The following is a 226979-nucleotide window of genomic DNA, read 5'->3' as shown; positions in this document are numbered from 1 at the left end:
TGTTTAAGGCAATTTACAAAAACCTGCAATCCAAGATATGATTAAGAATTGTCTGAACTAGGGCGATTAGCACAGTGGTAGCGCACTTCCTTCACACGGAAGGGGTCACTGGTTCGAATCCAGTATCGCCCATTGCTTAGTTCAAGTTATAAGATGAACATAATCAGACGAGTTTAGGACTCTGCCATGAGTACCCCGATTCCGCCGATTCAGCTTCCCCCTTGTGGTGACTGCACTGCGGATGCGGCATGGTTGGAGGCAGCTCTTCTCGATTGGCTCAACACCGAGTATTTGCCAGAAGCTGTGAATCTGGCGATCGCCCAGCGAGCCGCCCAAGTGTACCGCCGTCAGCGGCTGGAAGGGGAGCATGATCTTGGCGGCATTCTCTTGGCTCTGGTCACGGAGTTGCAAGAGTTTGATTTTTCCCAAAGCTTCTATAGCGAGTTTGCGGTTGCTAATGCGGTGAGTGATCTGCTCCTGCGGCGGCTGGGCATTGAACCCTGCTGTGGGGCGGGCTAGGCTTTGGGGTGCCAGTTGGGCTTGACCACTTGACGACAGCGGGCAATGACAAGGGCATTAGCCGGTACATCTTCTGTCACCGTTGAACCCGCCGCCACCGTAACATTTTCGCCGAGGGTTACCGGAGCCACTAAAACACTGTTAGCCCCGGTCTTGGTGCCGCTACCGATATGGGTGGGGTGCTTGCGCACGCCGTCGTAGTTGGCGGTAATGGTTCCTGCCCCGATATTGACGCGATCGCCCAAGGTGGCATCGCCTAGGTAGGACAGATGAGAGGCCTTGGTGTCACTGCCCAACTGCGCTTTTTTTAGCTCGACAAAGTTACCAATGCGGCAGTGATCGGCAACCAGGCTTTGCTGGCGGATGTGGGCAAAAGGCCCCACTTGGGTATCATGGCCAATCTCACTGTCGCTAATCACGGCATAGCGAGCCGTCACCCGTTCGCCAATCACACTGTTTTCAATCAAAGTGCCGGGGCCAATGATGCTACCACTGCCAATACGGGTTTGGCCGCGCAGGTGAGTTTGGGGTTCAATCACCACATCGGGAGCCAGCTCCACGGTGTCCTCAATGGTAATGCTGGCCGGATCAATCAGGGTCACCCCCGCCTGCATCCAAGCAGTTTTGATGCGATTTTGCAGCACTTGATAGGCTGCCGCCAACTGCACGCGATCGTTAACGCCCAAAATTTCCTCATAGTCTTCCACGTCTACCGCCATCACAGGACTGAGGGCATTGACGGCATCGGTGAGGTAGTATTCCTGCTGATCATTGTTGGATTGGAGATGGGGCAACACAGCAGCCAGTTGGGGCCAGTGGAAACAATACACCCCAGCATTGATGCGGCGGTTTTGCTTTTGGGCTGTGGTGCAGTCACGGTCTTCAATAATTTGCTTCAAGATATTCTGACTGTCACAAATCACACGGCCATAGCCCTGGGGGTTGGGAATTTGTGCCGTTAAAATCGTGGCCGCATTGTTGTGTTTCTGGTGGACTGCGAGCAACTTCGCCAGCGTCTCCCCACGCAAGAGGGGCACATCGCCATTGAGTACCAAAAGATGGCCTTCATAGTCCTTGAGGTGGGGCAAAAGCTGCTGTACCGCATGACCCGTTCCCAGTTGTTCGCGCTGCTCGACAAACTCCACGTGGGGTTGATCCGCTAAGGCAGCCCGCACTGTGTCGCCTCCATAACCAATGATCACAAACTGCCGTTGCGGTTGCAGAGATTGAACTTGGTGCAAAACCCAGCCCACCAGCGATCGCCCACCTAGGGGATGGAGAACTTTTGGCAGCGAGGATTTCATCCGTGTGCCTCGTCCTGCCGCTAAGACTGCCACAATGACCATGGATTTGTTGTGCCTCAATGCGCAAAGGGATGGCAAACGAGCAATACTGGGGAGAAGCAGCCCAGCCGCATCAGCGCCATGCACAATTGGAGTATACCAAGGTTGCGGTAGCCAAAGATAGCAGCACCACAGGCGAGTCAATGCGTCCAAGATGCATCAACGACCCCAAAATCCAGTAAGGTTGATGCAGTAGTTGACGAGTCACTCACAGTCCATGACTGCTTCAAAATCAACCAAGCGACCTGTCCCCTTGGCGGCTCAGTTCCTAAAATTGGTGGGAATCATCCTGCTCCTCACCTTTTTGGTCGAGTGGAGCATTCTCTTTATTACTCCCCAGTTCAATAATAGCCAGTGGCAACTCACGGTCGTTAACCAATTCATTGAGCGCGGTGCCACCCCCTTGATTGGGTTTGTCTTTATCTACACTGGCTTTTGGATTCAAGCGGTTTCTGGCAGTACGACGCAGCCGGAGCCGGGGGAACCTGCCCTCAAGGATTGGCGATTTTGGGTCTTTGTCCTCTCGAGTTTGCTAGGATTGCTCTGCCTGCTGGGGATTCCCCTCTACCTATCGATTACGGGGCAAATTACGGAACAGGCGGTCAACCAAATCAATCAAGAGGCGGCACAGGCAGAAATTCGGGTTGAGCAGGAACAGCAGCAAATTAAACAATTGGCCAGTAGCGGTCAACTGGAGCAACTCCTGAAAAGCAATCAACTGCCCCCCGATCAACAGGCGATTCTCGAGCAGTTACAAAAAGACCCCCAAGCCCTTGATAAACAAGCGGGTCAGGCACGGGAGCGCATCCGCAACCAACAACAGGAAGCGGTGAATCGGGCGCAACAGGAAGCCTTTGTGAATCGTCTCAGGGTAGGACTTCGTAGTTTTCTATTGGCAGTGGGCTTTATTACCATTGGTTGGAGTGGTCTGCGCGAACACCGCTAGGCATCGTCACCATTGCCGCCTACCTGAGGAGTAGAATATGCTTTACCTCATTGTACGTTGGCGTCTTCTGTCGCAGTCGCTGGGTCTCGGCTGCTTGATCAGCCTGCTGCTCCAACTGACGGCCGCAGCAGTGGAATTGCGGGTCGCGGTTTTAGATCGGGTACGCCAAGTAACAATCAGTAGCTCCACCCCAGCACAATTACGGGATGAGGCGGGTCGGGTGCTGACAGTGGCACCGCAGCAGAATATTACGGCTGTGCTCACGGGGGCGGGGGTACAAGCAGGGGGTGTGCAGGGGCGGCAAGTTTTCCTCGAACCTCGAGACCATGGCCTCGTGCGGGTGGGCGATCGCTGGTATCGCGGGCGGTTGCAATTGGTGAGTACCAGTGAGGGGATTATCGCCATCAACCTTGTGGATTTAGAGGAGTATCTGCCCAGTGTCGTGGGCAAGGAAATGTATCCCTCTTGGCCGCTGGAAGCCCTCAAAGCTCAAGCGGTGGCCTCCCGTTCCTTTGTCCTCTTTCGGCGCGATCGCGAACGCCGTCGTCCCGGTAGTCTTTTTGATGTCGGTGCCACCGTCACCCATCAGGTGTATCCGGGGGTCAGTTCAGAAACCGCCAGTACCCTAGCTGCCGTTGCCGCCACACGCGGTCAAGTGCTCACCTACAATGGCCAAATCATTGAAGCCGTCTTCCATGCCTCCTCAGGGGGTCACACCGAAAATTCAGAGCACATTTGGCAAAATGCCGTTCCCTACCTGCGCGGTACCCCTGACTTTGACCAAATCTCCCCCAACTTTCAGTGGACGGTGCGTTTCACGGCGGCACAACTGCAACAACGCCTCCCCGGTATTGGTACCATCGTTGGCTTTCGCCCCTTGCAATTGACTCCCCAAGGCCGAGTCATGGCAGTGCAAGTGGTGGGCACAGCAGGTAGCCGCACCATTTCAGGTAGTGAACTACGGCGGGTGTTGGGATTGCGCAGTACCCTACTGACGATTACGCCAGAGTATGGCAACGTGGCCAGTCAAAGGGGGCAAAGTGTGCCAGTGGCCTTTACAATTACTGGCCGGGGTCACGGTCATGGCTTGGGCATGAGTCAATGGGGGGCTTACGGTATGGCATTACAGGGCTACACCTACGACCAAATTTTGGGGCATTATTACCAAGGCGTTACATTGAGTGTATTGGACACGACTCAGCGTTGACGAGCTTTGTGCCCCTCGACTATGCTGCCCCTAGCGGTATGGGGTGAAGGTTGTGGTCTTAACACTCTATTTCTTGCGCCACGGGCAAACTAGCTTTAGTCGCGCCAATGCCTACTGTGGAGAACTGGATCCACCCTTAACGGATGCCGGTCTAGCGATGGCTGAGGCCTTTGCCGAACACTATGCTCAGTTGCCTTGGCAAGCCGTCTTTGTCAGTCCAACGTTGCGCACTCGAACCACGGCACAGTTTTTGTGCGATCGCGTGGGTCTTCAAATGCAGGTTCGCGATGGTCTGCGGGAAATTTACTATGGTCAGTGGGAAGGCCTCTCCCCGGAAGAGGTGAATGCCAAGTTCCACGATGATTATGTGCGCTGGCTGGCGGATCCGGGCTGGAATGCGCCCACAGGGGGTGAGCGGGGGATTGACATCTACTACCGCAGTAATGCCGTTCTCTTAGAAATTGAGCGGGAGTATCCCGACGGCAATGTTCTGCTGGTTTCCCACAAGGCCACCATTCGGATTATGCTCTGTGGTCTTCTGGGTATTGATGTGGGACGATTTCGCGATCGCATTGCTGCCCCAGTAGCCAGTGTCAGTATTGTCGAATATACCTCCCGTGGGCCATTGCTCCTTGCCCTTGCGGAGCGATCGCACCTGAGTCCCGAACTGCGGCACTTGCCGGGCACCTAGCCTATACGGTCATAATGTCCTTTTCTTTCTCGGCGAGCAGGGCATCAATTTTACCGATGTATTTATCGGTGAGCTTTTGCACTTTCTCTTGCAAGTCTTTCACTTCATCTTCAGTGAGTTCGCCGGCTTTGCCCTCTTTTTTGATGTGATCAATGGCATCACGACGGATGTTGCGAATGGCAACTTTGCCCCCTTCGGCAATTTTGGCGGCAGTTTTCACCAGTTCTTTGCGTCGCTCTGTGGTCAAGGGCGGAATATTGAGGCGGACGCTGGAGCCATCGTTGTTGGGCGTCAATCCTAAGTCAGAGAGTTGAATGGCTTTTTCAATGCTGGCCAATGTGGAGCGATCGTAGGGCTGAATCAAAATCGTGGTTGCATCGGGGGTAGAGATGTTGGCCAAGGAGCGCAAGGGGGTTTCCGTGCCGTAGTAATCCACCATCACCCGGTCTAATAACGCCGCGTTGGCGCGACCCGTGCGGATACTATTAAAGTCATGCTGGGTTGCTTCAACCGATTTTTGCATCCGCTCTTCGACATCAGCTAATTTCACAGGAGCCTCCAACCATCGTACCAATGGGTTCCCCAGTCAAGGCACGGTAGATATTACCGGCCGTTTCTAAACTAAACACAATAATGGGGATATCATTATCTTTACACAGGGCGATCGCTGTACTGTCCATCACCGCCAAGTTATGGGTGAGGGCATGGGTGTAGGTGAGACTGCGGTAGCGACGCGCATTCGGATTTTTGTGGGGATCGGCATCATAGACGCCATCGACTTTAGTGGCTTTGAAGATCACTTCGGCATCAATTTCGGCAGCTCGCAGGGCGGCTGTTGTGTCAGTGGTAAAAAAGGGATTTCCTGACCCGGCTCCAAAGATGACCACCCGGCCCTTTTCCAGATGGCGAATGGCGCGGCGGCGAATGTAGGGTTCAGCCACCTCCTGCATAGCAATGGCAGTTTGTACCCGCGTAGGGACATTCATCTGTTCGAGGGCATCCTGCAGGGTCAGGGCATTCATGACAGTGGCAATCATACCAATGTAGTCTGCGGTCGCCCGATCCATGCCAGCCGCTGCCCCTTTCATACCACGAAAGATATTGCCACCCCCCACCACAATGGCGGTTTGAACTCCCGCTTGCACCACCTGAGCAATTTCGCTGGCAAATGCCTGCACCACTTTTGGATCGATGCCGTAGTTCAGGTTGCCCATGAGGGCTTCACCGCTCAATTTGAGCAATACGCGGCGATATTTAGGACTCATTGCGAGGATTCTTGCACTCCAATACGCTCCCCATCAACGATAGCAGGTTAGACGCGCCCGGTTGGACTCGAACCAACGACCAATCGCTTAGAAGGCGAGTGCTCTATTCCGCTGAGCTACGGGCGCATTTTTGAACATTTTCCCACAAGGCATAAGCTGAAAGTAAGATCTTCATAGTAGGGATGATTGAGATGGAGCTAAATTCTCCCCCTTCACGTTTACTTTTGGTCTGCGCTGACAACCCCTTGTCACAGCGCATGGGGCAAGACCTCCAAGCCGCAGGTTATGACCCCGTGATTGCAACAACGGAAAAGGAATGTCACTTGGCCTGCGCAGAATGGCAGCCTGCCCTGATCATCATGGATCGCTATTTGGGGCGGCTCAACAGTATGGAGTTGTGCCAGCGGTTGCGCCAGCAGGGGATTAGTTTGCCAATTCTACTGATGCTGGAGAGCGATCGCCTAGAGGATCGGGTGGCGGTGCTGGAGTCGGGTGCCGATGATTACCTACTGCTGCCCTATAGTCCCAAGCCCTTTTTGCAAATGATTCAGCTTTATCTGAAGCCGCCAGTCACCCAAAGTGAGGTGTTGCGATTTGATAATTTGACTCTTGATCTCTTGACGCGGCGGGCGGAGCGCAATGGACGCACGATCGATCTAACGATGAAGGAGTATGAACTACTGAAGTTTCTCATGGAGCATCCCCGCGAAGTCCTTACCCGTGAGCAAATTTTAGAAAATGTCTGGGGCTATGACTTTTTGGGAGAATCCAACGTCATTGAAGTGTATATTCGCTATCTGCGGTTGAAGATTGAACCCGATGGCGAAAAACGATTGATTCACACAGTGCGAGGAGTGGGCTATGTTCTCCGTGAAGCCTAAGTTACGCTGGCTGGTTCTGGGATTGGTCACGTTGGGGTTACTGCTGGGCTGTCAAAGTCTGAGCCAAGGGGATCCGGCCGCACCCCCGCAAGTGGTTCGCGGCATTCCGCAATATCTACCCATTACGGCCAAGGCGCGCATTCACGATACATGGATTCAGTTGGAAGTGGCACGCACGCCGGCACAGCAGCAGTTGGGCTTGATGTTTCGTTCGGAGTTACCCCCCGATCGCGGGATGCTGTTTCCCATCTCTCCGCCTCAAGTGGCTAGCTTCTGGATGAAAAACTGTCTCATTTCCTTGGACTTGATTTTTCTTAGGGACGGTAAAGTGGTAGCGATCGCCCCCGCAGCGCCCCCCTGCGAAACCCTGCCCTGCCCCACCTACGAATCTGGGGTTCCAGTCGATGCCGTTTTAGAACTGGCAGGTGGCCGCGCCGCTGAATTGGGACTTAAGGTCAATGATTCTGTAAAGATACAGTACTTGGCGCCTTGACTGATGGACAGGGTTCCTTAACTCTTAAAGATTGTTGTTATTCCAAAGCAATTTGATTAAACTCCGTGCTGTAGCTTTGGTAATAAACTCTCTTCGTTTCCTAGCCTCGTCTACAGCCGTTGTATCTCCTTTACTTTCACTGCTTTTTTCTTCAATTAGAGTAACAATTAGACCCACGATGCCAATAGCGGTCATGGTTTTTAGGTAGGTTGGTGATTTAGAGAGCTTGTCGAGCATAGTCTAAATTTTTGCAAGAAGTTTTATGACTAATATAATTTAGCCAAAATCCTAAGTTAAGTACTAAGACTCTGTCAAGGTTTGTTTCACATTTTTTTACTTTATCTACAATTGACCTCATTCCCTCTTGTTTATTATTTAACTATATGGCAATATAAGAAAACATAATTAGCTACAGCCATTGCGAGGAACCCATGCTAGAGTCCGAGATCGAAGAGTCATCGTCCCCCCTGCCTCTGAATCTCTGGGAAATGACCGCTGTATTTCTGAAACTGGGCAGTATTGGCTTTGGCGGTGGAATTGCCATGATCGCCCTCATGGAAAATGAGTTTGTCAAGCGACGGCGGCTCTTGGCCATTGATGAATTTCTGCATGGGGTTGCCCTCAGCCAAATCCTAGGATCGTTCCCAGTCAATACGGCGCTCTTTATTGGTTATCGCCTCCATGGCTTTTGGGGCGGTCTGTTGGGTAGTCTGACCTTTCTGCTGCCGTCCGTTGTGGCGGTGATTTTACTATCTTGGCTCTATTTTGGGTTTCATACGATTCCCTCATTGCAAGGTGCCCTAGCGGGGCTAACGCCAGTGGTCATTGGCATCATCTTGGCAGCAGTCTGGTCAATGGGGCAAAAGTCTGTGCGCTCGACGGTCACGATCGCGATCGCCATTGCGGCCTGTCTCGGCAGTTTGACCCACATTAATCCCTTGCTCATCCTTGGCAGTGGTGGCATTATTGGTCTCATTCTCCAACTCAGCCCACCGACAAAAACCACAAAACTCCAAACTTCCCAAAAATCCGCCCTCGTTGGCTTACCCCTAGCGATCCAGACCCTACCCCACCAAGCTGCCCAAATGGCCACTGCCTCTTTTCAACCCGTTCAGTGGCTGACCCTAGTGCTTACCTTCCTCAAAGTGGGCATTGTTTTCTTTGGTGGTGGCTTTGTCCTGATCCCCGTGTTGAAACAACTGTTGATCGATCAGTTGCATTGGCTGACGCAGCAGGAATTTATTGATGGTGTGGCTATTAGTCAATTGACCCTAGGGCCGATCGCTGTCATTGCCACTTTTGCGGGATTCCGTGTTGCTGGTATTGGTGGTGCCTTTTTGGCAACCGTGGCCTTATTTTTGCCATCCCTATTATTGATGTTTGCTCTTGCCCACTACTATCAAGTGGTGAAGCATCTCCAACGGGTGAAGCAATTTTTGGCAGGGGTCAATCCTGCGGTGGTGGGTATGGTGTTGTCAGCAGCCATTAACCTTGCGCCTGCCATTGTCCACCTCAATCAGCCCGTCAGTCTCATTCTCAATAGCGTGCTCTTGGTCTTTTCCCTTGTGGCGATTACGCGCCTCAAATGGCACCCAGCGATCGCCCTTGCTGTGGGAGCAACAGTTGGATTATGCGGTGGCCAATGGTTAACTGGCACGGCCTAGTGAAGAAAACTCAAACTTGCTGGTACGGGGCACTTTTCGAGTTTTGTAAGGGTCTGGGGTCTCAGGTTCAAAATTTCTTTAAGGTGAATGAGAGACTGAAAGGGAGATTGAGTACGAAACTCAATAATCTCTTTGATATATTTTCGACGGCTTGTTTCACCTACTCCTGCATTTATAAGCCACTGTTGGATTTCGGCTTTGGAGCCTTGATTAAGCAAGCGTATTTTTAACTGAGGTTGGTTGCGATCTACCGAGGAGCCTGATAGTGTTGTTGTTGGTGTGGGGGGTGACACCTGTGGCAGTGGTAAGTTATCTAGTTTGGCATTGATGTTTACTAGGGCTGCCTCCATTTCTTTTAGGGACTGAAAAATAGCTTGATTTTGCTCTAGAAGCTGCTGAAGGAGTGTCTTGGTAAGATTTCCGTTGGAGTTGCTCGCTGGTGAGTCAAAAGCTAAAGGCTCTGTAGTTTGTTCTTGGTTTTGTGCTTCTGTTACTTCAGAAATTGTGGAGTTAGACTGAATTTGACTGAGAATTGCAGTTTCTATTTCTGGCGTATCATTTTCTTCAATAATCAGGGCATTGATTTCTTTAAGATTGGCTTTTTGGGCAGCATAATACTGCTGATGACCTGACAAGAGTTTGAAGCGATGACAGGCTAAGCGATCGCCCAAACGCCGCACCACTAGCGGTGGAAAACAGATACCTGCTTTGAGAATTGAACTAGCCAGTTCCTCTATCCTTCCCTGATCTGCGGGCACAAGGTCAGGGCTCAGTTCAATCGCTGTCAATTGAATACGTTTGCTATTGACCATTGCATTTTAGGGTTGACTAGGACTGAGTGATCCAATTGAGTTCATCTACCAAATCATTGAATTCACGGGCAGAATTTGAATTGGGCTTAAAGCGAAAAATAGATTGGGGGGCTGGTATTTCACTATCGCCACTGGCAGTCACGCGATTGAGGCTATTGGATAAGTCAACAGATTCGGTGATAATTGTCTCTAGAATTTTCAGAGGATACTTATTCGTAATTGCTTTTTGAACAGCAATAAACTTACTTGAATTCTTAGTTCGGCCATGAATTTTTGAGGGCAAAATTCCCACAATATCTAAGGGTTTTTTACCCAACTTGACCCGCAAGTCTGCAAATCGTCGATTAATATCTTTCACAAACGACATGACGTACTTTAGGCCTTGATTGGCAAAGGGCTTAAAATCTGAGGGAATAATGAGATAATCTGAGGCAATCAGGGCAATTTCGGCGTAGAGATCCCAAGCTGGCGGTGCATCTATGATGACAATATCGTAGGCATCCTTGAGTGCTTCTAACTTCATAAGCAGTTGTAGATGAATGGCATCAATCTCCTTCAGGAGATCACGGGTTTCAATGCTCACTAAATCAATATGGGCAGGGACAACATCAATCTCTGGGTGATTAAAAGACTGGGATTTCCTAACCACTTTTTCAATGGGATACTCATCGGCATATCTGAGCACATGGAAGATATGAGCATCCCGCAGTGTATCCTCCTCTTCAAACAGAAAACTCATTAAGCCAGTGGCAAAGGTCGTATTGGCTTGAGAGTCCATGTCAATAACCAAAACCCGCTTTTCCCGACAACGAAAGGCAGCTGCTAAGTTGACAGCAACAGTAGTTTTCCCTACACCACCCTTGTTGTGATAAATGGTAATAACTTTCACGCTTCTTTCCTGTCGAGTCGGTTGTCGAGTCGGTTACTGAAGGCTGAGGAGGCGGTGACGGTGTCGCGATCGCCTGCACCTGCGAGGTTGGCAGGGCTAAAGGTCAACTCACCATTGACCAAATCTACCAAAATCGTATCGCCGGGTGCAAAGACCTCTTCAAGGATCTTCACGGCGAGGGGGTTCTCCAATTCCCGTTGAATGGCGCGTTTCAGAGGACGTGCCCCATAGACTGGATCAAAGCCCACCGCCACCAAATGATCTAGCGCTGCCGGGGTGAGGCGCAGGCGAATTTTTTGATCCGCAAGGAGTTTCTCCACCCGTCGCAGTTGAATTTGAGCAATCTGTGCCAGTTCAGCCCGCCCTAGGCCATGGAAGAGGATCAAGTCATCAATGCGGTTGAGAAATTCGGGGCGAAAATACTTTTGCGCACTTTGGAGTACCCGTTGGCGCATTTCCTCATAGCGACTGTCATCCCCGGCCAAATCTAAAATATGCTCGCTGCCCAAGTTGCTGGTCATAATGATCACGGTATTGCGGAAGTCCACCGTTCGCCCCTGGGAATCAGTGACGCGGCCATCATCGAGCACCTGCAAGAGCACGTTGAACACTTCCGGATGGGCTTTTTCCACCTCGTCAAACAGAACCACGGCATAGGGACGACGGCGAATCGCTTCCGTCAGTTGACCGCCACTGTCAAAGCCGACATACCCCGGTGGTGCGCCAATCATGCGGGAGACAGCGTGTTTTTCCATGTACTCCGACATATCAATGCGCACAAGGGCATTTTCATCATCAAAGAGGGCTTCGGCAAGAGCACGGGCCAGTTCTGTTTTGCCCACCCCCGTGGGACCCATAAAGAGAAAGGAACCAATGGGACGGGCAGGGTCTTTCATGCCGGCTCGCGCTCGGCGAATCGCTGCGGCCACGGCGGCCACGGCATCGGTTTGACCAATCACCCGCTGATGGAGGACTTGTTCCAGTTGCAGGAGTTTTTGCCGTTCTGAGGCCATTAATTTTTGCAGCGGAATTCCCGTCCACTTGGCAACAATTTCAGCAATGTCGGCTTCGGTGACTTGATCGCGCAAAAAGGTGCCACCTTCGGCCTGAAGTTCCAAAAGTTGTGCTTCGGTGCTTTCCAATTCCCGTTGCAGCGTCTCGAGGCGACCATATTTAAGTTGAGCAGCTTTGTTGAGGTTGTAGTCCCGCTCCGCTTGCTCGATTTGCAGCTTTACCTGATCTTCCTCTTCTTTGAGGCTGTTGATGCGCTCTAGGAGGTCTTTTTCGGCTTGCCAGCGGGCTTGCATGGCCTGTTGTCGCGGTTGCAGTTGGGCAATTTCCTCTTCAATGCGCTGCAGGCGATCGCGGGTGGCTTGCAGTGGCACTTGGCTCAGGGGCAGACTTTCTTCCTGCTTGAGGGAGAGTTTTTCCATCTCCAGTTGCCGCAGGCGTCGCTCAAGGGCTTCCAGTTCAGCGGGCTTGGTGGTGATTTCCATTTTCAGTTTGGCCGCCGCTTCATCCACGAGATCAATGGCCTTGTCGGGCAAAAAGCGATCGCTAATATACCGATCCGAAAGCATCGCCGCTGCCACCAATGCCGAGTCAGTAATTTTGACGTTGTGGTGAATTTCGTAGCGATCCTTGAGACCCCGCAAAATTGAGATTGTATCCTCAACGCTGGGTTGGCCAATATACACCTGCTGGAAGCGACGCTCGAGGGCAGCATCCTTCTCAATATGCTTGCGGTACTCGTCTAGGGTGGTGGCACCAATACAGCGCAGTTCGCCCCGCGCCAACATCGGCTTCAGGAGGTTGCTGGCATCCATCGAGGCGTTTTGATTGGCACCGGCACCAACCACGGTGTGCAATTCATCAATAAAGAGAACAATTTGACCGTCGGAATGGGTCACTTCGTGGAGAACCGCCTTGAGGCGATCTTCAAAGTCACCGCGAAACTTGGCACCCGCCACCAGACTCCCCAGATCAAGGGAAATCAACCGCCGATTTTTCAGGGATTCGGGTACATCGCCATTGATAATCCGCTGGGCAAGACCTTCGGCAATCGCCGTTTTCCCAACTCCAGGTTCGCCGATGAGCACGGGATTATTCTTAGTGCGGCGCGAGAGCACTTGAATGACGCGGCGGATTTCCTCATCGCGGCCAATGACCGGATCTAGTTTACCTTGGCGGGCTGCTTCGGTGAGATCGCGACCGTACTTTTCAAGGGCAGCGTATTTATTTTCGGGGTTTTGGTCTAAGACTTTTTGGGCGCCGCGAATGGCTTTGACGGTGGCCGCCAACTGCTCGCGATCGCAATTCAAAGCGCGGAACAGACGTTGACCAATACGGCGATCGCCCACAAATGCGAGGACAAGATGCTCAATCGAAATAAACTGATCCTCTTGCTCTTGGCGCAGACGATTGGCTTCATCAAGGAGAGCATCCAAGCTGCGGCCACAGTAGAGTTCGCTTCCCGTTGGCACGCGGGGTTGCTGTTTGGCAAAGTCCATCAGCCGCTTGAGAACCCATTCAGTGTCAATATCAGCCCGTTCAAAGATCAGTTGCCCCAGTCCTTCTTCGCGCAGGAGGGCAATCATCAAGTGCTCTGTTTCCAGATATTGGCTGCGATATTCCCGTGCCACATCTTGGGACTTAACAATGGCTTCCCATGCTTTATCAGTAAACTTTGTTGGATCCGTTGGTTGCATAGTGATAATTGAGGGCAAAACCCCACCGACCGTGAATGCATTATGCCATCATCTTCAGTGTAATCAACAGGCCAGCGCCACACCCGCAGGACGATTTATAGAGGTGGCAGATAGAGAAACCGCCGCAGGAGATTAGCGAGTTTTTTCTTGCTGTCATAGCCGCTACTGTAGTACTGCCGCAGGGGAACTGTCTCGCCAGAAGTGAGGTGCACCACGACGCGATAGAAGCGATCGCCATCAGAATCCACGGAGCTTTCAATCGCAATGTCCCTGATCGCGCGCAAGTGCAATTCCTTCTGAGTGCGGCGGAAAAAATTTGCATGGAGAATCGTCAAGGTGCCACTGCCCCGATCCAAATCCAGTGTTAAGACGGATGCGAAAGAAATGAAACTCATCCCTACCAGAAAGAACACCCCCGCAATGATCCCAATGAGCCAGCGATCGTCCACACGCGCTGAAAGTTCGGTTTGATTGGGATTGGCTAAGAACTGATTAATTTGCTGCACCATGGCGGCGCGATCGCCCGGCTCCGAGGAGGCAACGCCTAATATGGTTGAGTTGCCCGCTATTTCAAGAACAACGCGGTACATGCGATCGCCTTCGCTGTCAATGTAGTCCTCCAACTTTGCCTGTCGCAGTAGAGGAAGCGGAATTTTCACCCGCTCTTGGCTCACGAAGGAGGTTGTGGTGGCAATACATTCATAGGGTAGGGTTTGGCGTTGGCAGTGAATTTCTGTAACAGGAAAGAAGCTGAGCATCAACGTAGGTACAAGAGCAAACACCCCACCCATAAACCAACTCAGCAAAGGGCGCTCCCGCAAGCGCAAGCGATAGTCCGTTTGCTCCAAGATTTTCATCGCTGATCGTTATCCTTGAGCACGCAAAAATGCTGCGACACTGGCTGCCAACTGCTGAAAATTGGGTTCGATGCGTTGGCCGAGATACTCCTCCACAGCGCGAGCAATCATGCCAGCTAGGAAGGAGGGTACCCCCGGAATGCGTTTTGGATCAATGCGTAGATGACCTCGGCTAGTGATAATTGTTGAGTCACCCACAGCAATGAATTGATTTTCCCCTTGGCAGTCAATGGCCTCGGTAAAGGCATGGGGTGCAATGCGCCAGCGGGTGAGATAGTGGCGATCGTCCCAATGGGTGTAGTCCGTCCACGAGAGCATTGCCTCACTCAGCAGTGCCCGAGCCGCTGCCGGAATTTCGCCACCCCCATGCCAGACCAGAACCATCTCTAAGATCTCAGGCTGTTCCCTGCGCTCTTGCACCTCAATTTTACGCACATTGGGCATCCAGTTGACTAACTCAGGCAGGCGATCGCGATAGGTACGATAGACGTGCTCGCGGGGAAAGGGCAGCTCTACTTGGGAGGCAATTTCCATCACCCTATCCCCACTGTGGATACTGCCGCGCAATCACAACCACATAGTCCCCCCCTTGCAGCTCATAGTCCATTGGTGGGTTAACCTCCGTCTGGCGACGCCCCTCAATGCGACGTTCCACAGCGACTAAGAGGGCATCGTACTGCTCCTTGAGGTGTCGTTGCGCATACCAAAAGGTTTTGCCTGCCAGCGTTGACGGCAAAGGCAGCCGATAAAATTGATTGCCCACCTGTACCGTTAGGAGTTCGGCAAAGACATCCATCGCCCCTTGATTGCGCACCGCATTGCCAATGAGATGACCCGCCATTTCATCAGCCACCACCACATCTTCCACCCCTGCCGCCTGAAGTTGCACATTATTATTGCGATCCAAAAGCTGGGCACAGGTGTAAATCGTTGGATTGAGTTTTTCCATGGTCAGTGCAGCGAGAACCGTTCGGGCATCGCGGTCTTGATCACTGCGGGGCTGGCTGGTATCCGCCAAGAGAATGGCACGGGAGGCGTGGTAAATCTGCACCTTCTCTAAAACGTCAATGCGGGTATAGTCTCCCGAATAAAAGTAGAGGCGATTTTGATCTACTCTCCGCAACTCACTCAAGGGCAACTGTTCCAGTTCAGCAACAATGACAATCGGTGCATGGCGGGTTTGGGGATCGGTTTGCAACTCCTGCAACACTAGGGGGGCACTGCGATTCCAGCCACAGAGAATAATGTGGTTGCGCAACTCATCCAAGTCAAAGTTCTTAATGCTCATGACTGATTGCAACCGCTGCACCATAAAGGCAGACACCACCCCTGTAAACACTGCAAACAAGGTCAGCCCCGACAAAACCACCACTAGGGTAATGATCCGCCCGGCATGGGTTTTGGGATAGGCACCAATGGGTTCGGCGGACACTAAGGAAAAGAAGCTGTACCACAGGGCATCCCCAAGGGTCTCGATGTCTGGGTTTGAGGTTCCTTCGATAATATAAAAAGCCAGTCCCCCAAAGAGCATGATCAACACAATGATTAACAGTGCTGAAATTTGGGCACCGTAGAGACCAGAAATCTGGGGAGAAATGTAGTGTAGGTTGCGGTTTATCAGAATCGAGGCACGGGGTAGGCGCAAAAGGGGCAGCAGACGAAACAGGGGCCACTGGGGCGGCATCGGTAAAATTGCGACTAGATCAAGCCAGTAGTGGCGGAAAAATCGTTGCTTTTTGCGGGCGATCGCAAAGCGTAGGAATAACTCAACAACAAAGCACAGCCGTAGGGGCAAATCCGCCAGCATCAGAAAAAAATTAGGGTGGCCGGGCTGTACCCAGAAAAGATCGACCACCACTAAAAGTACCCATATGAGGATCAAAACCAACAGGCTGATTTCTACCTGTGGTGCGTGCAGAAATAGATCAAGCTGTTGTCTTAGCCGGCTTTGTCCCATGAGTGCCGCTAGAAGAGAACATCAAATTGCCGCAATTTGCCGCGATCGCCGGCTAACCATCAGATTTAGGTGGGAATCAATTCTCCCGGACGCAGTTTTGCCCACCGTCCCTGTTCTTCGACGAAACTGGCACAACCAACCACATCCCACTCCAATAGAATCTCTTCCCCTTGGGTACGGATGTTGATATTGATCGTCGGCTCAATTGGGTCAAAGTCTGGCGTGAGGGTCAGATGGGGCTGTTGGTGCTGCTCCTCAACGGCATAGTATGTGGTACAGCGATCCACAAGGGCGCAGTTAACACAGATACACATGGAACTCTCCCAATGCCACATGCTCCTACTCTAGCGCATCCCTTAGGGGCGCCAAGGGAACTGCTGAAAGTTGGGGGGACGTTTTTCCAAAAAGGCGTTTTTGCCCTCGGCACTCTCTTCAGTGAGGTAGTACAGCAAGGTTGCATTGCCGGCTAATTCCTGTAGGCCGGCTTGACCATCACAATCGGCATTAAAGGCCGCCTTCAAGCAGCGAATGGCCAAGGGACTTTTGGTGAGAATCTCTTGCGCCCAGCGGATCCCCTCAGCCTCCAGTTCCTCAACGGGGACAACAGCATTGACTAGACCCATCGCTAAGGCTTCCTGAGCTGTATATTGTCGACAGAGAAACCAAATTTCACGGGCTTTTTTCTGGCCGACAATGCGGGCAAGATAACTCGCACCAAACCCCGCATCAAAACTACCCACCCGTGGCCCCGTTTGACCAAAAATGGCATTCTCAGCAGCAATGGTGAGGTCACAGACCAAGTGCAGCACATGGCCACCGCCAATGGCATAGCCGGCCACAAGGGCAATCACCACCTTTGGCAGGGAGCGAATTTGCCGTTGCAGATCCAGCACATTCAGCCGTGCTACCCCCTGATCATCCAGATAGCCTGCCTCACCCCGAATACGTTGGTCACCACCCGCACAAAAGGCATACTTACCATCGGTGTGGGGGCCTGCCCCGGTGAGCAAGACAACGCCAATCGTGGGATCGTTGCGGGCATCCTCAAAGGCCTGACTCATTTCCACAATAGTTTGGGGACGAAAGGCATTGCGCTTGTGGGGACGGTTAATCGTAATTTTGGCAATGCCCGTCGTTTTGTGGTAGAGGATGTCAGTGTAGTGGTGAACCTGCTGCCAGTGGACGCTGTCCATAGAGTGTGATGGGTAAGATGGATTCTCATTGTAACCTGAGGGGTTCTCGGGTTTAGAGGGGAGCAAAATCGCAAAAAAAATTAACATCCACCACCTAGGGGAGGCTAGGAGAGCTATGTTAGGCTGTTGCTGACAATAGTTTGTGCTTCTTTGCTATGAGCGACCTCCTCAACACCTGCCCCAATTTGCAAGCGGATTGTGATCGCCTCCTTGACCTATTGAATGCGGAACCCAAGCTGCGCTCCTTTGATATTACGCCAGTTCAAACTTCCCTGCGCAAGGCGGTTTCGCCGACATTTGAGATTGTTTTTGCAGGGCCTTTTAGTGCTGGCAAATCAATGCTGATCAATGCACTATTGGAGCGCGAACTCCTCTACAGTTGGATCTTAGCCAAGAACTGAAAATCGCCGGGGATGAGTTTTATCGGCATATTGATCAGTTTCTCAATCGTATCAAGGGCGGCCAGTCTCCAGAGGCAGAGCAGGACTATAAACGGCTGAAAAACAACCTTGTCACTTCCCTCGAGCAACTCCTGCGCCAGTTCTCCGTGGCTACTATTTATCAACAGGCCCTTGATAGTCATCCCACCAACTCCGTTGTTCCCGTTATGGGGATTTTGGCGGAGGCCTTCTATTACTTGGCCAATGGTCTCAAGAAAACCCTCGTCGAGTCTTCCCAAGAGGTGATCAAAAATCTCTTTAAGCAGTTGAGGCGGGAGATTTACCAGCAGCCCTACTATCGCGAACTCTTTCGCCTACTGGGGAATGACAGCGGCATTGATCAAATGTTGGCCAAGCTGGAGGAGGAGGTACTGACTAGTATTACGACGGTGGCACGCATTGAGTGCGATCGCTATGTGCGGGAGCGCGAGGATTTCTATCATGATACCCAAGGGGTGATGAAACTGCGGGAGGTGCTGCGCAAAGCCTGCAATACCTTTGATGCTTCGAGTATGTTTGAGGCGGAAACCGAACTGCGGGAACTCCTGAAAATGGACTTTGTTCACAAGATCAAGAAAACCATTGAAGTGACCTATCGAGCCGCGATCGCCACCGCGATTACAGAGCCTCTCCTCACTGCCGCCAAGCAACATAGCCAAGAGATTCTCCAGCAACAGCAACAGGCACGGGAGCATCTCGGCAAAACCCTAGAAAAAGAAGCGGCTGAAAGCATTGAGCACAATGCCGCCAAACTGAAGGAACTAGAGGCCAAGATTGCCATGTACAACGAGGCGGTGACAGGCATTAACCGCTGCCTCGAACAACAGGGGCGCGATCGCCAGAAACTTCCCCTGATTCTTTGAGTATTGATGCAGGATTCGTCTTAACCTGCGTTGCCTACCCCCGCAGTGATTGTGTTATCTTGACTCATCAAGAAGAAGAGCTGGCGGGCCGTGCCCAGAGTAATTTTTCCCTACTGGAATAGTAGAATGGCAATTTCGAGTTTGAGATCAGCTTCAGTGATGTGCGCTGTTTGTAAAAACTCATCGGGAATTACTCAACTCATAATCCAAAATTCCCTTTAATATCAATTTTAATATCAATTTGTGTCAACCCATCGCCGTCTGATGCCGTGATGCCCGCAGTACTGGCGGATGGGGGTGCCAACCCGTTGGCTGGTCATAGCAGGTATCATAAAACTTTAGGCGAATGGGCGTAGCAGCAAATGAGTAGGGATTTTCTCGCAGGACTGAATCCATCACAACGGCAGGCGGTGGAGCACTATTGTGGCCCGATGTTGGTGGTGGCAGGCGCCGGTTCCGGGAAAACTCGCACGCTCACCTATCGCATTGCCCATTTGATTCGCCAGCATCAGGTGGCACCAGAAAATATCTTGGCGGTGACGTTTACAAATAAGGCCGCCCGCGAAATGAAGGAGCGGATTGAAGCTCTCTTTGGTCAAGAGGTGGCTCAGCAACTCTACGGGCGGGACTGGCTGGATCTCTCTCCTCTCGAACAACAGCGGGTGCGATCGCGAGTCTATCAAACGTACACGAAGCCCCTTTGGATTGGCACGTTCCACAGCCTGTGTGCCCGACTCCTGCGCTTGGAAATAGAGGCCTATCAACATCCCCAAGGGTATCGCTGGACGCGGCATTTCACCATTTTTGATGAGTCAGATGTGCAAAGTTTGATTAAGGAAATTGCCACTGCGGAACTCAATCTCGATGAGCGCCAGCATGATCCGCGCGGTATCCGCTACAAAATTAGCCATGCCAAAAACCGAGGGCTAAGCCCCGATCAATTGGAGCAGGAACAGCGATCGCCCGCTGGCCGGGTGGCCGCCGAGGTTTATCGTCGCTATGAGGCAACCCTTGCCCAGAATAACGCCCTTGACTTTGATGATTTGATTTTGCGAACGGTGCAGCTGCTACAACAGCACCCCGAGCGCCTTGAGTATTGGCATCAGCAATTCCAACATATTCTGGTGGATGAGTACCAAGACACCAACCGCACCCAATACGATCTCATTCGGCTATTGGCCACCAATGGTACGCCACCGCAACAGTTTCAGAATTGGGGCGATCGCTCGATTTTTGTCGTCGGCGATGTCGATCAGTCCATTTATTCCTTTCGCTGCGCTGATTTCACTATCCTGATGAATTTCCAGCAGGATTTTGGCGATCGCCTGCCCGATGACGATAGCCGCACAATGATCAAGCTAGAGGAAAACTATCGCTCTGTTGCCAACATTTTGCAGGCCGCCAATCATCTCATTGAGCACAACAACGAACGCATTGCTAAAGTGCTGCGTCCCACCAAAGGAGAAGGCGCTCCCATTTACTGCGAGTGTTGCCACACTGAAACCGATGAAGCCTCTTTTGTTGTCCAAACCATCAAAGCCTTGGGCAGTCAATCCCTCGAACCCCAATGGGGACGGTTTGCCATTCTCTACCGCACCAACGCCCAATCGCGCCCCTTTGAGGAGGCCTTAGTTCGCGCCAACATTCCCTACACCGTGGTTGGTGGTCTCAAATTCTATGAGCGCAAGGAAGTCAAGGATGTTCTCGCTTATTTGCGGCTGCTGCAAAACCCCCAAGACACCGTGAGTCTGCGGCGAATTATTAACGTGCCACGACGCGGCATTGGCAAAACCAGTTTGGATCGCCTCAGTGACGCCGCGCAAACCCTTGGCATTTCCCTATGGGATTTAATTGCCGATACCGAATCCATGACGCCCTTGGCCGGGCGAGCCAGTCGTGCCGTGCAGCAGTTTGTGACCCTCATGACCCGCCTGCGATCGCTAGTGGACGACATTGAATTGCCTGAACTGGTGAAAACCGTGATTGAAGAGACAGGCTACCGCCGCGAACTCGAAAACGAAGACACTAAGGAAAGCCTAGAGCGACTGCAAAACCTAATGGAATTGGTTAACGCTGCCCAGCAATTTAGCGAAGAAAACGAGGGGGCAAGCCTCAGCGATTTTCTCAACAGTTCTGCCCTTGCCTCGGATTTGGATACCTTGCAGGAGGGAGAGGGCGGCGTTTCCCTGATGACCTTGCATGCCGCTAAGGGGCTAGAATTTCCCGTTGTCTTTTTGGTGGGCATGGAGCAGGGACTCTTTCCCAACTTCCGCAGTCTCAACGACCCCATGGCCCTTGAAGAAGAACGCCGCCTTTGCTATGTCGGCATCACCCGTGCCCAAGAACAACTCTTTCTCACCTTTGCCCAAAGCCGTCGCCGCTACGGTGGCAGTGAAGATACGATTCCTTCGCAATTTTTGACAGAGCTACCCCCAGAACTGCTGACAGGGAATGTTCAACGACGACCCAAAATGGCTGCTGTCACGAAGCTATCCCCCGCACGGTTGAGCAAGGCTGCTGCCTCTGGTTGGCGGGTGGGCGATCGCATTCTCCATCCTGTCTATGGCGAAGGGGAAATTACCCATGTCTTTGATACTGGCCCGAAGCTCTCCTTGGCGATTCGTTTCCCACGTCGCGGGCAAAAGGTGGTGGATCCCCGCCTGACACCCCTTGAGCGGCTATAAATCGAGCGAACCGATCCGAGCTGAACAATATGAAGTCTTATTGCAGGATGCGGCTGTTTGGGTGCCACTCACGCTTTTTGAGCGTCATGATAAGCATGAACCTATAGGAACTTCCCGTGAGCAAGAGCATTATTGCAGCAACGCTGCTTGCCCTCAGCGCTGGGGCGCACACCTACGCGATCGCCCCCCAAATGCCCACAATGGTCGCTCAGCCAGCCCAACCCGCAGGCACCACCTTCTATGCTGATATGGGCGAGGGTCTATTTCGCATCAGTGGTCGCCCGAATCAAAAAGTAACGTTTATGAGCATTGCCATTGATCCACAAAAGGTGGCGGATATCAATATGCAACTGGCGGATGGCAACTATATTGGCTTTTCTGGCAACGTCATTCAGCAGGATGCCTACAATCTGCGGATTCGCTTGACCAGTTCTGGTATGGCCGATGCCAATGGCACCCTCAATCTCCGTTATGGCGGTCAGCAGTCCATTCTCAACTTGGCAGGCAATGGTCAATTGGATGGTCAGCCCTTTGTGCTCACCTTCCGAGGCAAGATGAAATAATGAGTTGACAGAATTCCACCAAACCCAAGATAATAAAAGATCGCTGACCAAATCTATCACGAGCGGAACTGGCGGAATTGGTAGACGCGCTAGATTCAGGTTCTAGTGTCCGCAAGGACTTCGGGGTTCAAGTCCCCGGTTCCGCATCCTAGGAAGCCTGCAAAGTAGGGTACGATAGAAGCATTGGCTTCTGTGCGCTGTCATTATGGCTTTTTCGTCCATTGCCGTTCGCGAACTCCCCATTTTTCCCTTGCCGGATGTTGTGCTCTTTCCGGGGCGACCACTGCCACTCCACATTTTTGAATTTCGCTACCGCATCATGATGAATACGATTCTTGAGAGCGATCGCCGCTTTGGCATCGTGATGTGGGATCCACAAACGGGACGGCCAGCCACGGTGGGCTGTTGTGCGGAAGTGCGTCGCTACGAACGGCTTCCCGATGACCGCATGCTCATTGATTCCTTGGGTCAGCAGCGGTTTCGCATCTTGGACTACGTGCGCGAAAAACCCTACCGCGTTGGACTGGTGGAGTGGATTGAGGATGAACCCACCAGCATTGATCTGCGCCCCTTGGCCAAGGAAGTGCGGCAACTTCTTGAGGATGTGGTGCGCCTCTCAGCAAAACTGACGGAACAACCCATGGAGCTGCCCCCCGATGTGCCCACGGCTGCCCTTGAATTGTCCTATTGGATTGCCAGTAATTTTCGCGGTGTGGCTCAGGAGCAGCAACGTCTTCTAGAGCTACAATCCACCTACGATCGCCTACTGCGGGAAGCAGAAATTTTAACCACCACCCGCAATCACTTAGCCGCACGGACTGTTCTTAAGGAGACCTTCAAATAGGCAGTGCCCTGCACCATTGAATATGCTAGGCTGGAAATCCTGATGATTTTGCACCATCTGCCTTGCTGGGGAGAAAACCAATGAGCCGTGTTTGTCAACTAACTGGAAAAAAAGCCAATAACGCCTATGCCATTTCCCACTCCCACCGGCGGACGAAAAAACTGCAAGAAGTGAATTTGCAATGGAAACGGGTGTGGTGGCCAGAAGGCAACCGTTGGGTGCGGCTGCGCCTCTCTACCAAAGCCATTAAAACCCTTGAGCGCAAAGGCCTGAGTGCATTTGCCAAAGAAGCGGGGTTGAATCTCAACAAGCTCTAAGGCATTGCCCAGACTCAAAGATCCACGCGGCCATAGCGAGCGAGGATGTCCCGCTGGCCAGTCTGTTGCTGCGTTTGCCAAGCCCACAACTGATCCCCAAGGGAAAAGTGCCACCACTCGTTAGGATGGCGCTGAAAACCGGCATAGCGCATTGCTTGGTAGAGAATTTTGCGGCGTTGGCTAAAGCAGGCGGCATTCGTCTGCTCAGGATGGCGATCGTAAAAATCGGGAAAGGAACGTTCAGAAACTTCATCAATGACACCCCCCATCTCCAAAGGATGGCCTGCGGGGTCAGCGAGGGTGAGATCAACAGCAGCACCGGTACTGTGGGGAGGTGGTTGCTGAGGGTCTGAACTGGGCACCGCCCAAAATTGATCAACCTGTTGCCAAATCTCGCGGGCGATCGCTGGCTCAAGTTGCTGCGCATCATACCCCCGTTCTTGACAAAGGGTAGCGAAGGTATGCGCCACCATGAACTGCTGTACCGCAATTGGCCGGTAGGCATCAAAAATTGCGAGTTGCCAGCCGTAAGGTTCTAGGAACGCTTGGGCGCGCTCAAGGGCAGCAATGACCCCCACCCGCAACCAAAAGGGAGAGGCTTTGCCATAGGGGGCACCTCGGCTTTGATAGGGATGGGGTTGCAGCCGCAGAAAGGTAGGTGGAATAGGCGCTAGGGGTTCCCCACACTCTGCAATAGGAATCTTGGTATAGGGCTTATCCCCCATTGGGACTAGGACTTGGCTTCGCGATCAAGGGCGAGTTCAACTTGCTTAAACTCTTGTTCGAGGCGGGCTTTCAGCTTCTCCGGGAGGGGACGATTGGGATAGGAACTGTAGTGACCCGCGAGGGAGTTAAGGGCAGTTTGCATCGTCATAAAGGAAGAGAGCGATCGCAGGGAGTCATCGCGACGATAGAGGGCAAAGAAGTCATTGAGTTTTTTGCGAGCCTCTGCTTGGGCGGCCTTTTTGTTGGGGTCATTATCTGGTAGGGCGATCGCTTCGCGCAGGCTACTGATCAGCGCAAGGGTATCTTCACGGAAATTTCCCGTTAGCCCCGTGGGCACATTAGCACAACTGGTCAGGAGCAGTGACACACTCAGGAAAAGTGCGCAAACCATCGCCCAAAAACGTTTCATAGCAAACCCCAAAACAAAATCGGTCTCAACGTACCCATGAGGCTCATCTTAGCAAGGATCTGCCCCTAGAGTCTCAAGTTTGGCGATCGCCCTTTTCGAAGATAGGGGGTTCGTCATCTTTCAGATTGAACTGTTTTGAACAGGTTGTATCCCTAGTGAAAAGAGTTGCATTTGGGGGATGATGATCTCAGCCATGATGAATGCTAGCTGATCACAGGGGTGTAGGAACGCGGTTGGCAATGACCATCTACTTTTATCGCGTCAAGGATGCCTACGGCAGTTTTTCCAATTTCTCTCCCCACGGGTTTACCCTCGAGGGCTATTACTGGCCAACAGCGGAGCACTACTACCAAGCCCATAAATTCTTTGGCACTGCCCATGAAGCCTTTGGTCATACTATTCGCACTGCCCCAACTCCTGAAGCCGCTGCCCAACTCGGTCGCAGTGGTCGTTACCCCGTTCATCCTCAGTGGGATCAACTGAAACAGGCAGTGATGTGGCGTGCCCTTGTTGCCAAATTTACCACCCATCCCGACCTACAGGAACTGCTCTTAGCAACTGGGGATGAAGAATTGGTCGAAGATTCCCCCGTAGATCGCTATTGGGGCTGTGGTAGCGATCGCCAAGGCTGTAACTATTTGGGACGGCTGCTGATGCACCTGCGGCAGTGTCTGCGCCAAGGGGCAGATCTTCACACCTTCACTCCTCTGCAGGATTGCTCATTTGGCTAGATGCCATGACTTTTGCCCACCACCCAATGGCGACGGAAAAAACGGGCAAGGCTAGATTCTTGCAGTTGCAGACAGATGGGGCGACCATGGGGGCAGGTGTGGGGTTGACGGCAGCGGTACCACTGATCCACAAGGGTTTGCATTTCCGCAAGGGTGAGGGGCGTGCCGTTACGAATGGCACTGCGACAGGCAACGGCCACCTTAGCAGCGGTCAGATCCGCCACTTGGCTGAGTTCAATCAGGGCAGCTACTACATCGGGGCGATCGCGCAAGAGAGCAGGCACACGGCGCACTGCCCAAACCTGTACCCCAAAGGGGGCGATCGCTAACCCCCAGTCTTGAAGGCGTTGCACTTGCGTTTCCGTGAGGGAGTCCACCAACACCGGCTGCTCTAGCTCCACCACCTGCCAATCTGTTTCAATTTGCTCGTACAGCACGCGTTCATGGGCAATGTGCTGCTCAATCAACCAGATGCCTTCGGCGTGCTCAACAATAATGTACATGTTGTGCAATTGGCCAACCACTTTCAGGCTTGGCAAGGAAACTTGAGCTGAATTGGGCGATAACAGCGTCCGATAGCGGTTTGGTGGTTCAGCCGCCTTGAGCACCTGATAGCTGCTGGCATCACTCAGGGGGATTGAGGGGCAGGCAAGGAGTTGGCCAATGCGTTCTACCAAGAGGGCTTGCCATTGCTCTGGTTCCCGTAGATAGATCGTGCGCTTTTGGGGTTCTGCTGACCAATCAATCGCCGCTGGGGGTAAATGGAGATGGGCAATACACAGGGGAAAGCGCTGCCGAGGTAGGCCGCAACCAAAGGCCTCAAGAATCACCTGCTGCCACGAGGGATCACTGTGCAGTTCCACCCAACGGCCATTGACAGCCACCCCTAAGCCATCAGGGCGGGGACGATGGTGGCGATCCGGCGGCGCCAAGACCAGTTCAATTTGGGCATCGCTCATTTGGCGCAGATCTTGGGGATGGAGTTGTGGGATGAGTTGCAGCAGGCGATCGCCCAAAGACGTCACTGCCGGCCAGTGGTGCCAGCGCTTGCTATCCTTAAGGAGATGCCAAGCCACTTGGGGAAAACACAGGGCGATTTCCTGAAGCCGCCGCTGTACCTGTTTCGGATTTGCTCCCTGCTGACGTTGCGGCCAGTCCTGAAAAATTTGCTCAGCAATCACGCGAGTCCCCACGGCCATTCCCAGAGGACGCTGGCTGCGCACTTGACCCTGGGCATCATAACTCACTTGCCAACCGGTCTCCGCCTCACGGTGGCGACTGCAAATCGTTAACTGTGCCATTTGCGCCAAACTGTGGAGGGCTTGACCGCGAAATCCCAAGGTTGTGATGTCCGCCAATTCCCCGCTGGGGGGCAACTTGCTGCTGGTGTAGGGGAGAGCCACTTGGGTGAGATCTGCCCAGCGAATCCCTTCGCCATTGTCTGTGACCTCAAGATGCCATGCTGAAGGGCGCCAGTGGAGGTGAATGCGACTCGCCCCGGCATCAAGCGCATTTTCCACAAGCTCCTGTACCACTGTGGCGAGGGAGTCCAGGGTTTCAGCGGCAGCGATCGCCCGCTGCATTTGGAGCGGCAAGGGGACAACCGTGAGGCCATCACTCATGGCAGCCATTCTTGAGCAACGTCAAAAATTTGGTGGGCCAGAATTAACTTTGGTACCTTGGCAAGATCGCGCGATCGCCCCTGCCGATCCAGAACCACCGCTGCGTTTTCGCTACTGCCAAAGCCACCATCGGCTTGATCCACCGCATTGGCAACTATCAAATCCAAGCCCTTGCGTTCTAGCTTTTCGCGGGCGGGCGTTACAATATCCCCCGTTTGGGCAGCAAAACCAATCAGACGTTGGTGGGGTTGGCGCATCTGAGCCACCGCTTGCAAAATATCGGGCACCGGACTCAGGGGTAAGGCGGTAGGCAACTCCGATTTCGGGAGCTTTCCCGACCACTGTTGGGCCGGGCGGACATCGCCAACGGCGGCAGCCATCACCAGCCAATCGGCCTCTGGCCACACCTCAAGGACAGCTTTGCACATTGCTTCGCTACTGATTGCTTGAATAGCGCGTACCTGGGCTGGGATCGGCTCGGCGATCGCCCCATAGATCAAAGTCACCTTGGCGCCGCGATGCAGGGCTGCCCTTGCCAGAGCGATCCCCATTTTCCCCGTTGCCGGATTACCAATGAAGCGCACTGTATCCCAATACTCGCGGGTGCCACCGGCAGTAATCAGCAGATGTTTCCCCGCCAAGTCTCGTTTGCCGTGGGTATAGGCCAAGGAGTCCAAATAGGCAATGATTTCCTGCGTCTCCGCCATCCGCCCCACACCGACGCTGTCACAGGCCAAGCGGCCATAGGCCGGGGGTAAGCAATGATAACGGGGCTGTTGTTGCAGTTGTTGCCAATGGCTCTGTACCGTCGGTTGCTCCCACATGGTCGTGTTCATGGCCGGTGCCACCAAGATGGGTATTTGGGAGGCCAGCACCGTACTGGTCAGTAGGTTATCCGCCAAACCCAGCACCAGCTTTGCCAACGTATTGGCCGTGAGGGGAGCAACCAACATCAGCGTTGCCTTTTCTGCCAGTTCAATGTGTAGCGGTCGCGGCGCTTGGGGATGCCAAAAATCCGCATCTGTGAGTACCGATCGCCGGCACAGGGTCGAAAGGGTCAACGGCGTAATGAACTGCGAGGCGGTCTCTGAAAGGATGGCAGACACTTGCCACCCCGCCTTTACTTGCGTGGAGATCACATCACAGATTTTATAGGCAGCAATGCCACCCCCCACCCCCACTAATAGATGGGGAACTGCCCTAGGACTCGTCAAAGGCTTCTAAATCCAGAAGATACAAATAAGGCTCTACCAGCTCTGGCCGCTGAAAGGCAATGGAGCGCAGCAGATGCCAGTCTTCAAGGGCGGCAAAGGGTGTATCGTAATCATCCTCCTCAAGCCGTCGTGCCAAGGCAGCCACCTCCTGGGGGGTGAGGTGATTGATATACTCCTGAGTGTAGTGGTGAGTTGTTTGCATACCCCCTCCTGCAGGACGCCTAAAGAGTAGTCCTACAACACTAGTTTACATACCCCTTGGCCTCAACCCCAAGATTGAGGAGCTAGACTAAAAAAGCTACTGCCCTGCGGGGTACGATGTCCCTAGCCGGTTTTACCCCTGCCTATGACCAATCCCCAATTCTTACGAGTGGTTGCTCTGTTGAGTCTAGGGGTAGCAACAGCTGTTTTTATAGAGTGGGTTCTCGCTGCCATCACTTCCCACTCGCCTCTCTTGGTCGGTATTGATATTTTTGCTGCCATCGCCCTTGGGTTAACCGCATTGGCCATCACCCTCATGGGATCTAGGGGCAGAGATCGAGAATTAGCATGCCTCCCCCAGCTCTGTGGCCTAGTGCTTGTTCTCATGGGGATGGCAATTGCCGTAGCAGTTTTCAATGCTCAGGAAATCACTGCTCCGTGGCAAGCTCTATCTTTGCCGGCCTACACCAGTTTGCTACGGCCTGTGGCCTTTATAGGGCTAGGGGTGGCCCTGTGGGGGGTCATGGGGGAGTCAAGTTGGCAAGTGATTTTCGGCCAAGGTGGGGCAATCACAAGTGCCTGTCTGCTGTTCCTTGAGGTATTGGCCGGTCTGTACCAATTGCCGCTGTCTCTTAGTACCTCTGCCCTTGGCCAAATCCTCGCCTGCGTTCTTCTTGGGCTGCTGAACCTCTGCCTTATCGAATGGCATCCCTCCCGAGGGGTGATGCGTTACTTCAGTTCACAAAAGATAGGTGGCCTACTTTTGCGGCGATTGTTGCCTTGGATCATCCTTGGTCCCCTCCTCATTGGTTGGGTAATTCAATGGGTGCACCACGATCGCCTATGGCTTTCGGAGCGCTTAGCCCAAGAGGTGCAGATCATCAGTATCATCGCTTTTTTGGTCACTCTTTTAGTTATTGAGGCTCAGCATCTGAACCAAGTAGAGCAGGAGCGGCAGTCATTTTGGCGCGCCTACACTGAAATGGACGAGGTGTTCCGCAACAGCCTGCTTTTATCACCGCTGCCGATGGCGTTGGTGGCGGCGGATGGTCAACTGTGGTTGATGAATCGGGCATGGCAAGAGCAAACCGGCAGCAGCCCAGAGGAAACCCTCACATGGGAGGGGTGGTTGGCAATTGCCTTTCCTGAAGCAGCGCAACGCCAGTGGGCGGCCACAGAATTCCAACGCTGCCTTATAACGCAGGCACGGGTTGAGCATGGGGATGTGTGCATCCGCACTCGCGCCAAACAAGAGCGTATTTGGCAGATGGTTTCCCTGCCGCTGCAACTGCCCAACAGCAACCAACAGTTCATTTTACTGACGGCAGTGGATGTCACGCGACAACGGCAGCTGACCCAGCAACTTGCAGCCCAGCGAACGGACCTTGAGGCGCAGGTGATTGCCCGCACCCTCGATTTGCACAAAGTCAATGGGGAACTCCACGCCGCCCAAGAAAAGCTCAATCAACTGTTGGATCGCGCTGATGCCTTTGTCAGTGAAATACGGCTCTTTCCTGATGGCTCTTGGCGCTATGAGTATCTCTCCCAAGGGCACCTGCGCATTCTCGGCTACAGCCCCTTTGACTTTCAAGAAGACCCGAATCTTTGGCGATCGCGGGTTCCCTCCGAGGACTGGGAAGCCTATCATCGTCCCTTTCGCGAGAAATTACTCCAAGAAGGCTGTGCCCACACCGAATATCGCTTTCAACATCGCGACGGCCATGAGGTGTGGATTTCCCTCAATGCCACCGCTGAACCTCAAGGGGATGGCAGTTACCTGATCACCACGGTGGGGGTGGATGTCACCCAACGCAAAAAAGCCATGCTAGCCCTAGTGGAAAGTGAAACCCGTTTTCGCCAGATGGCCGATGCCTCACCTTTGATGATCTGGCTGGCAGATAGCAAAGGCACCATTGAGTTTGCCAACCAAACCATTTGCCGCGTCTTAGGCGCCTCCTTAGACCAAATCCTTGGCTGGAACTGGTTAGACCTTGTCCATCCTGAGGATCGGGAGCGCACCGAGCAGGCCATCCGTCTTGCCGTTGAGCAGCAGCAAAGCTATGAAATTGAGCACCGCCTGCGCAATGGCCAAGGTGTCTATCGCTGGGTACTCAAGCAAGCGGCACCCCGCTATGCCGAAGACGGCACTTGCATTGGCTACCTTGGTTCCTGCTTGGACATCACCAACATCAAGCTAGCGGAGGAGAAATTGCGGCAACTGGCTTGCCAGGATAGTTTAACGAATCTCCCCAATCGCACCTTCCTCACAGAAAAAATTGATCAACTGCTGGCTGCCTACCACCGCGGTGACATTCCGCCCTTTGCCGTTTTGTTTTTGGATTTGGATCGGTTTAAGGTCATCAATGATAGCTTGGGTCATGATGCCGGCGACGAGTTACTTCTAGAAATTGCCCATCGCCTTCGGTCGAGTATGCGCCAGCAGGACACCGTTGGCCGATTGGGGGGAGACGAGTTTATTGCCATCCTCGAACACATTGAGGGTCTCCAGCAGATTTATGAGTATGGCGATCGCCTGCGCCATTGCATTAGTGAACCCTATGTGCTCAAGGGCACTGAAGTAAGTGTCAGCGTCAGCATTGGCATCGCCATTGTTAATTCTCGTTACCGCACTGCCGGTGAACTGCTGCGGGATGCTGATATTGCCATGTATGCTGCCAAGGGGCAAGGGTGCAACGGTATGCAACTCTTTGAATCGGAGCACCACCAAGCGGTTTACACCCGCTTACAACGGGAACAGGAATTTCGCCGTGCCCTAGAGCAGGAGCAACTAGCGCTCTTCTACCAGCCCATTGTCAGCCTCAGTCAGGACAGCCTTGTTGGTTTTGAAGTATTAGTTCGCTGGCAGCATCCCGAAAACGGTTGGATCAGTCCGGCAGAATTTTTGCCCTTGGCTCTGGGGTTGGGTCTAGCCACAAAACTGGATCAATGGGTTCTGCAAAAGGCAATTTTCAACCTCTACCAATGGCAACAGACACTGGGTTCTCGGGCTGCCGACTTCACCCTCAGTGTCAATATTTCCAGTGCTTTCTTTAATTCTGGCCAAATGGTTCCTTTGCTCAAGCATCTGTTGCCGCTCTATGGGATTCGCGGCCAGCAAGTGATTCTGGAGATTACCGAGGAAGTGATCATGCCCGATTCAAGGTTTGCCCAAGAGCAATTGGAGGCGCTCCAAGCCCTTGATATTCGCTGTGGCATTGATGACTTTGGCACTGGCTATTCCTCCCTCAGCCGCCTTAGCCAACTGCCGTTGTATACCCTAAAGATTGACCAGTCCTTTGTCCGGGACATCGAAACCAATTTCCAAAATTTAGAAATTGTTCGTGCCATTATTAGCCTCGCCCGAGCCCTGCAACTAGAAGTGGTTGCCGAAGGCATTGAACATCTCTCCCAAAAGCAGTGCTTGCAGGCGTTGGGCTGTCAGCGGGGCCAGGGGTTTCTCTTTGGTAAACCCCTCTCTGAGGAGCAAGCGCACCAGTTACTACAAGCGAGGATCACGCCTTGTCAAACGGAAAGCAAATAATTGTTGCATCAAGACCGCTATCTAGGGGTTAGCAAAGCCCTTTGGCTATCTTAGATAAAGACCGCTGAGTGGAGAAGCCCGATGACCCAGCCGCTGATTGCTAGCCTCATGCTGAGTCTTTCCCTTGGGGGAGCGATCGCTCCCTTTGCCGTTGCCCAAGCAACTAATCCTGAGCCTGTCAGCATTGTCGAGCTCGTTCGCGCCCGCAACTATGCCCGCCAAGCCGCAGAACGTATCAATGGCGGATTAAGTCGCTATCGAGCCGATCAGTCCCTGCATGGGCCTGTCCGTGAAGCCCCCTATGTGCGCAATGCCGACGGCTCCTACACGTTTCGGATTTTGGGCCATCGAGTCAGCAATGGCGTGCCCGCATCCCTGCCCAGTATCGAAACTGTCGTTACTGTGGCTGCCGATGGTCGCACCACCATTGACTACAACGGCCCAATTCGCAACTAACTGACCAAGCCATCGCCTTTGGCTAAAAACTCCTTAAGGAACCAGCGATGTTTTTGGTGGGTTTGCACCAAACGGGTGTAGAGGTCAGCCGTACCAATGTCGCCCGCCTCAGTGGCCACTTCTGCATCTTGGTGCATCTCGGTAATGATCAGCTCATGGTTAGCGATCGCCTCCTCAATCATTTGCTTGACCGTGAGTTGGCCGCTTGAGGGGGTTACCGTTGCCACTTTGAGATAGTCTGCGGGGTCTGCCACTGGCTGGCCATCAAGCATCAAGCTACGCTCAGCCAGTTCATCAATCATGGCAAAGACTTCTGTTCCCTGTTCTTCAAACAGCAGGTGCAACTCCCGAAACAAGGGGCCATAGGTTAGCCAGTGGTACTTTTTATAGTTCAGATACAGGACAACCGCATTGGCCTGTTCCCGTTTCAGGGTGGCTAGCACTTGCTCTTTTAGTGTGATTGTTGCAGTCATAGTGGTCTCCTTTGACAGTTATCGAACTGTCCTGTCTATTTATCATACTCATAACGAGTACGTTTTAGCAACCTAGAGGGTGCTACTGCCATTCTATTGACATCTAAGATGGAGGTAGTCCCTCGCTGCTCATCAACGCTAGGATAGGCAGCATAAAAATAAGTTTGATGATTTTAGTGTTTTTTAGCTGCTGCTATGGACGCCTCAGCCAATCGCCCCAATACCTACGTTCCACACCTACAAGCACCCAGCCGTTCTGGTGAACAGCAGTGGGGGTTCATGCGTCCCAGTGAGCTGATTCTAGCGGCACCAACACCCCGACTATTATTGCACTCCGTTTACATGCAACGTTCAATTGTGTTGGATCAGTTACCCGTTTGGCAAATTGGTCGAAGTAAAGATTGTGATATTGTCCTACCCGATCGCTGGTGTTCGCGGCATCACATTCGCATTGAGCGGCAGGCGGATCATCGCTATCGGCTGACCGACCTCAGAAGCATGAACGGGACATTTATCGGCAATAACCGTATCCACGCTCCCCATCTCCTCAGACACGGCGATCGCATTTCCATTGGTGAGTCAGAACTAGAGTACATTGACCTGCGGGATGCGCCGAGTCCCCACCCCTACACCAATCAGTCCCATGGGAGTAATGGCCAAGTCACGGTCTTGATGACCCACTCTTCGCGTACCCAAGGGGAAATGTGGCGGGAATTATTGAACTCCCAAGGGATTTCGACGATTTGGGCAACATCCCACTTTGAGTTAGAAAAAATTATTGCCCATGTGGAGTCCCTCAACTGCAAAGTCAGCCTCTTGCTCCTCGATTTGGGAATGCCAAAAACCAATCCCTACGATTTTTGTCGCCAGTATCGCCAGCGCTATCCAGAAATGAATGTCATTCTCCTCAGTGGCCTGCGCACCCGTGTCCATGAATCGGAGTGCAAGTGGGCGGTCAACCAAGGCGCGATGGCACTCTTTGCGGGCTTGCCGCGCGAAAATCTGTTTGGAGATCTCACGAGCATTACCGAGCGATTGCAAACGATCGCCCAAGCCATCGAATGGACCTACTTCAATCCTGAAGCCCTCACCAGTACCCTGCTGAAACTGCAGGATGCCGTGGATGCGGAGATGTCGTCGGGGATGGTCCTCTAGAACCGCTGCACGGATTGGTGAGCAGTGCTACAGTCAGTGAAAGTAGTGTTTTCAGCAGATAGCGAACATTGGTTGTTCTCACGTCACAAGTTAGTGCACTAGACAAATCCCTAGGGCGGTTGGGGTGGCCGCGTCTCTGTCAGCAGTTGGCAACGTTTGCTGCTACCAAACGGGGGATGCGCCAGCTGCAGGGGGGAGAGATTCTAGGGGGCACCCAAGCAGCCAGTCAAGTGCTGTTGGCTCAAACCACTGAGGTGATTACCCTTGAAACGGTGCACCAAGTGCACCTCGATTTTAGCCAAGTCACAGATATTGAACCGGCGCTGGCGCGGCTGGATCGCCAAGGCTGTTTGCAGGGAATGGAGCTACTGGCGATCGCCCACCTGTTGAGTGCGGCGCGGCAACAGCGGCGTCAAATTGAGGAACACGCGCAACTCAATGAACTCCAACAACTAGTGGCTGGTGTCCGTACCTATCCTGAGATGACTCAGGAGATTTACCGCTGTATTACCGATCAGGGGCAAGTGAGCGATCGCGCCAGTCCAGAATTGGCTGAGATTCGCCAGCAGCAACGGCAGTGCCGTGCCCAGATCCAGCAGCAACTGCAGCAGATTCTGCAGCAGCGAGCCAGTGCCATTCAAGAGGCGGTGGTCACCCAACGGCGCGATCGCTATGTGTTGGCAGTCAAAGCCACCCACAAAGACCAGATGCCGGGAATTGTCCACGATCTCTCCGCCAGTGGTGCCACGCTCTACATTGAGCCACGGGAAACCATTGACCTGCAAAACCGCCTGCAACAACTTACCCATCAAGAGGCTGAGGCCGAACGCACCATTTGCCAAGCCCTCTCGGATCAGTTGGCCACGATTAGTGATGATTTGTGGTATCTGCTCGATGTGCTGACCACCCTCGATATGGCGGTCGCCCGTGCCCACTATAGTCTCTGGTTGCAGGGCAATCCCCCGCAGTTTGTCAGTGACACGCGGCTGCACCTGAAGGCGTTGCGGCATCCCCTCTTGGTGTGGCAAGAGCACCATGAGCAAGGACAGACCGTGGTGCCCATTGACATTGAATTGCCCCCCCCCACCAAGGTAGTGACAATCACTGGCCCCAACACCGGCGGCAAAACAGCAACCTTGAAGGCCTTGGGCTTGGCAGCACTGATGGCAAAAGCAGGGTTGTATGTGCCAGCGGCAGCGCCCGTAGAGTTGCCCTGGTTTACAGGGATTTGGGCAGACATTGGGGATGAGCAGTCCCTGACCCAAAACCTGTCCACCTTTTCCAGTCATATCTGCAATATCCGCGATATTCTCACCGAGCTCGAGATGACAGGGGGCAATACGTTGGTGCTCCTCGATGAAGTGGGGGCCGGCACGGATCCCAGTGAGGGTACAGCCCTAGCGATCGCCCTGTTGCGCTATCTGGCAGACCACGCCAGTCTCACCTTTGCCACCACCCACTATGGCGAACTCAAAGCCCTCAAGTATCAGGACAGCCGCTTTGAAAATGCCGCCGTTGAGTTTGATGAGACCACCCTTGCCCCGACCTATCGGCTGCTGTGGGGCATACCGGGACAGTCTAATGCCCTAGCGATCGCCCAGCGGTTGGGGCTATATCCCAGCATTATTGAGGATGCCAAAGCCTTTCTCAGTAGCGACAGCAACCGCATCAATGAAATGATTATGGGGCTGGTGGCACAACGCCAAGCCCAAGAGGCCAAAACCACAGCGGCAGCGGCGCTCCTGCGGGATACAGAAGCCCTCTACCAAGAAATTGCCACCAAGGCTCAAGAACTGCGGCGACGACAGCAGCAACTGCGCCAACAACAGGAGGAGCAGGTACGCACCGCCCTCCATCAGGCTCAGCAGGAAATTGCCAAAGTCATTGCTCAACTGCAACGCGCCAACAGTCCTGAACAGGTACAAGCTGCCCAAACGGCGCTGCATCAGATTGAGAAAACTTACTTACCACCACCTCCGCCCGTTGGCTTTATTCCTCAACCGGGCGATCGCGTTCGCTTGCCCCAATGGCAACAGGTGGGCGAAGTCCTCAGTGTCAGCCAGCAGGGGGATATTGTCGTCCAAGTGGGTTCCGTGAAATTTACTGTGCCGCCCCACGCCGTAGAGTCCCTCAAGGGCGAACCGGTACGCACACCATCTAAACCCAAGTCCGACCCAGCTCAAGCTCCCCCCCCACCCCCTTCTCGCACCCCAGCACCCGCCATTCGCACAGAGAGCCGTACCCTCGATCTGCGGGGCAAGCGCACCCATGAGGCGGAACCTCTCCTAGAGGAATTTCTCAACCGCCAGCAGGGAACGGTTTGGATTATCCACGGCCACGGCAGTGGTGCCCTCCGCCAGTTTGTGCATCAATTTTTAGATCAGCACCCCAGCGTTCAAAGCTATCACCTTGCGCCTCCTGAAGAGGGTGGCCGGGGAGTAACCATTGTGCAGTTATAGGAACAAGACCCATGCAGCAGCGGATTAAGGACATTCTTCATCAAGGTCAAGTGGGCGATCGCGTCACCGTCAAGGGCTGGGTGCGCACCAAACGCGAACTCAAGGAATGTACGTTTGTCAACGTCAACGATGGCTCAACCCTAGCCGGATTGCAGGTGGTCATTCCCAACACCGTGGCAGCAGCAACGCCAGCCATTAAAGACCTGACCACAGGGGCTGCCGCAGAATTCAGTGGCGAACTGGTGCGTTCTCCCGGCAAAAACCAAACCATTGAACTCCATGCCCAGCAGATTCACCTTTGGGGCGGTGCCGATCCAGAAACTTATCCCCTGCAAAAGAAACGCCACAGCTTTGAATTTCTACGCACCATTGGTCATCTCCGACCGCGAACCAATACCCTAGGCGCGGTGATGCGCGTACGCAATGCCTGTGCCACTGCCATTCACCAGTTCTTTCAGGAGCGGGGATTCCTGTGGGTACACACCCCGATCATTACCGCCAGTGACTGCGAAGGGGCTGGGGAACTCTTTACCGTCACCACCCTGGATTTAGCGCAGCCACCCAAAACCCCAGAGGGGAATATTGACTTCAGTCAAGACTTTTTTGGTCGTCGTGCCTACCTCACCGTCAGTGGCCAACTGGAGGCAGAAATTATGGCCACAGCCTTTACCAATGTCTATACCTTTGGTCCCACCTTCCGCGCTGAAAACTCCAATACCTCGCGTCACCTTGCCGAGTTTTGGATGGTGGAGCCAGAGATGGCCTTCTGTGACCTGATGGGAGATATGGAACTGGCGGAGGCCTTTTTGCAGTTTGTCTTTCGCCATGTCCTTGACCACTGCAGTGAGGATATGGCCTTCTTTCAGGAGCGCATTGACAATAGCGTCATGGCCACCGCCGAACAGATGGCAACTCAACCCTTTGCCCGCCTTAGTTACACAGAAGCCATTCAAGTCCTAGAAAAAAGTGGCCGCGCCTTTGAATTTCCCGTGGCTTGGGGGCTAGACCTGCAATCGGAGCATGAGCGCTACCTTGCTGAGGAATACTGCCAGCGCCCCGTGATTGTTTATGATTATCCCGCTGCCATCAAAGCCTTCTATATGCGCCTCAATGACGATGGCAAAACTGTAGCAGCAATGGATGTCCTCGCCCCCAAAATTGGCGAGATCATTGGTGGCTCCCAGCGGGAAGAGCGCTTTGACGTGCTGCAGGAGCGAATTGTGAGCCAAGGCCTAGACCCTGCCCCCTACTGGTGGTACTTGGATTTACGCCGTTATGGCAGTGTCCCCCATGCTGGCTTTGGGCTGGGCTTTGAACGGTTGGTGCAGTTTATGACGGGCATGGACAATATCCGCGATGTCATTCCCTTTCCGCGTACACCGGGGAATGCGGAGTTCTAGCTCAGGGGGCTTGCTGTGCCTCAAAATAGCGGCCAATCGTTTCCACGTCCTTGTCGCCGCGTCCTGAACAGTTAATGACAATGCGCGGCTGCCCTGTCAATTGCGGGCATAGCGTTTCCAGATAGGCCAAGGCATGGGCGGTTTCGAGGGCAGGGAGAATTCCCTCCAACTGAGCTAGGCGCACACAGGCAGCCACGGCCTCAGCATCAGTGACACTGTAGTATTCTGCCCGACCAATGTCCTTGAGGTAGCTATGCTCTGGCCCCACGCCCGGATAGTCTAAACCGGCACTGATGGAGTGAGCCTCAACCACCTGACCATCGGCATCCTGCAAGAGATAGCTCATGGCACCGTGGAGTACCCCCACTTCCCCTTTGGTGAGGGTGGCAGCATGGTGACCCGTGTCCACCCCTTGACCCGCAGCTTCAACACCAATTAAGCGCACCTGCGGTTCCTCAACAAACTCATGGAAGAGTCCCATGGCATTGGAGCCACCGCCAACACAGGCGAGCAAAATATCGGGCAGCCCGCCCCATTTCTCAAGGCACTGCCGCCGCGTTTCTGCCCCAATGACGGCATGGAATTCCCGCACCAGCATCGGGTAGGGATGGGGCCCCGCCACTGAACCCAAGATGTAATGGGTGGTTTCCACATTGGTTACCCAATCGCGAATCGCTTCGGAGGTGGCATCTTTCAGGGTTCCTGTACCGGCACTGACGGGCGCCACTTCTGCTCCCAATAGACGCATCCGCAGCACGTTTAACCGCTGCCGCTCCATATCCTGTACCCCCATGTAAATCACACATTGGAGGCCAAAGCGGGCACAGACGGTTGCCGTGGCTACCCCATGCTGACCAGCACCCGTTTCCGCAATAATGCGCTGTTTGCCCATGCGCTTGGCAAGGAGCACTTGACCGAGGGCATTGTTGATTTTGTGGGCACCCGTATGGTTGAGGTCTTCCCGTTTTAGATAGATCTGGGGTTGGGCTTGATCATGGGCATAGTGGGCACTGAGGCGTTCGGCAAAGTAGAGGGGACTAGGACGACCCACATAGTCTTGCAGAAGTTGCTGCAATTCGGCTTGAAAATCAGGGTCTTGGCGATAGTGGGCAAAGGCCGCCTCCAATTCACTGAGGGCGGGCATCAGCGTTTCGGGAACGTACTTGCCACCAAAGCGACCAAAGCGACCGCGGGAATCGGGGCGAGCAGCAGCACTGAGGGCAGCAGAGGGGGCAACAGTCACGGGCAAAGTCCTTTTTTCATCAAGGGTTCCTTATGTGATTGTGCCACGCTACGGGCGGGAACGGCGGGCAGTGCCTAGGGGATTGAGCCACTCCAACAGACACTCCTCCAGAATCTGCATTTCGGGAAAGAGACTTTGCTTGATCCACTGGCCGACGGCATCTAGGGGAGAAAATTCTGCGCCGACTTGCCACTTGAGTCCTTGGCTGAGGGGGGTGAGGTGATTCCCCGGTAGCTTCAAGGCAGTGACCATATCGCCAAATTTGGCTCTGAGGAGACTGCGCAGGCGGGCTGTTTGGTCAATATCGTCCTCTTGGAAACGGATCAAGAGATTACGGCGCACAGGATAGCGCTCTTGAATCAGTTTTTCGGTTTCTGTCGGGCTGGGACTGAATTCGACACCCACGGGGGCAAGGTTTTCCATCCAAGGAATGGATTGACTGGCGGGGTAGTTGTTGAAGGCCATGAAGAGATTGCCGGCGCGATCGCCATCGTAGAGGCTATTGATCAGCAGGTGGAGCTTGCAGCCCATACTGTGTCCCAAACCATAGATGGGCAATGCCGCTGGGTAGCCTCGGCGATAGATCAACCAATCAAGGGCATAGTCGAGTTTATTCAGCACATCGAGGGCGATCGCCCCATGGTCAAAGGTGTTCACAAAGGGCGTGGCAATAATGCCATAGCCGGCTTCGGCAAGATGCTCCAACAGACGGCGGTAGGTTACTTGGGGTGCGGTGGCCACAAAGGCGCCGCCGAGAAAGTGAATCCACCCCAAGGGGCGCGGGGGAATATACAACCAATTGCCGCGAACTTCTTGCCACTGCAAAATCAATGACTCCAAAAGATACCTCACTGCTAGTAATCTAGCGAATACAAGAGATGCGGTGGGAGAGCCCAAGAAATGATTCAGACGATCGTTGGCAGTGGTGCAGCAGTCCTCGGAGCCATTGCGGCTTTGATCTTCTTGGCCTTGGAATGGCGGTATCGGCGGCGGCCAGCCCATCCCCTTGAAGTGATCGGTGCCACTTGGAATCTGGAAATCTATGAGCCAACCCACTACCGTTTTGTCGGGCTATTGGGACTGAGCAACCCCCACCGTGGCCTTGAGGTGATGGTGCCAGACTTACGGGCAGAGGTGGTGCTATTGTCCGATGGCCGTGTCGATATGATTCAGACGGATGTGCAGGTCATCCCCCGCCACCCGGAGCCAGAATTTCTCCCCCGTGCCGATGGCTATTGGTTTGCCTATATCGTCAAGTCCACCAAGCAAACGAATGTCGAGATTTGTGTGGATTTGCAGGGAATTGGCGTGAGCGAGGTCAAGGCTGCTTGGGTCAAGATTCACTACATTGCCTATGGCCCCCACGGTCGCTTTGCCAAAACCCACCATGAATTTATCCCCCTCAAGTTTCCGGCCACGGGAGATACAGGTGTGTGGCGACAGGCGGAGAGATGTCAGGTACTCCCCATTCGCACCCATTTACTGACGCCGTTGGATATTCCCCTAGAGGTGCTCAATCGCTATGTGATGCCCCATGCCCAACCTGGAGACATTGTTGCCATTGGGGAAACACCCCTTGCCATTATCCAAGGTCGCCTCAAGGATCCGGCACAAATGCAACCGGGGTGGGTAGCAACGCGGGTGTGTCAGTTTTTCTTGCCCACCTCAAGTTTGGCCACCGCCTGTGGCATGCAAGCGCTGGTGGAGGAAGTGGGAGCGCTACGGGTACTCTTGGCCTTTTTGGGGGGGGCGATCGCCAAAGTCTTTGGCCACAAGGGCGGATTTTATCAATTGGCTGGCGAACAAGCCCGCCTCATTGACGATGTGACAGGTACTCTGCCCCCCTACGATCAATTTATTGTTATGGGACCTGTTAACCCCCAAGCCGTCGTGGAGGATCTAGCAGCAAAAACGGGTTTGGGCATCGCCATTGTGGATGTTAACGACCTAGGGGCAGTCAAGGTGCTTGCCGCTAGCCAAGGAGTCTCCCCTCACTTCCTCACGACTGCTCTGAAGAAAAACCCCGCCGGTAATGCCGATGAGCAGACACCCATTGTCTTAATCCGGCCTTGCGGTGTTTCTCCGAGCTCGACTGAGGGTTTCCTAGACAAGATGCATTAGCTCTTATGGCCAACATTGCGAAGAAAAATATAATTCTGTTTCTTTAAAACATTGCGGGTTTCCATTAATTCGGCTGGGAAAGAATCCCAGCACGCACACTGAGGCTTTCCAAATACATTTGTTGGTTGAACGTTTCCATTAATTCGGCTGGGAAAGAATCCCAGCACGCGGTCACGCCCGTGAAAGCGGCACCCGCGAAAGCGGTTTTCCATTAATTCGGCTGGGAAAGAATCCCAGCACTGCGGGAGAAACTGCTGCTGAAGCGGGTGTTCTGCCCGTTTCCATTAATTCGGCTGGGAAAGAATCCCAGCACATCAACAAGTTCAAAGTATGTATCCCAACCTACTTGTTTCCATTAATTCGGCTGGGAAAGAATCCCAGCACGGCTGGCCAGAATTAAAAACCATTATTAATGAAGCGTTTCCATTAATTCGGCTGGGAAAGAATCCCAGCACACGAAACAATTCAAACAGAGCAAGCTCAGCAGCAAACTGTTTCCATTAATTCGGCTGGGAAAGAATCCCAGCACCGTGACGCGGTGGCTAAGAATAACAAACTATTGGCGTTTCCATTAATTCGGCTGGGAAAGAATCCCAGCACGTACTTCAGTTAGCCCATTCTTTCCCTGATTTACGTTTCCATTAATTCGGCTGGGAAAGAATCCCAGCACAGCGTAGTAATTGAGCCGTTAGCTCTTACGGTGGTGTTTCCATTAATTCGGCTGGGAAAGAATCCCAGCACAACTTGTTGTTAAAACAAACCCATATCGAAAAAGAGTTTCCATTAATTCGGCTGGGAAAGAATCCCAGCACACGAAACAATTCAAACAGAGCAAGCTCAGCAGCAAACTGTTTCCATTAATTCGGCTGGGAAAGAATCCCAGCACTTTTTGCTGTCTCCTACCCTGAGCGCTGGACTGTGTTTCCATTAATTCGGCTGGGAAAGAATCCCAGCACTTCGGGTATGAGGTTTTCATATCCCGTTCCTCTTAAGTTTCCATTAATTCGGCTGGGAAAGAATCCCAGCACAAAGCTCTTACCTCAATACCTGCACCACTAGACAGTTTCCATTAATTCGGCTGGGAAAGAATCCCAGCACCCAAGGTTAGGGAGGGGAACATACCAGATTACCCTGTTTCCATTAATTCGGCTGGGAAAGAATCCCAGCACGATCTTCTGCCAATTCTTCTTTTGCCTGCATTCCTTTAGTTTCCATTAATTCGGCTGGGAAAGAATCCCAGCACGCAGAAGATGTATTGAACATGTACGAAAGACTAAAAGTTTCCATTAATTCGGCTGGGAAAGAATCCCAGCACATACGAAAAGTTAAAGAAAAAGGAGCTGAAAATTTGTTTCCATTAATTCGGCTGGGAAAGAATCCCAGCACTGTATTATGGAGTTTGCAACAAACTCCGATTTTAACCGTTTCCATTAATTCGGCTGGGAAAGAATCCCAGCACTTTCTTAATATGACCTTGCAGCAATTTTCTCTTGTTAAGTTTCCATTAATTCGGCTGGGAAAGAATCCCAGCACGTTTCCAGTTGATCTTTTTGGCAGGTTGTAGGTTTCCATTAATTCGGCTGGGAAAGAATCCCAGCACTTTTTCTGAGCGGAATATTTTTTCTGCCCAGATAAGTTTCCATTAATTCGGCTGGGAAAGAATCCCAGCACAAACTCAGACCAAAAGGCGCCTTCCCAGCACCACAGTTTCCATTAATTCGGCTGGGAAAGAATCCCAGCACCTCTAGTATTTTACCTGTATTATTTTGCTCTTGTAGTTTCCATTAATTCGGCTGGGAAAGAATCCCAGCACATCCAAGCTTGAAAAGCTTGGAACCCGCCTACGGGGTTTCCATTAATTCGGCTGGGAAAGAATCCCAGCACCCAGACAATGCGGGAGCTTTCCAATGAATTAGGGTTGAGTTTCCATTAATTCGGCTGGGAAAGAATCCCAGCACATATTGCTTATGAAGATGTTATTATGCGAACTAAAAGTTTCCATTAATTCGGCTGGGAAAGAATCCCAGCACTGCTGACAGCCTTTACAATTAACACCCCCGTGTTGTTTCCATTAATTCGGCTGGGAAAGAATCCCAGCACGGCACCCTCCTAGAAGGTGCTCTACGACTACTATAGCACAGGTCATTTTCAAGCACCTAGACGGGATCATTTTTTTGTTTTTGTAAAATTTTTAGATCCGTAGGGTCACAGGACGTGAAAGTCACTCTGGAGCTGAATTTCGGGAAAATTCAAGCACCTCCAAATCTGTTAGAAATTGCTCAAAGCGTTGTGGAGACTGGGTTTGAGAAAATTGCCGAGCTGAGAGGATATTTTTGTCCAGAGGTGCTTGCATGGCTACCGCCATCGGCCAACCACTGCCCCTTTGGCTTGAGCACTAAAGACGAATGGCTAAAGCAATGACGCCAAAAGCAATGAGGAGCACACCGCTCACAGGGGTAATCCAACTCGACCACTGCCGCAGTGCCAAGAGCCTTTGCAAGGCACCGCTAAATACTCCGACTAAAATCAGCGGCGCGACATACCCTGTTGTATAGGCCAACAGCAGACCAGCCCCCGCCACTAGCTTTTGGGTTGTGGCCACCCATGCCAGCAGCGTTGCCAAGACCGGCGTACTACAGGGTGCTGCCACAAGGCCAAATGTTGCCCCTAGGGTATAAGCTTGCAACCCCGCAGGAACCCGAGCCGGCAGTTCCTCTAGGAAGCGACTGCGGGGAAAGCTCAGGGGCAAGGCATTGAGCAAATTTAAGCCCATGGCGATCGCCACCAAGCTCACCACGATCGTTAACCCCCAGCCCACCTGACCATAGATGCGACCAGCAACAGCAGCAATCATCCCCAACAGGGTTAAGGTGGTTGCGAGGCCAAGGGCAAACCCAAGAGACTGGCGCAAGACGGAGCTATTTTGCTTTGTAGCGTAGCCGGCGATGTACCCGACAGTAATTGGCAGCATCGAAAGGGTGCAGGGAGTCAGACTTGTGAGCAGTCCCGCCAGAAACACAATACCGACACTGATCACGGTGAGATCACTCAGTTGAGCCGTCACCCATTGGTTGGCCCACTGTTCTAGGTGGTAAAGTCCTAAGGTTAAGCTGGCCATCGTTCTAGGGGCTAAAGGAAACACTAGGACCGGCAGTGACAATCACCAGTCGCTCTGGATCAATCAGATCCCGCAGAGTGTGATTAACTTCATCCAAGGTCACCTGCTGCAGGCGATCGCTAAACTGCTGGAGTTCTTCTGGGGGTAAATCCACACTGGCATTCCCTACAAGCGTCCGCGCCACCACATCCACATTGGCCAATTCGACAAGGTAAGTATTACTGAGGCTGCGCTTGGCGGCTCCGAGTTCGGCGGCGGTGAATCCTTGGCGGTGGGCATCCCTGAGAAGTTGCAAGGTGGCCTGAATGGCCTTGGCGGTATCCTCAGGGGCAGTTTGCAATTGAATGATAAAAGGCCCTGCTTGACGACTGGCACTAAAGAAGCTGTAGATGCCATAGGTCAACCCTTGGCGATCGCGAATCTCTGTGCCCAAGCGACTGGCCAGCGTGTCTCCCCCTAGGATGTGATTCATCAGCATCGCTGCGTAGAAGCGAGGATCGCGGCGATCGATCCCCGGCGTCCCCAGATAGGTAATCGCTTGGCTCTTACCGGCAATCACCGCATTCTTAAAGAGGGTTTGCTCGGGCGGTGAAACTGCAGGAAAGGTTAGGGACAGGGGATCCGTTTGGGGTTGCCACGAGCCAAAAATTTCATTGAGGCGCGATCGCACCTCCACAGGGTCAAAATCTCCCACGAGGGTCAAAATCGTGTGATCGGGGGTATAGGCGGCACGATAAAAGTTCAACAGGTCTGGGCGTTGAATTGCTTGTACAGATTCAGGAGTGGCAAAGGGATGCAGGGGATGATTGGCGGGATAGAGGGTTTCTTGCAGGACGCGGCGCCCCCAGCGCACAGGATCATCCGCCTCAAGACTCAGAGCCGTGAGATAGCGTTGTCGGCTGAGCTGAAACTCCGACTCTGGGAAGGTGGCCTCCTGAAGCACTTCACCAAGGGTTTGCAACAGCGTGGGCAGTTCACTGGCCAAGGCATAGCCCTCAATATCCACTCCATCGCGGAAGGCGCTGAATTCTAGGCTAATGCCGCGATCCTCAAGGGTTTGTGCCAACGTCAGGGCATTTTTGCGCCGCGTGCCATTGAGGAGATTGGCAGCAGTGAGGTTGGCCACCCCCGGTTGGGTCAGCAGATCGTAGGCTGTTCCAGCGTCAATGCGCCCCGCCAGCGTAATCGTTGGTGTACTGCGATCCACGAGTAAGAGCACCCGCAGGCCATTTTTCAGGGTAAAGGTTTCCACCCCGTTGCTTTTGACCTCAGGGGCAGCCTGCCCACTCCCTTGGGGTAAATAGGCGGCAATGGTTTGCGGATCTACAGGCTCACCGACAAGATTATGGGCGGTGGTTTGGGCACCCGGCCGACCTGAAAGCTCAACATCGGCAAATTCACTGGGAATAAATTCCCCCACAATCCAGCGATCGCGCCCAAAGTAGGTCTGCACCACTCGTTGAACATCCGCAGCCGTGACTTTTTCAATGGCCGCAAGGTGGCGATCGCTAAAGCGGTAATCTCCCGTCAGGGTTTCATCGTTGGCTAGTTGACTGGCTTGGGCATCAATGTCGCGATTGCGCAGGATAAAGTTGGCCTTGAGCTGTTGTTTGGCGCGTTGCAGTTCAGCGGCACTCAAGGGACGCTCTGCCAGCTGGTTCAGAATCTGGTGAATGGTCTGCTCAATGGTCTCAAGGGATTGCTCCGGGGCCGCGATCGCGCCAATTTCAAACCAGCCCCCCGCCTGTAACGCGGCCACATAGGAGTAGGCCGAACTGGCTTGACCCGTTTCCATCAATTCCTGATACAAGTACGAACTGCGTCCGCCACTCAGGAGCATATCCAGCACATCCAAGGCCGCCTGATCTGGATGGGCCATCGCTGGAATGGGTACCAAAATCTGTAATAGCGGCGCACTTCCCGGTTCTGTGAGGCGAATTCGCTGGGCTTGACCTGCTGTTGGCGGCGGTAATGAAGGAGACTTTAGAGGGTCGGTTGGCCGAGGAATCTGCCCAAAGGTTTTCTTGACCAGTTCCAGTGCCCTTGGGGGACGGACATCGCCAGCAATCACCACAACGGCATTATCGGGGCGATAGTACTGGTGATAAAAACTGTTCACCGCTGGCAGCGTAAACTGCTCCACATCACTGGCCGTTCCCCCCACTGGCAAGCCGTAGGGATGATGGGGATAGAGGGCGGCCATCACGGCACGACTGAGGCGATATTCAGGACTATTTTCATAGCCTTGCAGCTCCGAGATCACCACCCGTTTTTCACTCTCAAGGGCATCGGGGGTCATCAGGGTATTGCGCAGGCGATCGGCCTCGAGAATCAGCAGTGGTTCTAGTTGGTCAGCGCGCACCGTATGGTGGTAGGCGGTCATGTCGTAGCTGGTAAAGGCATTGGAAGAACTGCCAAGGGCATAAAACAACTGACCAAACTGGACGGGACGGCTCTTGGTGCCCTTAAACATCAAATGCTCCAGTTGGTGGGCAATCCCATTTTCCCCCTTGGGCTCATGGCGCGAACCCACGCGATACCACACCTGCAAACTCACCACAGGGGCGGTGGGAATCTCTTTAATCAGAACCGTGAGGCCATTGTCTAAAACGGTTTTGGTCACACCACTACTGAGTCCTGCGACGGGGTTCAGGGGAAAAATCACAGCCAAACTGGTACTCAAGAGCATCAAGCCAATAAATAAGGAGATCTTAACGAATTGTGGAACCAGCCCTAGGGTCATCGTTGTAGTTAATTCCCTTGGTGGGCGATCGCGCTCACAAGTGCTGTAATCGCCGGGGAAAGACTCGCCAGAACAACAACGGATGCCGCCGCAATAATGATCGTTGTTGCCATCCGCACCATGGCATCGGTTCCCCGTTGATAAACTTCAAACTTGTACTCTTGATTTTTCACCTGAGTGGCTAACTCACTCACATCCCCTTGCAGTTTGTGCACATCAGTTTGGAGCTTTTCGACATCCGTTTGTAGTTTTTCAACATCGGTGCCGAGTTTCTCCACATCTACACGCAGCGCCTGCAACTCGCTGAGTACCTTGGCTTGAAATTCCTGCTCGCTCATCCTACACATTCTCTGCACCACCTCATCTTCATTCTGGCAGAGAATGCCAACTGCCACCTAAGGTACAAAGCGCAGGAATTTTTTCTTACCCACTTGCAGCACTTGGTTCACATAGGGTTCCGGTGCCGTGAGGGTAAAGTCCACATCCGTAATTTTTTCGCCGTTGAGACGCACCCCACCCCCTTGGATCTGTCGCCGCGCTTCGCTGCTACTGGGGCAGAGTTTGGTGTGACTGAGCACATAAGTCAGCTTCACAGGGAACTGAAACTCCCCAAGGGAATACTCTGGAATCGATCCCGCCTGTGCCGTTTGTCCTTGGGTGACGATCGCGGCTAGTTCCGCTTGGGTTTGCAGGGCGAGATCGCGCCCATGGTACTGACTCACGACTTCTAGGGCTAAGGCCTTCTGGCGATCGCGGGGATTGGTGGGTAAACTGTCCAAGGGCAAATCCGTGAGCAACTCAATGTATTGGTTCACCAAGGCATCGGGAATTTTCTCCAGCTTGGAGTACATACTGGCTGCCGACTCCGTAAGCGCCACATAGTTGCCAAGGGACTTCGACATTTTCTGTACTCCGTCCGTCCCCACCAAAATCGGCATCAGCAGACCAAATTGCACGGTGGGCAAGCGAAAATGGCGCTGTAAATCGCGACCCACAGCAATGTTAAATTTTTGATCGGTACCCCCCAGTTCCACATCTGCCGCCACCGCCACTGAATCATAGCCCTGCATCAATGGATAGAGAAACTCATGGAGAAAAATGGGCGTTTCCTTGGCGTAGCGTTCGGCAAACCCCTCCTTGGCCAGCATTTGGCCAACAGTCATCGTTCCCAGTAGCTCGAGAATTTTCCGCAAGTCCAGCTTGGCGAGCCACTCCGAGTTGTAGCGAATTTCTAAGCGGCCGGGGGTCTCAAAATCCAAAATGGGCTTCACTTGCTCAAGGTAGGTTTGCACATTGGTTGCCACCTCCTCAGGGGTGAGTTGTTTGCGCACCTCCGACTTCCCTGTGGGATCGCCAATTTGAGCCGTAAAGTCACCAATAATCAGCACGGCACAGTGCCCCGCATCCTGAAACTGGCGTAACTTGCGCAGGACAATGCTATGACCGAGGTGAATTTCGCTGCCCGTGGGATCAATGCCAAGCTTAATTCGCAGCGGGCGCTCCATTTGCCGCAAATAGACCCAGAGATTTTCTTCGGGTTTGGTGGAATCAGGGACATGGGGAAAGGTTTCGACAACGCCGCGCTGCAGCCGTGCAATTGTGGCCTCAAGGTCTGAAGACATCACTTGATTGGGCATTGGATTGGGCATTCGATTTGGGCGAGGACATTTTCTGGTCTAGGATGGCTATGATAGCAATCAATTGCGATCGCGCGGCAATCTTGCTATCCCTTACTTTTATCCCAATAAAAAAATCATATACGAAGCAAAAAATAATTGGCGTCAGGAAGCGACTGTCGTGTCCACCACTACCCTTGGCAAACACCCCTCCCAAACCCGCCCCCAAGATGAAAACTTCTGGCGTGGGGTCCTGCGAATTGCTAACCGTACCTTCCTTGTCGGGATGACCTTTGGTTGTGCGGCAATCGGCGGGGGGCTGCTGGGCTTGGCGATTAGCTTTCGGAATTTGCCGGATGTGCGATCGCTGCGGGGCTACATTCCCAGTGAAACGACGCACATTTACGATGCTAAGGGCACCCTCCTTGTCAGCCTTCACGATGAAGAAAACCGCGAAGTCGTTCCCCTCAGCGAAATTTCGCCCAGTTTGAAGCTGGCTGTGATGGCGATCGAAGACAGTAGCTTCTATCAGCATCGCGGTATTAATCCCATTGGTATTTCCCGTGCCTTAATGGTCAACCTCACCTCGGGGCGTACCGTACAGGGTGGCTCTACCCTGACGATGCAATTGGTGAAAAATCTCTTTTTGTCTCAAGATCGCTCCATTAGTCGTAAAGTGGCTGAGGCTGTTCTGGCCATGCGCCTCGAGCAGATCTTCAGCAAAGATGAAATTTTGGAGATGTACCTCAATCAAGTCTATTGGGGACATAACACTTACGGCGTACAAACCGCCGCCCAAAGCTACTTCAAAAAAAATGCCGCTGATCTCACGCTTGCCGAAGCTGCCATGATGGCTGGCATTATCCAAGCGCCCGAGGCCTATAGCCCCTTTGTGGATTTTGACCTCGCCAAAGAACGGCAGCAATTGGTGCTGGATCGGATGGTGGAATTGGATTGGATCACCCCCCAGGAGGCCGCTGCTGCTGCCCAAGAACCGATCAAGCTGGGGGAAATTACCTCCTTCCAGCGCAGTCGCAGTCCTTGGATTACCGATGCTGTGTTACAGGAGTTGACCCGCCAATTTGGTCGTGAAGCGGTCATCCGTGGGGGAATGCGGGTACAAAGTAGCCTTGATGTCAAGGTGCAAAAAATGGCCGAAGAGGCAATCCAACGCGGCTATCAAACCCTACGGGGCAGTGGTGTGCGCGCCGATCAGTTGGCTTTGGCGGCGGTAGATCCACGAACGCACTATGTCAAAGCCCTTGTCGGCGGTGTGGACTACAACCGCAGTCAGTTTAATCGCGCCACCCAAGCGATGCGTCAGCCGGGGTCTGCCTTTAAGCCCTTTGTCTTTTATGCTGCCTATGCCAGTGGCAAATATACGCCCGATTCTGGAATTAACGACTCGCCCGTCAGGTATCGCGATGGCAGTGGGTGGTATGTGCCGCGAAATTACGATGGCTCCTTTATGGGTGGGATGTCTATGCGTATGGCTTTGGCCATGTCCCGCAATATTCCTGCCATTGTTCTTGGCCAAGAGGTGGGTATTGAGCGCGTCATTGAAATTTGCCGTACCCTTGGCATTACCAGTCCCATGCTTCCTGTGGTTTCTCTACCTCTGGGGGCGGTGGATCTGACGCCCTTGGAAATGGCCGCTGCCTATGCCACATTCGCCAACAATGGCTGGCAATCCCCCACCACGACGATTATTCAAGTTACGGATAATAATGGCAATTTGCTCTTGGATCACACCCCTCGCCCCAAACTGGTGCTGGATCCTTGGGCGGCCGCAGCCATCAATGACACGATGAAAAGTGTGATCACCAGTGGGACAGGCACAGGTGCCAACATTGGCCGACCCGCCGCAGGGAAAACAGGCACCACCTCTTCTGAGCGGGATATTTGGTTTGTCGGTTATGTGCCGCAACTCTCAGCCGCGGTTTGGGCAGGGAATGACAACTATGCGCCCCTCGGGCAGGGGGCAACGGGGGGTGGCTTTATGGCACCCATTTGGCGGGATTTCATGAGTCAGGCACTCAAGGATGTGCCCGTCGAAGACTTTACCCCGATGTCGAAGTTCCAGCGACCCAAGCCCCAACGGCAAACAAACTAGCAAACAAATTAGGGATTGGTTTTTGAACTGGGTTCTGCGCCATTGAACCCATTAACACTTGATTTGATCGATTTGATCGGATAGGGCTTGGGCGTTGCAACTCATTTGCAGAAAGTTCAGTAAAACTATTGTAATTATTCTCAATAAGCTGTGGTTGTTGCAAATGACACTTGTTGTCGGCTATCATGCAAACCAAATATCGGCAGATCACGCGAATCTCCTATGCCACTTTATACAGCAGCAGCCTTAAAGGCAGAACTGAATGAGAAGGGCTGGCGGTTGACGCCACAGCGAGAAACCATTCTCAATATTTTCCAGAATCTGCCTAAGGGCAACCACCTGAGTGCTGAAGACCTGCACCATGAGTTGCGTAAACAGGGACACTCCATTAGTTTATCCACCGTTTATCGCACTGTGAAGTTGATGTCACGGATGGGTATTCTGCGGGAGTTGGAACTGGCCGAGGGACACAAGCACTACGAACTCAATACAATGTCTCCGCACCACCATCACCACATGGTGTGCGTGCAATGCAACCGCACAATGGAGTTCGACAATGATACGATTCTCAAGCAGGCTCTGAAGCAGACGGAGAAGTATGGTGTGCAATTGATTGATTGCCAACTGACGATCTATACCATTTGTCCAGAGGCGTTGCGGCGCGGTTACCCCGGCCTGCCGGAAAACTGGGTCTGTAGTAGCGCGATCGCCCACGGCACAGAACCCCCCTCGCGGGGTAAATAAGGGATGCGACGACCCTTCGCGATCGCCCTTGTTGGCATAGCTGCTTTGCCCCCTCAGAGCCTAGGGGTTGAGTTTCCCGATGGTCGGGTGGCCTTTGATCAGCCACCCATTTTTGTTGAAGCCAATACCCGCTATCCTCAAGTGTGGCTAACGAATACCACCTACAACTTCATTGTGCAGATACCGACCACCGCAGGCGAACCCCTTGCCCGGCTCGACATTCAACAACTGCCCGGCATTGAGACGATTTACTTTTTGCCCCAACGTACCCGTGTTTTTATCGGCGATCGCTCCCGCCAGCCGATTCCCTTGGGCAAGGTGACCTTTGATGGCCATTCAGCGCTGCTCACAGTGACCTTTGATCCCCCTGTGCCACCGGGGTGGTACCTGCGGGTTGAGGTTGCTCCTGTGCGCAATCCCCAATGGGATGGGACGTATCTTTTTGCTGTGACAGCCTTTCCTCGGGGAGGAGATCGCGCCATAGGTCAAAATATCGGCACGGGGCGCTTGCAGTTTTACCGCAATTCTAATTTTTTCTAACGTGACCGTCTTTGCAACATTACCGCCGCCGCTTCAGCCGGGCGATCGCCTTGCCGTCGCCTTTCCTAGTGGTGTCCTCCGCCAAAGGGAACCTTTTTGGCAGGGAGTGGCCTGTTGGCAAGCTCAGGGCTATGAGGTGATTGTCGATGAGGCGGCCTTTGCCGGCTGGGGCTACCTTGCGGGTGCCGATCAACAGCGGCGCGATCGCCTGCGGCACTTATTGCAAGATGATTCTATTAAGGGTATTCTCTGCGGGCGGGGCGGATTTGGAGCGACTCGTCTGTTGGAGCAGTGGCAGTGGCCAGCGGTATCGCCGAAATGGCTGATTGGTTTTTCGGATATTACGGCTTTGCTGTGGAGCTATGCTAACCAAGGGGTGGCCGGTGTCCATGGCCCAGTACTCACCACGCTGGCGGCAGAACCCCTTTGGAGTCAGCAGCGGCTTTTTGATCTGGTGCGGGGCAAACCCCTAGAGCCGCTCTTGGGAACGGGTTGGGGGGGCGGTGTGGTGCAGGGTCGTCTTTTGGTGGGGAATTTAACAGTCGCGACTCATTTACTGGGGACGCCTGATTGTCCTTCTTTTGAGAATGTGATCTTAGCCCTAGAGGATGTGGGTGAAGCCCCCTATCGCATTGACCGCATGTTGACGCAGTGGCGCCGCAGTGGTGTGTTGCATCAGATTCAGGGGATTGCCCTCGGTCGTTTTAGTCGCTGTGAGGATCCCACCACCCAACCCAATTTTCGCGTGATTGAGGTTTTGGGCGATCGCTTGGCGGATTTGGGGCTTCCCATTGTCAGTGACTTGCCCTTTGGCCATGAGGGGGTCAATGCTGCATTACCGGTGGGGGTGGCAGCTGAGCTAGATGGCGATCGCGGCTCTTTGCGGCTATTGCTCTGACCCAAAATCAAAATACCACCTCTGCCAGTGCCGAGATTGGTAAAAACTAATCCCACTCATAAGCAGAAGGCGATCGCGGGCAAACAATGAAATGAAAATCTGGGTGATAAGATATGGGGGATTCCATCAAGGCGCGTAAAGAGTTATGGATTTGGTGACACTGGCCGGACAGCTGAATGCAGGCACCATTTTGCCGGAAACCATCGTGATTGTGACGCTGCTTGTTGTCCTCCTAGCAGATTTGATTCAGGGACGCCAAGCCGATCGCTGGACCCCCTACTTTGCCATTGTCGGTTTAGGGGGAGCGATCGCCACGATGATTCCCCTGTGGACTCAGCCCGACACCGTCAGTTTCTTTGGCAGCTTTATTTCTGATCACCTCAGCCTCTTCTTCCGGGGACTGATTGCCCTTTCAGCCTTGGGCACGATTCTCATGTCCATTCGCTATGTTGAGCAAACCGGCAGTTCCCTCGGCGAATTTATGACGATTCTGTTGACGGCCACGGTGGGTGGCATGTTCATTGCCGGTGCCCAAGAACTGGTGTTTATCTTTGTGGCGCTAGAGACCCTGAGTATTGCCTCCTATTTGCTCACCGGCTACACCAAGCGCGATAGCCGCTCCAACGAAGCCGCCTTGAAATATCTCCTGATTGGTGCGGCCAGTTCTGCCATTTTCCTCTATGGATCGTCACTGTTGTATGGCCTCTCCGGTGGGCACACCCAGTTACCAGAAATTGCCCAAGCTCTCTCTGGGGAATCCTTGGGTCTGGTGGTGGCCTTAGTGTTTGTTATTGCTGGCATTAGTTTCAAAATTTCGGCAGTGCCCTTTCACCAATGGACGCCCGATGTTTATGAGGGTGCCCCTACGCCTGTGGTTGCCTTTCTCTCCGTTGGCTCCAAAGCGGCTGGGTTTGCCCTTGCCATTCGCTTTTTGACCTTGGCCTTCCCCAGTGTCACCGATCAGTGGCAACTCATCTTTACGGTGTTGGCGATCCTGAGCATGATTCTTGGCAATGTGGTTGCCCTTGCCCAAACCAGCATGAAGCGGATGCTGGCCTACTCCTCCATTGGCCAGGCGGGGTTTGTGATGATTGGTTTTGTCGTTGGCACTGAGGCAGGTTATGCCAGTATGCTCTTTTACCTGCTGGTGTACCTCTTCATGAACCTTGGCGCTTTTACCTGTGTGATTCTCTTCTCCCTGCGCACGGGTACCGATCAAATTAGTGAGTATGCCGGCCTCTATCAAAAAGACCCGTTGCTGACCCTCGGCCTGAGCCTCTGTCTGCTTTCCTTGGGCGGAATTCCTCCCTTGGCCGGCTTTTTTGGCAAAATTTACCTCTTCTGGGCGGGTTGGCAAGCCGGTGCCTATGGTCTGGTGCTGCTGGGTCTATTAACGAGTGTGATCTCGATTTACTACTACATTCGTGTTGTCAAGATGATGGTGGTCAAGGAACCCCAAGAAATGTCCCTAGCTGTGCAAAATTATCCCGAGGTTTCTTGGTCAACCTTTGGCATGCGTCCGTTGCAGGTGGGTCTAGTGATGACGGTGATTGCCACCTCCTTGGCGGGTATCTTGGCCAATCCCCTCTTTAACTTGGTGAATACGGCAGTACTAGATGTGCCCCAAGTGGCTCATCAACCGACGGCGATCGAGGTGGCTTACCAAAGCCTACCGCCGGCAGGTAAATCTTAAGGATGACTTTAGTACGATCCCCGATCTATCCCCCTAGAATCAAGGGGAAGCCATGCTAGGACAAATCACAGTGGTGGAATTGGCGCAACGCCTAGCCACAGAGGCGGATACCTTGCAACTCATTGATGTGCGGGAACCAGAGGAGTGGGCGATTGTTCACCTCCCCCATTTCACCCTTTTGCCCCTGAGTGCGTTTCCCCAATGGTCGCCCCAAATTTGCCAGCTCTTTGATCCAGATCGGGAAACCTTGGTACTCTGCCACCACGGTGTGCGATCGGCGCAAATGGGTCACTGGTTGATTCAGCAGGGATTCCGTAATGTGAAAAACATTGTCGGTGGTATTGATGCCTATGCTGCGGCAGTGGATCCAACCCTACCCCGTTATTAGTTGATTGCCTTGGGAGAGTTTTCATGACCTTGAAAGTCGGTATTAATGGCTTTGGCCGCATTGGCCGCTTGGTGCTACGGGCGGGTCTCGCCTGCGACAATATTCAGTTTGTCGGCATTAACGATCTCGTGCCTGCGGATAACCTTGCCTACCTCTTTAAGTACGATTCCACCCACGGCATCTATCCGGGGATCGTCAAGGCCACGGCAGAGGGCATTGAAATTGATGGTAAGTTCATTCCCTGTACGGCCATTCGCAATCCCGCAGAACTGCCTTGGGGATCGGTTGGCGCCGACTACATTGTTGAATCCACCGGTCTATTTACCGGCTATGATGGCGCCTCTCAGCATCTTCAGGCCGGTGCGAAACGAGTGGTGATTTCAGCCCCCACCAAGGATGCCGATAAGGTGAAAACAATTGTCGTCGGTGTTAATGATGCGGCCTTTGATCCAGCGGTGGATGTGATTGTCTCTAATGCCAGTTGCACGACAAATTGCTTGGCACCGGTGGCGAAGATCCTACATCAAACCTTTGGGCTAGCTGAGGGCTTGATGACCACGGTGCACTCTGTCACCGCAACCCAACCGACGGTGGATGGTCCTAGTAAGAAGGATTGGCGCGGCGGCCGCGGGGCTGGCCAAAATATTATTCCCGCCTCTACCGGCGCTGCTAAAGCGGTGACACTGGTGTTGCCCGAACTCAAGGGCAAGTTGACGGGGATGGCCTTTCGCGTTCCTACGCCCGATGTGTCGGTGGTGGATTTAACTTTCAAAACCGAGAAGGCCACGAGCTATGACGAGATTTGTGCGGCAATGAAGGCAGCGGCTGAGGGGGATCTCAAGGGAATTCTCGGCTATACCGAAGAGGCGGTTGTCTCCAGTGATTTTATTGGCGATGGTCGCTCCAGTATCTTTGATGCCACAGCCGGGATCCAACTCAATGCCAATTTCTTTAAGGTGGTGGCTTGGTACGACAATGAGTGGGGCTATTCCTGCCGTGTGGTGGATCTCCTCAAATTGATGGCCGCTAAGGATGGTCTGCTCTAGCGACCCAAGTCATGGAGACGGTGGATCACTTCGCAGCAGTGCTGTGTGACTGCTTCTAGGGCAGGGCGATCGCCCGAAGCCGGGGGCGGAAGGGGGGCACCAATGCGCACCGTAATCGGAACCGGTCGGGGAAATCCACCTTTTTTGAGAATCTCTTGGGTTCCCCAAAGGCAGACGGGCAATAGAGGCGCCTGAGCTTTGGCGGCAATGAGTGCTGCCCCCAATTTCGGATCATAGATGCGCCCATCTTTCGTGCGCGTGCCCTCCAAAAAGACCCCCACTGCCCAACCCTGTTCTAGAGCTTTGAGGGCGGCCTGCAATGCGCGGCGATCGCCGGCTCCCCGCTTCACAGGATAGGCACCATACCACCGAATCAATGTCCGAAAAATGGGAATCTGGAATAATTCCTCCTTGGCCATCCAAGCCACCGGTCGGCGCACACAGTTAGAAATCAGGGGTGGATCAAAGTAGCTGGCATGATTGGCTACCACCACCAGTGGCCCTCGCAGCGGTACCTGATGGGCACCATAGATGCGCCCGCGAAAGTAGGTGTGCAGGAGTGGACTCACCACTGACCATTTGAAAAGATGGTAGAGGAGCAAACTGATCAGCGGCTCGCGATCGCGACTCACCCAAGGCTCTCCAAACTAGCGATCGTGGCAATGCTGGTAACGGTGATCTCTGGGGTCGTGCGTTTAACCAAGCCTGCCAATACGTTGCCGGGACCAATTTCAAAGGCTTGGGTCACCCCCGCTGCCGCAAGGGCATGACAGGTGTCCACCCACCGCACAGAGCCGGTCATCTGCGATCGCAAGCGTGCCTTGATCACCGCTGCATCTGTTGTCGGTTCAGGTTCGACATTGTTCAAAACGGGAAAGATCGCCTCGTGGAAGGTGTACTCCTCCAGCAGCGTGGCAAACGTGGCTGCGGCCTCCGCCATAAACGGGGAATGAAAAGCCCCACTCACATTCAAGGGAACCGCTCGCTTCACCTTAATTTTGCCTAGCACCGCGTCCACCGCTGCCGGCAGCCCCGAAATCACCACCTGCCCCGGATGGTTATCATTGGCCAGAACCACATTGGCTGTGCTGGCGATCGCCTCTTGCAACTGCTCGCGGTCAAAGCCAATCAAGGCCACCATCTTGCCCCCCCCGGCGGCATTCATCAGTTCGGCTCGCCGCTGCACTAACTTCAGTCCTGTTGTAAAGTCAAAAACCTCCGCCGCATAGAGGGCAACATATTCGCCGAGACTATGCCCCGCAACAAAGTCCGCTTTTGCCCCCCGTTCCTTGAGGGCATCCACCAGCAAGCTCTCCACCAGAAACAAACTCGGCTGGGTATAGAGGGTTTGATCTAAGTTACCGATACGACCTGCACAGCACTCAATGACCGACCACCCCAAAATAGCCGCTGCCTGTGCGCACCGCTCCTCGGCTGGGGGATAGGCCGTTAGCAAATCCGCCATCATTTCTGGATGTTGCGACCCTTGGCCGGGAAATAACCATGCTGTCTTTGTCATCGGCAGTGCTCAACTCGAACCGCAATCTACTTTACCCGATTTGGGATGTCCGTTATACTAGAAAATTGTCGATAAAAATCTGCCCCTTTTATCTCCATAGGCTGACATGATTAAACTGCGTCTCAAACGCTACGGCAAAAAACGGAACGCCACCTATCGGATTGTGGCCATGAATAATACGGATCGCCGCGATGGGCGTGCCCTCGAAGAATTGGGCTTCTACGATCCGATCCGTGATGAAGTGCGCCTTAAGGAAGAGGCTATCAAGCGGCGTTTGGCGCAGGGCGCACAACCCACAGATACCGTGCGGCGGCTGTTTGTCAAAGCGAATCTTCTCCCTGAAACTGCCAAAAAATAGGCAATGACTGAGTCGGCTGCCCCCAATTACGCTGCCTTGATTCGCTTCCTGCTGGAACCCTTTATGGAAGCACCAGAAACCCTACGGCTGCATGCGGAATTTTCCCCTGCCAATTCTCGCATCTGGGTACGCCTTGCCTTTGCTGGCGAGGATAAGGGACGGGTCTATGGCCGTGGCGGTCGCAATCTTCATGCCATTCGAGCGGTTTTACAGGCTGCTGCCCAAGCCGCCGGTCAGCAGGTTTACTTAGATGTCTATGACGATGCCAAAAGTACACCTAAAATAGATCATCAAGGGAGCGATCGCCCCCGGCGATCCCGTCGTCGTTCTTATCCATCATCAAGGAGGCAAAGTTAGCGCGTGTCTGAAGTGCGTTTAGGTGAAAACGAATCCATTGAGTCCGCTCTACGGCGATTCAAGAAAAAAATCCAAAAAGCGGGCATTCTTTCGGAAGTCAAACGGCGTGAACGTTACGAGAAACCCAGCCTGCGCCGCAAACGCAAACAGGAGGCCGCCCGCAAGCGCAATCGCTAAGCCTTGGGTATGACCACGAGGGAAAGCCTCACGATTGACCTCCACAGCACTGAGAGTGCGATCGCCCTTGTCGGTGAGCAAGAAGCCAACCTGCGCATCTTTGCCGCCCAAACAGGGGCGACCCTTGTTTTAAGGGGGCGGGATCTCTACATCACTGGTACCCCTGCTCAAATCCAACTCTGCCAACAACTGATTCAAGACCTCGGTACCCTCTGGCGCGAGGGTCGTCCTGTGTCTGGGGTAGATATTCTCACCGTCCGCCATGCCTACGACACCCAGCAGCGGGAAGCCCTCCAAGAGCTGCAACAGGATATTCTGGCTCGCACCCGTCGCGGCGACATTATTCGTGCCAAAACCTTTCGCCAGCGCCAGTACATTCAAGCCATTCGCAGCCACACACTCACCTTTGGCATTGGGCCAGCGGGCACCGGCAAAACCTTCTTGGCCACCGTTCTAGCCGTCCAAGCGCTACTGTCGGGTACTTATGAGCGGTTGATTTTGACACGGCCTGCGGTGGAAGCAGGGGAGCGGCTCGGCTTTTTGCCGGGAGATTTACAGCAAAAAATTGATCCCTATTTGCGTCCCCTCTACGATGCTCTTTACGAACTAGTGGAGCCGGAGAAAATTAGTAACCTGATGGAGCGGGGGGTGATTGAAGTGGCTCCCTTGGCCTATATGCGAGGGCGTACCCTCAATAATGCCTTTGTCATCCTCGATGAGGCCCAGAACACTACCCCTGCCCAAATGAAAATGGTGTTGACCCGCATTGGTTTTAACTCCTGCTTGGTGGTGACGGGGGACTTGACACAAACCGATCTACCAGAACATCAAACCTCCGGCCTCAGTGTGGCCACGAAAATTCTCAAAGATGTCGAAGGGATCGCGTTTTGTTATCTAACCAAGGGGGATGTGATTCGCCATCCCCTTGTCGAGCGAATTATTGATGCCTACGATCGCCATGAGCAGGCCTTGCTTACTAAGTCAAAAGAGCGCGCATCTGGGCGTAGCGATCGCTCAGCCAAGGCCAATTAACCACCTGCCACCAAGCCTCTAGGTACTGATCGCGACGGTTGCGATAGGTCAGGTAGTAGGCATGCTCCCACAAATCATTGCCCAAGATCGGCACTTGCCCTTGCATCAGCGGCGAATCTTGGTTCAGTGTGGTGGTAAGGGCCAGATTTCCTTGGGGCGTCAGCACAAGCCAGACCCAGCCACTGCCAAAGTGCTTCAGACCTGCCTGCTGAAACTGGGTTTGAAACGCTGAGAACGAGCCAAAGGTGGTTGCAATTGCTGTGGCCAACTCCCCCGTGGGTTCACCGCCCCCATTCGGTGCCATACTTTGCCAAAAGAGGGAATGGTTGGCATGGCCGCCGCCGTGGTTGCGCACGGTTTGTTGGATAGCGGTGGGTAGTTGGCGAATGTGGCACAGTAAATCCTCAATGGGTAGCCCCTGCCATTGCCGGTAGGGCGTCAGTGCCTTGTTCAGCGTCTTCACATAGGCCGCATGGTGTTTGTCATGGTGTAGCTGCATCGTCTCCGCATCAATCACTGGCTCTAGAGCATCGTAGCCGTAGGGCAAAGGCGGCAGCGTATAAATTTCTGACGGCTCACCTTCAGCCACGGCTGGGCGCGATCGCAACCAGAGTGTAGCGGCACTGCCGACGAGGAGGCCGAGGGTTTGACGACGGGTTAGGGGCATAGCGAGTACGTGAAATGTTCCCGCTAATAGTTTAAGTCCCGCAGGATTATTCTTGGCGCAGTAGCAGTTGTTGAGCTTGGCTGGGCGTCAGCAGTTGGCCATCCACTTCAATTTGTAGCACCTTGTCAGCGGATGGTTGCAGCATCGTACTGGCCTCACGGCGGTCTTTAGAACGCCACTGATTTTGCCAAAGGCGGTTCATTTCCGAGGATTCAAAGCCGGTGGTCGGGGAAATGGGATTCAAGATCGGGGGCAGGGGAGTCGCCAACGTGGCCAAGGGATAACATATCCCCAGCAACACCACGCTCAGCAGCAGTGGACGAGTCATATACCAATACCTCTTAGGAGCGATCGCAAATAATTTTTACAGTAGGCTTCTTCTAACCGCTTATTTTTTTCACCAAGGTCAGCCCTCATTCTTATTATATCCTCTGGAACTAAAGTCCTTTTTGGGTTTTTTCCCTCGTACTGAAGCGTTGAAGCTACCAAGCTTCTGTATTGTTTCCTAAGTTATGATGGTAAGGCGTACGCACCAGTTTTTTGGCAATTATCAATCCAGAATGACACAGGTATACACCCCTGAAGATGTTTGGCGATTATTGGCAGAGCTACTGGCGGCTCAAAAGGAAACAGAACGCCGATTTCAGGAAACCGAGCGACAATTTCAAGAAACAGATCGGCGTTTTCAGGATCTTGAACAGCGATTTCAGGAAACGGCTCAACGGTTTCAAGAAACAGATCGGCGGTTCCAAGAGACTGACCGGCGTTTTCAAGAAACCGAACGGTTGCTCCGAGAAGAAGCACGGCAGCTCAACCAACAAATTGGCAAACTGGGCAATCGCCTTGGGGAATTTGTGGAGTGGCAAGTCCGCCCAGCCGTGTTGCGCTTATTTCAGAGTCGGGGAATTGCTGTTTCTCAACTCTACAGTGATGTGATTCTTCAAGACGGCAACGAGAGTTTAGAAATTGATCTGTTGGTCGTTAACACCGATGAAGCCGTTCTCATCGAAGTGAAAACAAAACTTAGCCAAGGGGATGTTGATGAACATTTAGAGCGGATTGCGAAATTTCGCCGTCTAGCTCACCAGTATCGTGGCACCAAACTCTTGGGTGCCGTGGCAGGGATGATTGTGCCGCCCGAGGTGGCTCGCTACGCTTATCGGCAAGGTTTGTTTGTGTTGGCGCAGTCGGGGGATGGGGTGACGATTCTCAACGACCCGCAGTTTCAGCCCCGTGCGTGGTAGGCCACTATCCCCTACTTGATTCGACGGCGGAAGCAAGGTGGAGAAAGAGGTCCGTCCCACACCTGTGTGACCTAGGCAGCGCGTTTGACCAAGGAGCGAATGACGTTGTCTTTCATCATCAATAGGCGAGAGGCTTGCAACAGTAGCTCACGCGCTTCCTGAAGGCTCATGGCACTCACTTGCTCCTCCATCACCCGCATTTGAAACTCCTGTTCAAAGCTGAGGTCAACATTCAGTTCGGGGAAGCGTTGCTCCATAGAATGTACTCCTTACTCCATGTTATCGGGCATACGTGTTAAAAAATATAACAAACACATTGACAAAGTTGCCACTCAATGAATATCACCCGTGCAAAGGATAAAATGTTCAGTATGAACGATTTCGCTAAATTCTTGATCGGTTTCACAAACGAGACCTGATAGACTGAGCTAAAACTCAAGTTTGATGATGAGGACGGCAAGATGCGGTTGGCAGAGGTGGCCGAACGGTTTGGGGCAACCCTTGATTGTCCAGAGCAGGGCGATCGCCCCGTGTTGGGGGTAGCCCCCTTAGAAACAGCAACAGCCACGGATATCTCTTTTCTGGCCAATCCGAAGTACACCGCTCTATTGCAGACCACGGCAGCGGCTGCTGTGTTTGTCCGTCCCGATTTTCAAGGGGAGGCAGCCTGTCCCCTGCTGCGGGTGCCCCATCCCTACCTTGCCTTTGCCAAATGTATTGAATGGTTTTATCCGCAACCCAAACCCTCCGCCAAAATTCACCCGACGGCAATTCTGGGAGCCGATGTGGTGTTGGGAGCGGATGTGACGATTGGTGCCTATACCGTGATTGGCGATCGCGTGCGCATTGGCGATCGCACAGTAATTGATAGTCATTGCACACTCTACGATGATGTGGTGGTTGGCGCCGATTGCCGTATCTATAGCCACTGTGCCCTGCGGGAGCGGGTACAATTGGGCGATCGCGTCATTCTGCAAAATAGTGTTGTCCTCGGCGGTGATGGCTTTGGCTATGTGCCTCTGCCCGATGGTCGCCACTATAAAATTCCGCAAGTGGGCACCGTGGTCATTGGCAATGATGTCGAAATTGGTGCCGGCACAACGATTGATCGCGCCACCCTCGGGGAGACTACTGTGGCGAATGGCACGAAGATTGACAACCTGACGATGGTGGCTCACAACTGTACCATCGGTGAAAACGCGATTCTCTGTGCTCAAGTGGGCTTAGCGGGTTCGACCCACATTGGTAATCATGTCGTTCTGGCGGGACAGGTGGGGGCAGCGGGTCATTTGACCATTGGCGATCGCACCATTGTCTCTGCTAAATCCGGCATCAGTAGCTCTGTCCCCCCAGATAGCCGCATGGGGGGGATTCCGGCCATGGATCAAACCCTCTACCTCAAGGTTTCAGCCGCAGTGAAGCAGCTGCCGGATCTCCTCAAGCGAGTGCGCCAATTGGAAGCAAAGGTAGGGGGATAGCATAGATATTCTAACCACCCTCTATAGTGGAATTAAGGGCTAGGGTTGCCTTTTGGATCGTTCATCATAGGGTGAGGGGCAATGGGTCACACGAATCTGCGACACTAAAGCTTATGACTCCTCCAGCAGCCATTCGATTACTGCCCAGTGATCAGGAATTGTTCCAAGCGCTCCTTGGCTACCATGAACTGACAACCAAGGCAGACAAGCAAGCAGCCTTACTTACCTTGCTCCAGCGCGATCGCGCCCAAGTCATTGTCAAAAGCATTGCCCAAGCTGCCTTTCCCCAAACGGCCTTTAACTTTGCCCTCTGGATGCTCAACCATGACTTGGTGACGCTAGATTGGCTCTACGACATCACCTATCGCATTTCCACCCAAGGCTGTCAAGAAACCATTGATTTGGGATTGCTCTACGGCAGTCTCAAACACTTAAGTGCAGGGGATCAAGCCGTTGTCTTGGGTCAAACTGAGGCTGCCCTCAAGGCGATTCGTCTCGATGAGTTGGACTTAGCAGCCTTGATTACGACACTGGAACCGGCAGTGGCGATCAGTTTCCTCTCTTGGTTTGTCACCTTTAAGAAAATCACGACAGTGGATCTGGAATACATCAGCCAAATTGTCCAGAAGGTGAAACCTAACGCCGAACCGCCCCAAGAGACCACTGAGATTCACTCCCAACCCCTCGTCCCTGAACCCCACATCATTGAACTTACCCTTGAAGACAAATTGCTGGATTTGAATTTGCAATTGGGGGGCACAGAAACAGAGATTCTACCCAAGGTTTTGGATCGCTTTTTATTTCGGCGCACCCGTGAAGATAAGGTGGTCTATCGTCCCAATACACAGGTGGTACGCCTTGCCTGCGTTGGCGAAGAGCGCCGTGACATTCCTGTGCCAGTGCGCAGTGCCAAAACATGGCCACCGGGAGTCTATGTGATCTATCGCGAGCAGGAATCCCTACAACTGATGCGCTTGCCAGATAACGAGTTCTACGAAATTTTGCCCCTTGGGCCTGATCCCTATCTGCGCGCTGAAACGATCGCCCGCATGGTTAAGGAAGGGCAGCGCTAGCTATAAACGGGCAGTGTGAAGTGAAAGCAACTGCCTTTTCCCGGTTGGGAGTCCACCCAAATCTGGCCGTAGTGCATACGAATAATTTGGCGGCAAAGGGCAAGGCCAATGCCATAGCCTTCAATGGTGCGATCGCGATCGAGGCGAACCGTCTCGCCAAAAATTTTTTCCTGCTGCTCAATGGGAATACCGGGGCCAGTGTCACAGACGGTAACTTGTACTTTTTGAGTCATGCGGTGAAAGGCGCTCAGGTGGATTTTGCCCCCTTCAGGAGTGTATTTACAGGCATTGTCCAGCAGATTAACAAGGACCTGACGAATGCGATCGCCATCGCCATAGACCAAGGGTAAATCCAAAGGAATGTCGGTGGTAAAGTGCTGCTTTTTACGTTCAAAATTGAGGCGCACATCCTCAACCGTTTCTTGGCACAGTTGTCGCAGATCCAGTTGCCGCGCCATAATTTGCAGCTTATCTTGGGGCCCGCGCGCCGCTAAGAGTAAATCCGTAATCAGTTGTCCCATTATCTGGGTTTGACTGCGGGCATGGTGAAACAGGCGTTGGATGTCCTCAGTATGGAGTTGCTGAGTGCTCTCTTCCTGAAGGTTGGCTTCGAGGGTTTCAAGGGCAATGCCAACAGCAGTGAGGGGGTTACGCAACTCATGGGCCAGCAAGCCAATAATCCGATCTTTAAATTGCAGTTGTTCGGCAAGGCGATCGCGCTCTTGGCGCAGTTGAAACAGCTCATCCTTCAGGCGGCTGAGTTCCATCGAGCAATCGGACTGCTCCGCTGCCGACTTTTGCATATCTGCCTGTAGGCCGAGAGCCACTTCCCGCTGCCAGCGCGGCCACCAATAGTCTACTTTTTGCAGCAGCTTACGACCAGCGAGGGTTTGACGCGGTTCAGGACGGACTTTAATCAAGGCAGGCGTGGCAACCAGCTTGTACTCCTCTAGGAGATAGGGCTGCTCACCTATGGGCACCACTTTTAACTCAAAGCCAAAGTTCGAGGGTAGTTGCTGAATGTGGGCTTGAATAGCAGCGGTTTCCTCTTCATCGCCCGGACGATTGGCAACAAACAGGAGCAAACTGAGCGGCGGTGTCGTTTCTTGGGTAGAACTGGCATCCGCAGACGCTTTCATTGAATCACCGGCGAGTATTCTCAGGGGCAACGAAGTGCGCTTCCTCTCTAGGAAACACCATAAAGATTAACTAAATGTTAGCGGATTCTCCCCCGCAACCCAACCTAGGATTGTTGGCCATCCCGCCGGCCAAGTTCGTAGATTGCCCCACCGATGGTTGCCATCAGGCCTAAACTCAAGGCCCAACTTTGTCCCAAGCCCAAACTACAGAGGATAAAGCAACCCGTCCCCACCAGAATAAAGGGAACTAGCCCCACCATCCCTGCCCAGAATTCGGCACTTTGGTTTGCTTCACCCCCTAGCCACGTCACTAAACGCTGTATTAAGGCTTGCCCCGTGGGATAAAAGCCCCAGTACAGGGCGATCGCCCACAGACCAGACCCCGCAATGGCAATGGGGGAGAGAGAAACCTGCTGCAAATTGGGAATCATAGGAGTCCTTGAAAAATCTTGGGATCAAACATTTCTCGGAGAGATAGATAGTAGGGGGTAAAAACACTTGTATCATAGCCAGCGGCACGGGTTTGTATTTCCTTACCCAAAAGGTGCACCATTTGAAACACTAGCTCCCATATCACATTCAGCGAAGGATAAAGCATCAAACACAGGGGAAAGAGTTCTCGTTGCAGCGCCTCAAGGCTTTGCTCCAAAAGACATACCCAGAGGTAGATCTGGAACATCTCGACATCGCGAATACTGGAAACACGCACACTGGCTTGGGTCAAAGGGCCACTAAAACAGCGGTGCTGGGGGTTGAGTTCGGCAACACGATCACAAATAGCGGTGGCGATCGCCGTGCTCTGGGGCAACAGATGGCGCACTAAAGCCAAGGCCGGATCATTGTAGTCGTAGTTGGCTGCTGCGTTATAGGCACGGTGCAAGGGCATGTAGAGGTGATCATCAATGACTTTGAAGAAGCTACTGAGGATCGGACGTTGGCTCGTTGGTGCCACTTCTAGCAGTAATACCCCCGTGTGGTGAAACTGCATACTGACAAAGCCAATCACCCGCGGATCGACGGCAGTATAGCGGCGGCGAATCTCACTGATGGCACTAGCCAGCTTGGCGGTCATTTGCTGGGTGCCCTTGCCGGCTTTGTAGAGTTTGAGGGTGCGCTGATAAATGTCATGGATGTCTTTGGAGATGCTCCAAGGATCCACCAGTTCCGCTGGGATGCCATGGCGAATCATCTCTGCGGCCAAGAAGCCTTCAGTGCGCTGCCAAGCCTTGACACTGGCATTCCGCAATTCGGCCAAGAGCCGAGGGGCAACCACCGCTGGATCATCCTCCGCAAGGGCGGTGGTGTTGAGGTTGGTAATATAGCGCTTTGCCCAAGCCTGTGCCAGACTGCTCAAGGAGGTGGTGTCTGGTGCGATCGCGCTCGATCCGTCAGTAGTGGTATTCAACATGAGCACCTCCGCCATTTAGAACAGGGCTATAAGCAGAATTGATGTTAAGAATCGTAACTTGTTTTAAGCTGATCCTGCCACCCTGCGCTACTAGCGATCGTTGACCGCAACTGCCCATACCGTTAATCTGCCCTATAGCAGCAACATCTTTGGAGAAATTGGATGGACTGGCAATCCTTTGCCGTGAGTTTTGCGATTGTGTTCTTGTCAGAACTGGGGGACAAGAGTCAACTGGTGGCGATTACTTTAGGGAGTAATGCCCGCTCCGCTACCGCTGTCTTTCTAGGCGTGGCCTCTGGCTTGGTGTGTACAACGTTTTTCGGTGTGCTTTTGGGCAGTGGGATTGCCACATTGATCCCCGTGAAGGTGGTCAAGGCGATCGCTGCCATGATGTTTGCCTTTCTGGGGTTTTATTTGCTGTCTCAAAGAGCGGCTGACAGCCTTGACAAGGAGCAAATTTGATTATAACCAAAGGATTGATTATCATAGTGACTACAGGTTAGCAAATGGATAACCCTAAAACTGCGATTTAACTGCAATAGGCTACTTAGCTAAGCAAAATCTGCTGTTTGAATTTTATTTTTTAGGATAGCGCCGTGTTCACGTCTCCTGCTCCCAGTCCCCTACCCCCCATTCGTTCCCTTGAGGATGCGATCGATCGCTGTCAGCGGCTTGGATTGCGGCTCAGTCGGCAGCGGCGTGCCATTCTTGAACTGCTCTGGGATGCCAAGGATCACCTCTCAGCGCGGCAGATCTACGATCGCCTGAATCAAGCCGGCAAAGACATCGGCCATACCTCTGTATATCAGAATCTCGAAGCCCTTTCCGAGCATGGCATTATTGAGTGCGTTGAGCGTGCCGATGGGCGCCTTTACGGCAATATCAGTGATAGTCACAGCCATGTCAATTGTCTCGATAGCCAGAAAATTATTGACGTTCATGTTGAGCTACCCCCCTCTCTCATTGCTGAGATTGAAGCAAAAACTGGCGTGAAAATTGTTGACTATCGCATTGATTTTTACGGTTATCAAAACACTGATCCGAGTGCCCAAGGATAACTGCCGTGGCCAATCCCCAACATCTTCAGCTTCTCAAGCAGGGGGTTACCGCTTGGAATCAATGGCGGGAGCAAAGCAGTGATATTCGCCCTGATCTGGGACAAGCCGATCTCACTGGCGCCAATTTGGAGCTGTACAACCTCACCAATGCCAATCTTGATCAGGCAAATTTAGCGGGGGCGGATCTGCGCAACGCTTTGCTCAAGGATGCCTACATGGCGGGAGCAAACCTCTACATGAGTGATCTGATTGAGGCAGATTTGCAGGGGGCCTGTTTACAACGGGCTACCTTAGCGGGTGCTGATCTCTACAAGTCAAATATTGCCATGGCCGATCTGCGCCAAGCCAACTTGGTGGGCACGCTACTGCGGCGAGTGAGCCTAGTGGAAGCGACCCTTGCCTATGCCAACCTCACCCGTGCCAATCTCTTTCAGGCCAACCTGCACTTGGCCGATCTCAAGAGCGCAATTTTGCAAGAAGCGATTCTTGAAAGTGCCAGTCTCATTGAGGCGAACTTTGAATATGCGGTTCTCATTGCGGCCAAGATGTCGAAGGCCAATGCCCGCCGTGCCAACTTTAAGGGGGCAAACCTCTACAAAGCAGAAATGGACGGCATGGATCTGCGGGATGCGATTCTCGATAAAGCTTAGCACCAGCAACTTGTGAAAAGGCAAGGTTCAGGCTACGTTAGAGGTGAATCATCCTCGCCGATTGCAACTCGAAGGGAATGCCTGTGACTAAAAGCATCCGTAATACAGCACGTATGGTTCTTGGTGTGATTTTTGGAATTATTGGGGTTATCGGCTTTATTTTACCCCTCCTGCCAGGAACGCCTTTTTTGCTGATAGCGGCAGCTTGTTTTAATTCTATGGAACCTGAGGAGGCCGCCAGTGCCCAAGGGAATGAATCGCCACCCGTGGCATGAAATACTTTTTCCTCACTGAGGGGTGGCAGATTGGCCGCGTGTGGGAACCCCAAGGCCTCTGGAATGAGCAAGCGTGGCGGCGATCGCCCGTGATCACCCGTACCTGCCTCTACATTCTAGAGGGGGAGGAAAAGCTCTGGCTGTACCAAGTGGAGGAGATGGTTCTCATGGTAGAAGTGAAGCCCAGCCATCCTGACCCGGCCTCAACCATTGGCCAAGTGGTGCTCAAGCGCCTGATGAGTGCGGAGGATGTGCTGACCTACCTGTGTACTACCCCTGCCATTGCCAAAATTCAAGTGGAGCGAACCTCCCCTTCGGGCGATCGCCCCTAGCGATTCTTAAGCCTTTGGCACAATTCGTTAACTCTTCTGGCGCAATTCCCTATCTGCGGTGGCTTAGCAGAGAGAACTTGATCAATGCTAGCCTTGGTGTTCCCTGTTTGAGGTAAACTAGTTCGATGTTGTTGCCAACCGATGGAAACGCATTCGGCAACTCAACCCTAGACTTTCGTGATTGATCAATTTTAAGGTGTCCTTTGGTTGCAAACTCCGCTGCCTGCCTTGATGGCAAATCCTTAGCCCAGTCCATTGAACGCCAGTTGGCTGATCATGTGCGGACGTTTCAAGCCCAGTGGGGGCGATCGCCTGGGTTGGCCGTGTTGCGGGTTGGTGATGATCCCGCCAGTGCCGTGTATGTCCGTGCCAAAGAACAAGCCTGTGGCCGCGTCGGGATTCAATCCTTTGGTGCCCATTTACCGGCCACCATTACAGAAGCGGATTTATTGGCCAGAATTACTGAGCTAAATCAGGACGAACGGGTGGATGGCATTCTGCTGCAATTACCCCTACCACCCCACCTTGATCCCTGTCCCCTGCTATACGCGATTCATCCGGATAAAGATGTGGATGGCCTGCATCCCGAAAATCTCGGTCGGCTCGTGCGCGATGAACCGGGACTGCGCAGTTGTACGCCTGCTGGAGTGATGCAGCTTTTGGTCGCCTATGGCATTGATGTTGCAGGTCGCTCGGCAGTGGTCGTGGGTCGCAGTATTTTGGTCGGCAAGCCCTTGGCCTTGATGTTACTCACTGCCAATGCAACGGTGACGATCGCCCACTCGCGCACCCGTGATCTTGCCAGTGTCACCCGTAGTGCTGAGATTTTAGTCACAGCGATGGGACAGCCGCGGCGGATTACTGCCGACATGATTCGGCCGGGGGCAGTGGTCATTGATGTCGGGATTAATCGCATTCAACGCCCCGACGGCAAATCGAGTCTCTGGGGCGATGTGGACTATGAGGCTGCCTGTGCTGTGGCCAGTTATATTACCCCTGTTCCGGGGGGCGTCGGTCCGATGACCGTTGCCATGTTGTTGCACAATACTGTATGGAGCTATTGTCGCCGTCACAACTGGCACAAGCCCCTGCTCTCGTTGACCTCTATGCCGCCCGCACCCTGAGGAGTTGTTCATGATTTCCGCTGATCCCCCCCAAGTCCATCCCGCCGGCACATTTGATCTCAAGGCCTACCTCAAAGAACGCCAAGCCCTTGTGGAAGCGGCCCTCGAAGCATCGATCCCCGTTGCCTACCCAGAGAAAATTTACGATGCGATGCGCTATTCACTGATGGCAGGGGGCAAACGGCTGCGCCCAATCCTCTGCTTGGCCACCTGTGAACTGATGGGGGGCACCGTGGAAATGGCCATGCCCACCGCCTGTGCCCTAGAGATGATCCACACGATGTCGCTGATCCACGATGATCTGCCGGCTATGGACAATGATGACTACCGTCGCGGCAAGCCCACAAATCACAAAGTCTATGGCGAAGATATTGCCATTCTGGCGGGGGATGGCTTACTGGCCTATGCCTTTGAATATGTGGTGGAACAAACGAAAAACGTGCCCGCAGAATATCTGCTGAAAATTGTGGCGCGGTTGGGGCATGCGGTGGCAGCAACGGGATTGGTGGGCGGTCAAGTGGTGGACTTGGAGTGTGAAGGGCAGCCGAACATTGATCTAGAAACGCTGCACTTTATCCACTCCCACAAAACGGGGGCATTACTGGAGGCCTCTGTGGTTTCTGGGGCATTACTGACGGGGGCGAATGAATCTGATGTGGCTCGCCTGTCGCGCTATGCGGCAAATATTGGCTTGGCGTTCCAGATTGTGGATGACATTTTGGATATTACTTCGACCCGCGATGTCCTCGGTAAAACCGTTGGTAAAGATGTGGCCGCCCAAAAAATGACGTACCCGCGCCTGTGGGGTCTGGAAAAATCTCGCCAAGAGGCTGAACGCTTGGTGGCAGAGGCGAAGGCAGAGTTGGCTGTGTATGGGGCAGCCGCCGTTCCTTTGCAGGCGATCGCCGACTACATTACCAGCCGCAGTCATTAACGATCCCGAAGTGGGTTAGGATGGGCGCAGAGTTTGTCCTTGTCCGTAACCATGATGGACGGTCTTCGTGAGCTACTGGCTAACCATGTCCTCTGGGTCGCTTTCGCCGCCAGCGCGATCGCCCAAATGCTCAAGTTACTGATTGACATTGCCAAACACCGCAAGCTCAATTTCCGCGTTCTGGTGGAAACGGGGGGCATGCCCAGTTCCCATTCCGCCCTTGTTACTGCTTTGGCGACTGGGGTGGGGCTGCAGCGGGGCTGGGATAGCATTGAGTTTGCGATCGCCGTTGTCTTTGCCTGCATTGTCATGTACGATGCGGCCGGGGTGCGCCAAGCCGCTGGTAAACAAGCCCGCATTCTCAATCAAATTGTTGATGAATTTTTCCAAGATGGGCACGAATTGGCAGAAGCCCGCCTCAAGGAGTTATTGGGGCACACCCCCATTCAAGTCATCGTTGGTTCCGCCCTTGGGGTGGCGATCGCTTGGCTAGCGGTCTAAGGGTTTGCCCAGCGGTTATCGCCCTGTCTCGCGACCATAGCGATCCTCAAAGCGGACAATATCATCTTCGCCAAGGTAGGCTCCCGACTGCACTTCAATCATTTCAAGGGGAATTTTCCCCGGATTGGCCAAGCGGTGCACAGCGCCCACAGGGATATAGGTGGACTCATTCTCCGTCAGCAGAAACGTTTTGCCATTGCAGGTAACTTCCGCTGTACCACTGACAACAATCCAATGTTCTGCGCGGTGATGGTGCTGTTGCAGCGAAAGACTCGCCCCCGGCTTGACCGTAATCCGCTTCACTTGAAAGCGATGACCAGCATCAATCGCAGTGTAGTGCCCCCAAGGACGATAGACGACGGGATGGTTGTCCGCCTCCGGGCGCCCTTGCGCTTGCAGTTGCTCCACCACTTGTTTGACTTGTTGTGCTGCCTTCTGATGGGCAATGAGAACGGCATCGGCTGTTTCCACAACGATCAGATCGTCCACCCCCAGTAGGGTCACCAAGCGATGCTGACTGTGAACAAAGCACTCTTTGCTGCTATAGAGAAGGACATTGCCACGGCAACTGTTGCCAAATTCATCCTTGGGTGTCACCTCCCAGAGACTCGACCAAGACCCCACATCACTCCAGCCGCACTCTAGGGGCACCACCGCTGCTTTTTGCGTCTTTTCCATCACCCCATAGTCCACCGATAAACTGGGACACTGACTCAAGGGTGCTTTGGCCAAGCGGATAAAGTCCAAATCCTCCTGTCCCTCCCGCAGTGCCAAGCGGCAATGGTGCAAAATGTCTGGCTGCTGCTGTGCCAATTCTGCTAAGAAGCTCTGGGCGCGGAAGAGAAACATACCGCTATTCCAAAGGTAATGGCCATCCGCTAGATAAGCCTCTGCCGTTGCCAAATCGGGTTTTTCGACAAACTCTGCCACCCGATAGGTGTGGGCCTCACTGAGAGCTTCCCCCCGCCGAATGTAGCCGTAGCCTGTATGGGGAGAGGTGGGGGTAATGCCAAAGGTCACTAACCAGTCCTTGGTGGCGGGTGCAAGTGCCCGTTGTAGCCCCTGCTGAAAGGCGGCAACATCCTGAATTAAATGATCCGCTGGTAGCACCAAAAGAATGGCATCGGTGGCGAGGACTTCTGTGACGTAGAGCGCAGCAAGGGTAATCGCAGGAGCCGTATTGCGCCCCAAGGGTTCGAGCAAAATCCGCGTTGGTGTCACCCCTAGCTCTTGAAATTGTTCCGCTACAAGGAAGCGATGGGCGTCATTGGCCACCACCACTGGCGGTTGCACTTGGGGTAAACCCTGCAAGCGTTGCCACGTTTGTTGCAGCAGACTTGCGCCTTCGCTCGTTAAACGCATAAACTGCTTGGGATGGGCTTGGCGCGATAAGGGCCAAAGGCGACTGCCTGATCCCCCGGATAGAATCACTGGAATACAGTTCATTGCAAGGCTTCCTGAAATCTAGTTAGTGCAACGCTTAAGCGTAGTTTAGCCGCAGTCAGTCTATCTTGATTGCTTGATTGAATTGCTTGATTTATTTGCATTAAGCGATCCCCTACAATGAGGAACGATTTCTGTGGAGTGTGCTATGGCGATTAAAAAGGGAGATTTGGTAAAGGTCGTTGCTGAAAAATTGGCCAACAGTGTTGAGGCCTTGGCCAGTGATCATCGCTATCCCCCCTATCTCTTTGAGGGACGGGGTGAGGTGGTGGAGATTCGCGGTGACTATGCGCAGATTAAATTTCCAGTGCCCACCCCTACAGTTTGGCTGCGCCTCGATCAACTGGAGGTTGCCAAATAACCGCCATTAGGGTCTCTTGCGAGTCTAGGAGCCAATGAAGAGTACCCGTGTTAGCAATTTTCAGCTTGTCTGGATATGATGGAGGCAATGCTGTTGCTTAACATTTGGTAATGTTAGTTCAACCTTCGCAACCTCAACGCTGGTTTCAGTGGCTCAAGGAGACGCTCCTTTTTGGGCAAGAACCCAGTGGCGAACTCTTAGCCATTTTGCTGGTGTATTTTGTCCAAGGGGTGTTGGGCTTAGCACGGCTGGCCATTAGCTTTTTCTTTAAGGATGAGTTGGGGCTGTCGCCAGCGGAAGTGGCAGCATTAATGGGTGTGGCTGCGCTGCCTTGGGTCATTAAGCCGGTGTTTGGCCTCATTTCTGATAGTGTGCCGCTTTTGGGATTTCGTCGCCGTTCCTATCTTGTCCTGTCGGGCTTGCTGGGCTGTGGGGCGTGGTTGAGCTTGGGGACGTGGGTGGCTACCCCTTGGCAGGCAACGGCAGCGATTCTCGCAGCCTCGATCGCGATCGCCCTCAGTGATGTGATTGTCGATTCACTGGTGGTGGAACGGGCACGCCAAGAATCGGCGACTGAAATGGGAACGCTGCAATCCCTAAGCTGGGCAGCGACTGCCGTGGGGGGCATCCTCACCGCTTACTTTAGTGGCCAACTGTTGCAGTGGTTTAGTCCGCGTACAGTGTTTCAAATTACAGCGGCGTTTCCGCTCTTGATGTCGGGGGTTGCGTGGGCGATCGCCGAAGCACGGGTTACGGCTCGGCCTCAACTGCGTCAGACTTGGGAGCACATCAACCGTGTGCGCCAAGCAATGATGCAAAAACGGATTTGGTTGCCGGTGGCGTTTCTCTTCCTCTGGCAAGCCACCCCCGGCTCGGAATCAGCCTTCTTTTTCTTCACAACGAATGAATTGGGCTTTGAGGCGGAGTTTTTGGGGCGGGTGCGCCTTGTCACTAGCATCGCCTCCCTCTTGGGGGTGTGGATTTTCCAGCGCTACTTGAAAACGCTGCCCATTCGTACCATTTTTTTCTGGAGCACGATTCTCTCAGCCCTTTTGGGACTCTCTAGCTTGATTTTGGTCACCCACCTCAATCGCCAATGGGGCATTAGTGACCAGTGGTTTAGCTTGGGGGATAGCCTCATTTTGGCAGTTATGGGGCAGATTGCCTTTATGCCGGTACTCGTGTTGGCGGCGCGGCTGTGTCCGCCGGGGATTGAGGCCACCCTCTTTGCGCTGCTGATGTCCATTAGCAACCTTGCCAATCTGGTCTCCCATGAGTTGGGGGCACTGCTGACCCACTGGCTGGGGATTACCGAGCATAACTTCGATCGCCTCTGGCTGCTGGTGCTCATTACCAACCTGAGTACGCTATTGCCCCTACCCCTGTTGAACTGGTTGCCGCAGCAGGTGCCGGCGCCCGCCCCTCAATCCTCTGTCACTGTTGAGTTGGAGCCAAGTGTCTCATGACTGGAGTTTTAGATCGCCCCTACACGATGGCGGATTGGCGGGGGGGGACCGAATCTCTCACCCAAGAATATGACTATTGGATTGAGGATGTCGAAGGTACGGTGCCCACGGATTTGGTGGGAACGCTCTACCGCAATGGCCCTGGACGGTTGGAGCGCGGGGGAGTGCCCTTAGCCCATCCCTTTGATGGCGACGGCATGATCTGTGCTTTTCGCTTTGAGAAGGGACGGGTGCATTTTCGCAATCGCTACGTGCGTACCGCCGGATTTTTGGCGGAGGAAAAGGCCAATCGCCTTCTCTATCGCGGTGTCTTTGGCACCCAAAAACCGGGGGGCTGGCTGGCCAATTTCCTCGATATTCGGGTCAAAAACATTGCCAATACCCATGTGATCTATTGGGGGGGCAAATTACTGGCGCTCTGGGAAGCCGGTCTGCCCTACTGCCTTGACCCTGTGACCCTAGAAACCATTGGCCTCGACAACCTAGGGGGTCTCCTCAAGGAGAGGGATGCCTTTGCAGCGCATCCCCGCTTTGATCCTCAGACGCAGCGGCTCGTGAATTTTGGTGTCAAGCCCGGCCTCAGCACCCGCATTACACTCTATGAATTTGATGCCAGTGGTCAGTGTGTCTCGCAACCCGTATTTCAGATTCCGGGGTTTGCTTTTATCCATGACTTTGCCCTGACCCCCAACTACGCCATTGTCTTTCAAAATCCAGTGCGGTTAAATCCGCTGCCCTATCTGCTGGGACTGCGGGGCGCTGCCCAGTGCATTCAATTCCATGCGCAGGAACCGACACGGGTTTGGCTGCTGCCTCGTCGGGGTGGGACTCCCCAGATGTTGACGATGCCCGCCTGTTTTGTCTTTCACCATGCCAATGCCTACGAAGCTGGGGATGAAATTCATGTGGAGTCCATTGCCTACAGCCACTTTCCCAATCTCGAACCGGGCATGGATTTTCGGGAGGTGAATTTTGCGGCGCTGCCCTCAAGCCTGCTGTGGCGGATTCAATTGAACCCCAAAACCAAGGCGGTGGATTGGCAAGTGGTGAGCGATCGCCCCTGTGAATTTCCCGTAGTGCATCCGGCCAAGGTGGGGCAACCCTATCGCTACACCTATTTGGCGGCAGGGCATGATCCGAAAACCAATGCGCCTCTCCAGGCTCTGTGGCGGTGCGATCGCCAGACGGGCGAGGAACAATTTTGGTCGGCGGCGCCGCGTGGCTTTGCCAGTGAACCCATTTTTGTCCCGCGGGGTCTGCAAAAGGGTGACTTTCTCTGGCAGGGTGCCCAAGGGGAAGAAGATGGCTGGCTTTTGCAGGTGGTGTATGATGCCAGTTGCCACAAATCGCAGTTACTCATCTTTGATGCGGCAGCCATTAGCGCCGGGCCAGTGGCACGATTGCGCTTGAAACACCACATTCCCTATGGTCTCCACGGTTCATTTACCACAGCGGTCTAGGCAATGGGCATCGAAATTGAGCGCAAGTTCCTTGTCATAGGCGAAGAATGGCGATCGCTGGTCACAAGTGTGTCCCAATTTGCCCAAGGCTACCTGTCCACAGTTCCTGAGCGCACGGTGCGGGTGCGTCTTGCGGGGGAGGAGGCATGGATCACGATCAAGGGCAAAGCCAGCGGTGGCCAACGCCGTGAGTATGAGTATGCTATCCCCGTTGCTGATGCAAGGGAACTCCTCGCGGAATTGTGCCTACAACCCATCATCCAGAAAAACCGCTATCGTATTCCAGCGGGTGATCTGTGTTGGGAAGTGGATGAATTTACTGGCGCCTGTACTGGCCTGATTTTGGCAGAAATTGAATTGCCCCGTGCTCACTATCCCCTGACTCTACCCCCTTGGATTGGCCTTGAGGTGACCGACGACCCCCGCTATACCAATGCCTACTTAGCGGAGCACCCCTATCAGGAGTGGGCAACCGGCAATTCCTGAGATTCGATAGGATACAAAAATATCGCCACGGCTGCGCTATGCTTGCTCGGATTCGCCAGATTACCCAAACCCTCACCCCCCGTCTCATTGAAATTCGTCGCCATCTGCACCGCTACCCCGAATTGAGTGGTCAAGAACATCAAACGGCTGCCTACGTGGCGGGGGTACTTTCCTCCGCCGGCTTAACCGTACAGCAGGATGTGGGCAAAGTGGGGGTGATTGCGGAACTGGCGGGGAATCCTAAAAAACAGCGGCTCTTGGCCATTCGCGCCGATATGGATGCCCTGCCGATTCAAGAGCGCACTGGACTCGAGTTTAGCTCAAAACATAGCGGGGTGATGCACGCCTGTGGTCACGATGTCCACACCACGGTGGGTCTGGGCACGGCAATGGTGTTAGCAGCCCTCAAGGAGGAGTTCCCCGGCCGGGTGCGGTTTATTTTTCAACCAGCGGAAGAAATTGCCCAAGGGGCGAGTTGGATGATTGCCGATGGCGCTATGAAAGAGGTGAGTGCCATTTTGTCGCTCCATGTGTTTCCCACCATTCCAGCGGGGGAAGTAGCGGTACGCTATGGGGCGTTGACGGCGGCTGCCGATGACATTGAGTTAACGATTTTGGGAGAATCGGGCCACGGTGCCCGCCCCCATGAAGCGGTAGATGCGATTTGGATTGCCGCTCAAGTGATCAGTGCTTTGCAACAGGCCATTAGCCGCACGCAGAATCCCCTGCGACCCGTGGTGGTCACCTTTGGCAAAATTCAAGGGGGACGGGCTGCCAATGTCATTGCCGATCAGGTGACGCTTCAGGGAACGGTGCGATCGCTCCATCCAGAAACCCGTGCCACCCTCCCGACCTGGATTGAGCAAATTGTGGCCAATGTCTGCCATGCCTACGGTGCCCGTTACCAACTCCACTATCGGCGGGGCGTACCGGGGGTGGAAAATACGCCCTACCTATCGCAACTGCTGGCGGAGGCGGCGACTGATGTGGTGGGTGCCCCCCATGTGCATATTTTGCCGGAACCGTCCCTTGGGGCAGAGGATTTTGCCCTGTACCTAGAGCATGCCCCCGGTGCGATGTTTCGCCTTGGGGTGGGGTTTCGCGATCGCCCCAACTATCCCCTGCATCACCCGGAGTTTGATGTCGATGAACAGGCTATCCCTGTGGGCGTGATGACCCTTGCCCATGCGGCCTGTCGCTATTGGCAGATTCCCTACTAGTGCCGATTGGCGTGGTAGAGCATGCCGAGGGCGATCGCGCTGACGACAACCTTCGGTAACCAACTGGCCACGATGGGCGACACTGCTCCCCCCTCGCCAAAGGCGGTGAAAATAAAGGCAGCAACGTAATAGCCAAAAATAATCGCCACACTGAGACCAAAGGCACGCCCCTGTCCTTGGCGAGGAGAACTGATGCCCAAAACGGCACCGACAACGGCAAAACTCAGGCACAAAACGGGAAGGGAGAGCTTTTCCTGCAACTGCACCCGCCACTGCCGCAGACGTTTGGCATCGCCACTTTCCGCCAAAACTTGCAAGTACTGATAGATTTCGCGGCTGGTCATAAACTCTGGTGCCCGCGTTTCCATGGCCAAATCAAGGGGAGTGCGGGGGTAGGCAAATGTTCGTTCTGAGAAGGTCTCGGCCACGTCATAGTCGCGATCGCGGGTCAGGTGGTGGTAGGTGCCCTGCTGAAACAGCCACGCCGAACCCTGCCACTGGGCTTCCTGCGCCGTAATAATTTCTCGCAATTGCCCCTGCTCAAAGTTCAACACCGTCACTTGACCCATGACCTCGCCATCAAAACGATGGGCAAAAAAGAGTTGCTGAAGCTGCCCCCCAGCAAAACGACGGTAGAAGATATTGCGGGTTTGAAAGGTAGGTTGGGGGCGTTGAATCGCCACTTCCAAGGTCTTGATGGCGCGGTAGGCCATGGGGGGAGCCACCAGTTCATTGAGGGCAAAGGTAAAGAGCAAGGCACAGAACCCCGCTAGGAGCGCCGGTCGCACTAAACGCAGCGGACTCACCCCACAGCTTTTGCAAGCAATCAGTTCACTGCGACGGGAGAGTTGACTATAGGCAAGGAGCGAACCAAAGAGCATCGCCATGGGAATGCCCAGCACCGCAAAGGTGGGCAAACGCAGAAAAAAAACTTGAAGGGCACTGAGGATGCCAAGGTTGTGCTCCACCATATTGCGAATGAGGTAGAACACTGTACCAATAACGGCAGCGATCGCCGTAAAAATGCCAAAACCAAAGACAAAGGGGCGAATCATCTCCCGCAGAATATAGCGATCCAACAGGGAGAATCGCGGCTGCCAAGGCATCTTCTCAAGGGATCGGGCGATCGCCAGCATCTTTTATAGTCCCAAGCGGGGTTTTGCCAACTTCCAATAACGAAAGAATCGCTTCAAATCGGCATTGGCAGGTAACGTGACAAAGGGTTCTGGCTCTAGGATCTCCACTGGATAGGCCAATTGCTGACAAATGGCGCGAAAGCGAGGGCTAGGACTGGCCATTGTTACCACGCGATCGCCCCCGTGCACCTCAACAAAGGCATTCACCAAGGGAGCGACCTCACCCCGGTACATTGCCACGGGGAGATCCAGCAGGCACTCATAGAGAAAGACCAGCCGCTTCAGGCGAATTTGCCACTCCTTGAGGAGCGCTACATCCCAAACAAAAATGGCCGGCGCGTGGGGATAGCGGTCAAAGATGGGCGCCGTGGGGTCGAGGCAGTCTCCATGAACCCAAAGAATTGGCTGCCCCATTAGCGTTGCATGGCCTCTTTTTTCAACTGTTTGCTGTCCCGCTGCGCCGCTGCTGCCAAGTCGGCATCCAAGAGGGTTTGACCCGTGGCGGCCAAATAGACATCATCTAAACTGGGTCGTGACTGCGCCACGCTAAAGAGGGGGAGTCCTGCTTCCTCTAGCGCCCTTCTAATGGCTGCGATCGCCACAGCCGCATCTGTGACCACCAGATTCAAGGAGTTGCCTTGGTTGGCATTAATCAGCGCCGATTTCACGCAGTCCAATTGACTGAGAAGGGCCTGGGCCATTTGTGCCTCTTGACGCGGTGTAAATTCTCGTACCCGCAACGTGACGCGATCGCCCCCAATATTGGCCTTGAGTTCCTCGGGAGAGCCACTGGCAATCACCCGCCCCTGATCGAGAATCACCAAGCGATCGCTAAGGAGATCCACTTCCTCAAGGTAGTGGCTGGTCAAGATAATCGTCAGTCCTTGAGCCTTGAGATCCCGCAGCACATCCCAAATCACTTGGCGACTTTCAATGTCGAGGCCTACGGTGGGTTCATCCAAGACAAGCACTTGGGGTTGATGCAGTAGTCCTGCTGCGAGATCAAAGCGTTTGCGAATGCCACCCGAGTAGGTACCACACTGGCGATCGCGCCATTCCAATAAATCCAACCGTGCCAGCACTGCTTCAATGCGCTCTGGAATCAGGGCACGGGGAATGTGGTACAGCGCCGCCTGTAATTCTAGAAATTCCTGACCCGTGAGGATTTTATCAAGCGCCACCTCCTGAGCCACATAGCCTAATTTTTGGCGCACTAAATGAGGTTGGTGGAGAACCGAAAGACCACAGACTTCCAATACCCCAGCATCCGGTCGCGAGAGGGTACACAGACAGCGCAGTGTTGTCGTTTTCCCTGAGCCATTTGGCCCCAGCACCCCAAAAATTTCCCCTTGATGGGCGCTAAAGGAGACATCGGCCACCGCTGTAATGGGACCGTAGGACTTCTTGAGATGTTCGACCTTTACCGTGGCTGTCATGGTCATTCACTCTGTGTGTGATTCCCTTAACATTTTGACAGATCTTCCTCCTTACTTTGGTGCGCGTGCTACAACGGCAACTAGAGCCTATTGGGTGGGTTTCCCATGGCCACTGCCGAAACTGCGCCGATTGCCGAAGTCATGCACCTCACGGGCGATCGCCTGCGATTGCGGATTCAAGAACTGAAAACGGATGCTGCCTTTCGCGATTCCCTGAGTGCCTATCTGAAAACCCTCCAAGGGATCAAATCTGTTCACGTTAACCCCCTTGCCGCCTCAATTACCATTGAGTATCACCTCGAGCAAATCACGCCCCTACAACTGCTGGCGGCCATTCAATTTTGGGGGGATGTCCAGATCATTGGCCAAGGCAATAAGGGCTTGCAAAACCTCACCCGTGCCTTTGATCTCGAACCTGAAGAGGTGGGCAACAAACTCACCTCCATGGGCGGATTTCTCATGGGCGGCTACGTGGGCGATATTCTTGGTGGCATGGTGGGGGGAACGGCGGGTGGCCTGTTTATGGGGCCTGCGGGTGCGGTCATGGGGGTGCAAGTGGGCACCTTTGTTGGCGGTGTGATTGGTGCGCGATTAGGAATGGAAGCCACGGAGCAAATCACCCAACTGCAATTTACTGCCCTTGAGGAAACGCCGGAACGGGTCGCGAAAGCTTTGGAGATTCACAGCGGTGACAAAATCGGGGGTACCGCCGGTGAAATTGCTGGCGGTTTGGCAGGGCAAGTGGTCTTGGGGCCTGTGGGCGAAACCGTCGGGCGCGTAGTGGGCAATATGGTTGGTTCGCAACTGGGGGAAGATCTCGGGCGACAGTTGGCGGCGCCATCCCCTGAGGAACCTCCTCCCCCATCCCTGCATCTTTTTCTAGAGTGGTGGGTGAAAACCAGTCAAACCTTCACTAAGGAAACGCTATGGGCGACCCTCGGTGGCATGGTAGCACGAGCCATTCTGGGGCCTCAAGCGGAAGCTGAGGGCATCCGAGCCGGTACCCGCATTAGTCGCCATCTCGATATGCAGCAGCCCAACACCGCAGCAAAAGAGAAAAAAGTATAATCCTAAAGTAATGGCCTATGGAGATGTCCAGCGCGACAGGAGCGAACTAATGCTCGATACCATCTTACTCCTCATTATCGTCGTGATGGGAATTGCCGTTGGCTTCAACAGCATTGACCTTCTGCCAGAAACGGTTCTTGCTCAAGTGGCCAATGTGCGGGGATTGCAGTGGGTCATGGCTGGCTTTGGCGCCATTGTTGGCATTGCCCTTGGTTTATTGTTGCAGTCCCTTTACCATCGTCTTGAGCGCAGTATCCGCCAATTGCCCCCAGAAACGCTCTTGTCGCGAGCTGTGGGTCTGGTGGTAGGGTTGCTCTTGGCCAACTTGATGCTGGCACCGATTTTCCTGTTGCCCATTCCCAAAGATTTTTCCTTTATTAAACCCCTGATTGCTGTTCTCACCAGTATTGTCTTTGCCTATTCGGGAACCACCTTGGCCGATAGTCACGGGCCTGCCCTGCTGCGGTTAATTAACCCCAATGCCGTTGCCAGCAGTCTCTTGGCTGAGGGGATGCTCAAACCTGCCCGAGCAAAGGTACTGGACACCAGTTGCATTATTGATGGCCGCATTGAGGCACTGTTGAATCTCGGGGTACTCGAAGGGCAAATCATTGTGCCCCAGTTTGTGCTTCAGGAGCTGCAACTCATTGCCGATGCGGGGAATGAGCAAAAACGGATTCGCGGTCGGCGGGGTCTCGATGTTCTCAATCGTCTCCAAGCCAGTTTGGGCGATCGCATTGTCATTCACTCCGCAGACTATCCAGAATTAACAACGGTGGATGCCAAGCTGGTGCGCCTGTGCCAAGAAATCAACGGCACCCTTGTCACCAATGATTTGAATCTCAACAAAGTTGCCCGCTTCCAAAAAGTGGATGTCTTTAACGTCAACGAGTTAGCGCAAGCCCTGCGCCCCATCTACCTCCCCGGCGATACGCTGGAGTTGAAGATTCTCAAGGAAGGGAAAGAACCAGCGCAAGGGGTGGGCTACCTTGAGGATGGCACGATGGTGGTTGTCGAAGAGGGGGTGGATCACATTGGCGATCAGTTGTCGGTGGTTGTGACCAGTGCCCTGCAAACCTCGGCAGGCCGCATGATTTTTGCTCGCCTGCAAATGCCGACGATGGCCTAAATTTCCTCTTTTTCCCCTAGGGGGTCTCCTTATGACCCATGAGCCACCCAAGCCCACTTCCCCCCCGCAACTGGTTTCACCGTGGGTCTGGGGTCTTTTTGTTTTCAGCATCCTATTCCTCTTTGGTGTGCTGTTGGCGACGGTGTGGCGACCGACGCTCTTTCCCATTGATTTAGTGAATCCCGATCAGTTGCGGCCTCTGCCTGACCTCCTGCAGATGCCCACCGATGATTTAAGCGTGTGGTGGCCCATTGTCCTTGCAGCAGTGATGGCAGTTGCCCTCAATTTTATTCCCAGCAATAATGTTAGCCGCCTGATCATTCGCTTCATTGTTATTCTCTTTGGCTGCCGCTATCTGGTGTGGCGGGGCTGGGTGACGCTCAATGATGCCCACTGGTTGAGCTTTACTGCCAGTATTGGCTTCTATGGTCTTGAGGTGCTCTACTTTTTCACCTATTTGCTTTACTTCTATCAGACGGCATGGCTGACGACTGCATGGCGATCGCGACAGGCCAATTACTATCAGCAGGCGGTTCTCAGTGGTGAATACTGCCCCAGTGTGGATATTTTCATTCCCACCTATAATGAGCCTCCCTATATTTTGCGGCGGACGATTGTGGCCTGTCAGGCGATCAACTACCGAAATAAAAGCATCTATGTCCTCGATGATGGTCGGCGATCGGAAATTGCGGTTCTCTGTGAGCATCTGGGGGTCAACTATCTCACCCGTCCCACCAATGAGCACCGCAAAGCAGGGAACCTCAACCATGCCCTGAAATACACCACTGGTGAACTGATTGCTGTTTTTGATGCCGACTTTATTCCCTTTCAGAACTTCCTGAGCCGCACCGTGGGCTTCTTTCAAGATGATCACGTGTCCATGGTGCAGACCCCTCAGCACTTCTTTAACCCTGACTACCACGCCCAAAACCTTGGCATTGAGTTCATGATGCCCGGCGATATGGAGTACTTTTTTGGCTTTATTCAGCCGGGGCGGGACTTTGGCAACGCCATCATTTGCTGTGGCACCTCCTATGTGGTGCGCCGCCGTGACCTAGAAGCCGTAGGCGGATACTACACCCGCTGTGTGGTCGAGGATTTCCAAACGGGAACCAAAATGCAGATCGCTGGCTATCGCCTCGTTTACCTCAATGAAATCCTCAGCATGGGGGAGTCTCCTCGCAACTTCCAAGATCATCTGGAGCAACGGCTGCGCTGGCTACAGGGGAATATGCAAATCTATTTCTGTGGTGATGATCTCCCCATTTGGTCAAAACTGTCGTGGTTTCAGCGCAGTTGCCACCTCTCGCTGCTGTTGCACAACATCAATCCCTTTACCCGCACCTGCTTTCTCGTTGGTCCGTTTTTGAGCCTAATGACAGGCATCTCCCTAACGGTGGCGACGTTGGGTGAGTACCTTTTCTATGCCCTGCCCTACACGCTGTTAGTAATTGCCACCTTTAGCTGGGCGACAGAAGGGCGGTATTTTTCCGTCTGGGGTGAAGTCTATGAGGTGACCTTTGCCTTTCCGGGGATGGTGCAACTGATTAAAATCCTCCGCAATCCCTTCGGTAAAATTGGCAGCATTGTCACTAACAAGGGCACCCTCTCCAATCGGAAGCGGTTGAATTTGCGCTATACATGGCCGCTGGCGGCGTTTGTGATTGCAGTCGGGGTGGGGGTCTTTATCCGCTATGGGGGTTACTGGCTCCATATCTGGCCACCAATGGAGTATGAACGGGCGGGTTTAGAGGTGATGCTGGCTTGGACGCTCTACAACGCCTTTATTGCCTTGATTGCGGTTCTGTCCTCCATTGATCAGCCCACCCGCCGTCAGAGCGATCGCTTTCCCGTTTGCACTGTATGTCGTTTCCAACTGGGGGATCAAACCTACTGGGGCTATACCCGCGATGTGTCGGAGACTGGTGCTGCCCTATTGCTGACCGCAGGGCGTTTTATCGAAGCCCAAAGAGATACCGTCGGCACGCTGACCTTTTTGGAACAGGACTTTAGCGTCACCGCAGCCGTGGTTCGTACCCGCACTGAAGAGGAGCGGTGCTGCATTTACCTGCGGTTTTTAGAGGTCAGTGATGAGGCACAGCGGCACCTCGTACAACTGCTCTATGGTGGCCTCACATGGTGGCACAAACCCAAAGCCCCCAATGGCCTAGATGCCTTTTGGCCAATGTTGATTCGTCTCTTCGACTTTCGATCGCTCTTTAGCCTCTATAGCAATAATTGACCGATAGGCTCATAGCTCAAAAATTTGCCCTAGGGGAAAATAAAAGTTTGGCAATAGGGGAGATGTCAACGTATAGCTATAGCTGTTTCCAAAGGGAGTGAGATATTTTCAAGAGGCATAGGCTATACTCAAAGCGTCATGAATGTTACTCAAGAATATGAGCTATAGCTTGGACTTACGAGAGCGGGTTGTCTCCTATATCAAGCAAGGTGGCAAAATCAGTGAAGCGACTCAAATTTTTCAGGTGAGCCGCGCCACTATCCATCGCTGGCTGAAGCGAGACGACTTAGCCCCCACAGTTGTCCCCCGTCGTCCTTGGAAGCTGGATTGGGCGGCCTTAGCAGCCGATGTTGCTGCCCATCCCGATGACCGTTTAATCGACCGTGCCCAGCGATTTGGCGTTCAAGTTTCCACCATTAGTTATGCCCTCGACCAGATGGGCATCACCCGCAAAAAAAACAGATACGTTACCAAGAACGGTGTGAGGCAGAGCGACAAGCGTATCAACAGCAGCTCGACACATGGGTAGAGAGTCACGGCGAGGAAACGGTGGTGTATATTGACTAGCCAAGGCTGCTCACTGATCGGGGTGATTCCTTGAATGACATTAGCGGTAATTCCCAATTCCCGTGTCAAAATTTGCGGCACGATCGCGATCGGATCCTGATCCGACCCTACTCTGCCACCGGGAAAATCCACCGTAACTCGCTGAACCCCCACCCGAAAGGTTAGCGGCAGGCAGATTAAATCCTTCCCTTGCAGCGGCAGGACAATCACCGAGTCCGCCTTTTCTACCCGCCAGTATTCTAGGGTTTCACCTGTGTCCGTCAACCACTTCTCGGCAATCAAGGTCACCCACTTGGATTGAATGCGTACCCGTTCATCGAGCGATCGCCAATTCACTGTTGCCACTCTTCAGGAACTTGGGCTATTTTCTCATGCCCTGTGGGGGCGTAGACCGGTCTGCCGAGGGGACGGTAGGGCAGGGTGCCATTTTCATAGGCCTGAATCCGCTGGCGAGCAATGTTGACATAAGTGGGTTCCTTTTCACAGCCCATCGCCCGCCGATTGTGCATTAGGGCAGCCAAGAGGGATGATCCCACCCCCATATAGGGGTCAAAGACCCAATCCCCTTCATGGCTGAGGGCGAGAACGCACCGCTCCACTAACTCAATGGGAAACTGGCAGGGATGCAATGTTTTTTCAGGATGATTGGACTTGACATTGGGAATATCCCACACCAGTTCTTGCCAATCCTGAAGAACGATTTCCCAGACATCGGATGGATTTTTGCCCAAGGGATTGCCCGAGGGTTTGCCCTTATTGGGACCTTTGAAATGGCGTTTCCCCGGATATTTGGCTGGAATACGCACGGCATCCAAATTAAAGATGTAGTGATCGGACTTCGTGAACCAGAGAATCGTTTCATAGCGGCCAGAAAAGCGCTTTGTGGCATGGAGACCATGGCCAAATTTCCAGATGATGCGATTGCGCAGCTTCAAACCCAACCGCTTGAACAGGGGATAAAACAAAATATCCAAGGGATACACCTCTCCCCCTTGAACAAAATTCCCCACTTGCCAGCACAAACTTCCCTCTGGCCGCAGCACTCGATATAGCTCGGCAATCACTTGGCTTTGGCTTTGGAGATAGTCCTCAATCGCCACCGGCGTTTCATAGGCCTTGCCGAGGTTGTAGGGCGGCGACGTAAAGATGAGCGTCATGGCCTTATCCGGCACCTGACGAATCACCTCACAGACATCTCCACTGGCAACGACTAGCTTAGCCTCTGGAGAAAAACGCTCTTGAATGTGCTGGCCAGAACTCAATAACTATAAGCCATCCTTCCCTGTACCGCCAAAATACCATATTCGTAATCCTGAGATAAAAAAAGAGGCCGACCCCTAGGGAGTCAGCCAGCGGATTACTTGGGAACGCGCGCTAGACAGTACAAAGCAATTGGCAACAGGATTAGCTATGCACCACAAGCTTGACGTTGGCGTTCTGAAGGCCAGGACGCTTCACCTCAGCCAAGGTTTTGTTGATGGCATATTTTTGGTTGATCGAGTTGATCAGCTCCGTTTGGTTGTGTTTTTTGGCCACACCCCAGAGGTCAGCAATCAGATCAAAGGTGCCATCAGCATTGCGAGACCAGCCCAGATCATACTCGCCATCGAGGACAGCGACGATGTCAGAGCGAACACGTTGGCCATTGTAGCCACGCACATCGGCATTGGTTTTCACCGTAATGCCCAGATCCCGCAGGGACGCTTTCAAGATTTCAGCATCGGTAATTTTCGTACGCAGGGTGCTGAAGTGAGACATGTGGATTTCCTCCAGATTGAGACAGAAACATTGGACTGAATGAACCACAATTTATGGCGAACCAAACCCCTGTGGTCGGGTCTTTCTCCCATCTGCGCAGGGCAGACAGAAGGAAGCTTGTCAAAACTCCAGTCGCTGGTATTCAGCCACTGAAGCAGCCGCCGGACGCGCCCGTTGGCGTGCCCAATCACGCAGTGCCGTGACCTGCTCTTGCATCGTCTTGGAAAGGGGTTGAGTGGCACGGCTAGCGGCAATAATGTCTAACTGGGTAAACTCACGCCCTTGAGCAAAGGCTTCGTACATGGCAGCAATGATGGCCTGCTCAATCTCGGCACCTGAAAAGCCATCACAGATATTGGCGAGTTGCTCGAGGTCAAAGCGATCAATGTCGCGGCGGCGCTTGGTGAGGTGAATGCGAAAGATTTCCTTGCGCTCCTCGGCATTGGGCAAATCCACAAAGAAAATTTCGTCAAAGCGACCTTTGCGCAAAAATTCACCGGGGAGCCGTTCGACGCGGTTGGCTGTCGCCAAGACAAAGACGGGAGACTTTTTCTCCTGCATCCAAGTGAGGAAGGAGCCAAAGATCCGGCTTGAGGTACCGCCATCGGAGTCCGAGGAGCCTGCTCCGCCCGCAAAGGCCTTGTCCATTTCATCAATGAAGAGAATGGCAGGGGAGATCGATTCAGCGGTTTTCAGGGCATTGCGCAAATTCGCTTCCGATCGCCCCACCATTGAACCGTCATAGACGCGCCCCATATCAAGGCGCAGCAACGGCAAGCCCCAAAGGCGGGAGGTGGTTTTGGCAATCAGGGACTTCCCACAGCCGGGGACCCCCAAAATTAACATCCCCTTCGGTTGCGGTAAGCCGTATTCACGCGCCTTTTCACTGAAGGCGTTGGAGCGTTGGCGTAACCAGACTTTCAGTTCCTCTAGACCGCCGACCGAATCAATGGTTTCATCCACTTCCATATACTCGAGGATGCCATTGCGGCGGATGAGTTGCTTTTTCTCAGAGAGGATGATGTCCACTTCGGCTTCCGTAAGGCGCCCAGCGGTCACTTTGGCTTTGCGAAAGACTTTTTCAGCTTCATCCCGCGTCAGGCCAAGGGTGGCTTTGACGAGTTTTTCCCGTACTTCAGGGGTGAGGCGGCGATTGCGGGGATCCAGTTGCTCCCCGAGAACCTGATCTAGTTCGTTGATACTGGGTAGGGGGTAGTCAACGACAACGATTTCTTTTTCCAGTTCGACAGGAATCCGCTGCGCTGCTTCTGGGGACATGAGAATAATGGTTTTGTGGCTGCTTTTGAAGCTGGCGATCGCGTCCCGTAAAGAACGAGTCACAGGGGGCGAATCAATGAAGGGGTGCAAATCCTTGAAGACGTAGATGCCCGGTTCCCGTTGGTGAACAACCCATTGAATGGCAGCTTCCGGCGAGACAGTGTTGTGGTGACTGTTGTTGCGGGGATGGCCATACTCGACCATGCCGTGGGTCACTGTCCAGATGTAGAGCTTGCGGGGAGACCGCCCTTGAGGCCCGACTTGACTTTGGGCAATGGTGGCGATCGCCTGCTCAGCCCGCTCTTCTTCAGAGGTCAGGAGGTAGATCAACGGATATTGCGCTTGGATGAGGATACTCAATTCTTCTTGCACAGCAATCACCTCCTTCTTTCAAGGCTGACCCAACACCCCCGCCACTAGCGGGCAGACACCAACTCGACGGAGAGCGAAGGAACACTGAGGCTGTCGTCATCAATCACTGTGGGCTGATTGACCAAGGCCGTTAGCTCATCCCCCCGCAGGACAAGGGCACTAGCACACTCTGGGCAGTGGTAAACCCGATGCACATTGCCATGCTTTTGCTCGGCATATTCCGCCAGTACGTCTGGGTGAGCCAGCAGAAATTCAATGGCACGTTCAGCAAGGGTGGACATCGTTTCCTGCTCGACGACAGCGGCAATCTTGAGCTGGCGGTGCACATCGGGGGATAGATACAACGTAACCTTTTGCTTATCTTCCATAGGGGTTAGAGACGTACCTAGGTATGTGTGCCAGTGTAGTGAGCCGATCCGAGGGGTGTCAAGGTGAAATGCTGTCAAAACGGCAAAATCGTAACATTTAGTTACATTAAGCCCCGCGTGCTTAAAACTCAGTTACAGGGCTGAGGGCATCATATCGAATTGAGTGGCGATCGCCAGCCGTACCCCATTGACAAAATCCCACCCCGATTGGGCTTTGCGACCACTCAAGTGCACTTGACTCAGCAGCAGGCGACCCTTGCCCGTCTGTACCACGGGGCCCCATCCCTTAATTAGCTCTACCACCGTACCCGGGGCGGAAGCTGCCTCAGGCTCACAAACAAAAGACTGTAAAGGTTCCGGTAATTCGGCCCTCACTTCGGGCACCAATGGCCACGTTTGCAGCAGTTTCAAGGGGGTGTCTTGCCACTGGGTATAGGCATAGGGGTAAAAGGCGCGCACTTGGTTGTGAAGGGCTAGGGCCGATCGCCCCCAATCAATGGCATAGTCACTTTTTTGAATGAGCGGTGCGTAGGTAGCCTCAGCGTCGTTTTGGGGTTCGGGTTGAAGCTGTGGCAGTTGCTGCAAGGTTTCTAGTAGGAGGTCGGCACCGATGTCACTGAGCTTGGCACTGAGGGTAGCAGCGTTATCTCCTAGATGAATCGTTACTTTGCGCTTCAGGAGCATTGGGCCTGTGTCCATACCCGCATCCATGCGCATCGTCGTCACGCCGGTTTCCCCTTCGCCATGGTAGAGTGCCCACTGAATGGGAGCGGCACCGCGATACTTCGGCAGCAGCGAGCCGTGGATGTTGATGCAGCCGTAACGGGGAATCTCAAGGATCGACGGGGGCAGGATTTGACCGTAGGCCACCACCACAAAGACATCAGCGCCTAGCGATCGCAAGACCTCAGGCAGCTCTGGATCCCGACGCAGACGTTCCGGCTGCCAAACTGGTAACCCGTGACAAAGGGCTAAGGCCTTGACCGGAGAAGGCGATAATTGGTTGCCCCGTCCCCGTCGGCGATCGGGCTGGGTGACCACCCCCAACACTTGATAGGTCTCTGTTTCCAGCAGCCGTTGTAGCGGCGCAAGGGCAAACTCCGGTGTGCCAAAATAAATGATTTTCAACCGCTGCCCACTCCCTGCAAAACGTCAACTGCTGGTTTAGAGAGTCTCAGGAGCGTCATCCTCAGAAGGGGTGAGGGCTTCCCCACCATCACTAGCGCCGTTCAGATCTTCTTCCGTCGCTTGGGAGCCACCACTAATGACCGCCAAATCCACCTGCTGGCGGTAGGAATCCACATTTTTAATCAGGACTTCCACGCGATCGCCCAAGCGGTAGCGCAAGCGGTTACGCCGACCCGTCAAGGTTTGGGCATGGGCACGGTATTCATACCAGTCATCCTTGAGGGAGCTGACGTGGACTAAGCCCTCAACATTAAAGTCAATCAGTTCCACAAAGAAGCCATAGGACTGCACGCCGGTAATAATGCCCGAACGCACTTCGCCGATGCAGGCTTGGACTTGGCGCACCCGTTGTAGCCCCACCAAATCCTTCCAAGCCGTGTAGATTTGCCGCTCCCGCTCTTGGAGGTGGGGAGCTAATTCATTAACGAGGGTGTCCACTTCCCGCTGGGTATCGGTGGTGAAGACGGTCCAATTCACCTGCTCCAAGCAACTGGACTCGCCAAGATTGACGCGCTCTTTTGCCCGTGGCCCGCGGCGATCGCGTCCTTCCATCAGGAGAATGTGTAAAATGCGCTGATTCACAATGTCAGTGTAGCGTTGGAGGGGTGAGCAGAAATGGCCATAGCCCTCGCCAGTGGCCAAACTAAAGTGGAGCAGCGCCACAGCGGCATCGCTGGCGGGTTTGAGTTTATCGAGCAACAGTTCCTGCAACACGGCTGCCAGATCCGAGGTAGCCAATTGTGCCATAAAGCGCTGACAGTCGCGGGGCGTGACCTGCGCGGGATTGTCTAGGCTCAAGGGCAAGTTGAGATTTTGGCAGAGCTTGAGAAAATCCTGCACGGCATAGAGTTCGGGCACAGGCTGCGTGCGGTAGAGAGCCGGTACCCCCAACTTCGCCAAATGACGGGCAAGGAGTTCATTGGCAAGGATCACTAAGCTTGTCCAAGGGGTGACCCTCGGTAGGGGAATGGCGGGGGCGAGACCCTCATCGGCATAGGCAAGGCTCAGGGCATCCGCTGGGGTGACTTCAATACTCCCCCGTGCCTGTCGTTGCTGACTCACGGCATTGGCAAGGTGAATCAGGGCACGCAACCAATCACCGGAAGTATCCCCTAGGGCAAGGGTGGCCGCCACCTGCTCACTGGTGACACAGGCATCAACGCGGATACAACTGCGGTAAATTCTGTAGGACTGAACTTCACCGGCATTGTTGATCACCATCAGCAGCGAAATGGCAGCGCGATCGCCCCCCGGCAGCAAGCGCAACCTCTCCAATTCCTGCGGCAAGAGGGGCAAACTCAGTTCAGGGGTGGCGAGGGTCATACCCTGACGGCGAGCAGTGCGATCCAGCAGTTCATCACGGGGGAGCAATCCCCCCACATCGCTAATGTGAATCCCCAACTGCCAGAGATTTTGCTCGAGGGCATCGAGGGAAAAGGCCACTTGGGGTTCTTGGCCGGGAGCCACTAAGGTAATGGTGACCAGTTCCCGCAAGTCTTGGCGATCGCTCAAGTCCAAGGTTTCCAACTGGGCATTTAAGGTGGCGGCTGCTGTCCGCAGGGCGGGGCTAAATTGGCGGACAAGATTATGTTTGCAGCAAATCAAGTCCAAAGCAGGTGCCGATTGGGCATCACTCCCTAGGATCTGGCCAATTTCCCCCGTCGGCAGGTACCCCCCCAAGGGATAGCGGCGAATGTTCACATGCACCAGTTGATCCACCACCGTGGATAGATCGGGGACGAGGTCATTGGGTTCAAGGGCAATTTCAAAGAGCAGGCGATCGTCGAGGGGTGTGGCCCGAAACCCATCTTCGGTCTGTTTCACCCGGGCAATCACCGAGGGGTTTCCCCGCTCAAGGATCAGTTTCACTTCCCCCTCTGGAGATTTCTTGCGGCGGCCTTCACGGGTGACCCGCACCAGCACGCGATCGCCATTCCAAGCAGTGCTGAGTTGATGCTCGCGCACAAAAATATCTTCGGCACCCTCGGTATCCTGAATCGCAAAGCAAAACCCTTTGCTGGAGCAGCGCAGCCGCCCTTCAATCAAGCCATCATCACTGGCGCGGCGATACTTGCCCCGTTCTTTAATAAGCAGACCAATGCGTTCTAGGGCATCGAGGGCAATTTCCAGTTCTCGCTGGCTCTCAGGATCGTCACAGCCGAGTTTTTTTTCGAGAACCTTGGGGGCAACAAATTTATCTTCGCTAAAGTTGGCAAGCAGACTGGCAATCGTAAAATGCATCGGCAACTCGGTGAAGGGAGGGCAATAGTGGATGTAGCGTTGTTGGTGTCAAGTATCCAAACTGTAGCTTATCACAGTTGCGGAAGCATCCTAGGGGATCCCCAATCTGTCCTAATAATTATGGCGCGTTGATTCTGGGCACGAAACATCCTAGATTTGAGGAATGGCGATCGCCCGCATCAATTACTGTTCTCAATCGTTGTCCATCCAGTTAAGGCATCTATGAATCAGTCTGAAATTCTCGAAAAAGTAAAAGCCATTGTTGCCGATCAACTCAGTGTTGATGCAGAAAAAGTTGTGCCCGAAGCAAGTTTTGCCGAGGATCTCAATGCTGACTCCCTTGACTCCGTGGAGTTGATCATGGCACTTGAGGAAGCGTTTGGTGTGGAAATTCCCGACGAAGAGGCGGAAAAACTGAAAACCGTCCAAGATGTCCTTGACTTTATCAACAATAAGGTAGCTGCATAGATCCATGGCAAAGGCGCACCAAAAACGGGTCGTTGTCACGGGGATGGGGGCAATTACCCCCCTCGGCAACACCCTTGCGGAGTATTGGGAAGGGTTAATGGCCGGTCGCAACGGCATTGATTACATCACGGCTTTTGATGCCAGTCGTCATGACTGCCGCATTGCGGGTGAGGTGCGTGGCTTTGATCCCACCCTCTACATGGATCGCAAAGATGCCAAACGCATGGATCGCTTTGCTCAATTTGCCGTGGCTGCCAGTAAGCAAGCCCTTGCAGATGCCCAATTGACGATTGACGAGGGCAATGCCACTGACATTGGCATCATTATTGGTACGGGTGTGGGCGGGCTAAAGGTGATGGAGGATCAGCAGGAGGTCTATCTCACCAAGGGGCCCGATCGCTGTAGTCCCTTTATGATCCCGATGATGATTGCCAATATGGCCGCCGGACTCACCGCCATTCACACCGGTGCCAAAGGCCCCAATTCCTGTTCCGTGACCGCCTGTGCAGCGGGTTCCAATGCCATTGGCGATGCCTTCCGCATGGTGCAGCACGGTTATGCCAAGGCGATGATCTGTGGCGGTACTGAGGCAGCGATTACTCCCCTATCGGTGGCGGGTTTTGCGGCAGCCCGTGCCCTGTCCACCCGCAATGATGACCCCCACCATGCCAGCCGTCCCTTTGACCTCAACCGCGATGGCTTTGTCCTTGGGGAAGGGGCAGGCATCTTGATCCTTGAAGAATTGGAATTTGCCCTTGCCCGGGGGGCACGCATCTATGCAGAAATGGTGGGCTATGGCTTGACCTGTGATGCCTACCACATGACTGCTCCCTCACCGGGGGGAGAAGGGGCGGCCCGTGCCATTGAAGCCTGCCTCAAGGATGGGGAGATTGCCCCGGATCAGGTGAGCTATATCAATGCCCACGGTACAAGCACCCCCGCCAACGACAGTACGGAAACTGCCGCCATTAAACGTGCCCTTGGTGAGGAAAATGCCCGTCGCGTTCCCGTGAGTTCGACAAAATCCATGACGGGGCACCTCCTAGGGGGGTCAGGGGGTATTGAGGCGATCGCAACGGTGATGGCAGTTGCCCACGATCGCATCCCCCCTACAATTAACTTGGAGCAACCGGATCCTGCCTGCGATCTGGACTATGTTCCCCATCAGAGCCGGGCTTGTCCGGTGACGGTGGCTTTGTCCAACTCCTTTGGCTTTGGTGGGCACAACGTCACGTTGGCCTTCCGCAAATTTACTCCCGATCGTTAACTGTCTGCTGCAAACCCAATTAGAGAGAGAAAGCAATGCCTGCGGTGACTCAATCCCTTGATGAACTCTGTATTAATGCGATTCGTTTCCTAGCGATCGATGCGGTGCAAAAGGCCAACTCCGGGCACCCCGGCCTACCCATGGGGGCAGCACCCATGGCCTATGTGCTGTGGAACCAGTTCATGCGGTTTAACCCCAAAAATCCGCAGTGGTTCAATCGCGATCGCTTTGTCCTTTCGGCGGGTCATGGCTGTATGTTGCAGTATGCCCTGCTCTACCTCACGGGCTACGACAGCGTCACCATCGAGGACATTAAACAGTTTCGCCAATGGGGATCGCGCACACCCGGTCACCCGGAAAACTTTGAAACCCCCGGTGTGGAGGTGACCACAGGCCCTCTCGGTCAAGGGATTTGTAACGCCGTTGGCTTAGCAGTGGCGGAAGCCCACTTAGCGGCTCGCTTCAACAAGCCCGATGTCAAACTAGTGGATCACTACACCTACGTTATCCTTGGCGATGGCTGCAACATGGAGGGCATCTCCGGCGAAGCCTGCTCCCTTGCGGGTCACTGGGGCTTAGGCAAACTCATTGCCCTCTACGACGATAACCACATTTCCATTGACGGTTCCACCGACATTGCCTTTACAGAGGATGTCTGCAAGCGCTTTGAGGCCTATGGTTGGCACGTGCAGCACGTCGCCGATGGCAATACGGATCTTGCGGGCATTGCCAAAGCCATTGAAGCGGCCAAAGCCGTAACCGATAAACCTTCACTCATTAAAGTCACCACTACCATTGGCTATGGTTCCCCCAACAAAGCCAACACCGCTGGGGTGCACGGCGCTGCTCTTGGGCCTGAGGAAGTCAAGCTCACCCGCGAAAACCTTGGCTGGAACTATGAGCCTTTTGTTGTCCCCGAGGATGTCCTCAACCACTTCCGCAAAGCCGTGGAGCGCGGTGCTAGCTATGAAGCGGAGTGGAACCAAACCCTCGCCACCTATCGCCAAAAGTATCCTGAGGAGGCTGCCGAATTTGAACGGCTGCTGCGGGGTGAGCTGCCCGCCAACTGGGATGCCAATCTGCCGAGCTACACTCCTGAAGATAAGGCTGTGGCCACCCGCAAGCATTCGGAAATTTGCCTGAACGCGATCGCCCCCAATCTGCCGGAACTCATTGGCGGTTCTGCCGACTTGACCCACTCCAACCTCACCGAACTCAAGTGCTCCGGTGACTTCCAAAAAGGCCAGTACCAAAATCGCAACATTCGCTTTGGCGTACGGGAACACGGCATGGCCGCCATCTGCAACGGCATTGCTCTCCACAATTCCGGCTTGATTCCCTACTGTGCCACTTTCTTGGTCTTTGCCGATTACCTGCGGCCTGCCCTGCGCCTCTCAGCCCTCTCCCAAGCGGGGGTGATCTATGTGATGACCCACGACTCCATTGCTCTTGGTGAAGATGGCCCTACCCACCAACCCGTGGAAACCTTGGCCTCATTGCGTGCCATTCCCAACCTACTGGTGATCCGTCCTGCCGATGGCAATGAAACCTCGGGTGCCTACCAAGTGGCCGTCCAACGCCGCAAACAGCCAACCCTCTTGGCACTGACGCGGCAAAATGTCCCCAACTTGGCCGGTACCTCTGCGGCCAATGTCGCCAAAGGTGCCTACACGCTGGTAGATTGTGCAGGGACACCCGATTTGATCCTGATTGGCACCGGTTCAGAAGTCTCCCTCTGTGTCAAGGCTGCTGAAACCCTGACGGCCAGTGGCAAGAAGGTGCGGGTCGTGTCCATGCCCTCTTGGGAACTGTTTGAGGAGCAATCCCCTGAGTACAAAGCCAGTGTGCTCCCTGCGGGGGTAAAACGCCTTGCTGTAGAAGCGGCTTCGAGTTTTGGTTGGTGCCGCTATGCCGATGCAACGGTGTCGATCGAGCGCTTTGGTGCCTCGGCTCCCGGTAACGTCCTCATGGAGAAATTTGGCTTCACGGTGGACAATGTGGTGGCCAAGGCCAATGCCCTGCTTGGCTAAGTTGCCGGTGGTACGCCTTTAGACGGAAAATATCAATAGATGCTCAGGGTGGGGGGTATAACTCTCTGCCCTGTTTTGCTTTTTTTGAGTTTTTTTTGAGAACGCCCTATGCCACGTCGTCGGAAAAAATTTCCCTGCGGCCACCAAGGCTATGGTCAGGTTTGCCACTACTGCGCTCAGTTGATCCAAGCAAAAGCTCTAGAGGTAGCAGAACGGGAACAGGCACGACTGGCACGGCAGGAGTGGGAGGCCACCTTTGCCAAGGATGTGGTGGATCTACAGGGATTGCCCAAGTGGATTGTCCTCAAAGCCCGCCAAGTGATTGCAGAACTCCTTGCAGGGGCCGACTATCGCCAGTTCAAGGGCAAGCGCCTGAATCACGATCGCCGCATTATTAGTATTCCCCTGAGCTATGACTATCGCCTCATCTGCTATGACACGGGCGATCGCATTGAACCCCGTAGTGTGCTCTCCCACGAAGCCTACAATGTCAAAAAACCCCTCGCTTAGTCTCATGACGGCCAACACAGATCATCCTTGGTATGCAGCGGCACAACTGATTCAACCGGCACTGATTCGCCTGCTTGATCATCTGCGGCGATCGCTAGAAACTTCCCCTTGGCAGGGCACCTATGAAACCGTTGAGATTCCCTGTGGTGAAGCCGAACCACAAATTCTCTACTGGCTGCACTTACGTCAGGGCGATCGCCAAGAGCGGGTGAACCTGTGGGAGCTGTGCTACCAAATTTGTTTTCAGCAGTACACCCCAGAACTCGACTACAGCGGCATCCATGACTTTCAGGTGGGGGAGGTGCAAGCTGACCTCAGCCTCTTTGACCCTGCTGGGGAGGTGGACTGGCACAAGCTCGATCAGAAGGCAGCACAGGTGGTTGCCGCCCTATTTGCCGGCTTAGATCCCCCTTAATTTTAATTTTTTGTAGAAAATTAACCAAGGCTGCCACAGGGAATGCCCCACGGCGACCCGCTGCATGGTATGCTCCAATGCCATAGGGAATCTTTTTACCGAAGCAGCATGGGTTCAAACTATCAAAACCAGCAAAACAGTAATGAGCAGCCCTGGGAGGAGGAAGACTTCGAGGAGGAGATGGAGCAACTCCGCCTTTACGATGATGACGGTCGCTTCCTCGACTGCTACATCGAGTTTCGTCTGAATGTGCAAGGGGAAACCTATGCGCTGCTGCGGCCAGTGGACTATCCCGTAGAAATTTTTGCGGTCGTGGTCGAAAACGACGAGGAAGAAACCTTGGTGCCCCTAGAGGAGCAGGAAATTGATGCGGTCTTTGATACAGCCCGTGCCATCCTTGAAGAACAAAACCTCACCCTCAAGCGCACTGCACTGACCCTCACCGTAGCGGGTGAACTACCGGATCTGGATGAAGATGAGATTCTCACGGTTGAAGTGGAAGCCGATGATGACATTGAGGAGTATCAACCCCTCGGCAGTAGCTTCTTTTGCGGTACGCGAGAATACAGCGTTTATACGCCCCTGAGTCCGACCCTGTACGTTGCCCGTCTTGTCCCCGGTCAAGAACCTGAACTCCTCTCTCCCCAAGATTTTCAACACCTGCAACCCCTCTTGGAACAGCATTTGGTGAGCCATCTCATTGAAGAGGAGGACTGGGAAGACTAGACCCTACAGATTCTTAGGGTTTGTAGCGTAGGATCGGCAGCCCCCACGATCTCTGCCCCCAGCTCTTGGAGGGTTTGCAAGGTTTCAATCACTGATGCAGTGATCCGTTCCCCGGCGATAACAGCGGGAATTCCCGGTGGGTAGGGGGAGAGTGTCTCGGCGCTAATCTCATTTAAGGCCGCCTTGAGGGGAACCGATGCCTGTGGGCAAAAGTAGGCGTCCCGTGGTGAGAGCGTAGGTTCTTCAAGGTTAGGGATTGGGGGGATGGCCAGTGGTGGCAGAGGGGCATGGTAGCAGTATTCGGCGCAAACACTTTTTAGGCGATCGGCCAAGATTTCGAGCATTGTTTGGCTGGTACCGAGGCCAAGGCAAAAGGTGAGCGATCGCCCGCTGGGAAATTCAGCAATGATCTGCGGTTGCAACAGCTCATCTAGGGCAAACCCCGTCAGACCGATCGACCACGTCCCTAGGGTCAATCGCAGCGGATCCTGAGGGATGCCTGTGGGCTGCCAGCGCGGCAAAGGCCATTGAGAGGTCTTAACCCACTGGAGAAGTCGGGCGTAGATTTGCTCTCCCTGCTCAGCCATCTGCACCCCCGCCCGCTCAAGGGCTGCCAAAAACCAATAGCTGGGACTGGTGGTTTGCACGAGGTTCAGGGCTTGACTCAAGCGCTCAGGGGACACCCGCTCCCCCTTCAGATGCAGCACTGCCGTTTGGGTTAACGTGCCGAGGGTTTTGTGCCACGACTGCACCACCACATCTGCGCCTGCGGCCAAAGCAGCTACCGGAAAGGCGGGATGATAGGCAAAATGACTGCCGTGGGCTTCATCGACAATGAGGGGCAAACCGTGGTCATGGACGCACTGAGCAATCTCGACCAAGGGTGAGCAAAGGCCTTCATAGGTGGGACTGACAAGCACAACCGCCTTGGTATCGGGATAGGCAGCCAAGCCGGCGGCAACCACATCACGGGTAATGGGCAACGGCAGCCCCCACTGGGGATCAACCGCGACTCCCAAATAGACGGGCTTCGCCCCCGTTAACACCAGTCCCGCAATCACTGAGCGGTGGACATTGCGCCCCACAAGAACGCGATCGCCCGGCCCTACCGTGGCTAGAAGTGCGGCTAAAAGACCACTGGTGGCACCATTCACCAAAAACCAAGCGCGATCGCTCCCCGCCGTCGCCGCTACCGCCGCCTGTGCCTCTGCCAGCACTCCTGTTGGCTGCGCCAAATTATCAAGGCCGGGCAACTCACTTAAATCTTGGGCTAAGGCCATTCCCCAAAGGGCACGCAACAGCGGTTCCATGCCTCGACCCCGTTGATGGCCGGGCGTGTGTAAGGGAATCGTGTGGTTTTGGGCTAAAAGAGCAGCAAGGAGAGAAATCGTCAACTAGAATGAGTATAAGGGTCTAAGTAATTATACGGATTTAGGGATGTCTATACCGCAAGACGATCGGTTGGAGTATTCACTGCTGTCGGAGCGTGAGCTACAGGTGTTGGAGCTTGTGGCGGCGGGGCTAACCAACCAAGACATTGCCGCCAAACTAGACATCAGCAAGCGTACGGTAGATAACCATATCAGTAATATTCTGATGAAAACAAAATCAGAAAATCGTGTGGCACTTGTGCGCTGGGCTTTAGCGTGGGGTAAAGTTTGCTTGAATGATGTCAATTGTTGTGCACTGCCCACCCCCCCTACCCAGCCCCATGAGTGAACGTGTGTACTACAATCCCCGCCTGCCACTGGCCGTCTATCGTGAGCTGGCTGCCCACTTGCAGTTACTTGATGGGATTTCTGTGCGGCTGTTGCCCCAAACCTGTTCCCGCTTTGACTACGAATTGAGCCAAATTGAAGGCATTGCCGTGACTTGGCCGCCAACGCCAAACATGCAAGCACGCTGTGAGGAGATTCTCCAACACTATGGACTGCAGTATGGGGACTGGCAGGGTTCACTATAGGTATGGTATTGCTGGAATGCCAATGCTGCTCCCTGCTGGAGACTAACGATGGAATCCGCAGAATTGCTCGCCTGCTATGCCAAGGGTCAAACCAATTTTCAAACTGTGAATCTGACTGGCCTCAATCTGGTTGGCGCCGATTTAATCGGCATTGATTTGCGGGGTGCTAGTTTACAGGGGGCACACTTGCAGTTCTGTCATTTTGGCCGTGCTGATTTTAGTTATGCTCTGTTGACGGGAGCACGCTTGGAAGGATGCAACTTTACCCAAGCAGTTTTTAACGATAGCCATTTTCGTGATGCCCAATGTCATGGTTGCGTTTTTGATCGCGCCAATTTGCAGGGGGCAGATCTCACATTGGCGGTTTTTCGCGACTGCAACTTCCTGAGTAGTGACTTGCGACAGGTGAATTTAAGCCATACGGTTTTGGCTGGCTCCTGTCTGCGCAGTGCTAACTTTCGCAAAGAGAACTATCAGGAGGGGGCAAGTCTGGTGGGTGCAGATCTCCGCCAAGTCGATCTCCAAGGAACGAATTTGGCAGGAGCGGATTTATCACGGGCTAACCTCAAGGGAGCCAATCTCAAGGAGGCCAACCTTAATGCCGCCAACCTGACCCAAGCCAATTTGGCAAATACCAATCTTCAGGGGGCGATTCTCACCCGTGCCATTCTCTATGAGGCGAATCTGGTGGGAAGCAACTTACGGCAGTCGCGGCTGGCTCAAGCAGACCTGCGGGGAGCGATTCTCACGCAAGCGGATTTAAGTCAAGCGATTCTCTCTGAGGCGCGGCTTGATGATGCCCAAGCTCAAGGGGTGAACTTGCGGGAAGCGGTTTTGAATAAGGCGGATTTGCGGCGTACGGATCTCACCGGGGCGGATTTGCAAGAAGCTCGCCTCATTGATGCCTACCTAGCCCGCACGAATCTCAAGGGTGCCAATTTACGTCAAGCCAACCTAATGCGTGCTGATCTCAGTAGTGCCCTGTTGCTGGAGGCTTGCTTGGAGCAGGCATTAATGCCCGATGGCAGTGTCTTTATCTAAAGCACTTGCTATAGTACAACAGAGACGCAGTTTCCCTGAGGGGTATGGCAGAGTTTGCAGCGGCACTGGCACCGGAGCTAACGATTCAGTGGGTGAATGCGATCGCCAGCGTTCCCGAGGAGCAGTGGGATGCTCTTGCGTTGCCCCTAGAAACCCCCTTCTTTGAATGGGAATGGCTGCACCAAATTGAAGCCTCTGGCAGTGCAACGCTGCAAACCGGTTGGCTCCCCCATCATCTCTTGGTTTGGCGCGATCGCCAAGGTCAGCGGGAACTGGTCGCTGCCGCTCCCCTCTATGTCAAAGGCCACAGTCAAGGGGAATTTGTCTTTGATCACCAATGGGCAGAGCTGGCGGCGCGGTTGGGCATTCGCTATTATCCGAAGCTGCTGGGGATGGCGCCCTTTACGCCGGCGGTGGGCTATCGCTTTCTCATGGCCGAGGGAGTGGATGTGGCTCTGATGACCAAGGTGATGCTCCACGAAATTGATCGCCTCTGTCAGCGTCACCGTTTTTCCAGTTGCCACTTTCTCTACGTCGATCCCCAATGGCAACCCGCTGCCGAAGCCTACGGTTATCGTGCGTGGCTCCACCACAGTTACATTTGGCAAAATCGCAACTATCAGACCTTTGACGACTATTTGGCGGACTTCAATGCCAACCAACGCCGCAACATCAAGCGGGAACGCAAGGCCGTGGCTCAAGCGGATCTCACGTTTCGAGTTCATCAGGGGGATGAGGTCAGCCGCAGCCTGTTGCGACAGATGTACGATTTCTATGCCGATACCTGCGACAAATTTGGCTGGTGGGGCAGCAAGTATCTAACACGGCAGTTTTTTGAAGCCCTGAGCGATCGCTATCGTCACCGCGTGGTGCTCTTTGCTGCCTATCCCAGCAATGGCGGTCAGCGTCCCATTGCCATGTCCTTTTGTATCACCAAGGGAGCCAATCTCTACGGTCGCTATTGGGGCAGTGCCCAGGAGATTGATTGCCTGCACTTCAATGCCTGTTACTATGAACCCATTGAATGGGCGATCGCCAACGGCATTCAGCGCTTTGATCCGGGAGCGGGCGGACGCCATAAAAAACGGCGGGGCTTCCCAGCGACGCCCAACTACAGCCTGCACCGCTTCTATGCACCGCAGTTAGCGCAAATTTTTGATCACTACATTGACCAGATCAATGACGAGGAGCAGCGGCTCATTGACACAATTAATGCCGACTTACCGATGAAGCAGCGCTAAGACTGGGAGGCCGTCACCAACTCTGGTGAAGCAGGGGTCTCTTGGAGATGGGCTAATTCGGCAACAAAATCACTAATCCCTTGGAACTGGCGATAGACCGAAGCAAAACGAACATAGGCCACTTCACTAAGATGACGCAGCCGTTGGAGTGCTGCTTCCCCCAATTCAGCGCTGGTGACTTCGCGGCGCGATCGCAACTGCAAATCCGCCTCAATATCATCTACGAGGGCTTCAATTTTTTGTTGGGGAATGTTGGTTTTGCCACAGGCGGTCATGATGCCCCGCAACAATTTTGAGCGATCAAAGGACTCGCGATCGCCATTGCGTTTAATGACCGTAATAGGAACGTACTCAATCCGCTCGTAGGTGGTGAAGCGACGGCTACATTGGAGGCACTCTCGACGCCGCCGAATACTTTGCCCCCCCTCTGCCGATCGAGACTCTAGAACCCGACTATCCGTATGGTGGCAATAGGGACACTGCATAGGGATCCCCGCTTATTTAGGCACCTGAGAGTATCATAGCCGATTCTTTCGAGCGATTAACATGCGCAAGGGCTGCGACAGCGTTTGTTAGGCTAGGGGTATCCATCGGGTATCCTGCCATGACCGATCCAAACCCCCAAAAGAAACGTAATCAACCCACGATCATTAACGTCGAGCCAGAAAATTTACTCCTCATTGCTGCCCTAAGCCTCTTTATTCCGCTGGTGATTGTGGGCTTTTTTGCGCACTAGGCTGAAAAAACCAACCGCCTTGCCGTTATCGTTCTGAAAAGAGTTTCGTTGCAACGACCCCTCAATGGCCGCAAAAAAGCCTAGAAGACCCTAAGGATTGACTATGACAAAAAAAATGTTAATGAATTATAAAGATAAGAGCAAAGGATGAGTCTAATCAATAAAAAGCAGCAAGAAACTAAAGAAAAATTTAGAACATTCACTGGGATTTTGTAGCCTAGGTAACTCCCTTCCCCCTAGGCGGGTGGTAGATTTTGAATGAAGCCAAAATTTTTCTAATTTTTCTATTGTTGCCTTGGCAAAGCAAACGGTAGGTAGTTATGCTGTACCTATCCATTTCCCAGATTTATCACCTACGGCGCCTACTGCGTCAGTATGCACCAATGCTCAAGCCTGTGATTGCTGAAGGGGTGGCTACGGCAAAAGCGGATCTGGGCGCTGTATTGGAGAGTCTTTATCCCGAGGCTGAGGAGTTGGCAACCGCCACCGAACAGTTGAGTCGGCTACTTCTTTTACATCAGAAAAAAAACCTCCTCTCTAGTGAGCAATATGAGGCAATTGTGCAGCAAATTTTCTGGATCTTGGGATTAAAATATACCTCACCAGAGGTGGGGCAACAATTAGATATTGCTTAACCAGTCAGGTTAGAAAATACAAAAATCTGCGGGGTTTGCAACGAATGATGTCGAAGGAGGCTCCAAGGGGAAGGGGTCTTTCTAGTGCCATTGGCTGGCTTCAGCTGTTATTTCCCAAACACCAAAGCTAGGATAGGATTATGGAGCACGATGCCTCGTTTTTGTTTCCTCAATTCGGTCGGCCAATCATGGGTGGGCAGGCGGGCTATGGATTTGATTTTCCAGCCAGTGCAGACCCCTACGAGTTGCTGCGGGGGGTTTGTGCCCGTTTACCTCTGCTGATCCTGTTCTATGACAATGAAGGGCAGATTTACTCCATCAACCAAGAGGTCACGACCCAATTGGGATGGGATATAGCAGATTTACTGTCGCAGGACTTTTTGAGTCAATGCTTTCCCGATTCAGAGACCCAGCGGCAAATTCACTATTGGATGATTCATGCTCCTAGCGGTTGGCAGGAGGTACCTGTCCATGGTGCAGATGGCCAAGTCCGAGAGGTGATCTGGGCTTTTGTGCGGTTTCCCAATGGCGCAGGCCTGATCTGCGGCTACAACATCACGGATATAAAGTTAACCCAAGCAGCGTTGCTGGAAACCAGCGATCGCTACGCGTTGCTCACCCGTGGCATCAATGATGGCATCTGGGACTGGAACTTGACGACCAATGAGACGTTTTATTCCTCGCGCTGGAAAAATATTCTCGGCTATCAGGATCACGAAATTGGCAACCACATTGACGATTGGCTCAAGCGGATACACCCCCAAGATGTTGAGCGGGTCAAATTGAATTTAATGCTCCATGTGCGCGGCCAAACCCCCCATTTTCACCAAGAGTTTCGCATTCAACATCGCAACGGCTCTTATCGCTGGGCGTTGGCACGGGGGCTGGTGCTGCGGGATACCCATGGCAATGCCATACGCTTTGCCGGTTCTTTAACCGACTTGACTGAGCATTACTTTGCAGAGAGGCAGTTGCTCCATGATGCCCTCCATGACTCGCTGACGGGGCTAGCCAATCGCACGCTCCTCTTTGACCGCATTGAACAGGCGGCTCGCCATGGTCGGCGTCGTCCCGACTACAAGTTTGCCATTTTGTTCATTGACATTGATCGGTTCAAGGTCATTAACGACAGCCTTGGCCACAGTTGCGGTGACTTGATTTTGATTGAATTGGCCAATCGCCTCACCCGAATTGTGCGCCCCGATGACACCGTGGCTCGTATTGGCGGCGATGAGTTTGTGATTTTGCTGGATGATATTCGTGACAACAACGATGCTTTGGGGGTGTGCGATCGCATTCGCTGTGAACTCGATAAACCCTTTATGGTCAAAGATCAACCAATTACGCTGCGGGTGAGTATCGGCGTGGCCACGCGATCGTCCCACATTGAAAAAGCAGAAAACTACTTGCGCAATGCCGATATTGCCATGTATCGTGCCAAGCTGGCGGGGGGCAATCGCTATCAAGTCTTTAGTGAAGAAATGCATTTGATGGCGCGCGATCGCCTCTCCCTTGAAGTGGGGTTGCGCCAAGCTATTGAGCGGGATGAATTTACCCTCTTTTATCAGCCCATCTATCGTCTTAGTGATAATCGTCTCTACGGTTTTGAAGCCCTGATTCGCTGGCAACATCCCACCCAAGGTTTATTACTGCCCGATCGCTTCATTCCCCTTGCTGAGGAAACGGGACTGATTTTGCCTATTGGCGATTGGGTGATCTGGCGGGCTTGCCGCGATCTTCAGCACTGGCACGAGCAATTTCCCCAGTGTCAGTTGTCTGTGAATGTGAATTTATCGAATCGGCAACTGATGTACCCTGCCCTTTTGGAGCAAATCTCAGCCGCCTTGGCGCAAACCCAGATTCCCCCCCATTGCCTGCACCTCGAAATGACCGAAAGTGTAGGCATTGATCAGCCCGATCAGGTGCGCGACATATTACTTAAACTCAAGGCTCAAGACATCAAGCTCAGCCTCGATGACTTTGGCACGGGTTATTCTTCCCTGTGCTACTTGACCAATCTTCCCATTGACATCCTCAAAATAGATCGCAGCTTTGTGAAGCTGATCACTGAAACCGAGCAAAAACCCCTTGTGATTGATGCCATTGTCAGCCTTGCCAAGGGATTGGAACTCGAAGTGATTGCCGAAGGGGTGGAGCATCCCTATCAAGTGACGCGACTGCGGGAACTGGGCTGTGACTATGCCCAAGGCTATTATTTCTCGCAACCCCTGAGTATTGAGCAGGTGGATGCCCTGTTGGCGCAGATTCATGCTACTTAGAAACACCATTTCTTGGAAACCCTAAGCATCTAGTGATGGGCTTCTGAACTGACGCGGTACATCAAGTATGTGCTGATGGCAATAATCAGAATTGCGGTGGCCAGATAGAGTAGGTCAAGGGGCGTTTTGACATTGAAGGCAATCAGTTGCTTAAAGAAAGTCACCACTAAAGCCATGACGATTGTTTTTAGCAGTTTATCCTTAAGCTGATCTAAGCTCTGAGCCTGCATCAGGGAAATATCAGTGGCGCGATCGCGAGCCAGACCCGCATCAATTTTAGAAATAAACAGTTCATAGATACCGAGGGCAAACAGCAACAAAATAATGCCAATTAAATACAAATCAATACCCGTGATGATGTAGCCAAGGGTTTTGATATAAATTGTGGAATCCCCATAATTGCGAAATTGGATGCCCAGCCCTAAAAGAATTTCATGACTGCCGAGAATAAATAGAGCAAAGGTACTGAGTAGGCTAAAAATGACGGGAATAATGACAAAAAGACGGAAATACCAGAGAAAAGGCTCAACAAGCCTCTCCAGTTGGGATAATCTTCGCATTACCAAGAGCACCAAAAGCTCCTAACATCCTAGCAGAGGCACTCGCCAATCAAAGAAGGTGGGCAATGTTGGGGGAGTAATAGCTAGGGGTTAGTAGTTGAAGATTACTAGCAAAGGAGTAGGAGCCTATTGGGATAATTCTTTAATCAAGAGGTTGCCCATTTCGCGACAGCCCACCAGCGTACAGCCCTCAGCCATTAAATCGCCAGTGCGGTAGCCTTGATCTAAAACAGCAGTAATCGCTTCTTCGATCGCTTGCGCTGCTGCTGGTTGGTTGAGGCCATAACGCAGCATCATGGCCGCACTGAGTACCATTGCCAGAGGGTTGGCTTTGTCTTGGCCGGCAATGTCGGGCGCCGAGCCATGAACCGGTTCAAACAGACCCGGCCCGGATTCCCCTAGGCTGGCGGAGGGAAGCATACCAATACTGCCCGTGAGCATGGCAGCAATATCGGAGAGAATATCACCAAATAAGTTACTGGTGACAATTGTGTCAAACTGTTTCGGGGCACGCACCAGTTGCATTGCGGCATTGTCCACATAGAGGTGGGTGAGTTCCACATCGGGATATTCAGCGCTAAGCGCAGTCAGGCGATCGCGCCACAGTTGGGAAACTTCAAGGACATTGGCTTTATCCACCGAGCAGAGTTTGCCCTGCCGTTTGCGAGCCGTTTCAAAGGCCACGCGGCCAATGCGATCAATTTCCGTGGCGGTGTAGGCCATCGTATTCACCCCCCGCTGCTCACCCGTTTCCGTGGTGAAAATACCGCGCGGTTGACCAAAGTAAATGCCGCCAGTCAGTTCACGCACCACCATGAGATCCACGCCGGCAATCACTTCCGGCTTCAGGGACGAGGCATGGAGCAGTTGCGGAAAAATCTTGGCGGGGCGTAAGTTAGCAAATAAACCCAGACCAGCGCGAAGGGCAAGTAATCCCGTCTCCGGGCGCAGATGACGGGGTAAGCTATCCCACTGCGTTCCGCCAATGGCGGCTAAAAGCACGGCATCACTTTGCCGACAGGTTTCCAGCGTTGCTGCTGGCAAGGGTTCCCCCACAGCATCAATGGCAGAGCCGCCCACAAGGGCAGGAATAAAGTCAAAGGCCAATTCAAAGCGAGGGGCGATCGCCTGTAACACATCGAGGGCAACAGCCGTAATTTCTGGACCAATACCATCCCCGGCCAAAACAGCAATGCGATACGTGGTTGCCATGCCTGTCTCAAAATCACCGATCTTCTAATCTACACCAGCAGCGGTCTTCCCTTGAGGCTATTCCGAGAGATAGCCATCCGGCAAAATCGCCTCGCTCATATCCACAGCACTGAGATCAACGCCATTGAGGCTGGCACCGGTAAGAATCGCTTCAATGAGATTGGCTCCCCGCAGATCGGCACCGCTGAGATTCGCCCCCATTAAGTTGGCACCAATGAGAATCGCGGAACTGAGATCGGCTCCCCGCAACAGTGCTTGGGCAAGGCTCACTCCCCGTAAATCGGCACCAACAAGATTGGCTTTGTCCAAACAGGCATGGCGTAAGTTGGCTTCTTTGAAGGCCACTTCCCGCAAATGGGCTTCCTCAAGACGGGCACGACGCAGATTCGCCCCAATCAGGACGGCTCGCTCTAAATTGGCTTGGTACAGATTGGTGGCACTGAGGTTGGCACCGCGCAAATTGGCCTGTACCAGTTGACTTTCCCGCAAGACGGCATCCGCAAGATCAGCGCCCCGCAGGTAGGCTTCCGTTAAGTTGGCACGGGTGAGGTTGGCACGTTCTAGCTCAGCAAGGGTAAGATCCGTGAGCGTCAAATTAGCATCCCGCAAAATCGCTTCACTCAGTTGGGCACCGGTGAGGTTGGCTTCACTGAGATCGGCATTGGCAAGGTTGGCACGGCTGAGATCCGCCCCCGTTAGGTTGGCCTTGCGCAACGACACCCAGCGGAGATCGGCACTGATTAAAATCACGCCCCGCAGATCCGCCCCCCGCAAATCCGCCTGACTAAGATTCACGCCAGTGAGAATTGCCCCCCGCAAATCAGCCCCTTGCAGGTTCGTGCTCTGTAGGGCAGCATCAGTGAGATCGGCACGGGAAAGATCAATGCCCGTCAAAATACACCGACTCAGGTTAGCACGGCGCAAGCGTACCCCGGCAAAGTCGCGATCGCCCACGCTATATCGTTTCAGCAAAACATCTGGTTCCACAGTAATTCAGTCATGTCCTTCAGTAGCAAATCTGCGTCTAGTTTTAGGGTTCCCCCGGCGTTGGCTGAACCTCCGGTGGTGAGAGGGGTTTTAGGCGAATTCGAGCCATGTAGTGGGTAAACTGATTATCTCGCACCTGACTGGTAATGCCTAGGGCAGCAAAGGGTTGGAGCGATCGCGCGATTTCAGGGGCTAACTGTGGCAACAGCAAGTTATTTTGCAACGGCGCCAAATCACTCAAATTGAGGTAAAACTGGGTGCCCTTGGGATGGGGCAGCACTGCACGATAGAGGGGAGAGTCAGCCAAGGAGCGCGTAGGGGGGGTACGCATATCCGTCAACGGGCCAAGTCCCAAAAAGAGGGTCTGGTCATTTAGCCAGCCATGCTGCCCCACCGGCAAGCCCGGCGGAATGCGCCAAGTGGTGAGGGGTTGCGGTTCAGGGGCGGTTTGTTGTACTTGCCACCGTAGGCGATCGCGAATTTGGCTATCGAGCTGGCTCAGGGTTTGACTCGCTTGGGGGCGATCGCCGGTCTGACTGAGAAAGAGCAAACTAGGGGCATTGCCTAGGGCGGGAACGGGCACAAAGGCAGCAGCAAATTCGCCATCCATCCAAGGCACAAAGGCCTGTTGCCAATCGAGGCCAGTGAGATCTTTAACCGTGCTGGCGATCGTCTCTTTCACTGAGGCGGGGGTATTCTGCCATAAATTCTTAAAGGAGCCTGTACCGTAAAAAGCAAGGGTCGTTTCAGGCACAAGACGACTAAGTTCACGGCTTTGACCTTCACTGACCAGGGCTGGATTCTGCTCAGGGCGCCAAGTCACCGCCTCCAATTCGATTTGCTCAGGGGTCATGTCTGCGGTGAGCACCATCCCTTGCAGTTCCCGCGGGGGTTCAGGCAGACTTCCTTCAGGGGCGGCCATCTGACTGGCTAAAAAGGCGGGTAGGTTCAAATAAAGTTCCACCAAAGGGCGATGATCCGATAACCCTTTCACTGCCTGTTGATAGGTGGGCTGGCTGCCAATGCCGTTGTTGGCTTGGGCGGTGGCAATGACTTGTTGCAGGGCGCTCTGGTGCTGACTCCAAATGATGTAGGCCTGATTCTCATGCGTAATAAGGGCGATCGCGCCGCTATCGGGGTCAGGGAGAATCCCCTTGGCCTTGAAGATTTTCACGCCGTTGATTTCTGTGATCGGCTCGCCAATGACGCTTTGCAGCAGTTGCTCCCCCATCGGTACATTTAGGGTCGGCACAATCCAAACGTGGGGCGGTACCGGCAATTCTCTGACGGACTCTGGGGTAATGGGCAACAAGACCACTGTGGCTTGGTCACCAATAAACGGGCGCACATCCTTGAGGTAATCCAGTTGCGCCAGATTCACCCCCTCTGGCGAGAGCGGATCATAGCTGGGGTTCAACCAAGGTTGGGCTTGTAACAGGCCACTTTTGGCAAGGGCTTCCCAAGGCTTGGGATCCGTGGGTAAAGTGAGGGTCAGTAGGGCGCTATTGGGGGCGATCGCCATTCCGGGCGCGATCGGACGTTGACTAAACCGTTGCCACAGGAAGACCCCCGCAGCGGCGGCTGCCCCGGCAATAACCACAGCAATACCCCCCACCAGCCAAGGGCGGAACCGACGGGGAGACTGAACCGAAGGCTGAGATTCCGTGGTCATCGCAACTCTCCAACGGGATGGTAAAGTGTGGTGCGCTGACATGGGGTTCGCCCTAAGGAGCCAATTGCGGCCACCAGATCTGCTGGACTAACGCCCGTGCCCCCCTGCGCTCCAGCCACTGAGGTAATGTGTTCTTCCATCAGTGTTCCCCCCAAATCATTACAGCCCCAATTCAGGGCCATGGTTGCCCCCTCAAGACCCAGTTTGACCCAACTAGGCTGATGGTTCGGAATCCATCGCCCTAAAAACAACCGCGCCACTGCCGTTAGCACCAATGTCGGTAATAACTGCGGTTGGTGGTGTCCTACCCATTGTCGCATTGCCTTGGGGGCAAGTTCCCCCACATAGGGCAGCAGAATAAACTCGGTAATTCGCGCGGGATAGTCGTGTTCCAAAGCCCTTTGCTGAAGTTGCTGTAGGTGTTGTAGGTGAGCCACCTGATCCGCTGGCGTTTCAATGTGGCCGCAGAGCATTGTGCTGGTTGTCCATACCCCCAAACGATGGGCGGTTTCAACAATCTCTAGCCATGTCGCGGTGTTTATTTTCTCAGGACAGATTTTTGAGCGCACCCGATCCACCAACACCTCCGCAGCGGTACCGGGCATGGAGTCCACCCCAGTCTGATGCAGAACATCAATCACTTGGGCATAGGAGAGGCCATCCTCGCGGGCAATGAATTGAATTTCTTGGGGCGAAAAGGCGTGGAGATGGATTTCAGGAAAGGCCGTTTTAATGTCCCGCACGAGGGATTGGTAATAGCGCAAACTGGAGCCACATTCTTTAGCGGCTGGATTGAGTCCCCCCTGCATACAGATTTCTGTCGCCCCTTGGGCAACTGCATCAGCCACTTTGCTCAGGATCGTGTCAATGTCGAGCCAGTAGGCATCGGCAGCGGTGGCATCGCGACGAAAGGCACAAAAGCCACAGTGTTGCTCGCAGATATTCGTGAAGTTGATGTTGCGGTTGATCACATAGGTGACGGTGTCGCCTACCTGTTGTTGGCGCAGGCGATCGCTCGCGGTTTGTAGTGCCCTGAGGAGGGGGGGCAATGGTTCTTGAGGATCACTGCTTGCGGCTAAGGGAAGAGCGGCTGTCAAAAGGGTGAGGGCTTGTTGGGCAGAAATGCCATTGTTGGCAAGAGCCGCCTCTAGCTCAGCGATCGCCCCTATGGTCTGCATCGAATCTACTCCACCTTTAGGAAATTAGGTCACTCTTTCTTTAGCTTAAGCACAGCCCTTTTCTAAAATATGGGAGACGTGGAAGGGGGAATGGCAATGGCAGCAGAAGCGGTGGGCATGGTGCAGGTCTTGGGGTACCCGGCAGCCCTTGCTGTGGCCGATACCTTGGTCAAAGCAGCTCAGGTTACCCTTGTCAGTTGTGAGGGGATTGGTGCGGGTTATTGGACAGTGGTGATTCGGGGAGAGGTGGCGGACGTGAATGCAGCAGTTCGAGCAGCGCGATCGCTCAGTGGCCACGAGGTCATTTCCCATCAGATTATTGGCCGTCCCGATGGCAATCTCGAACCGGTTTTACCGATTGTAGTCCCGCAGCAGCCACCCGAGGATTTTCTACTTTAAGGTGTTTTTTTAAGGTGTTTTGAATGGGCGGCTGAGGTAGGAGCCGTCGCACTGACCGTACTAGGCTATCAATGGCGGTAGCTGGAATAAAGTAAGCCGCATTATGCTTTGTTTGAAAACAACCTAGGGCAGCCTCTAGATCCCCTTCAGCACCAATCCATTCCCAAAACTGAGGAAAAGCGGTTTGAATGTCCGCTAAATCAATCGTCATTTTGTGGGTTTTGTCCCGCAGAAAGAGTTCAATGTTGCTATTCACCGTATGGCAATCGTCCAAACACACCTCTAAGGGGTCAGCATTGGCTGGCAAGTTGAGCAAGATGCCCTCGCGGTATGCTTTCATCATCTAGATGCCATAGCGCTGGCGGTAGCTGCGGGCAACACTGAGGTCATCCCGCCGCAGGTGAACGTCGTAGGCGCGATCGCCATAGGTTTGATCGAGTCGTCCCAAAAACCAAGAAAGGCGATTATCCACTTCTAATGTGGCGATCGGGGTAGGCCAAACGCACCTCACCGAGCAGGAATGTCCGCGACTCATGGGCACTGCTGAAATTGGTGATGAAGGTGGAAGCTTTGGCAAACGTGACCGAACCGCAGCGACCGGTACAGAGGACAAAAACGTTCATAACGCTAGCGGGCTCCTTGCAGTTGCTTCACTTGCTCAGGGGTGAGAATTGTCAGCATTTCGACGCGGGTATCCTGCATCACCTTCGAGAGTTGTGTCTTTTGATCAGGGCGCAACGAAACGGCGTCCATGGCTTCACCGGTAGATTTCCCCTGTTTGATGGCATTGCGAAAGATGCGCTGCTGGTGGCGATCAAGGATCTTGAGGATGCGATCGTTGGTGCGCAGGGTTAGCCGCAGTACGGCCTGTTTTTGCTCAACACTGAGATTGAGTTTTTTCATTTGCTCAGCAGTCAATAGGCCGCCACTGGTTTGAGCCACGACTTGGGGTGGAATGACTGTGCCACTGATGCCAATAATCAAGGCGATCGCCACCATGAATCGCTGAATATTCTTTTTCATCGCTGCCACCTCACCACTGCTGCTACGCTTGTTGCTACCCCCATTCTAGGCTGTCCAAGCGGGATGATTGAGCAGGGCGTTGATCACCTGTACGCCCCGCAGTTGATTGGTCAGGGGTAAATGTCCGCGCGGGGCACTCAAGTCCCAGATAAATTCATTCGGATAGCGCGGCCACCGCTTGCCCTGCCGCCAGCCAATTTTCTCCCACAGCCGATCCCAGTTTTGACCGCAGCCTAGCCACAGTTGCCGTTGCACCGAATAGCCAAAGCGACCCAAGGAAAAGGCGAGCCACAATTGATCAATGGTTTGTAAATCCACAATCGGGAATTGCTCCACCTCCGTAAAGTAGAGCCAGCGGCGTTTTTGTGCCAAAGGACCCGCCAGTTCACAGAGCTTTTGCGTCGTCAGGCGATCGGCGGCTTCAAATTTTTCGGCCACCAGGAGTTCAGCCAGTTCCTGATAGTCCACCCCGCGATCGGAGCGCAGCGGGATCACCCCTTGGGGATAGTGTTGTTGCAAAAAGGCTTGCACAGAGGCTTCTGGGCTGTGGAATAGGAGACGATAGGCCTGACCGCGGATCCAAGGGGCGGGTGGGGGGGAAAAGGTGGCACTGTCTTTGAGGAATTCCTGCAAGAGGTGATAGCCTTCACTGCCTGCCGTACTCAGGGTGCTCATGGCGGCCAGTTGGGATTTTTCGTTGCCGTTGTACAACTGCTCCCGTAAATCGGCTAAGGCTGGTTCTGTGGTGACCATGCGCCCGGTGACTCCTCCCCATGCAACTCTAAAATGCGTTGGACGATCGCCGTTGTCGAACTGGGAACCTCTACTTGAATGAGTTCAATGCGACCACCATAGCGCTGCACAGCCGCCGCTTCCGGTAGGGTCTCCAGTTGGTAATCGCCCCCCTTGACGTAGATCTCCGGTTGGAGAACCTCGATCAGGCTCGTGGCAGTGCGATCGCTAAATAGCACCACCGCATCTACTGATCGTAAACTAGCAAGCACCTCTGCCCGCTGCTGTTCGGGAATAATTGGCCGTTTTGGCTTTAGAGTTGCCACGGAGCGATCGCTATTCAAGCCCACCACCAAGCGTTTGCCCAGGGCACGGGCTGCTGCCAGATAGCGGACATGACCCGCATGGATCAGGTCAAAACAGCCATTGGTAAACACCAAAGGGCGCCAGTCTTGGGGCGCAGCATTGATGGTAGCCACAAGGGCTTCAAGGGTGTAAAGGTTCAGGGGACTTCTCCTAAGAACACTAACTGAGCGTGCCACGAAATAGCCCTTGGGGACGTACTAAAAGCACCGCCATCATGATCACTAGGGCAACGGCCAGCTTGTATTCAGAAGGAATCATCAGGGTACTCATCTCCTGAGCCACGCCAATAATCAGGGCGCCAGCGATCGCCCCATAGGGATTACCAATGCCACCGAGAATTACACTGGCAAACAGGGGCAAGATCAAAAACCAGCCCATCGTTGGCCGCACAGCGGTAATCAGGCCATAGAGACCCCCGGCCACCCCCGTGAGCACCCCCGCCAAGAGCCAAGTACACAGCACCACCCACTCGACATCAATCCCCGAAACCCGCGCCAAGTCGAGATCATCGGCTACGGCTCGCATGGCTTTGCCCACCTTGGTGCGTTGCAGGATCAAGTGCACAGTGGCGATCGCCACCACCGCCAAAATCATGACAATCACCTTCGAGTAAATAATTTTCACGCCCCAAAAATCAAGGGCAGGCATCACTGGCAGCCGATAGGTTTGGTTTTCACTGCCCCAGATGAGAATCACAGCATTGCGCAGCAGAAATGAAAGACCAATGGAAATAATAATCAGAGTTGTTGAGGTTGCGCGGCGATCGCGCATCGGCTGCCACAGGAGCTTCTCACTCAGGAGCATCAACCCTGCCGTTCCCAAGCCACCGATCGCCATTGAGAGCCAAATATCCAGTCCTGTTGCATTAGCCACCAGCGTTAGGTAGGCTCCCGCCGTCATAAAGTCGCCGTGGGCAAAATTGGGCAGGCGCAAAATCCCAAATGTGAGCGTCAAACCCACTGCTGCGAGGGCAATAATACTGCCCACCGCCAATCCGTTAACAAAGAGTTGAATCAGTTGAATATCCATGAACGATTGCGACTAAAATTTGAGAAAACGTGAAAGGGGCAGCACCTGCTCATAGAATAGCGATCAGTGGGGGGTTTAGACGAGAGCATTTTCTCTCACTGGAAAAAGTGAGTTCTATCTCGAAAGCTTCAAGCCAAACCCAAGATTATATCTTGATTTATACTGCCAAAATGTAGCGACAATAACAAATAATAGTACGGATTCCCGAAGTTTCAGGTAGGGATTTACCCCCTTGGTCTTTTTCAGTGAGATTGCGTACCGTTGAGGCAGCCATGCTGCTGAGTCAATCGCGCGATTAGCATCAAGGCAGCGGTGACCAACCGTATTGTTCGAGGAGGCTTGTATGCGCATTGCTCAAATCGCTCCCCTGTGGGAACGGGTACCGCCGCCAGCCTACGGGGGTGTGGAGTTGGTGGTGAGTCTGCTCACAGAAGAGTTAGTCAAGCGAGGGCACGAGGTCACGCTGTTTGCCAGTGGCGATTCCATTACCCAAGCCAAATTGGTTTCTACCTATCCCCACGCCATTCGCCTCGATCCCAATGTGCAGGAATATGCCGTCTATGAAGCTCTGCAACTGGGAGAAGTCTTTAGTCGTGCCAATGAATTTGATGTCATCCATTCCCATGTGGGCTATACGGCTTTACCCTACGCCAGTCTGGTGAAAACACCCGTTGTTCACACGCTCCATGGTCGCTTTACGACGGATAATGAGCGCATTTTCAGCCAATATCGCAACCAAAACTATGTCAGTATTTCCCATTCCCAGCGGCAACTACGGGATTTGAACTACATTGCCACGGTCTATAACGCCATTGCCGTGGAAACCCATCACTTCTATTCCCAGCCCAGCGATCCACCCTATTTGGCCTTCTTGGGACGGCTCTCCCCGGAAAAAGGCCCTCACCATGCCATTGAAATTGCTAAGCGAGTGGGCATCCCCCTGCGGATGGCCGGCAAAGTGGATCGGGTGGATCGCGACTACTTCAAGGAATTGATTGAACCCCACATTGATGGTGAATTGATCCAATTTATCGGCGAAGCAGATCATCCAACCAAGAATGCTCTCCTAGGTGGAGCGATCGCCATGCTCTTTCCGATTACGTGGCAGGAACCCTTTGGCCTAGTGATGATTGAGTCCATGGCAGCCGGTACGCCAGTGGTGGCGATCGCCAAGGGGGCAGCGCCTGAAGTGATTGAGCACGGCAAAACCGGTTTTCTGTGTCACTCCGTTGACGAATGTGTGGCGGCTGTTGCCCAAGTGCCGCAACTGGATCGCATGGCCTGTCGAGACTATGTTTGGCAGCGGTTCAGTGTTGAACGGATGGTGAGCGAGTATGAAGCAGTCTATGATACCGTTCTCGCCGACACCTTTGTCCATAATGGACATCGTAGGGGGACGATTGAACTGCTGGCCAGTTAGGTGTATCCCTGAACCCTGTGCAAAAGTGTTTCTTTGACCGTTATTCAAAAGGTGTATTTATGCAAGCATTATCAACCCGTACAGCAAAAAATACACTTCCTCGGGCGTTTGCCATGCCCCAACCGCAGGTGCCTGCCCGTCAACCCATTGCCTTGATTTCTGTGCATGGGGATCCCGCCGCTGATGTCGGCCATGAATCCGCTGGCGGCCAAAATATCTATGTACGGCAATTGGGGGAAGCCCTCGCGGCAGCCGGGTGGCACGTGGATATGTTTACCCGCAAAATCCATCCCGATGACCCCGATGTCATTGAACATAGCCCCCACTGTCGCACCATTCGCCTCGAGGCAGGCCCTCTGACCTATATTCCGCGTGAGAAACTCTTTGAGACCTTGCCGAAGTTTGTCGAAGCCTTCAAGGCTTACCATGCCAAATATGGCTATCCCCTGATCCACACCAATTACTGGCTCTCTGGCTGGGTGGGTTGGCAGTTGCGTCAGGAGTTGAATTTCCAATGGCTGCACACCTACCATTCCTTGGGGGTTGTCAAATATCAAGTGGCTTCCGAGCAAGCCCAACGGGATGAAACCCGCCTCATGGTGGAAAAAGCCATCCTTGAAAATGCCGACTGTGTGATTGTGACTAGCCCCCAAGAGGAAGCCTACCTACGGCGTTGGGTCTCCAAGGCAGGGCAAACACGTCTGATTCCCTGTGGCACGAATTTGCATCTCTTTTACCCCGTGGCCGATGCCCGTGCCCAACTGAATTTGCCTGCCGATGAGCCGATTGTGCTCTATGTGGGTCGCTTTGATCGCCGCAAAGGGATTGAAACGCTGGTGGCAGCGATGGCTCAAGTGCCCCAAGGGCGGTTACTGCTTGTGGGGGGGAGTGATCCGCAGCGCAGTGATGGTGCCGAACGGCGGCGCATTGAAGGATTAGTGCAGGAGTACAACTTGGGCGATCGCGTGACCTTTGTCGGGCAAATTGACCATGAGCGCTTGGCGGTTTACTACAGTGCTGCCAATGTCTGCGTTGTGCCCAGCTACTATGAACCCTTTGGCTTGGTGGCCATTGAAGCGATGGCCTGTGGCACGCCGGTGATTGCCTCTGCGGTTGGGGGCCTGCAATTCACGGTGATTCCCGAGGAAACAGGGTTGCTGGTGCCGCCTCAGGATGCCACCGCCTTGGCCAAGGCCATTCAGCGTATCTTGGCTAATCCAGCTTGGGCGCGTACCCTTGGGGAAAATGGCCGCGAGCGGGTGCAAACCCTCTTCAACTGGGAAGCGATCGCCCTCCAGATGGGGCAACTGTACCGGCAACTCTTTGCTGCCTCCCTCATGGGGAATTCACCGCGCTTAGAGACGGTTAAGAACACAGCCTCACTGACAACCGTGACTAAGGCGGCCTTAGCCTCCTAAGCTTCTTAATGACGTGGCAGAGTGGTTGAGGACAAGATTAAGCAGCATTCCCGTGTGGAGGGATCATCTCTATCTCGCCGCTCTGCCCAATTACTGATTGCCCTTGCTGTGAACAATTTGTTAAATTCTAGGGGGTTGTTTATCATTTTGTATCATTTCTAACATCCAATGGTGCGGTGGCGATCGCTTTTTCCCCTATGGCCTGATGTCATTCTGGCGGCACTGATTCTAGGTCCTTTGTTTGCGCCTTTCTTGGCCGCTAGTCATTTTCTTTTCTTGCCTAAAATTGCCCACATTATCTACACGATGGGCAATCATGTATGTCCGCAGCCAGAAATGGGCTTGATGCTCGCTCCCCCTTGGAAAATGGCGGTGTGTATGCGCTGCTATGGCACCCTTCTGGGCGTTCTCCTCACCCGTTGGTGGATTGAGCGTTCCACCACTGCCCGCGAGTGGTACTGGCTGCCGCAGTATGGTCTGGGGGGCTTTTTAGTGGCGGTGTTGTTAATGCTGTTTTATCCCCTTGAGTGGGCACTGCAACACTATGGCGTCTGGGGCTATTCCAATTGGATTGTCTTTCCCTTTGGGGCGATCGCGGGACTGGGCTTGGGATTACTGATCATGCCCCTGTTATATCCCAAACAGCGCCTTGCTACCTCCCGCTAGGGAGCAAACACCGAAATTTTGGTAGCCTCCGATACAAAAATTAACTGGGGCAACTTTCTACCATAGATTGTCGCTGTGGTGCGCCCAATACAGAAGGAGTAACCTATACATGGCAACGCCCCAAGAAATCTTGAATTTGATCAACAGCAAGTACGAGCTAATCGACTTGAAATTTATTGACATGCCCGGCACGTGGCAACACCTGACGGTTCACAAGAGCCAAATTGACGAAAGTTCATTTACCGAGGGTGTGCCCTTCGACGGCTCCAGTATTCGCGGTTGGAAAGCGATCAACGAATCCGACATGGTGATGGTGCCGGATCCGGATACGGCGTGGGAAGACCCCTTCATGAAAGAACCCACCCTGAGCATGATTTGCACCATCAAAGATCCACGCACCGGAGAACTCTACGATCGCTGCCCGCGCTCCATTGCCACCCGTGCCATTGAGTACCTAAAAGCCACCGGCATTGGTGATACGGCCTACTTTGGCCCCGAAGCCGAGTTCTTTGTTTTCGATGACGTTCGCTACGACCAAAACCAAAAGTCTGGCTACTACTACGTTGATAGTATTGAAGGTGTTTGGAACACTGGCCGCGAAGAAGAAGGGGGCAACCTTGGCTACAAAATCCGTGGCAAAGAGGGCTACTTCCCTGTTGCGCCGACGGATACACTGCAAGACCTGCGGACAGAAATGCTCTTAACGATGGCCAAGTGCGGTGTGCCCATTGAAAAACATCACCACGAAGTGGCCACAGGAGGTCAGTGCGAGTTGGGTTTCCGCTTTGGCACTCTCATTCAAGCTGCCGACTGGCTGATGACCTATAAGTACTGCGTCAAGAACGTTGCCCGCAAGCACGGTAAAGTGGCAACCTTTATGCCCAAGCCCGTCTTCAACGACAACGGTTCGGGGATGCACACTCACCAGTCGATTTGGAAAGATGGTCAACCGCTGTTTTGGGGTGAGGGCTACGCCAATTTGAGCCAAATTGCACTTTGGTATATTGGGGGTCTTCTCAAACACGCCCCAGCGCTGTTGGCCTTTACCAACCCGACAACGAACTCCTACAAACGACTGGTTCCCGGCTTTGAAGCCCCCGTGAACCTTGCCTATTCCCAAGGCAACCGCTCTGCCTCTGTGCGGATTCCTCTCACTGGTCCCAATCCCAAAGCGAAGCGCCTAGAGTTTCGTTGCCCCGATGCCACAAGTAACCCCTACCTTGCCTTTGCGGCGATGCTGTGTGCGGGCATTGATGGCATCAAGAATCAAATTGATCCGGGTAGCCCCTTGGATGTTGATATCTATGACCTCAGCCCCGAAGAACTGGCCAAAATTCCCTCCACCCCCGGTTCACTCATGGCGGCTCTGGAAAACCTGCAAAAGGATCATAGCTTCCTCACAGCGGGCGGTGTCTTTAGCGAAGACTTTATCCTCAACTGGATTCAGTACAAGCTGGACACAGAAGTGATTCCCATGTCCCTGCGTCCTCACCCCTATGAATTCACCCTCTACTTTGATGCCTAGGGCAGTGAATCCCTAGAGCCTCCCATTTAGGCACAGAGCACTTAGAGGCACTCATCAAGGGTTGCCTCTTTTATTTTTGTTGCCGATTCTTCTCTGACAGCGGTTTTGAGTGTGCCCGTAGTTGCCTAGGGCTGGAATTTCTGATAAGTTGGAGTGTTATTGAAAATTAACCTTCCCATTTTTGGGTGCAATGGCTGGGAAATGTCTTCCCTTGAGAATGAGGTTGTAGGGTCTGATGTTACGCGCGGGAATTGTCGGCCTACCGAATGTGGGCAAATCAACGCTGTTTAATGCCCTTGTGGCCAATGCCAAGGCCGAGGCGGCCAATTTTCCGTTTTGTACGATTGAACCCAATGTCGGTGTGGTGGCCGTCCCCGATGAACGGCTGGATGTATTGGCAAAAATTTCCCAATCAGCGCAGATCGTGCCGACACGGGTAGAGTTTGTGGATATTGCGGGTTTGGTGAAGGGAGCCAGCAAAGGGGAAGGATTGGGCAACCAGTTCTTGGCCAATATTCGCGAGGTGGATGCCATTGTGCACGTGGTGCGCTGCTTTGAAGATGAGGATATTGTCCACGTGGCAGGTCGCGTCAATCCTGTCGAGGATATTGCGGTCATTAACTTAGAACTTGCCCTTGCGGATTTAGCGCAAATTGAAAAACGGATTGAACGTACCCGTAAGGCAGCGCGATCGCAAAAAGAGGCACAGATTGAACTCACGGCTCTTGAAAAGCTCCTTGGCGTGCTCAATGAGGGACAGCCTGCTCGTCTGTGTCAACTGACGGAGGACGAAGAAGCCGCCATTCGCTTTCTGGGATTGCTCACCCGTAAGCCCGTGATCTATGCCGCTAATGTGGCTGAGCAGGATTTGGCCACTGGCAATGAATGGACAGCGGCGGTTCAGGAGATTGCCCAGCAGGAGGGGGCGGAGGTGGTGATTGTCTCTGCTCAGGTGGAGGCTGAACTTGTGGATTTGCCCGAGGGCGATCGCGCTGAATATCTTGCTAGCTTGGGGGTCACTGAAGGGGGCTTGCGATCGCTGATTCGCTCAACCTACAAGTTGCTGGGTCTGCAAACCTTTTTTACTACAGGGCCTAAGGAAACTCGAGCCTGGACGATTCCAGCGGGTGCCAAAGCCCCCCAAGCCGCAGGCGTTATTCACAGTGACTTTGAGCGGGGTTTTATTCGCGCTGAGACGGTGAGCTACGCAGACCTAGTGGCCTGTCAGTCCATGACGGTGGCTAAGGAAAAAGGCCTAGTCCGCAGTGAAGGTAAAGATTATGTTGTGCAGGAGGGGGATGTGATGCTCTTCCGCTTTAATGTTTAGCCCCTCCTGATTGGATGACAAGTTTATAGCAACGTTCCCACAATCGGATAAACCAAGGGCGGCACAATTAAGGCCATCGCCACCCCCACCGCTGCGATCGCGCTGAGCAGAACCGCACCAGCGGCACAATCCTTGGCAATGCGAGCGAGATCATGATATTGCTTACCAACGGTGAGATCCACCACCGCTTCAAGAGCCGTATTCAGCAGCTCTAGCCCCATGACAACACCAATCGTGAGCAAAATCACTGCCACCTCAACGGGGGGAAGTTTTAGCAAACCACTGAGGGCGATCGCGCTAAGACCAACTGCGGTGTGAATCCGAAAATTGCGCTGAGTTTGAAAGGCATAGACCACTCCCGCCCATGCATAACGGAAACTATTCAGTAAAGAGGGCGCCACACGGTAGGAGCGCTGTCGCAGTATGGTTATCCCTGATGTTTTCTCAGCGTAGGTGGCAAGAACTTTTTGTGTCATAACGTTACCCATCACACCAAACATTGGTCTTTAAGTGTTGACGCTGGATTCCATACACCTTAAAAAGTTTTTCAAAAAATTTGGCTGTTAACGCCTTCCATTTAAGCACATCCTTTGGGATTTCGTTCCTATGGATCATCGGGAGAATAGGGAGGGGCAAGACCCACTGCCCTAAGACACTCAGCCTGCTGGGCAAGCATGCGCGCCAATTGCGTCTCATCGGGATGATCCCAGCCCAAAAGATGGAGGAGGCCATGGCAAGCCAGCCAAGTCACTTCTATGGATAGAGAATACCCCCCTTCTCTGGCTTGCTTTCGGGCGGTGTCGCCAGAAATAATAATGTCCCCTAGGTACTCTGGTTCTGCAGGGGGCAGAGGAAGCCCGTAGTCACGGGTGGCAAAGGCGAGTACATCCGTAGGGGTGTCGCGATCGCGATACTGATAATTAAGCACCTGAATTTCAGCATCCGTCGTTAAACGCAGTGTTACCTCATAGGCCTTACCTTGGTTTGGTTCAACCATGGCAATCCACGTGCGAAACCACACTTGCCAAGGAAGTTCTGCCACCTCATTGCTCAGGGAAGGATCGTGAAGTTCTAGATAGACGGTAACCGTCATTTGTTTTTGCTGTGTTCTCACTAGCGGGTGAGGTAGGACAAGCCCACCAACAACGCCAACAGACCGATACTGGTGAGGGCAAAATGGGTCAGAGATTTGCCCCCCTTGCGTACCATGTTCCGCATGGCCAATTTGACATAACTGGGCTGCTCGACAGGGGAGGGCGTGGGTTCTGGGGACTCGCTCATGGGATTTCACTGCTATGGGCAATCTTCATGAATTTTAACAAAGGGTGCTTGACTTCAGTAGCGCGATCGCGGGCAATGATTGGCCACCGATTGCACTAGCCCCAAACCAATATAGGTTGCCAAAAGGGCAGAACGGCCATAGCTGAGGAAGGGCAAGGGAATACCCGTCACAGGAAATAGGTTCATGGTCATGCCGATATTGACCACCGCTTGGAACATCAGCATTGCAAAGAGACCAATGGCTAGGAGCGAGCCAAAATCATTGCGGGCGCTATTGGCAATTTGCAATAGCCGCAGGCCAATCAACCAAAACAGTCCTAAAACCAGCAGCCCCCCCAAAAAGCCTAATTCCTCACCGATGGCGGAGAAAATAAAGTCCGTGTGCTGCTCAGGGATAAACCCCAATTGTGTCTGCGTGCCGTGAAACAGCCCTCGCCCCCACAGTCCACCCGCACCAATGGCAATGCGGGATTGGATCAGGTGATAGCCCGCCCCCAAGGGATCCTTATCGGGATCTAAAAACATTAAGAGGCGGTCTTTTTGGTAGTCCTTGAGAACACTCCACAGCAATTGACCCAGTCCTGCCCCTGAAAGGTTCAGAACAATGCCGCCGATCGCCCCAATCCACCCCAAGGGCAGGTTTTGCCATGCCACAACCCCCATCCCTAATGTCCACAGGAACCACAGCACCAGATTGAGTGCATAGGGCAGCGGTAGGGCAAAGAGAATGGCCGCCACCAAAGGAGAGAGCATCAGCACAATCCAGCCCAAACGGGCATTGGCCCAATAGAGCATGCCCAAGGTGATGGCGCCAAAGACAAGGGAGGTCCCCAAATCAGGTTCGGATAAAATCAACCCTAGGGGCAAGACCGTTGCCGCAAACACCCGTAGAATACCCCTGAGGCCATTGGCAGGCACCCGCTGGAGAAGGGCAGCTTGGGTGAGGATGATCGAGATTTTGGCAAATTCTGAAGGCTGGAGGTTAAAGCCCGCAATGGGCAGCCAACTTTGGGCACCGTTAGCTTCCACACCAAATAAGCTCACAGCCAGTAGAAGGGCACAACTGATACCATAGACCCACCAATGGACTGAGATAAAGACCGATGTCGGCACCCGTGCCAGTAGGAAAAGCAAAATCGTCCCCACGCCCGCGATCGCCAGATGTTGGAAGCCATCCTTTTCGCCAATGTGCAGCTCGGCACTGTGAATGGCCACTGCCCCCAACAGCGTAATCAGCCATACGGCAATTAAAAGGAGCCAATCCATCCCCCGCCAAGGGTGGAGCCAAGCAGACCAGCGGCGTTGCCATAGCCGAGTTGTCCAAAACATCGCCCAATATCCTTCGTTCGCACTAGGCTGGAACAGTGGTGGTTTGATCAAGATTCCCATTCTAGCTTGAGTGGATCCATGCTTCGGTGGCGACAGGGTTGGTCAAGGCTTTTGTGGTCAATTTCGGGGCGGCTGCTGCTGGTGATGCTGCTGATTTCCCTATTACCGATGGGGATGGTGGTGCTCTACAACCAAACTGAAAGCGCTGAAATGATGAAGCGTTGGGAAATTGATGCCCTGCAACTGCTGGCGATCAGCAAAGCCCGTTCCCTTGATCAGCTGTTTCAGGATGCCCTCAATGATGCTCTCTTGGTAGCCAATGACAGTGACGTACGGTATTTCCTGAGGCGTGGGAGCCATAGTGCCATCGAGCAAGCGACGATGAATAACTTCCTCGAAGATGTCAAGAACCTGAACCCAGCCTATTATCAGGTGATTCTCCTCAACCGTGAGGGCCAAGCGATCGCAGGGACACGGCGTACCCGTCTGGGGCTAGACTACAAGAACACCCCCCTCTGGCAGCAGTCGGCAACAGCAGACTACTTCATTTCTCGGGTCAAAATCAATAGCGCGATCACTGAGCGACCCCTGTTTGTTGTCTTCCAAACGATTATTGATAGCAATAATGAACGATTGGGAGCAGTTCTACTACCTCTACAAGCGACCGCAGTCAAAGACATCGTGACCTACCTAGTGCCCGATATTCACGGTGAATCTTTTCTCATTGATGATCACGGTCTGATTCTGAGCACCACAAATCCTTACCTGAATTTGCATAGCATTGAACCACTCCCCCCCGAGATTCGCGACCAATATTTTCTCTTGACATCACCTCAACCCATTCCCACAGTGGCAGATCGCAGCTACACCTTGCGCAATGTCTTTCTCAAGGCCAAATCAAAAGAGGTCGGTGCTCTCCTCGCCAGTCGTTCTTCCGGAGGCGATGCCGATTATATCTATGCCTATGCGCCCCTGACCCGTCATCAGGGCGTTGTTGTGGTCAGTGTACGGTTGAGCGAGTTTCTAGCGCCCTTAGAGCGGTTGGCGACCCAAGGTTTCCTCAGTCTTTTCTTTGTTGGTGTTGGGGTCATTCTCATTTCCCTGATTGTGGCTCGTTCGATTACTAAGCCGATTCGTGCCCTTGTCAGTGCTGCCCACGCCCTCAAGCATGACCAGTTTAACGAGTTTAATCCCAGAGTTCTCAGGCACTATGCTCAAGGGAGTGATGATATGGCAGAACTTGCCCAAGTCTTTTTGGACATGGCACAGGCGGTAGAGCAGCGCCAAGATCAACTGGAGGAGGAACTGAGTGAACTAAAAATCGAAATTGACCAAGAAAAGCGAAAGAAATCCGTTGCCGAAATTACCAGCACCGACTACTTTCAAGAACTGCGCCAACGGGCACAACAATTGCGCCAAAGGGCCCATACCAAATCTCCCACTCCTGCCACACATCCACAGATAGGGCATACTGAGGGTGAAGCACGCAAAGATGAGCCACCCCTGCCAACATGAGCTTTCCTGCGCCGACTTTGGCTGAATTGCCCTTCCATCCCTACATTGATGGTTCAGGTCGGGTAGCACCGGATCTTAAGGGGGCGATCGGTCTCTATGCCATTTTTGATGCCACTGGCAGCGTACAGTATATTGGCTATTCGCGGGATATGCGACTGAGTTTGCTGCAACACCTTGTGCGTTGTCCGCAGCAGTGTCGTGGCTATAAGGCGATCGCCATCGAACGTCCCGATCGCCCGTGGCTAGAAGCTGTAAAACAACAGTGGCTAGCGGAATTGGGAACCGTCCCCCTCGGCAACGATCGCGATCGCCCCCAGTGGGAAAATGCCATTGATGTCAGGGAGCAAATGACCGAGGCCGAACGCACTGCATGGGCAAGTGCCGATCCATTGACGCAACCGAAACTGCTAAAACAGGTGGCGCGGCGGGTTGAAGCAGCAATTCTGGAACAGCTAAAGCAGCGATCGCTACAGGAGCCGCTGGTCTTTAACGCCAAACTGAAGGAAAGTGGACGGCTGGACCTCAAATGATGACTTCTCCCCCCCTGACCTCTAGCCAAATCTGGCAAATCAATCAACTTCTGCGCCAAGCGGGGCAGCGGGCACGGCAACTGGCACAGCAACCCTTTGAGGTCATTGAAAAGGGACGCCAAGACTTTGCCACCAGTATTGATCGCTTCTTGGATCGGCTGCTAAGTCAGAAATTTCGCGCTTGGTTTCCTGAGGATGGCATCATCAGCGAAGAAAATGCTGACTCCCAAGCGATCTTTCAAGAACCGAAAAATCGCTACTGGCTGATTGATCCCCTCGATGGCACGGATGATCTGATTCACCATCGCCAAGGTTACGCCCTCATGGTGGGCCTGCTGGCGCACTACAGTCCAGTGGCGGGTTGGATCTATGCTCCCAATCTGGATCACCTCTACTATGGCGGTAAAGATTGGGGACTCTTTCAGATGAGCAGTGGTGGCCCCCCTGTCCCCCTCTTACCCGTTTGCCCGCCCTCTCCTAATGAAGACCATTGCCCGATCATGATTGGCTATCGCGACTACCGCACCTACGGCGATGCAATTCATCGGGTGTTGCCCCAAGTGGAATTTCGCTTTCTGGGCAGTTTTGGCCTCAAGGTGATTGAAGTGATTTTGGGACGGGCGGGACTCTACCTCTACTTAAATCAGCGGGTGAAGCTCTGGGACACCACTGCCCCCTTGGCTTTAGCAACGGCAGCAGGTTTGGTGTGCACCGACTTGCAGGGAAATCCCTTGCGCTTTGATGCTACGGGGTTACAGGGACAGACCCTTGCCCATCAGCAACCAATTCTCATTGGCTGGCCAGAGTATATCGCTGCCTTGCGATCGCCCTTGGTGGAGGCGATTACCGCCGTTCAACTGTCCCTTGGCTCTACCTAGCATCTCTGAGAAATAGGCTATCGTGGGGCTAGAGTCTGCTTGGAGGCATCCCGATGGGGCGCTGGCACAGTTGGTCATTGGTAGGAATGGCGATCGCCACCGTCCATATTGCTCAGCCTTTTCCGGCTCAAGGGGTGAGCGTTACAGAAGTTGCCCGCATTGCCAAAAATATCACTGTGCTCATTGAAGGTACCAACAGCCATGGCTCAGGTATCCTATTGCAGCGCAAGGGCAGTACCTACGTTATCCTCACCGCCTACCATGTGGTTGAAAAGGCCGGCCAGTACACGGTGAAAACGGTTGATGGTCAGCGCTATGCCATGCAACCCAACTCCATTCGTCGCTTGCCCGGTGTTGATCTGGCCACGCTGGAAATTGAAAGCAACCGCGATTACACCCTTGCCACACTGGGAAACGCCGTAGAGGCAGTGGAGGGCATGCCCGTTTTTGTGGCTGGTTTTCCTGCTCAGGAGGCCTCGGTTCTGGGGGGCATTTACCAATTTACCGAGGGGCGGTTGACGGCCAATGCCTCGCGTCCGATTCAAGATGGCTATGCCTTGGTCTATAGCAATCCCACCTTGCCGGGGATGAGTGGCGGCCCTGTCCTCGATGAAAATGGCCGTTTAATTGGGGTTCATGGCAGTGCCGATATTGCTTCTACCCTTGTGCAGGAGGGCAGTGGCTCCAGTACTGTCTTTGTGAAACGCGGCTTTAATCTCGGCATTCCCATCAATACCTACTTGAGTTTGACCACACCGTCGCGGGAAACCACGGCTCTGCCTGCCCCGACCCCCCTGAAGGCAGCGGACTATTTCCTCGCCGCTGAGGAGCACTTCCAACGCAAGAATTTTGCCGCCGCCATTGACAACTATAGCCAGGCGATCGCCCTTAATCCTAACTACAGTGAAGCCTATCTGGGACGGGCCGTGGCGCAAATGTTTGCCCTTGTGCCTCACCAAGACTTTAATCAGCTCGGTGAAGAACTGGGAACCAAGTACCTGAGTCGTCTGACCCAAGGCAACCCTATTCTCAAGGATGCCTTTCCCCCCCACCCGCCCACCCCCATGCTGGATACGTTTGTCCGCAATATGGCTGAACGCCCCGGCACGATTCAGCAGGACATTGCCAAGGCGATCGCCCTCAATCCCCAGTACACCGAAGCCTATGGCATCCGTAGCTTTTTGAATTTGCTCCTCGGCAACTTTGGTACTGCCGTTGCGGATAGCGATCGCGCCCTTGCCCTCAGTCCCAACAACAGCGATCTGCAAATGATTCAATCCTTGGCGTTGTTTCTCAGTGGCGATTTTCGCCGCAGTATCCCCGTGTTTGATCGTCTCATTACCGCCAATCCCAAGAGCACCGACTATCATTTGCTGCGGGGAATTGCGGCTTTTCTCATGGGAGACTATGCCCTCAGTCGCCCCAGTTGGACAGCCTTGACGCAACTTACCCCCAAAGATCCCATCCCCTTTGCGGTGCGGGGTGTAACGTATCTCCTTGAACAGAACCCCAAAGCGAGCCTACCGGATCTGCGCCAAGCCGCTGAACTCTATCGCCAACAGGGGAATATGCAGTCCTACAACGAAATGATGGAGGCAATTCGTCAGATTGAGAACCGCTAGCGTTGCCACTGCTGCAAGAGCCAACGACCGAAACGAATCAGGTGTTCTTCAATCCAGAGAAACAGGCGATCGCACCACAGCAGGAGGCGTTCAAACCAGTGGAGTTCATAGCCAATCAGGGCAGCATCCACATCAAGAATTAACTGCTCTGGATTTGGAGGGACACTGGTGGCCGCAGTTTCTGAGGGTGGCGAATGGGCTAGGGAATCAGAGCGACTGCCTAGGCTAAGAAGGGTCTCCACGGGAGAAAAGACTGGCAAAGGATCCGTAGCCGCCAATAGCGGTGAATTTACGGCTGCCACCACTGGAGGTTGGAATCCCCCTAGCCAATAGGAGAGTTGACTCAGCCAGTCTGGGAAGGGCAGCTTGAAGGGGTTGAGATGGCGTTCAATCCAAGCCAGAACTTGCGCCTGTTGGGCAGGGGTGAGGGTATAAAGAATCTCGTTATCGCTGCCGATGAGCACCATCTGCTGGGTTTCTAGAAGGGTGGCAATCCCCTGCACCCGCACTTGGGACAGCGTATTTTTGCGGCCGAAGGGAAGGCGCGATCGCAACCAATGGAAGACAGCGGCTAGGGGAGACACTGGGGGTAGGACTAAATCCCCTTCACTAGCATCTGTTAACTGAAGTTGCCTTAGAAAATTGCCCACCAAACAGGACGGTGGGTTAGAGCCTGCTTTGAGCGATCGCTGCTGCCAACCCCAGAGCCAGTGATGCCGTCGCCGATACCACTGCCGAAGGTGCTGATAGTACACTGCCAAGGCATAGGCAATGCGTTGCTCAATTTGCCGCTGTTCTGTGGCGGTGAAGATTTTCAAGGGACGGGCAGCCTCATCCACAAGCAATAGGGATTTTGCGGCGCGATCGCAGGCAAGGTAAAAGGGCTGCCGCTGTGCCAAAGGTGCATCCTGTGGTGGTAACGTCTTGGACTGGGGTTGAAACCAGCGTTGCACACTAGCAATCCAGCGCTGCCACCAAGGAAGTGGACGGGCAATGGGGGCGATCGCCACCACCCAAGAGTCATCCTCCCCTTTCGTCAGGGAGAGGGCAGACATCACGGTTAGCAGTGCTTCATCGGCAGGGGGTGCCGCTGTGGGTTGCGCTAGGAGGCGTTGACGCATTCGAGAGACGCTGCCCATGAGTTGGGGGAGTCCCCGCTGCCAAACCTGTGCCAGAATGGCGCCAATCACTTGCAGCGTGCCACTGAGGCTGCTTTCAATTTGCCATAGTTGGCGTTGCCAGTGTTGCTGCCAACGGTGCCATTGCTGTTGCCAAAAGCTCAAGAAGCGACTCTGATAGGAAACTGCCATCGCAGCTTTGGGGGTAGAGGAATATAAAACTAGATTAGCGTTCTGAGGTGCTCAATAGGCACCTAGTATTGATCCCGTTTACCCCGCAACCGTGTAAAGGTTTGGAGGGGTGTGGTTGCCCCCACTGCTGCTTGAATGGTGCTGACTTCACAGCGTAAAAAAGGATTCGTTGCCTTTTCAACGCCAATCGTACTGGGAATCGTGCTTTTTCCTTGGGCGCGATCGCGACAGACTTGAGCATAGCGCTCTTGCAGGGCAGGATTATTGGCATCCACTGTCAGGGCAAAGCTGAGGTTCTTTTGGGTATATTCGTGGGCGCACCAGACCCGCGTTTGCTCCGGCAATTGCCGCAGTTGATTCAAAGACTCCAACATCTGTGCCGGTGTCCCCTCAAAAAGACGACCACAGCCACCGCCAAAGAGGGTATCACCGCAAAACAGATCGCCCGTTGCTGGCTCATAGTAGGCAATGTGACCGCGGGTATGGCCGGGAACAAACAGCACCTCAAAAGCATGTTCGCCAAAGGGCACGCGATCGCCGGCACTAAGAAAAACCGTTTGCTCTGGAATGCGGCCTTGATCTTCGCGGCTGCCATAGACTTCGATATTGGGGAAGCGCGATCGCAGGGCACGATTGGCCCCCACATGATCCCAGTGGTGGTGGGTATTGAAGATTGCCGTCAGTGTTGCTCTCAATTCCGCTAATTTGGCAAGAACAGGTTCTGGCTCTGCCGGATCCACCACTGCCGCTGTCGCCGTTTGCGGATCATGGAGCAAAAAAATGTAGTTATCTGTAAGGGCATTGAGGCGATAAATCATCATGGCCGTTGTTCCTGTACCCAGCGTCGCCAATTTTTCTCTGCCTCTACCTCATCCATTTTGGCCTCTGCCAAGAAGCGATAAAGGCATTCCTTGGGCACCCATGGAAACAAAGGGGAGCGATCGCACCCCTGATAGCATCCGTCCCACAACTGGAAAATTTGCCATTCCCGACCATTGTACCGCCATAGCTCCGGTACCCCCAAGGCCGCATACAGCTGGTTTTTATCGATATCGGTATGGGTCATGTCCACCTCAATCACTAAATCAGGCGGTGGATCAATGCTCAGATCAATGCTGCGGCCAGCCACCTGTGGTTGATGGTGGATGTAATAGGCATTATCTGGTTCTGCTCCTCGCTTCAGATCCGGTCGCCACAGGGTTGTTGAGCGCAGCGATCGCAGCCGCAGTCCTGTTTCCACCACCAGAATGCGCAAAAATAGACCCATTAGCTCACTGGCAAACTCATGCTCTTCAAGGGGCATCGTAATTTCAAGGATTCCGCGATCAAATATCAAGTGGGCAGCACGGGTTTGCGGCAGGGCATTAAGAATCTCTTGGTACTGCTGCCAAGTGAGGCCGTGGAGCGTGACACGCTGTTCGCCCGTAGTTGTGGTTAGGGTTTTCATGGCAAATCCCCTATGACTTTGGTATCAGCTTCCCACCTGTGGCACACAAATCAATGAGTTCACAGCCTTCGCACTGGGGTTGGCGCGCTTGGCAAACGGCGCGGCCATGGTAAATCAAGCGAATTGACCAGTTTTCCCAATCGGGCTGGGGAATCAGGCGCATTAAGTCCCGCTCAATTTTCACGGGATCCGTTTCTTGGGTCAGCCCCAGCCGCCGGCTCAGCCGCTTGACATGGGTATCCACCGTCACTCCCCCCAAAATGCCGTAGCCATGGGCAAGAACCACATTGGCTGTTTTGCGAGCTACCCCCGGCAGTGAAAGCAAATCTTCCATCACCTTGGGCACTTGACCCCCATAGACTTCGACAATGCGGCGGCAGGCGCCTTGGATATGGCGGGCTTTGTTGCGATAAAAACCAGTGGACTTGATGTACTGTTCTAGCTCAGCCAAATCAGCCATGGCAAAGTCCTCGGCATCGCGATAGCGAGCAAACAGCGCCGGTGTGACTTGATTCACCCGCTCATCCGTACATTGGGCAGAGAGAATCGTGGCTACCAGCAGTTGCAGCGGATTGGCAAAGTTGAGGCTACAGGTGGCATCCGGATAGAGGCGTTTGAGGCGGGTGAGAATTTCCAAGGCCCGTTGTTGCTTGGCGGAGAGGCGACGGGTAATAGCCATAGGTGGACTTAAAAGAGTTGCTGCACCCAGCCCAAGCCCGTGAGGTTCACGGTGTCCCGCACGATGAGGAACATCCCCAGTCCAAGGAGCAACACCAGCCCCGTTTGCATGACGCCCTCTTGAATGCGATTGGGTAAGGGACGACCCCGCAGCGCTTCCACCAGTAAAAAGAGCAGTTGACCGCCGTCAAGGGCTGGAAAGGGCAGAATATTAATAATTGCAAGGTTAATACTGATCAAGGCGGTAAAGGTAAAGAGCTGTTCAGCATTGGAGCGGGCAATATCCGCGCCCATCGCTACGATCGCCACCGGTCCAGAGACCTGTTGAGCCGCTTGATCAAAATGCTGGAAAAGTTCGCGAAACCCCTCTAGGGTCAGCACAATCACCCGCTGAAACTCCGCCGCAGCCGCCGTGACTAATTTAATCGGGTTTAAGGTGTGTTCACGGTGAATGTCGGCATGGGGGGCTAATTGAACGCCAATCCGGGCTTGACCATCCTCACTCACCTCTGGCGTGACGGTAATCTCTTGGATGTGTCCTTGACGTTGAATCGTCAGTGTCAGGGGTTGCTGCGGATGCTGCTGAATGGCTCGCATCAGGTTTGGTAAGCTATTGGCATCGGCACCCAAGGGTTGGCCATCCACCGCTAACACCAAGTCCCCCGGTTGAATGCCCGCTTTGGTGGCCACAAGGCTACTTTCCGGGACAAGGGCGGGAATGAGGACACCCTCATAGTAGGTGGCCTGACTAATGCCCATGACGCCCACTTGCACCAGCAGTAGCAAATAGGCAAAGACCAAGTTGGCAATCACCCCCGCGCTGATGACAATGGCGCGATCCAAAATCGGCCGGTTGCTCAGGAGATTGGGATCGTTGGCGGGAACGCTGCTATTGGGGTCATCGTCTGGGAATCCCACATAGCCCCCTAGGGGAACTAGGCGCAGGGCATACTCGGTATCCTTGCCTTGAAACTTCCAGAGGATCGGGCCAAAGCCGATGGAAAAGCGGTTGACATGAATGCCTTGGCTGCGGGCAGCGATAAAGTGCCCCCACTCATGGACAAAAATCAAGATTCCTAGGATGGCGATCGCCACCACGACTGCAACCATGGACATAGATTCAACCCAGTGCTACGCTGCGAATTGTTAACTCCCTTTTATTGTGACACCGAACTTCCCCTTGGATCGGTGATCTCGCCACAGCCCCTTGCATCATTTCTCAAACTTGTGCGATATATTGCAAAAATGCAACAAAGTGGGATGATAAGTAATTATTCTTAGTGGACGCTCCTGAGAGAGACCCATACAAACGTGCTATTTGAGACCTCAACGTTAAAGGGAATTTTCTACAATGTCTTTATTTGATTGGTTTGCAAATCGCCGTAAAGAAACCGCCTTGACCCCCATGCAGCCAGAGCGGGAGATCGCTGATGGTCTCTGGACAAAGTGCGAAGCCTGTGGCGTCATGATCTACAGCAAGGATCTGCATAGCCATCAACTGGTGTGCCCAGAGTGCGGCCATCACCATCGCGTCAGCAGTAGTGAGCGTATCCAACAACTGATTGACCCCCACACATGGCGCCCCCTCGATGAAAATTTGGTCAGTTGTGACCCCTTACAATTCAAGGATCGCAAGCCCTATAGCGATCGCCTGCGGGAATATCAAGAGAAAACCGGTCTCAAGGATGCCGTGCAAACCGGCCTCGGCCAACTCGAGGGTCTGCCAGTTGCCTTGGGGGTGATGGACTTTGCCTTCATGGGCGGTAGCATGGGCAGCGTGGTCGGCGAGAAAATCACCCGCCTGATTGAACGGGCCACTTGGGAGCAGATTCCCCTTGTGATTGTCTGTGCCTCTGGCGGTGCCCGCATGCAAGAAGGGATGCTCAGCTTGGTACAAATGGCGAAAACGGCTGCTGCCCTCGAACGGCATCGCAGTGCAGGTCTGCTATATATCCCCGTCTTGACCCATCCCACTGCTGGGGGCGTGACGGCTAGCTTTGCCATGTTAGGGGATATTATCATTGCCGAGCCAAAAGCAACGATCGCCTTTGCGGGGCGGCGGGTTATTGAGCAAACGCTGCGGGAAAAACTCCCCGATGACTTCCAAACCGCCGAATTTGTCCAGAAATGCGGCTTTGTGGATGTGATTGTGCCGCGGACTCACCTGAAGTCAACTTTGGCACAGTTAATTCGTTTACATCAACCGGTGACGCGTCATGTTTCCTCGACCCTGCTGCCCAAATCATTTCCTGTGATGGCAATGGCTGAGGAATAACAGCAGCAACCCCCAGATCAAGGGTTGTCCTAGGGCGATCGCTATACAATAGGGGATACCGCTCCCACACCGCAAGGGGTGGTCGTCACTGTGCTGTCTTTGCTGGCTCACCTGCTCTAATGCCTACCGCTCAAACTGATCAAAACCTCAAACTTTGGTGGGGCGTTCTCTATCCTGCCTATACCGATCACCCCATTTTGGCTGTCCCCAACTGTAACTCTGAGGGCACTGTGTTTGAGCAGGACACCAATCCTCCCAATGCCGCTGTCTTTTTTGACCCCCAGCACCGCTACCAACGCTGGGATCACCGTTACGCCTGTGATTTGCCCCAACTGGTGCAGGATCTACAGCCTGAGAAACCGACGCTCTTAGAAGCCCTCCGCGAAACGGCTCAGGATTGGGCACAGGGGTTAAACATTCTCGACCCCAGTGTGGTCATTCCCCATTTGCAAGCTCAATACCCTGACCTCAGTGCGGTGGCGATCGCCTACCTTGCCTTGCACCTTGTCTATCCCGAAACCATTCCAGCCATTCACGATGCGTGGCTAGATACCGTTTCCACAAGCAACTTACCGGCCAACTACTGCCACGGCATTATTCTCGACTACGATCACACAGCGCGCCCTCTGCAAGATGTCTGGCAAGACGACAACATTTCCGATGAGCAAATTTTCCAGTACCTAGAGGACATGATTGAGCTGTGGAAGACTCTAGAACCGTGGCACTGCCATTATTCCTTGCTCACAGTTAGGAATTTAGCCGTCAACCCTGACGATCAATTGCGGCTGCATCAACTGGACTTCACCTTGCCCCTAGTGAAAACCTTTGAGCGACCCACGCCACCCCCCAGCCTCGTTACTGTTTGGGAAGAGTTATTTCGCCATGCCTCTAGTCGTCGTCAAGCCGTTTTTATGCCGCTCTTGGTCTCCTTGAGCACGGCTCCTCTGGAGAAAATCTCAGAAATTCAGATGTTGCTCGACTCTCTCGCCTCCACCCTGCGCAGTGAACCCCTGCCAGACTTTGAGGAGGAGACAGGTGAAAGTACGGGTGACTTGATTAATGAACTGCCAGACATCACCCTCTCATCAGAATCACCAGAAGAGGACCATACCGCTATTGAGGATGCACCCACTGCCCTCTTACCGCGGCAACTGGTTCAAGTGGATGTTGCTGCCCAGACAGACACCGGGCGCGATCGCCACCACAACGAGGATTTTTACCTGATTGATCATCGGCAGCAAGTGCGTCTCACCCCCCAGGGGCAGCAGTTGGATGTTCAGGGACTATACGTGCTCTGTGACGGCATGGGGGGGCATGCAGAAGGTGAAATTGCCAGTTCCCTTGCCACTAAAACTGTTCATGAATACTTCGAGCAGACTTGGCCGTGGCAGGGAGAACTGCCGAGTGCGGAGGAAGTACGCAACGCTATTTACCGTGCCAATGAAGTCATTTTTGCCACTAATGATCAAAAAGGGAAAACCGGCAGTGGTCGCATGGGGACCACGCTTGTCATGGCTCTACTGCATAACTACCACCTACGCCTTGGCCATGTCGGTGATAGTCGCATTTACCGCTTCACCAAACGCCAAGGACTGCAACAACTCACCATTGATCACGAAGTCGGTCAACGCCTGATTCAACAAGGGGTAGAGCCTGAAATTGCCTACGGTCGTCCCGATGCCTATCAACTCACCCAAGCCCTTGGCCCCCGCAGCAATGAAGCCATTGCCCCTGAGGTTATAGACTTGGACATCGAAGAAGACACCCTGATTCTGCTTTGCTCCGATGGCCTTTCCGATAACCGCTGCCTCGAAACCCACATTATTAGCCATTTGCTGCCAATGCTGGATTTTAGTCTCCCCCTCAATCAGTCGCTTCATAAACTCATTGATATTGGAAATCAAGTCAATGGCCACGATAACTTGACGGCGATCGCCCTCCGCTTCAAATTGCGCTCTGTTCTTAACGCCCTATTTTAGACAGTATCTCCAGCAGACACTTTACCAAGTGGTACATTGCCTTGATCGCACTTAAAATAGTCCCTGAGGATAAAACTATCCTCATTAGCAAGTTTTTTACATAACGTCATATGAATTCTCGATGCTTAACAAAAGTGTTGCCCTACAGCTGGGTGATCCTGACTAGCTTGACCTCTTTTCTTGGTACACCCGCCCTTGCTGAAATTACCCCCGCTCCCAATGCCACTGGCACCACCGTAGAAACCGTCAACCATCAGTTCAACATTGGTGGCGGACAACGTTCTGCCGATGGCCAAAACCTCTTTCACCTGTTTCGTGATTTCAATGTCCAGCAGGGGCAAACCGCCAACTTTCTTTCTACCCCGCAAATTCGCAACATTCTTGCTGGCGTCAATGGTGGCAGTGCTAGTTATATCAACGGCGTGCTGCAAGTTACAGGCGGAAACAGTCATCTCTACCTCCTGAATCCTGCAGGTATTGTTTTTGGTCCGAATGCGCAGTTGAATCTACCAGCGGCATTCCATGCCTCGACAGCCCAGCGCGTTCACTTTGGCAATGGCCTCTTTGATCTCAATGGTTCAAACACCTACAGCCAACTCAATGGCTCCCCGATTGGCTTTGAATTTGCCAATAGAGGCATCCTAATTAATGAAGGCAATCTTAGGGTCAATGCTGGTCAATCCCTGACCCTGATGGCGCATCAGGTGATCAATACAGGTACCCTTGGCGCAGCAGGGGGCACGGTCAATGTTGTGGCGGTACCTGAATCAGGTCTGGTGCGCATTTCCCAAGAGGGCATGCTCCTCAGTCTAGAGATTCCCAAAGAGCGATTACCCGCCGCAGGCATTATTCAGCCAATTGATCTCCCGACGTTACTCACAGGGGGTAATGGCTATCCTGCCGTCAATAGCGTGATTCAAAATCCAGATGGCACGATTCATTTGGTTCACGACAGTACCAAGATTCCCCTAACCACAAATACAGCAGTCATTGGCGGCACGATTGATGTGAGTCATACCACCGGCGCCGGGGGTAAAATCACTATTGCTGGCCAAGGCAGTAATATTGCTCTGATTAATGCCCAACTGAATGCTGCGGGTAATACAGGGGGCGGCACAATTCTCATTGGTGGTGACTATTTAGGGGGAACAACAGGAACTGGCCGGCTAGGCAGTAGCTTCAATGCGCAAAACCTTTTTGTTAATGCCGGTACTCTTTTGAATGCTGATGCCACCCATCAGGGTAACGGGGGCACAATTATCAATTGGGCAGAGCACAACACACGTTTCTATGGCCAGATCAGTAGCCGTGGCGGTGCGCTTGGGGGAGATGGCGGCTTTGTCGAAGTTTCTGGCAAACAGTTTCTAGATTTTCAAGGCACAGTCGATACCACTGCCCTAAATGGTAACACAGGAACATTATTACTTGATCCGACAAACATATACATCACTGACAGCATGTATGATGTCAACATTACTTCCTCTTCGCCCTTTAAAGCACTATCAAACTCTTATCCAATTTCTGTGTTAACTATAGGAACGCTGTTATCAGCACTCAATTCCACAGACGTTGTCATAACAACAGACAGTACTTCTATGTCATCAGCTGGGAATATTTATGTAGAAACCTCAATTTCCAGCAGCTCGACAAACTCACTCACGCTACAGGCTGATAATGATATCATCATCGGCTACCCCATCTCGCTTCAGGGGAGCTTGGTATTACAAGCACAGGGAGTGATTCAAAATCAATCATCCTTCAATAATCCAATTAATATCAGTGCAGCAAACATTAGTGCCAATGCTCCCATACAAACTAATGGCGCCAATATCACCCTCCAAGCTAGTGGCAATATCTTCCTTCCTTCTAGTGGCAATGTTCTCAGTACATCAGGTGGAAGTATTAATCTACAGAGTAGTGGGGGTACGATTTCCCTTGGAGGTTTAGTTAATGCATCTGCAGGCAGCATTCAATTCAGTGGTAACACAGCTCTACTGAACTCAACGAGCTTTTCAGGGAAAAATATTACATTCAATGGCAATATCAATGGCAATCATTCTTTGAATATTGACTCAACAGGTCAAACCGTAGTTTTAGGAACAATCAACACTGCAAGTCTAAGCATCAATGCTCTTAGTAATATTCAGCTGAACAATGTCACCACTAGTTCAGGTATTAGTCTAGACTCGGCATCTAATATTACTGCTGGTAATTTGCAAGTAACTCAAAGTAGTGGTACTGTCGGCGTAGTTGCTTTTAATGACATCACTCTCGGCAACCTAATCAGTGCAGGCGGAGCGATCGCAGTCTTTTCAAGAAGCGGGGGTATTTCAACTGGCAATATCAACAGCAACGGTGGTTTTGTTTATCTTGATTCCATAACTGACATAACAACTGGCAATATTACGACTCACGGCGGTGATTTGGCTGCTGTTGCCTACAGGGGTGCTTTAACAATAGGTAATATCAATACAGCTGGCAGTGGTGGCAATGTTACACTGTTTGCGCCTACGATTACGACGGGTGATATCTTCACCAACGGTGGTAACTTCTTAGCTTGGACTGGTGATTTCCCTATTCCAACCTCTAGAGGTACGATTGATCCAATTCCGGATGATGATGATGATTTAACACTGCCTGATCTATTCACTAACCTCCAGACAATACCCAGCGGCAACTTAACGCTGGGCCATTTGACGACTGGTGGTGGGGATGTCAACCTAAGGGGCGGCAATCTAGTTTTCAACTGGATTAATGCTGGGGCGGGCAGTGTTGATATTTATGCGCAAAATTCACTGCGTGGCTTGGGTACGTTTGTTTCCAATGGTGTACCTACCACGATATGGGGTGACTCAGTGAATATCTTTATCAACAATGCCACTCCATTTTTAGTGGGCAATTCCGAAAGGAATGGAACTGCAGGAGCAATTCAAGCCGAGGGATCGATTATTCCTGTACCCACAACACTTTTAGGTCTTGTGGAGGTCGGAAATATTCGTTTTGAAAATACAGGTAAAAATCTTGCCGATAGGAGCTTCGTTCCTTCTGAAAAAATCAATCCTCTCTTAGAACCCCCTACACCAGCCATCTCCGATCCCCTTAAAGTACCTACCGCTCCCCCTGAAATTCTCTTGACTAGAGATATCGAGACTGCCCTAGCTAGCAATAACATTGAGGGTGCGCTGGCGTTACTCGATCTACGGGGCTGTCAAGAAGTCAGCAGTTACCTACAACGTACTTGTGATAGGCAAGATTTCTCCCTTGAGGATTTACAGGCAGCCCTCAATGAAATTGCCAAGCAAACAGGTAAAAAGCCAGCGGTCATTTATACCCTAGCCCGGCCTGACCAATTTGATCTCATCTTGGTTACCCCAGAGGGGAGGCCGCTTTATACACCCCTACAGAACGTGGGACGTGAACAGTTATTGAAAACAGTGGATACTTTGACTAACAGGGTGCGTGATCCACGCCTGATCAATACCCGTACTTATCTACCGGCGGCACAACAGCTTTACCAATGGTTGATTGCCCCCTTGCGTGCTAACTTGAATGCCCAGGGCATTGATACACTGGTCTTTGTTCTAGACAGTGGTATGCGTAGCCTTCCCTTGGCAGCGCTCCATGATGGTCAAAACTTTCTTGTAGAGCAATTTAGTACGGCGCTGGTTCCCAGTATAAGGCTCATAGATATTCGCTACCGCAGTATTCAACGGGAACCCATCTTAGCAATGGGGGCATCGGAATTCCCAGATCAGTCCCCCTTGCCGATGGCGACCCTAGAGGTGGCGCAGATTGTTAAAAACCTAGGAGGAGGCCAAGCCTTTCTCAATGAGGCCTTTACAATTGCTAATTTTAGACAACAGCGCCGTCAAGGAATCTATCCTGTGATCCATTTGGCCACTCACGCTGAGTTTCAACCGGGGGCTGCAGAAAATTCCTACATTGCTTTTAGGGATGGGCGATTGAATCTTTTGCAGTTCCAAGGCTTACAGCTTAACCGTCCCCAAGCAGAATTGTTGACCCTCAGTGCCTGCCGCACGGCGGTTGGAGATTTGGATGCAGAACTGGGGTTTGCAGGTCTGGCGGTACAGGCGGGGGCGAAGTCGGTGCTGGCCAGTTTGTGGTATGTCAGCGATGAGGGGACGTTGGCGCTGATGACTACTTTCTACGATTTGTTAAATACGGTACCCATTAAGGCCGAGGCGCTACGGCAAGCGCAGCTAGCAATGCTGGGCGGCAATATTCGCATTCAAGACAATGAACTGCAAACAATTCGTGGCCGCATTCCGTTACCCCCAGAAGTTACCCAAGGGGCTGGTCGTCGTTCCCTCGATCATCCCTACTACTGGGCTGCCTTTACCATGGTAGGGGTTCCATGGTAGGGATAAACTAACGCTCGAGACGGGCAGTAGCAAAAATCTCTTCCAAAATCTCTGAGGCTCCCTGTTCCCGGAGTTTCAGGGCAAGCTGCGTCCCTAGTGCTTCTGCACTGGCAGGCTCCCCTGTGAGAGTGTCTTTGACAAGGCGTTGGCCATCGAGACTGGCGACCAATCCTGTGAGGGTGAGTTGACCATTTTCAATCACCGTATGCACCCCAATGGGCACTTGACAGCCCCCTTCCAATTGCCGCAGGAAGGCTCGCTCTGCTAAGCAACGGGCTGCTGTTTCTGGATGTTCAAGGGTCTTGACCAAGGCTAAAATGTCGGGATCGTCGGCGCGGCATTCAATGCCCAAGGCACCCTGACCGACAGCATAGAGGGACACTGTTGCGGGTAAGACTTGGCTAATGCGATCGCCAAAGCCCAAACGCCGCAGACCAGCCACCGCTAAAATCAAGGCATCGTATTCCCCAGCATCTAATTTGGCCAAGCGAGTATTTAGATTGCCCCGCACATCCTTAAACGTGAGATGGGGGTAGTGGTGGCGCAACTGTGCCAAGCGACGCAGTGACGAAGTACCAATGACCGTGCCTTCAGGTAGGGTATCAATGGTGTGTCCTGTCCATTTTGCACCTAAAACAAGGGCATCTGCTGGGTCTTCCCGCTCAGTAATCGCGCCTAAAACTAAACCAGCGGGCAACTTGGTGGGTAAGTCCTTGAGGGAGTGAACGGCCAAATCGGTCTCACCCCGCAGCATTGAGAGTTCTAGCTCTTTGGTAAAGAGGCCTTTATCGCCAATTTTGGCAAGGGCGACATCAAGGATATTGTCTCCTTGGGTGGTCATGGTCACCACCTCAAAGGCGCGATCGCGATGATGGGCTTGTAACTGCGCCTGTACCCATTCCGTTTGCACAAGCGCCAGTTGACTTTTGCGGGAACCAATGCGAACCGGGCGGGAGGAGGTGGCAATCATAGGGTTGAGTGTGCAGCGGACAGCATCCAGCCATTATAGGTTGCGGGGATCCCAAGGGGCAAGATCAGGCATTTTCGGGGTGAGTACAAGCGGCAATAATCCCTGCCGCGCCACCAGAGACCACTTGAATGGGGATCCCTAGTGCTTCCTCCACAGTGGCTAAAGGCACATCATCGAGAAAAACGGGTTCATCGTGCTTGAGCATCAGACTGGGCAGAAGCAGGCGATCGCCCAAGGGTTTGCCCTTCAGGTGATAGATCAAATCATGGCCGGTTAATAGCCCTGTCACGGACATCTGCTGTCCCCAATAGTCGCTAGCAAGGGCATAGAGATCAAGGCGCAGGTTCTCAATTTGGTTAAGGCGAGCCACCAAGGGTGCAAAGGCCTGTTCCACGGTATTACCCACCACCCAACTCAGATGACGCGGCTGCGGTAAGCGTTGGGGAAGCTGTTGGGCGTGAAGCTCAAACTCTTCTAAAAACAGGCGAATCGTTCCCACGCCATTACTGAGTTGCGGATAGTCCTGATAGTGGGCGGCGGGGGGTAAGGGCGATCCGGCAATCAAGAACCATTCATCTGCTAGCCAAGCAAAGGGGGTTTGCCACTGCTGTTCAAACCGCTGTTGGAGTGCCTGTACCCGTTGAATCACCGCTTGGGCGTGATCAGGGGTGACGGGAATCAGTTCATCCTCAGCAGGGCGAAAGCGAGTCAGCCCCACCGGCACCACTGCCACTGAAAGCACGGTTGGCCATTCAGGATCATAGAACTGGGCTAAATCCCGTAGTGTTTGCTCGAGGCACTCGCCGTCATTAATCCCCGGACAGACAACCACTTGGGCATGGAGTTGCAGCCGTTGCTCTTGAAACCAGCGCATCTGTTGCAGAATTTCCCCCGCCCGTGGATTTTTCAGTAGGCGTTGGCGAACACTGGCTACTGTGGCATGGACAGAGACATAGAGGGGGGAAAGGCGCAAGCGGGCAATGCGCTGCCATTCTGAGGGAAGCAGGTTCGTCAGGGTAATGTAGCTGCCGTAGAGGAAGCTGAGGCGGTAGTCGTCATCTTTGGCGTAGAGGCTTTCCCGTTTGCCGGGGGGCTGCTGATCAATAAAACAAAAGGGGCAGCGATTGTTGCACTGCATCAACCCATCAAAGAGGGCGGTGGTAAACTCCAGTCCTAAATCTTGATCAATGTCTTTTTCAATTTCGAGAACATAGGTTTGGCCGTCTTTGCCCAGTATTTCGAGGGTGAGGTATTCCTCGGCACAGAGAAACCGATAATCAATCAAATCGCGGGGGCGATCGCCATTAATGGCCACCAACGCATCACCGGGTTCAAATCCCAACTCAGCGGCAATGGAGCCGGGTTCCACAGCAGCCACAACAGCCGGGCGAAGGGCGCGATCGCTCATGGTTGATTGTTGAAAAGAGGGGGGACAGTCAGCAAAACTTCTTTATCTTGTACTGTACCTTAGGCAGCACAGCCGCTTCCAACTCTCAGGATTCTCAAAGCAACCATAGGGTTGATATAGTGGTGTTCTACATATTTCTAAAAAATGTTAACGAGGACGATGATGGGGTCATTGGGGATTAGCTTTACCGTTGGTGCAGGTAACTTTGTCCCCTTTTATGGGGTATTGCTGCTGGGTCTTGTGGCGGCCGTGAGCATTGGCCTCATTGCATGGTACAACTCGAAGCGTCCCCCCGGTTGGGAAAATGCCGATCGCCCCAGTTTTATTCCCAAGTTGAATCTCGAAGAGTCTGAGTCCAATCCCACCCCTGATGAGACAACAGATTCGTGAAGCTCTTTCGGATTCTTTTACGGGCAGCTTGGCCGACGATTGTTGCGGCAGCGATCGCTGGACTTCTCAACGGTGGCAGTACGGCTGCGCTCATTGCCCTGATGAATGCCGCCCTGCAGAAAACCCCTGCCCTCCAGCGCCTCTTACCTTGGGGATTTATTCTCCTCGGAACCCTCCTACTGCTGACCCACTTTAGCTCTCAAGTGCTCCTGGTGCGGGCTGCCCAACAGGCGGTTTATGAAATGCGCCTCTTCCTCAGCCGCCAGATTCTCGCTTCACCCCTACGCCAGTTAGAAGCCATTGGCAATCCGCAACTCCTTGCGACGCTGACAGAGGACGTGGATGCCGTTTCCCGTTCCTTTTCCGTCCTGCCCACTCTTTTTAATGCCATTGCCATTGTTATTGGCTGCCTGATTTACATGGGTTGGTTGTCGCCGCCCCTCTTTTTTGCCCTTGTGGGCTTGATTGTCGTTGGTACTGGCAGCTACTTGTTTCTAGCGGGCAGAGCACGCAAATTCCTAGAGCGGGCACGGCAGCAACAGGATCACCTTTTTCAACACTTTCGGACACTCACCGAGGGCAACAAAGAACTCAAGCTCAATCGGCAACGGCGGTTGGCCTTCTTTTATCGGGAATTGGAACCCACGGCTCAGAAAACCCGGCAGCAAAACGAGCTAGGGTACATGGTCTTTGCCATTGCTGCCAGTTGGGGGCAGTTGCTGCTGTTTGTCACCATTGGCTTCTTTCTCTTTACGCTGCCCCATTTGCTAGGAGCCACACCCACAGTTCTCTCAGGGTATGTTCTGACGATCATTTACCTCATGCTGCCGATGCAGCAGCTGATTGATGCGATTCCTGTCTTTAGCCGTGCTAGGGTTGCCCTGAAAAAAGTGGAATCTTTGCAACTCAGCCTTGGAGATCCGCACCAAAACCTCAACGATACAGGCGAACTCCCTCCCCTTGGCTGGAAAACCCTCTCTCTGCGGCAGATCTGTCATCAGTACCGCAGTGGCCACGAGGATGAACCTGCGACCTTTACCCTCGGCCCTTTGAGTTTGACCGTGCAGGCTGGGGAACTCCTTTTTATTGTCGGTGGCAATGGCAGCGGTAAATCCACCCTAGCAAAAATTATTACCGGCCTGTACATTCCCGATCAGGGAGAAATTTGGGTAGATGATCACTGTTTGCAGCCTGAGGACTACGAATGGTATCGCCAACACTTTGCCACCGTTTTTAGTGACTTTTATCTTTTTGAGTCACTGTTGGGCATTGAGTCCCCCGAACGCCTTGCAGAAGTGCCAAGTTACCTCGAAAAATTGCGCTTGAGCCACAAAGTTTGCCTAGAAGGTAACCGCTTCTCTACGACATCTCTTTCCCAAGGGGAGCGCAAGCGTTTGGGGTTGTTGATGGCCTATCTCGACGATCGCCCCGCCTACCTCTTTGATGAATGGGCAGCGGATCAAGATCCTGTGTTTCGGGAGATTTTCTACCGCCAACTCCTACCCGAGCTAAAGGCTCAGGGCAAAACGGTATTTGTGATTAGCCATGACGATCGCTACTTTGACGTGGCCGATCGCCTGATTAAACTGGACTATGGCCAACTCGTGACCTAGGTAAACTGCTGACTGAGCATCAAGGGGTTATGCACCGTGATTTTCTTTTTGTGAATTGAGATCATTTTTTGATCCCGAAGTTCCCCGAGAAGGCGAGTTACGGTTACCCGTGTCGAACCAATGGCCTCGGCGATCGCCTGATGGGAAAGCTTCAAATCCACAGTGACTCCCGCACTCGTGGGAATCCCAAAATCACGGCAAAGAATCAGCAAAAAGCTCACCAAGCGGGATCCCATATCGCGGTGGGCAAGGGTCTCGATCATCATCTCCGTTTGCAGGATCCGCGATGACAGCCCCTGAATCATAAACATCGGCAAATCGGGATCCTCGTGCATCGCCTTTTCCACCTGTTCGATGGGAACGGCCAATAGCTCCACATTCGTAAACGCCACCGCATGGTAAAAGCGATCGGAGCGGGTGCCCGTAATCAGGGACAGCACCCCAAATACGGTATTTTCCCGCAGCAGTGCCACCGTAATTTCCTCGCCCGCTTCATACACCCGTGAGAGCTTCACTGCCCCCTTGAGGAGAAAATAGACCTTTTCCGCTGGATCTCCCGGAAAGAAAATGGTTTTGCCGCGTTCGTAAGTTTCAGTGGTGGATGGAAACAGGCCACTGGCCATGTGGCGAAAGACGGGTGCTAAGGGTTGATCTTTATTCATGAGTCGTGTGTCAATCCAAGGTGGTTTAACTGGTGGTGTGGCGATCGCATAGGGTGCTGTCGGCATTGATATCCCCCCAACAATGCAACTCTCTCAACGCCAGCGAATCTTGCTCTGGGTGAAGAGTTCAGCATTGACAGATTAGTAAAACCAATTCAGGGGCATTTTTTTGTATCATGCCACACTTTTTTTCGAGAGAATTAAGGGCGGACGCAAAAGCAAGTACCCTAATGCTCCCAAGAGGGGGACAAGGCTCCACCAGCGCCACGGTGACTTTTCCAGTCCTCGCCGTTGCCAGTCATCCACTAGTAGCACCGGCAAGAGCAACGACAGGAGGCAAAAGTCTAGGCTCATCACATGAATAAAGCGGCTGGTTTGCCACTGCTGCCAAAAGTCTGGCCAATTACCGCCAACCAAGCCATAGCCAAGAAAGCCCACAGCCAATAAACCAATGACAACGGCAGTGAGCCGTGATTCCCAAAGGCGTACCCCCCGATTGAGTTCTCCGCTAAAGATCGGTGCTGGCTGGCGCAGGATGAAGTAAGGTAACAGGGCAAACGCACCCACGGCAAAACTAAAAGCCGCAAATGGCCACGCGGGAAATCGCTGTTCTTGACCATCCACCACCAGTAATGCGGTATAAATCAGTGGCCAGACGCCCATCAAATTAAAAAGACTGACAATGAGGGGGTTAATGCCTTGCCAGTCTCCCGTTGCTAGCCGTTGAATAAGTGTCAGTGTTTGCGGTTGATCGGGGGGGGCAAAACCAAAGCTATAGACAATCAATCCCAGCCACAGAGCCGCAAAGAAAATCCGCATACCGCCCTAAGCTAAAACCGTTTCGGGTACCCCCGCTTTTTGCAGTTGCTTCGTAAATTGCGGCAGCACTCGCTGGCACTGGCGGATAAAGGCCTCTAGCCAACCTTGCAAGTGCTCTAGCTGCTCCTCACTGAGAAACACATCGCGGCTGGACTGGTAGGATTGACAAACCACACGACCATCATTAGTCACTGTAAAGTCAGCAAACCAACTGCTGTAGGGACGAGTCCCCCGCCAATAGTTGGCCACAATCATCTTGCCAAGGTATTTCTGGGCGATATCGCCAATTTTGTTAAAGTGTTCTAGCACTTCCGCCAAGGTGAGGACTTTTGCTGCGGCGCCTTTTGTTTCTTCAAGCTGCGGCAGGGTAATGTCTGTCAGTTCTTCGCGAGGCTGTCCCCCCAGACCCATGAGGGCAAAGAGTTTTTGTTCCAGATTGGCGAGGTAGCTATTGTAGGTTTGGCCGTTGCGGCTCAGGGTTTGGTGCATCCGCACAATGAGATCAATTTCTGCCAACTTAGTTGCCGCCAAGGATTCTAGGCGTGCCAATTGATCGGCAAAGGCTTGACTGTCACTTTCGGCACCACTTACGGTCAACCCAAGGGATTCAGCACGCTTTGCAAGAAGACGGCGAATGTAATAGCGGGTCATGGGTGTGAGCGACATCATCTGAACCTCAAATCAAGCCAATGTGGAACACGAGTGGAATGTGAACTTTTGTAAATCAGCTTAACATGTCTGCTGCCTTTGTTGCAAAATGTAATAGCTCTGTTTAACTAATCCATCCTAAAGGCAGTAGAAATCTAGTGTTAAGCGAAAGCTAGGCCACTCGTCTCTTTACCAATTTAAGAGATGAAGGGTGCCCTATGGCCAGTAATTTTACGGAAATTCACTAACCCTTGGAAAAATTCAATCCCTCTCAAATCAGCTCGGGTTACCGAGGTTTACGGCTGCGGCAACGGTTCTCCCATTTCGCTATTGAGAAATGAAAAAAGGGGGCGATCGCCCCCCTATCACAATACGCTTCAGCCTTAATCAGGTGCTAGCTGGCGCTGACCAACTCCGCTAAGCGTTTCGAGACCACAGCCAAGTGTCCTTTCTCCAGTACCTCATCGGCGTCGAGAACATTGAGTCCCATGATGATCCGTGCAATCAGACCCGTCCAGCCGGTTTGGTGACTCGCACCTAGTCCTGCGCCATTATCCCCATGGAAGTATTCATAAAACAGAATTAGATCACGCCAGTGGGGATCGCTTTGGAATTTTTCGGTGCCACCATAGACCGGTCGCCGCCCCGATTCATCCTTGAGGAAGATACTGGCCAAGCGGCGGGCAATTTCTGCCGAGACCTCCCAGAGGTTGAGCCAGCGGCCTGAACCGGTGGGGCATTCCACCGTAAACTCGTTGCCGTAATAGCCATACATTTTGCGGAGGGCTTGCACCAAAAGGGCATTCACGGGCATCCAAATGGGGCCACGCCAGTTGGAGTTACCGCCAAAGAGGCCGGTGGTGGATTCACCGGGTTCATAGCTAACGCGATAGGCCTCGCGGCCGAGTTGGAAAATATAGGGGTGATCGTAGTGGTAGCGGGAGAGGGCACGGATGCCATAGTCACTGAGGAATTCACTCTCATCCAACATGCGGGTGAGAATCCGCCGTAGTTTGGCCTCGTTGACGGGCGAGAGCAACCGCCGTTTTTTTACACCCGGGCGATCGATGGGGTTAATGTTGGCCAAAAGCTCAGGGTGGCGGGCATTAAAGGCAGCAATGCGTTCCCTAAAGGTGGGTAGGGAGTCCAGCAACTCTTCCGAGAAAATGGCAGTGGCACACAGGGGCAGCAATCCCACCATCGAGCGTACCTTCAGGCGCTGGGCACGACCATCGGGCAGTCGCAGCAGGTCATAGTAAAAGCCATCTTTGTCATCCCAGAGTTCATCTTTCTGGACACCAATGCGATCCATCGCTCCGGCAATGTAAACGAAGTGCTCATAGAATTTGCAGGCAATATCCTCATAAACGGGATTGTGCTGTGCTAGCTCCAGCGCCATAGAGAGCATATCGAGGGCAAACATTGCCACCCAAGCCGTACCATCCGCCTGCTCAAGAACACCACCCGTGGGTAGGGGCGCACTGCGATCAAAGACGCCAATATTGTCTAAACCAAGGAAGCCACCCTCCATGACGTTGTTGCCGAGGGAATCTTTGCGGTTGACCCACCACGTAAAGTTGAGCATGAGCTTGTGGAAGACACTCTCAAGGAAAGCCAAATCGCCTTCGCCTTTTTTCATGGCTTTGTCCAAGAGATAGATTTGCCACGTGGCAATCCCATGCACAGGCGGATTCACATCACCAAAGTTCCATTCGTAGGCGGGAATTTGACCGTTGGGGTGCAGATACAGTTCATTCACCATCAGCTTAAGCTGCTCTTTGGCGAAGTCGATATCCATCAGAGCTAAGGGCGAGCAGTGGAAGGCCAAGTCCCAAGCGGCAAACCAAGGATATTCCCACTTGTCGGGCATGGAGATAATGTCGGCGCTTTCAAGGTGGAACCACGATTTGTTGCGGGTAACGATGCGCTCTTCCACATCGGGGGGCAGCGCTTTATCTTCCAGCCACTGCTTGACAGGGTAGTAGTAGTACTGCTTTGTCCACATCATGCCGGCAAAGGCTTGACGAACCACATTGCGCTGATCAGCCGTGCAGTCACTGGGGATGAGGTGATCAAAGAAGAGATCCGCTTCGGTGCGGGCTTGGTTGAGGCGATCGCTAAAGGCATTGCCAAAGCTGAGGGGGCTACTTTTGGCAGATGCTAGGCGTAGTTGAATGATCTCAACCCCTTGGGCGGCAACTGTGACTTGATAGTGGGCAGCCACCTTGGTGCCGACTTTGTCGGGGTTGACGGCATTTTGCTCACCATTGATCAGGTAGCGGTGAAAGGCATCCTTAACGTAGGGCGAGGCATTGGGCTGGCCAAAGAGCCGCTCAAAGTTGGTTTCATTCTCGGTGAAGAGGAAGGGCACCGGGCGATCGCTCACAAATTCATACTCTCCTAGCTCCCCATGGCGTGCCCGCACCAGTGTCGCATCCATTTGCTTCAGTTCTGGTTTGGCGAGAACCTTGTCCGGTGTCCAACTCCACGTATTGCGGTACCAGAGGGTGGGCAGAACGTGCAAATGGGCAGCTTCGTTGCCGCGATTGTGAATGCTGATTTGAATCAAAATGTCATTGGGAGCCGCTTTGGCATATTCGATGAAGACATCAAAGTAGCGATCGCCCTCAAAGACCCCTGTATCCAAGAGTTCATACTCCATTTCAAAGCGGCTGCGGTGGCGGTTGGTCATCACCAGATCAATGTAGGGATAGGCAGCTTGGGGATACTTGTAGAGGTATTTCATGTAGGAATGGGTGGGCGTACTGTCGAGGTAAAAGTAATACTCTTTAACGTCCTCCCCATGATTGCCTTCATTGTTGGTTAAGCCAAAAAGCCGTTCCTTGAGAATTGGATCGTTGCCATTCCAAAGAGCCAAGGCAAAACAAAGCCGTTGCTGTGCATCACAAATGCCACCGAGGCCATCTTCACCCCAACGGTAGGCGCGCGATCGCGCTTGATCATGGGAAAAATACTCCCAAGCATTGCCGTCGGCGGAATAGTCTTCCCGTACAGTGCCCCACTGCCGCTCGCTCAAGTAAGGTCCCCAAAATTTCCAAGGGTTGGCTTGGCCATGAACTTGATTGAGTCGTTCCAGTTCAGGATTGACAGGAGAAGCCATTTTTAACCTCGCTTGTTATCTCAAAAATTCCATAAAGGCCTACAAACTTATATGAACTTAAGCGAAAACTCTTATAAATAAAAAAAATAAAAAGAGATAAAGAGCTTAAGCTCATAGATTTTGAGTATAAGCAAAATATCCTAAACTCCAAGAAAGGAAACATTAAGGCTTAGTAATCTGCTAGGGCAGATATAGCCCTTTCCTAAACTAGGGGGACATCTGGGAATCCAATCCGCTACAGTAGGAGTTGTCGCAGTGTTGAGCGTCTTCGTGAAAGAGGTAGTACCCGACCCAGATTTTGCTTGACCTGATGCGCGGCAAGCCCCGGCATTCATGTCGGCGGCGAAGGATAGTGCGGATGGCGGCGGCATCCTAATCATGGTATTGCCACTGAAACCCAAGGTGGCCTACGGCAGGGCATGCCGGCAAGATACAAGCAGCGGTTAGAACCCGCCGAAACGATTGCGCAGTCATCCCCGTCGTAGGAATCTGCGGCTTTCAGGCCGGGGAGGAGGTCAAGTCTTCTCCAATCTCTGCTACGATGAAAGTAAGGGTTGGTTGTTTGCTCGTTAAACGTAGATTGTTTAGGAAGCCATTTCTCTAGGCATCTAGGTAAAAAGCAGTCGTAACCATCTTTGCTCTAAGGGAGCAGCCTACAGGGCTCAACTCCCCTGTGAGTTTGTCAATTTGTTCGAGAGTTTTATGACATCTGTTTCTTCGTTGCCTGCGCGCCCCCTGCGTCCCAATTGGGGGGTGATTTTTTTTATGGGCATTGTGCATTTGGGAGCGTTGCTGGCATTGGTACCGGGGCTGTTTTCTTGGCCGGCTGTGCTGTTGTGTGTTGTTCTCTATTGGGTGTCTGGAGGCCTTGGCATCACCCTAGGCTGGCATCGCCTGATCACCCATCGCAGTTTCCAGTGCCCGAAATGGCTGGAATACTTTTTTGGCTTTTGCGGCAGCTTGGCCTGTGAGGGTGGAATTATTGAATGGGTTGGCCTCCACCGTAATCACCACCTCCACTCCGATCAAGAACTGGATCAGCACAATTCCCAAAAGGGGTTTTGGTGGTCGCACATGGGTTGGATGCTCCAAGAAGTGCCCGCCAAGGCAGAGGTAGAACGCCTCACCAAGGACATTAACACTGATCCGGTGTATCGCTTTTTGAATCAGTACTTTGTGCCCATTCAAGTGGTTTTAGGGGTCTTGCTGTATCTGTGGGGGGGACTGCCCTTTGTGGTCTGGGGCATCTTTGTCCGCCTTGTGCTGGTGTATCACCTCACTTGGTTTGTCAATAGTGCCACCCATAAATTTGGCTACCGCACCTTTGAATCGGGCGATCGCTCCACAAATTGTTGGTGGGTTGCCCTGCTGACGTTTGGCGAAGGCTGGCACAACAACCACCACACCTACCCCCATTCGGCACGTCACGGTCTGCAATGGTGGGAATTTGATATTACGTGGATCACGATTCGGGCATTGCAAGCGATTGGTCTGGCCCAAAAGGTGCGGCTCGTGGAAGCCCCCACGAATCAGTAAAAGCCCTTAAAAGGGGTACTGGGGTTCCGCTTCTTGCCAAATGCGGATCAATTCCCTCGCCTCTGGGTAGAGGGGATGCGTGGGGGGGATGAGTTCGGCGGTGGCGATCGCCTGCTGGTTGTCCCGCCCCACCCAATAGCGCGCCTGCTCCAAGATATTATTGCCCCACTGCACAATCAACTGGTTGGCGGTGGCATAGACACTGGAGTTGGGGGAGATTTCTTGGGCAATGGCAATGGCAGCAGCAAAGTCGCGATCGCGCCCCCCTCGAGCACGGCGCTGGGCTTCATTCAGGCGAGCCATCTCCGGATCAAGCTGCCAGCTCACTGCTTCCGTTGCCACGGGGGGAAAGAGTTCTTTGAGGCGATTTTGAGCCGTTTCATAGAGGGCACGCTGGGGACGAATTCGCTCAAGGAGTTGGCGGGCTTGCAGCAGGGCTTCAGGGGTGCCTTGGCGGGCAAGGGCGTTGGCCTGATCGATCAGGGGTTGATCCTCAGCAATCTCGATTTGACGTTGCCACAGCCGTCGCTGATCGCGGATTTGGTCTTGGCGGTAGGGACTCGCGTCCGCCAAAGGAATGTTGAGGCGGTTGAGGGCAAGGTAGAGGTGATCCAGCGTGCCGCCACGGGCAATGGCTTGCGCTTCTGCGAGGGTTCGCAGTACCTGCAAATCTGTTTGCCAGCGCCGAATGGCCTGCTGGGCTTCAAAGTAGAGGGGGCGTTCTGCCGTAATCGTCCGCGCTTGGGCAATGGCTCGATCAATGTCCTGTCCCATCCCCGCTTGAGCAAATTCTTCCGCTGCGGCTAGCTTGGCTACATCCTCAGCGCTGCGGGCACTCCTGACATCACGGGGAATTAAACCAGCAATGCGCCTTGCCTCTTGGGGGTCATAGCGATTCAGAGCCGCCACTGCTGATGCAAGTAACTGTTCACCCAACTCATTGAGCAATCGCCGCGCACCGGGATAAATATCACTGGTGGGGGGAATTCGCCGCACAATTGCAATGGCAGCGGCCAAGTTATCGGCTCCCCCCTGTGCCACGAGGGCACGGGCTTCATCCAACTGCCGATCTTCCCGTTGGGCACGGATAATCCGCTCATTAAAGGCGCCAAACTGATCCTGTGCCCAATAACGACAGGCAACAAATTGCAACTGGAGCGAGATTTGAAAAGCTTCTCGCCATTCGAGGTTTTTTAGGGCGGCTTCGGCGCGCTGGTAGATGCTCTCCCCCTCTTGCCAAATTTCCTGCCAGCGTTGAATGCGTTCTTCCACCTTGGTATAGGCTTGGACATCCCGAGGAATCCACCGCGCAAAGGCGATCGCCCGATGTAATTGCCCCTCATGAAAGGCTACCTCTGCCAAGGCCAAAACCTGATCTGACCACGCTTCTAGGCGGCGATTAATCTCAGGGGCAAGGGGATGATCGCGAGGCAAGTCATCAATGAGATCAATGGCATGGAGCAAATCTTCAAGGGTGTGTCGCTCCGCCGCTTGTTGGGCGCAGTAGAGGCGAAAGGAGGCCGATGCCAAAGGCCAAAGGACAAAATCACAATTGCCGGGAGTCGTCGGTTGCCGCAGCAGCAGCCACAGGGATAGCCCGGAAATCCCGACGGAGGTGAGGAGGGAGAGGCTGGCCACCACTTGCCAGTGTTGCAACCAAGGTAAGCAGGCATACCACTGCTTTTGGACAAGGGGGACTAGACGATTGAGTTGGCGCGATCGCCCACCAAAGCGTTTTAAGATCGCGATCACTGCGGTTGATTTAGTTTGATCCTGCACCGTCTCCCACTCCCCAACACTCCCTATTGGCATCCCTAACTGTGAGCACAATGCCCAGTGACAGCCCTTTTCTTAGGCGTTAAGGAACTGAAATGTTCCCGACACTCACTTGCGCAGTGTTGCCTGGGTTCCATCCTTGGGAAAAGGGCTGTACCTAGGGAATGGCCGAGCCTTTCAAAATTATCCTAATCAATTTAGAGCGAGAGCTAGACCCAAGACAAACTCAACAAACTAACTGTTCGCCGTTTCACTGGGGGTTGTCGCTTCGCTCGGGGCAGGCGATTGGGAGGCCAGATTGCCTCGGTTAAGGGCTTCTTGCAACTTGGCTTCATCCTCTTTTGACAGGGAGGTGCGCAGGACTTTACCGCCAAAGGGAGCAATTTCCTCAAGGACTTTGTCGGGTGTGGCTTGACGCACCAACGTAAAGATGGCCGAGCTGCCGGGGGCAATGGTTTGTCCCAATTCCTTGATGAAATTATCGTCAATGCCAATATCGGTAAATTTGCCGGAAATCGCCCCGGCCACAAGACCCGCAGCCCAGCCCAAGAGGGGATTGAAGAACAATAGACCAATGAGCAGCCCCCAAAAGCCACCGCCAAGGGCCCCCTGGAGGGTCAAATCCTGAGTCTGGTTGATTTTAACCTTGCCATCTTTGGTGCGCACGACAACAGCCGCGTCCTCAAGGTCAATGAGATGCTCACGCTGGAGTTTTAATAGCTGGATTAATACTTCGTTCGCCTTGTACTCATCATCAAACGCAATGACCACTAAGGTACTCATAACTTTAGGTCTCCCTACGAATGTGGGTCATAGAACCGCTCCTACCCTAGCATTGTCATTAGCAGGTTGGGATTGCGGTATTGTAGCTAAGGGACGAAGCAAGGTCTTTGACAGCCCTTTTCACGGTAAGATAGCGAGACCATGAGCACGCCACAAACCTACACTGTGACCATTCACGTGCGTCCCCTCAAGCCGGGGGATCCACCCACGCGGACGTACACAATTACTGTTCCGAGCGATCGCTATATCCTGCAATACGCTGAGAGCCAAGGCCTTGAGTTGCCCTTTTCCTGTCGTAACGGTGCCTGTACTACCTGTGCCGTGCGCATTCTCTCTGGCCATGTCTATCAACCTGAAGCCATGGGACTCTCCCCCGCCCTGCAAGCCCAAGGCTATGCCCTCTTGTGTGTCAGCTATGCCCGCTCTGACCTTGAGGTGGAAACCCAAGATGAAGATGAGGTCTATGAGCTGCAATTTGGCCGCTACTTTGGCAAGGGACGGGTACAGCTGGGGCTGCCCCTCGATGAGGACTAGTGATCCATGACAGCTGTGAGTTGCCCACTGCCGGCGAGTGAGCGACAGCGCTATTTAGAAATTGCCACGGAGGCAGCCTTGGCGGGGGGCGCTGTCCTGCAGCACTATTGGGGCAAACTGAGTGAGATTGAGGAAAAGGGGCGCTCTGGTGACCTCGTCACGGTGGCCGATCGCCAGTCAGAAGCAGCGGTACTGGATGTCATTCATCGCCATTGTCCAGACCATGCGGTGCTCGCGGAGGAATCGGGTCTTTCGGGACTGAAGGATAATCCATTTCTGTGGGCGATTGATCCTCTGGATGGCACCACCAACTATGCCCATCAATACCCCTTTAGTGCGGTATCGGTGGCTCTCTTAGTAGAGGGAGAACCCCACATTGGTGTCGTCTATGATCCCTTTCATCGCGAACTGTTTCGGGCTGCTACAGGCCTCGGTGCCACCCGCGATCGCCAGCCCATTCAGGTTTCCACCACCGCAGAACTGAGTCATAGCCTTTTGGTCACGGGCTTTGCCTACGATCGCCGTGAAACCGAAGACAACAACTATGCGGAATTTTGCTATCTCACCCATCTCAGCCAAGGGGTACGGCGGGGCGGAGCGGCAGCCATTGACTTGGCCTACATTGCCTGTGGTCGCCTTGATGGTTATTGGGAACGGGGTCTCTCCCCTTGGGACTTGGCCGCTGGTGTAGTCCTTGTTCGTGAAGCTGGGGGCGTCGTCACTGCCTACGATCAATCCCCTTTTCAACTGACATCAGGGCGGATTTTAGCGACGAATGGGTATCTCCACACTGCCCTGAGTGAGGCACTCCTGCGGGTAAAACCCTTGGGCTTTTCGTTTCTGCCAGAGGGAGGTTAGGCCTCTAGGCGTATCGCTTCAGCTAAACACGTCCGTACCTGTAGGGGTTGATAGAAATTCGTTTGTTGGAGATCCACCTTAGACTGGGCAGCGAGGAATAGCAGCGCCCAAAAGACCCCCACAGGATCGGGTTTGCGCTGCAGTAGCACTTGGAAGTCTAGCCATGTCCCTTCGGGAGCCATTTCTCCGAGGAGACTTTCTACTTCATTAGCTATCTCCGTCAGGTTTTCTTGGTGCGCCAGTTGGGTAATTGCCTTGAGGGTTGTGGGACAGCGACGCCGCCGCGGTTGATGCGGCCGCAGCACCTTTGCACGGTCGTTCTGAACTGCCATGGTTTTCAGGTGGGCAATCAATTCCTCAAGGGTGACGCGGCGCCGTTGTTGGGGGGGAGCCACGGGGCGACGATGCAAATGCTGCTCTAGGGCATGGGGCAAGACCACAAAGGACTGGTTTTCACTGATCTCTGGCGGTTCTGGGAATTCTGTTTCCTCGGGCATCGGTTCAGCAACTGCAACTAGGCGATCGCTCTTCAGGAGCACCAGCATCGCTGCATACAAAAAGGCCTGCCCTGATTCACTGAGATTGGGTTCCCCCCGCCGTGTCAACTCCGCCAAACAGCGATCGAAGACCTCAATCACTTGAATATCCCAAGGGTCAATTTCCCCCCGCTCAGCCAAGTCAATCAAAATGTCAATCGCGGTATCGGCAAAGGATTGGCTCATGGTTGGCTGACCACTCGTTGTTGTCTATCTTAGGAGGCTTGGCAGCCCCTATCCAGAAAAAGGCTCAGCAATGGGAATCGTAAAGTGAAACTCACTACCGCGATCGCGCCCCGCCGACTCCGCCCAAATTTGCCCCCCCAAATTGGTAATGATCTGGCGACAGATCGCGAGACCCAAGCCCGTCCCACCCGTAGAGCGCCGCAGTGCTCCCTCCTCCTGATAAAAGCGATCAAAAATCGTTTCCAAGCGATCCGGCTCAATACCGCGCCCCGTATCGGCAACCGTCACTTCCAATAGACCATCGGGACGAGGCTTGGCAGCAATGGAAACCTGACCCGACTGTTCCGTAAACTTGCAGGCATTATCGAGTAGCTTCGAGAGCACCTCCACTAGCCATTCGCCATCTGCTCGGATCAAGGGCAATTCCTTGGGCAAGACTGTGCGAATGGTCGGTAGTTGATCCTTGGGGGTGCGCAGACTACTGAGGGCTAGATCCACCAGTTCTTGGAGGGGGAGGGGTTCCGGTCGCCACTGCACCCGGCCACTTTCCAACTGCGAGAGGGTGAGGAAGTCCTGAATCAGTTTCCGCATGCGTTCAGCATCAGCGAGAGCCGTACTCAACATCACCTGCCGCAGTTCTGAATCCATATCGGGTTCACTCGCTAGACTTTCGAGGCAGACTTGAATAGTCGAAAGGGGCGTGCGCAGTTCATGACCCGTAATTGCAATGAGATTACTGCGGGTGCGATCTAAGGCCTCCAGTTGCGCGTTGAGTTCCTCCAGATCTGCGTAGGCCTCCGCCTGAATCAGGGCAACCCCCACTTGGGTGGCGATCGCCTCCACTAATTCTGCGTCCATATCGTGCCACGGCAGCGGTTCGCCTCGGTGGAGTTCAACAATGCCCAACAGCCGCCCTTGATAGAGAACAGGTGCCAGTAGGAGGGCTTTGACGCCGGCGGCCTCGAGGGGTTTGAAACGGGTCGCCTCGTAGTGGGGATCGGCGGCTACGTCATCCACCTGAATCACCTGCTGATGCGCCAGTGCCTGCTGGGTGTAGGGGTGTTCACTCACGGGCCAATACTGGTACTGCAATGGCAGTAGGGCACCGCTGGTGTACTCGTGCTCAATGCGCACGCGAGTATCGGTACTGCGGCAACGGTAAATGAGACAGCGATCGCCCTTGAGGGCTTCCCCTAGTTCTGCCACCGCACGAGTGAGAATTTCTGTGGGATTAAGGGAGTTGCGAATCGCCGTGGTAATTGCATTGGTGAGGCGTTCCTTGCGCTCTTGAATGGCAATTTGGCGGTAGGCCTTGATTTGCTTGTACTGGCCAGCTTGGAGATAGGTCACTAGGCGATCGGCAAAGGGGGCAGGATCACTATTGCACCCCGCCACTTGGCGATAGGTCTCAACCCATGCCAGACCTTCCTTGAGTTTCTCCTTCAGTTCAGGGCGGTACTCCCGAATACGGTTGAGGAGGATTTCAGCGGTTGTCGCTGCCACCTGCCGATCAAAGGTCCAAATGCCCTCAAAACGACGCGCCGCATCCATCGGCGGCAACACATCCAAGCGCTGGGCAGGCGATCGCTGGACTTCGCGGCAGACCAAGCAAGTGCTGTAATTTTTGCCCAAGACGGTCAAATGCCATTCTTGACTGAGGGCATCGGCGGGATCAAAGGCAACCGTTTCATAGTCTCCCGAGCAGTTCTTAAACTCGGTTTCCGGGGCAGCCAAAACGTAAACGTGGTGGGACTTGGTGGCAATACGGCGGTAGCGATGGGCTTCTTGGCGATAAAAGCGTTCCCGCTGAAAGCAGGCAATAATAATCGGCGCATCCTCATTGGCCAAAACCTGATCCTCCATTGCATGGGAAAGCGCCGTCAGCGATGTCTTGAAGTACAGTTGCGATCGCAAGCGAGGCAACCGCGCCAACAACTCCTCAAGAACAGATGTGGCAATGATCCTGCTGGCCATGGAAGGGTGTGAATAAGAAGATGCCCTACGGTACCATTATCGGCAAATCCGCACCAGCGAACCTATTGAAATTCAGTTCGAGCGGCTGTACCTAAGTCAACCAACGGCTGAATTGCTGGAACCTTCAATCTTAAACTTTTGTTAAGAATTTTATTGATCGGCAGGGCTTATGTGTAGTTTTCTATACTATATTTAAGCAAACCTCAAAAGATCAGCTCCTCTAGCACCGGGGATCAACAAAATCCTCATCATTGCAATGGTTGCTTACAGTGTTCCCAAAAGCGCTCCGTGGAAACACCCATGGCAAAGCAAGAGGGGTGTAGTAAGTTGGGTTTCAGAGAATAAGGTGAAAAAGCTGTGACTGCCCGTATTTCTGCTGTCCCTAGTGCTGGTCATCGTCGGTATGATCCTGAGGCGATCGCCCGCTACTACTGGCGACATCCTTGGCGAGTTATCTGGCGGTTCCTGAACATTGCGGTCTCTTTCCTAACATTTTGGCTGTTATTGCAGTGGGACAAGTGGTTAGGGCAACAGGAAAGTCAGCGTCCCCTGCGGGCAATGCAACTGCGCAAACTCCTAATCCGTTTAGGCCCAACCTTCATTAAAGTCGGTCAAGCCCTCTCCACTCGCCCCGATTTGATTTGTCCCGACTACCTCGAAGAACTGACGCTCCTTCAGGACAAATTGCCCCCCTTTGCCAATGAGATTGCTATTGCCATTATTGAGCGAGATCTGCGCTTAAACCTAGGGGATATTTTTGCCGAATTCTCACCCCAACCGGTGGCCGCCGCCAGTCTCGGCCAAGTCTATCGAGCCAAACTCCACAGTGGTGAAGAAGTGGCCGTCAAGGTGCAGCGTCCCAACCTTTTGCCCGTGATTACCCGCGATCTCTTCTTGATTCGCCTTTTGGTGCAGTGGGTCAAGCCTTGGCTACCGATTAACCTCTGCCATGATTTGCGAGACATTGTCGATGAATTTGGCCGCAAGCTCTACGAGGAAATTGACTACCTCAATGAAGGGCGCAATGCCGAGAAATTTGCTGCCAACTTCCACGATGATCCCACGGTCAAGGTACCGAAAATCTATTGGGAATACACCACGGAGCACGTGCTTACGCTGGAGTGGATCCATGGCATTAAACTCACCCGTACGGATTGTATGGTGGCGGCGGGCGTCAATCCCGATGAGCTGATCCGTGTTGGCGTGATTTCTGGTTTGCGGCAACTCTTGGAATTTGGCTTTTTCCATGCGGATCCGCATCCGGGGAATCTGTTCGCCATGCCCGATGGCCGTATGGCCTACATTGACTTCGGCATGATGGATCAACTGGAGGAGAGCACTAAAGAATCCTTGGTGGATGCCGTCGTTCATTTGGTGAACAAGGACTATCAAGCCTTGGCGACGGACTTTGTCAAACTGGGCTTTTTGACCCCGGAAACGGATATTACGCCGATTATCCCTGCCCTTGAGTCGGTCTTTGAAGAGGTGATTGGCTCCAGTGTGCGGGAATTCAACTTCAAAGTGATCACCGATCGCTTCTCCGAGTTGATGTATGCCTACCCCTTCCGGGTTCCCGCTAAGTTTGCCCTGATCATTCGCTCTCTAGTCACCCAAGAGGGCATTGCCCTGTGTCTCAACCCTAACTTCCGCATTGTTGATGTCAGCTATCCCTATGTGGCACGGCGTCTGCTGCAAGGAGAATCGCCCCAACTGCGGCGACGGTTATTGGATGTCCTCTTCAAGGATGGTCGTCTGCAGTGGCAACGCCTGGAAAACCTAATTGCGATCGCCCGGCAGGATCAGCACTTTAACCTCGCGCCAACCGCCACCTTGGGCTTGCAGTATCTCTTTTCTGAGGAGGGGCAGTACCTGCGGCGGCAAATTGTGCTAGCGTTAACCGAAGATGACCGTCTCCACACCGAAGAGGTGCAACGCCTTTGGAATTTGGTCAAGTCTGATCTGCGTCCGCTCTTCTTGATTGATGTGGCATGGGAAGCCCTCAAGGCCTCTGTCTCCCACACGCTCGGTAAAGAAGAAGACAGCAATTCCTTGGTGGTGGCCAGCTAAGGGTTGGCAGCGGTTATCAACGTTCCTGAGTGTCCAAGAAGGATTAGGTATCCCGTGTTTGATCCACCCATTGTCTTGCTACTGGCGGGTATTTTTATGGGGTTGACCAGTGGTAAAGCATTTGAAGCCACCCTCAAGCAGAGTGTCCAAGAATGGAACCGCAGTCGTTCCACCCGTGTTCTGAGTCAATTGCGCGGCCCCCAACTTCAGTTGCCCTACTTGGGGATTTCCATTGGTATCTGGCTCTTCCTGATGGCGGGATTGTGGACCTATGGCTTTGGTGCAGGGCTGAGTATGGTCATTGCCTTTGTGCTGACGATCGCCACCGCCCTTTTGGTGTGGTATCAACTGGGGAAAGTGCTGACCATTTTAAGTACGGGTGGCTCCCGTGCCCTTGATCTCGATGCCCTTGAGGCCAAGGAATAGTTTTTTATAACTCCTAAAGGAGGCGTTGTGGATTTACTGACCCAAGTGGATGAACTGATTGCCAACGCCCCCGATGACCCTGCGACTGTGGCGGCGGTACAGGCGATCGCCCCCATTCTCTACGAGGAAGCCCAGCGCTACGGGCAAACGGTTTACTACGTCCTGCAAACTCCCGATGGTCAGTGGCAGGTGATTACCCTTGAGGAACAGCAGCCCCCCCACCAGCAAAAAAATGTGATCCACGCCTACGGTAGTGAAGCCATGGCTCAAGAGGCCTGTGATGAACAAGTGATCCCAGTGCCCATGCCAATTATTCCCCTTTTGTTTCAACTGTTGGCGGCAGAGCCAGTGGATAGCCTGATGATCCTTGAGGCGGATGGCGAACGAGGCTGGGAAGTGGGGCGAGAATGGTTACTAGCTCAAGTGCGCGCAATCCTCAGTGCTCCCCCGGATATGGCCTAGGACGGAAGCTGCTCACCACGAATCGCCAAGTCTAGCAGTTGCATCGGGTGGTAAATGGGCACGGAGCTACTCTGCTCTTGGAGATACTGCCGCAATTGCACGGTGCAGCCCACATTGGCTGAGACAATGACATCAGGGCGAGTATTCAGCAGGTTGCGTACCTTTTGGCGTCCCAATTCCGCTGCGACATCGGGTTGAAGAATGTTGTAAACCCCGGCACTGCCACAGCACAGGGCTGCATCGAGGGGTTCGCGCAGTTGCACTTGGGGAATTTGTCGCAGCAGTTGCCGCGGTTCAAGGCGAATTTTTTGGCCGTGGATCATGTGGCAGGCATCTTGATAGACCAAGGCCAAGGGGCGATCGCCCAAGGGGTGGAGCGGTGTCACCAAGCCCTGTTTGACCAAAAAGACCTGCACATCCTCCACCTTTTGCACAAAGTCACGGGCGCGATCGCGGTACTCTGGATCGGCAGCCAAAAGGCGATGATATTCCTTGAGGGTGTGGCCACAACCCGAGGCATTGATTAAAACCGCATCCACATGAGCGGCAGTAAAACAATTAATCATCTGGCGAGCAAGGGTTTGCGCCTGATCCTCTTCCCCTTGATGATGGGGCAGGGCACCACAGCATCCCTGTTGCGGCGGCAGCACCACCTCAAAGCCATTGGCACTTAAGACGGAGATCGTGGCTTCATTCACTTCCGGCAAAAAGAGCCGTTGGACACAGCCCAGAATCACCCCCACGCGGCCACGCTGTTTCCCTTGGGCAGGCACCACTTCAGGCCAGCGATCGCGAAATGTTTTGGCTGAAAGGGGCGGTAGCATTTGATACATGGCCGCAAGGGACTTGGGCAAGAGCCGTTTCAGGAGTCCCAGCCGCTTTTCGAGATTGGCCAAGCCGAGTTTTTGGTAGAGCCAGAGCGGCCACAGGAGGGCACGCAGCCGTTGGGGATAGGGCAGCGTTTGGAAAATCAACTGCCGCAACCAGCGATCGCCCACGGGCCGCTGATAATGGCGCTGCACTTGAACCCGCGTGGCAGCAATCAACTTATCGTACTCAACCCCCGATGGACAGGTGGTGACGCAGGCCAAGCAACCCAAACAGGAGTCAAAGTGCTGTACGACATCCGCCAGTTGCACCTGTTCCTCATGAATGGCATCCATGAGATAGATACGACCCCGCGGAGAGTCCATTTCCGTCCCCAGTACCCGATAGCTAGGACAGGTGGAGAGGCAAAACCCGCAGTGGACACAGGCATCAATCAGGTGTGGATCAGGAGGCGACTGCGCATCAAAGCCAGCCACAGGATCAGTTGCAGTCATTCGTAAGTATTGAAACTTGTCTAGAGATTGCCGACAAAAACGCCAGTGCCAAAGACACCCGTTGCATCCAATTGTTGCTTAAGATTCCGCATCAATTCAAGGGCGTTGCCGCGATAGTCCCAAGGATCGAGTTGCTGCTTGAGGTTCAGGGGGGCGGCTAAGACGGTGACATAGCCCCGTGGTAGCCCTTGGCGCAGCCTGAGAATGAGTTGACGGAGATGCTCCTCCTGTCCGTGGAGATAGGCGTAACCGACCCCTGCACTCATTTCGCCTCGGCACTCGCAGGCCAATTCCCTTGCCAACTGCTGAAGCTGGGTGAGAGCGGGCAACATTTCGCTTAGAGGCACACCGATTTTGAGAGTCACTTGATCGGGGGTGGGGTTGAGGGTAATGCCTAGAGGGGCTTGGGGTTCCAGTTGCAGATTATGGGTCTGGGCAATCTGACTCAGGCGATCGCCCAACGTACCCGCAGCAATCACTTCCCGCAGGGTATGGAATTCCAATTCCAACAGCAGCGTCCCCCGTGGTTCAAGGCGCAACACACACCGCGCGGGCGCAAGGGAACTCGTCAAAATCACCTCAAGTCCCTTGGCCAAAGCAGAGACTTCCCCCCGCAACTGCCAGATTTGTACCGCATCTGGCAGAGGATACACCCGCAGCGTCACCTCTGTCAGAATCCCCAGTGTGCCATAGCTGCCGATCAGGAGTTTCATCAGGTCGTAGCCGGCAACATTTTTGACCACCCGCCCTCCCGCTTTGACGATTTGGCCATCACTGCGAATGAACTTCACCCCCAACAATTGATCGCGCCATGACCCATACCGCTGCCGTAGTGTGCCATTGCTTTGGGTGGCCAAGCAGCCGCCAAGGGTGGCCGTTTCTCGAAAGAGGGGATCTGCGGCAATCCACTGTCCTGCGGGTGCTAGGTGGTGCTGGAGCTGCTGAAAGGGAATACCCACTTGGGTGGTGACGGTCATATCGGCAGCCGCATGATCAATGAGCTTCTGCCACGCCGTTGTCCGCAGAAAAATATCTGCCTTGGGGGTGTTCCCGAGCCAATTGAGTTTGGTGCCTGCTCCAATGGGCAACACTCGCCAGCCTTGGCGCCGGGCACAGGCAATCACTTCTGCCCCCGCTTCTGGGGTGGGGGGAGTCAGCAGCAGGGCTCGCTCAGGAAGGTAGGGGCGCAGGTGGGGGGCGCGATCGCCCAATTCAGCAAGGGAGTGAACCGCTGCATCCCCCAACAGTGCGCTCAGTGTGCGTTTCATGGATTACGGGTGGGCAGTTCAAAAACAAACCCTTCGTAGTATAAAAGTTGACCGTCCTCACTTTTGACCGGGCGGGCGCATTCGCAAATGGTGGTGATTGTTTGGTCAGCACGATACACCTTGGAAACCAAGTTGCGCACAAAGCCACGAGTTTCAATTTGCTGTTGGAATTTTTCCCAAGCGCTGTCATCCACGTAGGGACGATGATTATGGTGTTCTATATCCGCTAGCCAGTCTTCAGCATCGGCATAGCCATAGATGCGTGCCAAGGCATTGTTGACTTTGAAGTAAACCCCCTCGGGCGAACTTTGGTAAATCCCGACCACGGCTTCCTCAAACATCTGCCGATACTGTTCTTGCGCTGCTTGCAGTGAGGAGACCAAGTCACGCCGCTCCTCGACGATTTCCTGCAACTGCTGGTTTTGCTTTTGCAAGAGGGCATTTTTTTGCCGCAGCTTCCGCTGTAGGAGAGCGATCGTCAACTGATTTTTTACCCGTGCCAGCACCTCCGCCTGCTGAAAGGGTTTGGTGATGTAGTCGGCGCCGCCAATCTCAAAGGCCTTGACCTTGTCAAAGACATCATCGAGGGCACTAATGAAAATAATGGGGATATGCTTGGTCTTGGGATTCTCCTTCAGGGTTTGACAGACCTCGTAGCCATTCATATCAGGCATCATGATGTCCAAGAGAATGACATCCGGGGGTTCGGCCTCAATCCCCATGAGCGCCATTTGGCCACTAATGGCACCGCGCACATCGTAGCCTTCCAGTTGCAGCAGTGTGGTCAAAACTTCAACATTTTCGGGGGTATCATCGACTATCAGAATGCGACCAGCCCCTGAATCAAAGAGGTCGGTGGTCATGCACGGGTCTCCCAATGGCGATCGTTTGTCAGCGCCCTGACACTCCCCATCCTATCAAAGTTTTTTCTGAGCGCCGGCGATCGCCGGCCACTTCCCAATTGGCAAGATCTCCAATACTTTATTTTTCTATAGTGATGATGGTGGCACACAGCGGTAAAGATAATCAAGGATAATCAATGACAACAAATTGGGAAAATTTTCGCAAAAACCTTGGGGAATGGCATGGCTCCTTTACGGCGGTCAGCCCTACGGGAGACGTGGGAGCGTCAGTGCCCTCGATTTTGATCCTTGCCGATACTGCTGACGGTCAACGGGTGCGCTTTGAACTGCGACGCTTTGGTAATGGCCTTGACCAGCCCCCTACGAGTGAAACGGTGCAGGAGTATGCCACCATTGGCCGCCAAAATGTCTTTTTTCCGACGGGGGCTTTTTCTAAGGGATCGTTGCAGGTGGCGCCCTTTGCCGAGTTTGGTGCGGAGTATGGCTTTGTCATGGGCGATCGCCGACTGCGGTTTGTCCAACTCTTTGACAAAAATCAGCACCTCCAATCCATGACTCTGATTCGCGAGTTTCGTGCCCACAGTAACGCTGTTGAACGTCCTCCCTTAACCGTGGATCAACTCCTAGGGGAATGGCGCGGTACTGCCTACACCGTCTATGCCGACTGGCGATCGCCCACGGAAACCCCGACCCAGCTGAGCCTTTGGCGCGAGGGCGATCGGCTCTACCAGCGGCTGCAAACCCCCGACCACGAGGTGAAAACAACGGCCACAATTGCTGGGTCGCGCCTACTCTTTACGGATACGGATCAACCCAAGCAGCTTTTGTTGCTCCCCGACGGTACCTCTAGCCTAACCCCCTTGCAGGTGTCCTTTCGTCACCCCTTTTTTGTGGAGGTGGGCTGGTTGTGGGCAGAAGGACAGCGGCAGCGCCTCATTCGCACCTATGGCGATCGCGGCGAATGGGTCAGTGCGACACTCGTTGTCGAAGAACGGATAAGCTAAGCATCCCCAGCAAGAGGGGTAGCAACCAATCCCCATAGCGAGTGTAGAGGGTCTGGGTTTGCCGCCGCAAAATCGTTGCCGCATGAATCACAAACTCATCAGCATTGGAGAGCCAAACAGTTTCCCCCGTAGGCGCAATCACCGCAGAAAGACCCGTATTCGTGGAGCGCACGAGCCAGCGATCGCCCTCGACGGCACGCAACACATCATGGCCATGGTGCTGGGTCATCAGTTGGCGACGGTAGGGATCATTGTTGGCAACACTGAGGATAAACTGCCCCCCATGAACCAGTTGCCAGCGGCTGCGGTGGGAAAAGGCAGATTCAAAGCAAATCAGGACAACGGCCTTGCCCCAAGGGGTGGTAAAGACCTGATCAGGGTTCCCCGGCAGGAGGCGCGATCGCAACGTGGATAACCGCTGTACTACCCCCGCCAGCCAATCGGGAATATATTCCCCCAAAAGAACAAGGTTGACTTTGTTGTAGCGACTGTAAATCTCCCCCTGCCCATCGAGGGTCAGGAGCACCTGATGATGCCCCCCTGGCGTCTCCATGAATGTCCCTAACCACAGGGGAACCCCTGCCTCGCGAACAGCGCTGGTGATGGGATTGACTTGGTGTGGTTGCCACAAAATCGGCAGTGCCCCTTCCGGAGTCAAGACGGCATCAACCCCTAGAGCCACCAGTTGGCGATAGCCACGGGGATAGTCCTGCCAAGCGCGGCGGATACCCTCTGGCGTGAGCTTTTCCCGTGTCGGGATATTGCCTTGGATCAAACCCACCCGTAGGGGTTCCCCTTGATCCGCCATGACCCTAGCGCCTAAAACAGCATTGAGGGCGATCGCCCCCAAAAGAGTAACAACGAGCCATCGCTTTGCCCATGTGTGCCGCCGCAGACTGAGGGTGACCAAGCCATTCAGTGTCATCACGACTGCCGTAATCGTGGTGGGTCCCGCCAGACGACCCAGTTGAAGGAGTCCCGTTGGACTTTGGGTCAGGGATAAACTAATCCACCACAGGGGCGAATAGCTCCAGAGGGCTTCAAGGGCACACCAAAGGGTGACACCCCACAGAAGTTGCCAAGGGGCGGATCGCCGCACCCCATAGCGTGCCATCAAAAAGGCCCAACTCCCACTCAGGACTGCCCCCCAACCACTCAGGAAAAGCCAAATCCCCCGCGAGATCAACCAACTGGACACTGGCGCAATGCCAATCCACGTCAGGGGATGCAAATCCCACACCCAGACTAAGCTACTGCCGTAGAACCCTAGTCCCCAACACAGGCCGGCGATCGCTGCCCACAGTGGCGATAAAACCTGACACTGCCACCACAGGGGCACAATTCCTATGAAGGCCAAGAACCACCCGCTTACTGGCGGTAGCGCCAACTGCGTTCCCCAGCCCGCAATGCCTAAACCAACACACAGCAGCCACCTAGGCAATACTTTGGCGTTTGCGTTGCTCTTTGGGGGAAGGAGCCACATGCCAGTGTCCTGCTTTAATCAGTTCCCGTTCCAGTAAAGCAAAAAAGCGTTGGCGATCGCTGCCGCGCACAACGGCTAAATTGTGGGCTTCTGCTAATGCCACGGGGTAACCCCGCCCTTTTTCAATTTGTGCTGCCGTCAACGCAACTGCCTGTTGCCACAGGTCTGCATCCCGCGCCACCCATTGAGGAACTTCCAAACGCACCACTTCCGAGCCACCGTGGAGATAGGCAACGTAGATCTGATGTTCACCGTAATGTTCCAGAATGCGACTGCGGCTCCGCCAGAGGGGACTATACTGTTGCGGTGCCAAGTGTGCTTGCCAGAGGAGCACATCCCGCAGGGGATCAAAGACTTGACAAGGGGGGCGATCGCGAGTCGCCTCGAGGCCAGTCTGACTTGTCTGACCACAGTGGAGGGCACAGTTGGGTTCAGGGTAAGGGCAAACCCCCAAGCGCAGAAAATTCACCGTTTCATGACTGCGGGAGGCGCTGACATAGCCCACCAAGGGAATTCGCTTCGCGCGCAATTCATCCCAAGCAGCTAAGATGGGCGTCAACAATTCCTCACGCACCATTGGCGGCAGTGATTCCCACGCCCAGAAGATGAGTGAACCATCCACGAGTGCTAGGCTGGGGGCTTTCTTGTTTTGCGTTTGAATGAGTTCAACAAGGGCAAGAATTTCCGCTTGAGTGCGGCGGTAGCGTAACCAATCCTCTATGGTGAGTCCCCAGCCCCGCGATCGCCCCAATTCATCGGGGTCATAAACCAACTGCGGCACACTATCTAAATGGGGGCGTTGCCCTTGACCGTAGGCGATCGCCACCCGTCCCACATTAATCAAATAGCAATAGGCAATTTCGTGGTGACTGGGGGCAATTTGCGAGCCATCGGTGGCAAAAATTGTGTGTGACCTTGGGGCAGGGGGGACAGCGTGCTTCACCGTCAGGGATTCAATGGGTTCAGCAGCATTAAAGGGAAAGGACTCGCCCCACGCTTGGATGGCTTGGCGATAGTGCTCTAAATTTTCTGCCATCGCTGTCAACACTTCGAGGGCACGGGCTTGTTTTTGTTGGCTGGCGATCGCCCCTTGGCGGATCACTTGACCCACCGTTCCCATTTGAGCAGCCACTTTGACGAAGTCCAACACTGTTTTCGTATCTGGAGATACAGCTGTCCTGAAGACCTGCTCCAATACTAAATCTAAACAACATCTCAATAATTGCTCATGGGTACTGAGTTACAGGTGAGCACACTGCTAATCGTTGGAGTCCGTCCCTATGCCGAAGACCCTGTTCAAAGTGGATTTGACTAAGCCCATGGATCAGCAAGAACTGCCGGGGCATAATCGCTGGCATCCAGAGATCCCCGCAGTGGTTTCAGTCAATCCCGGTGATGAAAGATGCCCCTTTATGAGTTTCGCTGCTCTACGTGTGGCATTTTTGAGGAATGGCGATCGCTCGCCCAATCTAGTGAACCCGCCTTTTGTCCAGAGTGTCAGCAGCTTGGCCGACGTATTTTTCCGTACCAGCGGTAAATCTCTCTTCTTCCTTACCCCGACCCTCGCGGGGGAGTGACCCAGAACTGGTGCAGCGATCGCCCCAAGAACCCAAGCCTCCCCGCTTTCAGCAGCAATCCTGCGGTCGCCCGTGGATGCTCAATCACTAATTAACCGCTCACACAGGATGAGGTGAGCATTTTTGCCGCTTTTTCAGCCTTGGCTAAACTGACATCCGAACATCTAGCTTCTCTTAAAAGAGCTGTACTGGCCACGCTGAATTCGTGTGAAGAGATCCCTCTGAAAAGAGCTGTATTAAGATTTATTACAATTAGGAGTCTCGCGTAACTTCAGCTATTGTGAGAGGTACTGTCAAGAGTAACGGATGTATGTCCTTGAAAAAACGGCAGCCCTTTTCTGAAATATGTCATAACATATTGTGCCTAAACACAATAAGCACAAAAATGTGTGACCCGTCCTACAGCGGCGTTGGCTGCTGCAAGGATGTTCGATCCCTGTGAAAGGGGCTGTACCCAATTGATGTCCCATTGTTGTTGAAAGTTGATGATTTTCTACTCGTAGGGGCAATCATGAGAATTGGTGAATTACTACTGAAGGCGGGGTTAATTACACGAGGCCAACTCCAAGTCGCCTTAATGGAAAAAAGCATTTATACCAACTTGCGCTTTGGTGAAATTGTTGCCCTCCATGGTTGGTTGCCCCAAAAAACCATTGACTTTTTTGTAGAAGAGTGGCCAAAACTGATCCAAGACAAGGCAAAACGGCCGATTGGTTTTTACCTGAAAAAGGCAGGCTTATTGACGGAAGAGCAAATAAAACAAATTCTCAAGGAGCAGTGGCAGGTGAACTATCGCTTCGGTGCCTTGGCTGTCCTCAATGGCTGGGTAAAACAGGAAACAGTAAACTTCTTCCTAGAATACGTCAACCCCAATGCCCTCAAAGAAAGGACGCGCATCGAGAAGGCTACCCTATCGGATATCAAGCGCCCAACTCCCCAAAGTCGCAAGCCTTCAAAACAATCCCTTGCCTCCCTGAAGAAGGTGGCCGATCCAGAGGACTTGGCGGAGATCGATCTCGATCTTGATTTTGATCTTAATGAGATTGAATGGCTAAGTTAGGCCAAGTGCAGCCATTGCTTGACGCCCTAGGCTGAAATAAAAAACTCGCACCAGAGATAACTCCCATGCGAGTGCCGTTACGAATCAGTCTTGAGAGAGGACAATCACACCCCTGTGCTAGCTCATCGTGGCATGACTGCGATCGTAGCTTGTCCAGACATGGGGCTTAATTTTGCCCTGAATTTGGTTCCAATAGTGACCTGCGGCCGCAGGTAATCCCATTTGGGCAATCATTCGCGTGAGGAGGGATTGTTCGCGGTTTTTGATCACTTGGTGGTGATGGGTGAGAATGACCCGCGAAAGTTGATTGAGATCAAGCGCTGGCATATTCACTTCCTTGGCTGTGTTGGCAGCAGTGGTTGCTGTCGTATTCACAGCTTCCGTTTGACCCGTACGGTAGACCACACCGCGATAGATTAAATCCCGCACAGGTTGAGCCGGAGGATTCACTGCTCGAGTGCAGTGGTAGTTCCAACCCCGATATTTGGCTACAACATCGGTTGCTTCAGTACGGACTGCCGGAGGAACGTAGTCGTATTGAACGCCGCGATAGGTGAGTGTAGTTGTCATCATCATCGCCCCAAATGATGTACTGGCTAGTTGTTGTCAGCTGAGGCGCGTTCCTTCGGGACAATTGCCCTACTTCCGTCTTCGCTATTCACCTAAGTTTTTTGGTGGTTCTTAGCAAAGATGAACGATTTATTTCTGTATCTAATTTAACAGTTTTGCCACTATGAGTGCAAGTGGTTACAAAAATTTACACTAGAAACCTTCTCTTTTGTGCCAGAGGTGCCCTGATCAGGGGAGAACTAACCTAAATCACCTAAATCTGAGCGGCGTTGGTGAGAATAATGTGGCGATCGCGATCGTAGGTGAGCCACTGCTCCTTTTTGAGTTTGCCCAACAGACGTGTGATGGTCACTCGACTTGTGCCAATCGCCGTTGCCAGTTGCTGGTGGGTGAGGCGAACACTATAGCGAGTGCCGAGGGGATGGGGTTGACCAATTTCTTGCTTCAAAAGCAAGAGTAAATGGCGTAATCGCTCCTCAATCCGGCGATGGCTGGTAATTCCTAAAAGACCTTCCGCTTGCCGTAGGCGACGAGCCAGACCCCGCACAAGGCTTTGGGTCAAGTTGGGTGAGGATTCTACCTCCACCAGTGTAAAGAGCATCAACTCTGCTTTGGAAAGTGCCTTGGCTTGGTAGGCCGTTAAACTGGTCAAGGGTAAACCAAAAGCAGTACCGGGTGTGGCCAGTCCCACCACCACTTCTTCACCATCGGGGTGCAAAAGGTTTAACAGCACGACGCCCCGGCTCACTAGCCAAATGCGCTCTGGCTCCATCCAGATGCTGTCCCCCATGCCAAACGTGTGTAGTCGAGAGGGGGAACGCCAGCGTCCATCCACAGGGGGAGTGATTGCAGCGGTGGAGACGTTTGCCATGGCAGTAGAACCTCAAGCAAAGGAACCAGCCCTTAGGTGTGTGCCTGAGAGATGGGTGGTTTTTCCAACATTCCCAGTGCCTGTGTTCTGGGTAACGTTAGCAACAACCGGCTATTAGACTAAGGGGTAAATGTAAAAACCAGATGATGGCTCCTTGATCATTTGGTTAAGGCTTGCCGCCCAGCGCAGAGATGGCCTCCAATAAACCGCGAGCTTTGTTCAAGGTTTCTTCGTATTCCCGCTGCGGATCGGAATCCGCAACAATACCAGCACCGGCTTGGACGTGAATGAGGTGTTGGTGGTCGCTTAGCAGTTGCACCACCATCGTGCGAATAGCGATCGCGGTATTGAGTTGACCTTCAAAGTCATAGTAACCATAGGCACCAGAGTAGGGGCCACGGCGGCAGCCCTCCAATTCATAGATGATTTCCATGGCTCGAATTTTGGGGGCACCACTGACGGTTCCAGCCGGAAAACAAGCTTGGAGCAGATCCCATGCCGTTTTATCGGGCAATAGTTCGCCGACAACATTACTCACAATATGCATGACGTGCGAGTAGCGTTCAATCACCATAAACTCCTCGACGGTGACACTCCCCTGACGACACACGCGCCCCAAATCATTGCGCCCCAAATCAACGAGCATGACGTGTTCGGCCACTTCTTTGGTATCGGCAAGGAGTTCTGCGGCGAGCTGCTGATCTTCGGCGTAGGTGTGACCCCGCTTGCGGGTACCGGCAATGGGTCGGACAGTGGCAAGGAGAGACCCACGTTTTTCAGGATGGTGTTCGGCTTTGACCATGACTTCTGGGCTAGAGCCAATGATCTGCCACGTGCCAAATTGAAAGTAGGCCATGTAGGGGGAAGGGTTAATCAGGCGCAAGGAGCGATAGAGGGCAAAAGGATCACCGCTGTAGGTGGCACTGAGGCGTTGGGAGAGAACGACTTGGAAAATATCGCCCGCACGGATGTAGTCCTTGGCCCGCGCCACATTGGTACAGAAGGCTTCGGGAGTGATGTTGCTGGTATAACTAGGGGTCTGGCGACTGGGTTGCCAGTGCAGCTGGGTGGCCGCAGCGGGAATCGGAGTTCGCAGTTGACTCAAAAGCCGCTCTAGGCGATCGCTGGCATGGGTATAGGCCGTTTTCAAGTCCGTCTCACGGGTATCAGCATAGACCACTGCCCAAATTTTCCGCTTCACCTGATCAAAAATCAGGATTTGATCCACCTGCATCCACACGCCATCCGGCAAATCCTTTTCAGTGGCAGGATGAATCGGAACCCGCGGCTCAATCCACTGAATCAGTTCATAGCCCCAAAAACCAAAAAGACCGCCAATGCCCCCCGGCAGTTGGGGTAGCTTCACGGGTTGATAGGGGGCAAGGCAATTGGCCAAAATTGTGAAGGGATTGCCCGTAAATGTGGTGAGTGAGCCATCGCGATGGGTTTGGGTGGTTTGGTTGCCCCGCGTTTCTAGTACCCAGAGCGGATCACAACTGAGGAGGCTGTAGCGAGCCAATTGTTCACCCCCCTCGACGGACTCGAGCAAAAAGTTGTAGGGGCGATCGCGACAGACCCGATACCAAGCCGATACGGGCGTGTCCATATCCGCCACCCACTCCTGATAGATGGGGATGAAGTTACCCTGCTCAGCAAGCTGACAAAAGGTCTGAAAATCGGGGTACATGGTCGCGTCTGTGAAAACCTTTCTATTTTCTCCCTAAAGGGGGGCAACAGCAATCTCAACGCCAAGGGTGAGGTGCTTTTGGGGTGGCACGTGCAGGAGATCTACCCCCGTATTCAAGGCATTGCGGGGGGCAGTCCAAGGTTCTAGACAGTAGTAGGGTTTGCCCTGAACCGTCCAAAAAACAAGGGTTGTAAACGCTGTATCATAGCGCAGCGTCAGGCAGTACTGTTGTTGCAGATCACAGACGCGAGCCACTTGACCCGTGAGGGGACGACAGGCCAAATCCAGTTCTGCCGCATGCCAGTCAAACGTGCCGCTAAAGGTGAGGGGTTGTTGCGTTTTCTGATCCACCATGGCATGGATTGGCAGGTCAAACTGCAATTGCTGCTTGTCAGCAACGGCAAAGTAGGGATGCAAGCCAAAGCTAAAGGGCAAGGGGGTGTCACCGGGGTTAGCCACCTCAAAGGCGATCGCCAAGGCATCAGCAGCAAGGGTGTAGGTTAAGGTCAGATGAAAGGCAAAGGGATAGACTTGGCGCGTGGCTGGCGTATCCTGCAATCCCAGCGTCAAGAGATGTTCCTGCTGATCTAACACCTGCCATGGCAAATCCCGTGCAAAGCCATGCTGCTTGAGGTGATAGGTTTGGCCATTGTGGTGAAATGTATCCTCGGGCAAATTGCCACAAATGGGAAAGAGAATGGGAATACCGCCACGCACGCTTAACTGCGGGTTGGCAAAGCGCTCCCGATCCAAGTACAGCAGCTCATGACCTTGCCACTGCCAGCGGCTAATCAGGCCACCGCGCTCTGGAATTACTTCAACGCGAGTACGTTCGGCGTGGAGAGTATAGGGCATTACCATAGCTGGACAGTACGCCTGCTTTTTAGGATACACTCGCGACTACGCTAGAATAGCGGCAATGCCCTTGGAGGGAGGCCAATGTCCCTAAGATTTACCCTAAACCCCACCCTGCGTTTTTGGTTCAGTGTGTTGCTGGTAACTTGGTTACTGGGGCTACTGGGGCTAGGCTGGTTAGTGCAATCCTTTCTGGTGCTGTTTTTCATCTTGATGTTGACCCCTGTACTCCTTTTTGCAGGGTTACAACTTTGGTTTCGCTGGAAGTTGGTGACGGCGGCTTGCCCAGTGTGTGGCTTTGAATTTAGTAGTTTGAAGAATACCCAAACCCAATGCCCCGCCTGTGGCGAAATCCTGATGGTGCGCGATCGCCAGTTTCAACGCTTGGCTCCCCCCGGCACCATTGATGTCCAAGCAGTAGAAGTCAGTCACTCAGTGATTGAGGACTAGCCACAGTGGTATGATTAGCCCAAGATTGTTGGTCGCTGGCAAGAGGCCCGATGCGACAATCCCTGTCTATGCTTAGATTTGTTACAGGATGCCCTATGCGACAACTGAACTTCTTGATGATATTTGTCATTGGCTTGGGCTTAGTTCTCTTTAGTATTCAGAATACCGAACCCGTAAGTATTAAGTTCTTTGAAGGGAAAGTGATTCAAGCCCCATTGTGCATTGAACTCATCGTGGCCATGGGCATTGGTGCCGTCTTTGCTTGGGTCTTTAACGTCTGGGTACAGGTGCAGCGCATCTTTACAATCCGGGTGGAAATGGAAGCCCGCGATGAGCAAATTGCCCACCTTGAGGAGGATGTGGAACGCTACAAAGCTGCCCTTGAGGAGCAACAACGCCTCTTGCCCAGTGTCAGCAGTGCCTCGACGGAAAAGTAGCCGAGAGCCTTGAAAATTCGTTAGGCTAGGAAATGATTAACTTTTGTTATTTTGTGTTAATCGGCGTGTCCTATGGCTACCTCTCTGGCTGTTGAAAAGAAAAAGTTAAAAAATCCGCCCCTGCAATTGCACTATTTGGGCGATCGCGTGCTGCGTCAACCCGCCAAACGGGTCAGCAAAGTGGATGACAGTATCCGCGATATTGTGCGGAAAATGCTGCAAACCATGTACAGTGCCGATGGCATTGGCTTGGCGGCACCGCAGGTGGGCATCAATAAGCAAATTCTTGTCATTGATATTCATCCCGATGACCCCGAGGCAGAACCGTTGGTGATGATTAACCCGGTCATTAAGGACTTCAGTGAAGACCTTGAAGTCTGCCAAGAGGGCTGCCTGAGTATTCCGGGGGTGTACCTAGAGGTGCGTCGTCCGGCCATGGTGGAGGTGGCCTACAAAGATGAGTGGGGGCGTCCCCAAGTCATCATGGCGGGTGGGCTACTGGCGCGGGCGATCCAACATGAAATTGATCACCTGACGGGGGTGATGTTTGTCGATCGCGTCGAGAACCAAGCCCTACTGCGCCACGAACTCAAAGAGCATGGGTTTACCGCCAGTGCCGTGCGTCCCATTGCTGCCTAACCCTGAGGATCATCGTCTGTGGCCAAGAGTTATCTATACCTACTGGGTGCCTGTGTGGCAGCGATCGCCACGGTGGGTTGTGTTTTTGAACTGAGTTCGGGAGAAGCCCAGTTGGGAACCCTTCCAACTACCGTGATTTTGCTCCTCAGTGTGCCCCTTGGTTTAGTAGCCTTTGTAACGGCGGTGCGCCTTGCCCGTGCCAGCGATCGCCCCTGATGGATTGGAATCTGCTATGACGCTCACCTACCCTGACGACCTGCAATATCTCGACAGCCATGAGTACCTGCGCCTTGAGGGCGATACAGCCACCCTCGGCATTAGTGCCTTTGCCGTCGATCAACTGGGGGATATTGTCTTTGTTGAGTTGCCTGCCGTTGGCGATGTCCTAGAACCCGGCGAACGCTTTGGCACCATTGAGTCGGTCAAGGCCGTTGAGGATCTCTATGCACCCCTCGCCGGAACCGTGATTGAGGTCAATCAAGCTGTCATTGACAACCCAGAGCAAATTGCTGCCGATCCCTATGGGGAGGGGTGGTTGGTGAAGGTGCAAGTCAGTACCCCCCCTACGGGACTCCTCTCAGCAGCGGATTATCGTGCCCTTGTGGAAGGAGCGTAGGTGCTAACAAGCAGCCTGCAAGTCCTTGTGGATGGATTGGCCACAGGGAGTGTTTATGCCATCTTTGCCCTCGGCTATACCCTTGTCTTCTCGATTTTGGGCATCATCAACTTTGCCCACGGTGCTGTTTTTGCCATTGGCGCTTATCTCACCTATGCCCTCTTAGGGGGACGCTTTGGCTTTAATGGTCTGTTGGCCAATGGACAGCTTCCCGTTGCCTTACCCTTTGCGCTGGCCTTAGTTCTCAGTGCCCTTGGCTGTGGCCTGTTGGGGGTTGGCATTGATTGGGTCGTCTTTCGACCCCTGCGGCAACAGCGCGCCGATACCCTCTTGACCGTGGTGGCCAGCCTTGGGGCGGCTGTTCTCCTCACCAACCTGATCCAGTATTTGGTGGGTGCCGAAGTCTATACCTATCCCGATCAACTCTGGGGGAGATTGCCCCTCACCCTGCGGTTGGGGGACATTGCCCTGCGCACTAGTCAATTTGTCATCTTTGCCGTGGCCGTGGCTTTGATGATTGCCCTGACCTATTGGGTCAAAGGGACGCGCATGGGGAAAGGATTGCAAGCGGTGGCCGAAAATCCGACTGCCGCGACATTACTGGGCATTGATAGCGATCGCATTATTCAAGTGACGTTTTTTGTCAGCAGTGCTTTGGCTGCCGTTGCTGGTACCCTCGTCGCCCTGAGTGTTGGGATTACGGGGCCGCAGTTTGGCGTGATCTTTGGTCTCAAGGGGTTAGCGGTGATTGTTCTGGGGGGCCTAGGGAGCTTACCGGGGACAATGTTGGCGGGCTTTTTGCTGGGACTAGTGGAGGCAATGGTGCCTGCCGCTGCTTCGGGGTTTCGGGATGCTGCGGCCTTTGCGATTCTCTTTCTGGTGCTGCTTGTGCGCCCCCAAGGGCTGTTGGGGCAGCCCCCAGTGGAAAAAGTTTAAGGCTGTTGAATTAGTAGTTGACTGCTGTGGCTAGAGCCGTACTACTGGCGGGCACTAATTCCACCTTCAAACTGACGCCAAATTGGCTTTCAAAGGGTTCTTTTTTGTAGTTGACACTCCAAATTTCCAGTTCACAGCGATCGCTCGGATCAGCGGGATGTACCTGCACACAAAACTCCCGTTGTACAGCGCGCCACTCACAGGTAATGTGATCCACGGCCCCAATTTGTCGCCGATCCAAGGCCGAAGCCAGCCGTAGAATCGCACTCAGTTGCTCGACAATTTGCCGTTCTCGCCGTCCCACCAGTTGGCGGAAGTTTTCATGCTTTTTCTTGGGGGGACTCTTGCGGTGATAGCGACAGAGGTTGGCAATGATCTCGATTTCCGTATCGGTGTAGCCGAGCAGACCCCCATGGCGCACAAGGTAGTAGGAATGTTTGTGGTGGGCAGAATGGCTGACGTAGTGACCGGCATTGTGGAGAATCGCTGCTGCCCAGAGGAGTTCTCGCTCTGCTTCTGTCCAGTTGTGGAGAATCCCTTGGGTGCGATCAAAGAGTGTCAGGGCGAAATCGGCCACCCGTTCACTGCTGGCAAGATTGACATGGAACTTTTGCGCCAAACTGTAGGTACTGCGCTGACGCACCGAGCTTTGATAGCGGAGGCGGTCTTCAATCAGGCCGTGGGTAAGCATCCAGTCCACAATGATGCCTTCCCGCAGGGCGCGATCGCAGGTGATCAGGCTGGTTTGACCAAGCATCTCCATGGCCTCAGCGAGAATCACTGCCCCTGCAACAATAATTTCAGCGCGCCGCTCCGACATCCCCAAGAGTTGACAGCGCTGGTTAAAGTTGAGTCGCCGCAATTTGGCCACAAGTGCCTTTAAGTCCCCTAGCGTCAGTTCATAGCCGCGTAGGGAGGGGGGACAAGCACCAAGGCGATCGCAGGTGTGAATCATCATCAGGCTTTCAATTGTGCCTGAGGTACCCACCAATTGCGGTTTTTCATGGGGACCAAGCTGCTGCCGTAGGTCTTCAACAACACGATCCAACATTCCCCGCACATAGGCGCGCAGGGCCGCATAGTCCTGATCGCTAATGGGATCGCTTTTGACAAATAAGTCCGTCAGGCGTACTGCCCCCACTTTGGTACTGCTGAGGTAGCGGGGTTCATGACCATCCCCCAAGATTAACTCTGTGGAGCCACCGCCAATGTCAATGATGATGTGGGGCTTGCCGTTGAACTCTAGCCCCGAGAGCACCCCCAAGTAGATGCGCCGCGCTTCCTCTTCACCGGAAATTAGATCAATCGTCAGGCCGGTCTCTTCCTTGACCCGCTCTAAAAACTCGCGACCATTGGGGGCTTCGCGCACCGCACTGGTGGCCACGCCAATAATTTCTTCGGCCTTCAGACCCGTGGCCAATTCGCGACAGCGGCGCAGGGTGGCGATCGCCCGCTTCATCGCTTCCTCTGTCAGTTGCCCCGTAATTTGGCAACGTTCCCCCAGCCGCACCATATCTTTTTCAGCAGCAATGATTTTGAAACTGGGTAAACTGGGCTGAATTTGCACCACCACCATGTGAATTGAGTTTGTCCCAACATCAATGGCCGCCAGAATGCGATCGCTGAGATTCACTGCTCGCCACAGGTGGAGATGTTGTTCAGCCGTCATTGGACTTGTAACAAAGGAGACAAACACCCCCTATCCTACCCTAAGTGTTTCCCGTTAGATGATCCTTAATCTTGGCAGCAATACGCGAGCCTAAATAATCGGGAATCACACTGCCATTGGGTCCCAGCAGATAGAGTAACAGTCGCACCCGTCCCTGCCAAAGCATAAAGTTGATATTCACCACCAGCAGTTCCTCTTGCCAAATGGCGTGCATCACCTTGTAGAGCAACGCCGGATGATTGGTGGACTCCACCAACAGTGCCGGCAGATGAAAGACCTGATCCTGATAAAAGCTGGTGGTAATTTGCGGCAGGCCTTCGTTGAGGTTAAACTCCATGGCCAGCATTTCCTCAACGGCAAATTCACCACTGAGGGTCTGTTGGAGGGCACGGCGCACGCTTTCACTACGCTTTTTCGTCAGGGGTTTGCCCTGCTCTGAGAGCACCAGTTTGACAAACACCAGCATCGGTGGTCGGACATGGCCATAGAGCGAGACATTGTGAATTGTCAGCTTGTAGGCGGCCATCACCCCAAAGAGATCACTGAGCAGGTAAGAGTGATTGCGGTGGGCAAAGTGGAGAACGGAGCGATCGCCCTCAGGGACAATCTGAATCACCGCCTGATTGGTCTTATGAATTTGAAACCCCAGTTTCAGGTTTTGCAGTTGCACATCCCGACCAACAAATTGCTCATAAAAGTCCGGAAAAGAGCGGTTGAAGCGCTTCAGGACATCAAGGTTACGCAGTTGAAAATCGGAAACCATGGGTGAGAGTCGCTATACTATAGCCTAGGCCGGGTTACACTTGGTCGTTTCCCCATCTCCAGCATACTTGCATGAGCTTCTGGAAATCGCTGTTCAATTCGCAACCGACTGCCAGCGCCACCACGACGTCCCCTAGTGTAGGTTCTCAGGTAGAGCGGGACAATGGCAGCGAAAGCCAAATTATTTTCAGCAAAGAAAAAGAAATTGATGTCTATGAACTCGAAGAACTCTGTGATGCCGTGGGCTGGTCACGCCGCCCCATTCGCAAGGTGAAAAAAGCAATTCAGCATAGCTTTTTAGTGATCTCGATGTGGGAGCAGCGGGGTGCCTATCGTCGCCTCATTGGTTTTTCGCGTGCGACCTCGGATCACGCCTTTAATGCCACGATTTGGGATGTGGTCGTGCATCCAGAGTTTCAGGGACGGGGGCTGGGCAAAGAATTAATGCGGCAGATGATCAAAGAACTGCGCAGCGAGGACATCAGCAACATTACCCTCTTTGCCGATCCCCATGTTGTCGACTTTTACCGTCAGTTGGGTTTTCGCCCGGATCCCGAGGGGATTAAGGGGATGTTTTGGTACCCCAATTCCCGCTAGGCTCGATAATCAATAACGTAGCCGAAATCATCCTTTGCTATGAGCCAAACGCCCCTCGTCACTGAGGCTGAGATTGCTGCTGAAGGCCTCAAGCCCCAAGAGTACACCGAAATTGTCCGCCGCCTTGGCCGCCATCCCAACCGCGCGGAATTGGGTATGTTTGGGGTGATGTGGTCAGAGCATTGCTGCTACAAAAACTCCCGTCCCTTGCTCAAGCAGTTTCCCACCCAAGGGGCACGGGTACTGGTCGGTCCTGGTGAGAATGCCGGCGTCGTGGACTTAGGGGATGGCTTGCGCCTTGCCTTTAAGATTGAGTCCCACAATCATCCCTCGGCCATTGAACCCTTTCAGGGGGCAGCGACCGGCGTGGGGGGGATTCTGCGGGATATTTTTACGATGGGGGCGCGTCCCATTGCCCTGCTGAACGCCCTGCGCTTTGGCGATCTTAAGGAAGCCAAAACCCAACAATTGGTGAAAGGAGTCGTGGCGGGTATTGCCCACTATGGCAACTGTGTCGGTGTGCCCACGGTGGGGGGCGAGGTCTATTTTGACCCTTGCTATGCCGGTAATCCCTTGGTGAATGCCATGGCCTTAGGCCTCATGGAAACCCCAGAAATTGTTAAATCGGGAGCGAGTGGCATTGGCAATCCGGTGCTGTATGTGGGATCTACAACGGGTCGTGATGGCATGGGGGGGGCTAGTTTTGCCAGTGCCGAACTCACTGATGAATCAATGAGCGATCGCCCCGCCGTCCAAGTGGGGGATCCCTTCATGGAAAAATGCCTCATTGAAGCCTGTCTGGAAGCCTTTCAAACGGGGGCAGTGGTGGCCGCCCAAGATATGGGGGCAGCGGGCTTGACCTGCTCGACTGCAGAAATGGCTGCCAAAGGCGGTGTTGGTATTGAACTGGACTTGGACAAAGTGCCCGTACGGGAACAGGGGATGGTGCCCTACGAGTTTCTCCTTTCGGAATCCCAAGAACGGATGCTCTTTGTGGCGGCGCAAGGGCGGGAAGCCGAACTGATTGAGATTTTCCATCGTTGGGGCTTGCAGGCGGTGGTTGTGGGTCGCGTCATTGCTGAACCGCTGGTGCGGGTGCTTTACCGCGGCGAGGTGGCCGCAGAGGTGCCTGCCCGTGCCCTTGCCGAAGATACCCCCCTCTATGAGCGACAGTGTCCCAGTGAGCCACCTGTCTATGTCCAACAGGCGCGGCAATGGTCGGTGGATCAATTGGCGCTACCGGCGCGATCGCCCGCGGAGATTTTGCTCACTCTTCTCGCCACCCCCAGTATTGCCTCTAAAGCATGGGTCTATCGTCAGTACGATCACGAGGTGCAAAACAACACCCTCGTTTTCCCCGGTGATGCTGATGCAGCGGTCATTCGCCTGCGGGGCACCTCCAAAGGGATTGCGGCGACGGTCGATTGCCCCAGCCGCTATGTGTATCTGGATCCCTACGAAGGCGGCAAAGCAGCTGTGGCCGAAGCCGCTCGTAATCTGAGTTGTGTGGGGGCAGAGCCTCTGGCCGTCACCGATAACCTCAACTTTGGCAGTCCCGAAACGCCCGTAGGTTACTGGCAGTTGGCCCATGCCTGCCGCGGTCTTGCGGAGGCCTGCCGGGCTCTACAAACGCCAGTCACGGGTGGCAATGTCTCCCTCTACAACGAAACAATTGATCGCAATGGCCAACCACAGCCGATTTATCCGACCCCCGTGGTGGGGATGGTGGGGTTGATTCCCGATTTGCAGCGGGTTGTCGGTCAGGGCTGGCGATCGCCCGGAGATGCCATTTACCTATTGGGGTTGCCTCTAACCACGCCCTTGAGTGATCCGCGCCTGAGCCTCGGTGGGTCGGAATACCTTGCCCAGATCCATGGCCTTGTGGCGGGGCGTCCACCTCAGATTGATTTAGACCTAGAGCAGCGAGTGCAGGCGGTGTGTCGCTATGGCATTCAGCAGGGGTGGGTTGCCAGTGCCCACGATCTCAGCGAGGGGGGCTTGGCCGTGGCCTTGGCGGAAAGCTGTCTCAGCAGCCAACGGGGGGCAACGATTCAATTGCCAGCGGGCACCTATCCGCGGTGGGATGTGCTGCTGTTTGCTGAAGGGGGGGCGCGCATTCTGGTTTCGGTGCCGCCAGCGGCACAGACGGTGTGGGAAGCCTATGTGCAGGCGCAACTGCCCAATGCTTGGACACGCCTAGGGGTTGTTAATGGTGAACATACAGAACTGTGTATTGACACCTGTGACAATTCTCCGCTTATCAAGGTTACGATGGAAGAGTTAGCTCTTGCGTGGCGATCGCCCCTGCCGAAGTATTTGGACTAAATGACAGAACAACAATTTGCTGATAAGCCGGAAGAAGCCTGTGGTGTCTTTGGGGTCTATGCCCCGGGGGCGGATGTGGCTCGCCTCGCCTACTTTGGTCTCTATGCCCTGCAACATCGAGGTCAGGAATCGGCGGGAATTGCCACATTTGCGGGTGACACCGTCCACTGTTACAAGGATATGGGCTTGGTCTCCCAAGTCTTTGACGAAGAGATTCTTGGAGGGCTGGTGGGAGATTTGGCTGTCGGCCACAACCGCTACTCGACCACCGGTTCTAGTCGCATTGTCAATGCGCAACCCGTTGTGGTGGACACTCGCCTTGGGCCTTTGGCCTTAGCCCACAACGGTAACTTAGTGAATACCTACGCTCTGCGCGAACAAGTCCTAGCCTGTGATGCCCCTACGGCGGTGTTAGCCAGTACCACAGATTCGGAACTCATTGCTTGGGCGATCGCCCAAGCCGTGGCCACCGGTCAATCTTGGTCAGAGGGGATCATTACCGCTGCTCAACAGTGCCAAGGGGCTTTTAGTCTAGTGATGGGGACACCAGCAGGATTGTTTGGCCTGCGAGATGCCCATGGCATTCGTCCCTTAATGATTGGCCGCCTCATGGGTGAGACCACGCCCCATTACGTGCTAGCTTCTGAAACCTGTGCCCTCGATATTATTGGTGCGGACTATGTGCGGGAGGTGGAGCCTGGGGAACTCGTCCACATTAGTGCCGACGGGATTGGCAGTGTGCAATGGGCAGAGTCGCAACGCAAGCTGTGTATCTTTGAGATGATTTACTTTGCCCGCCCTGACAGTGTGATGCAGGGGGAGAGCCTCTATAGCTACCGGCAGCGGTTGGGACAGCAGTTGGGTTGCGAAGCTCCCGCCGAGGCGGACATCGTCATTCCTGTACCGGATTCCGGTATCCCTGCTGCCATTGGCTTTTCCCAAGCGACGGGGGTGCCCTACGCCGAAGGCCTGATTAAAAATCGCTATGTGGGGCGGACGTTTATTCAGCCCACCCAGTCGATGCGAGAGTCGGGAATTCGCATGAAGCTGAATCCGCTGCGGGATGTGCTGATGGGACAGCGGGTGGTGATTGTGGATGACTCGATTGTGCGGGGCACCACTAGCCGCAAAATTGTCAAAGCGCTGCGGGATGCCGGTGCAGTGGAAGTACATATGCGGATTTCCTCGCCGCCGGTCACTCACCCGTGCTTCTATGGCATTGACACCGATACCCAAGATCAACTGATTGCAGCCACCAAGTCCGTGGCTGAGATTGCCGCTCAGATTGGTGTCGATTCCCTGAGCTATCTCAGTTGGCAGGGAATGATTGCCGCCACTTATGATACGGGCGATCGCTTTTGTTCCGCCTGCTTTACGGGCAAGTACCCGATTAGCATCCCAGAGCCAGTGAAACGGCAAAAGTTGGTGCTTGAGCAAATTCCCCAATGAGTTTGGACTACGGTCACTGGCCTTCGATCCTCTCTGCCGCCGAAGTCAGTGCTGCGGCCACCAGTCTCAGTGAATTGCGCGCCACTCCCCTAGGTTTGGTGGGGTTAGAGCGGCGTCCCCAAGAAAAGGGGCGAGTAGTGCTGGTGCGTCAAGGGCAAGAACTTTTGGCTGCCCCTTGGAGTGCGCGATCGCGCGTGAATGAGTATGGCGGCGGTGCCTACTGGTACCACGGTGATCAGATTTACTTTGTCAATGATGCCGATCAGGGAATCTATGCCCTTGGGGAACCCAGCCCTCAGTTAATCTATCAAGCGGCGAATACGCGCTTTGCCGATGGTTGCGTCGATCCTTGGCGCGATCGCCTGTTGTGTGTCGAAGAGGCGCATTTTGCCGATGGCTCCAGCCAACAGTCCATTGTTGCCATTCACCTGTCGGGAAAACGGACAGTGCTGGTTCAAGGAGCGGGCTTCTATGCGGCGCCACGCTTGAGTCCAGGGGGCAACACCTTGGTTTGGTTGCAATGGTCAGCACCGCAGATGCCTTGGGATGGCTGTGAACTCTGGGGGGCAACCCTCAATGACGACGGCTCCCTTGGTACCCCCTACCGTATTGCTGGCAGCAGCGATGAATCGGTGCAGCAACCCCAATGGCAGGGAGAGACCCTCTACTACATCAGCGATCGCTCTGGCTGGTGGAATCTCTACCGCTACCGTGATGGCCACCATGAACCTGTTTGGCAGGCCAGTTATGATGCCGGTGTGCCCCTGTGGGTCTTTGGTCAATCCACCTATGCTTTGGTGAACCCGGAAACGGTGGTGTTAACCTATAGCGATCGCGGCCTATGGCGGCTGGCAGTCGTCTCCCTAGCCACGGGTGAGTGGCAAACTGTCCCGACGGACTACACTGAGATTCATTCTCTCGTTCGCCTGAGCGATCGCGCCGTTGCCTTGATTGGCAGTTCGCCCCTGTTGCCCCCCCATATTGTTGAGTTCAATCTGGATGACGGCACCACCACACCGCTGCAACCCATTGCTTCTCCTCTGCCACGGGAGTGGATTTCCCAGCCCGAGGTGATGGAATTTCCGACGAGTGACAGCGCAACCGCCTACGGCTTTTTCTACCCGCCCCAAAATCCCCAAGTACAGCCCCCGGCAGACTCACGCCCCCCCTTAATCGTGAGAAGTCATGGCGGGCCAACGGCAGCCAGTGGCACAGGTCTCGATTTGCGCATCCAGTTTTGGACTAGTCGCGGCTTTGCGGTGTTGGATGTCAACTATCGTGGCAGTACGGGTTATGGTCGTGCCTATCGCAATGCCCTGCGGGGACAGTGGGGCGTGGTGGATGTGGCGGACTGTAGCGCTGGGGCAGAGTATTTAGTTCGCCAAGGAAAGGTGGATGGCGATCGCTTAGCCATTCGCGGCAGCAGTGCTGGGGGCTATACCACTCTGTGTGCCCTGACGTTTACGACAACCTTCCATGTGGGAGCAAGTTACTACGGCATTGGTGATCTCCTTAGCCTGCTCAAGGAAACCCATGCTTTTGAAGCCCATTATTTTGATCAACTGATTGCCCCCTATCCCGCAGGGGCAGACCTCTACCGCCAGCGATCGCCCCTCTACCATGCGGATCGCCTCACCTGTCCAGTGATTTTCTTTCAGGGGCTAAAGGATGTCGTTGTTCCCCCCAGCCAAGCGGAACAGATGGTAGCCGCCCTTCAGGCCAAGAGCATTCCCGTAGAATATTACACCTTTGCCGAAGAGGGACACGGCTTCCGCCAAAGCAGCACGATCGCCACCGCCCTTGAGGCAGAATTAAAGTTTTATCAAAGGCATTTACTCAACGGCTAGAAGAACAATGTTTACTGGCATTATTCAGGCGATCGGTGTCCTCCAGCAACGCTCCGAGTCCCAGTTGGCAATTAACGCTACCGATGCCCCTTTCCTTGCTGAGGTGGCCATTGGCGATAGTATTGCTGTGGATGGGGTCTGCCTCACAGTGGAAACAGTTGATGCCACGGGGTTTACGGTCAGTGTCTCCCCGGAAACGCTGCAACGCACCACATTGGCGGCCAAAGCGGCAGCAGGCGCAATGGTGAACCTAGAACCTGCCCTGCGCGTTGGGGATAGGGTGGGAGGGCATTTTGTGACCGGTCATGTGGATGGTGTGGGTAGCGTGCTAGCGATCGCACCCACAGGCACGAGTTGGGAATTCACCTTCTCTGCCCCTGCAGCGGTAGCAACCTACATCATCCCCAAGGGCAGCATTGCCATCAATGGCATTAGCCTCACCGTTGCCCATTGCAATGAAAAAGGGGATGAATTCAGCATTGCTGTCATCCCCCATACCTACGCAGAAACGACGTTGCAATTTCTTAGGGTTGGCGATGGTGTGAACCTAGAGGCGGATCTGTTGGGCAAATATACCCGCAAATTTCTCCAGCCTCAAGACGCCTCAACCGCAGTCGAAATTGACCTCGCCTTTCTCCAAGCCCATGGCTACGCCTAGGGTCATTATTTTTTCTTCTTGGTAGTCCGAGACTTGCCACCAGATTTTTTGGCAGCAGCACCAAATCCCTTACTTTCAGCCGTAGGTTCAGCGACTGGTTCAGGGTTTTCGGCAGCAGGCTCAGCCACTGGTTCCACTGTCTGCTCAGAAACTGTGACAGGTTCTGGGGCTGGCTCGTCAGGTGTTGTTTCCGCTGCTGGTTCAGGGGCACTCACTTCAGGCGTTGCGGTTTCGACCGCTTCTGCGGGTGCTTTGGCCGTTTTTGCGGCGGCACTCATGGCTTGGGTTTGGGCGGCCACCTCTTCAGCAAGGTTGGTTTCTTGCTTCTCAATCCCCTCACCGAGGACAAAGCGTTGGAAGCGGCGAATCTGGATATTTTCCCCCAGTTCGGCAATGTGCTCTTTGACCAACTCTTCAACGGTCTTGGACTGATCGCGGATAAAGGGCTGGTTGAGCAGGCACAGCTCTTTGAGGGTTTTCTCTAGTTTGCCAGCAACGATTTTCTCCTTGACTTCCGGGGGTTTCCCCTTCAGCGCATCGGAGCCAAGGGCAATCTGGCGTTCTTTTTCCTTGTACTCAGCGGGAATATCATTCACTGAGACAAATTCCACATTGGGGCAAGCGGCAATTTGCTTGGCAATGTCTTGGACAAGGGCTTTGAATTTCTCGTTGCGAGCCACAAAGTCGGTCTCACAGTTCACCTCCACCAGCACGCCAATGCGCCCGCCAGTGTGAATGTAGCTATCCACCAGACCTTCACTGGTGACGCGCCCGGCTTTTTTACCCGCAGAGGCTAGACCCTTTTGCCGCAACCAAGCAATGGCGGCTTCCATATCGCCGTTGGACTCCTGCAAGGCTTTCTTGCAGTCCATCATGCCGGCACCGGTTTTGTCCCGCAGTTCTTTGACTAGTTTGGCTGAAATCTCTGCCATGATCTGTTCCTCAAGGATTAAGCGTCAGAATCATCTGGAATATCTAGGGCGTCAGCATCACCATCGTCGCTGGCGGTCATCCCATCGTCGTCCTCATCACCGAGATCCGCTTCTGGTTCGTCCAACTGACCATGGCGGCCTTCGTAAATGGCATCGGCTAGTTTACCCACAATCAGCTTAATCGAACGGATGGCATCATCGTTAGCGGGAATGGGAATATCCACTTGATTGGGGTCGCAGTTGGTATCCAGCAGCGCCACGATCGGAATCCCCAATTTGTGGCACTCGGCAACGGCGTTGTATTCCCGCTTGACATCAACAATAATCGCGACATCAGGAAGCCGCCGCATCTGTTTAATCCCGCCAAGGTATTTTTGCAAACGTGCCAGTTCTCGCCGCAGGGCTGAAGCCTCCTGTTTTGGCCGCAGATCAATGAGGCCATTTTCCTCCATGCTTTCTAATTCTTTGAGGCGATCGACACGGGTTTTGATGGTATTCCAGTTGGTGAGCATCCCCCCCAGCCAGCGCTGGTTGACGTAGTAACTGCCGCAGCGGAGCGCTTCCTGTTCGACAATGCCGGCGGCTTGGCGCTTGGTACCAATAAACAAAAAGCGTTTGCCTTTTTCAGCGGCGTTGCGGATGTAGTTGTAGGCTTCATCCACCAGTTGGGCGGTTTGCACGAGGTCAATGATGTGCACCCCATTGCGAACCGTGAAGATGTAGGGTGCCATCCGGGGGTTCCAGCGGCGGGCTTGGTGGCCAAAGTGAACCCCTGCCTCCAGCATTTGGGCAAGGCTAAGAACTGCCATTGAGTTGTACTCCTATGGGTTAAACAACCATCCGTCCATCATCCGGTGAGGACACCCAAGGGGACGAATGTGAAAGATTTACAGATTTACTATCATAGCCAATGATCAAGGCTGTTGGAAAGCCCAATCCACAGTGATTTGGTAGCGTCGTGATCTTGACGCTCAGGGGTGGCCAACCTATTCTGTAAAGATTCAAGACGGCTGGATGGTGCTGAACGTTGGATATTTCCCGCTTGCGATCGCAATGGCAACAAATTCACGGTGACGAAACCTCTGAAGCCGTTATTGAGCAGCACTTTGTGCAACCGCTCCTGAGTGTGTTGGGCTTTGGCGATCGCGATCGCGTCTCCTCTTTTGACACAGGTATGGGCATTGCCGATGTGGCAGCCCGTTTTCCCCGCGAACATCAGCCTCCTTTTTGTCAGACTCAAGTTGACCCCGATTTAATTGTGGAGATTAAACCCCCTGCCCGTCGCTCCCGCAATACCCCCAGTCAAACCGTGGTCTTGAACCTTGAGAATGGGTCTACCCATCATAGCCGCGCTCTGCAACAACTCCGCCAACTTCTCAGGGGTTGCCATTGCCAAGGAACCGCTTGGGGGTTGATCACGAATGCCCGCCATCTACAGCTTTTTCAACGCCATGGTCACTTGGTCTATCCAGTGACGCCCAACTATGAACTGACGGGCGATCGCCTTGAGGGCATTATCGAAGACCTCAAAACCTGCTTGCGATCGCGCCCCCGTGCCACCACCCTCTGTCTCTATAACCATAAGGGGGGAGTGGGCAAAACCACCACCACGATTAACTTGGGCGCCACCCTTGCTGTGGCAGATGCCGCTGTCTTGCTTATTGATTGCGACCCTCAGGGGGATCTCAGCCGCGCCCTTGAGCTAACCCCCACCAGTACGACCCTTGCGGCTTGTCTGCAAAACCCTGATGAGCCGATTACGGCTACGATTCGCCCTTTTGACCTGCGCATCCGCACCAGCAGCAGTATCAAGTCTGCCCATATTTTTGATGTCATTCCCGCTGCGCCGCAACTGCAAAGCATTCTTATTCAGGCGATGCAAACCCAATATCCACCCATTACTCGCCTGCGGGAACTCCTCGCCCCCTTGCGCGATCGCTACGACTACATCCTCATTGACTGCCCCAGTGCTTGGCTCTTTTTAAGTAAGAGCGCCGTGTATGCCAGTGACGCCGTTTTGATTCCCACCCGCCACACCGATCTCTCCTCCCTCAACAATGCCGCTCAGGTGATTCACCAATTTCTCTTTAATGAAATTCACACATTGCGCCGTGAAGGCGGCCCCCTTCCTTTGCCTATTTTCTTTAATGGTGCTCCCACAACCGACAAGGCAATGGCCGTTGCCCAAACAGAAATTGAACGGATTCTCCAGAAACTCCCCCACCTCACTCCCTACTTTTGGCCACAGTATCAAGCCAATGACACAAGCGTATTTGCCATTCCTGAATATGCCATTATTTCCCGTGCCGCCTTTGCCCGTGTCCCTGCTGTTTTCAAAGATAAGCGCGTCTTAGGCTTCTATCAAACATTGGTGCAGACCTATCTTCGCCCCTTAGCTGCTGTCAATGACCTCCCCTGACCAACAACCTTCCTAACAAGATTTATAAAAAATCTGAAAACAGAAATTGCTTGCTCCCCTAAAATGAAATTACCCCTCCCTGAGCAGCCATCATGACCGAGCCTGTCACCCAATCCCAACTGTCTGAAGTTCTGGAAACCGTGAAGGCAATCCAGTCGCAGTTGACAGAACTCACCCTTGAAGTGAAGGTGGGGCAAGCAGAAATCCGTGAAAAGTTCAACACCATTGATCAGAAATTCAACATCATCGATCAGAAGCTCCAAGCAATGGAGACCAAGTTTGAAGAAAGACTCAATGCCATTGAAGTCAAATTCGATGCAAAGTTCAATACGATGGAAGCGACCATCAATGAACGATTCAAGGCTATTGATGAGAAGTTCAATGTAATGGAAGCCACCATTAATGAAAAATTCAAGACTATTGACGAAAAATTTAACACCATGGAGGCCAAAATCGAGGCCGTTCGCCTAGAAGTACAGAACAATCGCGAACAGTTAGTGGAGCTAGGGAAACGCCAAAGTTCAACGGACAATCGCCTGTGGGCATTACTGGTGGCACTCTTTTTGATGGTGGCAGGACTCTTGGCCAAAATTACATTGTTTGACAGAGTCTAGAGGAAAATTGCTGTGACTCAGTCCCAATTGGCCGAAGTTCTAGGGCGTATCATCAGATCGATTGACCATCGAGGCAGTGTTTTGCTGAGGCATTACTGGTGGACAAAGCCTATGATGCAGATGAGCGGCGGGTGCTAAGACGGCTAGCGGAGAAAGGGTGCGAGGCTGTCATTCCGCCCAAGTCTTGTCGTAAACAGCGTCGTGGTTATGACAAAGAACTGTACAAAGCTCGGCACTTGATTGAGAATTTTTTTGCTAGGCTCAAGCCGTATCGAGGGATTGCCACACGTTACGATAAGACAGCGCGAAACTTTTTAGGTGCGATATATCTCGCTGCCGCTGTTATCTGGCTTAACTGATGACCCACCCTAGGCGATCGCCGCAACCTACAAACCAAGTTTTAGTTGGCACAAAACAACCCTTGACACTGAACTCCACTTGTGGCTAATGTTGCAAGTAACTGGGTACCAAGGGCAGTGCATCCTGAAACAGGGGTGTGGTTAAGTAGCGTTCACCAAAGCTCGGCTGCACCATGACAATTAACTTGCCCGCATTTTCGGGTCGTTGAGCCACCTGAATGGCAGCGCAAAGGGCAGCCCCACTGGAAATGCCTGAAAGAAGGCCTTCTTCACGGGCTAGGCGGCGACCAAAATAAATCGCTTGATCGTCAGAGACGGGGATCACTTCATCAATGAGTTCTCGTTTAAGAACGGGGGGCACAAAGCCGGCGCCAATACCTTGAATTTTGTGGGGCCCTGGTTTGCCGCCTGAAAGGACAGGACTATTGCTAGGTTCGACAGCGATCGCCTGAAAGCTGGGCTTCTTGGCTTTGATCACTTCTGCCACTCCCGTAATCGTACCTCCAGTACCCACTCCAGCCACCAAAATATCCACTTGACCGTCCGTATCTTGCCAAATTTCGAGGGCAGTGGTTTCACGATGAATCTTGGGATTGGCGGGATTTTTGAATTGTTGCAGCATGAAAGCATCTTCAAGGGAGGCAGCAATTTCTTCGGCGCGACGAATGGCACCACTCATCCCCTCTGTGCCGGGGGTCAAATCCAGCTCTGCTCCATAGGCACGCAGCATAGCTCGCCGCTCTGCACTCATGGTCTCTGGCATAGTGAGAATCAGGCGATAGCCCTTTGCCGCCGCCACCATTGCTAAGGCAATCCCGGTATTGCCCGATGTGGGTTCCACCAAAACCGTCTTACCGGGGGTAATGAGACCCGCTGCTTCTGCCTCCTGAATCATACTCAGGCCAATGCGATCCTTAACCGAGGCCGCAGGATTCATGCTCTCTAGTTTGACGACAATTTCTGCCACACAGCCTTCCGCTTGGGGAATGCGGTTCAGGCGTACAAGGGGCGTCCGACCAATGAGGGCAGTAATATCGGGGGCAATGTTCATGGGATATCAATCTCCAATTCAAGACAAAAACCTTAGAAAAATTAGATGAATGTCAACCCCAGCCTAGATGTAGTACATGACATCCACGTGCTGGTAAGCCTGCCGCCGATCGCACAAATCTTGAAGGGTATGCTTTTTCAAAACATCATTGGCTGCTGCGCAGGCTTCTAGCCACACTGAACGGATCAGACTACGCTCCAGATCGCCCTTTTCAGGCGGCTTTTGGGCGAGCTTGGACTCAATCCCCTCGATACAGTTGAGCACGTCCAAAATTGAGATTTGCCAAGGTGCTTTTGCCAGCAGGTAGCCACCCCGTGCCCCCCGTTGACTGCGAATCAGCCCCTTGCGGCGTAGGGTCGCCATCAGTTGCTCCAGATAGCGATCGGGAATGTTGTGCAGGGCAGCAATTTGGCGAATTTGTAGCGGCTCCGCCTGTTCATAGGCCGCTGACATTTCCAAGAGCGCCAAGAGGGCGTACTCACTTTTGGCAGACAGTTCCACAAGACGTTTGGCACACGCACGACATTGAGCAGATTGCCCAACCCATAGTATATTCTACTTCTTGATCGGGATTTAGGAGATTCTTAAGAATCTTCACCGTAGCGCTGGTTGCAACCTCGAGAATTCACGGCATTGCGCAAACGCCCTTCAGCAACTTCACTCGAAAAACCGGCTAGACTGAAAAGAGGCTCTAGCTTCATGCCCACGTCTGCCCGATGGTAAGAATTCTGGCCATTGAAACCAGTTGTGATGAAACGGCAGCAGCCGTAGTGTGCGATCGCGCCATTGAAAGTCATGTGATTGCCTCCCAAGTACGTGCCCATCAACCCTTTGGCGGTGTCGTACCGGAAGTCGCCTCCCGTGCCCACTTGGAAAACATTAACGGCGTGATCACAGCAGCGATGAGTGAGGCCGGTTGTGATTGGTCTGCCATTGATGCCATTGCTGTCACCTGTGCTCCCGGATTGGTGGGGTCGCTGCTCATTGGGGTTACGGCGGCAAAAACCCTTGCCCTTGTGCAGCAAAAACCGTTCTTGGGAATTCACCACCTTGAAGGCCACCTCTATGCCTCCTACTTAGCGGAACCGACCCTTGAACCACCGTTTCTCTGCCTCTTGGTGTCTGGCGGGCATACCAGTCTCATTGGCGTTTATGGCTGTGGCGAGTACCAACTCTTTGGCCAAACGCGGGATGATGCGGCGGGGGAAGCCTACGATAAGGTAGCACGCCTACTGGGCTTGGGCTATCCAGGGGGGCCAGTGCTCGATCGCTTGGCGCAGCAGGGCAATCCAGAGGCCTTTGATCTACCAGAGGGAAATATCCGCCTCCCCGATGGCAAGGTGCATCCCTACGATTCCAGTTTTAGTGGGCTGAAAACCGCAGTGGCACGACTCGTGGAGGAGCTGCGTCAAACCCATGATGAATTGCCGGTGGCTGACCTTGCGGCCAGTTTTCAGAAGGCGGTGGCACAGGCCTTGACCAAGCGGGCGATCGCGGCAGCAGTGGATCATGGATTCAAAACCCTCGCCATTGGGGGAGGCGTAGCGGCAAATTCTGGACTGCGACAACACCTGACTGCGGCTGCTGAACCCTTGGGGCTACAGTTGATTTTTCCGCCTCTGCGGCTATGTACCGATAATGCGGCGATGATTGGCTGTGCGGCAGTGGATCATTTCCAGCGGGGCGATCGCTCCCCCTTGGAGCTGACAGCCCGTTCACGCCTCAGCTTGCTGGAGATTTCTGCCCTCTATGCAGCCACGCCCCTCGCAGTGAGTTAATCGCGATCGAGCCTAAAAAGAACACCAGTTGACAGACCACAATACTCGGCCCCGATGGCCAATTCATCCCTGCTGACAAGAGCATACCAACAATGGCACTGCCTACCCCTACTAGGGCCGCCAAAACCACGTACTGCGAAAATTGCCGACTCCACAGGCGAGCGCCACAGGCGGGAATCACCACAAAGGCACTAATGAGCAATACCCCCACTGTCTTAATCGAGACGGCAACCACCAAGGCCAATAGGGTGATAAACAGCAGCCGCTGAATCCCCACCGCCGCCCCCCGCGCCACCGCCAAGGCCTCATTCACTGTGATTAACAATTGCACCCGTAACGTGAGCAGGATGAAAGTGCCGACAAGGGCGCAGAGCATGCCACTCATGACGAGATCGGCTGGGCGCACCGCCAAAATATCGCCAAAGAGTAAATTATTTAGCCCCCCCTGATAGCGATCGCTCATACTCAGCAAAATCACCGCCAGCGCTAAGGAGGCTGAGTAGATGATATTCAAGAGGGCATCCGTCCATAGTCGCGTATGCTCCAGCAGATAGGTCACCCCGAGGGCAAACACCACGGCAAAGGGCAGCAACATCACGGAGGGATTCAATCCTAGAATAATTCCTAGGCTAATTCCCAGTAGGGCTGAGTGCCCCAAGGCATCACTAAAAAAAGAAAGTTGCCGCAGGATTGTAAAGCTACCGAGGGCACCCGCCATCCCTCCCGTAAAGATCCCTGCCCACAGTGCCCGCTGCATAAAGGGCAACTGCAACAGCTCAATCATTCGTTCCAAAATCATGGGGACTTCTGTTTAGCACCTGCCAAAGAGGAATAGAAGAATAATATGCTATTGAACGAGGTGGTTGTGAGGATGGGGCTGCGTGTATCGTTTGCTGGCACCTGCCAAAATTAATCTCTTTTTACAAATTGTTGGCAATTGTTTAGATGGCAGTGGCTACCACGAGCTGGTAATGGTCATGCAGGCGGTTTCCCTCATGGATCGCATTGAACTCATCCCGCGGCGCGATCGCCAAATTAAAGTCCATTGCACCAACCCGGCTGTCCCCTGCGATCAACGAAATCTCGCCTACAAAGCAGCGGCCTTACTCCAGCAGCATTTTCCCGATCGCGATGGCGTTGAAATTTTCATTGAAAAACGAATTCCTATGGGGGCAGGCTTGGCCGGGGGTTCCACCAATGGAGCAGCGGTACTCGTGGGCTTAGATCTCCTGTGGCAGTTGGGTCTGACGCAAGCGGAATTGCAAACCTTTGCAGCGCAATTGGGGGCTGATGTGCCCTTCTGTCTGCAAGGGGGAACCGCCTTAGCCCTAGGGCGCGGTGAACAGTTGACACCCCTAGCGGATTTACAGGGATTAACTGTGATCCTAGGGAAGTATCGCTCCCTCAGTGTGGCCACCCCTTGGGCCTATCAAACCTATCGGCAAGAATTCGCCGCCACCTATGCCCAAACCCCCAACGAGCAGGAAAAAGCCCGCCAAGAGGGGGGATCCGCAACCCTGTTACAGGCCATTCAGCAGCGTGACATCGCCAAATTGGCCGCCAGCCTCCGTAATGATTTAGAGAAGGTAGTGTTGCCCCGCTATCCCTTGGTGGCAGAGTTAAAGGAGCAATTCCTCGCCGCTGGGGCGATCGCCAGCATGATGTCAGGATCTGGGCCAACAGTGTTTGCCCTAGCGCCCTCTGCCGATGAAGGTTACAGCATCATGCAACGGGTACGGCGCGCCCTACCAGACCCCGACCTTGATCTATGGATCTGTGAGTGCTGTCCCCACGGCATTCAGTTGGAGACGCCCTAGGCAAACTCCTCAAGATAGTCTTGAATTTCTCGGCGCCGTTGGGGCTGCCGCAACTTTTGCAGGGCACGGTGCTCAATTTGGCGAATCCGCTCCCGACTCAGTCCCAGCAGTGCCGCAATTTCCGCCATCTCAAGGGCGGGCTGCTCGCCGAGGCCATAGCGCAGTTCCATCACTTGCCGCTCACGGGGCGATAGATCACTGAGGAGTTGCTTCAAAGTAGTACGCAGGGACTCACGCATGATCACTTCATTGGGGGTGGGGGCAGTGGATTCAATTAGCTCCTGCAATTCCGTTTCTTGGTCGGAGCCAACCCGCTGTTCCAAGGCCACGGATTTGGGAACAGCCATGAGCACTTCCCGCACCTGTGACACCTCCAGATTCAGTTCTTGGGCAATGTCCGCTAGACTGGGCATCGCGCCTTGTTGAGCCGCAAGACGCCGTTGGGCACGCTTAATTTTATTGAGTTTTTCCACCATGTGAATGGGCAAGCGGATTGTGCGGCTTTGGCTAGCAACGGCACGGGTGACACTTTGGCGAATCCACCAGTAGGCATAGGTGCTAAAGCGAAATCCCTTGGTCGGATCGAATTTTTCAACGGCACGTTCTAGACCCAAACTCCCCTCTTGGATCAGATCTAAAAATTCCACGCCGCGATGTTGATATTTTTTGGCAATATTCACCACCAAGCGCAGGTTGGCTTGCAGCAATTGGGTTTTTGCCCGCTGTCCTTGCCGCTCAATGTGCTGAAGTTCACTTAGGGTCATATTCGCTGCCTTTGCCCAAGCTTGACGACCCGCCTGCACACAGGTTTGCAATTCAGCCACACTCATCTTAAGTCGCGCAGCCCATTGGGTACGGGTAAGGGGACGCCCCAACTGCCGCTGCTGGCGATCGCGCTCCGTAACAGCCGCCACATAGCGCTTGATCTGGGGGTCATCGGACTGATCTCGCACTGCGAGCAGGGCTTGGTACTGCTGAACCTGTTGGGCAAGGCGCAGTTCTTGGCTAGGGGTGAGCAAGGGCACACGGCCAATTTCCTGCAAATACTGCCGCACCAAATCCGTTGTCAATGGACGGTCGGACACGGGTTGAATGGGGGTAGCCACCATAGGACAACTCAACTCACAACATCGAGAATTCAGCTCGATAGTGGTATTCTCTGCCCTTGGCGAGGGGGAGGGCAGTGATGGAGCTGGTGCTTAAGTTGTGATATTGATCAACCTATTCTGTGCTTTCTGAGGCACCCGTCATAAGCTTTGTGGCTGAAGACGGCTGTTCCTTGAGAATCGTGGTATCAATCACGCAGGGCAATCGGGCAGCCTTGAGACCGCGCTTGATCACGGCAAGGGTTTCTTGAAAGAGGACAAAGAGGGGAAATTGACGATTGGCGCCCTCACTAAAAACATCCCGATGCTGCAAGGGCATATCCCAGCTATAACTGCGACTGAGGAGCACTTGGGATTGGCGCCAGCGGGTCAGCAGTTCCGTAAAGCTTTCCCCTGGCCGATGGATAAAGACCAGCAGTTCAATGTCGGTTTTGACTTTCCACTCGGGATCGCACAGGACAAAGACCAAATCACAGGGCACCATCACCGACTTCACTTGGGGACGTTGGTTCGAGGTTGTGGCGGCAGGAACCTGAATATGGGCGATCGGCAGCGGAATCGGAATTAAACTCTCTTGAGGTCGCCGCATACTGGGAATCATTTCTAGGTACGGGCGATATTGCCGCAGGAGTTCTGTCGCATGCAGCGGATCCGTGTAGCGAACCAAGGTGTGTTCGTAGAGGTTGGGGGCGATCGCCATAGCAGAAAGAGCTTGCAACTATTGTTATCCTAGGCGAGGTCACTGCGCCTCAACAAGCCAACAGAACTTTAATTCACCGCTTGCTGTGCCAATTGCTCTAGTTGCGGCAAATTGAGAATTTGGAGTTGTTGCTTGGCCGCATCAATCTTGATCCAGTTTTTCGCCACCAGTTTATCCAGCAGTTGATGGGCTTCATCAGGGCTAATGTTGGCCACATCCGCTAAATCCTTGATGGGCACATTGAAAATCACGGCTGTGTTGGCATTGCCCCCTGGATGCTGACCATAGCGCCGTGCCAAATTCACCAAGACATGGGCTAGTTTGACGGCAGGAGGTTTGTGCAACAGTTCAATGCGCGTATTGGTCAAGCGTAGCCGTTGTGCCATCAATTGCAGCATCCGATAGTGCAGATCCGGCTCATGGCGCAGGACATGGACAAATTTTTGCGCCGGCACAGACAAAACTTCCGCTGGACACAGTGCCACCACATCTGTTGAGCGGGGTGATTGGTCAAGAATGGCCATTTCACCAAAAAAATCCCCCGGCCCAAGGATCGCTAGGGTCATGAAATCCCCATCAGCGAGCAGTCGCCGCACCTTCACCCAGCCTGAGAGGATAAAGTAAACCGCATTGCCCCACGCATCTTCAATTAGAATGGCACGCCCCGCCGGGTAGGTGTTATGCCAAGCCACTGAGAGCATCGAGGAAAGCGCCTCTTGGGAACTGGCACCAAAAAGCGGAAAGAGTTGACTAAAGTTTTCGGCCTCAATACTTGACATAACGACCTTAAGTGGAGTTGTTCAAAGGTAAAGCTTCTTCCCTACGATACTAGAATACGCGATCGCCTCACTTCTCCCTTGCTAGCCACTGATTCTTGCCAAAGGTCTCGGTAAGGCTTTTGCAGAGAGAGGCCGCCACTTTTCCCCTCAGGATTCAATGGAGTGGAAAAAACTAGGCACCAATAACATACTTACGCCATTCTTGGTGAGTACCCGTGCGCACGTGCTTTGTAACCTCAAAGTACAAACTACTAATGGGGCGCCGCGGTGTTTGCCGTAGGGGCATATTGGCCTCTTTTGGGGTGCGATTCCCCTTCTTGACATTACAGCGCACACAAGCGGTCACAATATTTTCCCAAGTGTCCCCTCCCCCTCGCGATTTGGGGATGACGTGATCAAGGGTGAGCTCATCCCCGGTATAGCCACAGTATTGGCAAGAATGGCCATCTCGATGCAGGATATTGCGGCGAGTAAGGGGAATTTCTTTGTAGGGAGTGACGACATAATGCCGCAGGCGAATGACGGTCGGCAAGGGAAAATTGTTGTAAACCATCTTGCCGTTGTGCTCGACTTGCTCCGCCTTGCCCTTGATTAAAAGGACAACTGCCCGTTGCCAACTCGTAATATTGAGTGGTTCATAGGAGGCATTGAGTACCAGAACCTTCGCCATATCCGTTGACACGCGGCATTCTCTCAGATGGTAGCATATCCTTTGTGATTGGAGTAACGCTAGGAAAGATTTTTGCAGTTCCCACTCTCCCCTAGGATCGTGATAGTCTGGCAGAAGCTTCTTCTTTGTTATTTGCGTTTTCAATGGCCACTGGGTCTCTAGCAGCACTGCTGCAACCGGATTTAATTCTTGAAAGCACCATTGAACAGTTGCACCCCAGTCTGTTGGAAAAATATCATCTGCGGGGCATGGTGCTGGATGTGGATGATACGCTCCTCCCCACGTGGGATGAAGATCTGCCGCCGAAAATTCTGGCGTGGCTACTGGAGATCAAGCATCAGATGCCGATCTGGCTAGTGAGCAATAACTTGAACCATCGCCGCATTGAACGTATTGCCCAGCAGGTGGAGTTACCCTTTTTGATGGGGGCAGGCAAGCCCTCGCGGCGTAAGATTCGTCAGGCCGTGCAAGCCATGAATTTGCCCTATGATCAGGTGGCCATGGTGGGCGATCGCCTGTTTACGGATATTCTCGTGGGCAATCGCTTGGGGATGTTCACGATCTTGGTGCAACCCGTTCTTGTCAAGCGCCTTGATGGTAAATCTTGGGTACGCAATCTGGAATTTTGGCTGGCACGACAGTTGGGAACACCGCTGGCGATCGCCCCCCCCGCTGAGAATTAGCCTTTTGCTTGTAAATAATTGACCAGTGCCCGTAACCCCAACAAATAACTATCAGCACCAAAGCCAGCAATTTGACCGATCGCCACCGGCGCAATGTAGGAATGATGGCGAAAAGTTTCCCGTTGATGAATGTTACTCAGGTGAACTTCCACAGTGGGCAGGGCAACCGCAGCAATCGCATCTCGTAGAGCTACGCTGGTGTGGGTATAGGCTGCGGGGTTAATCAAAAGGCCTTGGGCACGCCCCATTGCCCTGTGAATGGCATCCACCAAAACCCCTTCATGATTGGATTGGAGGCACTCAATGGTTACCCCTAACTCCTGCGCCAAGGCTGCCAAAGATTGGTTGATGCTCGCTAGTGTCACAACCCCATAAATCCCCGGCTCCCGTTGCCCTAACAGATTTAGATTGGGGCCATGAAGCACCAAAATATGAAAGGCCAAGCTTAACCTAACCGTTCAAAACTGACTCAATGGTGTTGAATGCTGTCGCTCTATCGGCGATCGCGCACGGGAATCGGAATTGGCTCCAGCTCAGGGGTGGGATCGGCGCCACCTAGAAGTTCCAACAGTTTTTTTAACCACGATTTGAGGGTGTCAAGCAGGCTCTCTAGATAATCCATTGATGTCCCTACTGTATCGCTATAGAACTTGCAGATGCCCTGTGTCCTGAATAAAGACAAAAAAGGCATCGTAACTTTAAGCTAGCACAATCTTTTTGAATCGGCACCCGATCAATTTAAGACTGGTTAGGACTTCTGGAAGCCAAGGCCATGGCTGGCAGCGTAGCGATCCATAAAGCGAATAAAGCGATCCCACTCTTGGGGGCTGCGCATCGTGTAGGTGGCCTCAATGGCAACGGGCTGGCCGTTAATGAACTTGGCATTGACATCACGGGTAACAATTTCGCCTTCTTCGTCCACCATGTACATCCCCGTGATCTCCAAATTGCCCTCTTGGACGATTTTCGGGTTATCAAAGTAAAACATGGCTTGACCACTGCTGCCATCCCGTGCCCGCGTCAAACGCACATCGGGAACCACTTCTTCATCAACGCCACGGATAAATTGAATTTCTGCCATTGCACCAATACTTCAAGCAATACTTCTAGGATACCTGTATCGGGAACAACTTAAAGCAAGAAATCGCGCCGCAGGCTGTAGATCACCCATTCGGGTTGCTCCAGATGGGGTAAGACCCCTGCGTTGGGGATCACATGGAATGCTTGCAGGCGATCGCGGGCGGTGGCATAGAGTCGCTCACCTAGAGAAAGGGGCGTGAGCTTGGCCTTTTCTCCCCAGAGGATCACGGTGGAGATCGTTAACTGGGGTAAATACTGGCTGAGATCAAAGGAGAGATTTCCCTTCAGGGTGGCCAGAGCTGCCCATTCGGCATTGGGACGACAGGCGGCATCCAAGTAGGCTTCAACAGTTTCCGAGCGTAGCCGCTGCGGATCGGCAAAAATAAATTGGGTGAGGAAGTTGCGCACCGCCAAGGGGTTAGCAGCAGCAACGGTGTAAATGAGGCGATCAAGAATCGGCACCCTCAGCAGGGCATTGGCGATCGCCTGTCCTTGATCTTCACCAAAGTCATTGAATCCACTGGGGCAGACCAGACACAAACGCTCAAAAAGATGGGGTTGCTGAATCGCCAAGCGCACCACAATGCCCGCCGTTAGGGAGGAGGCAACCACCGGCACAGGGGAACCCAGCATCCGCAATAGTTCAGCAATCATTAGCCAGTAATCACTAGTGCTGTAGTCGCGGGCAGGGTGATCCGACTCCCCCCAACCAATGAGATCCGGAGCAATAACGCGGTAGCGAGCCGCAAAGGCAGGATACACCTGCGACCACTCGTAGTGGCTAGACCCACCCCCCAAGCTGTGGAGAAAGACCAGGGGAGGGCGAGATTGCACCTGACCCCAGTAGCGATCGCTGGGGGTGTAATAGACCATACGGCCACTGCTGGTGCTAAAGCTCTGCTGGACAAACGTGGGCGGACAAAAGGCCATGCTACTTCAGAGGACGAATCAGGTAACCACAGCGATGTTCACCATCCACAAGCCAATGGGTGCGCTCCACAGCACAATCCCCAAGGGCGATCGCAAACATCTCTAACTCATGATTACAGACGGTGGGAAAAGACTGGGCAACCGCGGAAATTGCACAATTGTATTCCGTAAAGAGATAGGCACCTTGAGGCTCACTTACGGGGTAAAACTCTGCCATATACCCTTCCTGTCGCCGCAGGGCCACCAGTCGTGCCAAGCGTTCCGCCAACGTACCGCTTCCCATTTGCTCGCGATAGGCCAATGCCTTGCGCTGCCAAGCTGCCTGCAATACGTCCTGCATCTGCTCGGGGCCCAGGGTTGCTGCTACGGATTCCAAGAGTTCAACGGCAAAGCCCTTTGTCTGACTCGACTGTTGCCGCAGTTGCAGTTGCCGTAGTTCCTCTCGTCCCGCCTCGCTAATCGTGTAACGGTATTGGGGACGCCCCACCGTACCCGACAGGACTTCATAGGTCACTAGTTGCTCCGCCTCTAGATCCTTGAGGTGCCGCCGCACCGCTTGCGGACTAATCGCCAGTTGTGCCGCCAACTCCTGGGCACTGAGGTGACCGTCGCGGAGAAGGCAGTGTAAGATGTCCTGTTTAGTATCTGATGTGAGCGTCACGCAACGCCCCCTTGACTAAAACAACCGTTTTGTTGCTAAATTAGTCCTAGAGATAAAGCAACCATCTTGTTGCTTAATATACTCTAAATTTTGGCCATTCCTTCACCCAAGAGAACACTCGATGTCGGCAACGGTACAATCCCTCGTCAATCAGCCCTATAAATACGGCTTTGTCACCCAAATTGAGACGGAAACCATTCCCCGAGGTCTCAACGAGGACATTATCCGCCTCATCTCTGCCAAAAAGAACGAGCCAGAGTTCATGCTGGAGTTTCGCCTGCGGGCCTATCGCCAATGGCTGAAGATGAGCGAACCCACATGGCCACGGGTGAGCTATCCCCCCATCAACTACCAAGACATTGTCTATTATTCGGCTCCAAAACAAAAGGAAAAGCTGAAGAGCTTGGATGAAGTGGATCCCGTCCTGCTGGAAACCTTTGAGAAACTGGGGATTCCCCTTTCAGAGCAAAAGCGGCTGAGCAATGTGGCCGTAGATGCCATTTTCGATAGCGTGTCAGTGGCCACCACATTCCGTGAAGAGTTGGCCAAGCAGGGGATCATTTTCTGCTCCATTTCTGAAGCGCTCCACGAATATCCCGAGTTGGTGCAGAAATACTTGGGCAGCGTTGTCCCCATTGGCGATAACTTCTATGCTGCTTTGAACTCCGCCGTCTTTTCCGATGGCTCTTTTGTCTATATTCCCAAGAACACCCGCTGTCCGATGGAGCTATCCACCTATTTCCGCATTAACAATGGGGAGTCGGGGCAGTTTGAGCGCACGCTGATTATTGCTGATGAGGGCAGCTATGTGAGCTACCTTGAAGGCTGTACTGCTCCCATGTTCGATACCAATCAACTCCACGCAGCAGTCGTAGAACTGGTGGCCCTTGACAATGCCGAAATCAAATACTCCACGGTGCAAAACTGGTACGCTGGCGATGAAAACGGCAAGGGGGGCATCTATAACTTTGTGACCAAGCGTGGACTCTGCCTTGGCCGCAATTCCAAGATTTCTTGGACACAGGTGGAAACAGGTTCAGCCATTACTTGGAAGTACCCCAGTTGTGTCTTGGTGGGGGATAATTCCGTGGGTGAATTCTACTCCGTTGCCCTCACCAATCATTACCAGCAGGCGGACACAGGGACCAAGATGATCCACATTGGCAAAAATACCCGCAGCACGATTGTCTCCAAGGGGATCTCGGCAGGGCACTCCCAAAATAGCTATCGCGGCTTGGTGAAAATTGGGCCGAAGGCCACGGGAGCACGCAACTATTCCCAATGCGATTCGATGCTCATTGGTGATACGGCAGCCGCCAATACCTTCCCCTATATTCAGGTGCAAAACCCCACGGCACAGGTGGAGCATGAGGCCTCAACCTCAAAAATTGGTGAGGATCAACTTTTCTACTTTGCCCAGCGGGGCATTTCTACCGAAGATGCGGTCTCAATGATGATTAGTGGCTTCTGTCGCGATGTCTTTAACCAGTTGCCGATGGAATTCGCGGTCGAGGCCGATCGCCTGCTGAGCCTGAAGCTCGAGGGGAGTGTTGGCTAAAGAAGATTCAAGCCGTTGTTCTCCGTGGCTAAGATTCTTGGGCATCTTAGCCGTTTTTTTTGCTTCGCAGTTGAGACATATAAGTTCTCTATGAGCTTCCGGGAAAGAGGCGCCACACCTTAATGGTGCTGTCTTCACTGGCGGAGATCAGTTGATCCTGACCAAAGACGACACTGTACACGGCACCAGAGTGGCCTTTGAGGGTACGCAATGGCTGACCAGAGAGGGACCAAAGTTTGACGGTTTGATCGCCGTGGCCACTAGCAATGGTGCTGCCATCGGGACTCACCGCCACACTAAAGACTTGCCCACCTTCGGTGCCAAACTGATGCTGAAGTTCTCCTGTGGCCAAGTTCCAGACTTTGATCCCGTCTTTGTCGCTGCCGCTCACTAGTTGGCTGCTGTCGGGGGTGAAGGCGAGGCTATTGACATCGCTAGTGTGTCCTTCGAGGGTGCGCAGGAGGCGGCGCGAGGGCAAATCCCAAATGCGGATCAGCTTATCCACTCCGCCAGTGGCTAAAAAACGCCCATCGCGACTAATGGCAACGCTGAGCATGATGCCCTCATTGCCTTTTAGGGTAGTGATTTCCTGACGGCTAGGGAGATCCCACAGTTTGACGGTGTGATCATAGCTGGCACTGGCAAGGGTGCGGCCATCGGGACTGAGGGCTAAGCCATTTACAAAATCTTGGTGGCCAGTGAGGGTGGCTTGGAGCTGGCGATCGCTCACACCCCAGAGTTTGATGGTTTTGTCTTTGCTGCCGCTAATTACGGTTTGACCATCGGGCGTGATCACAAGGGCGTAGATCCAATCGGTGTGACCGGTGGCTTGTCCGAGGGCAGTTCCCGTAGCCAAATTCCAAAAATACAGCTTGCGATCGTCGCCACCACTGACGAGTAAATTGCCATCGGGACTAAGGGCGATCGCGTTCACTTCATCTTGATGGCCGCGCAGCGTCGTAGCGAGGGCAATTTTTTGCCACTTAGAGGTGGTGGTTGCACTGTTCTGATCGGGGGAGGGTGTCCAGCGTTGACTGAGTTGCCAATAGGCCAGTCCTGCGACCAAGCCGCTGATCACCAGCGTGCTTAAAAGAAGTCGCAGATCAGAACTGCCTTTGTTCCTCATTCGTCCCGTACCCCAATAGCTTGCAGAAGGGCTGTACTCTACATTAACAATAAAGGCTGTGGTGCGTTTTTGCGTATGACTTGTGTTGGGCAACCCTATGGGATGGTCGTCAATGAATACAACACCCCTTCGCGACTATGAGCGCACGGTTCATTTTGCTGACACGGATGCCGCTGGGGTAGTTTACTTTGCTAATCTGCTGCGGTTTTGCCATGAGGCCTATGAGGATGTCCTTGCCCAGTTGGGGGTGGATCTGCGGCAATTTTTTAGCAACAATGGCCTGATTGTGCCGATTACGGAGGCGCAGGTGCGTTGTCTTCAGCCCCTCTACTGTGGCGATCGCCTGCGGGTGACCATTGACCCCCAAAGACTGGATCACAGCCGTTTTCAACTCACCTATACGCTCTACAATGCGGGGGGCGATCGCGTGGCCATTGCCCAGACACAACACATTTGCCTGCAAGAACGCCAACGGGTCGCCATCCCTGAACCTTTGAGCCGCTGGCTAAAGTCCGCACTAGAGGAAACCAGCGATCGCGAGGATTAGGGGGATAATAGGAAAGATGTTGCGTCATAGCTCACTGCAAGAATGACCCAAACCTTTCGTGTTGAGATCCTGCACCAAGGACAAACCTACACGTTTGAAGCCAGTGCCGATAAACCGATCCTGCGATCGGCCACCGCTGCTGGCATTGATCTCCCCAGTTCCTGTAATGCGGGAGTGTGCACTACCTGTGCCGCCCAAATTCAAGAGGGTACCGTTGATCACGGCGATGCCATGGGGCTGAGTCCCGAACTGCGGGAAAAAGGTTATGTGCTCCTCTGTGTGGCTCGCCCCTGTTCAGATCTCAAACTCATCTCTGAAAAAGAGGAAGAGGTCTATAACTTCCAATTTGGTCAATTCCAGAAAGCGTAGGCCTATGGAGGAGTCCCCCCTGCCCGATGAGCCTCTGAGTCGTACGCAGGTCTTAGTGGCCATGGCGTTGACGGCCATCCTGTGGCTGATTTTGGCGCGGGTGTGGTTATTGACCCCCTTTTCCGCGGGACTTCTGCCGCTGCGCTGGGATGGTTGGGCAGTGGTTTTAGGGATTGTCCTCTGCTTAGGAATTACGGGGATGGGGGCTATTTTGTATCGGCTCTGGCCCGCCTACCGCCATGCGTCGGATACCTACCTGAAACTGGTACTTTCACCGCTGCTGTGGCCTGATTTATTTTGGATTGGCATTCTGCCCGGCCTCAGTGAAGAGCTGCTCTTTCGCGGGGTGCTCCTACCAAGCTTGGGTCTCAACTGGGCAGGGATCATCGGTAGCTCGGTGTGCTTTGGTATTTTGCACGCTGGATCGCGGCAGCAGTGGCCCTATGCCCTGTGGGCAACCATTGTGGGCGGGCTGTTTGCCTATAGTGCCGTCGCAATGAATAATTTACTCCTAGCGATCGTCGCCCATACCTGTACTAATTGGCTGGCGGCTACGCTTTGGAAAGTCTCCTTTTTGCGATCGTCTCCCCATCAACCCTAGCGCTGGTGCCCCAGCACCCGAAAGACCTCCTGTTGCTCAAAGAGTTCAACGAGATCGGGATTAATCTTAAATTCCTTGGCCTCCTGCCACAGAATCTCTAGGGCCGCATCCACGGGTAGGCTCTTTTTGTAGGGGCGATCCTTGGCCGTCAGGGCATCGTAAATATCGGCGATCGCCAGCATCTGGGTTTGCAAAGGAATCTCCGCCGCCCCAATACCTCGCGGGTAGCCACTGCCATTCAATCGCTCATGGTGACCATAGGCAATGATCGGCACATTTTTTAGGTGGGGTGTCCAGGGAATGCGAGAGAGAAATTGGTAGGTATAGGTCACGTGGGCTTCAATGAGCCGCCGCTCCTGTTGGGTAAGATTCCCTCGCCGCACCAAGAGTTGCTCGAGTTCGCTGGCCGTAATCAGGGGATGGAGTTGCCCATCAATGCCGCGGTAATAAAACTGGGTTAATTCCTGAAGGCGGGCAAGGGGCTCTTCATCAAGAATTTGCGGCTCATTGGCCTGCTCGAGCAACTGCCAATAGACTTCGAGGGTGAGCAGTTGTTGGCGGAGTTCCTGATCGAGGTGCCGTAAAAAGGCGCAGTGGTGACAGGCCTGTTCTGGGCTATGAACCGTGTGGGGATGGCACAGGAGATAGTTCACCTTGGCTTGAGCCGTTTCCATTTCTAGGGTGCGGCGCACAAGGGCAAACCGTTGGCGAATCACCTCCAGTTGCTCAGGGAAAAATTTCTTTTGCTTGTTGAGAATGGCTTCAGGGACGGCCACCTTACCAAAATCATGGAGCAGCGCTGCATAGCGAATCTCTTGCAGTTGGCGATCGCTAAAGGAGACTTCCCGAAAGACCCCCCTTGAGGTTGCATGGGTGATCTCCGCTAGGCGTACTGTCAGTGCTGCCACCCGTTCCGAATGTCCCGCCGTGGTGGGATCCCGCACCTCAATTGCTTGTACTGAGGCGGTGACAAAGCCCTCAAAGAGCTGTTCAATACTTTCTAGGAGATGGTTGCGCTCAATAATCACAGCCGCCTGACTGGCCAGCGATCGCACAATGTGTTCTTCCCAAGGGCTATAGGGTTGGGTGAGAGCCACAGTGGTTTCTGGCGTCAGCAGGGTGTCGGGCGATCGCTTGCGGTTAATCAGTTGCAGAACGCCAATCACCTCACCACTGACATTTTGCATCGGCACCACCAGCACCGAGCAGGTTCGATAGCGCAGGGCTTCATCAAAAGAACGATTGAATTGGTACAGCTCGTTTCCCGCTAGGGCATACACATCGGGAATATTCAGGGATTCCCCCGTGAGGGCGGCATAGCCCACCAAGCTATCAGGGGTGAGGGGGACTGTAGTGTCCTGTACCTGCTCAGGGAGAGCAACACTATCATTTTGAGCCGCCTTAAATTCCAGAACTGCCCGTTCGCCCTGAACTAGAAAAATTGTGCCGGCATCGCTAGCGGTAATTTGGCGACTTTTCGTGAGAATGAGATGCAGTAGTTCCTCTAGGGATTGGCTCGCGGAAAGGGCAATGCCAATTTCCAGAAGCTGATCAACAAGCGTTTCGGCACTCGATCCAAGCACCGCTCGTTCAAGGGGACTGACAATCATCGCAAAAGACCCGTGAGGAATGCGCCCATTATAGATGCGTTGCAAGCATGGGGTTGTGATCTAATTGCGGTGGTTGTTGTGGTAAGGAATGCGTGCCCCTGCCCAAGCCAACTTCTCCCGTAGCGTTTGATAGAAAGAGTAGTGATCCCGCAGGAGGATAAAGCGTGCCTGACAATCGGCCATCGTCACCTGTACCCGCTGTCCCGGCCAGATGGAGGTGGCCAGTACGCCATCCATCCACAGTTTAGTATTGAGGCTGTGATCGTCCAACGGCCAAATGCTCACTGACGAGCGTGCAGGCAAGACAATGGGGCGACTCGAAAGACTCAAGGGGCAAATCGGCGTCACCACAAGCGCTTCCATCCCCGGATGCAAAATGGGGCCATTGGCGGCGACCGTATAGCAGGTGGAGCCGGTGGGGGTGGCCACCAGCAACCCATCCCCCTGGTACTGATCCACCACATCGCCATCAATTTCCATTTCGAGGATGGCGGTGATCATGCGATCGGCAGATGCCGGCTTAATGCACATTTCATTCAGAGCATAGTAGCGATCGCCCACCACTTCAGGATGCAATTTTGATCCCTCAAACACTTGGGCTTGCAGCATCATTCGCTGTTGCATGGCGTACTCATCCCGCTCAAGGCGATCCCAAACCGCCTCCATATCGCGAAACAGCTCTAATGGTTCCGTCAAAAACCCCAAATGCCCCCCCACATTGACCGCCAGAATCGGAACCCCCGCCGCAGCCAGATGCCGTGCCGCCGCCAAGGAAGTGCCATCTCCCCCCAGAACAACGGCCAGATCTATCGGCTCTGTTACCGAGGCCATAAAGACGGGGTAGGGGTTGTCCTTAGGTCCACTCGGCCCCACAAGCACATTGGCGCCACGCTGTTGCAGTTGACGGGAGGCGCGATCCGCCCATTCCTTGCTCTGGCGATCGCCCGCCTTATGAACGACAATGACCTGATTTAGTTGCATCCAGCGTGCCTACATGGGGGACATAAACAGGACGTGGCTATAAGGCAAGGGTTGGCGCCTACTCCCTCCTTCTGCAACGGACTCTCTGTTACTCGTTGTCTAGATCCTGCACCTCTTTCACAATGCGTGCCAACTCAGTTTTTTCATCCACAGCAATACGGGTGGGGGTACCGCTAATAATTCCCTCAAAATTGCGGAAGGAATCGCGAATTTCCGCCCCCTTCTCACTAATCACGTACTCACGAATGCCCTTATCGTGCCAAGAACCACGCATCTTGAAGACGTTAATCGCCCGTGACATTTCACCGCGAATTTCCACATACTGCAACAGCAAAATTGTGTCCGTAATGGTCGAGATATGGGACTCCGTAATCGAGTTCGACCCCATAAATTGATCCGTTGTGTTAGTGAAAAAGCCAGTGATCTCCTCCTGCTTGGCAAAGCCTGTAACCCCAATCACAAACTGCCGGAAGGCATTATTGCTCACCCCCCGATCCAGCGCTGATAGGGAGTCAATGGCCACCCGCGAAGGCTTAAAGTCTGCAATCTCCGACTTGATAATTTGCAGGTGATCCTCAAGACCCGCTGATTCTGGATAGGCACAGACAATCCGCAGCAGACCTTGGCGTTCTAACTCCTCAAAATCAATGCCCCAAGAGGATGCGTTACGCGACAACTGCGCCCGCGATTCTTCATAGGCAAACAGCAGTGCCCGTTCTCCCTGTTGGCAGCCCGTCTCCAAGAATTTGCTGACCAAGAGGGTCTTGCCAGTACCCGTAGCACCCGTGGCCAAAATAATCGAATCCTTGAAGAAACCGCCGCCACACATCTCGTCGAGGGTCTTGACCCCCGAAGACACCCGCACATTGGAGGAGCGCTGGGTAAGACGCATTGCCCCCAAGGGGAAGATATTGATACCGTTGTTGATCGTAAAGGGATATTCCCCCTTCATGTGGGTGGTGCCCCGCAGCTTGAGAATTTCGACCGTGCGCCGCCGCCGTTCTCCCTCCAGCACATTACGCAAAATCACCACATTATCGGAGACAAACTCTTCGACACCAAAGCGTGCCACTGGGCCATATTCATCAATGCGCTCCGTGGTCATAATGGTGGTGACCCCCAGTTGCTTGAGGCGGAAGGCCAAGCGGAAAATTTCCCGCCGCACCACCGAGGCCGCATCGTATTGCTGAAAGACGGCTGTCACGGAGTCAATGGAAACCCGTGTTGCTTTGTATTTGCGGATGGCGTACTGGATGCGCTCAATCAGCGCCGATAGATCAAAGTCTCCCGCCACATCTTGGCCATCGGGATCTGGGGAGGCATCAAGGATAAAGAGCTTCCCTTGATCAATGAGACTTTGGAGATCCCAGCCAAAGCTCAGGGCATTTTTAATAATGTCGTGGGGAGACTCTTCAAAGGTGACGAAGATGCCCGGCTCATTGAAAATCGTAATGCCGTTGTAGAGAAACTGCACCGCAAAGAGGGTCTTGCCGGTACCCGATGTACCACTGACGAGTGTCGTGCGTCCTTGGGGCAGGCCACCATGACTAATGTCATCAAAGCCCTCGATCATCGTGCGGATTTTTTTGACTTCGGCAGCCACCTTCGGCGTTGAACTGGGCTGGTTTTCTGGTGTATCAGTCATAGAGGTTCTAAGTCGGCACTCTTAAAGGGATTTCCAAAGGGTTATTCTAAACCGAGGGGAAGAAAGGTCTCATTCCAAATCAAGATCGTCTTCGGCTTGCTCACCAATTTCTTCATACAGCAAGTCAAGACCAATGAGCACCTTTTCGCGATTCGAGAGATCGCCAATGATGCGGCGCACCGGTGGGGGCAAGACTTTGGCAAGGGTCGGGGTCGCTAGAATTTTATCCTCCTCGGCCAGTTGCGGATTTTTGAGGACATCAATGACTTTGAGGGCATAAACCCCCTTAAATTCTTTTTCAAGAATATTATTGAGGGTTTTGAGGGCACGCACGGAGTTGGCGGTGTTGCCAGCCACATAGAGCTTGAGAACGTAGGTTTTCCGCAGTGGGGCCATAGAAACTACACCTCACGCGGAATAGAGCGACGGTACATTTCACACAGATGGGCAATGACATCGATGAGCGTCAGGCGATAGTCCAGCAAAATGTCCTCACTACGACCTTCGAGTTTGAGTTGCTTGGAAAAGTTATCCATGAGTTCAACGTGAATCTCTAGCACTTGGGAAACAGAAATATCCGCGAAGAACGCTTTACTAACAAACTCGTCAATATGCTCATTAACTTTGGCATCGGTATTAAAGTATTCAAGGATAATGGTACGATAAATTGAGCGCAATTCATCCAGCAGCTTGCGTTTATCGGCAGTGGACATACGGCGGAAGAAAAATTCCGTGTCTCGCTTGTAATAGACCCCTAGGTAGCCGAGCCGCTCCTTCAATTTTTGGGAAAGACGATGCTGCGGATCGACATTACTACTTTCTTTCAGGGCTGGCATGCGAAACATGACATGGGGCGGCACCGCACAGCCCGGACAGAGTTTGACAAATCCCGTAATGGCTTCCTCAATTTGGTGGTTGAGCTGGTGGAGGTTGTCAGCGGTAAGAATGCTTTCAGCAATGTGGTAGTGCGGCCCCGGCGGAACGGGTGAGGTGCCGGCAGGAAAGATAATGATCGCGGGCAGGAGTGTGGCGCTGTGGTGAAGATAGGTAATGATTTGCGGCGTCCCCTCTCCCCATTCTAAAATTAAACAAGCGACATTATTGCGCCGCTGCTCTAGGTAAGTGCAAAACTCTCTCTCGTCGGAAAAGTAAACCAGTTCATCGATGTCGGAGTTGTGCAAACGGACTAATTCTTGGCCAATAGCGGGCGAGTAAACTAAGCCACAGATTGTTAGTGCGGTTGACTGCGCCACGTGCTTTCAGAACTTGAGTTTGCATCTGATAGCATCCTATCACTTTCTCGCTGGTGGTGGCAGTGTTTTCTGGAGGAGTGTTGCCATTTCATTACAAGCTTAGGACCAACAGCCCTGCTCACAAGGACAGAACACACTCAAGAATGGCAAAGCCGGCGTAAAACGGCATCCTACTTCATTATTTGATGTATCCCCCGTTGCAAAAAAGGGCTGTATCCATGAATTCCCTCTCCCTAGCCAGCTTTACTGAACCTGCAATGACGGTGGGGGCAGGTTTGTCTCTCAGCGAGGTGTGCCAGCGTTGGCAAGAAACCCTCCCAGAGACGATCGTCATTGTGGATGAGGGGCAAAAACCCTTGGGAGTGGTGCAGGGCTGGCGGTTGGCGTTGAGTTTGGAGCGGGAAGGGACGTTAGCCGACTTGGCGGTGGGGAGTGTGACGGCTTCTTGGCGATCGCCCGTGATGGTGGTACCCGCAACGTGGACACTATTGCAGTTTCAGGGGTGGTTGCGCAGCCAAGTCCAGATGCCAGCCTATATTGCGGTTGTGGATGCACAGGGTTGTTTTTTGGGACTGCTGGATCAGCAACGCTTGCTCTATCGCTGGGCGTGCCAGCCCCCTTTGCCTTGGCTGGAGGTGATTGAAGAATTGCCTTTGCCGGTACAAATTCAAAACGCCCAAGGGAGAGTCGTTTGGCAAAATCGCGCTTGGTCAGAACACTTAACTGATTTCTTGCCACTGGTGCAGCCTAAATTTGAAGGCATGAATTGTCAGGCACTAGAGGCGCGATCGCGTAGCGCGCCCTTCGGGCGATCGCTCTGGCAGGTGTGTTCGTTTCCCTTGAATTTAACGTCGTTGGACTGGGAGAAGGCAGAAAGCGGTGTCGCGGTGGCGAGCGATCGCTATTGGTTATTTTTTGCCCAACGGCGGCAGGAGTCAGATCCGACGACCCCCACCCGCTTGCACCAACTGCGCCTCCATCAGCAAAAGCGCCTCCTCCTGAGCTTGGGGCATGAACTCAAAAATCCCCTAACGGCGATTCTCAGCCTCACCCAACTTTTGTGGCAGCACCCTCTACCAGAGCAACAGGACTACCTTGCCCTGATCCAGCGTAGCGGTTGGCAAATGAATCGCCTCATTCAGGCGTGGCAGGACCACACCCGTGCCCTTTGGCGAGAGTTGGAATTGCAATGGGAAACCGTAGAATTGGCGGGTTTGTGGTTGCGATCGCAGGAGTTGGCGGAGCATCTTTACCATCTAACCCCGCCGGGTTGGCAGTGGCAGTGGCACATTGATCAGCCCTTGAGCCATGTGTACCTCTACGGCGATGCTCTGCGGCTACGGCAGATTCTTGCCCATCTCTTGGGGTGGCTGATGCTCTTTCCCAGCGATCGCTATGGACTACGCCTGAGTCGCTGGCAAAATTGGCTGGCGCTGCAACTGTGGGAAGAGGGACATGGCATTCCCCTCAAGGATCACGATCGCCTGCTGCACGAATGCCTCGAGGACTACGCCGAAGTCACCATGGGGCTGATGCTCGCCCGCCAACTCTGTCGTCTCCACAATGGTGAGCTTTCCTTTATTGCCCAAGCTGACGACTCCAGTGAGTGGACAGTACTACTGCCCTTTGCTGAGGAACTTCCCCCTGAATTACCCACTACGGCTCAATTGATCCTTTTGGTCAGTAATGATGCCACGTGGATCATGGACACGACTTCCGCATTGCAGCGCAGTCACTACGGCTATGTGGTCGCTCGCCATCCCCTTGAAGCGCTGGATAAGCTGGAGCAACTGCAACCCACGGCCATTGTTGTCCGCCCCGCCAGTAGTCTCATTTTGGCTGATGTGGTTGAGAGTCTGGCCACCAGCCCCTTCACGGCCACTGTTCCGTTGATCATCCTCTCCGATGAAGCCACTCCCTTGGGCTTGACCGGTTTTGTGCAACGGCTGCCCTTGAGTAGTCATCCCAGCCTGCTGATTGATGTCCTCGATCGCTGGTGTTTCCCGCGATTGGCTGCTCCAGTCGAAGAATCGACTTTTGAGCGTCCCCTCCTCAATCAAACGGTACTCCGCCTCGGCCTCCTCCATGACATTAGCCTGCCCCACCTGCGGCTCCTCGAAGCAGAAGACCTCGAACAGGCCGATCTCTTGGTGGAGATTTGGCAACCCGATGTTCTGATTTGGGATTTGCCCGCTGACGAGGTCGCCGATCTGGAGAATCATCCCAAACTGCGAAAACTCCCCATGATTACCTTGGCCGAAGATAGCAGCCGAGCCATTCATCAATTGGGGGATGTCATGGTCTTTCCCTGCCTCAACCTTGCGGACTTAATGGATGTGGTGCTCCTTGCCGCGACGGTGAAAGCTCAAAGCTGACTCAGCACTGTCCGCGCTGCCGCAATGGTGCGCTCAATATCCGCCTCTGTATGGGCAAGGGAAGTAAAGCCCGCTTCAAACTGGGATGGCGCAAGGTAAATCCCCTGCTCCAACATACCCCGGTGGAAGGCCGCAAACTTTTTCAAATCGGACTGCTTGGCTTGCTCATAGTTCGTCACCGGACCAGCGGTGAAAAAGAGACCAAACATGCCACTGATGTGCCCACCACACACCTCATGGCCAAATTCCCGTGCGGCCTCTAACAGTCCTTGGATCAGCTTGCCTGTGATCCGATCCAGTTGCTCATAGCTACCGGGGCGGCTGAGAATTTCCAAGGTTTTAATGCCCGCTGTCATTGCCAAGGGATTGCCAGAGAGGGTACCCGCTTGATACACCGGTCCTGCCGGCGCCACCATCTTCATAATGTCAGCGCGACCGCCATAGGCACCCACTGGTAGGCCACCGCCAATCACTTTTCCGAGGGTGGTGAGGTCTGGTGTCACACCAAATTTTTCCTGAGCACCACCATAGGCGATGCGAAAGCCGGTCATGACTTCATCAAAGACCAAGAGGGCACCGTACTGTTTTGTCAGCTCCCGCAGCCCTTCGAGAAAGCCGGCATCTGGCGGAATAAAACCCGCATTGCCGACCACAGGTTCAAGGATCACCCCCGCAATGTCATCGGGATACTGTTCAAAGAGGCGACTGACCGCTTCGAGATCGTTGTAGGGTGCGGTTAATGTGGCGGCGGTGGTTGCTTTCGGCACGCCGGGAGAATCGGGTAAACCCAATGTAGCGACTCCTGACCCTGCTTTGACCAAGAACATATCGGCATGACCGTGGTAGCAGCCTTCAAACTTGATCACCTTTTCCCGCTGGGTATAGGCACGCATGAGCCGCAGCACTGCCATACAGGCTTCGGTGCCAGAATTCACAAAGCGCACCATCTCGACACTAGGGACAGCGGCAATCACCATTTCCGCCAAGATATTCTCAAGCACGCAGGGGGCGCCAAAGCTGGTTCCCTTTTCAAGGGCGGCATGGAGAGCATCAATGACTTCGGGATGGGCATGGCCGACGATCGCGGGTCCCCAAGACCCCACATAGTCAATGTATTGGTTGCCGTCTACATCCCAAATGTGGGCACCCTTGACGTGATCAAAGACAATGGGCTGGCCGCCGACGGACTTGAAGGCACGCACGGGTGAACTGACGCCACCGGGCATGAGTTTTTGGGCAGCGGCAAAAATTTCTTGGGATTTTGTGGTTTGAAAAACGGTTGTGGTCAACGTCAACTCCCTCAAGCATTGGCGTGCTCACAGTATTATAGGCAATTCTTCTGCCCCTTAACCCGACAAAGGCGCATGTTGCAATTCTTTACGGTTTGGGCGGCTCATTTATGGCGTTTGGGAGAATAACACTGGAGTTGTACCCACAGAACGGCTACCTCTGCAAGATGTCTATGTCCTCCACGCCACTTCTGCCCACCTTCTCCATCATCTTGGAAACTGAGCACTTGGCAAATGCGGATATGGCTGGACTCCACCGTGCCCTCCAGTCCCTTGCTAGCCAAGATTTACCCCCCACTGCCGCCAATGAAGTCCTGCTCTTGAAACAGGGGATGCTCCCCAAGCGTATCTAGTGCTGGCTGGGGAAACTGCGATTCGCGGGGCTGGTGTTTACCGCACAGCTATGGCACTGACTGACATTTTTCCGCAATACAGTGGGGGAAGGCAAATGGAACCGGCGGCGGGCTACTTTTTGAATAATGTGGCTTTTCGCCGTCAGTTTTTGCTGGATCACCCCATTCCCACTGAATTGTCCCTCTATCGCGGTAACTGCCTCATTCATGCCCACACACTGCTGCAACAAGGGGAGTGTATTTGGCGGCAACCCCAAGCCCGTGCGAGTCATGCTCCCCCCAATGGCCTCTGGCACTTCTAGTGGCGATTTTTGCTCATTGGCCACGATGACTACTGGCAGCAGCGCTTGTTAGGAAAGCCCTCCCAAAGGCCACGGGTGCAAGATCATCAGGGCTGGCGGGGCAAGTTGAAAATTTTTGGCCAGCGGTTGCGGCGCATGATTAGCCATGATCCAAAGCATAGACTGTTCCTGCCCTTGGGGCTACCGATCGCCCTCGTGGCTGTGCTACTGATTTTGGTGAGCTACCAAGTGACTGCCCTCAAGCCCCACCATCTGCTGAAGGCCTACGACAGAGTTCTCACTAAGCAAGAGTCTAAGCATAGCAATAGCGATCGCGCCCGCCCCGCTTGGCGAGATAGAGCTGCTGATCAGCAAGGGTGATGAATTCATTCACCGGTTGGCCGACTTGGGGCAGCAAGCTGACAATGCCCATACTCAGGGTGACGCGATCGCTCACTGAGGAGGCCATATGGGGAATCTCCAAGGCATAGAGAAGCTGTTGGATGCGTTCGGCGACGCACAGACTGCCAGTGAGATCGGTATTGGGCAAAATCAAGGCAAATTCCTCACCACCGTAGCGTGCGGCTAAATCGGTGGGACGGCGCACCGCTTGGGTTAATATTTTCGCGATCGCGATCAGGCAGTCATCCCCTGCTTGGTGGCCGTAGTGGTCGTTGAAGTTCTTGAAGAAATCGACATCACAAAGAATCAGGGAAATGTTCGTCTGTTCTCGCTGGGCTAACTGCCACTGCTGCTGCAAATCCTGGTCAAAATAGCGCCGATTGGCAATCTGGGTGAGGCCATCAATGGTCGCAAGGCGGGAGAGTTCGGCATTGGCCAATTGCAGTGAGTCATACAAGTTTGTTTGCTGAATGGTAATTGCCAGTTGATCGGTGAAGGAGAGAATGAGTTGGCGTTCCTCATCTGTCCAGCCGCTGGAATGATTAAAACGCTGAAAGGAAAAAGCCCCCCAAATCTGCTGATTGATCCGAATTGGGGCAATGAGCCAGCCACCACCGAGCACTTGAGCAATTGCACGGTTCACTGCATCGGTGGGATCCAGATTCTCTAGGGCAGGCAGCTCGGCAATTTTTCCTTGGCGGAGGGTTGCGGCAATGGGATTATGCTCGTCTGGAATCGTTATCCCCACGCTAGGGGTTATATAGGGTTTGTTGAGAAACTCCACTAGGGGAATCCAGTGGTGCTGTTCTGGCTCGTACTTGACGACAATGGCGCGATCGACCCGCAGGATATGACACACCTCCTGTACCGCCTTGGCAAAGGCCTGATTGAGATCAGGGGCTTCGCGAATCTCCTGAATGAGCTGGTTGAGTTCCCGCTGGCGAACGGCTTGATCTTGAAGGTAGGCCTCGTAGTGCTTGCGATCGCTAATATCGCTAAAGGTGAGAATCACCTGCTCAATGCTCCCCGTTGCCGTGACTTCTGGATCAGCGGTCACTTGCAGCCAGAGCCGCTGTTGGGTTTGTTGATTGAGAATGCCCATCACCCCTTGTACCCGTTGCTTTTGAGCAATGGCAATCATCAGCGGAAAAGCCGCTGGCGGCATTGGTTCCCCGGCATCGTTGAGGGCATCCCAAGCCATTTCTGTTGGTTTTTGACCAATGATGTCCGCTTCCTTGACCCCCAGCAGCTCACAGCCCCGAGGATTAATCACTTTTGCGTAGAGATCAGCAGACAACAGCATCACTCCCACATCTAAATCGTTAATGAGATTGCGAAAGAGTGCTTCCCGTCGGCTGAGTTCTTTAGCGATCGCCACTTGAGTTTCTTCAAAACGCTTGATTTGTGTAATATCGCGGATGACGCAGAGGACTTGATTTTTGCCTTTGTAGCGCAACCTTGTGGCAAAGATATCCACATCAATAACCTGGCCATCGCTACAGCGATGCTTGCTGACACCGTGCCAAGTGGGCTGATGCCGAATCGTCTCTAGGAATTCCTGAAACTGATCGCGGTAGTCGGGGTGCAGAAAATCCTCAGGTTGGAGTTCAAGGCATTCACTACGACTGAAACCATAGATGTCGCAGATGGCATCATTGACCTCAACGATCTGTAGGTTTTCGGTGTCATAGATCACTAGGCCATCGGCCACAGACTCGAAAACACTGCGATATTGAGCCTCGCGCTCATCCAGTTCAGCAAGGGCACGTTTGCGATCGCTAATATCAGTACAGACCACCACACAGCCGACAATTTCTTCCTCCTCATCCAGCAGGGGAAAAAGGTGGCTGAGCATATCACAGGGAGCATCGGTGCGGCAACGCAGCAGAATTTCTTCGTCGTTAATGGTTTCTCTGTCCAGAACGCGGTCAATCAGGGCTTCCACCCGAGTCACTGATTCTTGGGGATGGAGCAGTGCCGAAAATGGCATACCGGGCACCACTTGAGCCGCTGCCAGTGTCTTCAAGCCAACCCAATTACTGGTTAAGAGAGTTTTGTCGCGATTGAGAGTCAAAATGATGACGGGACAATTGTTCACTAACTGCTCATAGCGGTTGCGCTCGCGATCGAGGGCGAGTTGCAGTTGGCGTTGGCTAGTAATGTCATCAATCAGGGCAATCAGCAGGTGAGGCTCACCATTGGCATTGCGCACACAGGAGAGGGTTAAATTTCCCCAGACGGTGTGCCCCTTTTTGTGGCGGTAACGCTTGACAATTTGATAGGTGTTGCGCAGTCCCAGTTGACACTCTTGGATGAGAGCCGCCTCGTCAGGCCAATCTTCAGCAAAGGTCAGATCATGGGCGGTGAGATTTGCCAGTTCAGGAGCGGTGTAGCCGACAAATTGGCAAAAAAAGGGATTGCAATACACAAGGCGGTAGTGGTTAGCAGGGCTAGTGACAATAATCCCGACTTGGGCATTTTCAAAGACCGCACGCCAGCGATACTCACTTTCTCTGAGGGCTTGCTCTGACTGAATCCGTTCTGTTTCATCCACAATGATGCCCTCAATTGCATAGGCTTTGCCGGTTACGTCATAGACTCCCTGACCGTACTCATGTACCCAACGCTCCGACCCATCAGCACAGAAAATGCGGTAGCCGACACTAAAGGGGAAGCCCTTGGCAAGAGCCTCATGGATTGTGCAATCAACGCGATCGCTATCTTCTGGATGCGTAATACTAGCGTAGCTACGAACCTGATTGTGCACCAGTTCGCTCGGGAGATACCCCGTCAGCTCGGTGAACTTGGGACTTAGGTATTCCATCGTCCACGAAGCATCAATGGCACAGCGATACACCACGGCGGGTAGGTGATCTACGAGGTTGCGATAGCGTTGTTCGCTTTCCCGCAGGCGCATTTCCTGTATCTTTTGGTCATGGATATTGACCATGACGCCGATGACGGTTGTGGTGTTTGGTGGTTCCTGCCGATATTCCCAGCGATCGCGCACCCACACATACGCACCATTGGCATGGCGCAGGCGATATTCCAAATCGCAGGGTGTTGCTCCCCCTTGCTGAGGGATGGCTTGCCAAAAGCGCTCTTGATCCTCTGGGTAGATGAGTTGCTGCCACGCTCGCAGGGTTTTGGGCAATTGCTCTAGGGGGTACCCCAGCACCCCTTGACTGTCACCGTACCAATAACACCACTCTCCTTGGATTTCCCAGAAGAGCTGTTGACCTATCTCCGTCAGGGTGTGAAATCGCTGCCACCATTTTTCCAGTTCATTAACCCGCGCTTCTTGGAGCAGCCAATGGCGATAGCGTTCGGTAATTTCCGTTAGGGTCAGGGTCCAGCCGTGAGCATCAGCGGTTAAATCCAGTTGCCACCACTGCTGTTTGGGCGGATCATAGCAGTCCCATTGTGCCGGGGTTTGGGTGTTGAGCACTTGCTGGAACCGCTCTAGGGAGAGGTCAAAGTTGGCGGACAGTAGCTCGATGACGGAGAGGCCCGCTAAATCGGTACTAGCGTGGTTCAATAACCGTTGCGCCGCAGCGTTGGCATAAAGAATGGTGCCCTTGCGATCGCCCGCCAAGACAGGATGAGGTAAATGGTGCAGATGATTGGCAAGGGAGAACTGCTGTGAGTTCATGGTTGGGTCAAAGGAGTTGTGAGGAAACAAGGAACACAGTCAATAGCTACAGGGCGAGGCTAGCGATCGCCAGGGGGCTGGGCATGGTGAAACAATCAATTCCTTCATGAATACTCTCCTGAGGTGATTTCACGAGGAAGATGTCTTAGCGCCATCCTACCCCTATGCTATCGCTTTGCTAAGACAAGATGATTGATAGTCAGGTAGAGGATTTCAGATCTGCTTTTGCATAGGCGGAGCGCTTGGCGAGAACTGATGATTGGCTCAAAACCAAACATAACCGTTTCTAATTGTTCGCTTGCCGAGGAGTGGGGCACATGCCAGTTTTGCAGACCATGGAAACCGTTGATACCCCCCTATTAGCCGCTGCTCAATCCATCTATAATCTCTACCAGCAGGTTCATGGGGCAAAAACGGTGCCTGCGGGTGTCGCTGTTAATCGGCAAACCCTGCGGGGCTATGTGCTGTTTACTAGCCAACCAGTGCTGCTGCCCCAAGAATGCTTTATTCCCTACGATCATCTGCCGGAAGTAACACGCCTATAACTGCACTAACTTTTTTGACCTTTGCTAGCTACTGCCTTGTCTTTGGCCTTGGGGCAGCGGTGGGGAGCTTTCTCAATGTTGTGATCTACCGTGTGCCGAGTGGGCGATCGCTCCTTTATCCGCCGTCTCGCTGCCCGATCTGTTTGACCACACTCAAGCCCTGGGACAATATCCCAATTTTGGGCTGGCTATTCGTGCGGGGGCAATGTCGTTACTGCCATGCACCCATTTCTTGGCGGTATCCTGCGATTGAGCTGTTGACGGCACTGCTGTACGTCCTGATTGTGGCTGTGAGTGGCTGGCAAGTGCAAACCCTTGTGCTCTGGCTGCTGAGTGCGTGGCTCTTGGCTTTGGCCTTGATTGATCTAGACACGATGACGCTGCCCCATCCCCTGACAAAATGGGGGTTGATTGTCGGCCTGCTCCTGAGAGGGTTAACGACGGGTCTAGGCGGACTCACGGAAGGCATCATTGCCGCAGTGATTGGCATTTGGCTCTTTGATCTGATCCGCTGGGGGGGGGCGATCGCCCTTGGTCAGGAGGTCATGGGGGGAGGGGATAGCAAACTGGCGGCGATGATCGGGGCTTGGCTAGGTTGGCAGGGATTGCTCGTTACCTTTTTCTTGGCCTGTGCCCTCGGTGGCCTGATGGGTGGACTGGGGATTGCCCTCGGTTGGATTCAGCGGCGGCAACCGATTCCCTTTGGCCCTTTTTTGGCAGTAGCGGCTATTGTCAGTGGTCTCTTTGGCCGCCAATTGATTCATCTTTATCTCGAAACCTTTTTGCCCGGCGTGTTTGTGCGCTAACTCCTATCAAAGAAAAGACAACTTGACAAGATAAGCCAAAATCCCCTGACAAGGGCGACAATAAAACCCCATAGGCGGGCATCCACCACCCGCTGGCGATCGCTCAGATCAGCAACTTTCTCATATTAGCGCGCATTCCTCTCACTTCCTCAAGGAGTTGACCCATTTCAGAGCGGGTGGCTGGCTCAGTCATGGCTATTCTCGTAAATCCTGCCAATGGGGTGCCTTATTCCCAGAGTACAATCCAGTATGATGAAATAATGTTCTTGCCGTTTGTTGCGCTCCGTTGAGACGTTGCTCCAATGACCTCGTCCCCCTCTGCGTCGGCGACAATTGCCCTCACAGGTGATCAAATTCGCCAAAAATTCCTTGAGTTCTATGCCGCTAAGGGACACACGATTTTGCCCAGTGCCTCGCTGATTCCAGAGGATCCGACGGTGCTGCTGACGATCGCCGGCATGCTCCCCTTCAAACCCATTTTCCTCGGCCAAGAAACGCCAAAGGTACGCCGCGTCACCACTGCGCAAAAGTGTCTGCGCACCAATGACATTGAAAATGTGGGTCGCACTGCTCGCCACCACACGTTCTTTGAAATGTTGGGCAACTTCAGCTTTGGCGACTACTTCAAGGCGGAGGCCATTGGTTGGGCATGGGAATTGATGACCACGGTTTATGGTTTGCCCCCGGAACGGCTCTTGGTGAGCGTCTTTGAAAATGACGATGAGGCCTATGACATTTGGCATCGCCAAGTGGGCTTGCCCAAGGAGCGCATCCAGCGCATGGGAGAGGAGAGCAACTTCTGGACGGCGGGGCCAACGGGTCCCTGTGGCCCTTGTTCTGAGATTTACTACGACTTCTATCCGGAAAAGGGGCTAGCTGACGTTGATCTCGATGACGATCGCCGCTTCATCGAACTCTACAACCTGGTGTTCATGGAGTTGAACCAAGACGATCAAGGGCGCCGCACCCCCCTCAAGGCGAAAAACATTGATACCGGTATGGGCTTGGAGCGAATGGCGCAGGTTCTGCAAGGGGTGCCCAACAACTACGAGACAGACTTAATTTTCCCGATGATTGAGGCGGCAGCGCAGCGAGCCGGGATTCAGTACCGCAAAGCCAATGCCAGCACCAAAACGTCCCTCAAGGTGATTGGCGATCACACCCGTGCCGTGGTTCATCTCATTGCCGATGGCGTCACCGCCAGTAATGTGGGGCGTGGCTATGTCCTGCGGCGATTGATTCGGCGCATTGTCCGCCATAGTCGGCTGTTGGGGATCAATGAACTGGTGACCCCTGCCTTGGCTCAAGTGGCGATTGATCTGGCTGCCAATGTCTATCCCAATGTGCGCGAGCGGCAGACAGTGATTCTCAGCGAACTCCAGCGGGAGGAGGAACAGTTTCTTAAGACCTTGGATCGGGGTGAGAAGCTCTTAGCGGAGATGCTCGCTCCATTGAAGACAACTAAGGGCAAAAAACGCAGTAAACCACAATTGGCAGGGCGCGATGCTTTCGTTCTTTTTGATACCTATGGCTTCCCCTTGGAGTTGACCCAAGAGATTGCCGCTGAGCAAGGCATTGGTGTGGATGTGGCTGAGTTTGAAGCCTGTATGGCCGAGCAGCGGCAACGCTCCCAAGCCGCTCACGAAACCATTGATATTACCGTTCAGGAGGGGATTGACTCCCTAGCGGATCAACTGCATCCGACGCAGTTTCGTGGCTATGACGAGTTTAGTTTGACCACGACCGTAACAGCGATTTTGGTGGCGGGTCATCCGGTAACAACGGCAACAGCAGGGACTGAAGTGCAGGTGATCCTTGAGGAAACTCCCTTCTATGCTGAATCCGGTGGCCAAATTGGCGATCGCGGGTATCTCGCCACCAGTGATGCGCTAGTGCAAATCTACGATGTGCAAAAGCAAAAGGAAGTGTTTGTTCACTACGGCAAAGTGGAGCGGGGCAGCCTCAGCGTTGGCGATCGCGTGAGCGCCCAAATTGATCTCAGTTGTCGGCGGCGGGTTCAGGCGCACCACACCGCAACGCATCTCTTGCAGGCGGCCTTGAAAAAGCGGATTGACGAAAACATTTCCCAGGCGGGATCACTGGTGGCTTTTGATCGGCTGCGGTTTGACTTTAACTGCCCCCGTGCCCTCACTCGCGAAGAGCTGCAACAGATTGAAGATCAAATCAACACGTGGATTAGTGAAAGCCATGCCACCCACACGAGTATCATGGCGCTCAATGAAGCCAAGGCCAAGGGGGCGATCGCCATGTTTGGTGAAAAATACGGTGAGCAGGTGCGCGTTCTCGATATTCCCGGTGTCTCTATGGAACTCTGTGGTGGCACCCATGTCCACAACACTGCTGAAATTGGCCTCTTTAAGATCATTAGCGAAAGTGGTGTGGCGGCTGGGATTCGCCGCATTGAAGCCATTGCTGGACCGGCGGTGCGTGACTATTTGCAACAGCGCGATAGCATTGTCCGCGAGTTGTGCGATCGCTTCAAAGCCAAACCGGAAGAGATTCTAGATCGCATTAGCCAACTCCAAGCGGATCTCAAAGCCCAGCAAAAGGAACTGGAACACCTCAAAGCCGAACTAGCTCTTGCCAAAACCCAAGCCCTCTTGGAGCAGGCTGAAGCCATCGGCGCTACCCATCTGCTTATTGCCTCGCTGGCGGGGGTAGATCCCCAAGGGCTAAAAACCGCCGCTGAATGGCTCCTGAATAAACTGGGCAGTGGAGCTGTGGTGTTGGCCACTCAACCGGCTGCTGACAAAGTGAACCTTTTAGTCGCCGCCAGTCCGGACGTTGTAGAGCGGGGGGTTCATGCCGGTCAACTGGTGGCGGAACTCGCCCAAGTCTGTGGTGGCCGCGGCGGCGGGCGTCCCAACTTTGCTCAGGCCGGCGGATCTCAACCTCAGAAATTGGCCGAGGCCTTTGAAAGGGCGCGATCGCGGCTACAGGAAATACTCGAGGGTTGATCGATTGGCATCACTATCTTTTTTGTCGATCTTTGCTCAGTTGGAGTGAGAGCCGTGAAGCACAACTGGCTGCCCCGGAGACAGAAACACTTAACCGAGAGCAGCAGTCTCCTCGTGCAGGCGAGAGGTCACAACCTATCGGTACGTTTAGTATTCAGCTATTGAAATGCAATATACTACGGCATCCACTGCTGTATTGTCTCAACCCCCTGAGTTCCTCAGCACTATTAGACATCTTGATAAGCAGCTACACGATCGGTTCAGAAACAGATTCGACATTGACCCTACACTCTCGCGTTTTTTGGTGAGTTTCCAAGGCAATAAAACTAGACCTTCTTATCGTTGGTACAAGTTCAAAGAAGCGTTTTCAGCTTCTTTAGTCGAACATCTATTTCATAACGGTATTAACGCAGGTAGAATTCTGGATCCTTTCGCAGGCAGTGGAACAGCTTTGTTTGCTGCAAGTGCAATGGGTATAGATGCAGATGGGATCGAGTTGTTACCCATTGGTCGCGAAATCATTGCGGCCAAACAAATTCTAGATGCCGAATTCACCCCTGAAGACTTCGAGAGATTGTGCCAATGGTCGACGTTGAGAGTTTGGAAAGAGTCGCAAATAAGTGTTCCCTTGCCAGAGCTGCGAATCACACAGGGAGCTTATCCCAAAACAACAAAGGAAGCCATCGAAAAATATATAGGCGCGTACCAAGTCGAGAATAGTAGAGTTCAATCCATCTTGCGCTTTGCTTTACTTTGTGTACTGGAATCCATCAGTTTTACTCGAAAGGATGGTCAATACCTTCGGTGGGATTACCGCTCTGGACGCACACAGGGTAAGAAAATTTTCGACAAGGGCGAAATCCTAGAGTTCGATCAGGCTATTTGTGAAAAGATAAACGAGATTTTAGAAGATGTATCACCCAATCATCAAACAACTTTGTTTGCTGCGGAAAAACTTCAGGCTCAAATCCGTTTGTTTGAGGGTTCATGTCTTCAAATATTGCCGCAATTACCCGACAGCACCTACGATGCAATTCTGACCTCTCCGCCTTACTGCAACCGCTATGACTATACGCGTACCTATGCACTGGAACTCGCGTTGTTGGGCACAGATGAACAAAAACTACTGAGACTTCGCCAAGAGATGCTTAGTTGTACAGTGGAAAATCGCCCAAAAGACTTGTTGGGCATTAACCCGCAATGGGCAACGGCATTGGCTGCTGCTGATGAGGAGGAACTATTACAAGCCATTCTGAAGTACTTGGAAGACCAAAAAGCGCAACGGGCTCTGAACAATAACGGAATTCCTCGGATGGTAAAAGGCTATTTTTATGAGATGGCTTGTGTTGTCGCCGAATGTGCGCGTGTATTGAAACCAAACGCACTCTTGTTTATGGTCAACGATAATGTCCGTTATGCAGGAGCGAGCGTTTCGGTCGATATGATCCTCTCTGATATTGCAGAGAAATTAGGCTTTTATGTTGAACGTATTCTCGTTTTGCCAAACGGCAAAGGCAATAGTAGCCAGCAGATGGGGGAGTACGGACGCGAAGCTCTACGTAAGGGCATTTACATCTGGAGAAAATTGTAATGTCTTTGCGCCCATACCGAAACCATCTTCAGTCTAGTGATGATCTCGTTACGAGCTATGAAGCCACACGCGCAGGCTTTGTTGCTCTTGCGCTCGAAAAGAATCGTCGCTCTACGCCTTACGTCGCCGAAGCAAGGGCATTGCAAGAAGCTGCATCAAGGGCTAAAACCCCTGCTGATTTGCTGGCTATCAAAGGCATAGAAGTAGGTCTTCTCAGGGCAGCAGGATTATCTGACAAGGCGCTGGTTCATCTACAGCCAGCAGACAAGGCGGAAGCCATCAATGGCCTCATCAAGAATTTCTTGAGCCAGCGGGAGAGAAATTTATTGAAGAACTAGTGTTCAGGTTTCTGCTGACGCGTGGCGACGCCCTCGGCGGATCAATGCGCAACATTGGCGGCGTCTTAGCGCAGAGAAAACTTACTCGCGCAATCATTTCAACGCTGGCGATAGCTGGCATCAGTTATAGATGGCAACATTCAAAGACTAGGCGGTGGGTTGACATGACTGACGATGACTTGGAAATCGAGTTGTCTTTGCGTGGCTTGAGCTGGGAAAGCATGGGTAAGTCGCGCACCTTGATTGACAACTTGACCGTCCCTTTGGTGAAAAACAATGTGGACATGTGTTTATTTAACCTTAGCCCTGAGGAGTTGCAGTCCACAGAGCATCAATTGGCCACGTCTTATATTGCACTCGGTGAACTCAAAGGGGGAATAGACCCAGCAGGCACAGACGAGCATTGGAAAACTGCGCGAGCGGCTCTTGACCGTATCCGTGAAGCGTTTTCGAAAGCGAAACACTCCCCGCATGTTTTCTTTATAGGTGCAGCGATTGAGAAGAAAATGGCGGTCGAGATATGGGATCAACTGGAAAAGGGATTACTTGCCAACGCTGCTAACCTAAACAATCCAAATCAAATTGCATCGATCTGTCGCTGGTTATGTGATTTGTAAAAGTGCTGACCCAATTTAGTTATACCAACCAGCGATCGCCCCAATGGAGGACTCACTTTTGCTGCAAGTACTGCTTTTCAGACCGTGAGCTTTACTGTGCAGTTCCAGAGGCTTATAGAGCAATCGCTGGCGAATATGAGTGAGGAAAGCGTGAATAATCCCGTATTCTTTAGGGTGCTCATCCTGAAAGATATTGAGTTGCCCAAATTAAAGCATCACTTTAGAATGTTTGAGGTTAAAATTTAACAAATCTCCCTGATTGCAGTCTAATCTATGGCCTTTGTTAACGCAAACTACCTCAAACTCAAGGCAGGGTATCTCTTTCCGGAAATTGCCCGCCGTGTCAATCAATTCTTGCAAGCCCATCCCGATGCCCCCCTGATTCGT

The 226979-nt window shown here is 53.4% G+C and carries 225 protein-coding genes, 3 tRNA genes, 4 pseudogenes, 1 CRISPR repeat array and 1 riboswitch (2 of these 234 cut by a window edge); of the genes and pseudogenes, 123 read left to right on the top strand and 109 right to left on the bottom strand.

All coding sequences use genetic code 11. The annotated features are described in order from the left end of the window. From pyrF to RHJ02_RS10585, 3 genes are all read left to right on the top strand, one after another. Positions 1-7, top strand: the 3' portion of a protein-coding gene (gene pyrF, locus RHJ02_RS10595) for an orotidine-5'-phosphate decarboxylase (RefSeq protein ID WP_302678266.1). It extends 698 nt beyond the left edge of the window; only the last 7 of its 705 coding nucleotides appear in the window; its start codon lies off the left edge, out of view; it ends in the stop codon at positions 5-7. A 53-nt stretch (positions 8-60) separates the two neighbouring features. Continuing rightward, positions 61-132, top strand: a tRNA-Val gene (locus RHJ02_RS10590). A gap of 54 nt (positions 133-186) precedes the next feature. After that, a complete protein-coding gene (locus RHJ02_RS10585) occupies positions 187-519 on the top strand; it encodes a hypothetical protein (RefSeq protein ID WP_250681830.1) in 333 nt (110 codons plus the stop codon). On the opposite strand, the gene glmU is transcribed toward RHJ02_RS10585, so the two are convergent. Next, positions 516-1865 carry a bifunctional UDP-N-acetylglucosamine diphosphorylase/glucosamine-1-phosphate N-acetyltransferase GlmU gene (gene glmU, locus RHJ02_RS10580; RefSeq protein WP_310743022.1) on the bottom strand — a complete coding sequence of 450 codons (1350 nt, stop codon included), beginning with the start codon at positions 1863-1865 and terminating at the stop codon, positions 516-518. The genes RHJ02_RS10585 and glmU overlap by 4 nt on opposite strands. A 214-nt stretch (positions 1866-2079) precedes the next feature. On the opposite strand from glmU, the gene RHJ02_RS10575 reads away from it, so the two are divergent. From RHJ02_RS10575 to RHJ02_RS10565, 3 genes are read left to right on the top strand one after another with little or no spacing between them, the layout of a single operon-like run. Next, a complete protein-coding gene (locus RHJ02_RS10575) occupies positions 2080-2808 on the top strand; it encodes an HpsJ family protein (RefSeq protein ID WP_310743021.1) in 729 nt (242 codons plus the stop codon). Between the two features lie 37 nt (positions 2809-2845). Next, the gene (locus RHJ02_RS10570; RefSeq protein WP_302678264.1) at positions 2846-4015 is read left to right on the top strand and encodes a SpoIID/LytB domain-containing protein; all 1170 of its coding nucleotides are present in this window, start codon (positions 2846-2848) and stop codon (positions 4013-4015) included. 52 nt (positions 4016-4067) lie between these two features. Further along, a complete protein-coding gene (locus RHJ02_RS10565) occupies positions 4068-4706 on the top strand; it encodes a histidine phosphatase family protein (RefSeq protein ID WP_206200125.1) in 639 nt (212 codons plus the stop codon). A gap of 1 nt (position 4707) precedes the next feature. On the opposite strand, the gene frr is transcribed toward RHJ02_RS10565, so the two are convergent. From frr to RHJ02_RS10550, 3 genes are all read right to left on the bottom strand, one after another. Beyond that, positions 4708-5256, bottom strand: coding sequence for a ribosome recycling factor (gene frr, locus RHJ02_RS10560; RefSeq protein WP_149819259.1), 549 nt, complete (start codon positions 5254-5256; stop codon positions 4708-4710). Then, positions 5243-5971: a UMP kinase gene (gene pyrH / locus RHJ02_RS10555; protein ID WP_206200124.1), complete on the bottom strand. Its 729-nt coding sequence runs from the start codon at positions 5969-5971 to the stop codon at positions 5243-5245. The genes frr and pyrH overlap by 14 nt, the downstream gene beginning before the upstream one ends. Before the next feature lie 52 nt (positions 5972-6023). Continuing rightward, positions 6024-6097 (bottom strand) — tRNA-Arg (locus RHJ02_RS10550). Between the two features lie 65 nt (positions 6098-6162). Here RHJ02_RS10550 and nblR point away from each other — a divergent pair. The 3 genes from nblR to chrA all read left to right on the top strand — a co-directional run bounded on the left by nblR (position 6163) and on the right by chrA (position 9009). Continuing rightward, positions 6163-6852: a response regulator transcription factor NblR gene (gene nblR / locus RHJ02_RS10545; protein ID WP_149819255.1), complete on the top strand. Its 690-nt coding sequence runs from the start codon at positions 6163-6165 to the stop codon at positions 6850-6852. Then, the gene (locus RHJ02_RS10540; protein ID WP_310743019.1) at positions 6833-7345 is read left to right on the top strand and encodes a DUF192 domain-containing protein; all 513 of its coding nucleotides are present in this window, start codon (positions 6833-6835) and stop codon (positions 7343-7345) included. Before nblR ends, RHJ02_RS10540 begins: the two co-directional genes overlap by 20 nt. A gap of 431 nt (positions 7346-7776) precedes the next feature. Continuing rightward, positions 7777-9009: a chromate efflux transporter gene (gene chrA / locus RHJ02_RS10535; protein ID WP_310800197.1), complete on the top strand. Its 1233-nt coding sequence runs from the start codon at positions 7777-7779 to the stop codon at positions 9007-9009. Here the strand turns inward: chrA and RHJ02_RS10530 are convergent. The 8 genes from RHJ02_RS10530 to menB form a co-directional block, all read right to left on the bottom strand. Continuing rightward, positions 9006-9797 (bottom strand): ParB N-terminal domain-containing protein, encoded by a 792-nt coding sequence (locus tag RHJ02_RS10530; protein WP_310822117.1) that lies wholly within the window; start codon positions 9795-9797, stop codon positions 9006-9008. The two genes, chrA and RHJ02_RS10530, sit on opposite strands and share 4 nt — an antisense overlap. A 40-nt stretch (positions 9798-9837) precedes the next feature. After that, a complete protein-coding gene (locus RHJ02_RS10525; RefSeq protein WP_302678258.1) occupies positions 9838-10710 on the bottom strand; it encodes a ParA family protein in 873 nt (290 codons plus the stop codon). After that, entirely contained in the window at positions 10707-13418 is a 2712-nt protein-coding gene (gene clpB / locus RHJ02_RS10520) for an ATP-dependent chaperone ClpB (RefSeq protein ID WP_302678257.1), read from the bottom strand. Before clpB ends, RHJ02_RS10525 begins: the two co-directional genes overlap by 4 nt. Before the next feature lie 95 nt (positions 13419-13513). Next, positions 13514-14275 carry a hypothetical protein gene (locus RHJ02_RS10515; protein WP_206200118.1) on the bottom strand — a complete coding sequence of 254 codons (762 nt, stop codon included), beginning with the start codon at positions 14273-14275 and terminating at the stop codon, positions 13514-13516. A gap of 9 nt (positions 14276-14284) precedes the next feature. Next, entirely contained in the window at positions 14285-14809 is a 525-nt protein-coding gene (locus tag RHJ02_RS10510) for an SRPBCC family protein (protein WP_206200117.1), read from the bottom strand. Between the two features lie 4 nt (positions 14810-14813). Continuing rightward, positions 14814-16133 carry a TrkA-related ion transporter gene (locus RHJ02_RS10505; protein WP_255521454.1) on the bottom strand — a complete coding sequence of 440 codons (1320 nt, stop codon included), beginning with the start codon at positions 16131-16133 and terminating at the stop codon, positions 14814-14816. Between the two features lie 164 nt (positions 16134-16297). Next, on the bottom strand, positions 16298-16546 hold the full coding sequence (locus RHJ02_RS10500; RefSeq protein ID WP_149819240.1) for a Ycf34 family protein: 249 nt from the start codon (positions 16544-16546) through the stop codon (positions 16298-16300). 42 nt (positions 16547-16588) lie between these two features. Beyond that, on the bottom strand, positions 16589-17425 hold the full coding sequence (menB, locus tag RHJ02_RS10495) for a 1,4-dihydroxy-2-naphthoyl-CoA synthase (protein WP_206200116.1): 837 nt from the start codon (positions 17423-17425) through the stop codon (positions 16589-16591). A 155-nt stretch (positions 17426-17580) separates the two neighbouring features. Here menB and RHJ02_RS10490 point away from each other — a divergent pair, with 155 nt between their 5' ends. The 7 genes from RHJ02_RS10490 (at position 17581) to rpmB (ending at position 23136) form a co-directional block, all read left to right on the top strand. Next, the gene (locus tag RHJ02_RS10490) at positions 17581-17826 is read left to right on the top strand and encodes a hypothetical protein (RefSeq protein ID WP_206200115.1); all 246 of its coding nucleotides are present in this window, start codon (positions 17581-17583) and stop codon (positions 17824-17826) included. Beyond that, entirely contained in the window at positions 17805-18728 is a 924-nt protein-coding gene (locus tag RHJ02_RS10485) for a hypothetical protein (RefSeq protein WP_206200114.1), read from the top strand. Before RHJ02_RS10490 ends, RHJ02_RS10485 begins: the two co-directional genes overlap by 22 nt. A gap of 362 nt (positions 18729-19090) precedes the next feature. Further along, positions 19091-21412, top strand: coding sequence for a DNA helicase PcrA (pcrA, locus tag RHJ02_RS10480; protein WP_206200113.1), 2322 nt, complete (start codon positions 19091-19093; stop codon positions 21410-21412). A gap of 116 nt (positions 21413-21528) precedes the next feature. Continuing rightward, positions 21529-21975 carry a hypothetical protein gene (locus RHJ02_RS10475; protein ID WP_206200112.1) on the top strand — a complete coding sequence of 149 codons (447 nt, stop codon included), beginning with the start codon at positions 21529-21531 and terminating at the stop codon, positions 21973-21975. A gap of 62 nt (positions 21976-22037) precedes the next feature. Further along, positions 22038-22121, top strand: a tRNA-Leu gene (locus RHJ02_RS10470). A 59-nt stretch (positions 22122-22180) separates the two neighbouring features. After that, a complete protein-coding gene (locus RHJ02_RS10465) occupies positions 22181-22819 on the top strand; it encodes an LON peptidase substrate-binding domain-containing protein (protein ID WP_149819234.1) in 639 nt (212 codons plus the stop codon). 80 nt (positions 22820-22899) lie between these two features. Further along, positions 22900-23136: a 50S ribosomal protein L28 gene (gene rpmB, locus RHJ02_RS10460; protein ID WP_149819231.1), complete on the top strand. Its 237-nt coding sequence runs from the start codon at positions 22900-22902 to the stop codon at positions 23134-23136. A 14-nt stretch (positions 23137-23150) separates the two neighbouring features. Here the strand turns inward: rpmB and RHJ02_RS10455 are convergent, their stop codons facing one another. Beyond that, complete coding sequence (locus RHJ02_RS10455; RefSeq protein WP_206200111.1) at positions 23151-23861, bottom strand: M15 family metallopeptidase; 711 nt, start codon at positions 23859-23861, stop codon at positions 23151-23153. A 5-nt stretch (positions 23862-23866) separates the two neighbouring features. Beyond that, entirely contained in the window at positions 23867-24271 is a 405-nt protein-coding gene (gene psb27, locus RHJ02_RS10450; RefSeq protein WP_206200110.1) for a photosystem II protein Psb27, read from the bottom strand. Positions 24272-24510: 239 nt separating this feature from the next. On the opposite strand from psb27, the gene RHJ02_RS10445 reads away from it, so the two are divergent. Next, positions 24511-25002 (top strand): NADAR family protein, encoded by a 492-nt coding sequence (locus RHJ02_RS10445; protein ID WP_310453466.1) that lies wholly within the window; start codon positions 24511-24513, stop codon positions 25000-25002. Here the strand turns inward: RHJ02_RS10445 and mutL are convergent. The 3 genes from mutL to RHJ02_RS10430 are packed head-to-tail and all read right to left on the bottom strand — an operon-like array spanning position 24999 to position 28040. Then, positions 24999-26624, bottom strand: coding sequence for a DNA mismatch repair endonuclease MutL (gene mutL / locus RHJ02_RS10440; protein WP_310743015.1), 1626 nt, complete (start codon positions 26622-26624; stop codon positions 24999-25001). The two genes, RHJ02_RS10445 and mutL, sit on opposite strands and share 4 nt — an antisense overlap. Then, on the bottom strand, positions 26621-27838 hold the full coding sequence (gene coaBC, locus RHJ02_RS10435) for a bifunctional phosphopantothenoylcysteine decarboxylase/phosphopantothenate--cysteine ligase CoaBC (RefSeq protein WP_310744522.1): 1218 nt from the start codon (positions 27836-27838) through the stop codon (positions 26621-26623). Before coaBC ends, mutL begins: the two co-directional genes overlap by 4 nt. Next, positions 27825-28040 carry a DUF2555 domain-containing protein gene (locus tag RHJ02_RS10430; protein ID WP_206200107.1) on the bottom strand — a complete coding sequence of 72 codons (216 nt, stop codon included), beginning with the start codon at positions 28038-28040 and terminating at the stop codon, positions 27825-27827. Before RHJ02_RS10430 ends, coaBC begins: the two co-directional genes overlap by 14 nt. Before the next feature lie 144 nt (positions 28041-28184). Between RHJ02_RS10430 and RHJ02_RS10425 the strand changes: the two genes are divergently transcribed. Together RHJ02_RS10425 and RHJ02_RS10420 are read left to right on the top strand one after the other, a co-directional pair. Then, positions 28185-31580 carry an EAL domain-containing protein gene (locus RHJ02_RS10425; RefSeq protein WP_310800195.1) on the top strand — a complete coding sequence of 1132 codons (3396 nt, stop codon included), beginning with the start codon at positions 28185-28187 and terminating at the stop codon, positions 31578-31580. 81 nt (positions 31581-31661) lie between these two features. Then, a complete protein-coding gene (locus RHJ02_RS10420; protein ID WP_206200105.1) occupies positions 31662-32036 on the top strand; it encodes a hypothetical protein in 375 nt (124 codons plus the stop codon). On the opposite strand, the gene RHJ02_RS10415 is transcribed toward RHJ02_RS10420, so the two are convergent. Beyond that, on the bottom strand, positions 32033-32509 hold the full coding sequence (locus RHJ02_RS10415; protein WP_206200104.1) for a Dps family protein: 477 nt from the start codon (positions 32507-32509) through the stop codon (positions 32033-32035). The genes RHJ02_RS10420 and RHJ02_RS10415 overlap by 4 nt on opposite strands. 195 nt (positions 32510-32704) lie before the next feature. Here RHJ02_RS10415 and RHJ02_RS10410 point away from each other — a divergent pair, with 195 nt between their 5' ends. The 3 genes from RHJ02_RS10410 (at position 32705) to asnS (ending at position 37523) form a co-directional block, all read left to right on the top strand. Then, entirely contained in the window at positions 32705-33664 is a 960-nt protein-coding gene (locus RHJ02_RS10410; protein ID WP_206200103.1) for an FHA domain-containing protein, read from the top strand. 119 nt (positions 33665-33783) lie between these two features. After that, complete coding sequence (locus RHJ02_RS10405; RefSeq protein ID WP_310800194.1) at positions 33784-36123, top strand: endonuclease MutS2; 2340 nt, start codon at positions 33784-33786, stop codon at positions 36121-36123. A gap of 11 nt (positions 36124-36134) precedes the next feature. After that, positions 36135-37523 (top strand): asparagine--tRNA ligase, encoded by a 1389-nt coding sequence (gene asnS / locus RHJ02_RS10400; protein WP_310438039.1) that lies wholly within the window; start codon positions 36135-36137, stop codon positions 37521-37523. Between the two features lies 1 nt (position 37524). On the opposite strand, the gene trpB is transcribed toward asnS, so the two are convergent. Then, positions 37525-38766 (bottom strand): tryptophan synthase subunit beta, encoded by a 1242-nt coding sequence (gene trpB / locus RHJ02_RS10395; RefSeq protein WP_302678242.1) that lies wholly within the window; start codon positions 38764-38766, stop codon positions 37525-37527. A gap of 48 nt (positions 38767-38814) precedes the next feature. Then, the gene (locus RHJ02_RS10390) at positions 38815-39591 is read right to left on the bottom strand and encodes a DUF1350 family protein (protein ID WP_310800193.1); all 777 of its coding nucleotides are present in this window, start codon (positions 39589-39591) and stop codon (positions 38815-38817) included. 75 nt (positions 39592-39666) lie between these two features. On the opposite strand from RHJ02_RS10390, the gene RHJ02_RS10385 reads away from it, so the two are divergent. After that, entirely contained in the window at positions 39667-40887 is a 1221-nt protein-coding gene (locus RHJ02_RS10385) for a F420-0:Gamma-glutamyl ligase (RefSeq protein WP_310743011.1), read from the top strand. Between the two features lie 57 nt (positions 40888-40944). Next, positions 40945-42987: direct repeats of the CRISPR family, unit length 36 nt; unit sequence GTTTCCATTAATTCGGCTGGGAAAGAATCCCAGCAC. A gap of 295 nt (positions 42988-43282) precedes the next feature. On the opposite strand, the gene RHJ02_RS10380 is transcribed toward RHJ02_RS10385, so the two are convergent. From RHJ02_RS10380 to tyrS, 4 genes are read right to left on the bottom strand one after another with little or no spacing between them, the layout of a single operon-like run. After that, on the bottom strand, positions 43283-44005 hold the full coding sequence (locus RHJ02_RS10380) for a cytochrome c biogenesis protein CcdA (protein ID WP_206200096.1): 723 nt from the start codon (positions 44003-44005) through the stop codon (positions 43283-43285). A 4-nt stretch (positions 44006-44009) separates the two neighbouring features. Then, the gene (locus tag RHJ02_RS10375) at positions 44010-46748 is read right to left on the bottom strand and encodes a pitrilysin family protein (protein ID WP_310800192.1); all 2739 of its coding nucleotides are present in this window, start codon (positions 46746-46748) and stop codon (positions 44010-44012) included. A gap of 8 nt (positions 46749-46756) precedes the next feature. After that, the gene (locus tag RHJ02_RS10370) at positions 46757-47086 is read right to left on the bottom strand and encodes a hypothetical protein (RefSeq protein WP_149819198.1); all 330 of its coding nucleotides are present in this window, start codon (positions 47084-47086) and stop codon (positions 46757-46759) included. A 57-nt stretch (positions 47087-47143) separates the two neighbouring features. Then, a complete protein-coding gene (tyrS, locus tag RHJ02_RS10365; RefSeq protein ID WP_206201686.1) occupies positions 47144-48370 on the bottom strand; it encodes a tyrosine--tRNA ligase in 1227 nt (408 codons plus the stop codon). Positions 48371-48545: 175 nt separating this feature from the next. Between tyrS and RHJ02_RS10360 the strand changes: the two genes are divergently transcribed. From RHJ02_RS10360 to gap, 7 genes are all read left to right on the top strand, one after another. Beyond that, a complete protein-coding gene (locus RHJ02_RS10360) occupies positions 48546-50477 on the top strand; it encodes a transglycosylase domain-containing protein (protein ID WP_399372871.1) in 1932 nt (643 codons plus the stop codon). 222 nt (positions 50478-50699) lie between these two features. Then, positions 50700-51221, top strand: coding sequence for a transcriptional repressor (locus RHJ02_RS10355; protein ID WP_206200092.1), 522 nt, complete (start codon positions 50700-50702; stop codon positions 51219-51221). A gap of 3 nt (positions 51222-51224) precedes the next feature. Next, positions 51225-51761, top strand: a complete 537-nt coding sequence (locus RHJ02_RS10350; RefSeq protein WP_206200091.1) for a DUF2808 domain-containing protein — start codon at positions 51225-51227, stop codon at positions 51759-51761. Position 51762: 1 nt separating this feature from the next. After that, entirely contained in the window at positions 51763-52659 is an 897-nt protein-coding gene (locus tag RHJ02_RS10345) for an LD-carboxypeptidase (protein ID WP_206200090.1), read from the top strand. A gap of 145 nt (positions 52660-52804) precedes the next feature. Then, positions 52805-54352 carry an NAD(P)H-quinone oxidoreductase subunit N gene (locus tag RHJ02_RS10340; protein ID WP_206200089.1) on the top strand — a complete coding sequence of 516 codons (1548 nt, stop codon included), beginning with the start codon at positions 52805-52807 and terminating at the stop codon, positions 54350-54352. Between the two features lie 52 nt (positions 54353-54404). Next, complete coding sequence (locus RHJ02_RS10335; RefSeq protein WP_206200088.1) at positions 54405-54740, top strand: rhodanese-like domain-containing protein; 336 nt, start codon at positions 54405-54407, stop codon at positions 54738-54740. A 23-nt stretch (positions 54741-54763) separates the two neighbouring features. Then, on the top strand, positions 54764-55786 hold the full coding sequence (gap, locus tag RHJ02_RS10330; protein WP_302678225.1) for a type I glyceraldehyde-3-phosphate dehydrogenase: 1023 nt from the start codon (positions 54764-54766) through the stop codon (positions 55784-55786). On the opposite strand, the gene RHJ02_RS10325 is transcribed toward gap, so the two are convergent. Together RHJ02_RS10325 and fabD are read right to left on the bottom strand one after the other, a co-directional pair. After that, positions 55783-56418, bottom strand: a complete 636-nt coding sequence (locus RHJ02_RS10325) for a 1-acyl-sn-glycerol-3-phosphate acyltransferase (RefSeq protein WP_206200086.1) — start codon at positions 56416-56418, stop codon at positions 55783-55785. The two genes, gap and RHJ02_RS10325, sit on opposite strands and share 4 nt — an antisense overlap. Further along, positions 56415-57305 (bottom strand): ACP S-malonyltransferase, encoded by an 891-nt coding sequence (gene fabD / locus RHJ02_RS10320; RefSeq protein WP_206200085.1) that lies wholly within the window; start codon positions 57303-57305, stop codon positions 56415-56417. The genes RHJ02_RS10325 and fabD overlap by 4 nt, the downstream gene beginning before the upstream one ends. A 106-nt stretch (positions 57306-57411) precedes the next feature. Between fabD and rpsP the strand changes: the two genes are divergently transcribed. Genes rpsP through RHJ02_RS10300 form a run of 4 tightly spaced genes read left to right on the top strand, consistent with a single transcriptional unit; the run spans position 57412 to position 59229 of the window. After that, the gene (gene rpsP, locus RHJ02_RS10315) at positions 57412-57663 is read left to right on the top strand and encodes a 30S ribosomal protein S16 (RefSeq protein ID WP_149819178.1); all 252 of its coding nucleotides are present in this window, start codon (positions 57412-57414) and stop codon (positions 57661-57663) included. A gap of 3 nt (positions 57664-57666) precedes the next feature. Continuing rightward, positions 57667-58020, top strand: coding sequence for a KH domain-containing protein (locus RHJ02_RS10310; RefSeq protein ID WP_181494762.1), 354 nt, complete (start codon positions 57667-57669; stop codon positions 58018-58020). A gap of 3 nt (positions 58021-58023) precedes the next feature. Beyond that, positions 58024-58197: a 30S ribosomal protein S21 gene (gene rpsU, locus RHJ02_RS10305; protein ID WP_015126245.1), complete on the top strand. Its 174-nt coding sequence runs from the start codon at positions 58024-58026 to the stop codon at positions 58195-58197. A gap of 9 nt (positions 58198-58206) precedes the next feature. Then, positions 58207-59229, top strand: a complete 1023-nt coding sequence (locus RHJ02_RS10300; RefSeq protein ID WP_149819174.1) for a PhoH family protein — start codon at positions 58207-58209, stop codon at positions 59227-59229. On the opposite strand, the gene RHJ02_RS10295 is transcribed toward RHJ02_RS10300, so the two are convergent. Both RHJ02_RS10295 and RHJ02_RS10290 read right to left on the bottom strand, forming a co-directional pair. After that, entirely contained in the window at positions 59174-59896 is a 723-nt protein-coding gene (locus RHJ02_RS10295; RefSeq protein ID WP_310743007.1) for a superoxide dismutase, read from the bottom strand. The genes RHJ02_RS10300 and RHJ02_RS10295 overlap by 56 nt on opposite strands. Positions 59897-59942: 46 nt before the next feature. Next, positions 59943-60224 carry a hypothetical protein gene (locus tag RHJ02_RS10290; RefSeq protein WP_206200083.1) on the bottom strand — a complete coding sequence of 94 codons (282 nt, stop codon included), beginning with the start codon at positions 60222-60224 and terminating at the stop codon, positions 59943-59945. A 232-nt stretch (positions 60225-60456) separates the two neighbouring features. Between RHJ02_RS10290 and RHJ02_RS10285 the strand changes: the two genes are divergently transcribed. Further along, positions 60457-61140 (top strand): hypothetical protein, encoded by a 684-nt coding sequence (locus RHJ02_RS10285; protein WP_302677661.1) that lies wholly within the window; start codon positions 60457-60459, stop codon positions 61138-61140. Between the two features lie 71 nt (positions 61141-61211). Here the strand turns inward: RHJ02_RS10285 and RHJ02_RS10280 are convergent, their stop codons facing one another. Then, positions 61212-61397 (bottom strand): NblA/ycf18 family protein, encoded by a 186-nt coding sequence (locus RHJ02_RS10280; protein ID WP_024125509.1) that lies wholly within the window; start codon positions 61395-61397, stop codon positions 61212-61214. Between the two features lie 204 nt (positions 61398-61601). Here RHJ02_RS10280 and lpxD point away from each other — a divergent pair, with 204 nt between their 5' ends. Continuing rightward, on the top strand, positions 61602-62618 hold the full coding sequence (gene lpxD / locus RHJ02_RS10275; RefSeq protein ID WP_310453760.1) for a UDP-3-O-(3-hydroxymyristoyl)glucosamine N-acyltransferase: 1017 nt from the start codon (positions 61602-61604) through the stop codon (positions 62616-62618). Between the two features lie 113 nt (positions 62619-62731). Continuing rightward, positions 62732-63691 (top strand): hypothetical protein, encoded by a 960-nt coding sequence (locus RHJ02_RS10270; RefSeq protein ID WP_206200080.1) that lies wholly within the window; start codon positions 62732-62734, stop codon positions 63689-63691. On the opposite strand, the gene RHJ02_RS10265 is transcribed toward RHJ02_RS10270, so the two are convergent. From RHJ02_RS10265 to RHJ02_RS10255, 3 genes are all read right to left on the bottom strand, one after another. Then, positions 63688-64830, bottom strand: a complete 1143-nt coding sequence (locus RHJ02_RS10265; RefSeq protein ID WP_206200079.1) for a histidine kinase — start codon at positions 64828-64830, stop codon at positions 63688-63690. The genes RHJ02_RS10270 and RHJ02_RS10265 overlap by 4 nt on opposite strands. Positions 64831-64934: 104 nt before the next feature. Continuing rightward, a complete protein-coding gene (locus tag RHJ02_RS10260; protein ID WP_149819160.1) occupies positions 64935-65261 on the bottom strand; it encodes a hypothetical protein in 327 nt (108 codons plus the stop codon). Then, positions 65258-66238, bottom strand: a complete 981-nt coding sequence (locus RHJ02_RS10255) for a hypothetical protein (protein ID WP_310744517.1) — start codon at positions 66236-66238, stop codon at positions 65258-65260. The genes RHJ02_RS10260 and RHJ02_RS10255 overlap by 4 nt, the downstream gene beginning before the upstream one ends. Before the next feature lie 162 nt (positions 66239-66400). Here RHJ02_RS10255 and RHJ02_RS10250 point away from each other — a divergent pair, with 162 nt between their 5' ends. The 8 genes from RHJ02_RS10250 to RHJ02_RS10220 all read left to right on the top strand — a co-directional run bounded on the left by RHJ02_RS10250 (position 66401) and on the right by RHJ02_RS10220 (position 71112). Further along, the gene (locus RHJ02_RS10250; RefSeq protein WP_206200078.1) at positions 66401-66700 is read left to right on the top strand and encodes a TMEM165/GDT1 family protein; all 300 of its coding nucleotides are present in this window, start codon (positions 66401-66403) and stop codon (positions 66698-66700) included. 134 nt (positions 66701-66834) lie between these two features. Then, positions 66835-67296 carry a Fur family transcriptional regulator gene (locus RHJ02_RS10245; RefSeq protein ID WP_206200077.1) on the top strand — a complete coding sequence of 154 codons (462 nt, stop codon included), beginning with the start codon at positions 66835-66837 and terminating at the stop codon, positions 67294-67296. A 5-nt stretch (positions 67297-67301) separates the two neighbouring features. After that, entirely contained in the window at positions 67302-67946 is a 645-nt protein-coding gene (locus tag RHJ02_RS10240) for a pentapeptide repeat-containing protein (RefSeq protein WP_310800191.1), read from the top strand. A 77-nt stretch (positions 67947-68023) separates the two neighbouring features. Next, on the top strand, positions 68024-68221 hold the full coding sequence (locus tag RHJ02_RS13105) for a DUF454 family protein (protein ID WP_206200076.1): 198 nt from the start codon (positions 68024-68026) through the stop codon (positions 68219-68221). Then, positions 68218-68553: a hypothetical protein gene (locus tag RHJ02_RS10235; protein ID WP_149819148.1), complete on the top strand. Its 336-nt coding sequence runs from the start codon at positions 68218-68220 to the stop codon at positions 68551-68553. Before RHJ02_RS13105 ends, RHJ02_RS10235 begins: the two co-directional genes overlap by 4 nt. Positions 68554-68756: 203 nt before the next feature. Next, entirely contained in the window at positions 68757-69677 is a 921-nt protein-coding gene (gene folD, locus RHJ02_RS10230) for a bifunctional methylenetetrahydrofolate dehydrogenase/methenyltetrahydrofolate cyclohydrolase FolD (RefSeq protein ID WP_310800190.1), read from the top strand. A 10-nt stretch (positions 69678-69687) separates the two neighbouring features. Beyond that, positions 69688-70611 carry a geranylgeranyl diphosphate synthase CrtE gene (gene crtE / locus RHJ02_RS10225; protein ID WP_206200074.1) on the top strand — a complete coding sequence of 308 codons (924 nt, stop codon included), beginning with the start codon at positions 69688-69690 and terminating at the stop codon, positions 70609-70611. Positions 70612-70662: 51 nt separating this feature from the next. Beyond that, a complete protein-coding gene (locus RHJ02_RS10220; protein WP_149819142.1) occupies positions 70663-71112 on the top strand; it encodes a divergent PAP2 family protein in 450 nt (149 codons plus the stop codon). Positions 71113-71127: 15 nt separating this feature from the next. On the opposite strand, the gene RHJ02_RS10215 is transcribed toward RHJ02_RS10220, so the two are convergent. Next, positions 71128-72558, bottom strand: coding sequence for a mannose-1-phosphate guanylyltransferase/mannose-6-phosphate isomerase (locus RHJ02_RS10215; protein ID WP_310744516.1), 1431 nt, complete (start codon positions 72556-72558; stop codon positions 71128-71130). Between the two features lie 145 nt (positions 72559-72703). Here RHJ02_RS10215 and ndhO point away from each other — a divergent pair, with 145 nt between their 5' ends. The 5 genes from ndhO (at position 72704) to RHJ02_RS10190 (ending at position 77548) form a co-directional block, all read left to right on the top strand. Next, positions 72704-72916 (top strand): photosynthetic/respiratory NAD(P)H-quinone oxidoreductase subunit O, encoded by a 213-nt coding sequence (ndhO, locus tag RHJ02_RS10210; protein WP_181494778.1) that lies wholly within the window; start codon positions 72704-72706, stop codon positions 72914-72916. Between the two features lie 110 nt (positions 72917-73026). Continuing rightward, the gene (locus tag RHJ02_RS10205) at positions 73027-74382 is read left to right on the top strand and encodes a folate/biopterin family MFS transporter (RefSeq protein WP_310800189.1); all 1356 of its coding nucleotides are present in this window, start codon (positions 73027-73029) and stop codon (positions 74380-74382) included. Beyond that, positions 74379-75842 carry a carotenoid oxygenase family protein gene (locus RHJ02_RS10200; protein ID WP_302678214.1) on the top strand — a complete coding sequence of 488 codons (1464 nt, stop codon included), beginning with the start codon at positions 74379-74381 and terminating at the stop codon, positions 75840-75842. Before RHJ02_RS10205 ends, RHJ02_RS10200 begins: the two co-directional genes overlap by 4 nt. 3 nt (positions 75843-75845) lie before the next feature. Further along, positions 75846-76328 (top strand): CYTH domain-containing protein, encoded by a 483-nt coding sequence (locus RHJ02_RS10195; protein ID WP_206200070.1) that lies wholly within the window; start codon positions 75846-75848, stop codon positions 76326-76328. A gap of 38 nt (positions 76329-76366) precedes the next feature. Beyond that, positions 76367-77548, top strand: coding sequence for a M20 family metallopeptidase (locus RHJ02_RS10190; RefSeq protein ID WP_206200069.1), 1182 nt, complete (start codon positions 76367-76369; stop codon positions 77546-77548). Here RHJ02_RS10190 and RHJ02_RS10185 read toward each other — a convergent pair. The 3 genes from RHJ02_RS10185 to RHJ02_RS10175 are packed head-to-tail and all read right to left on the bottom strand — an operon-like array spanning position 77545 to position 80120. Beyond that, entirely contained in the window at positions 77545-78684 is a 1140-nt protein-coding gene (locus RHJ02_RS10185; protein ID WP_310800188.1) for an LptF/LptG family permease, read from the bottom strand. The genes RHJ02_RS10190 and RHJ02_RS10185 overlap by 4 nt on opposite strands. Before the next feature lie 3 nt (positions 78685-78687). Then, a complete protein-coding gene (locus tag RHJ02_RS10180) occupies positions 78688-79098 on the bottom strand; it encodes a hypothetical protein (protein WP_302677676.1) in 411 nt (136 codons plus the stop codon). Continuing rightward, positions 79098-80120, bottom strand: a complete 1023-nt coding sequence (locus tag RHJ02_RS10175) for an ATP-binding cassette domain-containing protein (protein ID WP_310800187.1) — start codon at positions 80118-80120, stop codon at positions 79098-79100. The genes RHJ02_RS10180 and RHJ02_RS10175 overlap by 1 nt, the downstream gene beginning before the upstream one ends. A 105-nt stretch (positions 80121-80225) precedes the next feature. Between RHJ02_RS10175 and RHJ02_RS10170 the strand changes: the two genes are divergently transcribed. The 4 genes from RHJ02_RS10170 (at position 80226) to RHJ02_RS13160 (ending at position 85088) form a co-directional block, all read left to right on the top strand. Further along, on the top strand, positions 80226-81188 hold the full coding sequence (locus tag RHJ02_RS10170; RefSeq protein WP_310800186.1) for an HMA2 domain-containing protein: 963 nt from the start codon (positions 80226-80228) through the stop codon (positions 81186-81188). 49 nt (positions 81189-81237) lie between these two features. Further along, positions 81238-82317, top strand: a complete 1080-nt coding sequence (locus RHJ02_RS10165; RefSeq protein WP_149819124.1) for a PIN/TRAM domain-containing protein — start codon at positions 81238-81240, stop codon at positions 82315-82317. A gap of 31 nt (positions 82318-82348) precedes the next feature. Continuing rightward, the gene (locus tag RHJ02_RS10160; RefSeq protein ID WP_310800185.1) at positions 82349-84559 is read left to right on the top strand and encodes a glycosyltransferase; all 2211 of its coding nucleotides are present in this window, start codon (positions 82349-82351) and stop codon (positions 84557-84559) included. A 142-nt stretch (positions 84560-84701) separates the two neighbouring features. Then, on the top strand, positions 84702-85088 hold the full coding sequence (locus RHJ02_RS13160) for an IS630 transposase-related protein (RefSeq protein WP_206200062.1): 387 nt from the start codon (positions 84702-84704) through the stop codon (positions 85086-85088). Here the strand turns inward: RHJ02_RS13160 and RHJ02_RS10155 are convergent. The 7 genes from RHJ02_RS10155 to RHJ02_RS10125 form a co-directional block, all read right to left on the bottom strand. Beyond that, positions 84980-85471: a hypothetical protein gene (locus tag RHJ02_RS10155; protein WP_206200061.1), complete on the bottom strand. Its 492-nt coding sequence runs from the start codon at positions 85469-85471 to the stop codon at positions 84980-84982. The genes RHJ02_RS13160 and RHJ02_RS10155 overlap by 109 nt on opposite strands. Next, on the bottom strand, positions 85459-86283 hold the full coding sequence (locus tag RHJ02_RS10150) for a site-specific DNA-methyltransferase (RefSeq protein ID WP_206201684.1): 825 nt from the start codon (positions 86281-86283) through the stop codon (positions 85459-85461). Before RHJ02_RS10150 ends, RHJ02_RS10155 begins: the two co-directional genes overlap by 13 nt. 247 nt (positions 86284-86530) lie before the next feature. Then, positions 86531-86884, bottom strand: coding sequence for a DUF1257 domain-containing protein (locus RHJ02_RS10145; RefSeq protein WP_149819118.1), 354 nt, complete (start codon positions 86882-86884; stop codon positions 86531-86533). Between the two features lie 120 nt (positions 86885-87004). After that, positions 87005-88534 (bottom strand): AAA family ATPase, encoded by a 1530-nt coding sequence (locus tag RHJ02_RS10140; protein ID WP_206201683.1) that lies wholly within the window; start codon positions 88532-88534, stop codon positions 87005-87007. 44 nt (positions 88535-88578) lie between these two features. Continuing rightward, positions 88579-88902: a ribbon-helix-helix domain-containing protein gene (locus RHJ02_RS10135; protein WP_206200060.1), complete on the bottom strand. Its 324-nt coding sequence runs from the start codon at positions 88900-88902 to the stop codon at positions 88579-88581. A 132-nt stretch (positions 88903-89034) separates the two neighbouring features. Then, the gene (gene fmt, locus RHJ02_RS10130) at positions 89035-90030 is read right to left on the bottom strand and encodes a methionyl-tRNA formyltransferase (RefSeq protein ID WP_206200059.1); all 996 of its coding nucleotides are present in this window, start codon (positions 90028-90030) and stop codon (positions 89035-89037) included. 36 nt (positions 90031-90066) lie between these two features. After that, positions 90067-92331, bottom strand: coding sequence for a ribonuclease R (locus RHJ02_RS10125; protein ID WP_310744514.1), 2265 nt, complete (start codon positions 92329-92331; stop codon positions 90067-90069). A gap of 222 nt (positions 92332-92553) precedes the next feature. Between RHJ02_RS10125 and acpP the strand changes: the two genes are divergently transcribed. From acpP to RHJ02_RS10095, 6 genes are all read left to right on the top strand, one after another. Next, complete coding sequence (gene acpP, locus RHJ02_RS10120; protein ID WP_149819108.1) at positions 92554-92799, top strand: acyl carrier protein; 246 nt, start codon at positions 92554-92556, stop codon at positions 92797-92799. Between the two features lie 4 nt (positions 92800-92803). Beyond that, the gene (gene fabF / locus RHJ02_RS10115; RefSeq protein ID WP_206200057.1) at positions 92804-94066 is read left to right on the top strand and encodes a beta-ketoacyl-ACP synthase II; all 1263 of its coding nucleotides are present in this window, start codon (positions 92804-92806) and stop codon (positions 94064-94066) included. Positions 94067-94101: 35 nt separating this feature from the next. Then, positions 94102-96096 carry a transketolase gene (gene tkt / locus RHJ02_RS10110; RefSeq protein ID WP_206200056.1) on the top strand — a complete coding sequence of 665 codons (1995 nt, stop codon included), beginning with the start codon at positions 94102-94104 and terminating at the stop codon, positions 96094-96096. A gap of 108 nt (positions 96097-96204) precedes the next feature. After that, positions 96205-96606 (top strand): hypothetical protein, encoded by a 402-nt coding sequence (locus RHJ02_RS10105; RefSeq protein WP_206200055.1) that lies wholly within the window; start codon positions 96205-96207, stop codon positions 96604-96606. A gap of 4 nt (positions 96607-96610) precedes the next feature. Then, the gene (locus tag RHJ02_RS10100) at positions 96611-97021 is read left to right on the top strand and encodes a hypothetical protein (RefSeq protein ID WP_190278265.1); all 411 of its coding nucleotides are present in this window, start codon (positions 96611-96613) and stop codon (positions 97019-97021) included. 180 nt (positions 97022-97201) lie between these two features. Next, complete coding sequence (locus RHJ02_RS10095; RefSeq protein WP_225901561.1) at positions 97202-97747, top strand: DUF3727 domain-containing protein; 546 nt, start codon at positions 97202-97204, stop codon at positions 97745-97747. Here RHJ02_RS10095 and RHJ02_RS10090 read toward each other — a convergent pair. Then, a complete protein-coding gene (locus RHJ02_RS10090) occupies positions 97744-99141 on the bottom strand; it encodes an aminotransferase class I/II-fold pyridoxal phosphate-dependent enzyme (protein WP_206200053.1) in 1398 nt (465 codons plus the stop codon). The two genes, RHJ02_RS10095 and RHJ02_RS10090, sit on opposite strands and share 4 nt — an antisense overlap. 43 nt (positions 99142-99184) lie before the next feature. Between RHJ02_RS10090 and RHJ02_RS10085 the strand changes: the two genes are divergently transcribed. The 4 genes from RHJ02_RS10085 to RHJ02_RS10070 are packed head-to-tail and all read left to right on the top strand — an operon-like array spanning position 99185 to position 101992. Beyond that, complete coding sequence (locus RHJ02_RS10085) at positions 99185-99466, top strand: helix-turn-helix transcriptional regulator (RefSeq protein ID WP_011057702.1); 282 nt, start codon at positions 99185-99187, stop codon at positions 99464-99466. Next, a complete protein-coding gene (locus RHJ02_RS10080) occupies positions 99459-99710 on the top strand; it encodes a hypothetical protein (protein WP_302678207.1) in 252 nt (83 codons plus the stop codon). Before RHJ02_RS10085 ends, RHJ02_RS10080 begins: the two co-directional genes overlap by 8 nt. A 48-nt stretch (positions 99711-99758) precedes the next feature. Further along, positions 99759-100751, top strand: coding sequence for a pentapeptide repeat-containing protein (locus tag RHJ02_RS10075; RefSeq protein ID WP_310742995.1), 993 nt, complete (start codon positions 99759-99761; stop codon positions 100749-100751). A 44-nt stretch (positions 100752-100795) separates the two neighbouring features. Beyond that, the gene (locus RHJ02_RS10070) at positions 100796-101992 is read left to right on the top strand and encodes a GNAT family N-acetyltransferase (RefSeq protein WP_310800184.1); all 1197 of its coding nucleotides are present in this window, start codon (positions 100796-100798) and stop codon (positions 101990-101992) included. Here the strand turns inward: RHJ02_RS10070 and nrdR are convergent. Next, on the bottom strand, positions 101989-102477 hold the full coding sequence (gene nrdR / locus RHJ02_RS10065; RefSeq protein WP_206200049.1) for a transcriptional regulator NrdR: 489 nt from the start codon (positions 102475-102477) through the stop codon (positions 101989-101991). The genes RHJ02_RS10070 and nrdR overlap by 4 nt on opposite strands. A 119-nt stretch (positions 102478-102596) precedes the next feature. Between nrdR and RHJ02_RS10060 the strand changes: the two genes are divergently transcribed. From RHJ02_RS10060 to RHJ02_RS10050, 3 genes are all read left to right on the top strand, one after another. Then, the gene (locus RHJ02_RS10060) at positions 102597-102728 is read left to right on the top strand and encodes a hypothetical protein (RefSeq protein ID WP_302677689.1); all 132 of its coding nucleotides are present in this window, start codon (positions 102597-102599) and stop codon (positions 102726-102728) included. A gap of 320 nt (positions 102729-103048) precedes the next feature. Next, positions 103049-103363, top strand: coding sequence for a hypothetical protein (locus RHJ02_RS10055; RefSeq protein ID WP_302678206.1), 315 nt, complete (start codon positions 103049-103051; stop codon positions 103361-103363). A gap of 140 nt (positions 103364-103503) precedes the next feature. Next, complete coding sequence (locus RHJ02_RS10050) at positions 103504-105642, top strand: EAL domain-containing protein (protein ID WP_310800183.1); 2139 nt, start codon at positions 103504-103506, stop codon at positions 105640-105642. Positions 105643-105671: 29 nt separating this feature from the next. Here the strand turns inward: RHJ02_RS10050 and RHJ02_RS10045 are convergent, their stop codons facing one another. The 5 genes from RHJ02_RS10045 to cofH all read right to left on the bottom strand — a co-directional run bounded on the left by RHJ02_RS10045 (position 105672) and on the right by cofH (position 111251). After that, positions 105672-106202, bottom strand: a complete 531-nt coding sequence (locus tag RHJ02_RS10045) for a YqhA family protein (RefSeq protein WP_310742992.1) — start codon at positions 106200-106202, stop codon at positions 105672-105674. 126 nt (positions 106203-106328) lie between these two features. Continuing rightward, complete coding sequence (leuB, locus tag RHJ02_RS10040) at positions 106329-107414, bottom strand: 3-isopropylmalate dehydrogenase (RefSeq protein ID WP_310800182.1); 1086 nt, start codon at positions 107412-107414, stop codon at positions 106329-106331. Positions 107415-107471: 57 nt separating this feature from the next. Continuing rightward, positions 107472-108386: a pentapeptide repeat-containing protein gene (locus tag RHJ02_RS10035; RefSeq protein ID WP_302677693.1), complete on the bottom strand. Its 915-nt coding sequence runs from the start codon at positions 108384-108386 to the stop codon at positions 107472-107474. Between the two features lie 58 nt (positions 108387-108444). Continuing rightward, on the bottom strand, positions 108445-110073 hold the full coding sequence (locus RHJ02_RS10030) for a DUF3352 domain-containing protein (protein ID WP_310800181.1): 1629 nt from the start codon (positions 110071-110073) through the stop codon (positions 108445-108447). Next, positions 110070-111251, bottom strand: a complete 1182-nt coding sequence (gene cofH / locus RHJ02_RS10025) for a 7,8-didemethyl-8-hydroxy-5-deazariboflavin synthase subunit CofH (protein WP_206200043.1) — start codon at positions 111249-111251, stop codon at positions 110070-110072. Before cofH ends, RHJ02_RS10030 begins: the two co-directional genes overlap by 4 nt. A 96-nt stretch (positions 111252-111347) precedes the next feature. Here cofH and RHJ02_RS10020 point away from each other — a divergent pair, with 96 nt between their 5' ends. Beyond that, the gene (locus RHJ02_RS10020; protein ID WP_206201682.1) at positions 111348-111650 is read left to right on the top strand and encodes a carbon dioxide-concentrating mechanism protein CcmK; all 303 of its coding nucleotides are present in this window, start codon (positions 111348-111350) and stop codon (positions 111648-111650) included. Here the strand turns inward: RHJ02_RS10020 and RHJ02_RS10015 are convergent. Genes RHJ02_RS10015 through RHJ02_RS09985 form a run of 7 tightly spaced genes read right to left on the bottom strand, consistent with a single transcriptional unit; the run spans position 111568 to position 114800 of the window. After that, positions 111568-111993: a hypothetical protein gene (locus tag RHJ02_RS10015; RefSeq protein WP_206200042.1), complete on the bottom strand. Its 426-nt coding sequence runs from the start codon at positions 111991-111993 to the stop codon at positions 111568-111570. The two genes, RHJ02_RS10020 and RHJ02_RS10015, sit on opposite strands and share 83 nt — an antisense overlap. Continuing rightward, positions 111994-112122 carry a hypothetical protein gene (locus RHJ02_RS10010; RefSeq protein ID WP_255521451.1) on the bottom strand — a complete coding sequence of 43 codons (129 nt, stop codon included), beginning with the start codon at positions 112120-112122 and terminating at the stop codon, positions 111994-111996. After that, on the bottom strand, positions 112115-112273 hold the full coding sequence (locus RHJ02_RS10005) for a hypothetical protein (protein WP_310453753.1): 159 nt from the start codon (positions 112271-112273) through the stop codon (positions 112115-112117). The genes RHJ02_RS10010 and RHJ02_RS10005 overlap by 8 nt, the downstream gene beginning before the upstream one ends. Positions 112274-112277: 4 nt before the next feature. Beyond that, complete coding sequence (locus tag RHJ02_RS10000) at positions 112278-112673, bottom strand: Spy/CpxP family protein refolding chaperone (RefSeq protein WP_310800180.1); 396 nt, start codon at positions 112671-112673, stop codon at positions 112278-112280. Positions 112674-112718: 45 nt separating this feature from the next. After that, entirely contained in the window at positions 112719-113426 is a 708-nt protein-coding gene (locus RHJ02_RS09995) for a GUN4 domain-containing protein (protein WP_286669057.1), read from the bottom strand. Beyond that, entirely contained in the window at positions 113402-113947 is a 546-nt protein-coding gene (rfaE2, locus tag RHJ02_RS09990) for a D-glycero-beta-D-manno-heptose 1-phosphate adenylyltransferase (protein ID WP_149819067.1), read from the bottom strand. The genes RHJ02_RS09995 and rfaE2 overlap by 25 nt, the downstream gene beginning before the upstream one ends. Then, positions 113931-114800 carry a branched-chain amino acid ABC transporter permease gene (locus tag RHJ02_RS09985; protein WP_149819065.1) on the bottom strand — a complete coding sequence of 290 codons (870 nt, stop codon included), beginning with the start codon at positions 114798-114800 and terminating at the stop codon, positions 113931-113933. Before RHJ02_RS09985 ends, rfaE2 begins: the two co-directional genes overlap by 17 nt. A 343-nt stretch (positions 114801-115143) precedes the next feature. On the opposite strand from RHJ02_RS09985, the gene RHJ02_RS09980 reads away from it, so the two are divergent. The 5 genes from RHJ02_RS09980 to ychF all read left to right on the top strand — a co-directional run bounded on the left by RHJ02_RS09980 (position 115144) and on the right by ychF (position 121156). Continuing rightward, positions 115144-116220: a glycosyltransferase family 4 protein gene (locus RHJ02_RS09980; RefSeq protein ID WP_149819063.1), complete on the top strand. Its 1077-nt coding sequence runs from the start codon at positions 115144-115146 to the stop codon at positions 116218-116220. A 59-nt stretch (positions 116221-116279) separates the two neighbouring features. Beyond that, entirely contained in the window at positions 116280-117638 is a 1359-nt protein-coding gene (locus RHJ02_RS09975) for a glycosyltransferase family 1 protein (RefSeq protein ID WP_286669056.1), read from the top strand. A 168-nt stretch (positions 117639-117806) separates the two neighbouring features. Next, the gene (locus tag RHJ02_RS09970; protein WP_149819059.1) at positions 117807-118304 is read left to right on the top strand and encodes a DUF2085 domain-containing protein; all 498 of its coding nucleotides are present in this window, start codon (positions 117807-117809) and stop codon (positions 118302-118304) included. A 109-nt stretch (positions 118305-118413) separates the two neighbouring features. Next, positions 118414-119829 carry a type I glutamate--ammonia ligase gene (gene glnA / locus RHJ02_RS09965; protein WP_286669055.1) on the top strand — a complete coding sequence of 472 codons (1416 nt, stop codon included), beginning with the start codon at positions 118414-118416 and terminating at the stop codon, positions 119827-119829. A gap of 235 nt (positions 119830-120064) precedes the next feature. Beyond that, positions 120065-121156: a redox-regulated ATPase YchF gene (gene ychF / locus RHJ02_RS09960; RefSeq protein ID WP_286627033.1), complete on the top strand. Its 1092-nt coding sequence runs from the start codon at positions 120065-120067 to the stop codon at positions 121154-121156. Between the two features lie 23 nt (positions 121157-121179). Here the strand turns inward: ychF and RHJ02_RS09955 are convergent, their stop codons facing one another. The 4 genes from RHJ02_RS09955 to rodA form a co-directional block, all read right to left on the bottom strand. Further along, positions 121180-121632, bottom strand: a complete 453-nt coding sequence (locus tag RHJ02_RS09955) for a diacylglycerol kinase family protein (protein WP_286627031.1) — start codon at positions 121630-121632, stop codon at positions 121180-121182. A gap of 128 nt (positions 121633-121760) precedes the next feature. Next, entirely contained in the window at positions 121761-122249 is a 489-nt protein-coding gene (gene ybeY, locus RHJ02_RS09950; RefSeq protein ID WP_286627029.1) for an rRNA maturation RNase YbeY, read from the bottom strand. Between the two features lie 20 nt (positions 122250-122269). Beyond that, positions 122270-122437, bottom strand: coding sequence for a DUF3285 domain-containing protein (locus RHJ02_RS09945; RefSeq protein ID WP_149819048.1), 168 nt, complete (start codon positions 122435-122437; stop codon positions 122270-122272). A gap of 54 nt (positions 122438-122491) precedes the next feature. Then, positions 122492-123766: a rod shape-determining protein RodA gene (gene rodA / locus RHJ02_RS09940; RefSeq protein ID WP_286627028.1), complete on the bottom strand. Its 1275-nt coding sequence runs from the start codon at positions 123764-123766 to the stop codon at positions 122492-122494. A 78-nt stretch (positions 123767-123844) separates the two neighbouring features. Between rodA and RHJ02_RS09935 the strand changes: the two genes are divergently transcribed. Genes RHJ02_RS09935 through RHJ02_RS09920 form a run of 4 tightly spaced genes read left to right on the top strand, consistent with a single transcriptional unit; the run spans position 123845 to position 128311 of the window. Continuing rightward, complete coding sequence (locus RHJ02_RS09935; RefSeq protein ID WP_286627026.1) at positions 123845-125281, top strand: cache domain-containing protein; 1437 nt, start codon at positions 123845-123847, stop codon at positions 125279-125281. After that, positions 125278-125811: a GIY-YIG nuclease family protein gene (locus RHJ02_RS09930; protein WP_286627024.1), complete on the top strand. Its 534-nt coding sequence runs from the start codon at positions 125278-125280 to the stop codon at positions 125809-125811. The genes RHJ02_RS09935 and RHJ02_RS09930 overlap by 4 nt, the downstream gene beginning before the upstream one ends. Then, positions 125808-126689: a 3'(2'),5'-bisphosphate nucleotidase CysQ gene (locus tag RHJ02_RS09925; RefSeq protein ID WP_286649962.1), complete on the top strand. Its 882-nt coding sequence runs from the start codon at positions 125808-125810 to the stop codon at positions 126687-126689. Before RHJ02_RS09930 ends, RHJ02_RS09925 begins: the two co-directional genes overlap by 4 nt. A gap of 53 nt (positions 126690-126742) precedes the next feature. Further along, the gene (locus tag RHJ02_RS09920) at positions 126743-128311 is read left to right on the top strand and encodes a trypsin-like peptidase domain-containing protein (RefSeq protein ID WP_310742988.1); all 1569 of its coding nucleotides are present in this window, start codon (positions 126743-126745) and stop codon (positions 128309-128311) included. On the opposite strand, the gene RHJ02_RS09915 is transcribed toward RHJ02_RS09920, so the two are convergent. The 5 genes from RHJ02_RS09915 to rseP form a co-directional block, all read right to left on the bottom strand. After that, a complete protein-coding gene (locus RHJ02_RS09915; RefSeq protein ID WP_310800179.1) occupies positions 128308-129621 on the bottom strand; it encodes a hypothetical protein in 1314 nt (437 codons plus the stop codon). The genes RHJ02_RS09920 and RHJ02_RS09915 overlap by 4 nt on opposite strands. Before the next feature lie 62 nt (positions 129622-129683). Next, complete coding sequence (gene gloB / locus RHJ02_RS09910) at positions 129684-130442, bottom strand: hydroxyacylglutathione hydrolase (protein WP_310800576.1); 759 nt, start codon at positions 130440-130442, stop codon at positions 129684-129686. Beyond that, positions 130439-131068, bottom strand: coding sequence for a Uma2 family endonuclease (locus tag RHJ02_RS09905; RefSeq protein ID WP_302678195.1), 630 nt, complete (start codon positions 131066-131068; stop codon positions 130439-130441). The genes gloB and RHJ02_RS09905 overlap by 4 nt, the downstream gene beginning before the upstream one ends. A gap of 10 nt (positions 131069-131078) precedes the next feature. Continuing rightward, positions 131079-131747 carry an endonuclease III gene (gene nth / locus RHJ02_RS09900; protein ID WP_206200023.1) on the bottom strand — a complete coding sequence of 223 codons (669 nt, stop codon included), beginning with the start codon at positions 131745-131747 and terminating at the stop codon, positions 131079-131081. Between the two features lie 8 nt (positions 131748-131755). Then, positions 131756-132862: an RIP metalloprotease RseP gene (rseP, locus tag RHJ02_RS09895; RefSeq protein WP_310742986.1), complete on the bottom strand. Its 1107-nt coding sequence runs from the start codon at positions 132860-132862 to the stop codon at positions 131756-131758. A gap of 235 nt (positions 132863-133097) precedes the next feature. On the opposite strand from rseP, the gene accD reads away from it, so the two are divergent. The 3 genes from accD (at position 133098) to RHJ02_RS09880 (ending at position 140382) form a co-directional block, all read left to right on the top strand. Further along, positions 133098-134021, top strand: coding sequence for an acetyl-CoA carboxylase, carboxyltransferase subunit beta (accD, locus tag RHJ02_RS09890; protein WP_206200021.1), 924 nt, complete (start codon positions 133098-133100; stop codon positions 134019-134021). Positions 134022-134140: 119 nt separating this feature from the next. Continuing rightward, the gene (locus RHJ02_RS09885; RefSeq protein ID WP_310800178.1) at positions 134141-136000 is read left to right on the top strand and encodes a serine/threonine phosphatase; all 1860 of its coding nucleotides are present in this window, start codon (positions 134141-134143) and stop codon (positions 135998-136000) included. Between the two features lie 167 nt (positions 136001-136167). Beyond that, positions 136168-140382: a CHAT domain-containing protein gene (locus RHJ02_RS09880; protein ID WP_310800177.1), complete on the top strand. Its 4215-nt coding sequence runs from the start codon at positions 136168-136170 to the stop codon at positions 140380-140382. Positions 140383-140389: 7 nt separating this feature from the next. Here the strand turns inward: RHJ02_RS09880 and hemC are convergent, their stop codons facing one another. After that, positions 140390-141352, bottom strand: coding sequence for a hydroxymethylbilane synthase (gene hemC / locus RHJ02_RS09875; protein ID WP_206200018.1), 963 nt, complete (start codon positions 141350-141352; stop codon positions 140390-140392). A gap of 64 nt (positions 141353-141416) precedes the next feature. After that, a complete protein-coding gene (locus RHJ02_RS09870) occupies positions 141417-142760 on the bottom strand; it encodes a TIGR03279 family radical SAM protein (protein WP_310800176.1) in 1344 nt (447 codons plus the stop codon). A 159-nt stretch (positions 142761-142919) separates the two neighbouring features. On the opposite strand from RHJ02_RS09870, the gene psb35 reads away from it, so the two are divergent. Together psb35 and RHJ02_RS09860 are read left to right on the top strand one after the other, a co-directional pair. Further along, positions 142920-143150, top strand: coding sequence for a photosystem II assembly protein Psb35 (gene psb35, locus RHJ02_RS09865; protein WP_315862966.1), 231 nt, complete (start codon positions 142920-142922; stop codon positions 143148-143150). Continuing rightward, positions 143147-144763, top strand: a complete 1617-nt coding sequence (locus RHJ02_RS09860) for a cyclic peptide export ABC transporter (protein ID WP_206200016.1) — start codon at positions 143147-143149, stop codon at positions 144761-144763. Before psb35 ends, RHJ02_RS09860 begins: the two co-directional genes overlap by 4 nt. Here the strand turns inward: RHJ02_RS09860 and ntcA are convergent. The 4 genes from ntcA to RHJ02_RS09840 all read right to left on the bottom strand — a co-directional run bounded on the left by ntcA (position 144760) and on the right by RHJ02_RS09840 (position 150013). Continuing rightward, positions 144760-145425: a global nitrogen regulator NtcA gene (ntcA, locus tag RHJ02_RS09855; protein WP_190278317.1), complete on the bottom strand. Its 666-nt coding sequence runs from the start codon at positions 145423-145425 to the stop codon at positions 144760-144762. The two genes, RHJ02_RS09860 and ntcA, sit on opposite strands and share 4 nt — an antisense overlap. 174 nt (positions 145426-145599) lie before the next feature. Next, positions 145600-146244, bottom strand: a complete 645-nt coding sequence (locus RHJ02_RS09850; RefSeq protein WP_302678190.1) for a DUF2834 domain-containing protein — start codon at positions 146242-146244, stop codon at positions 145600-145602. A gap of 6 nt (positions 146245-146250) precedes the next feature. Further along, positions 146251-146913, bottom strand: a complete 663-nt coding sequence (locus RHJ02_RS09845; protein WP_310453745.1) for a hypothetical protein — start codon at positions 146911-146913, stop codon at positions 146251-146253. Between the two features lie 373 nt (positions 146914-147286). Next, positions 147287-150013 carry an MGH1-like glycoside hydrolase domain-containing protein gene (locus RHJ02_RS09840; RefSeq protein ID WP_206200013.1) on the bottom strand — a complete coding sequence of 909 codons (2727 nt, stop codon included), beginning with the start codon at positions 150011-150013 and terminating at the stop codon, positions 147287-147289. A 702-nt stretch (positions 150014-150715) separates the two neighbouring features. Between RHJ02_RS09840 and RHJ02_RS09835 the strand changes: the two genes are divergently transcribed. After that, a complete protein-coding gene (locus RHJ02_RS09835; protein WP_206200012.1) occupies positions 150716-151549 on the top strand; it encodes an acyl-CoA desaturase in 834 nt (277 codons plus the stop codon). A gap of 6 nt (positions 151550-151555) precedes the next feature. Here RHJ02_RS09835 and RHJ02_RS09830 read toward each other — a convergent pair whose 3' ends face one another. Both RHJ02_RS09830 and RHJ02_RS09825 read right to left on the bottom strand, forming a co-directional pair. Continuing rightward, positions 151556-153328: a hypothetical protein gene (locus RHJ02_RS09830; protein WP_206200011.1), complete on the bottom strand. Its 1773-nt coding sequence runs from the start codon at positions 153326-153328 to the stop codon at positions 151556-151558. 231 nt (positions 153329-153559) lie between these two features. Beyond that, the gene (locus RHJ02_RS09825; RefSeq protein ID WP_206200010.1) at positions 153560-154108 is read right to left on the bottom strand and encodes a DUF1269 domain-containing protein; all 549 of its coding nucleotides are present in this window, start codon (positions 154106-154108) and stop codon (positions 153560-153562) included. Positions 154109-154249: 141 nt separating this feature from the next. Here RHJ02_RS09825 and RHJ02_RS09820 point away from each other — a divergent pair, with 141 nt between their 5' ends. Together RHJ02_RS09820 and RHJ02_RS09815 are read left to right on the top strand one after the other, a co-directional pair. Further along, a complete protein-coding gene (locus RHJ02_RS09820) occupies positions 154250-154642 on the top strand; it encodes a 2Fe-2S iron-sulfur cluster binding domain-containing protein (protein ID WP_225901556.1) in 393 nt (130 codons plus the stop codon). A 6-nt stretch (positions 154643-154648) separates the two neighbouring features. Further along, positions 154649-155500: an inositol monophosphatase family protein gene (locus RHJ02_RS09815; protein WP_206200009.1), complete on the top strand. Its 852-nt coding sequence runs from the start codon at positions 154649-154651 to the stop codon at positions 155498-155500. On the opposite strand, the gene RHJ02_RS09810 is transcribed toward RHJ02_RS09815, so the two are convergent. Together RHJ02_RS09810 and RHJ02_RS09805 are read right to left on the bottom strand one after the other, a co-directional pair. After that, positions 155497-156222 carry a segregation/condensation protein A gene (locus RHJ02_RS09810; RefSeq protein ID WP_310742979.1) on the bottom strand — a complete coding sequence of 242 codons (726 nt, stop codon included), beginning with the start codon at positions 156220-156222 and terminating at the stop codon, positions 155497-155499. The two genes, RHJ02_RS09815 and RHJ02_RS09810, sit on opposite strands and share 4 nt — an antisense overlap. A 48-nt stretch (positions 156223-156270) precedes the next feature. Then, entirely contained in the window at positions 156271-158196 is a 1926-nt protein-coding gene (locus tag RHJ02_RS09805) for a DICT sensory domain-containing protein (protein ID WP_302678183.1), read from the bottom strand. 357 nt (positions 158197-158553) lie between these two features. Between RHJ02_RS09805 and RHJ02_RS09800 the strand changes: the two genes are divergently transcribed. Genes RHJ02_RS09800 through RHJ02_RS09790 form a run of 3 tightly spaced genes read left to right on the top strand, consistent with a single transcriptional unit; the run spans position 158554 to position 161151 of the window. Further along, on the top strand, positions 158554-160263 hold the full coding sequence (locus RHJ02_RS09800) for an AarF/ABC1/UbiB kinase family protein (RefSeq protein WP_206200006.1): 1710 nt from the start codon (positions 158554-158556) through the stop codon (positions 160261-160263). A gap of 54 nt (positions 160264-160317) precedes the next feature. After that, a complete protein-coding gene (locus tag RHJ02_RS09795) occupies positions 160318-160689 on the top strand; it encodes a hypothetical protein (protein WP_149818994.1) in 372 nt (123 codons plus the stop codon). 27 nt (positions 160690-160716) lie between these two features. Then, positions 160717-161151, top strand: coding sequence for a hypothetical protein (locus RHJ02_RS09790; protein WP_206200005.1), 435 nt, complete (start codon positions 160717-160719; stop codon positions 161149-161151). Here the strand turns inward: RHJ02_RS09790 and RHJ02_RS09785 are convergent. Genes RHJ02_RS09785 through RHJ02_RS09775 form a run of 3 tightly spaced genes read right to left on the bottom strand, consistent with a single transcriptional unit; the run spans position 161148 to position 164604 of the window. Continuing rightward, complete coding sequence (locus RHJ02_RS09785; RefSeq protein ID WP_206200004.1) at positions 161148-162473, bottom strand: (Fe-S)-binding protein; 1326 nt, start codon at positions 162471-162473, stop codon at positions 161148-161150. The two genes, RHJ02_RS09790 and RHJ02_RS09785, sit on opposite strands and share 4 nt — an antisense overlap. A 20-nt stretch (positions 162474-162493) precedes the next feature. Then, positions 162494-163741, bottom strand: coding sequence for an FAD-binding oxidoreductase (locus RHJ02_RS09780; RefSeq protein WP_310743731.1), 1248 nt, complete (start codon positions 163739-163741; stop codon positions 162494-162496). After that, on the bottom strand, positions 163738-164604 hold the full coding sequence (locus tag RHJ02_RS09775) for a response regulator (RefSeq protein WP_206200002.1): 867 nt from the start codon (positions 164602-164604) through the stop codon (positions 163738-163740). The genes RHJ02_RS09780 and RHJ02_RS09775 overlap by 4 nt, the downstream gene beginning before the upstream one ends. Before the next feature lie 176 nt (positions 164605-164780). On the opposite strand from RHJ02_RS09775, the gene RHJ02_RS09770 reads away from it, so the two are divergent. Further along, on the top strand, positions 164781-165608 hold the full coding sequence (locus RHJ02_RS09770) for a DUF3598 family protein (protein WP_302678180.1): 828 nt from the start codon (positions 164781-164783) through the stop codon (positions 165606-165608). Here the strand turns inward: RHJ02_RS09770 and lnt are convergent. Continuing rightward, a complete protein-coding gene (lnt, locus tag RHJ02_RS09765; RefSeq protein ID WP_310822113.1) occupies positions 165571-167049 on the bottom strand; it encodes an apolipoprotein N-acyltransferase in 1479 nt (492 codons plus the stop codon). The genes RHJ02_RS09770 and lnt overlap by 38 nt on opposite strands. Then, positions 167042-168241 carry a DNA double-strand break repair nuclease NurA gene (locus RHJ02_RS09760; RefSeq protein WP_310742975.1) on the bottom strand — a complete coding sequence of 400 codons (1200 nt, stop codon included), beginning with the start codon at positions 168239-168241 and terminating at the stop codon, positions 167042-167044. The genes lnt and RHJ02_RS09760 overlap by 8 nt, the downstream gene beginning before the upstream one ends. Before the next feature lie 130 nt (positions 168242-168371). Here RHJ02_RS09760 and RHJ02_RS13100 point away from each other — a divergent pair. The 3 genes and pseudogenes from RHJ02_RS13100 to RHJ02_RS09745 all read left to right on the top strand — a co-directional run. Continuing rightward, a pseudogene (locus tag RHJ02_RS13100) lies at positions 168372-168488 on the top strand (acetamidase/formamidase family protein); the annotation flags it as partial. Positions 168489-168493: 5 nt separating this feature from the next. Next, entirely contained in the window at positions 168494-168628 is a 135-nt protein-coding gene (locus RHJ02_RS09750; RefSeq protein ID WP_225901716.1) for an FmdB family zinc ribbon protein, read from the top strand. Positions 168629-169179: 551 nt separating this feature from the next. Further along, positions 169180-169728: a hypothetical protein gene (locus tag RHJ02_RS09745; protein ID WP_302677741.1), complete on the top strand. Its 549-nt coding sequence runs from the start codon at positions 169180-169182 to the stop codon at positions 169726-169728. 117 nt (positions 169729-169845) lie between these two features. On the opposite strand, the gene RHJ02_RS09740 is transcribed toward RHJ02_RS09745, so the two are convergent. The 4 genes from RHJ02_RS09740 to RHJ02_RS09725 all read right to left on the bottom strand — a co-directional run bounded on the left by RHJ02_RS09740 (position 169846) and on the right by RHJ02_RS09725 (position 173717). Continuing rightward, positions 169846-170298, bottom strand: a complete 453-nt coding sequence (locus RHJ02_RS09740) for a DUF4278 domain-containing protein (protein WP_206199997.1) — start codon at positions 170296-170298, stop codon at positions 169846-169848. Between the two features lie 44 nt (positions 170299-170342). Next, positions 170343-170427: riboswitch (Glutamine riboswitch) on the bottom strand. Positions 170428-170551: 124 nt separating this feature from the next. Then, positions 170552-171169: a Crp/Fnr family transcriptional regulator gene (locus RHJ02_RS09735; protein ID WP_310744494.1), complete on the bottom strand. Its 618-nt coding sequence runs from the start codon at positions 171167-171169 to the stop codon at positions 170552-170554. A 166-nt stretch (positions 171170-171335) separates the two neighbouring features. Beyond that, positions 171336-172856, bottom strand: a complete 1521-nt coding sequence (gene trpE, locus RHJ02_RS09730; protein WP_310744493.1) for an anthranilate synthase component I — start codon at positions 172854-172856, stop codon at positions 171336-171338. A gap of 33 nt (positions 172857-172889) precedes the next feature. After that, complete coding sequence (locus RHJ02_RS09725) at positions 172890-173717, bottom strand: aldose epimerase (RefSeq protein ID WP_302678177.1); 828 nt, start codon at positions 173715-173717, stop codon at positions 172890-172892. Positions 173718-173795: 78 nt separating this feature from the next. Between RHJ02_RS09725 and RHJ02_RS09720 the strand changes: the two genes are divergently transcribed. The 6 genes from RHJ02_RS09720 to RHJ02_RS09695 all read left to right on the top strand — a co-directional run bounded on the left by RHJ02_RS09720 (position 173796) and on the right by RHJ02_RS09695 (position 176789). Beyond that, positions 173796-174161: a hypothetical protein gene (locus tag RHJ02_RS09720; protein WP_206199993.1), complete on the top strand. Its 366-nt coding sequence runs from the start codon at positions 173796-173798 to the stop codon at positions 174159-174161. 95 nt (positions 174162-174256) lie between these two features. Further along, a complete protein-coding gene (locus RHJ02_RS09715; RefSeq protein WP_149818967.1) occupies positions 174257-174598 on the top strand; it encodes a LapA family protein in 342 nt (113 codons plus the stop codon). A gap of 72 nt (positions 174599-174670) precedes the next feature. Beyond that, positions 174671-175237 (top strand): peptide deformylase, encoded by a 567-nt coding sequence (gene def, locus RHJ02_RS09710; protein ID WP_149818965.1) that lies wholly within the window; start codon positions 174671-174673, stop codon positions 175235-175237. Between the two features lie 18 nt (positions 175238-175255). Then, the gene (locus RHJ02_RS09705; RefSeq protein ID WP_206199992.1) at positions 175256-175453 is read left to right on the top strand and encodes a hypothetical protein; all 198 of its coding nucleotides are present in this window, start codon (positions 175256-175258) and stop codon (positions 175451-175453) included. Between the two features lie 16 nt (positions 175454-175469). Beyond that, on the top strand, positions 175470-175853 hold the full coding sequence (gene gcvH, locus RHJ02_RS09700) for a glycine cleavage system protein GcvH (RefSeq protein WP_206199991.1): 384 nt from the start codon (positions 175470-175472) through the stop codon (positions 175851-175853). Next, entirely contained in the window at positions 175854-176789 is a 936-nt protein-coding gene (locus tag RHJ02_RS09695) for a branched-chain amino acid ABC transporter permease (protein ID WP_302678176.1), read from the top strand. It abuts the gene before it with no gap. Positions 176790-176799: 10 nt separating this feature from the next. Here RHJ02_RS09695 and RHJ02_RS09690 read toward each other — a convergent pair whose 3' ends face one another. Further along, complete coding sequence (locus RHJ02_RS09690; RefSeq protein WP_310800175.1) at positions 176800-178458, bottom strand: Ppx/GppA phosphatase family protein; 1659 nt, start codon at positions 178456-178458, stop codon at positions 176800-176802. 40 nt (positions 178459-178498) lie between these two features. Then, positions 178499-179221 (bottom strand): hypothetical protein, encoded by a 723-nt coding sequence (locus RHJ02_RS09685; protein ID WP_149818954.1) that lies wholly within the window; start codon positions 179219-179221, stop codon positions 178499-178501. Positions 179222-179292: 71 nt separating this feature from the next. Between RHJ02_RS09685 and RHJ02_RS09680 the strand changes: the two genes are divergently transcribed. Genes RHJ02_RS09680 through RHJ02_RS09660 form a run of 5 tightly spaced genes read left to right on the top strand, consistent with a single transcriptional unit; the run spans position 179293 to position 186096 of the window. Next, positions 179293-179817 carry a GNAT family N-acetyltransferase gene (locus RHJ02_RS09680; RefSeq protein ID WP_206199987.1) on the top strand — a complete coding sequence of 175 codons (525 nt, stop codon included), beginning with the start codon at positions 179293-179295 and terminating at the stop codon, positions 179815-179817. A 39-nt stretch (positions 179818-179856) separates the two neighbouring features. Beyond that, a complete protein-coding gene (purL, locus tag RHJ02_RS09675) occupies positions 179857-182142 on the top strand; it encodes a phosphoribosylformylglycinamidine synthase subunit PurL (protein WP_310742971.1) in 2286 nt (761 codons plus the stop codon). After that, a complete protein-coding gene (purF, locus tag RHJ02_RS09670; protein WP_206199985.1) occupies positions 182143-183591 on the top strand; it encodes an amidophosphoribosyltransferase in 1449 nt (482 codons plus the stop codon). It abuts the gene before it with no gap. Then, the gene (locus tag RHJ02_RS09665; protein WP_310800174.1) at positions 183588-185438 is read left to right on the top strand and encodes a S9 family peptidase; all 1851 of its coding nucleotides are present in this window, start codon (positions 183588-183590) and stop codon (positions 185436-185438) included. The genes purF and RHJ02_RS09665 overlap by 4 nt, the downstream gene beginning before the upstream one ends. A gap of 7 nt (positions 185439-185445) precedes the next feature. Continuing rightward, on the top strand, positions 185446-186096 hold the full coding sequence (locus tag RHJ02_RS09660; protein WP_302678174.1) for a riboflavin synthase: 651 nt from the start codon (positions 185446-185448) through the stop codon (positions 186094-186096). Positions 186097-186275: 179 nt separating this feature from the next. On the opposite strand, the pseudogene tsf reads toward RHJ02_RS09660, so the two are convergent. Continuing rightward, positions 186276-187028, bottom strand: a pseudogene (tsf, locus tag RHJ02_RS09655) (translation elongation factor Ts); the annotation flags it as partial. 17 nt (positions 187029-187045) lie between these two features. Further along, on the bottom strand, positions 187046-187837 hold the full coding sequence (rpsB, locus tag RHJ02_RS09650; RefSeq protein ID WP_149818942.1) for a 30S ribosomal protein S2: 792 nt from the start codon (positions 187835-187837) through the stop codon (positions 187046-187048). A gap of 218 nt (positions 187838-188055) precedes the next feature. Between rpsB and RHJ02_RS09645 the strand changes: the two genes are divergently transcribed. From RHJ02_RS09645 to RHJ02_RS09635, 3 genes and pseudogenes are all read left to right on the top strand, one after another. Continuing rightward, positions 188056-189447, top strand: coding sequence for a ParA family protein (locus RHJ02_RS09645; RefSeq protein ID WP_310742970.1), 1392 nt, complete (start codon positions 188056-188058; stop codon positions 189445-189447). Between the two features lie 92 nt (positions 189448-189539). Further along, a complete protein-coding gene (locus tag RHJ02_RS09640) occupies positions 189540-190061 on the top strand; it encodes a hypothetical protein (protein WP_206199980.1) in 522 nt (173 codons plus the stop codon). Positions 190062-190144: 83 nt separating this feature from the next. Next, positions 190145-190420, top strand: a pseudogene (locus tag RHJ02_RS09635) (transposase); the annotation flags it as partial. Between the two features lie 85 nt (positions 190421-190505). Here the strand turns inward: RHJ02_RS09635 and cysK are convergent. Both cysK and RHJ02_RS09625 read right to left on the bottom strand, forming a co-directional pair. After that, complete coding sequence (gene cysK, locus RHJ02_RS09630; RefSeq protein WP_206199979.1) at positions 190506-191471, bottom strand: cysteine synthase A; 966 nt, start codon at positions 191469-191471, stop codon at positions 190506-190508. Positions 191472-191534: 63 nt separating this feature from the next. Continuing rightward, positions 191535-191972 (bottom strand): Rrf2 family transcriptional regulator, encoded by a 438-nt coding sequence (locus RHJ02_RS09625; RefSeq protein WP_206199978.1) that lies wholly within the window; start codon positions 191970-191972, stop codon positions 191535-191537. A gap of 215 nt (positions 191973-192187) precedes the next feature. Between RHJ02_RS09625 and tsaD the strand changes: the two genes are divergently transcribed. Next, on the top strand, positions 192188-193249 hold the full coding sequence (tsaD, locus tag RHJ02_RS09620; RefSeq protein ID WP_302678173.1) for a tRNA (adenosine(37)-N6)-threonylcarbamoyltransferase complex transferase subunit TsaD: 1062 nt from the start codon (positions 192188-192190) through the stop codon (positions 193247-193249). Here the strand turns inward: tsaD and RHJ02_RS09615 are convergent. Then, positions 193194-194048, bottom strand: a complete 855-nt coding sequence (locus RHJ02_RS09615; RefSeq protein ID WP_149818932.1) for a metal ABC transporter permease — start codon at positions 194046-194048, stop codon at positions 193194-193196. The two genes, tsaD and RHJ02_RS09615, sit on opposite strands and share 56 nt — an antisense overlap. Before the next feature lie 82 nt (positions 194049-194130). Between RHJ02_RS09615 and ispE the strand changes: the two genes are divergently transcribed. After that, complete coding sequence (ispE, locus tag RHJ02_RS09610; protein ID WP_206199976.1) at positions 194131-195066, top strand: 4-(cytidine 5'-diphospho)-2-C-methyl-D-erythritol kinase; 936 nt, start codon at positions 194131-194133, stop codon at positions 195064-195066. On the opposite strand, the gene RHJ02_RS09605 is transcribed toward ispE, so the two are convergent. The 4 genes from RHJ02_RS09605 to RHJ02_RS09590 all read right to left on the bottom strand — a co-directional run bounded on the left by RHJ02_RS09605 (position 195063) and on the right by RHJ02_RS09590 (position 198321). After that, positions 195063-196175: an RNA polymerase sigma factor, RpoD/SigA family gene (locus RHJ02_RS09605; protein WP_149818928.1), complete on the bottom strand. Its 1113-nt coding sequence runs from the start codon at positions 196173-196175 to the stop codon at positions 195063-195065. The genes ispE and RHJ02_RS09605 overlap by 4 nt on opposite strands. A gap of 112 nt (positions 196176-196287) precedes the next feature. Next, positions 196288-196872, bottom strand: coding sequence for a hypothetical protein (locus tag RHJ02_RS09600; RefSeq protein ID WP_302677762.1), 585 nt, complete (start codon positions 196870-196872; stop codon positions 196288-196290). A gap of 68 nt (positions 196873-196940) precedes the next feature. Next, positions 196941-197651: a Crp/Fnr family transcriptional regulator gene (locus tag RHJ02_RS09595; protein ID WP_310800172.1), complete on the bottom strand. Its 711-nt coding sequence runs from the start codon at positions 197649-197651 to the stop codon at positions 196941-196943. Between the two features lie 172 nt (positions 197652-197823). After that, positions 197824-198321 carry an HNH endonuclease gene (locus RHJ02_RS09590; RefSeq protein ID WP_206199972.1) on the bottom strand — a complete coding sequence of 166 codons (498 nt, stop codon included), beginning with the start codon at positions 198319-198321 and terminating at the stop codon, positions 197824-197826. Between the two features lie 143 nt (positions 198322-198464). Between RHJ02_RS09590 and RHJ02_RS09585 the strand changes: the two genes are divergently transcribed. After that, entirely contained in the window at positions 198465-199004 is a 540-nt protein-coding gene (locus RHJ02_RS09585; RefSeq protein WP_206199971.1) for a YqeG family HAD IIIA-type phosphatase, read from the top strand. On the opposite strand, the gene aroQ is transcribed toward RHJ02_RS09585, so the two are convergent. The 5 genes from aroQ to sufR all read right to left on the bottom strand — a co-directional run bounded on the left by aroQ (position 199001) and on the right by sufR (position 201675). Then, positions 199001-199447 (bottom strand): type II 3-dehydroquinate dehydratase, encoded by a 447-nt coding sequence (aroQ, locus tag RHJ02_RS09580; protein WP_310744491.1) that lies wholly within the window; start codon positions 199445-199447, stop codon positions 199001-199003. The genes RHJ02_RS09585 and aroQ overlap by 4 nt on opposite strands. A gap of 50 nt (positions 199448-199497) precedes the next feature. After that, positions 199498-199626: a hypothetical protein gene (locus RHJ02_RS09575; RefSeq protein WP_255451719.1), complete on the bottom strand. Its 129-nt coding sequence runs from the start codon at positions 199624-199626 to the stop codon at positions 199498-199500. Between the two features lie 126 nt (positions 199627-199752). Beyond that, positions 199753-200085, bottom strand: a complete 333-nt coding sequence (gene psb28, locus RHJ02_RS09570; RefSeq protein ID WP_149818920.1) for a photosystem II reaction center protein Psb28 — start codon at positions 200083-200085, stop codon at positions 199753-199755. 50 nt (positions 200086-200135) lie between these two features. Next, positions 200136-201014 (bottom strand): alpha/beta hydrolase, encoded by an 879-nt coding sequence (locus RHJ02_RS09565; protein WP_310742967.1) that lies wholly within the window; start codon positions 201012-201014, stop codon positions 200136-200138. A gap of 1 nt (position 201015) precedes the next feature. Next, positions 201016-201675 carry an iron-sulfur cluster biosynthesis transcriptional regulator SufR gene (gene sufR / locus RHJ02_RS09560; RefSeq protein ID WP_149818916.1) on the bottom strand — a complete coding sequence of 220 codons (660 nt, stop codon included), beginning with the start codon at positions 201673-201675 and terminating at the stop codon, positions 201016-201018. A gap of 121 nt (positions 201676-201796) precedes the next feature. Between sufR and sufB the strand changes: the two genes are divergently transcribed. Continuing rightward, on the top strand, positions 201797-203233 hold the full coding sequence (gene sufB / locus RHJ02_RS09555; RefSeq protein WP_206199969.1) for a Fe-S cluster assembly protein SufB: 1437 nt from the start codon (positions 201797-201799) through the stop codon (positions 203231-203233). A gap of 88 nt (positions 203234-203321) precedes the next feature. On the opposite strand, the gene RHJ02_RS09550 is transcribed toward sufB, so the two are convergent. Beyond that, on the bottom strand, positions 203322-204359 hold the full coding sequence (locus RHJ02_RS09550; protein ID WP_310800171.1) for a WD40 repeat domain-containing protein: 1038 nt from the start codon (positions 204357-204359) through the stop codon (positions 203322-203324). A gap of 112 nt (positions 204360-204471) precedes the next feature. On the opposite strand from RHJ02_RS09550, the gene RHJ02_RS09545 reads away from it, so the two are divergent. Genes RHJ02_RS09545 through RHJ02_RS09535 form a run of 3 tightly spaced genes read left to right on the top strand, consistent with a single transcriptional unit; the run spans position 204472 to position 205876 of the window. After that, a complete protein-coding gene (locus RHJ02_RS09545; RefSeq protein WP_302678168.1) occupies positions 204472-204906 on the top strand; it encodes a thioesterase family protein in 435 nt (144 codons plus the stop codon). A 42-nt stretch (positions 204907-204948) separates the two neighbouring features. Next, the gene (locus RHJ02_RS09540) at positions 204949-205275 is read left to right on the top strand and encodes a 2Fe-2S iron-sulfur cluster-binding protein (RefSeq protein ID WP_149818908.1); all 327 of its coding nucleotides are present in this window, start codon (positions 204949-204951) and stop codon (positions 205273-205275) included. A gap of 4 nt (positions 205276-205279) precedes the next feature. Next, entirely contained in the window at positions 205280-205876 is a 597-nt protein-coding gene (locus tag RHJ02_RS09535; RefSeq protein WP_206199966.1) for a CPBP family intramembrane glutamic endopeptidase, read from the top strand. Here the strand turns inward: RHJ02_RS09535 and RHJ02_RS09530 are convergent. From RHJ02_RS09530 to RHJ02_RS09510, 5 genes are all read right to left on the bottom strand, one after another. Next, positions 205873-207486, bottom strand: a complete 1614-nt coding sequence (locus RHJ02_RS09530; protein ID WP_310743722.1) for an HD domain-containing phosphohydrolase — start codon at positions 207484-207486, stop codon at positions 205873-205875. The two genes, RHJ02_RS09535 and RHJ02_RS09530, sit on opposite strands and share 4 nt — an antisense overlap. Positions 207487-207546: 60 nt before the next feature. Next, positions 207547-208467: an NAD(+) kinase gene (locus tag RHJ02_RS09525; protein ID WP_206199964.1), complete on the bottom strand. Its 921-nt coding sequence runs from the start codon at positions 208465-208467 to the stop codon at positions 207547-207549. 88 nt (positions 208468-208555) lie between these two features. Beyond that, a complete protein-coding gene (kaiC, locus tag RHJ02_RS09520; RefSeq protein ID WP_206199963.1) occupies positions 208556-210112 on the bottom strand; it encodes a circadian clock protein KaiC in 1557 nt (518 codons plus the stop codon). 69 nt (positions 210113-210181) lie between these two features. Continuing rightward, positions 210182-210508, bottom strand: a complete 327-nt coding sequence (kaiB, locus tag RHJ02_RS09515) for a circadian clock protein KaiB (protein ID WP_206199962.1) — start codon at positions 210506-210508, stop codon at positions 210182-210184. A 5-nt stretch (positions 210509-210513) separates the two neighbouring features. Beyond that, on the bottom strand, positions 210514-211365 hold the full coding sequence (locus tag RHJ02_RS09510) for a circadian clock protein KaiA (protein WP_206199961.1): 852 nt from the start codon (positions 211363-211365) through the stop codon (positions 210514-210516). A gap of 218 nt (positions 211366-211583) precedes the next feature. Between RHJ02_RS09510 and RHJ02_RS09505 the strand changes: the two genes are divergently transcribed. After that, entirely contained in the window at positions 211584-213740 is a 2157-nt protein-coding gene (locus RHJ02_RS09505; protein WP_206199960.1) for a HAMP domain-containing sensor histidine kinase, read from the top strand. Here the strand turns inward: RHJ02_RS09505 and hemL are convergent. Continuing rightward, the gene (hemL, locus tag RHJ02_RS09500; protein ID WP_315862931.1) at positions 213731-214966 is read right to left on the bottom strand and encodes a glutamate-1-semialdehyde 2,1-aminomutase; all 1236 of its coding nucleotides are present in this window, start codon (positions 214964-214966) and stop codon (positions 213731-213733) included. The two genes, RHJ02_RS09505 and hemL, sit on opposite strands and share 10 nt — an antisense overlap. Before the next feature lie 236 nt (positions 214967-215202). Here hemL and RHJ02_RS09495 point away from each other — a divergent pair, with 236 nt between their 5' ends. The 3 genes from RHJ02_RS09495 (at position 215203) to RHJ02_RS09485 (ending at position 216044) form a co-directional block, all read left to right on the top strand. Beyond that, positions 215203-215382: a hypothetical protein gene (locus tag RHJ02_RS09495; protein WP_206199958.1), complete on the top strand. Its 180-nt coding sequence runs from the start codon at positions 215203-215205 to the stop codon at positions 215380-215382. A gap of 95 nt (positions 215383-215477) precedes the next feature. Next, positions 215478-215684 (top strand): hypothetical protein, encoded by a 207-nt coding sequence (locus tag RHJ02_RS09490; RefSeq protein WP_310742963.1) that lies wholly within the window; start codon positions 215478-215480, stop codon positions 215682-215684. A gap of 9 nt (positions 215685-215693) precedes the next feature. Continuing rightward, positions 215694-216044 (top strand): hypothetical protein, encoded by a 351-nt coding sequence (locus RHJ02_RS09485; RefSeq protein ID WP_206199956.1) that lies wholly within the window; start codon positions 215694-215696, stop codon positions 216042-216044. Here the strand turns inward: RHJ02_RS09485 and RHJ02_RS09480 are convergent. Beyond that, on the bottom strand, positions 215977-219717 hold the full coding sequence (locus tag RHJ02_RS09480; protein ID WP_310800170.1) for a PAS domain S-box protein: 3741 nt from the start codon (positions 219715-219717) through the stop codon (positions 215977-215979). The genes RHJ02_RS09485 and RHJ02_RS09480 overlap by 68 nt on opposite strands. 317 nt (positions 219718-220034) lie before the next feature. Between RHJ02_RS09480 and RHJ02_RS09475 the strand changes: the two genes are divergently transcribed. The 6 genes and pseudogenes from RHJ02_RS09475 to RHJ02_RS09445 form a co-directional block, all read left to right on the top strand. Then, positions 220035-220262, top strand: coding sequence for a hypothetical protein (locus tag RHJ02_RS09475; protein ID WP_225901554.1), 228 nt, complete (start codon positions 220035-220037; stop codon positions 220260-220262). Further along, entirely contained in the window at positions 220217-221068 is an 852-nt protein-coding gene (locus RHJ02_RS09470; protein ID WP_399363943.1) for a prepilin peptidase, read from the top strand. Before RHJ02_RS09475 ends, RHJ02_RS09470 begins: the two co-directional genes overlap by 46 nt. A 302-nt stretch (positions 221069-221370) precedes the next feature. Then, positions 221371-224046, top strand: coding sequence for an alanine--tRNA ligase (gene alaS / locus RHJ02_RS09465; protein WP_310800169.1), 2676 nt, complete (start codon positions 221371-221373; stop codon positions 224044-224046). A 166-nt stretch (positions 224047-224212) separates the two neighbouring features. Beyond that, the gene (locus RHJ02_RS09460; protein ID WP_315863388.1) at positions 224213-225637 is read left to right on the top strand and encodes a site-specific DNA-methyltransferase; all 1425 of its coding nucleotides are present in this window, start codon (positions 224213-224215) and stop codon (positions 225635-225637) included. Continuing rightward, a pseudogene (locus RHJ02_RS13095) lies at positions 225637-226592 on the top strand (type II restriction endonuclease). Before RHJ02_RS09460 ends, RHJ02_RS13095 begins: the two are co-directional and overlap by 1 nt. A gap of 273 nt (positions 226593-226865) precedes the next feature. Then, on the top strand, positions 226866-226979 hold the 5' portion of the coding sequence (locus RHJ02_RS09445) for an LL-diaminopimelate aminotransferase (RefSeq protein WP_206199950.1). It continues 1119 nt past the right edge of the window; the window shows 114 of its 1233 coding nt (coding positions 1-114); its start codon is at positions 226866-226868; the stop codon falls past the right edge of the window.

This window comes from Thermosynechococcus sp. TG215, from assembly GCF_031583455.1.
Lineage (GTDB): Bacteria > Cyanobacteriota > Cyanobacteriia > Thermosynechococcales > Thermosynechococcaceae > Thermosynechococcus.
Note: the sequence above shows the minus strand (reverse complement) of the source record. Positions and strands in the feature narration are given on the sequence as shown.

Coding starts and splice junctions, on each gene's coding strand:
- RHJ02_RS10335 (WP_206200088.1), top strand. CDS start 54,405: ATGCTAGGACAAATCACAGTGGTGGAATTGGCGCAACGCCTAGCCACA.
- RHJ02_RS09985 (WP_149819065.1), bottom strand. CDS start 114,800: ATGGATATTCAACTGATTCAACTCTTTGTTAACGGATTGGCGGTGGGC.
- RHJ02_RS09665 (WP_310800174.1), top strand. CDS start 183,588: ATGAGTTTGGACTACGGTCACTGGCCTTCGATCCTCTCTGCCGCCGAA.
- RHJ02_RS10220 (WP_149819142.1), top strand. CDS start 70,663: ATGATGGACGGTCTTCGTGAGCTACTGGCTAACCATGTCCTCTGGGTC.
- ybeY (WP_286627029.1), bottom strand. CDS start 122,249: ATGACGGTTACCGTCTATCTAGAACTTCACGATCCTTCCCTGAGCAAT.
- rpmB (WP_149819231.1), top strand. CDS start 22,900: ATGAGCCGTGTTTGTCAACTAACTGGAAAAAAAGCCAATAACGCCTAT.
- RHJ02_RS10260 (WP_149819160.1), bottom strand. CDS start 65,261: ATGATTCCCAATTTGCAGCAGGTTTCTCTCTCCCCCATTGCCATTGCG.
- RHJ02_RS10465 (WP_149819234.1), top strand. CDS start 22,181: ATGGCTTTTTCGTCCATTGCCGTTCGCGAACTCCCCATTTTTCCCTTG.
- RHJ02_RS10190 (WP_206200069.1), top strand. CDS start 76,367: ATGCTTGCTCGGATTCGCCAGATTACCCAAACCCTCACCCCCCGTCTC.
- RHJ02_RS10005 (WP_310453753.1), bottom strand. CDS start 112,273: ATGAACGTTTTTGTCCTCTGTACCGGTCGCTGCGGTTCGGTCACGTTT.
- RHJ02_RS09775 (WP_206200002.1), bottom strand. CDS start 164,604: ATGACCACCGACCTCTTTGATTCAGGGGCTGGTCGCATTCTGATAGTC.
- RHJ02_RS09975 (WP_286669056.1), top strand. CDS start 116,280: ATGCAAGCATTATCAACCCGTACAGCAAAAAATACACTTCCTCGGGCG.
- chrA (WP_310800197.1), top strand. CDS start 7,777: ATGCTAGAGTCCGAGATCGAAGAGTCATCGTCCCCCCTGCCTCTGAAT.
- pcrA (WP_206200113.1), top strand. CDS start 19,091: ATGAGTAGGGATTTTCTCGCAGGACTGAATCCATCACAACGGCAGGCG.
- RHJ02_RS09955 (WP_286627031.1), bottom strand. CDS start 121,632: ATGACACAAAAAGTTCTTGCCACCTACGCTGAGAAAACATCAGGGATA.
- RHJ02_RS10145 (WP_149819118.1), bottom strand. CDS start 86,884: ATGTCTCACTTCAGCACCCTGCGTACGAAAATTACCGATGCTGAAATC.
- RHJ02_RS09720 (WP_206199993.1), top strand. CDS start 173,796: ATGTCCCTAAGATTTACCCTAAACCCCACCCTGCGTTTTTGGTTCAGT.
- tyrS (WP_206201686.1), bottom strand. CDS start 48,370: ATGTCTTCAGACCTTGAGGCCACAATTGCACGGCTGCAGCGCGGCGTT.
- RHJ02_RS10100 (WP_190278265.1), top strand. CDS start 96,611: ATGACGGCCAACACAGATCATCCTTGGTATGCAGCGGCACAACTGATT.
- RHJ02_RS13160 (WP_206200062.1), top strand. CDS start 84,702: ATGTTACTCAAGAATATGAGCTATAGCTTGGACTTACGAGAGCGGGTT.
- RHJ02_RS10180 (WP_302677676.1), bottom strand. CDS start 79,098: ATGGGGCAGCCAATTCTTTGGGTTCATGGAGACTGCCTCGACCCCACG.
- RHJ02_RS10510 (WP_206200117.1), bottom strand. CDS start 14,809: ATGGAAATTGCCTCCCAAGTAGAGCTGCCCTTTCCCCGCGAGCACGTC.
- RHJ02_RS09920 (WP_310742988.1), top strand. CDS start 126,743: ATGGGGCGCTGGCACAGTTGGTCATTGGTAGGAATGGCGATCGCCACC.
- RHJ02_RS10455 (WP_206200111.1), bottom strand. CDS start 23,861: ATGGGGGATAAGCCCTATACCAAGATTCCTATTGCAGAGTGTGGGGAA.
- RHJ02_RS10310 (WP_181494762.1), top strand. CDS start 57,667: ATGACTGAGTCGGCTGCCCCCAATTACGCTGCCTTGATTCGCTTCCTG.
- glmU (WP_310743022.1), bottom strand. CDS start 1,865: ATGGTCATTGTGGCAGTCTTAGCGGCAGGACGAGGCACACGGATGAAA.
- RHJ02_RS10300 (WP_149819174.1), top strand. CDS start 58,207: ATGACCACGAGGGAAAGCCTCACGATTGACCTCCACAGCACTGAGAGT.
- RHJ02_RS09590 (WP_206199972.1), bottom strand. CDS start 198,321: ATGGCGAAGGTTCTGGTACTCAATGCCTCCTATGAACCACTCAATATT.
- mutL (WP_310743015.1), bottom strand. CDS start 26,624: ATGAGTGATGGCCTCACGGTTGTCCCCTTGCCGCTCCAAATGCAGCGG.
- RHJ02_RS09495 (WP_206199958.1), top strand. CDS start 215,203: ATGTCCTCCACGCCACTTCTGCCCACCTTCTCCATCATCTTGGAAACT.
- RHJ02_RS09785 (WP_206200004.1), bottom strand. CDS start 162,473: ATGACTGCAACTGATCCTGTGGCTGGCTTTGATGCGCAGTCGCCTCCT.
- RHJ02_RS09820 (WP_225901556.1), top strand. CDS start 154,250: ATGAGCACGCCACAAACCTACACTGTGACCATTCACGTGCGTCCCCTC.
- RHJ02_RS09470 (WP_399363943.1), top strand. CDS start 220,217: ATGCTTTATTCCCTACGATCATCTGCCGGAAGTAACACGCCTATAACT.
- RHJ02_RS09605 (WP_149818928.1), bottom strand. CDS start 196,175: ATGGTGGCTACCCCCATTCAACCCGTGTCCGACCGTCCATTGACAACG.
- RHJ02_RS10075 (WP_310742995.1), top strand. CDS start 99,759: ATGGAATCCGCAGAATTGCTCGCCTGCTATGCCAAGGGTCAAACCAAT.
- RHJ02_RS10255 (WP_310744517.1), bottom strand. CDS start 66,238: ATGTTGAATACCACTACTGACGGATCGAGCGCGATCGCACCAGACACC.
- RHJ02_RS09810 (WP_310742979.1), bottom strand. CDS start 156,222: ATGAGCCAATCCTTTGCCGATACCGCGATTGACATTTTGATTGACTTG.
- RHJ02_RS09640 (WP_206199980.1), top strand. CDS start 189,540: ATGACCGAGCCTGTCACCCAATCCCAACTGTCTGAAGTTCTGGAAACC.
- RHJ02_RS10050 (WP_310800183.1), top strand. CDS start 103,504: ATGGAGCACGATGCCTCGTTTTTGTTTCCTCAATTCGGTCGGCCAATC.
- menB (WP_206200116.1), bottom strand. CDS start 17,425: ATGGACAGCGTCCACTGGCAGCAGGTTCACCACTACACTGACATCCTC.
- RHJ02_RS10575 (WP_310743021.1), top strand. CDS start 2,080: ATGACTGCTTCAAAATCAACCAAGCGACCTGTCCCCTTGGCGGCTCAG.
- rpsB (WP_149818942.1), bottom strand. CDS start 187,837: ATGGCAGTTCTTAGCCTTGCCCAAATGCTGGAGGCAGGGGTTCACTTT.
- gloB (WP_310800576.1), bottom strand. CDS start 130,442: ATGATGATTTATCGCCTCAATGCCCTTACAGATAACTACATTTTTTTG.
- asnS (WP_310438039.1), top strand. CDS start 36,135: ATGCAGCAGCGGATTAAGGACATTCTTCATCAAGGTCAAGTGGGCGAT.
- psb27 (WP_206200110.1), bottom strand. CDS start 24,271: ATGAAACGTTTTTGGGCGATGGTTTGCGCACTTTTCCTGAGTGTGTCA.
- pyrH (WP_206200124.1), bottom strand. CDS start 5,971: ATGAGTCCTAAATATCGCCGCGTATTGCTCAAATTGAGCGGTGAAGCC.
- RHJ02_RS09660 (WP_302678174.1), top strand. CDS start 185,446: ATGTTTACTGGCATTATTCAGGCGATCGGTGTCCTCCAGCAACGCTCC.
- RHJ02_RS10585 (WP_250681830.1), top strand. CDS start 187: ATGAGTACCCCGATTCCGCCGATTCAGCTTCCCCCTTGTGGTGACTGC.
- leuB (WP_310800182.1), bottom strand. CDS start 107,414: ATGGCAACCACGTATCGCATTGCTGTTTTGGCCGGGGATGGTATTGGT.
- RHJ02_RS10200 (WP_302678214.1), top strand. CDS start 74,379: ATGACTGGAGTTTTAGATCGCCCCTACACGATGGCGGATTGGCGGGGG.
- RHJ02_RS09475 (WP_225901554.1), top strand. CDS start 220,035: ATGCCAGTTTTGCAGACCATGGAAACCGTTGATACCCCCCTATTAGCC.
- tsaD (WP_302678173.1), top strand. CDS start 192,188: ATGGTAAGAATTCTGGCCATTGAAACCAGTTGTGATGAAACGGCAGCA.
- RHJ02_RS09740 (WP_206199997.1), bottom strand. CDS start 170,298: ATGACAACTACACTCACCTATCGCGGCGTTCAATACGACTACGTTCCT.
- RHJ02_RS09575 (WP_255451719.1), bottom strand. CDS start 199,626: ATGGATTATCTAGAGAGCCTGCTTGACACCCTCAAATCGTGGTTAAAA.
- RHJ02_RS10415 (WP_206200104.1), bottom strand. CDS start 32,509: ATGACTGCAACAATCACACTAAAAGAGCAAGTGCTAGCCACCCTGAAA.
- RHJ02_RS09535 (WP_206199966.1), top strand. CDS start 205,280: ATGGAGGAGTCCCCCCTGCCCGATGAGCCTCTGAGTCGTACGCAGGTC.
- RHJ02_RS09915 (WP_310800179.1), bottom strand. CDS start 129,621: ATGGCAGTTTCCTATCAGAGTCGCTTCTTGAGCTTTTGGCAACAGCAA.
- RHJ02_RS09780 (WP_310743731.1), bottom strand. CDS start 163,741: ATGAAACGCACACTGAGCGCACTGTTGGGGGATGCAGCGGTTCACTCC.
- RHJ02_RS09460 (WP_315863388.1), top strand. CDS start 224,213: ATGCAATATACTACGGCATCCACTGCTGTATTGTCTCAACCCCCTGAG.
- RHJ02_RS09980 (WP_149819063.1), top strand. CDS start 115,144: ATGCGCATTGCTCAAATCGCTCCCCTGTGGGAACGGGTACCGCCGCCA.
- psb35 (WP_315862966.1), top strand. CDS start 142,920: ATGATGGGGTCATTGGGGATTAGCTTTACCGTTGGTGCAGGTAACTTT.
- RHJ02_RS09540 (WP_149818908.1), top strand. CDS start 204,949: ATGACCCAAACCTTTCGTGTTGAGATCCTGCACCAAGGACAAACCTAC.
- RHJ02_RS10000 (WP_310800180.1), bottom strand. CDS start 112,673: ATGAAAAAGAATATTCAGCGATTCATGGTGGCGATCGCCTTGATTATT.
- cysK (WP_206199979.1), bottom strand. CDS start 191,471: ATGAACATTGCCCCCGATATTACTGCCCTCATTGGTCGGACGCCCCTT.
- RHJ02_RS09840 (WP_206200013.1), bottom strand. CDS start 150,013: ATGGCTTCTCCTGTCAATCCTGAACTGGAACGACTCAATCAAGTTCAT.
- RHJ02_RS10380 (WP_206200096.1), bottom strand. CDS start 44,005: ATGGCCAGCTTAACCTTAGGACTTTACCACCTAGAACAGTGGGCCAAC.
- RHJ02_RS09945 (WP_149819048.1), bottom strand. CDS start 122,437: ATGAGCGAGTCCCCAGAACCCACGCCCTCCCCTGTCGAGCAGCCCAGT.
- RHJ02_RS10070 (WP_310800184.1), top strand. CDS start 100,796: ATGGCAGAGTTTGCAGCGGCACTGGCACCGGAGCTAACGATTCAGTGG.
- RHJ02_RS10500 (WP_149819240.1), bottom strand. CDS start 16,546: ATGTGTATCTGTGTTAACTGCGCCCTTGTGGATCGCTGTACCACATAC.
- RHJ02_RS10150 (WP_206201684.1), bottom strand. CDS start 86,283: ATGACGCTCATCTTTACGTCGCCGCCCTACAACCTCGGCAAGGCCTAT.
- RHJ02_RS10030 (WP_310800181.1), bottom strand. CDS start 110,073: ATGACCACGGAATCTCAGCCTTCGGTTCAGTCTCCCCGTCGGTTCCGC.
- crtE (WP_206200074.1), top strand. CDS start 69,688: ATGATTTCCGCTGATCCCCCCCAAGTCCATCCCGCCGGCACATTTGAT.
- RHJ02_RS10445 (WP_310453466.1), top strand. CDS start 24,511: ATGACCATCTACTTTTATCGCGTCAAGGATGCCTACGGCAGTTTTTCC.
- RHJ02_RS09595 (WP_310800172.1), bottom strand. CDS start 197,651: ATGTCAAGTATTGAGGCCGAAAACTTTAGTCAACTCTTTCCGCTTTTT.
- RHJ02_RS10080 (WP_302678207.1), top strand. CDS start 99,459: ATGAGTGAACGTGTGTACTACAATCCCCGCCTGCCACTGGCCGTCTAT.
- RHJ02_RS09690 (WP_310800175.1), bottom strand. CDS start 178,458: ATGACGGCTGAACAACATCTCCACCTGTGGCGAGCAGTGAATCTCAGC.
- kaiC (WP_206199963.1), bottom strand. CDS start 210,112: ATGACTGATACACCAGAAAACCAGCCCAGTTCAACGCCGAAGGTGGCT.
- RHJ02_RS10425 (WP_310800195.1), top strand. CDS start 28,185: ATGACCAATCCCCAATTCTTACGAGTGGTTGCTCTGTTGAGTCTAGGG.
- rodA (WP_286627028.1), bottom strand. CDS start 123,766: ATGTTTTGGACAACTCGGCTATGGCAACGCCGCTGGTCTGCTTGGCTC.
- fabD (WP_206200085.1), bottom strand. CDS start 57,305: ATGACAAAGACAGCATGGTTATTTCCCGGCCAAGGGTCGCAACATCCA.
- RHJ02_RS10430 (WP_206200107.1), bottom strand. CDS start 28,040: ATGCAAACAACTCACCACTACACTCAGGAGTATATCAATCACCTCACC.
- RHJ02_RS09925 (WP_286649962.1), top strand. CDS start 125,808: ATGATGACTTCTCCCCCCCTGACCTCTAGCCAAATCTGGCAAATCAAT.
- RHJ02_RS10170 (WP_310800186.1), top strand. CDS start 80,226: ATGGCCACTGCCGAAACTGCGCCGATTGCCGAAGTCATGCACCTCACG.
- rpsP (WP_149819178.1), top strand. CDS start 57,412: ATGATTAAACTGCGTCTCAAACGCTACGGCAAAAAACGGAACGCCACC.
- cofH (WP_206200043.1), bottom strand. CDS start 111,251: ATGCAGACCATAGGGGCGATCGCTGAGCTAGAGGCGGCTCTTGCCAAC.
- RHJ02_RS09525 (WP_206199964.1), bottom strand. CDS start 208,467: ATGCAACTAAATCAGGTCATTGTCGTTCATAAGGCGGGCGATCGCCAG.
- RHJ02_RS09550 (WP_310800171.1), bottom strand. CDS start 204,359: ATGAGGAACAAAGGCAGTTCTGATCTGCGACTTCTTTTAAGCACGCTG.
- RHJ02_RS10540 (WP_310743019.1), top strand. CDS start 6,833: ATGTTCTCCGTGAAGCCTAAGTTACGCTGGCTGGTTCTGGGATTGGTC.
- RHJ02_RS10420 (WP_206200105.1), top strand. CDS start 31,662: ATGACCCAGCCGCTGATTGCTAGCCTCATGCTGAGTCTTTCCCTTGGG.
- RHJ02_RS10285 (WP_302677661.1), top strand. CDS start 60,457: ATGACACAGGTATACACCCCTGAAGATGTTTGGCGATTATTGGCAGAG.
- RHJ02_RS10125 (WP_310744514.1), bottom strand. CDS start 92,331: ATGCATTTTACGATTGCCAGTCTGCTTGCCAACTTTAGCGAAGATAAA.
- nblR (WP_149819255.1), top strand. CDS start 6,163: ATGGAGCTAAATTCTCCCCCTTCACGTTTACTTTTGGTCTGCGCTGAC.
- RHJ02_RS10135 (WP_206200060.1), bottom strand. CDS start 88,902: ATGGAAGATAAGCAAAAGGTTACGTTGTATCTATCCCCCGATGTGCAC.
- purF (WP_206199985.1), top strand. CDS start 182,143: ATGACAGAACAACAATTTGCTGATAAGCCGGAAGAAGCCTGTGGTGTC.
- RHJ02_RS09600 (WP_302677762.1), bottom strand. CDS start 196,872: ATGGCGATCGCCCCCAACCTCTACGAACACACCTTGGTTCGCTACACG.
- sufB (WP_206199969.1), top strand. CDS start 201,797: ATGTCGGCAACGGTACAATCCCTCGTCAATCAGCCCTATAAATACGGC.
- RHJ02_RS09970 (WP_149819059.1), top strand. CDS start 117,807: ATGGTGCGGTGGCGATCGCTTTTTCCCCTATGGCCTGATGTCATTCTG.
- RHJ02_RS10355 (WP_206200092.1), top strand. CDS start 50,700: ATGCCACTTTATACAGCAGCAGCCTTAAAGGCAGAACTGAATGAGAAG.
- RHJ02_RS09685 (WP_149818954.1), bottom strand. CDS start 179,221: ATGGTTTCCGATTTTCAACTGCGTAACCTTGATGTCCTGAAGCGCTTC.
- RHJ02_RS10175 (WP_310800187.1), bottom strand. CDS start 80,120: ATGACAGCCACGGTAAAGGTCGAACATCTCAAGAAGTCCTACGGTCCC.
- psb28 (WP_149818920.1), bottom strand. CDS start 200,085: ATGGCAGAAATTCAATTTATCCGTGGCGTTGATGAAGAAGTGGTTCCC.
- RHJ02_RS09480 (WP_310800170.1), bottom strand. CDS start 219,717: ATGAACTCACAGCAGTTCTCCCTTGCCAATCATCTGCACCATTTACCT.
- RHJ02_RS10490 (WP_206200115.1), top strand. CDS start 17,581: ATGAGCGACCTCCTCAACACCTGCCCCAATTTGCAAGCGGATTGTGAT.
- accD (WP_206200021.1), top strand. CDS start 133,098: ATGTCTTTATTTGATTGGTTTGCAAATCGCCGTAAAGAAACCGCCTTG.
- ndhO (WP_181494778.1), top strand. CDS start 72,704: ATGGCGATTAAAAAGGGAGATTTGGTAAAGGTCGTTGCTGAAAAATTG.
- RHJ02_RS10290 (WP_206200083.1), bottom strand. CDS start 60,224: ATGACTCGTCCACTGCTGCTGAGCGTGGTGTTGCTGGGGATATGTTAT.
- RHJ02_RS10385 (WP_310743011.1), top strand. CDS start 39,667: ATGATTCAGACGATCGTTGGCAGTGGTGCAGCAGTCCTCGGAGCCATT.
- RHJ02_RS10350 (WP_206200091.1), top strand. CDS start 51,225: ATGCGACGACCCTTCGCGATCGCCCTTGTTGGCATAGCTGCTTTGCCC.
- RHJ02_RS09845 (WP_310453745.1), bottom strand. CDS start 146,913: ATGATGTCGCTCACACCCATGACCCGCTATTACATTCGCCGTCTTCTT.
- RHJ02_RS10215 (WP_310744516.1), bottom strand. CDS start 72,558: ATGAACTGTATTCCAGTGATTCTATCCGGGGGATCAGGCAGTCGCCTT.
- RHJ02_RS09930 (WP_286627024.1), top strand. CDS start 125,278: ATGAGCTTTCCTGCGCCGACTTTGGCTGAATTGCCCTTCCATCCCTAC.
- RHJ02_RS09615 (WP_149818932.1), bottom strand. CDS start 194,048: ATGATTTTGGAACGAATGATTGAGCTGTTGCAGTTGCCCTTTATGCAG.
- RHJ02_RS10375 (WP_310800192.1), bottom strand. CDS start 46,748: ATGACCCTAGGGCTGGTTCCACAATTCGTTAAGATCTCCTTATTTATT.
- RHJ02_RS09505 (WP_206199960.1), top strand. CDS start 211,584: ATGAATTCCCTCTCCCTAGCCAGCTTTACTGAACCTGCAATGACGGTG.
- RHJ02_RS10195 (WP_206200070.1), top strand. CDS start 75,846: ATGGGCATCGAAATTGAGCGCAAGTTCCTTGTCATAGGCGAAGAATGG.
- RHJ02_RS10160 (WP_310800185.1), top strand. CDS start 82,349: ATGACCCATGAGCCACCCAAGCCCACTTCCCCCCCGCAACTGGTTTCA.
- RHJ02_RS09995 (WP_286669057.1), bottom strand. CDS start 113,426: ATGGTCACCACAGAACCAGCCTTAGCCGATTTACGGGAGCAGTTGTAC.
- trpE (WP_310744493.1), bottom strand. CDS start 172,856: ATGTACCCCGATTTTCAGACCTTTTGTCAGCTTGCTGAGCAGGGTAAC.
- RHJ02_RS09905 (WP_302678195.1), bottom strand. CDS start 131,068: ATGAAAACCCTAACCACAACTACGGGCGAACAGCGTGTCACGCTCCAC.
- purL (WP_310742971.1), top strand. CDS start 179,857: ATGAGCCAAACGCCCCTCGTCACTGAGGCTGAGATTGCTGCTGAAGGC.
- gcvH (WP_206199991.1), top strand. CDS start 175,470: ATGACGCTCACCTACCCTGACGACCTGCAATATCTCGACAGCCATGAG.
- rseP (WP_310742986.1), bottom strand. CDS start 132,862: ATGTCCATGGTTGCAGTCGTGGTGGCGATCGCCATCCTAGGAATCTTG.
- RHJ02_RS09735 (WP_310744494.1), bottom strand. CDS start 171,169: ATGGCAAACGTCTCCACCGCTGCAATCACTCCCCCTGTGGATGGACGC.
- tkt (WP_206200056.1), top strand. CDS start 94,102: ATGCCTGCGGTGACTCAATCCCTTGATGAACTCTGTATTAATGCGATT.
- def (WP_149818965.1), top strand. CDS start 174,671: ATGGCTACCTCTCTGGCTGTTGAAAAGAAAAAGTTAAAAAATCCGCCC.
- RHJ02_RS10020 (WP_206201682.1), top strand. CDS start 111,348: ATGGCAGCAGAAGCGGTGGGCATGGTGCAGGTCTTGGGGTACCCGGCA.
- RHJ02_RS09715 (WP_149818967.1), top strand. CDS start 174,257: ATGCGACAACTGAACTTCTTGATGATATTTGTCATTGGCTTGGGCTTA.
- RHJ02_RS10055 (WP_302678206.1), top strand. CDS start 103,049: ATGCTGTACCTATCCATTTCCCAGATTTATCACCTACGGCGCCTACTG.
- lpxD (WP_310453760.1), top strand. CDS start 61,602: ATGCGGTTGGCAGAGGTGGCCGAACGGTTTGGGGCAACCCTTGATTGT.
- RHJ02_RS09835 (WP_206200012.1), top strand. CDS start 150,716: ATGACATCTGTTTCTTCGTTGCCTGCGCGCCCCCTGCGTCCCAATTGG.
- hemC (WP_206200018.1), bottom strand. CDS start 141,352: ATGATTGCCACCTCCTCCCGCCCGGTTCGCATTGGTTCCCGCAAAAGT.
- RHJ02_RS09750 (WP_225901716.1), top strand. CDS start 168,494: ATGCCCCTTTATGAGTTTCGCTGCTCTACGTGTGGCATTTTTGAGGAA.
- RHJ02_RS10045 (WP_310742992.1), bottom strand. CDS start 106,202: ATGCGAAGATTATCCCAACTGGAGAGGCTTGTTGAGCCTTTTCTCTGG.
- RHJ02_RS09745 (WP_302677741.1), top strand. CDS start 169,180: ATGAGAATTGGTGAATTACTACTGAAGGCGGGGTTAATTACACGAGGC.
- hemL (WP_315862931.1), bottom strand. CDS start 214,966: ATGCCCGGTGGCGTCAGTTCACCCGTGCGTGCCTTCAAGTCCGTCGGC.
- kaiB (WP_206199962.1), bottom strand. CDS start 210,508: ATGGCCCCACTGCGGAAAACCTACGTTCTCAAGCTCTATGTGGCTGGC.
- RHJ02_RS09530 (WP_310743722.1), bottom strand. CDS start 207,486: ATGATTGTCAGTCCCCTTGAACGAGCGGTGCTTGGATCGAGTGCCGAA.
- RHJ02_RS09825 (WP_206200010.1), bottom strand. CDS start 154,108: ATGAGTACCTTAGTGGTCATTGCGTTTGATGATGAGTACAAGGCGAAC.
- RHJ02_RS09585 (WP_206199971.1), top strand. CDS start 198,465: ATGGCCACTGGGTCTCTAGCAGCACTGCTGCAACCGGATTTAATTCTT.
- RHJ02_RS10185 (WP_310800188.1), bottom strand. CDS start 78,684: ATGCTGGCGATCGCCCGATCCCTTGAGAAGATGCCTTGGCAGCCGCGA.
- RHJ02_RS10265 (WP_206200079.1), bottom strand. CDS start 64,830: ATGAAAGCGTCTGCGGATGCCAGTTCTACCCAAGAAACGACACCGCCG.
- RHJ02_RS10205 (WP_310800189.1), top strand. CDS start 73,027: ATGTTAGTTCAACCTTCGCAACCTCAACGCTGGTTTCAGTGGCTCAAG.
- acpP (WP_149819108.1), top strand. CDS start 92,554: ATGAATCAGTCTGAAATTCTCGAAAAAGTAAAAGCCATTGTTGCCGAT.
- ychF (WP_286627033.1), top strand. CDS start 120,065: ATGTTACGCGCGGGAATTGTCGGCCTACCGAATGTGGGCAAATCAACG.
- RHJ02_RS09935 (WP_286627026.1), top strand. CDS start 123,845: ATGCTTCGGTGGCGACAGGGTTGGTCAAGGCTTTTGTGGTCAATTTCG.
- RHJ02_RS10060 (WP_302677689.1), top strand. CDS start 102,597: ATGACCGATCCAAACCCCCAAAAGAAACGTAATCAACCCACGATCATT.
- fabF (WP_206200057.1), top strand. CDS start 92,804: ATGGCAAAGGCGCACCAAAAACGGGTCGTTGTCACGGGGATGGGGGCA.
- RHJ02_RS09850 (WP_302678190.1), bottom strand. CDS start 146,244: ATGCGGATTTTCTTTGCGGCTCTGTGGCTGGGATTGATTGTCTATAGC.
- ntcA (WP_190278317.1), bottom strand. CDS start 145,425: ATGAATAAAGATCAACCCTTAGCACCCGTCTTTCGCCACATGGCCAGT.
- RHJ02_RS09815 (WP_206200009.1), top strand. CDS start 154,649: ATGACAGCTGTGAGTTGCCCACTGCCGGCGAGTGAGCGACAGCGCTAT.
- RHJ02_RS10515 (WP_206200118.1), bottom strand. CDS start 14,275: ATGAAAATCTTGGAGCAAACGGACTATCGCTTGCGCTTGCGGGAGCGC.
- clpB (WP_302678257.1), bottom strand. CDS start 13,418: ATGCAACCAACGGATCCAACAAAGTTTACTGATAAAGCATGGGAAGCC.
- RHJ02_RS10340 (WP_206200089.1), top strand. CDS start 52,805: ATGGATTTGGTGACACTGGCCGGACAGCTGAATGCAGGCACCATTTTG.
- RHJ02_RS09870 (WP_310800176.1), bottom strand. CDS start 142,760: ATGAGCGATCGCGCCCTTCGCCCGGCTGTTGTGGCTGCTGTGGAACCC.
- RHJ02_RS09770 (WP_302678180.1), top strand. CDS start 164,781: ATGACAACAAATTGGGAAAATTTTCGCAAAAACCTTGGGGAATGGCAT.
- RHJ02_RS09565 (WP_310742967.1), bottom strand. CDS start 201,014: ATGGCCTTTTGTCCGCCCACGTTTGTCCAGCAGAGCTTTAGCACCAGC.
- RHJ02_RS10235 (WP_149819148.1), top strand. CDS start 68,218: ATGAAATACTTTTTCCTCACTGAGGGGTGGCAGATTGGCCGCGTGTGG.
- RHJ02_RS13105 (WP_206200076.1), top strand. CDS start 68,024: ATGCCTGTGACTAAAAGCATCCGTAATACAGCACGTATGGTTCTTGGT.
- RHJ02_RS10370 (WP_149819198.1), bottom strand. CDS start 47,086: ATGAGCGAGCAGGAATTTCAAGCCAAGGTACTCAGCGAGTTGCAGGCG.
- alaS (WP_310800169.1), top strand. CDS start 221,371: ATGACCTCGTCCCCCTCTGCGTCGGCGACAATTGCCCTCACAGGTGAT.
- RHJ02_RS09680 (WP_206199987.1), top strand. CDS start 179,293: ATGAGCTTCTGGAAATCGCTGTTCAATTCGCAACCGACTGCCAGCGCC.
- RHJ02_RS10270 (WP_206200080.1), top strand. CDS start 62,732: ATGACTCCTCCAGCAGCCATTCGATTACTGCCCAGTGATCAGGAATTG.
- RHJ02_RS09490 (WP_310742963.1), top strand. CDS start 215,478: ATGGAACCGGCGGCGGGCTACTTTTTGAATAATGTGGCTTTTCGCCGT.
- nth (WP_206200023.1), bottom strand. CDS start 131,747: ATGGCTATTACCCGTCGCCTCTCCGCCAAGCAACAACGGGCCTTGGAA.
- RHJ02_RS10410 (WP_206200103.1), top strand. CDS start 32,705: ATGGACGCCTCAGCCAATCGCCCCAATACCTACGTTCCACACCTACAA.
- RHJ02_RS10280 (WP_024125509.1), bottom strand. CDS start 61,397: ATGGAGCAACGCTTCCCCGAACTGAATGTTGACCTCAGCTTTGAACAG.
- gap (WP_302678225.1), top strand. CDS start 54,764: ATGACCTTGAAAGTCGGTATTAATGGCTTTGGCCGCATTGGCCGCTTG.
- RHJ02_RS09725 (WP_302678177.1), bottom strand. CDS start 173,717: ATGGTAATGCCCTATACTCTCCACGCCGAACGTACTCGCGTTGAAGTA.
- glnA (WP_286669055.1), top strand. CDS start 118,414: ATGGCAACGCCCCAAGAAATCTTGAATTTGATCAACAGCAAGTACGAG.
- RHJ02_RS09545 (WP_302678168.1), top strand. CDS start 204,472: ATGAATACAACACCCCTTCGCGACTATGAGCGCACGGTTCATTTTGCT.
- nrdR (WP_206200049.1), bottom strand. CDS start 102,477: ATGCAGTGTCCCTATTGCCACCATACGGATAGTCGGGTTCTAGAGTCT.
- RHJ02_RS10250 (WP_206200078.1), top strand. CDS start 66,401: ATGGACTGGCAATCCTTTGCCGTGAGTTTTGCGATTGTGTTCTTGTCA.
- RHJ02_RS10105 (WP_206200055.1), top strand. CDS start 96,205: ATGCCACGTCGTCGGAAAAAATTTCCCTGCGGCCACCAAGGCTATGGT.
- RHJ02_RS10165 (WP_149819124.1), top strand. CDS start 81,238: ATGCTCGATACCATCTTACTCCTCATTATCGTCGTGATGGGAATTGCC.
- RHJ02_RS09805 (WP_302678183.1), bottom strand. CDS start 158,196: ATGGCCAGCAGGATCATTGCCACATCTGTTCTTGAGGAGTTGTTGGCG.
- RHJ02_RS10570 (WP_302678264.1), top strand. CDS start 2,846: ATGCTTTACCTCATTGTACGTTGGCGTCTTCTGTCGCAGTCGCTGGGT.
- RHJ02_RS10085 (WP_011057702.1), top strand. CDS start 99,185: ATGTCTATACCGCAAGACGATCGGTTGGAGTATTCACTGCTGTCGGAG.
- RHJ02_RS10095 (WP_225901561.1), top strand. CDS start 97,202: ATGGAGCAACTCCGCCTTTACGATGATGACGGTCGCTTCCTCGACTGC.
- RHJ02_RS09885 (WP_310800178.1), top strand. CDS start 134,141: ATGCCTACCGCTCAAACTGATCAAAACCTCAAACTTTGGTGGGGCGTT.
- RHJ02_RS10295 (WP_310743007.1), bottom strand. CDS start 59,896: ATGCCCCTAACCCGTCGTCAAACCCTCGGCCTCCTCGTCGGCAGTGCC.
- RHJ02_RS10015 (WP_206200042.1), bottom strand. CDS start 111,993: ATGATGAAAGCATACCGCGAGGGCATCTTGCTCAACTTGCCAGCCAAT.